Genomic DNA, 221,909 nt, shown 5'->3' on the forward strand with positions numbered 1-221,909 from the left:
GCTTCCTGGCCGGAGAGCCGGCCGCGCCTTGGGGGGAAGGGGCCTGGGGCGGTGATCGTGCGGTCACATCGCGGGACGGGCCCGCAGTTCGGGCGCGCAGGGCTGGGGCGGCTGCGGTGCACGCTTGCGTTGGAACCAGAACGGGCGCTGGAAGTCGCGGCGGATCCGGTCCTGGCGGTACGCCATCTCCGCTCGTACCGCGTCGGTCGAGAAAGTGAACATGCTCTCCTCCGGCTGCTGTCTGTCCCAGAACAGTGCGCGCCTGAGGAAGCCGCCCACATCAGCACAACTCCCTATGCCCCCGGCAACGAACTCCCTAGGCACCCGCGGCCGGGCCCTCAGGTGCGGTAGGTGAGGCTCAGTTCGTAGTGCTCGGGGTCGAGGAGCTCGTCGGCGTACTCGGCGAACTGGTCCGTGGCGGTCCAGCTGGTGCGGGTGGTGTGCAGGAACCAGGTGCCGTCGGGGCGGGCCAGGTGGCCGGCTTCGACCGGCGTGAGGAGGCGGCCGCGGAGGCGTTGTTCGCAGTGGTCGAGGTACAGGCCGGCGCGGTTCAGCGTGACGCTGATCGAGCCGTTGTCGAGGCCGCGTTCGGGCAGGTCCCGCAGCGCCTCGAGGGCCGGGATCCGGCTGCGCTCGAGCGAGATCGCCGTACCCTCGGTGAGCTGCCGGACCCGCTCGATCACCACGACCTGCGACGACTCCAGCCCCAGCCGTCCGGCCAGCGCGGGATCGTCCTCGAGCTCGATCCGGACCGTCCGCATCCGGGTCTCGACGCCCTGCTCGGACAGCGCGTGCGTCCATCCGAGCCGCCCGTCCAGCGGCCGGCCGTCGAACAGCACGTACGAGCCCTTGCCGGTGCGGGTCGCGATCAGCTCGTCGTCGGCGAGGACGGCGAGCGCCGCGCGGATCGTGTTCCGGCTGACCGAGAACCGTTTCGCCAGCTCGACCTCGCCGGGCAGCTGGGCGCCGCGCCGTACGACGCCGGACTTGATCTCCCGCGCGAGCACCCGCGCGATCCGCTCGTGCTTCAGGGAGACCCGCCGGATCATCGCAACTGCTCCACGCTCACGATCTCCAGCATCGGCGCGTACAGCCGCATCACGTCGATCGCCTTCGCGTGGTTCTCCGCGGTCGACCCGGCGCAGGCCTCCTCGACGACCTGGACCCGAACGCCGGCGTCCACCGCGGAAAGCGCTGTACTGATCACGCAGCAGTCGGTCGACACCCCGGCCAGGACGAGCCGTCCGTCCGCCTTCGCCGCCAGCTCGGGGCCCCAGGCGCCGAACGTGGTCTTGTCGAGCGTCGGAGCGCCCTCGAACTCGTCGACCAGCTGGTAGTCGTCGGCGTCCGGCGGCTGCAGGGCGAACGGAAACTCCTCGTAGTAGCCGACCCACGCCCCGGCCGGCCGCTGCGGCGCGACGAACCGGGTGAACACCACGTCCGGAGAGAAGAGCCTGATCAGCTCACGCGTCGGCTCGACGACCCGCCGGAAATCCGGCGCCGCCCAGCCGGACGCGGGGTCCGCGAAGATCCGCTGCAGGTCGATCAGGGCCAGCACCATCAGGCCTCCTGCCGCCGTACGGCGGGCCGTCCGCCGAACCACTGCACGACGAAGCCGAGCACCAGCGCCACCAGGACGCCGAGGTTCGCGTACGCCCACGCGCCTTCCTTGCCGCCGAGGCCGAAGGTTCCGAGCAGGTAGCCCTGCCAGGTCAGCCATGACGCCAGCGTGTTCGTGACGAGGCCCCACCCGATGCCGGTGGCAACGACCATCGTCAGCACCGGCAGCCACCGGACGTCGCCGTACCGCCCGGCCGGCCGGTACAGGTCGTCCTCGGCGTAGTCGCGGCGCCGGGACGCGATGTCGGCGAGCATGATCCCGCACCACGCCGCGATCGGTACGCCGAGCGTGATCAGGAAGCCCTGGAACTCGCCGAGGAACTCGCCGCCGTAGAACACCACGTACACGGTCCCCGCGATCATCACGACACCGTCGATGAACGCCGCGACGTACCGCTTCACCGGCAGCCCGAGCGACAGCAGCGCGAGGCCCGACGAGTAGATGTCCAGCACGGCGCCGCCGACCAGCCCGAGCACCGCGACGATCACGAACGGGACCAGGAACCAGGTCGGCAACGCCTCGGCCAGCGCCCCGATCGGGTCGGCGGCGATCGCCTTGCTCAGCTCCTCCGACGATCCCGCCAGCAGCAGACCGAACACCAGCAGGACGACCGGAGCCAGCGACCCGCCGAACGTGGTCCAGCCGACCACGCCGCGGCTCGACGACCGGCGCGGGAGGTAGCGCGAGTAGTCCGCGGCCGCGTTCACCCAGCCGAGCCCGAAGCCCGTCATCAGGAACACGAGGGCGCCGATCACCGCCTGCGCGGACCCGCTCGGCAGCGCAGAAACCGTGTTCCAGTGGATCTGATCCGCGACCAGGACGATGTAGACGACCGTGAGCACGCCGGTCACGATCGTGATCACCGTCTGGGCCCGCATGATCAGGTCGAACCCGAGCACGCCGCAGGCCACCGTCAGCAGGCCGACGACGATCAGCGCGACCACCTTGGTCACCGAGCCGCCGCCCCAGCCGAGCCGCTCGAACACGGTGGCGGTCGCGAGCGTCGCGAGGATCGTCAGCACGGTCTCCCAGCCGACCGTCAGCAGCCAGGAAACGAGCGACGGAATCTTGTTTCCGCGGACCCCGAAGGCGGCCCGGCTGAGCACCATGGTCGGCGCCGAACCACGTTTTCCGGCGAGCGCGATCAGCCCGCAGAGCAGGAACGAGAACACCACTCCGATCAGCCCGGCCACCACCGCCTGCCAGAACGAGATCCCGAACCCGAGCGCGAATGCGCCGTAGCTCAGTCCGAGCACCGACACGTTGGCGCCGAACCACGGCCAGAACAGCTGGCTCGGCCGTCCCTTCCGGTCGGCGTCCGCGATCACGTTCAACCCGTTGCTCTCCACCGCGAGCGCACGGGACTGCTGCACCTCGACCTGGTCGGTCATCTCGGCTCCTTCGATGGACCTGTTCAGTCCTGTTCAAACGAAGGTAGGCCCAGCCGGTGGCATGGTCAACAATGGGGCGCATGCTGAGCGAAGCGGTGGACGGTTTCCGGCTGGCCTATGACAGTGCGGGTGAAGGGCCCGCTGTCGTCCTCCTGCACGGTTGGCCGGGCGACCGGACGGACTACCGGTTGCTGGCGCCGATGCTGGTCGAGCGCGGGCTCGAGGTGGTGGTGCCGGACCTGCGCGGGTTCGGCGCGACGAGCGGGCTGTCGTCCGACGTCACGCAGTACGGCGTCGACGCGCAGGCCCGCAGCGTCGTCGCGCTGGTCGAGGAGCTCGGGCTGGAGCGCCCGGTGTTCGCCGGGTACGACATCGGCAGCCGGATCGCGCAGCGCATCGCGCGGAACCGGCCCGACCTGGTGGAAGGAATGGTGGTCGCGCCGCCGCTGCCGGGGATCGGGAAGCGGGTGTTCTCCGAGCACGCGCAGGCGGAGTTCTGGTACCAGGCGTTCCATCGGCTGCCCGTGATCGAGGAGCTGATCGACGGTCGTGAAGAAGCGGTGCGGTCCTATCTGACGCACTTCTGGACGCACTGGTCCGGGCCGGTCTTCCAGCCGGACCTGGAGCATCTGGTGTCGGTGTACTCGGCGCCGGGCGCGTTCACCGCCTCGCTCAACTGGTACCGGGCGGGCGCCGGGTCGGTGGCCGTGTCGGCGGCCGAGACCGCGCCCCCGTCGTACGACCGGATCGCCGTACCGACCGTGGTGCTGTGGCCGGAGTTCGACCCGCTGTTCCCGCGCCAGTGGTCCGACCGGCTCGACGACTTCTTCAGCGACGTCCGGCTCCGCCTGGTCGACGGCGTCGGGCATTACGCGCCGCTCGAGTACCCGGAAATCCTCGCCGAAGAGATTGTCGGACTAGGCTGACGACATGGCCGAGATCGAGCTGGGGATGCCGACCGTGCGGCCGGCGGTGGGTGCGTTGGCGAAGCTCGCCCCGCAGCCGGTCCGGTACCTGCTGAACTGGGGCCGGAAGTACTCGCTCTGGGTGTTCAACTTCGGGCTGGCGTGCTGCGCGATCGAGTTCATCGCGGCGTCGATGGGCCGGCACGACTTCATCCGGCTCGGCGTGATCCCGTTCGCGCCGGGTCCGCGGCAGGCCGACCTGATGGTCGTGTCGGGCACCGTGACCGACAAGATGGCGCCTGCGATCAAGCGGCTCTACGACCAGATGCCGGAGCCGAAGTACGTGATCTCGTTCGGCTCCTGCTCGAACTCCGGCGGCCCGTACTGGGACTCGTACTGCGTGACGAAAGGCGTCGACCAGATCATCCCCGTCGACGTGTACGTGCCCGGCTGCCCGCCGCGGCCGGAGGCGTTGCTGCAGGGCATCCTCAAGCTGCAGGAGAAGATCGCCGGCGAGAACGTGACCTCGCGGTACGACGAGCCGTCGGCGGCCGCGCTGACGCGGGGGCTGGTGCAGCCTTGAGCGCCGACGCACTCGAGGCGCTGACGAGCGCCGGGATCGCTGCGACGGCGGCGGACAGCTTCGGCCCGACCGCGGTCGACGTACCGGCGGAAGCGTGGGTCGCGGCGCACGAGGTCCTGCGGGACGCGGTCGGGCTCACGTTCTTCGACTTCCTGAGCGCGTCCGACGAGCTCAAGGACGGGTTCCGGGTGGTGACGCACCTCGCGGACTTCTGGGGCGGAGCGCATGTCGACCACGTCCTGGTGCGGACCCTGGTGCCGCGCGACAACGCCGTCCTGCCGTCGCTGTCGGAGCTGTACGCCGGGGCGAACTGGCACGAGCGGGAGACGTACGAGATGTTCGGGATCGCCTTCGACGGGCATCCGAACCTGACCACGCTGCTGCTGCCGGACGAGTTCGAGGGACACCCGCTGCGCAAGGAGTTCGTGCTCGCGTCGCGGGTCGCGAAGCCATGGCCGGGCGCCAAGGAGCCCGGCGAGTCCGACCACGCCCCCGCCGGCGCCCCCAGCCGCCGCCGCACCCTGCCCCCCGGCGTCCCCGACCCCGAAACCTGGGGCCCGCGCCCACCGGGTTCCCCCGCCCCCGACCCCCTGGCCCCCGCCGAAGCCGCCGCCACCCCCGCCCGCCCCCGCCGAGCCACCCCCGGCACCGAACGCCGAACCCGCCGTCAAACCCCACCCCCCGCAGCCCCAGCTGGTGACCCGGCTCCAACTGGTGACCCGGCTCCGCCTGCGGACGCAGCCCCACCCGCCGACTCGGCACCACCCGCCTCCCCGCCTCCGCCTGCCGACGCTGGTTCGCCTGCGGAGTCGGCACCGCCCGCCGACTCGGCTCCGCCTGCCCGGCCGGCTCGTGACGGGGACGGGCAGTCGGGCGAGTCCTCGTGATTCCTTCGGCTGAGGAGCTGGCTCGGTGGACGTTGGAGCGGCAGCATCCGCTGACTCGTGCCTGGGCGGATGATGCGCGGCGGCTCGCGATTCTTGCGGAGGAGCATGCGGCGCTCGACATCCTGCTCGCCGAGGACCTGGACATCGCGGCTCAGCGCGCCCACCGGCTGGCGCCCGGCAAACCCGCCGAGTCGATGCTCAACCGATGGGTTGCCGTCAGCAACGACCTGCACGCGATGTTCAGCATGCGCTTCGAGAACCTCGACCCCGCCAGACCGTTCGTCGACGCGACCCCGATGAGCCGCTCACCGGAACCTCCCGACCTGCCCGCCGTAGTCGCGGCCGCCCAGGAGCACTACGGTATCCACCACCCGCAGTATGTCCGCCTCTGGAGCGCGGCCCCCGACGTCGACGGCACCGTCCCCGACCGCCGCTTCCTCGCCGCGCCGATCCGCGACCTCCGCCCGCACGACGTACCGCCCGGCCTCGCGCTCCGTCTGGCGAAGAGTGTCGACCACTACGACGAGGCCCGCCGCGCGTACGCCGCGGTCGACGCCGACCACCCGGACCACGCCGAGCAAGCGATCCTCCAGGACCACGACGACCTGCAGGACGCCGCGGACGAAGGATTCCTGTTCGACGTCACGGTGTACGACGAGTGGGCCGGGTACGCCGCCGCGGTGATCAAGCCCGACGACGCCCTCGGCCTCCCGGCGTACGTCGTCCGCGAACTGATCCTCGCCCCCGAACACCGCGGCCACGGCTACGGCCCGCACCTGAGCACCCTCCTCGCCCAGGCCCTCCCCGACCCCACCCGCATCCTCGTCGGCACCATCCACCACGCCAACCAGTCCGCCCGCACCGCAGCCCTCACCGCCGGCCGCCACGACATCGGCGGCTGGCTTCAACTGCCCCTCGGTCACGCCTGAGCGAGTCGCTCCGTCGGCTGGCCGGTGAGGTTGCCGATGAGTTCGAAATCCTTGTCCAGGTGGAGGAGGACAAGGGCGGTCTGCTCGGCTGTGGCCGCGATCAGAAGGTCCGCCGCCGAGAGTGCCCGATGCTGACCCGCGGAAGCGAGCTGCGACTGCACGACGACGGCGCGACGTTCGGCCGCAGGCGTCACGTTCTCCACCGGCATCGCCGCGACAGGTGGCTGTTGCAGAAGCGAGCGATGTTCGTCCGCGGATCGGGAGGAGAATCCGACCTCGAGCAAGGTCATGGTGGTGATGTGGACGAGCCCGCGGTTGATCCGGTTCGCCCAGTCCTCCCAATCGGGAGCGGTGCTCAGGCGCACCAGGGCCGACTTGTCGATCAGCCAGCGCCGGGAGTCGAGCGTCGGTGTCATGACCAGGCCTGGTCCATGACCTCAGGATCCTCCACGTCGCGGGCCAGTTCGGAGAGCCGCTCGAGGTCCGCGAGCGTCACGGCAACCTCTGAGCGCGCGGCTTCCTGGCTGAGCAGCCGGCGCAGATACTCGCTCCTGGACAAGCCCTGGCCGGCTGCTCGCTTGTCGATCACCGCGAGCACGTCGTCGGGCACGTCGCGAATCAGTACATCGCTCACACGCACCTCCTCTCGTTCGATATCTGATGATCTCAGCGGCGTGGCGGGGTGTAGTAGAAGACTTCCTCGCGGGTGATTCGGCCGGCGTCGACCGTGCAGAGGGACAGTTTGGTGGTTCGGGAGCGGGTGCCGGTGCGGACGTCGAGTTGGTCGAAGGTGAAGCGGATCGCGAAGTGGTTGTCGAGGAGGAGTGGGCCGACGACGTCGACGCCGAGGTACTCGATGTCGGCGTTCAGGCGGCGGGCGTTCTCGAGGATGGCGTCGGTGCCTTTGATCTCGACCTCTTCGCCGCCGGTCTCGAGTGGTGCGACGCGGACGACCTCCGGCGCGGTGAGCGTGACGGCCTGGTCGAGGCGGCCGGCGGACAGGGCGTCGACGTACCGCTGCGCGACCTCGGCCGTGGACAGGACCCGGAACTCGGCGGCGTGTTCGGCGGCCCATTCGGCGAAGGTCAGGGCGGGGCGACCGGTGAGTTCGGCGACAGTGGTGGTGACCGGCTCGGGGTTGTCGACGAGCGAGGCCCAGTAGGCGACCGAGCTCTCGGCGAGGATCGGGTCGGCGCCGAGGTCGAGCATCGCCTGCCGTGCCTCCGCGTCGGTCAGCGCCTCGACCCGCATGTCCTTGCCGATCGCCCGCGCGATGGTCCGGATCTGCTCGGCCTGCGTCAGGACCTCGGGTCCGGTGAGGTCGTAGGTCTGGCCGATGTGCCGGTCGTCCAGGATCGTGAGTACGGCGACCGCGGCGATGTCGCGCTCGTGGATCAACGACCGGCCCGCCTCGGGAGACGCGACGCGAACGACGTCGTCGGTGCGGAACGCATCCGCCCAGCCCTGCGCGTTCACCGCGAACCCGCCCGGCCGGACGAACGTCCACTCCTTGCCGGCGTCCCTCAGCAACTGCTCGACGTCGCCCCACACTCCGCCGGACGGCGCGCTCAGCGAGGACAGGTACACGACACGCCGCGGCAGTTCGCCGATCACGTCCGCGGCCCCGTCGGCGCTGAACGACGGCCAGAGCAGGAAGGCAGCGTCCACGTCGGCCGCGGCCCGGCGTACGGCGGTGGGGTCGTGGATGTCGCCCTGGATCAGTTCGACGTCCGGCGGGAAACCGGCGAGGTCCGGCGTACGGACGAGGGCCCGGACGGTCACGCCCGCGGCGCGCAGTCCGTCGACGACAGGGCGGCCGACGCGGCCGGTGGCTCCGGTGACAAGAATCGTGGTCATGCGACCCACCCTCAGACCTGAACGTTGGTTGAGGTCAAGCCGGACGCACTAGGCTGACTTGCATGCTGGAGTTCGTGGTGCGGGTGGTGGGCGTCCTGGTCGCCTTCCTGGTGGCGCCCCTGCTGGTCGGGCAGGCCGAGCACAAGGTGATGGCGCACATGCAGTCGCGACTCGGGCCGATGTACGCCGGCGGGTTCCACGGCTGGGCGCAGCTGGTCGCGGACGGGGTGAAGTTCGTCCAGAAGGAGAGCGTGGTCCCGGCCGCCGCCGACAAGCGGGTGTTCGAGTGGGCCCCGATCGTCGCGATCCTGCCCTACCTCGCCGCGCTCGCCGCGATCCCGCTCGCACCCGGCCTGGTCGGCGCCGACCTCGACTCCGGCCTGTTCTTCGTGCTCGCGGTGATGAGCATCGGCGTCCTCGGATCGCTGATGGCCGGCTGGGGCAGCGGGAACAAGTACAGCCTGCTCGGTGGGCTCCGGGTCGCGGCGCAGCTGATGAGCTACGAGCTGCCGTTCGTGCTGGCCGCGGCGAGTGTGGCCGTCGCCGCCGGTTCGTTGAGCCTGACCGCGATCGGCCACGCCTGGAATCCGTGGTGGTTGCTGTGGCAGCTGCCCGGTCTGGTGGTGTTCTTCGTCGCGGGTCTCGCCGAGCTGCAGCGGCCGCCGTTCGACATGCCGGTCGCGGACTCCGAGGTGATCTTCGGCCCGTACACGGAGTACACCGGGCTCCGCTTCGCGATGTTCCTGCTCGCCGAGTACGCCGGGATCGTCGTCCTCGCGGCGCTCACGACGGTGCTGTTCCTCGGCGGCTGGAGCGGTCCGGGACCGGAGTCGATCGGCTGGATCTGGGCGCTGCTGAAGATCGCGTTCGTGTCGCTCGTGGTGATCTGGGTGCGGGTCTCGTTCCCGCGGATGCGCGCCGACCAGCTGCAGAAGCTGGCCTGGCAGGGCCTGGTGCCGGTGGCGCTGGTCCAGCTCGCGCTCACCGGCATCGGCGTCGTGGTGTTCTGAGGCGGATCTCCAGCACTCACCAACCGCGCTGTTGGCCGGTCCTCGGCGGTCGGCTGAGCGTGGCCGTCGACGAGCCGCGCCGGTTGGTGAGTGCCTGGGGTCCGCTAGGGCGTCGCCAGTGCCTCGGTCGGGGACAGGCGGGACGCGCGGACGGCCGGATACAGCCCTGCGAGGCCGCCGATCACTAGCGTCGCCATTACGCCGCCGGCCAGGGCCCAGACCGGGATGACCGTCAGCCAGTTCTGGTACGACGCGTAGCCGGCGGTGACCGCGGAGCCGAGGATCGCGCCGCCGATCCCGCCGAGCGCGGACAGCAGCAGCGACTCGGTCAGGAACTGCGTCCGGATCTGGCCGCGGGTCGCACCGAGCGAGCGGCGCAGGCCGATCTCGGCGCGGCGTTCGAGCACCGAGATCACCATGATGTTCGCGACGCCGACGCCGCCGACCAGGAGCGCGACTGCGCCCAGGCCGAGCAGGAGTCCGGTGAACGCCTGACCGGCGGCCTGCTTCGCGGCGAGCGCGTCGGACGGTCGCGACACCTCGACTTCGTTCGGCGCCTCGGGGTTGGCCGTTGCGCCGAGCACCGATCGGACCGCGGGCACCTGGGCGTCGTCCGACCGGGTGTAGATCGTGGTCGGATGGCCGTCGAAGGAGAGTTCGCCCGCCGCCGGCCAGCCCATCAGCGCGGCACTGTCCAGCTCCGGTGCGAGCGCGGCCGGTTCGAGGATGCCGAGCACGGTGAACCAGGTGTTGCCGATCAGCACCTGGGTGTCCGGTCCGGCCTTGGTGATCCCGAGTCGTTCCGCGGCGGCGGCGCCCAGGACGGTCGCCGGGTACGAGCCGGTGGCGGCGTCGATCCACTTGCCGCTGCGGATCGTGGCCCCGATCGTGTCGAGCAGGTTGGTACGGGCGGCGTACGCGATGATGCCGTTGGTCTCGACGTCAGGGATCTTGCTGGTCCGGTACACCGAGGCGTCGTCGACCTTGCCGATCGCGGACTCGGCGCGGACCGGGGCGATCCGGCGGACCATCGACTCGGCCGCCAGCGGCAGCTGGGCCTGCTCACCGGTCAGCCGGGTGCCCGGCGTGACCGTCAGCAGGTTGGTGCCCAGGGCATCGAGTTGCCCGTCGAGCTCGGCCCGCGACGACGACGAGATGCCGACCACGGCGACCATCGCCGCGATCCCGATCGCGATGCCGAGCGCGGACAGGAACGCCCGCATCGGCCGCGTCCGCAACCCGACGGCCCCGACCCGCACCACGTCCCGCAGCCCCAGCGCCGCGGGCCTCAGCTCCCGGGCACTTTGTGCACGACGTCCGTGCTTTTCCTCCGTCGCCGTACGGGCGTGGTGCACAAAGTCGTCGTTCATGCGTGCACCTCCTCGACGATGTGGCCGTCGCGCATCCGGATCTGGCGGGGGAGCGAGGCGGCGATGTCGCGGTCGTGGGTGATGACGACGACCGTGGTGCCGGCGGTGTGCAGGTCGCGGAGGAGCTGCATCACGCCCGCGCCTGACGCGGAGTCCAGGGCGCCGGTCGGCTCGTCGGCCAGCAGTACGGCGGGTTCGCCGGCGACTGCCCGCGCGACGGCGACCCGTTGACGCTCGCCACCGGACAGTTCGTGCGGCTCATGATCGAGGCGGTGCGCGAGCCCGACCCGTTCCAGCGCGGCCGCGGCCCGCTTCCGTCGTACCGCCAGCCGGAGACCGGAGTAGAGCAACCCGTCGGCGACGTTGTCGACCGCGCGGACGCCGGCGGCGAGGTGGAACTGCTGGAAGACGAACCCGATCCGGGTCGCCCGCAGCGCGGACAACCCGGCGTCGGACAGCCGCGCCACGTCGTACCGGTCGATCCGGACCGTCCCGGAAGTCGGCCGGTCGAGCGTGCCGAGCACGTTCAGCATCGTGGACTTGCCAGAGCCCGACGGGCCGACGATCGCGACCAGTTCGCCGCGGTCGATCCGCAGGCTGACCCCGCCGAGCGCGTGCACACCTCCCGGATACACCTTGGTCACCTCGGTCAGCTCGATCACTTCGGGATCCCCACCGCGGTGCCGGCGGTGATGCCGGCGCCGCTGACCTCGACCTGGCCGCCCGCGAACAGCCCGGTCTTCACCGGCACGTACCGCGACGTCGTACCGTCGGTGACCTCGACGCCGAACCCGCCCTCGCGGAGCGCGACCAGCGCCGCGACCGGGACGGTCAGGACGTTCTTGCGCTCCGACGCGGTGAACGTGACGTCGACCGCCGCGGACGACCACGCGGCCACCGCTTTCTGGTCCGCGACGGAAACGATCACCTCGACCTTCGTTTCCGGGTCCTGGTCCGGACTCTCCGCTGGGATGATCACCGTGGAAACTTTCTGGATCTTTCCGGCGACCGACTTTCCGTCCGGCAGCCCGACGGTGACCGCGGCGTTGAGCTTGGCGAGCCGCTGGTCGGCCGCGTCGAGCTGGACCGTGACGGCCCGGGTGGTGCCGGTGTAGGTGAGCACCGGCTGGTTCGGCCCGAGCGGCGAGCCTTCCTCGGCCTGCACGCTGTCCACCCGCAGATGGCCGGGTGCGAACAGCACGCTGCCGAGCTCGACGACTCCGGTCTCGTCCCGCCCGAGGTCCTCCTGCCACTCCTCGACGGCCTCGGCGGTCGCGGCGGTGTACTCGTCGTCCACCGTGAACCCCGTGTAGCCCATCGCCTTCAGGTTCTGCTCGAGCTGCAGGACGTCGGTCCCTTCGCTCCCGACCGTGAGCCTGCGGTACGCCGGAAGCGCGCCGTACAGGAGCGTCGTCGGGACGTTGTCGATGCTGTAGACGGTGTTGCCGCGCCGGAGCTCCTGCCCGCTGTCGGGGACGAAGGTGACCGTGCCGGCCACCCGGTTGACCGCGGAGGACGACGTGCCGAAGCCGAGCCGGCCGTCCTCGGTCTCGGTGTCCTTCAGGGTCTGCTGGGTGACCTTCGTGGTGTTGATCGGCACGGCCTGCGCGGTCTGGTCCGATGCCTGGCTGGTGTCGCCCCGGCTCACCAGGAAAGCGCTGGCGGCGCCGCCCGCGGCCAGGACGACGACAGCCGTCAGTGCCTTGCGCATCAGCGCGCCGCCAGGATGCTCTGACAGGCGTCCTGGGCCTTCTGGAAGTCCGGATCGTCCGCGACGCCCGGGCCGATCATGATCCCGCGCTGGTCCGGCTTCGGGTCCGGGAACTTCTCGACGCCGTTCTTCCGCATGCACTCGGCGTACTTCCGGCCGTTCTCCTGCTGTTGCGGGTTGGCGCTGCCCTGCGCCTGCGGGTTGTACTGCTGGCACGCCTCCATGGCCTGCTGGACTTTCTCCTGGGTGACCCCGGAGTTCTTGTCGAACCTCAGCATCGGGCCCTTGCCCGGCTCCGGGTCCGGCACGTTCAGGCCGTTCTCCCGCAGGCACTGGGTGAACTTCACCGCCATCTCGTCCTGGCTGAGGCTGGCCGGCGCGCTGCTCGGCGCCGTGGTCTGCTGCGCGCCGGTGCCGGACGCCACCTGGGTGTCGGGCTGGTCGGCGCCGCAGCCGGTCAGGATCAGGCCGGCCGCCAGGACGGAAACGGCCAGGATGGTGTTGCGCATCATTGCTCCTCTCGTTTCCGGAAACCCTGCTCGGCCGGCCGTTTCCGGGCCGTTTCCGAGTCCGGAAACACCGCGGAAACAGGGCCGTCGGGGATCATGGGGTGCGTGCGGGTACTGGTGGTCGAGGACGAGCCGTTGCTGGCGGCAGCGATCGCGGAATGGCTGCGCGACGATTCACATGCCGTCGACGTGGCCACGGACGGCGGCGCGGCGCTGGAACGGTTGTCGGTGAACGCGTACGACGTCCTCGTGCTGGACCGCGACATCCCGGTCGTCCACGGCGACGAGGTCTGCCGGCAGCTGGTCGCGTCCGGGTCCGCCACGCGGGTGCTGATGCTGACCGCGGCGGCCGCGGTGACGGACCGCGTGGAGGGGCTCGGGCTGGGCGCCGACGACTACCTGACCAAGCCGTTCGCGTTCGCCGAGCTGGCCGCGCGGGTGCTCGCGCTCGGGCGGCGCAGCCGGCCCGCCGATCCGCCCGTCCTGCGCCGCGCCGGCGTCACGCTGGACCCGGCCCGGCACGAGGTTTTCCGGAACGGCCGGTACGTGCCGTTGTCGAAGAAGGAATTCGCTGTCCTCGCGGAGCTGCTGCGCGCCGACGGCGCGACCGTGTCGGCCGAACAACTGCTGGAGAAGGCATGGGACGAGCACGTGGACCCGTTCACCGGAGCGGTCCGGCTGACGATCCTGAAGCTGCGCCGGAAACTAGGCGAGCCGGGACTGGTCGAGACGGTCACCGGCGTCGGCTACCGCATCCCTTGAAACGACTGTCGCTCCGCGGCCGCCTGACCCTGCTGTACGGCGGGCTGTTCATGGTCGCCGGTGTGCTGCTGCTCGGCGTCACGTACGCGCTGTTCAACGCCAACCTCGGCCAGCAGTACCGGGTGATCGTGAAGGGCACGTACCTGAGCAGCCCGACGCCGGGCAAGGCTCCGCCGGCACCGCCGACCAACGACGTGTACGTGATGAACAAGGACGGCGCCGTCCTGACCGGCTCGGATGCCGAACGGGTGCTGGAACAGCAGCGGCAACAAGTACGGCAGGCAGCGATCAAGTCGTTGCTGACCCAGGGGAGCATCGCGCTGGTCGCCGTCGGCGCGTTGGCAGCGGGGTTCGGATGGCTGGTGGCCGGGCGGGTGCTCGCGCCGCTCCACCAGGTCACCGACACGGCGCGCCGGATCGCGGCGTCGCCCGCCGCGCTGCACGAGCGCATCGCACTGAAAGGCCCGGACGACGAGGTCAAGAACCTGGCGGATGCGTTCGACACCATGGTCGAGCGGCTGGACCACTCGTTCGACGGCCAGCGGCGGTTCGTTGCCAACGCATCCCATGAGCTGCGGACGCCGTTGACGCTCGGCCGCGCCCTGGTCGAGGTCGCGATGCACCGGCGTACCGCGTCCCCGGACGTGAAGGAACTGGGCGAGAGCCTGCTGACCATCAACGCCCGGCACGAGCAGCTGATCGAAGGCCTGTTGATCCTGGCCGACTCGGAGAAGCAGCTGACCACGGTCTACCCGGTGAATCTCGCGGACGTCGTGACCCACGTGACCGGCCAGCTGACCGGCGAGGCGACCGCGGCCGGTGTCGAGCTGATCCGCGGCCCGGGCGACGCACCGACGCGCGGCGACGCGCTCCTGCTCGAACGGCTCGTCCACAATCTGGTGGAGAACGGCATCCGGCACAACCTGCCCGGCGACGAGCGATGGGTCCGGGTGATCAGCAAGCGATCCGGCGACCGGGTACGGGTCACCGTGACGAACACCGGCCCCGAGATCCCGCCGTACGAGGTCGAGAGCCTGTTCAAGCCGTTCTACCGTCTCGGAGCCGAGCGGTTGGTCGGCGGGAAGGGCGCCGGGCTGGGCCTGTCGATCGTCCGGTCGGTCGCCGAGGCCCACGGCGGCACCGTTACCGCCGCGCCCCGCGCCGGAGGCGGGCTGGAAATTACTGTGGTGCTGCCTGTCGATCCGGGCTGAGACCGTTCGTGTAGAGGGCGAGAAGGAGGCGACGATGAACCAGTACCTGCTCAGCATCTACCAGCCCGACGGTCCGGCTCCGGCACCCGAGGTGCTCGAGCCGATCCTGCGGGACCTTCAGGCGTTGAACGAGGAGATGCAGGCGGCCGGCGTATGGGTGTTCGCGGCCGGTCTGCATCCGCCGGAGACGGCGACTGTGCTGAAGGCGAGCGGCGACGACGTCCTGATCACCGACGGGCCGTTCACCGAGGGCAAGGAGCATCTCGGCGGTTTCACGGTCATCCAGGTCGAGGATCTGGACGCGGCGCTGCACTGGGCCAGGCGGCTGGCCGAGGTGCTCCGCAACCTGTCTGTCGAGGTCAGGCCGTTCCAGTCGTGACAGCTGACCTCGCTGCGATCTTCCGGGCCGAGCACGGGCGCGCGGTGGCTGTTCTCACGCGCGTGTTCGGTGACCTGGAGATCGCCGAGGACGCCGTCCAGGACGCGTTCGCGACGGCGCTGGAGAAGTGGCCGGACGCCGGCGTACCGCCGAGCCCGGCCGGATGGATCATCACGACCGCGCGCAACCGCGCGATCGACCGCCTGAGACGCGAGGCCGCACGGACCGGCAAGCATGCCGAGGCCGCGCTGCTGCACGCGGAGACCGAGTCGGTGGAGGAGGGTGCCGTGCACGACGATCGTCTGCGGCTGATCTTCACCTGCTGCCACCCGGCGCTCGCCCTGAACGTCCGGGTCGCTCTCACGCTGCGCATGCTCGGCGGCCTCAGCACCGCCGAGATCGCGCACGCGTTCCTGGTCCCCGAGCCGACGATGGCGCAACGGCTGGTCCGCGCCAAGGCCAAGATCCGCGCCGCCGGCATCCCGTACCGCGTTCCGTACGAGGCGGATCTGCCGGAGCGCGTCCGCGGCGTACTCGCCGTCGTGTACCTGATCTTCAACGAGGGGTACGCCGCCTCGTCCGGCGACACCCTCGTCCGCGACGAGCTCGCCGCCGAGGCGATCCGGCTGGGACGGCTCCTGGTCGACCTGATGCCCGATGAACCCGAAGCGGTCGGCCTGCTCGCGCTGATGCTGCTCCAACAGTCCCGGCGCCCGGCCAGGGTCGCGCCCGACGGAACGCTGATCCGCCTCCGCGACCAGGACCGCACGCTGTGGGATCGCCGGCTGATCGACGAAGGCCACACGCTCGTACGGCGATGCCTGCGCCGCAACCAGCCCGGTCCGTACCAGCTCCAGGCCGCGATCAACGCCGTCCACGCCGACGCCGCGACCGCCGAGGCCACCGACTGGCCGCAGGTCCTCCAGCTCTACGACCACCTGCTCGCCCTCGACCCCACGCCCGTCGTGGCGCTCAACCGAGCCGTCGCCGTCTCCGAAGTCGAAGGCCCCGCCGCCGCCCTCGCCCTGGTCGATGCGTTGAACCTCGACTCCTACTACCTCTTCCACGCCATCCGGGCCGACCTCCTCACTCAGCTGGACCGTTCCGCCGACGCCCGAGCCGCCTACGAGTCGGCGCTGGGCCTCACCTCCAACGAAGCCGAGCAGGACTTCCTCCGGACCCGGATGAGATAACCCGGCCGGCGGCGTGCACCTTCGGTAGGGTCCCGAGGGTGTTCGAGTTGATCTGTGAGGTAGAGCCTCCGACGCGGCCGGACCTGAAGAAGGTGCGGCACCAGATCGGCGTGATGAGTCCGATCGCGGACGGTTTCCTGATCCCGGACAACCACATCGGGCGGGCGACCGTGTCGAGTGTCGCGGTCGCCAACGAGGTCCAGCTGATGGGCGCGCGCGGGATCGCCTGCCTGAACTCGCGGGACCGGAACCTGCTCGGTTTCCGGCGCGACCTGCTGACCGCGGCGGCGTACGGCGTCGAGCAGTTCCTGTTCGTGCACGGCGACGACCCGGCCGAAGGTGCGCGGACCAGTCAGCTGACCGTGCGGCGGATGATCGAGCAGACCCGCGAGACGACGTACCCGGGCTGTGCCCCGTTCAAGGTCGGCGCCGCCACCCGCTTGTCGAAGGTCCCGGGCTGGAAGGCCGAGGCCGACTTCCTGTACGTCCAGGTCAGCTACGACCTGGACGAACTGCTGCGCTGGCGCGCGTCGGTCGACCTCGACATCCCGGTGTACGCCGGGGTGATGGTGCTCGCGTCCGCCCGGATGGCGCGCAATCTCGCCGGGCTGCCGCAGCTGACGATCCCGGCCGAACTGGTCGACGCGGTGGAGCGGGACCGGGACGCCGGTGTCGACCACGCCTGCGAGCAGATCCTGAAGATCCGTGACTCCGGGGCCTTCGAGGGCGTTCACCTGATACCGGTCAGCCGGTACCGCCAGGTCGCGGCCCGCCTGGAACGCGAGCTGTAAGGCGTGCAGATCGGCTAATGTCCTGCTAAGAGACCGGAGGTGGAGCGTGGGACTGCCTGGCAAGGGCCTGGTCGAGGGTTTGAAGGTCACCGCGAGGACCCTGGCCCGTCGTTCCGTCACCGAGCAGTACCCGGACGTCCAGCCGGAGTTGCCGCCGCGCAGCCGCGGCGTGATCGCGCTGATGGAGGAGAACTGCACCTCCTGCATGCTGTGCGCCCGCGAGTGCCCGAGCTGGTGCATCTACATCGACTCGCACACCGAGACCGCGCCGTCGGTCGGTGAGCAGGCCCGGGAGCGCAGCCGGAACGTGCTGGACCGGTTCGCGATCGACTTCAGCCTCTGCATGTACTGCGGGATCTGCATCGAGGCCTGCCCGTTCGACGCGCTGTTCTGGTCGCCCGAGTTCGAGTACGCCGAGACCGACATCCGCAACCTGACCCACGAGAAGGACCGGCTCCGCGACTGGATGTGGACGGTGCCGGCACCGCAGCCGATCGACCCCGGTCCGGACTCCGGGGACGACGCGTGACCACAGTCCTGTTCTCCGTCGCCGGCGCGGTGGCGGTGGCCGCGGCCGTGCTCGTGGTGGTCTCCCGCCGGATCGTGCACGCCGCGCTCTGGCTGGTGGTCGCGCTCGGCGCCGTCGCCGGCTGCTTCGGCGCGCTGCACGCCGAGTTCGTCGCGCTGGTCCAGATCCTGGTGTACGTCGGAGCGATCGTCGTCCTGGTCCTGTTCGCGCTGATGCTCACGAAGGCGCCGACGAATCCGCTGCCGGAGCTCACCACCGGGCGCAGCCCGTTCGCGGCCGTGGTCGCCGCGGTGCTCGCGCTGATCCTCGGCGCCGGCGTGGTTCTTGCCTTTGGCAACGAGAAGATCGAGCCGGTGACCGGCGGGTCGGCGACGGCGATCGGCACCCAGGTGTTCAAGAACTGGGTGCTCCCGTTCGAGGTCCTGTCGGTGCTGCTGCTGGCGGCGCTGATCGGCGCGATCGCGCTGTCGCAGCGCAAGAAGGAGGACTGACGGTGCCGCTGATCCTCCCGCTGCTGCTGGCCGTCGTCCTGTTCTGCATCGGTGTGTACGGCGTCCTCGCGCGCCGCAACGTGATCACGATGCTGATGTCGTTCGAGCTGATGCTGAACGCGGTCAACCTGAATCTGGTCGCCTTCGACGCCTGGCGGGTGGACGAGGCCACCGGGCAGACGCTCGCGATCTTCGTGATCACGCTGGCCGCGGCCGAGATCGGTCTCGGCCTGGCGATCGTGCTGCTGCTGTTCCGCGGTCACGGCCATGTCGACGCCGACGCGGCCCGTGACCTGGTGGAGCGGCCATGATCGCGACGGTCTGGCGCGTCACCGGTGTGGCCTTCTCGCTGCTGATCCTGTTGTTCGCCGCCCTGCTGTACGGCGCTGCCCCGGATCAGGTCGCGTTCCTCGACTCGCCGGTCGGCGACCTCACCATCGGCTTCGCGGCCCGCACCGACGACCTGACGGTCCTGATGCTCGCGGTCGTCGGCGTGATCGCGACCTGCGTCCAGGTCTACTCGCTCGGGTACCTGCACCAGCGCCCGGCGTCGTACCACGCGCTGGTCACGTTGTTCACCGCGGCGATGGTGACCGTCGTGGTCTCGGACAGCCTGTTCTTCCTGCTGATCGGCTGGGAAGTGATGGGCGCCTGCTCGTACCTGCTGATCGGCCACTACTGGGAGCGCCGGGACGCTCGCTCGGGCGCAGTGAAGGCGTTCCTGATGACCCGGTTCGCCGACGTCGGGTTCCTGTTCGGCATCTTCGTGCTCGGTGTCGGCGCGGGGACGTTCCGGATTTCCGAACTCGATCCGGCGCGGATTTCCGCCGGGATCCTGACGACCGGGACGCTGCTGCTGCTCGTCGGGGTCGTCGGCAAGTCGGCGCAGGTCCCGTTGCAGACCTGGCTCCCGGACGCGATGCCCGGCCCGAGCCCGGTCAGCGCCCTGATCCACGCGGCCACGATGGTCGCCGCCGGCGTTTTCCTGATCGCCCGGCTGTACGACGTCTTCGCCGCGTCCGAGACCACGCTCACCGTGCTCGCGATCGTCGCCTGCGTGACGATGCTCGTCGCTGCGCTCTGCGCGTCGGCGGCGGTCGAGGTGAAGCGTGTCCTCGCCTGGTCGACGGTGAGCCAGCTCGCGATCATGTTCTCCGCGCTGTCGCTCGGCACGGCCGAGGGCCGGCACGCCGCGCTCTTCCACCTTGTCACGCATGCCGCGTTCAAGGGTCTGCTGTTCCTCTGCGCGGGAGTGCTGCTGCACCAGGTCGGCAGCGCGGCCCTGGTCGTCCTGCGCCGCTACACGCGCCGCGGAAAGCTGCGGAAAGCGCTGCCGGTGACGTTCCTGACCATGAGCGTCGGTCTCGCGGCGCTGGCCGGCGTCCCGGGGTTCGCCGGGTTCTTCTCCAAGGACGCGGTGATCGAGGCGGCCTGGGAACAGTCGCACGACGGGTCGGTCGTCGGGTGGGTCGTCCTGCTGTCCGTCTGCCTGACCGCGGCGCTGACGGCCTTCTACTGCGTGCGGCTGTGGCTGTGGACCTTCTTCCGGACGCCGGCGCTGGCCGGCGGCATCGGCGCGTTCGAGGACGGTGACGCGGCGGCCGACCTCGACGAGCCCGACACCTCCAAGCTCCGCGACGCGCCGTGGGTGATGCTGGCGCCGCTCGTGCTGCTCGCGGTCGCCTCGATCGTGCTCGGGTACGTCGACGGCGTGCACCTCAACTGGGTCATCGGGCTGGTCTCGACCGCGCTCGTGCTGCTCGGCGCGCTCCCGGCGTACTCGCTGTGGCGACGCGGGGCGGATCCGCGGCCGTTGCTGTTCGAGCGCGAGTTCGGCGTCGACCCGGCGTACCACGGTCTGGTCGTCGTGCCCGTGCGGTGGCTGGCCAAGCTGACCGTGGCGGGGGACCGCGACGTCATCGGTGCGTACGTCCGCGCGGCCGGCCGGACCGGGACGCTGGCGTCGCAGGGGTTCCGCCGGCTGCAGACCGGGAACGTGCAGACCTACCTGACGGCGGCCGTCATCGGCGCTGTCGCACTCGCAGTGCTCGCGGGGGTGATCGGCTCGTGAACGCGATCCTGCTGGCGATCCTCGTCCTGCCGGCGCTGGCCGCGGGGGCATTGTGGTCGATCCCGGCCGCGATCGGCGACCGTCTGGCGGCGGCGTACGGGTCGGTGATCTCCGGGCTCGTGCTGGTCGGGGCACTGATCCTCTGGCCGCGGACCGGGGGATGGTTCGCCTATGTGCCCGCGCAGGAACAGCTGCTCGGCGACGCCGTCCACCCGCTCGACGCCGTGATCGACGTACCGTGGATCCCGTCCCTCGACGTCCGGTTCCACATCGGCGTCGACTCGATCTCGGTGCCGCTGATCGTGCTGACGGCGCTGCTGACCTTCCTGTGCTGCCTGTACTCGCTGAAGATCACGCCGCGGATCGGCCGGACCCGTTCCCTGATCGCGCTGCTGCTGGTGATCGAGACCGGCGTGATCGGGACCTTCTCGGCGATGGACCTGGTGCTGTTCTTCGTCTGCTTCGAGATCGTGCTGATCCCGATGTGGCTGGTCATCGACATCTGGGGCGACCACCACGACCCGGCCGGACGGAAACGCGCCGCGAACACGTTCGTGCTGATGACCGTGTTCGGTTCCGCGCTGATGCTGCTCGGTTTCCTGCTGGTGCAACGGGTGACCGGGACGTTCGACATCGTCGCGCTGACCAACTCGCCGGTCGCCGGCGGGCACGGGGTCCCGCTGGCCGCCGCCGTACTGATCGCGGTCGGGCTGGCCGTGAAGGTGCCGCTGTGGCCCCTGCACATCTGGCTGCCGGATGCGCACGCGAAAGCGCCGACGGTGGGGTCGGTGCTGCTGGCCGGTGTGCTGCTGAAGCTCGGGACGTACGGCCTGATCCGGATCCTGGTCCCCGTGTTGCCGGACGCGACGGCGACGATCGCGCCGTACCTCGGGGCGTTCTCGACCGTGGCGATCGTCGCGGGGTCGCTGGCCTGTCTCGCGCAGACCGACGTCAAGCGGCTGATCGCGTACTCGAGCGTCGGGCACATGGGCTTCATCGGGCTCGGCATCGCGACCATGTCCCCGGCCGGCCTGCGCGGCGCGCTGTTCGCGAACATCGCGCACGGGCTGATCACCGGGCTGCTGTTCTTCCTGGCCGGAGCGATCAAGGACCGGCACGACACCAGCGACCTGCGCGCGATCGGCCGGGCCCTGTACGCCCGGTTGCCGCGGATCGCCGCACTGCTGACGTTCGCCTGTCTCGCCTCGCTCGGGCTGCCGGGGCTGGCCGGCTTCTGGGGCGAGATGCTGGTGCTGCTCGGCGCCTACGACCCCGCCGCCTGGTTGCCGCGGACGACGTTCCTGGTGTTCATGGTGATCGCCGGACTCGGCACGGTGCTGACCGCCGCGTACTTCCTGCGGCTGGTCCGCAACCTGTGCCAGGGCGACCCGGCCGAGAACCCGCCGGCCGCCTTCGCGGTCGATCTCAGCCGGATCGAGCTGATCACCTGGGCGCCGCTGGTCACGCTGACCGTCCTGCTAGGCGTCTGGCCCGGCCTCCTCCTGCAGCAGTGGGGTGCCCTGTGACCCTGACCTGGACAGATTGGCAGGCAATCGCGGTACCGCTGGTGCTGGCGATCGGTGCCGTCGCCGTACTGCTGGTCGACAGTTTCTGGAAGAGTGCCTCGGCCGAGCTGCGGCACACCGTCGTGACCTTGCTGACCAGCGCGGTCATCCTGTTCGGGCTCGTGTTCGCGTGGGCGCAGCGCGACGACTTCAAGCCCGCGTTCTGCCGGCCTGCGGTCGAAGGGCCGGCGCAATGCAGCCTGGTCTTCGAGCCGTTGACGGCCGGGTTGTGGGCGGTGCTGCTGATCGGCGGGCTCGGCGTCGCCGGCCTGTCGACGTACCGCCTGCTGGCCGCGGACATTCCGATCGGGGAGTACCACTTCCTGCTGCTCAGCGCGCTCACCGGCGCGACGGTGCTGGCCGGCGCGCGGGACCTGGCGACGCTCGTGATCGCGCTCGAGGTGGTGTCGCTGCCGAGCTTCGCGATGGTCGGGCTGCGCCGGGACCGGCGCGGTTCCGAGGGCGCGATGAAGGCGTTCCTGGTGTCGGTGCTGTCGACCGCCGTGATGCTGTTCGGCATCTCCTACGTGTACGGCGTGACCGGCTCGCTGTACCTGTCGACGATCGCGAACCGGCTGACCGGGCTGGATCCGGACCTGGCCCGGGTGGCGTTCGCGGCCGGGCTGTTCGTGATCGTCGGGTTCGCGTTCAAGATCGCGGCGGTGCCGTTCCATGCCTGGCTGCCGGACACGTACGTCGGCGCGCCGGTGGAGGTCACCACCTTCCTCGCGGTGGTCTCGAAGTCGGCCGGCGTTGCCGGGCTGCTGGTCCTGGTCACGTCCGGGATCGCGCCGGACGGCTCCCAACTGCGCACCGTGGTCGCGATCCTCGCCGCGGTCACGATGACCGTCGGGAATCTGGCCGCACTCCGTCAGGTCGAGGCGGTACGGCTGCTCGCGTGGTCGTCGATCGGGCAGGTCGGCTTCCTGCTCGCGCCGCTCGCGGTCGACGACGCACAGGCCGTCGTCGGGTACTTGGCGGCGTACGTCGTCGTCACGCTCGGCGCCTTCGGAGCGGTCGCTGTCGTGCAGCGCCATCGCCCCGGGGGACTACTCACGGACTACCGCGGCATGGTCCGCTCCGAGCCCGGTCTGGCCGCCGCCCTGATCTTCTTCCTGGTCGTCCTGGCCGGACTTCCGCCTGGTCTCGCGGGTCTCTTCACGAAGTTCGCCGCGTTCCAGGCCGTGATCGACGGCCATCTCGGCTGGCTCGCTATCGTCATGGCCGTCAACGTCATGATCGGCCTCGCCGTCTACCTGCGCTGGATCGCCGAGCTCTTCCGCCTGCCCGCCGACGACCCGTTCTCGGTCGACATCGAAACCCCGGCCGTCACGATGATCTCGCTCTGCACCGCGGTGGCCGCCGTCCTCTCGGTCCTGCCCAGCATCATGTTCGCGCTTGCGACCTGACGAAGTCCTCGTACTGGGACCAGACGCGGCGCCACAGCACGTCGCGGTCAGTGCCGGAGTAGTGCGGGAGCGGCAGGCGGAAAACGTCCGCGAGCGCGGCGAAGTAGTCGGCCGGGGTCTCGAGCAGGGTGTTGTCGACCCGGTCGGAAAACGTTTCGCTCAGCCCGACGGATCGTAGGACGACAACGGATTCCGGTGTCCGGCGGAACGCGGAGGCGAGTCGCACGAACGGGGACGCCGGGTCGGCGGAGAGCTGCCGGTGCTGGGCGGCGAACGCGTCCAGGGAGACCGGGGCCGACTCGAAGTCCATGCCGATCAGGTTCGCGCGCGGATCGTGGTCGAGTCGCCAGCCGTCGGTCTTCTCCGACGGGCGCAGGTGCAGCGTGAACGGGTACTGCTCGGCCTCGCCGGTCTCCAACGGCATCGGCTGGCGCAGACCGTCGCCGAGGCCCGCATCGACGAGCCACCAACGCCCCGGGTCCTCGACCAGTCCGCTCACCGTCAGGACCATGTGACTGCCGTCGATGTCGCCGGGCCGGTTGACCGTCTGTACGCCGCCGCGGTGCATCCGCACGCGGTACCCGAGCTCGGTCAGCAGCAGCGCGAACGTCCCGTTCAGCTGGAAGCAGTACCCGCCGGTCTCGCGCGCGACGATCCGCTTCGCCACGTCCTCCGGCTCGAACGCGCCACCCGGCGTGAGCTGGTACTGCACGGTCTCGTACGGCACCTGATCCACGTACGCCGCGTGCAGCTGATTCAGACCCTCCAGCCGCGGCGGGCCGTCGTACCCGCTGAGTCCGACTCGCCGGAGGAACGCCTCGGTGTCCATAGGAACCTAGGCTAAGCGGGGTGATCGACGTGTTCGACCGAGTTGATGCTCACGATGTCGCCGGCGAGCTCGGCGAGGTGTTCGCGGCCGCCTTCGGTGCTCCGGGGTACGACGACGAGCGCGCCGACGCCCAGCGGTTCGCCGCCGAACAGTTGCCGGCCCACGCCGCCCGCGACGACTTCAAACTCGTCGTCGCGCGCCTCCCGCGTCCTGTCGGCACACCGCCCGCCGGCAACGGCGTCGGCTCGCTCGACGTCGCGGGCGTGATGGGTGGCAGCGGCCCGATTGCCGGATTCGCTTACGGTTTCACCGGACACCTCGGGCAGTGGTGGTCGGACCGAGTCGCGGCGGCGATCGGTCCCGAACTCGCGGCGGAGTGGATCGGTGGGCACTTCGAGGTCGTCGAGCTCGCCGTCCTGCCCGCTGCCCAAGGGCAAGGCCTCGGGACCGCGTTGATGCAAGAACTGATGCGGGATCTCCCGAACCGGAAAGCGTTGCTGACGACGTACGCCGACGACCGTCCGGCGCCGCGGTTGTACCGGCGGCTGGGCTGGCGACTGCTCGTTGCCGACCTCGGCTGGGGGTCCGCGCTCTACGGGATGGACAGAGGTGTGCCCGTCGGCTCCTGACCTGGCAGGGTATGAGCCATGACCTCTGAGCGGATCTATGTCGGGAGCTACACGAGTCAGGCCGGCGGCGGGGACGGGATCGCGTTCGGGCCGCTGGACGGGATCGACACGGCGGCGACGGTCGCCGACCCGTCGTTCCTGGTCAGGTCCGCGGACGGGGGGTTCCTGTACGCCACCAACGAGGAGCCGGACGGTAAGGTCTCGGCGTTCGCGATCGGCGCGGACGGAGCGCTCGAGCTGCTCAACCAGCAGTCCACCGGCGGCATGCACCCGTGCCACCTGGACATCGACCCGTCCGGCCGGTTCCTGCTCTCGGCGAACTACACCTCGGGCTCCGTCGCCGTGCACCCTTTGCGCGAGAACGGTTCGCTCGGTGAGCGGGCGTATTTCGTGCAGCGGTCCGGGACCGGACCGAACGCGGAACGCCAGGAGGGACCGCACGCGCACCAGGTCGCGTTCGACCCGGCCGGTGAGTACGTGTTCGACGTCGACCTCGGGTCCGACACGGTCTACTCGTCGACACTCGGCGAGGACGGTGCGCTGCATGAGGTCGACCGGCTGCGGATCCACCCGGGCGCGGGGCCGCGGCACCTGGTGTTCCACCCGACGGCGGCCGCGGCGTACGTGATCAACGAGCTCGACTCGACGCTGACCGTCTGCAGCTACGCCGACGGGAAGCTGACGATCGTGCAGACGGTGTCCACCCGGCCGGCCGACTCGCCCGGCGAGAACTTCCCGGCCGAGCTGCTGATCTCCGCCGACGGCCGGTTCCTGTACGGATCGAACCGCGGCGACAACACGATCGCGGTCCTCGCGATCGCGGCCGACGGGCTGAGCGTGGAGCTGGTGCAGACGATCGGGTCCGGCGGGGACTGGCCGCGGCACCTCGCCTTCGGAAACGACCGGAACACGCTGTACGCCGCGAACGAGCGGTCCGGTCAGATCGCGACCTTCACGATCGCCGACGGCCGGCTCACCCAGGCGGGCGAGCCGGCCGCATGGCCGAAACCAGTGTGTGTCCTGCCGGTCTAGACGAGCTTCTCGAAGAAGAACTCGTGCTTGAGGAAGGACACGTCGTACTCGTGCCCCGGGTACGGCGGGTTCAGCTGGGCCGCCTGGAAGAGGCGCCAGCCGTCCTTGAGCGCGTCGAGCCCGGTCTCGTACGGCGGTACGTCGCTGTCACCCGTCGTCGGGTGCGTCTCGCCCGTGCCGTCGTACACCGACCAGCCGACCACGCGCGCATCCAGCGCCGAGGAGGCCAGGTAGAGGACCAGCACCTGCTGGCGGAGGCCGGTCACCTGTGGTGTCTCTGCCGTGGCGGTCATGCCATCTCCTTCTTCGCTGCGTGCTTTGCTGCGTGCGGGTTGTTCGCGCGGTCGGCCACCACGCGCTGCGGGCGGTTCGAGACGCGGGTGACCCAGTAGTTCGGGTCGTAGGTGTCGTCGCCGCTGATCGCGCGCCACAGCATGATGCGGTTGTACCGCTCCAGCCGGCCGGTGGCGTTCTCGTACCAGGGGAAGTTCTGCTCCAGCTCGGCCGCGACCTGGTCGTCGTACAGGTCGTCGGTGTTCCACAGCCGGACCTGGCGGACGGTCGGGTTGAACCGGATCTTGAACATGTAGCGGTCGATGTCGCTGTCGTTCTTGCGGCCGCCGTGCCAGATGCCGTGGTGCAGGAACTGGACGGTGCCGGCCGGGCAGACCAGACGGGTCTGGCCGAGCAGGTTCTGGTAGCGGCCGGTGTCGGACTCGTTCGTCCGGCGCAGGTGGCTGCCGGGGACGCTGAGCGTGCCGCCCATCTCCAGCGTCACGTCCTGCGGGTAGTACATCAGCTGAACGTCGAAGGCGTCGGTGCGGACGTCGATGATCGCGTCACCGTGCAGGTTCTGCGCCTCGCCCTCGTGGGCCTTGCGGATGTGGACCGCGTGGTGGTCGACGGTCGGCTCCGGGCCGACCAGGCTGTGGATCGCGCCGGCCACCTCGGGCAGCTGCACCAGGCGCTGGACGAAGTCGCTGTCCACGAACGCCTCCGACAGCGGGGTGCCGTACGGGACCCCCGGGATGCCGGCCTTCAGGACCTCGATCGCCTGCTGGTTCATCTCGTCCGGCACGACGGCGTCCATCCGGAGCGCGCCGGTGGCCACGAACTGCGCCATCTGTACCGAGGTGAGCAGGTGCTTGCGATGCGGATGGGGCATGGAAACTCCCATGGTGGAGTGGTGGTTGCTACTCCTCCAGGCTAGGCACGGAAAGCGTGTTCTCGCGTGGGTTGTGTTCACCACTGCTGGTAAATTCTCACTATGATCGAGTTGCACCTCACGCAACCCCCGGAGGTGCTGAACGTCGGCGCCGGGATCCACGGCGTGCGCGGACGGCGGGACGTCTTCCGCCTCCCGGACCTGTGGCAGCTGCACCTCTACAACTACTCGGCCGAGCTGACCCTGCTCGGTACGACGTTTTCCGTCGCGCCCGGCTACGTCTCGCTGACCCCCGCGGGCACGCAGGTGCAGTTCGACTACCGCGGGCGTTCCGAGCATCTTTACGCGCATTTCCGGCCGGTCGTCGCGGGCGTCCCGTCGTCGGTCCCCGTCGTCCAGGACGCCGGCGAGGCCGCGCCGCTGCTGTCCGGGCTGCTGCGCTCCGCGATCGAGTCCTCTCCGTCCGGTTCGTCCCGCACCACCGCGGACGTCTGGAGCGCGCTGTGGCGGATCGCGGAGCTCACGCCCGCGACCGCCGAGACCCGGCATCCGGCCGTCGCCACCGCGATCGCGCACATCGAGGCCAACCTCGCCCAGCCGCTCACGGTCCCCGGCCTGGCCCGGGTGGCCGGTGTCTCCCACAACCACCTGACCCGCCTGTTCCGGTCCGAGACCGGCGCCACGGTGATCGCGTACATCCGCCGCCGGCGCATGACCCGGGCCCGCCACCTGCTCGTCTCCTCCACCCTGTCCATCCCCGCGATCGCCGCGTCGGTGGGCATCCCCGACCTGCAGGCCTTCAACAAGACCTGCCACCGCGAACTCGGCACCTCACCGCGCGCCGTCCGGGGGAAAGCGGTGGCCGGTGAACGGGTGGGTGGTTAATGTCCGGGGCATGTACGAACTGATCCCGGTGGCCGCGGCGCCCGAGCTGGACGAAGAAGCGGGGCAGCGGTTCGTGGAGGAGTGGCCGGAGTTCATCTTCCACGACGAGGGCGTGAAGCCGTTCCGCGAGCGGCGGCTCGAGTATTTCCGCGACTGGGAGTTCTACTTCGTCGACGAGACCCGGCGGCTGATCGCGGGCTGCTGGGGCGTGCTGCTCGCGTGGGACGGCACGGTCGAGGACCTGCCCGGCGGGTTCACGGACTCGCTCGCGCGGTCGGTCACGGAGTACGAGGAAAACGTCGTACCGAACACGTTCGTGCTGATGGCGGCCGCCGTGCGTTCCGACGAGCAGGGGCAGGGCCACGCCGGCCGGGTCATCACCGCCGTTCGCGACCGCGCCGTCGCCTCCGGCCTCGGGCAGGTGATCGCGCCGGTCCGCCCGACGCTGAAGTCGCGCTACCCGCTGACCCCGATCGAGACCTTCATGACCTGGACCCGCGAGGACGGCCTGCCGCTGGACCCCTGGCTGCGCACCCACGTCCGCCTGGGCGCCACCCTCCTGGCGCCGGCTCCGGCCTCACAGACGATGACCGGCTCGGTGGTCGACTGGGAGAAATGGACCGGAATGCAGTTTCCGTCCTCCGGCACCTACACCATTCCCGACGGCCTCACCACGCTCGAGATCGACCGCGACGCCGGCACGGGCAAGTACGTCGAACCGAACATCTGGCTCCGGCACGTCTAGTTGGAGTGCGTGCGGGGGAACGCGGTCGCGACCGCGGCGGTGCGGCTGGTGACGCCTAGCCGTTCGTAGATGTTCTCCAGGTGCTTGCGCACGGTGCCCTCGGCGACGAAGAGGCGATGGGCGATCTGGGTGTTGCTGTGCCCGTCGGCGACCAGCCGGAGTAACTGCAGCTGGCGAGTGGTCAGGTCGGGGACACGGGCTCGGCGACGCTCGTGCGCGCGGAGCACCTCGATGAAGTGCGGGCGGAGCATCGTGAGCAGCAGCCGCTCGCGTTCGGTGAAGTCGCGGCCGGTGGCACGGAACAGCAGGATCCGGCGGTCCTCTGCGCCGCGCACCGGCAGCGGTACGGCGATCTCGTGGCGGGCACCGAGGACGCGGAACCACTCACCGACGATCGAGTTCGCCAGTTGGCGGCCGGACAGATAGTCGGAGACCTTCCAGACCGACTGGTAGTCGCCGGTGAGCTGCGGCCGGCAACAGGTCTCACCTTCCCAGTAGGACCGCCAGAACAGCTCCTCCCAGCCGTCCGGGAGCGGGTCCGGCACGATGCCGAACTCCTCCAGCGCGACGACCGCGCGGTCCAGCGGACGGCTCACCTGGAAGCTGATCTCCTCGGCCGGGACCAGTTCGGCGAGCGCGGCCAGCAGTTCGCGCGGGAACAGTTCCTCAGGATCCGCCCGACGGCCGGAGTCGACGACGTCGAGGATCTGACGCAGATCGCGTTCGGTGACAGTCATGACCATCTCCCCCTCCCCAGGCCAGGCCGATCCGGCCGATGGCAATACGGCGAACGTCGTATGGCTGTCAGCGATCGGCCGCGGTGAGCTAGCCGCGTGGGGCGGCGCCGTGCTGTTCCGCTGTTCGGAGGGGAACGTCATGAGATTGCTGTTTCGCCCAGCCGTATTGCTCATCACCGGCACGTTGGCGTTGGCAGGTTCCGTCGTCGCACCTGCGAGCGCCAGGCGGGTGGACGCGGCGCCGGTGCTCGACTGGAGCCGGTACGCCACGCAGGTGATCGTCGCGGGGGCGCCCACCGGCCAGTTCCGAAGTACTGCTCGGCATCGTGCACGTGGCGATCGCCGACACCGTGGCCGGGCTCGGGTACGGCCGGCCGTTCCAGGTCGCCGTACGACCGGATCGGAGAGTGTCCGCCGCGGCCGCGGTCGCCACCGCGGCGTACGACGTACTGCGGGCCCGCGTACCGTCACCCGGGCTGGAAACGACGTACGCCGACTACCTGGCCGGTGTACCGGACGGGGGAGGGAAGACGCGGGGTATCCAGCTGGGCCGAGCTGTGGCGGCGGGCGTACTCGCGTGGCGCGCGGGCGACGGCCTGAGCAACACCGTGCCCTACGTGCAGGCCCTGCCAGGTCCAGGCGTGTGGGAGCCGACGGCCGCGACACCTCCTATCGACATCGTGCTCACGCAGGTCAGGCCGCTGGCGCTGCGCTCTCGTGCGCAGTTCCGCCCGGACGGGCCGTATCCGCTGGCCAGCAAGCGTTACGCGCGTGACGTCGCCGAGGTGGCTTCAGTGGGTCGCAAGGACAGCCCGACGCGTACGGCGGCCCAGACGGAAACGGCGATGTTCTGGTCCGAGCAGACGGCTCAGCAGTGGAGCCGGGCGCTGCTGCAGTTGGCCGCTGACCGGCACCTCTCGCTGGGTAGTGCCGCGCAGATGCTGGCGCGGGCCCACGTCTCGGCCGGCGACGCGGTCATCGCCTGCTGGGACGCCAAGTTCCACTACCTGTCGTGGCGGCCGGTCCACGCCATCCAGCGCGCCGACACCGACGGAAACCGTCGTACTCAGGCTGATCCGACGTGGCAGGCCCTGCTGAACGTCAACCACCCGGAGTACCCGTCCGGCCACGCATGCCTCACCGCGGGCGTGACCGGTGCGTTGCAGGCCTTCTTCCACACGGGCAGGGTCCCTCTGACGATGAGCAGTCTGGTCACGAACACCACACGCTCCTATGCAGACCTGGCCGCAGTACGCAGCGACGTCCGTGAGGCCCGGATCCTGGCCGGCCTGCACTTCCGCCACTCCATGCTCGACGGCGAGGCACTGGGCAGCCAGGTGGCGGCGTGGGTCGCTACTGGACGGCCAGGGCGGCTAGGCCAGTCGTGAGGATGCCTTTGGTCACCTGGAGCGCGTAGGGCTCCTCCGGGCCGGTGATGGCCTGGTGGGACCAGCCGACGACGTCTTCGAAGGCTCTGACGTGCCGGTAGTAGTGGACAGCTTCCTGGTCGACGGTGTGGGGCCCGTAGCCGGCCAGGAAGGCGTCCGTCTGGTCTGTCGTGGTGGGGCCGACGTCGCCCATGCCGCCGAGCATGAACATCAGGTCCTGTTCGCGGGGCGCGAAGATGACGTCGTCCCAGTCGATCAGGTGCAGCCCGTTCCGGATCAGGACGTTGCCCAGATGCGGGTCGCCGTGGCAGACGACCCGCGGGCCGGTCGGCGCGGGAGGCCGGTTGGTGAGCAGGTCCTCGATGATGTGGTCGTACTGCTTCCACACCGCGGCCAGCTCCTCCTCGACCTCACCCTCGGGCGTCTCCAGCCGCGTCCGCACCTCCGCCGCGAGAGCCGGCGTCCGTGCGTCGATCTGGCTGTGCTTCGGCAGCGCGTCCCGCAGCCGGTGGGGCGGCTCGGCGTCGTGCACGCGCCGCAGCAACGCGCCGTACTCGGACCACTGCTCGTCCGTCAGCCCCGTCCGCGCCGCCCGCGGCCCGTCGATCCACGGCGTGATCGTCAACCGCTTCTTCGCGTGCACGCTCCACAGCCCGCCCTCGACGGTCCGGATCATCTCCAGTACGCCCGGCAGCCCGGAATCGGCCAGAAACGCCGCGACCTGATGCCCCGTGTTCGTCCCCGCGCCGCTCCACTTCACGGCGTACACGTTGGTCGCCGTACTCGCCCGCCACACCTGCGCGGCGATATCCGCGCCCTCCGCCACCGGTGTGAGCTCCACCACGTCGAGCCCGAAGTCCGCCAGCAACCACTTCCGCAGCAACGTCTCACCCACACCGCCAGCATGCCCGGCAAACAGGTCCGCAGCGAACCGATTACCGGGCAGGGCGCGTCAGCGGTAATTCACGAACTGGACGGCGAAGTCGTAGTCCTGGGACTTGATCAGGGACTGGACCGCCTGCAGGTCGTCGCGGCTCTTGCTGGACACTCGCAGCTCTTCGCCCTGGATCTGCGCCTTGACGCCCTTCGGGCCCTCGTCGCGGATCAGCTTCGAGAGCTTCTTCGCGTTCTCCTGCGTGATCCCGGCGTCGATCGTGGCGTTGATCTTGTAGATCTTCCCGGACAGCTTCGGCTCGTCGGCCTGCAGCCCCTTGAGCGAGATCTGCCGCTTCACCAGCTTGTCCTTGAACACGTCCAGGACGGCGCTCACCCGCTCCTCGGTGTTCGCCTGCATGTCGATCGCCTCACCGGACCACTTGATCCCGGCGTCGACGTTCTTGAAGTCGAACCGCTGGCTGATCTCCTTCGCCGCCTGGTTCACGGCGTTGTCCACCTCCTGACGGTCCACCTTGTTCACGATGTCGAAGGAGGACTCCGAAGCCATGGGCACTTCCTTTCCGATTTGCTGTCAGGGCCACTACCTGTTGTATCGTCTCCCACGCCGGTTCACGAACCGGCAGCACCCTGGCGGGTTGCCCGAGCGGCCAAAGGGAGCAGACTGTAAATCTGTCGGCGTATGCCTACGCAGGTTCGAACCCTGCACCCGCCACGAAGGCGATGGGCGAGGTGTGTCGCGCAGTTCCTGCGCTGACCGCCTCGCCTTCGTCGTGTTGTGCGGCTGCGCTTCGCTTGCCGCAGGCGGGGGCTCCCCCTGCGCCTTCGCTTCGCTCGGCGGTTGGGGTCGGGTTTGCCAGTTACCTCCGGCACCCCCGCGCCTTCGCTTCGCTCGGCGGTGGGGTGGGTTCGGCTGTTACTCGCGGGTTGATGTGTAGGGTCGGCCGTCCGGTCAGGTGTTCTGGGGAGGACTGTCGATGAAGCTTCGGCGTTGTGCGCTTGCTCTGGCTGCGTTCGGACTGGTGGCTGCCGGCACCACTACCACTGCTTCTGCGGCGCCCGCCGCTGCGGCGCAGCTGTGTTCCAACTCGGTTGTCTGGCCTACCAAGGCCAACGTCGTGGACACGGTCGACATCACCGCGCACAAGCCGCCGACCCCGGTGACGCCGCCGTACGTGTACTCGAAGTTCTTCGCCAGCCGCTACATGGACAGGTGGTACCTGGCGTGGAACGCCACGGGCACGCAGTACTACGCCTTCGGTCTGTTCCTGCTGGGCTCGAACCTGTACCGGCAGACGACCGTCTTCTCGGGGCCGCGTCCGTGGCAGTCGAAGGCGGTTCGGGTCGGTACCGGCTGGGGGAGCTTCAAGTCCATCGCCACCTCGAACTATCCCCTCAAGGGAGCCCGGCCCGCGTACCTGTACGGCCTGAACACCAACGGCAACCTGTACCGCTACGCCCCGAACGGCACCGGCTACCGGTCGGCGGGCTCGTTCGCCGGTTTCCGGGGCTTCAAGGCGATGACCATGATCAGCGAGGAGCGGACGTACGACACCCTGCTGATGACGACGACGGCCGGCGCGCTCTACACCATCCACATCCCGATCACCGCCGGTGCGAAGCCGGTGGTGAAGCTGGTCCGGAAGTCCGGGTGGGCGGCGTTCGAGTCACTGGTCGTCAACAAGTGCGGCGTCAACGGCCCGACGGTCATCATCGCCGTCGACCACGACACCCAGGCCGGCTACCAGTACGGCTTCAGCAAGTTCAACGGCACAGCCACCGCGATGGTGTCGTACGGCAAGGTGCCGGCGGTCTTCAACGGGCTGAATCACACCTCCCAGGTCGGATTCCTGGACATCCTCCTGGGCGAGTAACGGCCTCGTCGGCCTCGGACCGCAGGGAATAGGGTCGGCTCGGGCGGGAGTTGAAGGTTGCGACGGAGTGTCTGAGCGAGGAGAACGATGAAACCCACCGAGTTCGTGAAGGTGAACGGTCAGTTCTGGGGGGAGCACCTCAAGGGAGTGGCCGGGCATCTGCCGGTGAGTCACCGCAGCGAGTTGCCGGGGCCGATGCTGTTCCCGCGGATGATGGTGCTGACCGAGACGCCGGACTGGAACATCCTCGAGCTCGTCGGGCTCAGCCGCGAGTACCGCAGCCTCGAGGTCCGGCGGCAGAAGGTGGGCAGCATCGAGGAGTACTTCGGGCTCGGCGGCGGCCGCACCGTGGTCGCGAACCTGCAGGGGCAGAACTGGTTCAAGGACGCGACGATCGCGACCGAGGCCGGCCGGAAAACGCTGGTCGAGCAGTTTCCGAAGGCCGGAAACATGCTCGGCGAAGAGGTCGTCGGCCCGGCCGACGAGGTGCTGCGGTTTGCGCCCGGAAACTACTCGACCTTCGACCGCGCCCTGCTCGTGCAGACGTCCGGAGACTCGCTGCGGGCGCACTGGGTGTTCTTCGCGCTGGCGATCCACCGGTCGGAGCCGGCCGACAAGTACCTCGATTTCCTGCGGAACTACATCAACTCCCGCCCGCACCTCGACCCGGTGGGCACGATCAGCCTACCGATCGACCCGGCCGTGCTGACGGCCGACGCGTTCGAGAGCACCTACCTCGCGCACGGCCTGCAGGACAGCGGCGTCGACGATTTCCTGGACAAGCACGAGGGCATCCTGCTGTCGGCGTTCGACGCGACGAAGCTGGTCCGCCGGCCGGCGCTCGGCGACCTGCACCCGGACTTCATCCTCGAGCGCGCCGACGGCAGCCACATCGTCGGGCGGCTCGAGCTCCCGGTCGTCGACTCCGGGAACGGAAAGAAGCGGCGCCGCGTTTTCCGTACGCCGGTGCAGGACAGCGCGGCCGAGCTCGCGCAGTACGCCGAGTACCTGAAGAACGCGGAGAACCGCGCGCAGGTGAAGTCGAAGTACGACGTCGACGTCGCCGACCCACGCCAGGTCCTGATCGTGTCCTCCCACGAGCCGGTCACCCCGGCAGCCGGCGTGGAGGTCATCGACTACGACACCGTCCTCCGCTTCCACCTCGCCACGAACGGCTGACCGCCTGCGCACCACCGTGTCCCGGCTGGTACTTCCGTAGGGTCTGCCTATGGAGTACTTCGTCTACGGTCGGGACACGGTGGATGGCTTCGAGATCAAGGTCGCTCTGAACGAAGAGCACTGGACCTTCATGGACGGGTACGCCGACGGCCTGATCGCGCGCGGCCCGACGCTGACCGAGGACGGCGAACGGACCACCGGCAGCCTGCACATCGTCGACCTGCCCGACGACGAGGCGGTCCGATCCTTCGTGTACGACGAGCCGTACTACCGCGCCGGCGCCTTCGAAACCGTGGAGATCCACCGTTTCCGCAACCACTACCCAGGCCGCACGATGTGGGACTTCACCGGCACCGTCGAACGCCGCTACCTGGCACTCACCAAGGACGCCGCACGCCCGCTCACCTCGGAACACCTGATCATGTACGGCGACCTACTCGACGGCACCACCCACATCGGTCGCGCCGCCCTCCTGCAAGCCCCATCCGCCCAAGCCGCCGCTACCCTGATCCAGGCCGACAACGCCGAAATCCACCCCTGGGAATTCGGCGGTCGGCGGTAGTTCAGCCGCTGACGAGACGATCCGCGACAACCTGGGCGACGCGCCGGCCGTCAGCCGACGCGTCGCCCAGCCCGCACGTGCTGTGGTTCAGCCCGTCGAACTCCAGGTACTCGAACCCGATACCTTCCAGCACCGGCCGCAGCCGCCGGAAACGCCGGATCGCGGGGTCCGCGGTGCCGAGGTAGACAACCTTGGCACCGGCGTACAGCCGGAGCTCGTGATGCCAGTCGTACGAACGGTACGTCCGCCAGAACTCCAGTGCAGCCCGCGGCAGCCGAGGCTCCCGTTCCATCCGGCGCATCTCGCCGTCGGTCGGGAACCCGATCGGTGTGACCCCGCCCATGACGAGGGCCGCGGCCCGGTCCGTCGACCTGGCAACGAGTGCCGCCATGCAGGCGGGCTGCGAGAATCCCCAGATCCCGAACCGGCCGATCCCTTCGTGATCGAGAACAGCGAGGACCTGGTCGCCGACGGAGCCGAAGTCGTAGTCGTCCGGCCGGTCGCCGGCGCCGAAGCCGATCGGATGGATCTGCAGCACCCGGAACCGCTGTGCGAGCGGGGTGACGACCGGATAGTCCAGTGGGCGGCGATTGTTCTTCATTAGCACGAGGGCCGGCCCGGCGCCGCTGACCCGGTACGCGATGCGCGCGCCCGAGCGCTCGACGTACCGGTAGGTCATCAGATGATGGATTGCAGGGCGGATGCCAGGGTTTGGCGGGTTGTGGCGGGGAGGTTTGCCGTCAGGGTGTTGATGCGGTCGACGACGGCGTTGTGGGCGTCGTGGGCCAGGGACAGGCCCTCGGGGGTCAGTTCGATCTGACAGGCGCGGCGGTCGGTCGGGCTGGGGATGCGGGCCACCAGGGTGCGGCGCTCGAGGCGGTCGACCATGCTCGTCAGGCTGGAGCGTTCGATGCTCAGGATGCGGCTGAGCTCGGTCATGCCCAGCGGGCCGGCGATCAGCACGCACAGGAGGTGCGCCTGTTGCGGGGTGAGGCCCAGCGGGCGACTGGTCTCGGCGTGCACGTCCTGCAGCCGGTGCATGGTCTGCACCAGCGCGCTCGCAAGGTCGGTGTCCCGGGCCGTCGTCGTCACCATGCCTCCATGATAGTCCGCTGGCCTAATAGTTTGTGGTTCGAATGATTCGTGCTACAACTAGTTAGGACAGCGAACTACCTGAGGAGTACGACATGAACGTGCGGTTCGGATACGGCTCGCCGGACGCGGTGCGGGACGCCGGCGCGATCGTCCGGCTCGCGCAGCAGGCGGACCGGGACGGTCTCGACCATGTCAGCCTCGCGGACCACCCGTACGTCGCGGACATGCTCGACGGGTACGCCGCGATCGCGTTCGTCCTCGGACGCACCGAGCGGCTGTCCGCGTTCGTGAACGTGACCAACCTGCCGCTGCGGCCCGCGCCGGTCCTCGCCCGGACGGCGACCTCGCTGTCGGCGCTGTCCGGCGGCCGCTTCGTCCTCGGCCTCGGCGCCGGCGGAGCGTGGGACCGGATCACGACGATGGGCGTCCCGGAGTTGCGCCCGGCCCAGGCGGTCGAGGCGTTCGAGGAGGCGATGCAGCTCGTCCACTCGCTGTCGGACGGGGGTACGCCGGCGCCGACGAAGCACTACCCGATCGGCGCGCTCCGCCCGGCCGCCGTACCCGCGCCGCTGATCTGGACCGGCTCGAACGGCCCGAAATCGCTGGCCGCGACCGGCCGGAACGCCGACGGCTGGATCCCCGGCCACGCCGCCGACTGGCTCAGCGACCGGTACCGCTGGTCCCGCCCGATCATCGACGAGGCGGCCCTGTCGGTCGGACGGAAACCGTCGGACGTGGCGACCGTCTACAACTTCCCCGGCGCCATCACCGCGACCCCGCTGCCCCGCACCCGCGACGAGGACGGGCGCTGGCTCGGCGGATCGCCGGCGCAATGGGTCGAGGAGCTCACCGACGCGATCCTCAACCACGACGCAGCCGGTTTCACGCTGTTTCCGCGCGGTACCGACCCGTTCGAGACGCAGCTTTCCCGCTGGTCGCAGGAGGTCGTCCCCGCCGTCCGCGCCGCAATCAGCTGAGCGCCGCGAAGCCGGCCGCGACCCAGCCGAGGGCGCGAGGTCGGCCGCGACCCAGCCGAGCGACGCGAGGTCGGCCGCGACCAGCCGAGCGACGCGAGGGATCAGCTGAGGGATGCGAGGTCGGCCGCGGACAGCTCCAGCTTGCCTGCAGCGACGTTCTCCTCGAGGTGCCGGACGCTCCCGGTGCCGGGGATCGCGAGGATGTTGGGGGAGCGGTGCAGCGTCCAGGCGAGGCGGATCTGTTGAGGCGTGGCGTGGTGCGTCGCGGCGACCGCGTCGACGGCGGCTGAGGTGGAAGCGTCGGTGATGGACCCGAAGGGCACGTAGGCGATCCCGCGCTCCGCACAGAAGCTGATCACCTCGTCCTCGGAGCCCCGACGGTCGACGGCGTAGCTGTTCTGCACGCACACGACCGGCGCGATCGCGAGCGCTTCCCGGACGTGCTCGAGCCGCACGTTCGAGACGCCGAGCTGCCGGATCAGTCCCTCGTCCCGCAGCGCAACGAGCCACCCGAACCGCTCGGCGAGCGAGCCGTCGCCGGTGATCCGCAGATTCACGACGTCCAGACGGTCGACGCCGAGCTGCCGCAGATTGGTCTCCACCTGCTCGCGCAGCTCCGCGGCTGTCGTCGCGTTGTAGAACCCGCGCTCCGGATCGGTGCCCGGCCCGACCTTCGTCGCGATCACGAGGTCGGCCGGGTACGGCGCCAGGGCCTCGCGGATCAGCTCGTTCGCGGACCCGTAGAACGCGGCCGTGTCGATGTGGTTGACGCCGAGCTCGACCGCGCGACGCAGTACGGCGAGCGCGGCCGGTCGATCCGGGCCGGCCTTGATCCGCATCGCACCGAAACCGAGCCGGCCGACGGCGACGTCGCCCAACTGCCACGTGGTCATTCCTCGATCGCTCCACGGACCGCGCGCAGGTGCTGCCGGAACGTCAGCGACGGGTCGGCGGCCCGGCGCTCGAGGTACTGCGCGAAGCTCACCTGCTCGCGCAACGACCGCCCGGCGCGGATCGCGTCCGCCTGCCGGCGCTCGGTGTCCCGGATCGACTCCGCCAGCCCGAACAGCTCCTCCAGCCGATCCGCCGGGACGAAGATCGCGCCGTCCTCGTCCGCCAGGACGACGTCGTGCCGGGTCACCGTCCAGTCGCCGATCGTTGCCGTGGACAACGCATCGGCCGGCTGCGGGTCGAGCCGCAGCGGACCGGTCGGCAACGCGCCGAGGCTGAACACCGGCAGGCCGATCGCGGCGATGTCGACGGTGTCCCGGTGCATTCCCCAGATCACGATCCCCACCACACCGGCGGCCGCGGCCTCCAGTGCGAGCAGGTCGCCGACGCAGGCCTCGTCCCGCCGCCCGCCGTTGTCGACGACCAGTACGTCGCCGTCGGCCGCGGACTCGAACGCCTCCAGGAAAACGTCGACACTTCCGACGTGCTGTGCCGGCAGTACCCGGCCTGCGACCCGGCTGCCGGTCACCGCCGTCAACGACACTGTCCGCACGGGAATCTTGGCCCGCAAGCAAGCATCGGCCACATGTGCCGTCGTCAACCCGGCAAACCGCTCCAGCATGCCCATCACTCCTCAGGTGGTGCCCAACGACCGGAGGTCTTTCCCCGCTCGCAGTCTCCTCCCGAACCGCGCCCGGTGGGGACATGTCCTGTCGTTAGGTACCTCACTCCCGGCGCAGGAAGGCGAGGATCTCGTCCAGCGGCGGCTCGGTGGTGGTGTCCACGGTCAGCGAGGGAACCGGGAGATCGACGGCCTGGAAGGCGTTGTGGGTCCGCAGCCGCGCGTCCGGGCTGATCTGCTTGTCCTCGTGCGCCGCCCGGCGCGGGTCGCTGGTCGTCCGGGCGGTGATCCGCTGCAGCGCGACCTCCGCCGGGACCGTACAGTGCAGGATCCGGAGGTTGGCGCGGCCGAGCAGCGGGCTCAGGCCGGGCGTCCACAACCGGTCCTGGAACGCCGCCTCCGCGACCACCGTCGTACCGCGGCCGACCAGCAGGCCGATCACGTCGAAGAACGTCGACAGCGTGCGCATCGTCAGCGGGTCGCCGGGGCCCGGCACGAATCCGGGGGTGGCGTGCGCCATGCCTTCCTTGATCTCGTCGCGGCAGATCGCCGGGCAGCCGATCGCCGTCGCGATCCGGTGCGCCAGCGTCGTCTTGCCGGTCCCGGGAGGACCACTGACCACGACGAGCATCGGTTTCGGCTGCACCCGCCGTACCTTATCCGTCACCGTGGGCGCTCGGTGTAAACCGCGTGTCAGGAACTGTCGGCGGCCGCCTCTAGCGTGGCTTCCGTGACCACGTACTCGGCGGTGCGGACGACCGGGATCTACTGCCGGCCGGGCTGCGGAGCCAAGCCGCTGGCGGAAAACGTGAGCACTTTCGAGCTGCCCGCCGCCGCGGAGGCGGCCGGGTATCGCGCCTGCCTGCGCTGCCGGCCGTACCGGGTGGCCGGGACGGTCGCGGACGAGACCCCCGAGCTGGTCTGCCGCGCGGTGCAGCTGATCATCGCCGGCCTGCTCGACGAGGCCGGCGAGGAGGCGTTGGGGGCGCGGCTGGGGGTGTCGGCGCGGCACCTCCGGCGGATGTTCCACGAGCACCTGGGGGTCACGCCGGACCAGTTCGCCCGCTCCCGCCGGGCGCATTTCGCGCGCCGCCTGCTGGACGACACCGACCTCGGCATCGCGGAGATCGCGTTCGCGGCCGGGTTCGGCAGCCTGCGGCAGTTCAACCGGGCGATGCGGGAGATCTTCCGGGCCACGCCGCGGGAGTTGCGCGACCGGCGCCGGCGCGGCGATCGTCTCGCGGCCGACGGCGGGCTGGTGCTGCGGCTGCCGTTCACCCCGCCGTACGACTGGGAGGCCATGAGTTCGTATCTCGGTGCGCGGGCGGTCCCGGGCGTCGAGTCGGTCGTGGACGGTGTGTACCGGCGGACGATCTCGCTCGACGGCGAGCCCGGCCTGCTCGAGATCGGTGCGGGCGGCGACGACCACCTGATCCTGCGTGCGCACCTGCCGTTCTGGGAGGGCGTCATCCATGTCGTCGACCGGGCCGCACGCCTGGTCGGGCTCGACTGCGAGCCGGTCCGTGCACGTGCGCAGCTGTCCGCGGATCCGGAGCTCGGGCCGCTGGTGACGGCGCGGCCCGGCGTTCGCGTGCCTGGGGCGTGGGGCCCGTTCGAGGTCGCCGTCCAGGCCGTCGTCCGGGACCGGCTCGCTCCGGACGAGGCGAGCGACGCGCTGCGCAAGCTCGTCGAGGTGTACGGCGTGCCGGTGCCGGGGCTCGGCCATGGCCTGACCCACGCGTTCCCCGGGCCCGAGGCGCTGGCCGCGGCGGAGATGATCGGACCATTCGCCCGGGAAGTTGCTAATGGCAACATCAGGCTGGAGGACGCGGAGACGCTGGTCCCGACGCTGGAGACTGTCGTCAGCAGCCGGGCGGCGCAGGAGATCGCGCTGCGCCTCGGCGCCCGGGACGCCTGGCCGCTCGGCGGCGAGGTCGAGCACCTCCGCCCATGGCGCTCGCTCGCCGCCGTCTACCAACTGGTCGCCTAGTCTCCGACGGTCATTCCCTGATAGGTGCCACTGGTCAGCAACTCCTTCGCCGCGGCCGTCGCGAGTGCGTACGCCGCGCTGGTGATCGCCGGCCCGACGCTGATCCGCGCCACGCCGACCTCCGCGAGCTCGGCGACCGACGGCGCCCCCGAACCGGCCATCACGTTGAGCGGCAGCGGCGACTCCCGGACGAGTCCGGCGATCGTCGGCAGGTCGAGCACGCCCGGTACGAACAGCACGTCCGCACCGGCGTCGGCGTACAGCTTCGCGCGCTCGATCGTTCCGGACCGGTCGCCGAACAGGTACGTATCGGTCCGTGCGTTGATCACCAGGTCGGCGTCGACGGCGCGGGCCGCCTTGATCCGCGCGGCGTGCACCTCCGGTTCGTCGAGGACCCGTTCGGTGCTGTCCTCGAGGTTGATGCCGACGGCACCTGCCTCGAGCACCGCGGCGACAGTGCCCGCGACGTCGCCGTACCCGGCCTCGACGTCGACCGTCACCGGCACCGAGACCGCCGCGCACACCGCGCGGATCATCGTGAGCGCCGCCGACTGCGACAGCTCGCCCGCGTCGTCCACGCCGAACGCCCAGGCGACACCTGTGCTCGTTGTCGCGATCGCCGCCGCGCCCGCGGCCTCGATCGCCCGCGCCGAGCCGGCGTCCCAGGCGTTCGGCAGCACCAGCGGCGGCTGCCCGTGCAGTTCCCGCAGCTGCCGCGCCAGGTCGTTCACAGGCTGACCAGCAGTTCGTGGTCGACCTCGACGAACTCGACGATCAGGTCGGCGAACCGGCCCACGATCAGTTCCTTGTACGCCGCCGACCCGGTGTGCGCGTCGTACGCCGCCTGGTCCGCGAAGTGCTCGACGAACAACAGGTAATCCGGGGTCGCCGGGTCGCGGTACACCCGGAAGGACAGCGTGCCCTCCTCGGCGCCCGGCCCCTTCGGCGCGAACTCCTGCACGATCGCCTCGGCGGCCGCCTGGTTGCCGTCCTTCAGCTTGATCGGAAACACCTTTGCCAGCATCGGATTCCTCCTCGATGGTCGAAGTACTGCAAGGTTCGCGCGCCCGAGGGGGTCCGGTCTGGCCATATTCGGCCATGAACGTGGTCTCGAATTACAAGACAATATGTCTCATTGGGCAAGATTCTGGATTAACGTGGGATGCGATCGGTGAGGGCAAAGGAGCCTGGCATGAACAACGTCTACACCCACGGCCACCACGAGTCGGTGCTGCGGTCGCACAGCTGGCGGACCGCGCAGAACTCGGCCGGTTACCTGCTCGAGCAGCTGCGGCCGGGGATGTCGCTGCTCGACGTCGGCGCCGGTCCCGGCACGATCACCGCCGATCTCGCCCGCCTGGTCGGGCCCGGCCGGACGACGGCGCTGGAGGCGAACGCCGCCGCGCTCGACATCACCAGGGCGGCGTTCGAGAACCTGGATCTCGACGTCGAGTTCGTCGTCGGTGACGTCCACGCGTTGGATCTGCCCGACGACACGTACGACGTCGTGCACGCGCACCAGGTCCTGCAGCACGTGGCCGATCCGGTGCAGGCGCTGCGGGAGATGCGCCGCGTCTGCAAGCCCGGCGGCATCGTCGCGGTCCGCGACTCCGACTATCACGGGTTCGTCTGGTACCCGCAGCTTCCCGAGCTGGACGAGTGGATGGAGCTCTACCAGCGGATGGCGCGCGCCAACAGCGGCGAACCGGACGCGGGCCGGCGGCTGCTGTCGTGGGCGCTCGCGGCCGGCTTCGACAACGTCGAGGCGACCACGTCGACCTGGGCGTTCACGAACCCCGCGGACCGTGCGTTCTGGGGCGGCATGTGGGCGGACCGGATCCTCCAGTCGGCGCTCGCGGACCAGGCTCGCGCGTCCGGCGTACCGGAGCAGACGCTGACCGCGATCTCACAGGCCTGGCGAACCTGGACGGAGACCCCCGACGCCACGATCTCGATCCTGCACGGCGAGATCCTCTGCAGGGCGTGAGACCACCGGCGCTAGCGGACGCGGCGTTGGCGGGAGATCTCGTAGAGGACGGCGGTCGCGGCGTTGGCGGCGTTGAGCGAGCTCGCTGATCCGGTGATCGGGATCCGGACCAGGTGATCGGCGGCGTCCTTCCACGCCGTACTCAGGCCGGCGGTCTCGTTCCCGATCAGCAGCAGCACCGGTTGGGTGAAGTCGAAGGCGTCCACGTCGGTCGGCCCGTGCTCGTCGGTGCCGACCACGACGACGGGCACCGCGGACCGGCGGACCCAGTCGAGGACCTCGCGATGCGACGGCGCGCGGACGGCGGGGACCGCGAACAGCGATCCCGTCGTCGCGCGCACCGCCTTCGGGTCGTAGACGTCGGCGGCGTGCCCGGTCACGATCACGCCGTCGGCCCCGAACGCGTCGGCGGACCGGATGATCGACCCGATGTTGCCCGGTCCGGTCGGCCGGTCGAAGACGACGCCGAGGAACTCCGGCCCGACCGGGATCCGCTCGAGCTCGTCGGCCGGCAGTTCCAGTACGGCGATCAGCTCGGGATCGTCCTTCTCGCCGAGCTCGGCCAGCAGCTCCGGCGCCATCGCGACCCGCTCGACGTCCGGCAGCCGGCGGAGCAGATCCGAAGCCCAGCGGGACAACGGGCGGGACGCGTCGGTGATGACCGTGCGCACCGGCCAGCCGTTGTCGACAGCAACCGATATCGGCCGGACGCCTTGCACCAGGAACTCGCCGGACCGCTGCCGCTTGGTGCGATTGGTCAGCGACGCCTGCCACACCTGGAACCGGGCGTTCCGCGACGAGATCCGTTGCACCGGGCTCATTTTACGACGGCGTCCGCTCCGCCGGCGGTGCGGTCGACTCGCGCACGATCAGCTCCGGACGGAACAGCAGCGACTGGCCCTGCGTCGGCCCGGAGTCGTCGAGCCGGGATCTGAGCTGGGTGAAGGCGGCCGCGGCCATCTCCTTCATCGGCTGCCGGACCGTGGTCAGCGTCGGCGCGTAGAGGTCCGCGAGCACGATGTCGTCGAAGCCGACCACCGAGACGTCCTTGCCCACCTCGAGCCCGCCGTCGCGCAGCCCGCGGCAGACGCCGAGCGCGCACATGTCGTTGATCGCGACGATCCCGGTCGGCGGCTCCTCCAGCGCCAGGAGCTCGGCCGCGGCGGCGCGGCCCAGCTCGGAGGCCTCGACGTCGCCGAAGTCGTCCGCGTCGCCCTTGACCGGCGCGCGCACCGACGTCGCCGGATCGATCCCCGCCTGCTCGAGAGCGGCCGTGAACCCGCGGTACCGCTCCTTGCGGTTGACGCTGGCCAGCGCGCCGGACACGAACGCGAGCCGGCGGTGCCCGAGATCGGTGAGGTGTTGCGCGGCGAGCTGGCTGCCGATCGCGTTGTCGACGCTGATGCTGACCAGCGACGCCGGGTCCCCGGCCTGCGACGTCCGGTCGAAGGCGACGAGCTGCAGCCCGCGTTCGACGAGCGGCATCACGTGCTCGAGCGACGGCAGCGACGAGCACAGTACGACGCCGTGGACGCCATCGGCCCACAACTCGTCGACGTAGTCGCGCTCACGGCGCGGATCGCGCTCGGAGTTGCAGAGCAGCACGTGGTACCCCTCGGCCAGCGCCGCGGACTCCAGATGCCGCGCGAGCGCACCCCAGAACGGGTTGCCCACCGACGGGACGACCAGCCCGATCGTGGTGTTCCGGCCGGTCCGGAGCTGCCGGGCGGCCCGGTTCGGCCGGTAGCCGAGCTTGTCGATCGCGCGCTCGATCCGCTGCCGGGTCTCGGGCAGCATCCGGTGGTTGCGCCCGTTGAGCAGGTTCGACACCGTGCTCGGCGAGACGCCCGCCTCGGTCGCGACCTGCTGGATCGTCACCTCGCCAGTTCTCAATTCACCGCCCACCCGCGCATTCTGTCACCCCGTGGTGCTGCCGTATCGCAGTGCAACGATGCATCAGGTCTCGCCGAAAGTCCAGTGACAGCTTGTCGGCGTCCACCTCTTGACGTGCCGCGAAATCCGTTCCTAGCATGCGGTGCATCGTTGCACCAGTCGCGCACCGCTGCGCCGCTTCGGCTGGTAGATCGTTGCACCACTCCTCTTCCGCAGCACCACGAAAGGCGCGCCATGGAGTACACCCGCAGATCAGTCCTGACCGCCCTCGGGCTCGGCGCCGTCGCCGCGGCCACCGGGTGCTCCGCGTCGGGCGGCACCACCCAGGCGGCCGCCGACGGGCCCGTCGAAGGCGAGATCAGCCTGCTCACCCCGCTGTTCGAGGGCAGCACCGGCAAGGAGTTGCTGGAGGGCAAACTGCTGCCGGCGTTCAAGCAGAAGAACCCGAACGTCACGGTCAAGGTCGACTACACGACGTACGCCGCCCTGAACGAGAAGATCACCACCAGCCTGGCCGGCGGCCTGATGCCGGACGTCGTGATGCTCGGCGTCGGCTGGATCCCGCCGTTCGCGCACAAGAAGGTGCTCGCGCCGCTGCCCGACGAGCTCGCCAAGCGGTACGACTACGAGGACCGCGTCCTCGAGCCGTCGCGGTTCGACGGCAAGCTGTACGCGTTGCCGATGGTCCTGGACACCCGCATCGTCACCTACCGCAAGGACCTGTTCGCCGAGGCCGGGATCACCGCGCCGCCGAAGGACTCGGCCGAGCTGCGGTCGATGTCGAAGGAGCTGGCGCGGACCGATGCCTCCGGCAAACTCACCCGGGTCGGGTTCGACCCGTTCTCGATCGATCTGCGGCAGTGCTGGGAGACGTTCCTGTTCGCCAACGACGGGAACCTGTTCGACGAGGCCGGGCAGCAGGTCAAGTTCGACGACGAGCGTGGTGTCGAGGCGCTGCAGCTGTTCCTCGACGTCATCAAGGACAAGTCGGCGGACTACTCGTTCAAGTCGTCGGCCGGTCAGCCGACCACGCTGCAGCAGGGCCGTTCCGCGATGATGATGTCGAACAACTCGCTGTGGGTGCAGCTCAAGAAGCAGAACCCGGAGTTGCTCGCGGAGGACAAGGTCGGCGCGTTCATCCTGGCCAACAAGGTGCCCGCGATGCTGCAGGGCGGCACGATGGTGGCGCGCTCGGCCTCGACCAAACACGCCGCCGCGGCCCAGGCGCTGGTCGAGTTCATGGGTACGCCGGAATCGATCCTGCCGACCGCGGAACAACGCGGTTCCGTGCCGGGCGTCCAGGACCTGCGGACCTCGGACTACGTGAAGAACAACGGTTTCGTGAAGCTTGCCCTGGACAACATGAGCAAGGCCCGGTCGGAGGGCGGCACGGCGGCCTGGATGGAGATCCGGGAGAAGATCAAGACCACGCTGGAGACCGCCGTGGTCGGCAAGCGGACCGCCAAGGAAGCGATCGACGAGCTCGCGAACCTGAGCAAGGAAGCGATCTCGCGGCTGTGAGCGGAACGATGGTGTCGACGCGGGACCGGGTGCGCGCGGCCGCACCCGGACCGTCCGCAGCCCCGCCGCGGCAGCGGGGGCTGCTGCGCGCCCGCCGCCGCGCCGGTCTGCTGATGGTCGCGCCCGCCGTGCTGCACGCGCTGATCTGGATCGGCATTCCGCTGGTCGCCGCGGTCGTGCTGAGCTTCACGTCGTACGACGTCCTGACGCCGCCGCGGTTCGTCGGGCTGGAAAACTTCCGCGACCTGGTTTCCGACAGCGTTTTCCGGCGCGCCGTGCTGAACACCAGCATCTACACGTTCTTCACCGTTCCGGTGGCGATGGCGATCGCGCTGCTGATCGCGCTGATGCTGAACACCCGGCTGGCCGGGCGGGCGATCTTCCGGACCGCGATCTTCATCCCGCAGGTGACCGCGACGATCGCCGTCGCGCTCGTGTGGCTGTGGATCTACGACCCGCGCAGCGGCCTCGCCAACGCCGTGTTGTCGTTCCTCGGGCTGGACGGCCCGGCCTGGCTGTCCTCGACGGACTGGGCGATGCCGGCCGTGATCGTGGTCGGGATCTGGCAGGGGATCGGCCTCAAGATGCTGATTTACCTGGCGGCGCTGCAGAGCCTGCCGACCGACCTGTACGAGGCGGCGTCGGTGGACGGCGCCTCGAAGGTCCGGCAGTTCTTCAGCCTGACCCTGCCGCTGCTGCGGCCGGCGACGTTCTTCGTCTTCGTCACCTCGGTGATCGGCGCGTTCCAGTCCTTCGACCAGGTGTACATCCTGACCGACGGCGGGCCGGCGAACAGCACGACGATGATGACGTACGAGATCTACAAGTCCGCGTTCCGGGAGTTCCGGATGGGATACGCGTGCGCCCAGAGCCTGGTGTTGTTCGCGCTGCTGCTGTTCCTGACCCTGCTGAACCGGCGGATCACCGGAGGTGACCGTGCCACCCGTTGAGACCTCGAGGCGGGCCCGGAGCGGCCGGATCGCGCTCTACCTGACGCTGACCGCGATCTCCGTCGTGATGATCGTGCCGTTCGTCTGGATGCTGCTGACCTCGGTGAAGACGCCGGGCGACATCGCCGCGGTGCCGCCCCGGTTGTTCCCCACGGAATGGGCTTTCGGAAACTACGCCGACGCGTTGCGGGCAGCTCCGTTCGCGACGTACGCGCGGAACAGTTTCGTGATCGCTGTCAGCCACACCGTGCTCAACGTGCTGATCGCGTCGATGGCCGGGTACGCGCTGGCGCGGTTGCGGTTCCGGGGGAGTTCGCTGATCTTCCTCGGGTTCGTCGGGGCGCTGATGATCCCGACGTACACCAAGATCCTGCCGGAGTTCCTGATCGTGCGGTTCATGCCGCTGTTCGGCGGGAACGACATCACCGGGCAGGGCGGCACCGGGTGGCTGGACACCTGGTGGGCGCTGATCATCCCGGGCGCGGTGAGCCCGTTCTCGGTGTTCCTGTTCCGGCAGTTCTACCTGGACCTGCCGGTGGAACTGGAGGAGGCGGCCCGGCTGGACGGCCTCGGTGAGCTCGGCATCTACGCGCGGATCATGACGCCGCTGGTGAAACCCGCGTTCATCACCGTCGCGCTGCTCACCTTCGAGGGGTCGTGGAACAACTTCCTCTGGCCACTGCTGGTGACCAAGAGCGACAGCCTGCGGGTGATCCAGGTCGGACTGTCCGTGTTCCGCACCGAGAACGACACCCAGTGGGCGTTCCTGATGGCCGGCACCACGCTGGCCACCGTGCCGATGGTGGTGCTGTTCCTGATCGGGCAGCGCTACTTCGTCCAAGGTTTCGCGACCGCGGGCATCAAATGACAATCGACGGAAGGACTGTTTCTATGACCGGGGAACTGCAGGGGACGCGCGCGCTGGTGACCGGGGCCGGGCACGGCATCGGCCGCGGGATCGCGCTCGGCCTGGCGGCGGCCGGCGCGGACGTGGTGGTGCACTACGGAAAGTCCGCCGCCGCGGCCGCGCAGACCGTTTCCGGCATCGAGGAACTCGGCCGGAAGGCGATCGCGGTCGGCGCCGACGTGACCTCGACGGCGGAGGTCGACCGGCTGCTCGACGAAACGGTCGGTTTCCTCGGCGGTCTCGACGTGCTGGTCTGCAACGCCGGCCACCTGATCGGGCGGGTCCCGGTCGAGGAGATGACCGACGAGCACTACCAGCAGGTCGTGGACGTGAACCTGGGCGCGACGTTCCGGACCACTCGGGCCGCGATTCCGCACCTCGCGCAGTCGGCGAACCCGCGGATCGTCACGATGGCCTCGCTCGCCGCGCACAACGGCGGCGGTCCCGGCTCGGTGATCTACGCGGCGGCGAAGGCCGGGATCCGCGGGTTCACCAAGGGGCTGGCGAAGGAGCTCGGGCCGCGCGGGATCACGGTCAACGCGGTCGCGCCCGGATACATCGCGGACACCGCGTTTCATAACACGTTTTCCACGGCCCAGGCGCAGACGAACATGGTCGCCGGAACGCCGATCGGCCGCGCCGGACAGGTCGAGGACGTGGCGAACGCGGTCCGGTTCCTCGCGCTGCCGGCGTCCGGGTACCTGACCGGTATCACCATCGACATCGACGGTGGCACGTGGCCGCGCTGACTCCGCCGACGGAACGCGGTGGCTGGTGGCACGAGTACGTGTGTCCGGCACACGGTGTCGAGCTGGCGCACGTCGGATTCGATTCCGGAAACTTTCCGGAGGGCGGCGTTCCGTGTTCCTACGGTTGCCGGGTCGACACACCCGCGGTCCGCGGCGCGTGGACGGTCCTCGCCCACCATTTCTGGGCGCGGCGGATCAGGCTGCTCTCGTACGACGGGGGCGGGGCTGACCTGCTCACGTCGTACGCGCGGTTGTACGTGGAGCTCACGAAAGCGGGGGAGCACGAGCAGGCGCAGGGGTGGATGCAGCGCGGACGGTTGTTCCACCAGGCGCTGACCGATGCGGTGTGGGGTGTGCCGATCGCCCACTCGATCCTGAACCTGGCCGGCCGGGCCGAGCTGGGGGAGACGCTCCCGATGCTCGACGACATGGTCGCCGGGGCACGCCAGGCCCGCGACGCGATGGTTGCCCAGGACAAGTTCTCGTCGAACTACACCGCGTGGTTCAACGCCCTCGGGACGACCGCGAGTCAGGCGGCCGCTGCTGTTCGGGGCGAGAGCTGGTCCGGCGCCGAGGAATGGTTGACCGGTGAACGTGGCCAGTTCGCGCACATGGAGGCCGCGACCGGCGAGGACGGCTGGGAGTGGGAAGGAAGCACGTACTACCACGGCTTCGTTCTGCGGGCCTATCTGCTGAGTCTGCGCGGTGTCGATCCGTCATCGGTGCCTGATCGCCTGGAGCGGATGATCGCGGCGCTGGCCTCGATCGCCACCGACGGCGGCATCCTTCCGGCCCTCCACGACGGTCCGTATCTCCGGGCTCCGTTGGCCTTGGAGTGGCTGGAGATCGCTTCGCTCGCCCGCCAGTTCACCACCGCCTACGACCTGAGCGCTGTTGCGGACCGGGCGCTGGCAGAGGTCGGCCCCGAGTACGACGGCCTCGAGGACAAGCTGACCAACTGGTTCAGCGGGCCAGCCCGCACCGCAACCTCGGTCGCTCACGCTGCCCCGGCTGACGGGTCGTTCCTGGTCAGTTCCTTCTACGCGGTGCTTCGCGTGCCCGGTCTGCTGGCGATCCTCGACCACGGCCCGCACGGCGGTTCCCACGGGCACCACGACAAGCTCGCGCTCTACCTGTACGGCGCGACGACGCCGTGGCAGCCCGACCCCGGCCAGGTGCCGTACGGCCATGCCGAGTGGCGCGCGCACTACAAATCCGCCGCTGCCCACCCGACGATCCGCATCGACGGCCTCGAACCTGTCGAGGCGACCGGCTGGCTGATCTCCGACGCCGAGTCGGTGACGGCCACCGTCGACGGCTGGTACGACGGTGTCCGCGCGGCACGGAAACTCATTTCCGGAAACAGTTACCTGGTCGATGTCGTCCGGGTGACGGCGGATCGCGAGCGCGAGATCGTGCTGCAGTTCCGCCCGGACGTCGACCTCACCGTGGAGGTCGGTCCGGACGCGGTACGGACGACGTGGGCGGGCGACGAAACGCTGTACGGATACCACCTCGCCGACGCCGTACCGGTGACCCGCCCGGGCCCCGGTCCGGCCGACGATCCGCAGCGGACCCGGACCTGGCTCGACTGGACAGTTGTCGGCGCGACCGCGACGTACTGCTCCGTCTACTCGACCACAACGCTCGACGTGCGGCTGGAAGGCGACGTCATCACGGTCGACGGAAACGACCACGCGATCGGAGGACTGTGATGTTCGACGATCGCATCGACGAGGTACGCGCCGGCCTCGACGGACGGTACGCCGCGCAGTGGCGGCGGTTGCGCGAGCAGTGCGACTGGTACCGAACGCAGGCCCCACCGACCGAGCACCCGTCCGCGAGCATCACGTACTTCGGCCCGGCCGCCGCCAACCTCGCGCTGGCCTACCGCCTGACCGGCCACGAGGGATACCGCGTCGAGGCGGAGCGTTGGATCTCGGCCGCGATCGGCTTCCCGCACTGGGGCAAGGCTCACCTCCCGGACCACGACCTCGACGCGGGTTGGCTGTTGCACGGGCTGTCCCTCGCCTACACCTGGCTGGGCGACGACTTCGCTCTGGCCGGCGACCTGCGCGCCAAGCTCGAGCTCCAGGGGTCGCGGCTGTACGAGTTCGCCGTCGAGACCGAGGGCTCGTGGTGGAGCTCGTCGTACTGGCAGAACCACAACTGGATCTGCTACACCGGGCTCGCCGCGGCCGGCTACGCGCTGGGCCGCACCGAATGGACCGAGCGCGCCAAGCGGAACTTCGAGACGGTCGTCGAGTTGCTGCCGGCGGACGGCTCCGACATGGAGGGCGTCGTCTACTGGCGGTACGGCGTTCCGTGGCTGGCGACGTACCTGGACCTGCTGCAGGACCGGGAGGGCCTCGACTGGTGGCAGCGCTGCCGGTTCCTCGCGAACACGTTTTCCTACCGGCTGCAGCAGTGTGCGCCGGGATTCGAGGAGAACATCGATCACGGCGACTGCCACGACCGGCGCAGCGGACACAGCGTCGCGCTGTACCGGAAACTCGCTTCCGCGTACCGGATCGGCGAGGCACAGTGGCTGGCCGATCTCGTGTCCGAGCGCTTCTTCTGGCGCGAGGCGTACGCGAGCGGTGTGAAACCCGGCGTGATGCCCGAGGCGTACCTCGAGCTGCTCTGGTACGACGACTCGCTGTCGCCGGTCGATCCCGCGAAGAACGCGCCGCTGTCCGCGTACTTTCCGGACCTCGGCCTGGTCACGGCGCGGACCGGATGGGACGACGAGGCAACGATGATGTCGTTCAAGGCTGCGCCGGGCGGTGGGCATCAGGCGTGGGAGACATCGCACCGGCTGGACCGCGAGCGCGGCTGGGACACGCTGAGCGCCGGGCATCATCACCCCGACTCGGGATCGTTCGTGCTGACCTCGCGCGGCGCTTTCCTGGCCGTGGACGAGGGATACAGCAACCGCAAGCGCGCGGGCGACCACAACCTGGTCCTGGTCGACGGCCTCGGGTACGCCGACGAGGACCGCTACCACGTCTACAAAGGAATCCCGTACGAACGCCAGGCGCGGATGGTCGACGTCCACGCGGCCGACGGGACGGCCCACGCCACAGCACAGATCGCGGCGATGTACCCGCCTGAGCTGGGCATCACCCGACTCGACCGGACCCTCGTCTTCACGCCCGCGGGCCGACTCGTCCTGCTCGACCGGTGCGCGGCCGAGGCGCCGCGCGACTGGACACTGTTGCTGCACGCCGACTGGCCGATCGAGTACGGCGACGAGATCGCGCTGCGGTCGGGGTCCGCGCAAGCCTGGGTCCGGCTGCACACACCGCTGACCGTGGAGTCCGCCGTCACCGAGGTCGAGGCCAACCCGACGTCCAGCACGCCCAGCCTCCGCCTGACCCGCACCATGCACACGCTCCGGGCCACTGCTCGCCGGACGAAGACCGCCACCCTTCTCACAACCATCGAACCCACCTCGTCGCTGCACCCGGCACCACCGACCGCACGCCGCCTCGACCTCGCCCGCGGCCACGGGGTCTCCTTCGCTGACGAGACCGTGCTGCTCGCCGACGACGAGGGCACCATCGAAGGCGCCGACCTCCAGCCTGATTGGGCCGGCGTGGGGATCCGCGCGGTCATCGTGACGCCGGACGGGTGGATCACGGTATGACCGGGGGAGGGGTCGGTCGGCGCGCACTCGACTGGCTCGGCTGGATCGCGAGCCCGGCGATGGCCGGCGCGGCCTTCACGATCCTGTGTCTGGGGATCGTGACGTGGCTTCCCGCCCTGGCGGCGGTCGGGTTCGCGCTCAACCGGTGGCGGACCGACGGCGACACGCGGTGCTTCACGGGGGTGTTCGCCGGATGGCGCAGGTACTGGCGCCCGCTGCTCCCGCACTCGGTGCTGATGACGATCGCCGCGGTGGTTGCCGCTAGCAACTTGTCGTTCCTTTCCGGTCGTTCCGGGCCACCCGTCCTGACGCTGTTCATGATCCACGTCGGCCTGTTCGCCGCCGCGGTCACCTATCACCTCGCGCTCGCGGTCGCCGCGGGTCGCCACCCGTCCGGATCAGCCACCGACTGGCGTCGTACTGCGTTCCGTCTGGCCTTCACCTCCGTTCCGCGCGGCACCGCACTCCTCGGTGCCGCCGTCGCCGCACCGGTCTTCTCGCTTCCGATACCAGCAGGTCCCTTGCTCCTCGGCACCACAGTTCCGGTTCTGGTCGGCCTGCTCGTCGCCGACCGCCCATAGGCAGCAACCGCCCACTCAGGAGGACCACCATGTCCAGAGCTGTCCCGATCCTGCTTCTCGGCGCCGCGCTGGCGCTGCCCGCGATCCCGGCACACGCCGCGACCGACTACTACGTCGCCACCACCGGCAGCGACGCCAACTCGGGTACGTCGAGCGGTACGCCGTTCGCGACGATCCAGAAAGCGCTTGACGTCGCTCCGCGCGGCGCGACCGTACACCTTGCCTCCGGCACCTATCTCCAGGACGCGGTGACGATCCGGTCCGGGGTCACGATCAGCGGTCCGTCGAGCGCGGTCGTGAAAGGCGCCGGAAACTCGCGCATCCTCCAGATCCGGCACGACGGCGTGACGCTGGACGGGTTCACGATCGACGGCTTGTTCGGGTCGTCGTCCAGCAAGGCCGGGTACCGGGACAAGCTCGTGTACGCGATGAGCACGTCGCCTGGTGACGGCGTGGGCACGTTGACGATCCGGAACCTGCGGTTGAAGAACGCCGGCGGTGAATGCCTGCGGCTGCGGTACCTGATCACGAACGCCGACGTGCACGGCAACACCGTCGGCCCGTGCGGCGTGTACGACTTCAAGTTCGGCGACGGCGGCAAGAACGGCGAGGGGATCTACCTCGGCACCGCGCCCGAGCAGCAGGGCGCGAACGGCGCGCCCGACGACCAGCCCGACCGCAGCCGGAACAACCACATCCACGACAACACGATCGCGACGTACGGCAACGAGTGCGTCGACGTGAAGGAGAACTCGACCGCGAACGTCGTCGAGTACAACGACTGCAGCCGGCAGCAGGACTCCAGCTCGGGCGGCCTGGACGCGCGCGGCAACGGAAACACGTTCCGCTACAACACGATCCACGACAACGCCGGCGCCGGCGTCCGCCTCGGCGGCGACACGGAAACCGACGGAACCGACAACAACGTCTACGGAAACACCATCACGAACAACGCCTCCGGCGGCATCAAGTTCATGCGCACACCCCAGGGCCAGATCTGCGGCAACACGATGTCCGGCAACACCGGCGGAAATTCCGTAGGCACCTACGCCACCAACTTCAACCCGACAGCGACCTGCTGATGCCGGGGACACAACACACCCACGGGGCTGCCGGCGCTCAGGAGGGCTCGCGTCGGGTGTCGTCAGACGGGTCGGCTGGTGGGGTGTCGCGACGGGTTGTCCTTGGTGGGACGGCCGGTGGGGTTCTTGGTGGGCTGTTTGGCGCGGTAGGTGGGGGATCGGCGGCCACCGCGTCGGGTGGGCAGGGCTTGGGATCGTCGGTGGGGACTCATGGTCAGTGGGCCGCGAGTTGGGCGACTGCGCAGACTGCTCCGACGCCCACGGACGGCGACGCAAGCGCCGGGTTCACCGACACCACCCTGCGCTACACCCTTCACCTCTCGGCAGGAACAAGTGCTGGCATTCGGCTGCGGTTCGCGAATCCGTTCGGCGCGACGGCTGTGGTGGTCGGACCGGTAGCGGCGAACGGTACGCCGGTGCTGTTCGGCGGGGAGAAGGAGATCCTGCTCGCGGCCGGCGCGATTGTGGTGAGCGATCCGGTGGAGATGGTGATGCCGGACGGTGGGGAGCTGGCGGTGAGCATGTACCTGCCAGGCCCCACCGGCCCGCTGAGTTTCCACCGGAACGTGCACGCGACCGGCTCCATCGACGACCGCCCGACGAACTCCGTGTTCCTGCTGAACGGTGTCGACGTACCGGCGGCCGGGCGCCGCGTGGTCGCGATGCTCGGCGACTCGATCACCGAAGGAGTCGGCACGCCGGACAACGCGAACCTCCGCTGGCCGGACCAGTACGCCGGACGGTTCCGCCGGCGCCCCGCCGTCGCCAACCTCGGAATCAGCGGAAACCGTGTTCTGCTCGACGACGCCCGCTTCGGACCCAGCGGCCAGTCCAGGTTCGACCGCGATGTACTCGGCCTGCCGAGTCTCCGGACGCTGGTCGTGTTCCTGGGCATCAACGACATCCAGCAACCGCCCAGCCAGACCGACCCGGCACGGATCCTGCAGGCCTACGACCAGCTGGTACGCCGCGCGCACGATCACGACCTCGAGGTGATCGGCGCGACGATCGGCCCGTTCAAGGGCTGGATCCGTTACACCGACGCTCTCGACGAGGTCCGCAGCGACGTCAACGCCGTACTCCGGCAAGGCCGTTTCTTCGACCGCCTCCTGGACGTCGATGCGGCGCTCCGCGACTCGGCCGACCCAGCTCGGCTCCGCCCCGGCTTCAACAGCGGCGACGGTCTGCATCCCAACGCCGCCGGCGCAAAGGCGATTGCCCTAGCCCTCTGAGAGGACTCACATGCCTGATCTCACCCTTCGCCGCCGTACCGTACTCGGCGGCATGCTCGGCGGAACGGCGCTCGTCGCGATCCCCACACCGACCTGGGCCGCCGGGTCCACCGACGAGCTCCGCCTCCGCTGGCAGACCCTGCTCACTGGCGGGCCGACCGTCGACCCGAGTGATCCGGACCTCGCGGTAGCGATCGCCCGCGTCGACCGCCTCGCCCAGTCCGCGCTCAGTACCCTCGACCGCTCGGCAGGCCGCACCACGCTCTGGCCGGACCTCGCGAGTACAACGCTTTCCAACCACGTCGCGTCGAACTTCCGCCGGATCAAGCAGATCGCGGTGGCCTGGGCCACCAACGGATCGGCGTACCAAGGAAACGCGTCCGTCGCCGACGACATCCGCGGTGCCCTCGACTGGATGTACACCAATCGCTACAGCCCCACACTCCCGCGCTACGACAACGACTACGACTGGGAGATCGGCGGTGCCTCCGCGTTCGCCGACACCCTGGTCCTGCTGTTCGACGCGATCCCGGCGGAAACCCGGACGAAGTACACGGCGGCGATCAACCACTACACGCCGGACCCGAACCTGTGGCGCGCCGACCGGCAGATCGCGACCGGCGCGAACCGGGTCTGGATCGCCACCGTGGTGGCCACCCGCGCGGTCCTCGACGGCGACACAGCCGCGCTGGTCCGCGTGCGCGACGCGATCAGCGACGTCGAGGGCAGTGGTGCGAACAGCGTGCTCGCGTTCAACGACGCGCCCGGCCGGGTCGACGGAACGGGCGAGGGTTTCTACAGCGACGGCTCGTTCCTGCAGCACTACAAGCACCCGTACAACGGCGGGTACGGCAAGGAACTGCTCGGAACGCTTTCCGCCCTGCTCTACCTGCTCGGCAGTACCGAGTGGACCGTGACCGATCCGGACCTCGAGAACATCTACGGCTGGGTGACCGACGCCTTCGACCCGTTGATGGTGCGCGGCGACCTGATGGGCTCGGTCTGCGGCCGGGAGATCGCCCGGCCCAGCAAGCAGAACCACGCCCCGACGCAGACGGTCGTCGAAGGCACGCTTCGCCTGATCCCGGCCGCGCCGGCCGACCGCGCCGCGCAGTTGGCCGCGCTCGTCAAGCAATGGATCACCGAAGACATTTTCCGGGATTTCCTGAAGGTCACGGATCCGGCCTCGCTGGTGGCGGCCCGGAACATCCTGGCGTCGCCGGCACCCGCCCGCGGCCCGCTCGTGCTGCACAAGCAGTACCCGCGGATGGACAAGGTCGCGCATCACCGGCCCTCGTTCACGATCGGGCTGAGCGCCTACTCGTCGCGGATCTACAACTACGAGTCGATCCAGACCGAGAACCTGCACGGCTGGCACCTGTCCGACGGCATGGTGCTGCTGTACGACGACGACCTCGGCCACTACTCGGGCGACTACTGGCCGACGGTCGACCCGTACCGGTTGCCAGGGACAACGGTCGACACCCGGCGACTGGCCGACTCCTACGGTTTCCGCAGCACCAGCGAGGCGGATTGGGTGGGTGGCGCCGCGGTTCCGAGACGGACGATCGGTGCCTACGGCATGGACCTGCGCGGGCACGGAACCAGCCTGCGGGCGCTGAAGAGCTGGTTCCTGATCGACGACGTGATGGTGTGCGTGGGCTCGGACGTCACCGGCGACGGCACGGTCGAGACGATCATCGAGAACCGCAAGCTGCGCACCGGGAACGAGACGTTCACGGCGGCACCCGGCTGGTGTCACCTCGACGGCACCGGGGGGTACGTTTTCCCGGACCGCACGCCGATCCGGACACTGCGCGAGAACCGGACCGCGACCTGGCGGGAGATCAACCTCAAGTACGGCACCGACACGCCCGTCAGCCGCCCGTACCAAACCGTGTGGTTTGCCCACGGCACGGCACCGGTCGCGCAGGGCTACTACTACGTGCAGCTGCCGACCGCGACGCTGGAGGCGACGAAGTCCTTCGCCGGCAAGCTTCCGGTGCAGAAACTGCGCGCCGACTCCACGGCGCATGCGATCCGGATGAGGAACGTCCTGGCGACCAACTTCTGGAGCGCCGGTACCGTCGCCGAACTGACCGCCGACGGACCAGCCTCCGTCGTGGTCGCCGGCGGCACGGTCGCGATCTCGGATCCGACGCAGACCCGTCCGTCGGTCACCGTCGACCTCGACACGCCGGATCTCCTGCTGACGAAGGCCGATCCGGGCGTCACAGTCACCCGCCGCGGCCGCGGTTGGCGCATCGTCGTCGACACCACCGGTCGCCACGGCAACGCCGCCACTGCCTGCTTCCACTGAAGTCCACTGAAAGGAAACGCTTCATGCTGGTCGACATGCCACTGGACCGGTTGCGCGAGTACCGGCCGGAGCCGGAGGAGCCTGCGGACTTCGACGCGTTCTGGAAGCAGACGCTCGACGACGCTGCCGGACGGCCGATCGACACCCGGTTCGCGCCGTACGACGCACGTCTTGCGACCGTCGAGGTCCAGGACGTGACGTTCAGCGGATGGGGCGGTCAGCCGGTCAAGGCGTGGCTGCTCCTGCCACGCCACCGCACCGGTCCGCTGCCCGCGGTCGTGCAGTACATCGGGTACAACGGCGGCCGGGGGATTCCGTACGAGTGGCTCACCTGGAGCGCGGCCGGATACGCGCACCTGATCATGGACAACCGCGGCCAGGGCGGCGGCGGAAAAACCGTTTCGGAAACTCCGGACATCGCGCCGGAAGGACACGGATCGTCGGCACCGGGTTTCCTGACCCGCGGAATCGAGGATCCGGCCAAGCACTACTACCGGCGGCTGATCACCGACGCGGTGCGCGCGGTCGATGCCGTGCGCAGCAGCCCGGACGTCGACGCCGACCGCGTCGCGGTGGTCGGTGGCAGCCAGGGCGGCGGGCTCGCGCTCGCGGTCGCCGGGCTGCGCGCGGACCTGTCCGCGGCGATCGCCGACGTACCGTTCCTGAGTCATTTCCGGCGCGCCTCGCAGATCACCGACAACGGGCCGTACGCCGAGATCGCGCGCTGGCTGAAGGGGCACCGGTTCGAGACCGAGACCGCGATCGGCACGTTGTCGTACTTCGACGCGGTGAACTTCGCCGCCCGTGCGACGTGCCCGGCGTGGTTCTCGGTCGCGCTGATGGACAACATCTGCCCGCCGTCCACGGTGTTCGCGGCCTACCACGCCTACGCGGGGCCGGCGCAGATCGAGGTGTTCACCTACAACGGTCACGAGGGCGGCGCCGAGTACGACCTGCCGCGCAAGCTCAATGCGCTCGCGGGCGCCTTCGGCCACGGTGCCTGAGCCGGAGCGCGCCCCACAGGAGCATGGCCGGTAGCCAGAGCAGCACCAACCAAGGAAGTCGCCACCAGCCGGACTCGCCGTCGAGTTCCGGCTGGGCGGCGGCGACCAGCGGCCGGGCAGACGTCGACCAGGCGAGAAACGCGTCCCCGATCGGCACCACACCGAACGCGTACCGCTTCGTCTTCAACCCGCTCAACGGCAACCCGACCAGCTCGCCCGTCCGCGCCAGCCGATCGGCGAGTGGGTCGTGGTGAATCCGGGCCGCGCCCAGCGCGACGACCGTCGCGGAAAGACTCATTCCGAACACCAGCGGCCCGGAGTCCACGTCCCCCTTGCCGCTGGTGCCCTCCGGGTACTCGCGGACTCCGAGACCGTTGACGAACTTGTCCTTGAAGCTCGCGTACTGCGTTCGCGCGAACGCCGGATCGATGTCGACCAGGAATCGCTGGATCATGGCCTGCGACGAGCCCCGCGCGCCGGAAACCTGCGGAACGACCTGATGCGGAAGCAACCCGGTCGCCGGATCCAGCCGGGTCTTCGCCGCCGTCACCCAGTTGCGCGCGGTCTGGTCGAAGCGCGGCGCGACCAGCGCGTCGTACAGCCGGAGCGAGGCGATCGCGACGACCGAGTCGACCGGCCAGGCCTGTCCCGGGTAGGCGGCCAGGAACGGCGTCTTCGCGGTCCGGAAAGCGGTGGCGATCTCGACCGAGTCGCTGCTGAACGCATCTCGCTCGGCGGCGTCGGAGTGGCCGAGCGCGATCAGGCCGCCGCGGAGCCAGTTCGTCCAGCCGGCGTAGAAGACGCCGTACCGTGGTTGCAGCGACGCGTCGAACGGAGCGGTCCCGTCCTCGGAGGCGATCCGGTCGAGCGCCCAGCGCACTTCCGCGGTCGCGTGGGCGGAGCGCGCCGGATCGTCGATGCCGACCTGGACCCAGCTGAGCCCGTACAGCGCGTTGAGGAAGAAGAAACCTTCCGGAAACTGTTTCTGCGCGGCCAGGTCCGCGCCGCCCTCGAGCTCGGCGCGCAGGAACGCCAACTGCTTCACCACACCCCGGGCAGGATCGGTCCACGGAAGCACCAGACGCGCGGTCCCCACCCCTGCCACCAGCGTGGCGACGACCGCCACACCGATCACCAGCTTGCGCAGCACCCGGCTCAATCTAGACGGTCGCCGGCAACCAACGGCAGTCGAACGGATGACCATCCGGAAACGGGACCACGCGACATGTCCGATGCCGTCACGTGCCGAGCGTCGACTCCCTGGTTATCAAGCGGGTGGGGAGGATGAGCTGTCCGCGGCGCGGTTCTCCGGCGATGACGTCGAGCAGCAGGTTGGCGGTCCGGCGACCGAGCTCCTCGAGCTCCATGTCGACGGTGGTCAGCGGCGGCCGGCTGGCCAGCGCCATCACCGACCAGTTGTCGAAGCCGGTGACCGCGATGTCGTCCGGCACCGAGCGGCCGAGCTCGCGCAGGCGGTCGCAGACGCCGCGGGCGATCTGGTCGCTGCCGCAGGTGATCGCCTCCACCGTCGGCTCGGCCCGGAGCAGCACGTCGACCGCGTGCCGTCCCCAGCGCTCGCTCCACTCGCCGTACAGCGGTTGGCCGACGAAGCCCGCCCGCGCGGCGCCCATCGTCGACGCGGCCCGGATCTGCGCGCTGAGATGCGACTCCGGACCGGTGACGTGAGCGATCCGCTCCCGGCCGAGGGACTGCAGGTGGCGCACGGCCGACGCGGCGCCGCCGTGGTCGTCGACGATCACCGACGTGTCGTCCGGATCGGTCGACGGGCTGAACGCGTACACCACCGGGATCGGTACGTCGATCGGCTCGCGCGCCTCGGTCCGGCGCCCGGTCACGATGATGCCGTCCACCCGGCGGGAGACCAGCGACTTCAGGTAGTGCTGCTCGCGGAGCGGGTCGTCACGGGTGTCGCAGAGCACGAGGGCCATCTCGCCGGCGCTCAACGCGTCCTCGGCGCCGAGCATGATCGGTATGCTGAACCGGCCCGAGCTGTCGGTCGTGATCAGGCCGACGGTGAAACTGCGCCCGGACGCGAGCGCGCGGCCGCGGCTGTCGGGGCGGAAACCGAGCTGGTCGGCAGCCCGGCGGACGCGCTCGCGAGTCTCCGCGCGGAGCTGCCCGGTGTCGTTCAGCGCCTTCGACGCCGTGCTCGCCGAGACACCGGCCAGCGCGGCCACGTCCTTGATCCCGGGCACGCGGATGATCCGTGACGCCATGCAGCAACTCCTTTCCGAGGTTTCCGGCACAGTACCGCACGGATCGCGACCGGCCCGGAGTTTATCCACAGGCAGGGGTTGACCTGGCGCGTTCGGCTCTCTACCTTCGTCCAGGAAAACGTGTTCCGGATTTTCCTAACTCAGGAGTCACGGTTGATGAGCTCTTCCCCGGAAACTGTCAGCACTTCCCGCACTCCGGCGGCCACCGCGAAGGGCCGCCGGCACCCCCTCGGACTCGGTCAGGTCGCGATCACCGGCGGCTTCTGGGCGCCGCGGCAGGCCCGCAACGGCGCGGACGCGATCCCCAGCGGCCAGGACCAGCTCGAGAAGGCCGGCAACCTGCACAACCTCCGCCTGGCCGCCGGTATCGGCGAGGGCGAGGCGATCGGCCCGGTGTTCGCCGACTCCGACGTCTACAAGTGGCTCGAAGCCGCCGCGTGGGAGTACGGGCGCAACCCCGACGACGGCCTGCTGCGGCGCATTCGTGAGCTGACCGCGGTCGTCGCGGCCGCACAGCGCGAGGACGGGTACCTCGACTCGGTCGTCCAGCTCCGCTACGGCGACGAGGGCCGTTACCAGCAACTCGTCTGGAGCCACGAGCACTACTGCGCCGGACACCTGATCCAGGCCGCCGTCGCGCAGGTCCGCTGCACCGGCGACCGGGCGCTGCTGGACGTCGCGACCAAGCTGGCCGACCACCTCGTCGCGACGTTCGGCGACGGCAAGACCGTCGACGTCGACGGTCACCCGGTCATCGAGATGGCCCTGGTCGAGCTTTATCGAGAAACCGGTACGGCGGCGTACCTGGACCTGGCCATGTGGTTCGTCGAGGCCCGCGGCCACGGGATCATCGAGCGGCACGGGCACTCGCCGGCGTACTTCTCCGACCGGGTCCCGGTCCGTGAGGCGACCAGCGTCGAGGGTCACTCGGTCCGCGCGGTCTACCTCGCCGCCGGTGCGGCCGACGTCGCGCTGGAGACCGGTGACGCCGAGCTGCTCGACGCTTTGAAGCGGCAGTTCGACCACATGTGGTCCACGAAGACCTACGTCACCGGCGGGCTGGGCGCGCGCTGGGAGGGCGAGGCGTTCGGCGACGAGTACGAGCTGCCGCCGGATCGTGCGTACGCGGAAACATGTGCGGCAATCGGCGGAATCCAGTGGGCCTGGCGGATGCTGCTCGCGACCGGCGAGGCGGCGTACGGCGACGCGATCGAGCGGATGCTGTACAACGGTTTCCTGGCCGGCGTGTCGCTGGGCGGTTCGGAGTACTTCTACGTCAACCCGTTGCAGCTGCGCGGCGCGGCGTACCCGGACACCGGCCGGAGCCCGGCGCACGGGCGGCGCGGCTGGTTCGACTGCGCGTGCTGCCCGCCGAACATCATGCGCACGCTGTCGAGTCTCGACGGCTACCTCGCGACCACCGGCGACGACGCGGTCCAGATCCACCAGTACGCCGCGGGCACGATCAAGGCCGGCGACGTGGAGCTGACCGTCGAGACGAACTACCCGTGGGACGGCGCGGTCCGCATCACCAGCGCGGCGCCGGCGGTGGTCGACCTCCGCATTCCGGCGTGGGCGGAAGGCGCCACCGTCAACGGCGAACGCGTCGAGCCCGGCACCTACGCTCGCGTCACGGCTGCGCAGATCGATCTCCAACTGCCACTGGAATCCAGGGTCGTCGGGGCGGATCCTCGGATCGACGCGGTGCGTGGTTGCGTCGCACTGGAGCGCGGTCCGCTGGTGTACGCCGTCGAGCAGGCGGACAACGAGGCGAACGTCGACGATCTGCATCTGGTACCCGAGGCGCCTGTTGCCGAGAGCACGAATCTCCTGGACGGAGTGACAGTGCTGAAGGCCAAGGGACGAGCAGGCACAGGTCATCGGCCCGGCTGGTCGTTCGGGGTCGGTGTCGAGGACTCGACCGGGGACGAGGTCGAGGTGACCGCGATCCCGTACTACGCGTGGGCGAACCGGGAGATCGGTGCCATGCGCGTCTGGCTGCCCAGGGCCTGACGTGTTCACCCGGCGGAAGTTCCTCGGCGTGTCGGCCGCTGCGGCGGCCGGCATGACGGGGGCCGGTCTGACGTCGAGCTGCAGCTCGGTCCTGCCCGCACCCGACGTCCAGGCGGCGGGTTTCGGGCAGGACGCCACCGGCACCGTGCAGGTGTGGTGCCGGGCGGCGACGCAGAGCGGCCTGACCGACCTGGTGAAGAAGTTCAACGCGTCGCAGGACCGGCTCACCGTCGAGCTGACACCGGTCCTGGACGCCCAGTACGTGACCAAGCTGGCGACCGCGATCCGCGGCCGGAGTGTGCCGGACCTGGTCGACATCGACGACATCAACTCGATGCTGTTCATCTACCGCGACGCGTTCACCGACCTCACCGAACCGCTCGCCGCCCTGGACTTCCGGGACAAACTCAGCCCGGGCCACCTGCGGCTGGCGACCAAGGACGACCGGGTGTACGGCGTTCCGTACCTCGCCGACAACTCGATGTTCTGGTTCAACACCGAGCTGTGCGACCGGGCCGGCGTCGACCCGGACCAGGCCGTCAAGTCGTTCGGAAACCTGCTCGACGCGGCACGGAAATTCCGGAAACTCGGCGACGACATCTACGCGTGGAGTTTCCCGGCGAACAGTCCGGGTGCCCTCGGGTTCGTCGTCCAGCCGATGGTGTGGGCGGCGGACACGGACCTGATCCAGGGCACGATCCCGGACCAGTCCGGACACATCGTCGGAAACGACGCGGTCACCCAGATGCTCGAGCTGCACCGGCAGCTGTGGGTCGACGGATTGGTGCCGAGGGCAAACTTCTCCGACGACGCGTCGCGCTGGGGCAGCGATTTCCGGGCCGGCAAGATCGGCATCTTCCCGTCGAACTACAGCGTGGTCGTCTCGGCGTCCGACAAGGCGTTCCACCAGAAGGTCACGCCGCGGCTGCTGTCCGGCCCCGACGGCGGCGCCGCATTCTTCGACGGCGGCGACAACATGTGCATCCCGCGCGGTGCCCGGAACGCGTCCGGCGCGTGGGAGTTCGTCCGGTTCGCGCTGGACCTGCCGCAGCAGATCGACCTGCCGGCCGGCGGCTACACACCGGTGCGGTCGGACGCCCCGACCCCGGAGTTCGCGGAGAAATACCCGTTGGCGACGCTGCCGCTGGAACGCATCCAGGAGGGATACGCGCCGACCACCCTGTCCTACAACCTCCTCTACAACCAGCCGGACGGGCCGTGGCTGCAGATGTTCCGCCGCGCCGTGTTCGACGGCGAGCTGGAGGCCGCCATGAGGGAAGCACAGCAGAACTACGACCGCATCCTCCGTCAGGGGCAAGCATGAGCACCGCGGTCAGAGGCGCCCGCCGGCTCGACTCCGGCTCGCGCAGAGCCGCCTCTGCCGGCCGCCGGGTCGGGCAGGGCTCGCTCACGCATCCGTCCCGGACCGGGCTGCTCCTGGTGAGTCCCGCCGTACTGTTCGTCGGCGTCTTCGTCCTGGTCCCGCTCGTGTTCGCGCTGGTGATCTCGCTGACCAACTGGCCGCTGATCGGCACCGTGAAGTTCAGTGGGCTGAAGAACTACACCGCGATCGTCTCCGACGCCGCGTTCGCCAAGTCCGTCCTCTACACGCTGCTCTACACGGTCATCGTGACCGGGCCGATCCTGGTGCTCGGCTACGCGCTCGCGGTCCTGGTCCGCCGGAAACGCCGCGGCTCGACGGTGTTGCGCACCGTCTTCTTCCTGCCGTTCGTCGTCGGACTGTCCACGCTCAGCTTCATGGCCGTCCTCGAGGCGCAGCCGGACAGCGGCGTGATCGACATCGTGCTCCGCGACCTCGGCATCACCGACGGTACGACGGCCTGGCTGGTGGACGGGCCGCTCGCGACCGGGCTGATCTGCGTGCTGGTGGTCTGGGCGGTCAGCGGGCTGACGATGATGCTGCTGATGGCCGGCATGCAGGCGATCCCGCGCGAGTACTACGAGTCGGCCGAGCTGGACGGCGCCGGCTGGTGGAAGCAGGAACGCGAGATCACGATCCCGATCCTGCGCCGGACGATCGCGATGGCCGTGATCATCTCGGTGATCGGCTCGCTGCTCGCGTTCTCGCAGTTCTACATCCTCACCCGCGGCGGTCCGGGAACCGACACCACGACGGTGGTCCAGTACATCTACAACCGGGCCTTCGTGCAGCTGCAGCTCGGTGCCGCGACCGCGCTGTCGATCGTGCTGGTGATCGTGGTCGGCCTGGTCACCGCGGCCCAGTTCCGCCTGCTCCGGGAGAAGGACTGACGATGCGACTCAAGAACACGTTTTACGTGATCGGCGGTGGCGGCGCGTTCCTGGTCTTCGCCGTACCGTTGCTGTGGGCCCTCTTCCGGTCCGTGCAGCCGAACGACGTGATCGTCGCGGCCCCGGACGGGAAAACGTTCTTCGACCTGACCTGGGACAACTTCCGGACGCTGATCGAAGGACCCGGAAACCTGGTCCGGGCAGTCGGGAACAGCCTGGTCGTCGCGATCAGCACCGCCGTCCTGACGGCCCTGCTCGCGACCCTCGCCGGGTACGGGTTCGCGCGGTTCCGGTTCCGCAGCGGGCCGGTGCTGTTCGCGCTCGTCGTGGTGTCGATGATGATCCCGTTCCAGGCGATCCTGACCCCGCTGTACCTGGAGATGAACGTCCTGCGGCTGACCGACAGCCTGCTCGGGCTGGTGCTGTTCTACACGACGGTGAACCTGCCGTTCGGGGTGTTCGTGATGCGCAACTCGTTCGCGTCGGTGCCGGTGGAGCTGGAGGACTCGGCGCACGTCGACGGGTGCGGAACGCTCCGCATGCTGGGTTCCGTCCTGCGGCCGCTCATCACGCCGGGCGCCGCGACGGTCGCGCTGTACGCGTTCCTCGCGGCCTGGACGGAATTCCTCGGTGCGCTCACGTTCCTCACCAAGGACGAGCTCTACACGCTGCCCGTCGCGCTGGTGAACGTCCAGGCCGGCGCGTACGGCGAGATCAACTTCGGGTCGCTGGTGGCCGGGTCGGTGATCGCGATGATCCCGTGCGTGGTGCTGTACGTAGGCCTGCAGCGGTTCTACGTCAGCGGCCTCGCATCAGGAGCCGTCAAAGGCTAGGCCGCTTCAAGGGCTGGGCCGGTTCAGAGGCTGGGGCGGTTCACAAGCTGGGGCGGATCTCGTGGTCGGCGTGGGCGGCGGCGTGCGCCTCGCCGACCTGGCGGCACAGGTCCATCAGGTCGGCCTCGTTCCGCACCTGCTGCTTGGCCTTCGGGCCCAGGTCGGTGATGTGGTCGCGGGCCCGCAGCAGCCGCCGGAACACGCGTTCCCGCTCCGCCGGGTCGTCGGTGTACTCCGGATCGAGGTACGCCGTCGCGTCCCGGCGGATGTGGGCCATCGCGGTCTGCGTCCGCCCGCGGGTGCTGAACAGCGACGCGAAGATCGTGATCAGCAGGACGGCCACGATCACCGCCAGCGAGAGACCGGTGCTGATCTCCACCACCTCGACGTGCTCGCCGCCGTTCACGAACGGCAGGTTGTTCTCGTGCAGCGCGTGCAGGATCAGCTTGGCGCCGATGAACGCCAGGATCGCCGCGAGCCCGAACGACAGGTAGATCAGCCGGTCCAGCAGCCCGTCGAGCAGGAAGAACAGCTGCCGGAGGCCGAGCAGGCTGAACGCGGTCGCCGTGAACACGACGAACACGTTCTGGGTCAGGCCGAAGATCGCCGGGATCGAGTCCAGCGCGAACATCAGGTCGGTGGCGCCGATGGCGACCATCACCAGCAGCATCGGTGTCAGCATCCGCCGGCCGCCGGACACGGTCGTCAGGCGGTCCCCGTCGTACTCCTCCGAGGTCCGGAACAGCCGGCGGCTGAGCCGGACCACCACGTTCTGCGCCTGGTGGGACTCCTCGGTTTCCGGCTTGAGCATGCTCCCGGCGGTCAGCAGGAGGGCGATCCCGAACACGTAGAACACCCAGGAAAACGTGTGCAGCAACGCCGAGCCGATGAAGATGAACCCGGCCCGCGCGATCAGGCTGACCACGATCCCGACCAGCAGGACCTTCTGCTGGTTCTCCCGGGGCACCCGGAAGCCGGTCATGATGATCAGGAACACGAACAGGTTGTCGACCGACAACGCTTTCTCGGTGATGTAGCCGGCGAAGTACTCCGACCCCATCGCGACGCCGCCGAACACCAGGGTGCCGAGGCCGAACAGCACCGCGATCCCGACGTACAGCGCGGACCAGATCGCGGCCTCGCGGATCGTCGGCACATGGGCCGACCGCACGTGGAAGAAGTAGTCGAACAGCAACAGGCCGACGATCGCGAGCAACGTCAGCACCCAGACCACCAGGGACACGGTCATGGGCCAACCCAACCACGCCGGGCCGCCGAGTCCAGCCTGCTCGATGAAAGTTGCCTAAAAGGCATCTTTGCTCTTTGAGCAAGTTCTGCTACGGTCGCTGTATGGCCGACGGGTTGCGGGAGCGGAAGAAGCAGGAGACGCGGATCGCGTTGAGCTGGGCCGCGGTCCGGCTCGCCGTCGAGCGCGGGTACGGCAACGTGCGGATCGAGGACATCGCCGCGGAGGCCGGCGTCTCGCTGCGGACGTTCCGCAACTACTTCGACAGCAAGGCCGACGCGATCGCCGCGCGCGAGGTCGACCGCAGCCTGCGGATCGCCGAGGAGCTCCGGGCGCGGCCGGCCGACGAGCCGCTGTGGGTGGCGGTCCGCGCGGCGATCGAGAAGCACTTCGCCCTCGGCGAGGAGGGCCACGGCGGCCGGCGGCCGCCGGACGAGCAGTGGCTCGCAGGGATTCGCCTGATGATGAGCGAGCCGGCCCTGCAGGGCGCGACCGCCCGCGCATACGCCCGCGCCGGTGACGAACTGGCGGCCGCGGTCGCCGACCGTACCGGGACCTCGGGGATGTATCCGCGGCTGGTCGCCGAGGTGATCGGAGCGACCCGGGGCGTCGTGATGGCGGAGTGGCTGCGCGCCGATCCGCCGCGCTCGATCGCCGAGCTGCTGTCGTCGGCGCTCGACCAGGTCGAAGCCGGCCTGCCCGTCCCCGAATAACTCATCGAACCACTCGACCCCGGCGGGTTGCCGGGGCGGACAGTCATGCCTGTGGAGGGATGTCATGGATGCCGAAGTCGTCATTGCCGGGGCCGGCCCGAACGGCCTGATGCTCGCGAGCGAGCTCCGGTTGGCCGGGGTCCGGCCGATCGTGCTGGAGAAACTGCCGGAACGCAGCACGGTTCCGCGCGCCAACGGCCTGGTGGGCCAGGTGGTCCGGATGCTCGACCGGCGCGGACTGTACGAGCGGCTGAGCGGTACGCCGGGGCCGCCTCGGCCCGCACCCGGTTTCGTGTTCGGTGCGATGCCGCTGCCGCTCGACAGGCTCGAGGAGAACCCGGTCTACCTGCTGCAGGTGCCGCAGGTGCGCATCGAGGAAGTGCTGCAGGAGCGCGCGCTCGAGCTCGGCGTCGAGATCCGCCGCGGCCACGAGCTGGCCGGATTCACCCAGGACGCGGACGGCGTCACAGTCACGCTGTCCGGCCCGGACGGCGAGTACCAGCTGCGGGCCGGCTATCTGGTCGGCGCCGACGGCGGGCACAGCCGGACGCGGAAACTCGCCGGAATCGACTTTCCCGGCGTGACCAACGACTCGATGGTGTCGCGGACCGGGAGCGCCGCGGTGCCGCCGGAGTACGTCGAGGACGGAGTGCTGAAGATCCCGGGGTACGGCGTGGTGCCGCCGTTCATGCATCAGCGGACGGAGCGCGGCCTGTTCGTGTGGGCGCCGTTCCCGAATCGGCTGCCGGCGATCAGCACCGGCGAGTGGGACGCCCCGCCTGACCGGGAGATGACCTTCGCGGAGCTGCAGGAGAGCGCGGACCGGGTGCTCGGCGTGCATCTGCCGTTGGCCGAACCAACAGGTGAGGGTGTCCGGCAGTTGCGCCGGGTGGTCGGCGGCAACAGTCGGCTGGCCTCGAGTTTCCGTTCCGGACGAGTGCTGCTGGTCGGCGACGCCGCGCATGTGCATTCCGCGATCGGCGGGCCGGGGCTGAACCTCGGGCTGCAGGACGCGGTCAACCTCGGCTGGAAGCTGGCGGCCGAGGTGCGGGGCTGGGCGCCGCCCGGGCTGCTCGACACGTACGAGTCCGAGCGCCGGCCGGTGGGGGAGCGCGTGGTCATGCAGACGCAGGCGCAGTCCGCCCTGATCGCGCCGGGCGCCGACGTGACCGCGTTGCGGAAACTGTTCGGCGAGTTCCTGACCGATCCGCGGAACGTGCAGCGCGTTGCAGACCTGATCTCTGGCGCCGACATCACGTACTCCGAGGGATCGCATCCGCTGGTCGGCCGGTGGGCGCCGGACTTGACGGTCGGGTCGATGCGGCTGGCCGAACTGATGCGGTCCGCACGCCCGCTCCTCGTCGACCTCACGCCCGACGGTGCGTTCGCCGGCCTCGCGGCGGATCCGGTGGAGGCGGTCACCGGCCGGAGCGAGACGCCGCTCGCCCTGCTGATCAGGCCGGACGGCTACGTCGCCTGGGCCGCCGACCGGGACGGCACCGCGGAACGCGACGGACTGCGTGACGCGATCGCGCAGTGGTTTCAGCCGCGCCCTTTGACCAGCGCGACCAGGTAGCGGCACCCCGACGTACCGGGGTTGTGGAAGGTCGTCGGAGACGGCGGGCCGAGTTGCAGGCAGTCCCCGATGTGCAGCTCGTGGATCTGCGATCCCTCGTGAAAACGAAGGATTCCGTCGAGGATCCACAGCTGCTGGTACTTGAAGATGTACGCGTCGGCCGGGTACGAGACCGATGCGCCGGGCGGCAGCTCGACCTCGACCAGCTCCAGGGGCCCTTCGGTCACCGGGGACACCGCGCGGCGGCGGTATCCGGTGACCGGGTCGGTCCAGACCGGCTGGTTCTCCGCTTTCCGCAGCAGGTCGCCCGTGTTCTCCGCGCGGGCGACCAGCTCGGACAACGTCATGCCGAGCGCTCCCGAGAGCTTCCCGAGCAGGACGGCGGTGGGCTGCGCCTCGCCCCGCTCGATCTTCCCGATCATCGCGCGGGAAACGCCGGACCGCTCAGCCAGCGCGTTCACCGACAGGTCCTGGGCGACCCGCGCTTGCTGCACGGTCGCGGCCAGGGATCGAGACAGTTCATCCATCACACTTGCCACTATAGCGACAGTTGTGGCTACTATCGTGTCATGGTTCAGGTCAGAAACGCCTCGGTCGCCGACGCCGAGGCCTGCGCGGCCATCTACGCGCCGTACGTCAGGGGCACCGCGATCACGTTCGAGCTCGAGCCGCCGACGGTCGAGGAGATGGCCGAGCGGATCACGACGGCGCAGTCCACCCATGCGTGGCTGGTCCTCGAGGACGACGGCGACGTGGTCGGCTACGCGTACGGCGGCGCGATGAAGCCGCGCCCGGCGTACCGCTGGTCCTGCGAGGTCAGCGTGTACGTGGCGCCCAGCCACCACCGCACCGGCGCGGGCCGGACCCTCTACAACGCTCTCTTCGACCGGCTTTCCGAACGCGGTTTCCGCACCGCCGTCGCCGGTGTGACCCAGCCCAACCCGGCCAGCGACGCCCTGCACAAGTCGCTCGGCTTCGAGACCATCGGTACCTACCGGAACATCGGCTGGAAACTCGATTCCTGGCATGACGTCGCCTGGTCCCAGCGCCCGCTCGCCAAGCTCCCGGATCCCCCGGAAGAACCGCGCTAGCCGGCCCGGACCGCGTCGGGGGTGGTGCCGGTCCAGGACTTGAACGCCCGGTAGAACGAGTTGGTGTCGTCGTACCCGAGCAGGAACGCGATGTCCGTGGTCCGCAGGTCGCCGTTCGTCAGGTAGTGCCGCGCGAGGTCTTCCCGGGTCGTGGTCAGGATGGTCTGGAACGAGGTGCCTTCGTGGCTGAGCTGCCGCTGGAGAGTACGCGCGCTGGTGGCGAGTTGGTGTGTGACCGCACCGATCGACGGATCACCTGCGGGCAGCGTCTCGAGGAGTGCGGCGCGGACCCGGTCGGCGACCGTGGCGGAGGCCTGCAGGTCGGAGAGCCGGCGGCGGAGCTCGGGGGCGAAGACTCGCCACATCTGTTCGTTCTCGGTCAGGAAGGGACGCCCCGCGTCGGCGGCGGTGAAGGTGATCGACGACCGGCTGCCCTTGCGGACCCGGGCGCCCAGGTAGCTCTCCATCACCGACGGGTCGGCGGGTGGGCTGGGCATGGTGACCCGTGCGGGCCGGATCTGCTCGCGCGTGGCGATGCGGGCCAGAGCGACCCAGAAGATCAGCTCGGTGGCCGCCAGCAGGATGGGTGGTTTCGGTCCGGGCGGCCAGACGCACGTGATCGTCAGCGCAGTGCCGGCGTCGACGTCTATCCGCAGTGGGCCGATCAGCGGCTTGTGGACAGCGAGCCGCTGCGCCGCCGCGGTGAGATTCGGGCTGCAGAGTGCGCCGAACATCGGCGGCGAGAAGAACTCGACGGAGATCGCCTTCCCGATGTCGACCGCGAGATCGCGATCCGCGCCACCCTCGGCATCGAGTGCGTCCCAGAACCGGTAGTACTCCGGAACCGAGAGCTCGATGGGCTGCCGGGTGAACAGGTCAGCCGGCAGCTGGGCGCGCCGCAGGGCCCGCGCCGGTGAGATCCCGAGGTCTCGCACGAAGGCCCGGATGCTCGGTTCCAGGTCGAAACGGTCACCTGCCATACCGCGAGCCTAGCCGCCGACCCGACGCGAAGGACCCGCACAAGCCGCCAACGCACTTGCAGATCACGCCGACCGTCGCTGGCGCGAAGTGCAAGCCGATCGGCGTCTTGTGCTAGTGGAGCCGCGCGCCGCCGTTCCTACCGTGGGCCGTGTCCACAGCAGAACCGCAGCAAAGGAAACTACCTTGAGCACGCCGACAGCCCTCGTCACCGGCGCCTCTTCCGGCATCGGTGAAGCCACCGCGCTGGAACTGGCCGAGGCCGGCTACACCGTCTACGCCGCGGCCCGCCGCGTCGAGCGGATGGCCCACCTCACCAGCTCCGGTATCCGCCCGATCCCGATGGACGTCACCGACGACGCCTCGATGCAGGCCGGCGTCGAGAAGATCCTCGCCGAGACGGGCCGCCTGGACGTCCTGGTCAACAACGCCGGCTACGGCTCGTACGGCGCGGTCGAGGACGTCCCGCTCGACGAAGCCCGCTATCAGTTCGAGGTCAACGTCTTCGGCGCGGCGCGGCTAGTCCAGCTCGTGCTCCCGCAGATGCGCGCGCAGCGGTCCGGAAAGATCGTCAACATCACGTCGATGGGCGGCAAGATCCACACCCCGCTCGGCGCCTGGTACCACGCCACCAAGTTCGCGCTGGAGGCGATCAGCGACTGCTTGCGGCTCGAGCTGAAGCCCTTCGGTATCGACGTCGTCGTGATCGAGCCCGGCGGGATCAAGACCGAATGGGCCGACATCGCCGCCGGCAAGCTCCGGGCGGTCTCCTCCACCGGTCCGTACGCCCCGCAGGGCAACGCGGTCGCCGACTCGCTCTCGTCGGAGTCCAATCAGCGGCGCGCCTCCGCGCCGGAGCTGATCGCCCGGACGATCTCCAAGGCGGTGCAGGCACGCAGGCCGAAGACCCGGTACGCCGTCGGCTTCGGAGCCAAGCCGCTGATCTTCCTCCGCGAGGTGCTGCCCGACCGTACGTTCGACGCGGTCGTGCGCCGAGCGATCGGGGTTCCGTCCAGCTGACGTCACGTCTTCGGCGTGGTCATCGGCGGGCAGGTGCCGCCGGGCGTGGTCGCCAGCTCGAAGTGCCAGATCTCGTTGGACAGCGTCTGGCACAGGCCGTAGCGACTGCCGTGGCGGTTCAGCCAGTCGTCGGCGTCGGTCGGTCCGATGTCGACGGCGTGGCCCGTGACGTGGTGGGACTCGTCGGGATCGGCGACGTACTCCTTGGCCCTCTTCTTGCTGCCGTACTTGCGGATCGCCTTCTCCATCAGCTCTTCCTGGTACTTCTTGCTCCGCCACCCGGTCGTGACCTGCATCGTGATGCCGTCCTTCTGCATCGCGGTCTCGGCCCGCTGAACTGCCTCGCGCAGGGCGGGATCGAGCTTGGCGACCCCGGGCAGATCGGTGTCGTACGCCGAGGTGTGGTCCGGCAGGACGCCGTCCGCGGCGCCGGGCGGTCCGCCTTGCGCCGAGCCGGATCCTGACGACCGCCCTGATCTGGAGGCCGGGCCGGCGCTCGACGGTGACGTCTCGTCCGCCCCGGAAACCGCTGTACAGCCGGTCAGGACGAGACCGATGACGATGGCAACGATCGCCAGCCGGCCCGGTACCGTCGGCCGGCGCCCGCGCCGCAGGTGATTGATCAGCATGCCGACCAGTTCATCGGAGCCGATGTTGCAGCAGCGTCTGCGGATTCCTTTACGTTTTCGATACCCGGCGCCTGGTTCAATGGACGGTATGCGGGTGCTGATCGTCGAGGACGAGGTCTATCTCGCCGAGGCGATCCAGGCCGGTCTGCGACTGGAGGCGATCGCGGCCGACCTGGCCTTCGACGGCCGTTCCGGCGGCTGTCTCGTGGTCCGGAACGACGGCGGGATCCTGGACGCGGCGCGAGTGCGGACCTTCGTCGAACCGTTCGCGAAGGACCGCTACGGCGCCGGGCACGGACTCGGTCTGGCGCTGGTACGCCGGATCGTCGAGGTCCATCACGGGCGGCTGGAGCTGGCCCCGAATCCGGACGGGGGCCTGACGGCAACTGTCGTCCTGCGGGAGCTCGGCCTCGGAAGCTGACCCGGCAGGCAGTTGGCCTGGTCGACGGGCGAGGATGGTGCGGTGAGTGACGACCGCCGATCAGCCGGCCAGCAGGTGACCGTACGCCGCGCCGTCGAGGAGGACGACGCGGCGCTGCTCGCGATCGAGCGGAGCGCCTGGGACGCGTCGTCGGGTTTCCCGTCGTACCAGGACACCCTGCAGGACACCTTCTTCAGCCGGAGCGGACCGGAGGCGCATCTGGTCGCGGAGCACGACGGGACCGTGGTCGGGTACCTGCGCCTGCAGGACAAGTACCAGTTCCCCGAGGGCGCGGGGGTGCTGACGATCAACGGTCTCGCGGTCGCCCACGACGCCCGCCGCCTCGGTGCCGCCTCGGCACTCCTGGAGGCCGCGGCCGCCGAAGGCCGTCTCCGCGGCGCCCGCAAGATCAGCCTGCACGTCCACAGCACCAACGCGCCCGCCCGCCGCCTGTACGAACGGCACGGCTACGTCGTCGAAGGCACGCACCCGAACGAGTTCCTCATCGAGGGCGACTACATCGCCGCCCTCGACATGGCGAAGACGCTCTAACGACTGATGACGGGCGAGTAGTCGTCCCAGATGCTGGTGGTGCCGGGAACGTACACGCGGTACCGGCGGGTGCGGTTCGGGTAGTAGTTGTAGGTCACCTGTCCGACGCTGTTGGTGGTGGCGTACGCCAGGCCCTTCCAGGTCGTCGTACCGATGTCCTGGTACTGGATCAGCACCTTCTTACCGGCCCAGCGCTCGTACCGGTCGTGCAGGGGGCGCCAGTACGAGACCGTGGTGAGCAGCGCCGTACGACTGCCCTGGCGGCCACCGGAGAGAGCTGCCACCGACGCGCACCGGGACACCGTGTACCCGGTGGCGAGATCGGCGACCTTGGCGCCGTTGATGTCCGTCGCGCCACCGGCGGGTTGCCAAGTGATCGTCCCGATCACCGGCGACGCGCCGGAGAAGCCGAACTGGGCGACGCGATTGCCGTTCGTGAACTCGAGCCTTCCCTGCGGCTTCCCCGTGACGGCGGGCGTACTCTTCCACACCGCCGTGTAGACGTTGGCAGGACAGTTGGCACCCAGGCGCGCGTAGAACAGGTTGTACGACCCGCTGACGCTGATGCGTGCGGGGGCTGCGAGAGTGCAGGCCGCCGTCGTTCGCTGCGTGGCAGCTTGCGCGGGCTGGGTGGCCGTCAGGCCGGCCGCCACGATTGCGACGGCCGGCGCGAGTTTCCAGAGCTTCAAGAGTTCCCCCTCTTGGAAGTGGTCGGGGGAACGCTAGCGGGTTACGGGTTGACGCCGTGGTCGCGGAGCCATGGCTCCGGGTTGATCGGCGAGCCGCCACCGGGCAGGACCTCGAAGTGGACGTGGGGGCCGGTGGTGTTGCCGGTCATGCCGATCCGGCCGACCATCGTGCCGGCCTTGACCGAGTCGCCGACGGAGACGTCGAACTCGGACATGTGGCTGTACGACGTGACGGTGCCGTCGGCGTGCCGCACCTTCACCTGGCGGCCGTAGGCGCCTTCGAAGTCGGCCTGGATGACCTCACCGGCCATCACCGAGCGGACCGGCGTACCCGTCGGGGCCGCGAAGTCCAGACCGGTGTGGTTGTGCGCCCAGCGGCCACCGGCCTGGTCGAAGCGGGCGGTCAGGTGGTAGCCGGTGGTGGGCAGCACGACCTTCGGCGCAGCCTTGGCGGCAGCCGCCTTGATGGCCGCAGCCTTCGCGACGGCTTCTGCGCGAGCCTCGGCCAGGGCCTTCGCCTGGGCCGCGGCCTTGCGGGCGGCCGCTGCCTTCGCGGCGGCCAGGGCAAGCGCTCGGCGCTGCGTCAGCGTCGCGTTCGCGGCGAGCTTCGCGGCCCGCTGCTTCGCGGCGGCGTCGGCGGCCGCCTTCCGGCTCGATGCGAGCGACAGGTCGATCCGGGACGCGTCCCGCGATCCGAGGTCGCGCCGATCGACGCGGGCGGCGGTCAGGGCTTCGGCCTGTGCGGGGCTCAGACCGGTGCTTCCGGACGCAGCGGCCGGTCCGCTCGCGGACGAGCTGAGTCCGACGGTGGTGGTGCCGGCCGCGGCCGCCAGGGCGGCGGTCAGGCCGATGAGCTGGGTACGGCGGACGCTGCGACGGGAGGAGCGGTGCTTTGCCACCCGGCGCGAGGCAGCCGAGAGGCTGGACGCCTGCCGATCTGCATGCGGCGCGTCTTGGTGAGTGGGCACGGAAAACCTTCCAGGGAGGGGAAACCGCCGGTGAGGGGGGACCGACGGCCTCAACGACCATAACGAGAGGGTCACGAGCGCCCAAACACGGATTGCGAAGAGACCGTGCGAAATTGGATACGCTCAGTGAGGCCGTCTTGCCGCCCGGTGCACGCTCAGGCGTGGACCGGGCGGGCAAGAAAGCCGCCGAGACCGTGACGTGGATCACGCCCCGACTGGCGTCGAGCAGCCCCTCCGGGCCGGTATAAGCGGTCTAGCCGTACGTCGGTTCCTGCGGCCAGCCGGCCGGTGAGTCCTCCCAGTCCTGCCGGCGGCCGTACGCCGCGAGGTCGGAAACGGTGCTGCTGAACAGCAGGTGGTCGACCCCGCGCTGACCGGTCGAATAGGTGCGGAAAACGCTGTCGCCGTCGCGCAGGAACAGGTTCAGCAGGAAACCGCCGCCGGTGCCGCAGTCGGCGGAGAACGTCGTACCCGCCGAGGACGCGAACGGGATGTGTCCCCAGCCCTTGTCCTTCCAGTACCCGGCCATCTGCTCGACCGGCATGTCGGAAACCGTCGCCCAGGCGATGTCGTTGCGGACCAGCCCGTCGAGATTGGCGACGTTCTCGGTGAAGTACGTGCAGCCGCCGCAGAACGCGTCCGGGCCGGCGTCCATGAACTGGTACAGCGCGAGCTGGCGGTGCTCGCCGAACAGCTCGCGCAGCGTGACCGGGCCATCGGTCGACGTGAACGTGTACTCGCCGAACCGCACCATCGGCAGTCGCCGCCGCTGCGCCGCGATCCGGTCGAGGGTGCGGGTCGCCTCTTTCTCGGCGACCAGCAATTCGGCACGGGCTGCGGCCCACTCCGCGGCGGAAACCACCGGCGGCATCGCTGTCTCGGACATTCGTGCTCCTCTCGTAGGTTCTGCCAGTGAGACGAAGCCGTCCGGGAGCTCTCGACATCGGTGCGACGCCATCTGCTGCGCGGTCTGACGGAGCGCGTTGCGCCGGGGCGGAAATTGGTCAGAAGCACTCGCCGGAGCAGGTATGCTTTCCGCGACGGACTGAGGGGCCTGCAAGGCGCTCCTGGCTCGATTTCACATCGAGGTGGGGGACCGTGTAATCTCTCTCCTCGGCCCGCCCCTTTAGCTCAGTCGGCAGAGCGTCTCCATGGTAAGGAGAAGGTCTACGGTTCGATTCCGTAAAGGGGCTCTGAGAACGACATCTCACCCGGTCCGCCGGGTGAGATGACGGACTCTTGCGGCGGGGTAGCTCAGGTGGTTAGAGCACACGGCTCATAATCGTGGTGTCGCGGGTTCGACTCCCGCCCCCGCTACCCACCAACGGCAGTACATCGAGAGTGCGATCACCTCAGTTGCGCACTCCTGACAGAAGAGGCAGCAGTGGCCAAGTCGACCGACATCCGCCCGAAGATCACTCTGGCGTGCACGGTGTGCAAGGAGCGGAACTACATCACCAAGAAGAACCGGCGTAACGACCCGGACCGTCTTGAGCTGAAGAAGTACTGCCACCGGTGCAACGACCACACCGACCACCGCGAGACCCGCTGACCTCGGCATCGCTTCGCGAAGGCCGCTCCGGATCACCCGGAGCGGCCTTTTGCTGTTCCCTCAGACGGTGAGGATCGGGCGGCCGCCCTCGTAGGCGGTGAGACGCTCGTCACGGGGAGTCAGGCAGCAGGAGCCGCAGAGCGTGCCGTTGCCGGTCTCGCTCGTGTAGTACAGACAGCACGTGTTCCGCAGGTAGACGAGCTTCCGGCCCGCCACCTCCACATCGCCGAGCCGCGCGAGTCCGCCCGGCGCGTTCGCGACGAAGGTCTGCCACCGTTCGAGCAGGTACGCCGGCTCGACCGTGACGTCCTCGCGGGTCGCGGCGCAGAACCCCATCGCGCAGCCGGCCGCCACGCCGCCGTACACCTGCCGCAGGCCGGCCCGCGTCCGCCGGTGCAGCTCCTCGGAAAGCGGCAGCAGGTGTTTCCGCAGGACGACGTCGTACAGCGTTTTCAGCCCGCCGGGCAGGAAATCCGCGGAACGAACGGCGACCGCGGCGATTCCGTGGCCGGGATGCGGGCGGACCCAGAGGTTCTGCGGGCGGATGTCGAGGACGTGTCCCTCGAGCGCCCAGAGCAGCAGCGCGGTCGCCGGCGCGCGGCCGGCGTAGAACGACATCATGCTGAGCGCGTTCGCGTGCGCCGACCGGTGGGAGCTGGCCTCGTCGTCCCGCTTGAGCAGCTCGGTCAGCTCGGGACTGCCGGGCTCCAGGATCCGGTCCACCCGCAACCAGTCCGAGCCTTCCGGCTCACCGATCTCCAGCCGGTACCGAGGCGCGTACTTCGCCAGCGCCGCCACTGCCGTCACGTTCCACCTTCTCCGTCGGAATCGTGGGCGGCGGAAACCCTCGGCACAGTCTGCCAGTAGGGTTAGCGGATATGACGATCGACGCCACGATGGTCGGCCGCAGTTACACGGCCGCCGGGTCCTACCAGGTCGGCCGGGAGAAGATCCGGGAGTTCGCCGACGCGATCGGCGACGGTAACCCGGCGTACCGGGGTGCTGACCCGATCGCGCCGCCGACGTTCGCGTTCGTGATCGGCAGCCGGGCGCTCGAGGAGCTGCTCGGCGACGCGGAGCTCGGCCTCCGGCTGGACCGGATCGTGCACGGCGCGCAGAAGTTCAGCTACACGCGCCCGATCAAGGCCGGCGACGAGATCGCGGCGACCGCCACCATCACGACCGTGCGCAAGGCCGGTCCCGTCGAGGTGATCATGTACGAGACCGCGCTGACCACCGTCGACGGCGAACCGATTGCCACCTCGACGTCGACCCTTTCGCACAACCGGGCGGACGCATGATCGAGGCAGGTACGGACCTCCCGGCGCTGACCGTCACGTTCAAGCGTGACGACCTGGTCCGGTACGCCGGGGCGAGCGGCGACTTCAACTCGATCCACTGGAGCGACCGGATGGCCGCCGCGCTCGGGCTGCCCGGCGTGATCGCGCACGGGATGCTCACGATGGCGTCGGCGGTGCGCGTCGTCACGGACTGGCTCGACGACCCCGCCGACCTGGTGGAGTACGGGGTCCGCTTCACCAAGCCGGTCGTCGTACCGGACGACGACAAGGGCGCGAATGTGACGTTTTCCGCCACGGTCGGCAAGGTCGCGGACGGCCTGGCCGAGATCGACATCACCGCGGTGGCCGGCGAGGAGAAGGTGCTCGGCCGGGCCAAGGCGGTCGTGCGCGTCCGGTGAGTACGCACGAGTCGCTGGCCGACCACACCACGCTGCGGATCGGCGGGCCTGCCGACAAGTTCCTCGAGGTCGGCACCGAGGACGACCTGATCACCGCGGTTCGCGATGCCGACGCCGCCGGCGAGCCGGTGCTGCTGCTGTCCGGCGGCAGCAACCTCGTGATCGGCGACGACGGTTTCCGCGGGACCGTGATCAAGGTCGCGACGTCCGGCATCCGGATCGACGCGGACATGTGCTCCGGCGCGATGGTGCACATCGCGGCCGGTGAGGACTGGGACGGCGTCGTGCAGCGGGCGATCGCCGAGGAGTGGAGCGGGCTCGAGTCGATGTCCGGCATCCCCGGGCTCACCGGGTCGACCCCGGTGCAGAACGTCGGTGCGTACGGTCACGAGGTCGCCGAGACGATCGCGTCGGTGCGGGTCTGGGACCGGACCGACAATGAGGTCCGCACGATGTTCGCCGCGGACTGCGGGTTCAGCTACCGCAACTCCCGCTTCAAGGCCGACCCGTCGCGGTACGTCGTCCTCGAGGTCGCGTTCCAGTTGAAGCTCGGCGACCTGTCCGCCCCGGTCGGGTACGCCGAACTCGCGCGCGTCCTCGACGTGGAACCGGGCTCGCGCGCGCCGATGACCGATGTCCGGGAAGCCGTGCTGGGCCTGCGCCGCGGCAAGGGCATGGTTCTCGATCCCGTCGACCACGACACCTGGAGCGCGGGCTCCTTCTTCACCAACCCGATCCTCGACACCCCCGCCGAGGTCCCGGCCGGTGCGCCGCAGTGGCCGCAGGCCGACGGCCGCGTCAAGACCAGCGCGGCCTGGCTGATCGAACATGCGGGTGTGTCCAAGGGCTTCACCATCGGCAACGCCGGCGTCTCCACCAAGCACACGCTGGCCCTCACCAACCGCGGGCAGGCGACCGCCAAGGAGCTCCTCACCCTGGCCACGCACGTCCGGACCCAGGTGCGGCAGTCCTTCGACATCACCCTCGTCAACGAGCCCGTGCTGGTGAACTGCACCTTCTGAGGCCCTCAGTCCGGCCTGTCGCGCCCTCGGGCGTGCTTGAAAAAGATTTACGCGACCTCTAGGCAAGAAGGCCTCCTCTCGCTAATCTTTTGCGCAATCTGGTGGGAGGTGTGGTGTGAGGCGCAAAAGTTTTTCTCGGCGGGAGGTGCTGGCCGGGGTGGGGGCGGGGCTGGCCGCTGCTGTCGTGCCGGGGTGTTCCGGCGCGGACGGTGGGCGGTCGGGGGCCCTGCAGGTGTGGGGCGGGGTGCCGGCGGCGTCGGGGCCGGCCGATGTGGTGAAGGCGTTCCAGGCGAAGTTTCCGCAGTACAAGGTGAACTACACGCGGTTCGTGAACGACGACCGCGGCAACCTCAAGCTCGACACCGCTCTCCAGGGTGGCGTCGACATCGACGTCTACTTCACGTATTCGCAGGCCGCGATGGCGCTGCGGGCCGGGTCCGGACTGGCGGCGGACCTGACCGACCGGGTGCGGGCGGATCCGGACCTGCAGGTGTTTCTGGACACCGAGCAGCCGCGGTCGTACATCGACAACGGCAAGGTCAAGGCGCTCGCCACCGCACGCGAACCGTTCTTCGTGCTGTTCAACGAGAAGCTCCGGCAGCAGGCCGGTGTCGAGTTGCCGCAGTCGTGGACGATCGAGGAGTTCCGGGCGACGGCCCGGAAACTGACGACGGACAAGACGGTCGGCACGTACACGCTCCCGGACGTCGCCCGGATCGCCCTCGGCCCGAACTACTGGTACGACGGAAACCGCTCCAACTTCGGTGATCCGCACTTCGAGCAGGGTTTCCGGCTCGGCCGGGAAATGATCGCCGAGGGCACCGCTTTCCCGTGGACCGAGGTGCTGTCTCGGCGCCTGGACGCCTACCAGCAGAACTCGTTCCTGGGCGCGGAGTTCCACCTCTGGTCGACCGCCCCGTTCAACCTGCGCTACTTGTACGACTCGAAGAAGTACCCGCACGACTTCAAGGTCGCGTTCGCCCCGCCACCGACGGTCGACGGCGAGAACTGGAACGGCGGCTCGTACAGCAACTTCATCATGGTCAACCCGAAGTCGCCGAAGTTCGAGGCGGCCTGGGCGTTCGTGAAGTTCTGGCTGACCGAGGGCGCGACGCCGATGCTCAAGGGCGGCAAGATGCCGGCGCTCGGCAACGTCACCGACGAGCAGATCGTTTCCGGAATGCTCGGAAAAGAACCGGACAAGTACTTCGACCTCGACTCGTTCCGGCGGGTCGTCCTGGCGTCGGACCCGAAGCTCGCCACCGACACCCGGCTGACCGGGTTCCCGGAGATCTCGCTGGCGATGAAGCAGCAGCGCGACCTGTGCTGGCTCGGCGAGAAGGACCCGGGCATCGCGATCCGTGAGGTACGGCGGCTCGCCGACGCCGCGATCGCCCGTAACGAGAGGAGGCCCTGATGGCCACCGCCACCGTCGTCGCGGCCGGTACCGAGGCCCGGACCGCGAAGGGACCGGGGATCCGGCCGTCCGGCTGGATCGGCTTCCTGTTCATCGCCCCGAACCTGCTCGGCGTGGCCGCGTTCACGCTGATCCCGCTGATCAGCGTGGTCGTACTCGCCTTCACCGACTGGAACCTGGTGTCCGGCCTCGGCGGGATCACGTTCAACGGCATCGACAACTTCGTCGCGATCGCCCGCGACCCGGGCTTCTGGCACGCGGTCGGCCTGACGCTGGTGTACGTCGCGGTGTCGGTCCCGCTCACCGTCGTCCTCGGCCTGGCGCTCGCGATCGCGCTGAACCGCCCATTGCCGGGCCGCGCCGTCCTCCGGGCGATCTTCTTCCTGCCGTACATCGTCAACGTGGTCGCGATCGGCATGACCTGGCTGATGCTGATGAACCCGAAAGCCGGCCTGGTCAACCAGGTCCTCGACGTGTTCGGGGTACAGCCCGGCTGGTTCGCGTCGTCGCACTGGGCGCTGCCGGCGCTGATCGTGATGGCGGTCTGGGGCGGCGTCGGGTACTGCTCGCTCATCTACCTGTCCGCGCTGCAGGACGCCCCGCGGCAACTGTACGAAGCGGCCGACATCGACGGCGCCTCCGCGTGGGCCAAGTTCCGGGTCATCACCTGGCCGGCGCTGCTGCCGACCACCGTTTTCCTGCTGGTCACGATGATCATCGGCGCGTCCCAGGGATTCGGGTTGATCGCGCTGATCACCGCAGGCGGTCCGGGCGACGCGACCACCACGATCTCGTACTACATGTACCAGACCGGCTTCCAGTTCTACCGGTTCGGCTACGCGTCGGCGATCGGCCTGGTGACCTTCGTCGGCGTCCTGGTCCTGACCCTGGTGACCTGGCGGGCGCAGCGCGGGAGGGCCCTCAATGACTAAGAAGTACAGCAAGTGGATCTGGGGGATCCCGCTGTGGATCCTCGCCATCGCTTTCCTGGCGCCGTTCGCGTGGATGATCTCGACCGCGCTGAAGCCGGACGTGGACGCGTACAAGATCCCGATGCAGTGGATCCCGGACCCGTTCCAGTGGGACAACTTCAGCACCGTACTGAGCGGGGCGACCTCGGTGCTGCCGGCGTTCGGCCGCTCGGTGTTCGTCGCGCTGCTGCGGGTCGCGGGCGAGCTGATCACCGCGACGATGGCCGGCTACGCGTTCGCGCGGATGTCGTTCAAGGGCCGGGACAAGTTGTTCCTGCTGTACCTCGCGACGGCGATCATCCCGGCACAGCTGCTGCTCGTCCCGCGGTTCATCTACTTCCAGAAGCTCGGGCTGTACGACACGCTCTGGGCGTTGATCCTGCCGGGGATGTTCACCGTGCTCGGCACGTTCCTGATGCGCCAGTTCTTCGTCAGCCAGCCGGCCGAGTTCGCCGAGGCGGCCCGGATGGACGGCGCGAACGAGTGGCAGGTGTTCACCCGGATCTACTTGCCGTTGGCAACACCGGTGATGAGCGCGCTCGGCATCCTCGCCTTCGTGTGGTCCTGGAACGACTACGAGACACCGCTGGTGCTGATCAGCAACCCGGACCGGTACACGCTGCCGCTCAGCCTGACCAACTTCGTCGACGAACAGGGCCAGATCGCACCCGGACTGACGATGGCCGCCTCGGTGATCTCGATCGTGCCGGTGCTGATCGTCTTCGTCGTCCTGCAACGCCGCTTCATCGCGGCCATGACGCATACAGGGATCAAATGAACATTTCCGGTGTCTTTCCGCATCTCGCCCAGATCGGCGACTTCGGTCCGCCGCGCAGCGAGCTCGGCGTCGGGTCGCTGATGCCGTGGAACGGGAAGCTCTACGTCCAGAACTACAACTCCCACAAGGCGGCGTCCGGTGCGGGGGTGAGCCTGCGCCGGATCGACGCCGACCTGTCGATGGAAATCGTTCCGGAAACTCTTGGCGTGGACGGAACGTACACGAATCGTTTCGTACATTTTCCGACCTCTCGGTTGGTCCTCGGACCGCACGTGATTTCCGCGGACCACAAGATCGTCACGGTCCCGGAGCTGGCGCCGCTGCGGGTGTGCGGTACGGCGCGGCACCTGACGAAGCCGGACACGCACGTCTACGTGCTCGCGATGGAGGGTGAGCTGTTCGAGCTCGACGTCACGACGTACGAGTGCACCCAGCTCTTCGACCTCAACGACGAGCTCGGCACCGACGGCGAGATGAAGGTGCACTACAAGGACTGCTACACGAGCTTCGGCCGGCTGGTGGTGTGCTCGAACGAGTACTCGGAGCCGGAATGGGCGGGCGAGCGGTCGCGCGGCCGGCTGGCGGAGTACGACGGTACGCAGTGGCGGATTCTGCGCGAGGATCCGTTCACCGCGATCGGCGGGCGGCACGAGTTCGGCGGCACGATCTTCGCGACCGGCTGGGACCGGGCGTCGGCGATCCTCGAGGTGTTCACCGAATCGGACCGGAAATGGACGCGCTACCGGCTGCCGAAGGCGTCGCACTGCTTCGACCACAAGTGGCAGACAGAATGGCCGCGGATCCGCGAGGTCGAGCACGAGCGGCTGCTGATGGACCACCACGGGATGTTCTACGAGGTGTCGCCATGGGCGTACGGCGGGCGGGTCTGGGGCATCCGCCCGATCTCGACGCACCTGTGGGTGCTCGGCGACTTCTGCTCGTGGCGCGGACTGCTGGTGGCGGGCGCGGACAACGCGTCCCCGAGCCACGGCCAGAACCCGACGACGGCCGAGCCGCAGTCCGGCCTGTGGTTCGGCAAGACCGACGACCTGTGGAGCTTCGGGAAGCCGGCCGGGTGGGGCGGGCCGTGGTGGGAAACACCGGTTTCCGCCGGCGTTCCGTCCGACCCGTACCTGATGACGGGATTCGACGGAAAGTGCCTGCACCTGGAGAACTTCTCCGCGACGCCGCTGACGATCACGGTCGAGATCGACTTCCACGGCCACGGCCGGTTCGGTGCGGTGGAGACGTTGACGGTCGAGCCGGGGCAGGTTCGGTCACACGTCTTCCCGCCTGGGTTCAGTGCGCACTGGGTACGCGTGGTGAGCGACGCGGACGGCGTCGCAAGTGCCCAGTTCGTCTATACGTGATGATCACGGAATGGATTCCTCGATGGAACGAGCCGGTAGTCCGAGTCCGCTGCAACTGGTCAAGCGGGCGCTCCCCGAGCTGAACGGGGCGATGCAGCGGGTCGCCGAACACATCCTGGCGAACCCGGACGAGGTCGCGCGCGGCTCGATCACCAAGCTGGCCGAGACCGCGCAGACCTCGGCGGCCACCGTGACTCGGTTGTCCACCCACCTCGGGTACGCCGGGTATCCCGCGCTGCGGGCCGCGCTGGCGATGGAGGTCGGCCGCGGCCTGGAAGCCGGCTGGGCCAGCGACATCGGGTCGGCGATCGGCCCGGCGGATCCGCCCGAGCAGGTGCTGAACGTGCTCGCGTCGACGCAGGCGAACGCGTTGCGGAACGCGCTGGCTGCGATCGACCTGACCGCGGCCACCCGAGTCGCGGACGCGATCGCCGGCGCCCGGCGGACGCATATCTACGGCGAGTGGGGCGATGCGATCCCGGCACGCGAGCTGTACATCCGGCTGCTGCGGATCGGGATCCCGGTGTGGTTCTTCGACGGTCCGCAGTCCTCGCAGATCGGTGCCGGTCTGCTCGACGAGGGCGACGTCGCGCTCACCGTGACCCGGTCCGGCACCGACGCGACCACGCTCGACTTCGTCAAGCGGGCCGGTGAGGAGGGCGCGCTCACGGTCGCGATCACCGGAATGCCGGACGCACCGATCAGCCGGATCGCCGACGTCACGCTCGACACCGGTACGCCGAACGGCGCGAACTGGACCGAGTTCTTCGCCGGCCGCGCGAGCGACGTACTGACCGCCGGCCTGTTGTTCGTCCTGGTCGCACAGCGGGTGCCCGACCACCTGACCGCACATCATCCGAACGGGCCGGGGCAGCCCGTCGTCCAGCGAGACACCTAGAGGGGTATGCATGCAGCAGCTCGAGGTCCAGACCGATCTGACCGTCGTCGGCGGCGGGCTCGCCGGGATCTGCGCGGCGATCGGCGCCGCACGGCAGGGCAGCACCGTCGCACTGGTGCAGAACCGGCCGGTGCTCGGCGGGAACTCGTCCAGCGAGGTCCGGGTGTGGGTGTGCGGGGCCACCGCGCACGGCGTCCAGAGCTTCGCGCGGGAGACCGGCGTGATGGGCGAGCTGTTCGTCGAGAACCAGTTCCGGAATCCGCTCGGAAACCCGTACTACTGGGACCTGGTGCTGCTGGAGGCGGTCCGCGCCGAACCGCGGATCACGCTGTACCTGAACACCGACGTGCGGACCGTGGAGGCCGCGGACGGTGAGATCCGGTCGGTGACCGGCTGGCAGATGGGATCCGAGAAGGAAATCCGCTTCGTCAGCCCGGTGTTCGTCGACTGCTCGGGCGACGGGCTCGTCGGAATGCTGGCCGGCGCCGATTTCCGCACCGGGCGGGAGCCGCGAGCGCAGTACGACGAGTCGTGGGCGCCCGACGTGCCGGACTCGAACACGCTCGGCAGCACGATTCTCTTCTACAGCAAGGACGCCGGGGAAACGGTCCGGTTCGTGCCGCCGTCGTTCGCGCGGGACGTCACGGAAACCGCGATTCCGGAACGCCGCGTAATCCGCACGGACATGAACGGCTGCGCGTTCTGGTGGATCGAGTGGGGCGGCGAGCTGGACGTCGTCGACGACAACGAGGCGATCCGCGACGAGCTGCAGGCGGTCGTGTACGGGATCTGGGACTACATCAAGAACTCCGGGCGGTTCGACGCGGACAACCTGACCCTGGAATGGATCGGGTCGGTCCCCGGAAAACGTGAGTACCGGCGTTTCCTCGGCGACCACGTGCTGACCCAGCACGACATCCTCGAGCAGACCGAGTTCGACGACCGGGTGGCCTTCGGCGGCTGGTCGATCGACCTGCACCCGCCGGGTGGTGTGTACGCGTCCGAGCGCGGGTCGAAGCACTGGCATCCGGACGGGAACTACCACATTCCCTTGCGTTCCTTGTACTCCCGGAACGTGCGGAATCTGTGGCTGGCCGGACGGAACATCAGCGCGAGTCACGTCGCGTTCGGTACCACCCGGGTGATGGCGACCTGCGCACTGCTCGGCGAAGCGGCCGGGATCGGCGCGTCTGTTGCCCTGCGCAACGGCCTGACGCCGCGGGAGTTGGCGCACGACCGGTTCGACCTGATGAAGCACGCACTGACCCGCGCCGACTCGTCGGTCCTCGGCGTCGTCGACGACGATCCGGCGAACCTCTCGCTGTCGGCGAGCGTGACGGCGTCCTCCACGCTGACACGGCCTGCGCTCGAGGTGTCGTCCGGGACGCTGCCGCTGACCGCCGACCTCGGGATGGTCGTCCCGGTTGACCCGGCCCTGGACGGGTTTGAGCTGCTCGTCGATTCCAGCGGCGGGTCGTTGACGGTCGAGCTCCACGATCCGGTGAAGCCGCAGAACTACCTACCTGCCCAGCTCGTCGACTCCTGCACCGTCGACGTACCGGCCGGCGAAAAGCGCTGGATCCAGATCCCGTTGGCCTGGCGCCCGTCGGCTCCGTCGAACGCGTTCGTCGTCCTGCGCAGCACCCCGGACATCTCGGTGCACACCGCGTCGACGGGGCTCCCTGGGACGATCCACTTCACCCGCCGCGAGCCGGCGCCGGACGAGCAGTGGACCGAGCAGTTCCGCGCCTGGAAGCACATCCTGCCGCGCGCCGGCCTATGCATCCGCCTCGGCGAGACATCGGCGTACACACCCGAGAAGGTGATCGGCGGTTACGCACGCCCGTACGGCGGGCCGAACCTGTGGTCCTCCGAGGACCTGGCATGGGACCCCAACCCCTGGCTGGAACTCACCTGGCCCGAGCCGGTCACCCTCTCCGAAATCGTCGTCGTCCTGGACGCGGACGTCCAAGAGGACCTCATCAACCTCCACCACCACCGCACCCCGTTCGAGTCCTTACCAACTCTCCTGTCCGCGTACGACCTGGAGATCCGCAACGGCTCCGGCCCGTGGCAACAGCTCGCCCAGGTAACCGCGAACCACCACCGCACCCAGCACCACCACCTCCAAACCCCCACCCAAGCCACCCACCTACGCCTAACAACCCACGAGACCAACGGCGCCCCGAGAGCCCACGTGGTCTCCATCCGCACCTACTAGCCACCCAGGCGCCCAGCACCAAACACCCATGCCACCCACACGTCCGGAAGCTCACACGTGCGCCCCGGTCGCCCAATAGCCGGGGCCGCGCGACCGTCCGGGCTATCCGGGCCGTGCGGCGGTGAGAGACCAGGCTTACCGAGCGACCGGGTTGTCCGGGGCGCGCGGTGGTGAGAGCGGGTGGGCTTGCCGAGCGGCTGGGTTGTCCGGGGTGTGCGGTGGTGAGGGCGGGCGGGGTTGGCGTGCGGCTGGGCTTACCCGAGCGACCGGGGCATACGTGGCTGACCCGGCTGCCACGGGGGCTACCGGAACCCACGCCGACCAGCAGCCTCAGGCGCTGGCAGCCGGCAGCTCCTGAGGCTGGCGGCTACCGCCGGGCGAGTCTGTGCCGTGGGCTTTGCGCGCGACACCGCGTCGAAGCGGTGCCCGTTGACGGCGTCCAGCAACGGGCCCGTCTCCAACAGACCGATTTGATCCTGCTCGTGCCAGGGCGTCCGGTTGACGGGGCTGTGGGCTTTGCGCCGACAGGCTGGCTTGAGCCTGCTCCCGCCAGGGCACCCAGTTGGTCGGGACCTCGGGCCGTTGGGGTGGCCCGCGTGGCTCCGGCTACCGGGCTGTCCGAGGTTGTGCGGGTGGGGGCAGGCCTGGGTTGTGCTGCCGGCTCTTGGGTGCGGCGGCGGGTGGGCGTGATGCGGTGGGCCAGGTGGGTCGCCGGGTCGGTTGTGCTGGTGAGGCGGCTGTGGAGCGTGCTGCCGGTGCGGCCGCAGGGGAGTGCGGCCGCATCGGCGGGGAGATTAGTAGCGCCAGTCCAGTTCGTGGCGGAGCATCCAGGTGAGGAGGGGACCGGCGGCGGTGGGGGACTTGGCTGCTCCGGTCATCAGGTCTGCCAGGACCTGAGTGGGGGCGGCTAGGCGGAGGCCTGTGTCGGTTTTTCGGGTGCGGGTGTAGACGACGTCGGCTGGTGGTTCGGCCAGGACGATCGTCTTGGTTCTGGCTGGTACTAGCTCCCACACCGTGGCGGCTGTTTGCGCGTCTGGGGTGTAGATGACGGTCGGTCCGACTGGTGTCTCGGGAGCCCACAGCCTTGCCGCATGGCAGCCGCTGACTGCGTGGCGGAGTTCAGATGTTGGTATGCGGTCCAGGACCGACTGGGTGCCTTGTTTGCTGCGCCAGTACGTCACGCTGACGTCGTGGCTGAAGCGCACGTCCTGGTTCCACCGGCGGAGCAGCGTGAGCCAGCTTGGGACCGAGATGACTCCAGGCGCCCGACGCTCAACCAGGCCGTCGTGCTCGAGTCGGTTGACCACCTGGCGGATGCTCTGCACGGGAACGCCGGTAGTCGTCACCAGATCATGCGTCGTCCAGAGAGTACGAAAGTCCAGGAGCGCTCGAACGACCAACGAGGCAAAGTCGCCGGACAGGGCCCGCTGTGTCATCAATTCGCTCCTGTCTCGTTGGCCCGGACCGCGTGGCGGAGGCTGGCGTCAGCGGCGCCGGCTGTGGTGGTGCTGGTGGTCTTGAAGGTGCCGGAGTCCAGGCACGCCTGAGCGATCGGTGAGGCGAGGCTGCCGGACAGGGCGCGCGGTTTCATCGGTTTGGTCCTGTCTTGTTTGCCTCGGACTCCTGGTGGAGGTTCGCGTGGGTGGTCGACTGGTATCGGCTCTGGTCGCGGTTGGTCGGGCTGAGGCGGGTGGGGCCGGCTGTGGTGGGGCGGTGGTCTGGAAGGTGTGCGAGTCCATGGGCGCTGGACAGGGGGCGTGGGTTCATGGGTTGGCTCCTGTCTCGGTGGCCCGGGCTCCTAGGTCGAGGGTGGCGTGGGGGGTCCACTCGTACTGGTGGTTGTCGCGGTTGAGGTTGAGGAGGGTGACTCGTGTGAGGTGGGTGGTGGCCGTGCCGCCGGGGAGGGCGTTGACGCGTTGGCGGAGAGGGGCGGCGGGAGCGGGCTGGTTCCAGTAGCCGAGGGAGACGTGGGGGTCGAGTTCGGGGAGGGTGGGGACGGAGTCGCGGCCCCAGACGTCGGTGACGGCGGCGCGGAGTTGGGCGCGGAGGCGGCGGAGGCGGTCGACAGGGGTGACCGGCAGTTGCAGGCTCTCGACGTCGACGACCGCGGGGCCGAGCTTGATCTCGAACGGCCGGAAGTGTTCGAGCCGGCGTTGCGCCGCCTCGATGATCGGGGCGAGATCCGCCTGCGGCACCTTGTCCGCGAACCCGATCCCCTGCAGCGTCAAATGGAGCCACTGCACGGGTACCGGCGTGATCCCGGGCAGCGAACCCACCAGCCGCTGATACGCCCCGTGCAGATCGGTCAACACGGCGTCGTCGGGGAAGATGACGTGCCAGGTGTAGAAGGACCGCCCGGGACGCCAGTTCGGGCGCCAGTACCAGTGATCGCGGACTTCACTGATCATGTCTGCTCCTCGAGCACGGGTCGTCGGTCGGGGGACTCCGGGCGGGTCGGGAGCCCTGTCCGTTGGGTGAAGTCGGCGACCCGGTCCCGCAGCATCCGGCCCTTCGGGCTCCGGACGTACGGCGTGGTCAGGGCCGCGACCTCCGCGGCGCGCTGGATCAACGGCCGAACCCGGTACTCCGGCGGAACCAGCAGCACTGGCTCCGCCGCCTCGATCGCACCGTCGAACTCGCCGAGGAGCAGCCGGGCCTTCGCCTGCTGCAGGCGGGCCATGCGTTCGGAGCCTGCGTTTCGCAGCGCGTACGGGACAGCTTCGAACAGGGCGATGCTGTGGTCGGCGTGGTCCGAGGTCAGTCGCACGTCGCCGAACGCCAGGTGCGTGTTCGCCCACAGTCCTTCGGCGCGTTCCGGCGTACAGAGCAGGACTCCGCCCGGCTCGGATTCGGCGGGGCGGACGACCATGGTCCGGGCGATGTCGAGGAGTGCGCGGGCCTTGTCCGTGCGTCCGAGGCGGGCGAGGTCGACGGACGCGGCGCTGGCGAGGAACAGCCGTGCGGTGCCGGCGTTGTACCGCAGGCCGTCCTCGGCGTACGCCGCCGCGCGCGCGAAGTCCTCCTGCCAGTACGCCGCGGTGTGCTGGGTCGCGCGGATCCAGCCTCGCAGTACGTCGTGGTCCGCGGCCTCGGCGCAAGCCCAGGCCGTCCGGGTGTGGCCCTCGGCGATGTCCGGGCGGCCGAGGTCGACCGACATCCAGGCGAGCAGGGTGATCGCCCAGCCGGCCGCGGCGTACAGGTCGCGGGACTGCCGGGGCGCCTGGTTGCCGGCCAGCAGTGCGAACGCGCGGTCCCGGATCGCCCGGCTCTTGACGAACAACGGCCTGATCGGCGTTCGGAGGTAGGACTGCGCGATCCGCTCGATGTCGGCGTGCAGTTGCTCGACGGTGAGATCGCCGACGTTCGACTCCTCGGCGTACGACAGCAGCGCGATCGACTCGTCGCCGGCGTTCACCAGGTCGTCGTCGTGGCCGACCATCGACGAGGGCGGCGTCGGCTCGGTCTCGTTGAGGGCGACGCCGGCGGGTGGGAAGAATCCGAGCTCGCTGTCCGAGGCGATGCCGAGCACGTGGCGCAGGCCGGATCGGTACGCAGCGCCCGGCCAGCGGACCGCGCCACGCTCGAGCTTGGCGATGTAGTGCCCGTCGAGGTCGTACTTGATCTCGGTCGTGTCCCAGAGCCACGCGCAGATCGTGTCGGCAAGTTCGCTCCGGGACATGTGTTCGCCCGGTGCACGTCGTGATGGTGTGCGTTCCCGCGCCTCGCGGAGGAACTCGTTCGGCCCTGACATGGCGGTAACTGTAAGGCGCTGAACACCCTCTGCGACCACGAAATCAGGTCTTGTGGACGATCTGCCCCACGCTGCCCCGATCTGCCCCGAATCCCTGTGGAAAAAGGGGATTTCGGTCGCCCCGGATGGCGGGTGGCGCGCGAATCGGCGATGATTTCGGCCTGCTTGGGCGGTTGCTGAGCGTGAGAATGCGGGGCATCCCGGGGCAGATAGGGGAAGCCCCTCGCGGACCGGTCCCGTCTAGAGTTGTGGGGTGCCCGAGGAAGCCGTGACGACGCTGCACGCCGAGCTGGATCGGTTCGGGCGGGTGGAGGAAGCGTTCGCGCTGCTCGAGGTGTTTCTGGAGGTGGCGCGGCCGCGGTTCGGCGCGGTGGTGCTGGATCCGGTCGGGCTGCAGTTGCCGGAGGCGCTGACCGACGACCGTGCCTTGGTGCAGAACCTGATCGAGGAGATCGAGCAGGAACCGCGCGCCAAAGGTCGCGTCGTCGAGCGCGGCTTCGACATGGACGACGAGCAGGCGCGCTGGGACTACGTACGCCTGGCCTACTGCTCGAGTCAGGCCACGGTGTGGAGCAGTCGCCAACGCACGACGTACTTCGAGGCGTCCGGCAGCCACAAGGCGACCTACTGGCTGCCAGACAGCCTGAAGGCTGAGTACTTCGACGCGTTGGCCTCCCGTGGTTGGGCTATCCCGGAGGACTGGCTCACTGCGGTGGCCAAGCGGCCCAAGCCTTGGTGGAAGCGCGGGGGCCGCTGAGGCCGGCGGTCGGCAGGTGCTCGATCGTCAGTTGACGGCGGGCAGGCGGGTGAGAGCTTCGGCGACGGCTGACTGGATGTCGGCGTCCTCCCAGCTGCGGTCGGTCATGGCGTCGGACAGGTAGGCGTCGTACGCCGCCAGGTCGAGGTGGCCGTGGCCGCAGAGCGCGGTGAGGATGACCTTCTCCTCGCCGGATTCCTTGCAGCGTTGGGCTTCCTCGATCGCGGCCGCGAGCGCGTGGGTCGGCTCGGGCGCCGGGACGATGCCCTCGGTGCGGGCGAACTGGACGCCGGCGGCGAAGCATTCGGACTGCGGTTTCGCCACGGCCTCGATTTCGCCGGTCTCGTAGAGGTGGCTGATCAGCGGGCTCATCCCGTGGTACCGCAGGCCGCCGGCGTGGATCGGGTCGGGGACGAAATCGTGGCCGAGCGTGTGCATCTTCATCAGCGGCGTCATCCCGATGGTGTCGCCGAAGTCGTACGCATACGTGCCCTGGGTGAGGGACGGACAGGCCGCCGGCTCGACCGCGCGCACCACCGGCGACATCCGGCCTGCCCACTTCTCCCGCAGGAACGGGAACACCAGGCCGCCGAAGTTCGACCCGCCGCCCGTGCAGCCGACGATCAGGTCGGCGGTCTCGCCGACCATCGCGAGCTGCATCAGCGCCTCTTCGCCGATGACGGTCTGATGCATCAGCACGTGGTTGAGCACCGAGCCGAGCGCGTAGTGCACCTCCGGGTCCTGCACGGCGGCCTCGACCGCCTCGCTGATCGCGATCCCGAGCGAACCGGTGGAGTCCGGGTCACCGGCGAGGATCTTCCGCCCGGCCTCGGTCAGCTCCGACGGACTCGGGTGCACGGTGGCGCCGAAGACCTGCATCATCGTCCGCCGGTACGGCTTCTGGTCATAGGACGCGCGCACCTGCCAGACCTCGCACTCCAACCCGAACTGCGCGCAGGCGAACGCGAGCGCCGTGCCCCACTGGCCGGCGCCGGTCTCGGTGGTGAGCTTCCGGACGCCGGATTTGGCGTTGTAGTACGCCTGGGGGACAGCCGTGTTCGGCTTGTGGGAGCCGGCCGGTGAGACGCCTTCGTACTTGTAGTAGATCCGGGCCGGGGTGTCGAGCGCCTTCTCCAGCCGATGCGCGCGATACAGCGGGCTGGGCCGCCACAGCCGGTAGACGTCGAGCACCTCGCCCGGGATGTCGACGTACTGCTCCTGGGAGACCTCTTGCAGGATCAGGTCCATCGGGAACAGCGGCGTGAGGTCGTCCGGCCCGATCGGCTGGCCGGTGCCCGGATGCAGCACCGGTGGCGGGGGCGTCGGCAGGTCGTGAAGCACGTTGTACCAACGCGTCGGGAGCTCGTCTTCTGGCAGCAGGATCTTCGTCGGCGTCATGTACGCAAAGTTAGGCTCGCGCCGACGCCCGGACAATGACCTGAACCGGAACGCAACCAGCACTTATCCGGAACTCGACAACCGTTCGACCGCACCGCCCGCGCCCACCCGATAAACCACGTCCGACGGCTGCCGGGTACGAAGCGCGTCCGGTACGCCGAGCTGCCGCAACAGCATCCGCCCGACCATCTCGTGCGACACGACCAACGGTCGCCGCGCGCCGCTGCGCCCGATCTCCTCCAGGACCCGCGCCGCGCGCACCTCGCCGTCCGCGTAGCTCTCACCGCCCGGAAACCGGTACGTGTATTTCTGCCGCTCCCGCGCCTCCCGCTGCCCCGGCCACCGCGCATCGATCTCCGCGGAGCCGAGCCCCGACCACGCCCCGTGGTCGATCTCCGCCAGATCGTCGACGACCCGCATCTCCAGCCCGAGTTGCGCGGCGATGATCGACGCCGTCGCCCGCGCCCGTCCGAGCGGGCTGGCGAACACGGCATCGACGCCTTCACCGGTCAGCAGGACACCGTTCCGGCGGGCTTGCTCGACGCCGAGCGGGGTGAGGGGCGAGTCGAGCCGGCCCTGACGGCGGCCCGCCACGTTCCACTCGGTCTGGCCGTGGCGAGCCAGGTAGGTCAGACCGGGATCGCGGCCGGAGCTCCGAGCCATTCGTCGATTTCGGTGAGGAGGGTCTTCTGGACCTCGGGTGGGGCGGTGGAGGCGAGGACCGAGCCGCGAGCCAGGTCGGCCAGCTCCAAATCGGTGAAGCCGTGCACGGTGCGGGCCGTCTCGTACTGCTCGGCGAGGCGGGAGCCGAAGAGCAGCGGGTCGTCGGCGCCGAGCGCGATCCGGGCGCCCGCCTCGTACAGCGCGCGGAGGGGGACGTCCTCGGGGCGGCGGTAGACGCCGAGCGAGACGTTCGAGGCGGGGCAGACCTCGAGGGCGATCTGCGCGTCGACGATGCGCTTCAGCAGATCGGGGTCCTCGACGGAGCGGACGCCGTGGCCGATCCGGCCCGCGCCGAGCTCGTCCAGGCAGGTGCGCACGGTGGCCGGACCGCACAGCTCGCCGCCGTGCGGCGCCGCGAGCAGCCCGGCGCTCCGCGCGATGCGGAAGGCCGGCTCGAACTCCGACGTCGTCCCGCGGCGCTCGTCGTTCGACAGGCCGAACCCGACCACGCCGCGTCCGACGTACTGCGTCGCGAGGCGGGCCAGTGTGCGGGCGTCGAGCGGATGCCGCGTCCGGTTCGCGGCGATCACCACCTGTACGGCGATGCCGGTCGACGCGGCCGCGTCGCGGGCGGCGTCGAGCACCAGGTCGGTGAACTCGGTGATCCCGTGGAAGCGGTTCGCGTACCCGGACGGGTCGACCTGGATCTCCAGCCAGCGCGAGCCGTCGGCCCGGTCGTCCTCGGCCGCCTCACGGACCAGGCGCCGGACGTCGTCCTCGGTCCGCAGCACCGAGCGGGCGATGTCGTACAGCCGCTGGAACCGGAACCAGCCGCGCTCGTCCGCCGCCGACAGCTCCGGCGGCCAGTCGGTTCGCAGCGCGTCCGGCAGCCGGACGCCGTGCTTGTCCGCCAGCTCGACCAGCGTCAGGTGCCGCATCGACCCGGAGAAGTGCAGATGCAGGTGTGTTTTCGGCAGCACCCGCAGATCCCGCTGCGTCATTACCGAAGGTTACCGAGGCCCTACCCGACCGGCGAAATCCACTGGTCAGCCCAGCAGCTTCGCGATCCGGCCGAGGCCTTCGGCCAGGTCGTCGTCGCCGAGCGCGTAGGACAGCCGCAGGTACCCGGGCGCGCCGAACGCCTCACCCGGCACGACCGCCACCTCGACCTCGTCGAGGATCAGGTCGGCCAGCTCGGCCGACGTGGCCGGCGTATGCCCGTTGATCTCCTTGCCGAGGACGCCCTTGACCGACGGGTACGCGTAGAAGGCGCCGGTCGGCTCCGGGCACTCGACGCCGGGGATCTCGTTGAGCATCCGGACCATGGTCCGGCGGCGCCGGTCGAACGCGACCTTCATCTCGTCGACCGCGCTCAGGTCGCCCGACACCGCCGCGAGCGCGGCCCGCTGGGCGACGTTGCAGACGTTCGACGTCTGGTGCGACTGCAGGTTGGTCGCGGCCTTGATCACGTCCTTCGGGCCGATCATCCAGCCGACCCGCCAGCCGGTCATCGCGTACGTCTTCGCGACCCCGTTCAGGACGACGGTGCGGTCGGCCAGCTCCGGTACGGCGACCGGGACCGAGGTCGCCCGGACGTCGCCGTACGTCAGGTGCTCGTAGATCTCGTCGGTGACCACCCACAGGTCGTGCTCGAGCGCCCAGCGGCCGATCGCCTCGATCGCCTCCGGGGTGTCGACCGCGCCGGTCGGATTGCTCGGCGAGCAGAGCAGCAGGACCTTGGTCCGCTCCGTCCGGGCAGCCTCGAGCTGGTCGACGGTGACGCAGTAGTTCTGCGACTCGTCGGCGAGCACCTCGACCGGTACGCCGCCGGCCAGCCGGATCGCCTCCGGGTACGTCGTCCAGTACGGCGCCGGCAGCAGCACCTCGTCACCCGGGTCGAGCAGCGTCGCGAACGCGTTGTAGACCGCGTGCTTGCCGCCGTTGGTGACCAGGACCTGGGAGGGCTCGATCTCGTAGCCGGAGTCCCGTTTGGTTTTGTCGGCGATCGCCTGCTTGAGCTCCGGCAGGCCGCCGGCCGGGCTGTACCGGTGGTTCTTCGGATCCCTCGCCGCCGCGACCGCGGCCTCGACGATGTAGTCCGGCGTCGGGAAGTCCGGCTCGCCCGCGCCGAACCCGATCACCGGACGCCCGGCCGCCTTGAGCGCCTTCGCCTTGCTGTCGACCGCCAGCGTCGCCGATTCACTGATGGCGCCGATCCGCGCCGAGATCCTGGAACCCATACGAACCATCCTGGCACCACGCCGGACGGCGCCGCGCGCGGGTTTCAGAGGATGGGCCGGGGAACGCGCCGGGGGTGCTGTCCGTTGGGACCATCTGGAGGCTGTATTGTTCTGACCGCGGTGCGGCGCCCGGTGGGTGGTCGTACGGGAAAGGACCAGGTCGAGGCTGAGTTCGACCAGGTGGCTCCGACCCCGTACACTTCTCTAGGTCCGGGCGTTGGTGGCCCTGATCCGGCATGCCCGAGATCAGGTCCGACGCGGCGTCCGGATGGATTGCAGAGGGCACTAGCTCAACTGGCAGAGCATCGGTCTCCAAAACCGAAGGTTGGGGGTTCAAGTCCCTCGTGCCCTGCAAATCCTGACCGGCGCAGGGCCGGTCAGGCCGCCGCTAGCGAAAGAGGTAGGTCGTGACGGAGACGCGCACCCCGGCACCGTCCGGCGCCGGCAAGCCTGCGGAAGGCAAGCAGGGCAGGGGCCTGCTGCGCTTCTACCGCCAGGTGGTTGCCGAGCTCCGCAAGGTCGTCTGGCCGACCCGCAAGCAGCTCTCCACCTACTTCGTGGTCGTCCTGACCTTCGTGGTGTTCGTGATCGCGATCGTCTCGGTCCTCGACCTCGCCTTCGGCTGGGCGATGTTCAAGATCTTCGGCTGAGGCCGCCCATCACGATCCAGACCGTAGGTCCCGGGCTCCCGGCCCGACCCGAAGCAGAACAAGACCCGATCCACAGATGACGGAGTACGACGTGTCCGAGCGCGACGACGAGGTCCTCGACCTGGAGGACGAGTTCGACGTATCCGACTCCGACGGCGACCTCGATTTCGACGAGAACGCCACCGACGACGACCTCTTCGGTGACGACGACGATGACGACGACCCGTTCGCCGGCCTCGACGACGATGACGAGGACGAGAACGCGGACGACGAGGACGACGACGAGTACTCCGCCGACGACGAGTACGAGACGCCGCGGGCGGACGCCGACGAGTCCGACGACGAGCCGGTCGTGGTGGTCCCGGCGGCCGACGAGGCCGAGGACGCCGAGGTCGTGACCGCCGACGACGTCGAGGAAGCCGCCGAGGAGCTGGCCGACGAGACCGCGGAGACCGCGCCGCTGAGCACCGCCGAGGTGCCGGCCGACGACGACGAGGTCGTCTTCTCCAGCGGCGACGAGTCCGACGACGATGACGAGTCCGAGGACGACGCGGACGTCGAGGCGCTGGCGGTAGCCGCCGCCGCGACCGAGGACGACGACGCGGAGGCCGCGGAGGCGGAGCCCGAGGAGCCGGGCGACCCGCTCGAGGAGCTGCGCAGCCGGCTGCGGTCGCAGATCGGCGACTGGTACGTCGTGCACACGTACTCAGGGATGGAGAACCGGGTCAAGGGCAACCTGGAGAACCGGATCAACTCCCTGAACATGGAGGACTACATCTTCGAGATCATCGTGCCGACCGAGGAGGTCGCCGAGATCAAGAACGGGCAGCGCCGGATGGTGAAGCGCACGGTGCTCCCCGGCTACGTGCTGGTCCGGATGGACCTGACCGACGAGTCCTGGTCGACCGTGCGGCACACGCCGTCGGTGACCGGCTTCGTCGGGAACAGCCAGAAGCCGGTCCCGCTCAGCCTCGAAGAGGTGGAGAAGATGCTCGCTCCGGCCGTCGTGGCGGCGGCCGAGGCGGCGGCAGCCGAAGCCGGTGCCGCACCCGCCAAGACCGCGGCCAAGAAGAAGGTCGAGGTCGCCGACTTCGGTGTCGGAGACTCGGTCATGGTGGTCGACGGGCCGTTCGCGACCCTGCACGCCACAGTCACGGAGATCAACGCCGAGGCCCAGCGGATCAAGGCCCTGGTGGAGATCTTCGGCCGGGAGACCCCGGTGGAACTCAGCTTCAACCAGATCCAGAAAGTCTAAGGACCCGACAGAATGCCTCCCAAGAAGAAGATCGCTGCCCTGGTCAAGGTGCAGCTCCAGGCCGGTGCCGCGACGCCGGCACCGCCGGTCGGTACCGCGCTCGGTCCGCACGGCGTCAACATCATGGAGTTCTGCAAGGCGTACAACGCCCAGACGGAGTCCATGCGCGGCAACGTCGTACCGGTTGAGATCACGATCTACGAAGACCGGTCCTTCACCTTCGTCACCAAGACGCCGCCGGCGCCGGAGATGATCAAGAAGGCCGCCGGTCTGCAGAAGGGCTCGGCTGTCCCGCACAAGGACAAGGTCGGCAAGATCACCAAGGACCAGGTCCGCGAGATCGCCACCACCAAGATGCCGGACCTGAACGCCCGCGACATCGACGCCGCGATGAAGATCATCGAAGGTACGGCGCGCTCCATGGGCGTCACCGTCGACGGCTGATCGCACCCCAACTTTTCGTGAAGTAGTGGCAGGGCGAAGCGCCGCCCGGAGACCACACCCCAGAGAGGAACAGCAGTAATGGCACAGCGCAGCAAGGCTTACCGCGCCGCCGCGGAGAAGATCGACTTCGATCACCTGTACACGCCGCTGGAGGCGATCCGGCTGGCCAAGGACGCCGCCGGCAGCAAGAAGTTCAACTCCACCGTGGATGTCGCGATGCGTCTCGGGGTCGACCCCCGCAAGGCCGACCAGATGGTGCGCGGCACCGTCAACCTTCCGCACGGCACTGGCAAGACGGCACGGGTCCTCGTCTTCGCCACCGGTGAGAAGGCCGAGCAGGCGAAGGCCGCCGGCGCCGATTTCGTGGGCGACGACGACATGATCAAGAAGGTGACCGACGGCTGGCTCGACTTCGACGCGGTCGTCGCCACCCCTGACCTGATGGGCAAGGTCGGCCGCCTCGGTCGCGTCCTCGGCCCGCGTGGTCTGATGCCGAACCCGAAGACGGGTACGGTCACCCCGGACGTGACCAAGGCCGTGTCCGACATCAAGGGCGGCAAGATCGAGTTCCGGGTCGACCGGCACGCGAACCTGCACTTCATCATCGGCAAGGCGTCGTTCGACGAGGCCCAGCTGGTGGAGAACTACAGCGCCGCGCTCGAGGAGATCCTCCGGCTGAAGCCGGCCAGCTCGAAGGGCCGGTACATCAAGAAGACGGTCTTCTCGACCACGATGGGGCCGGGCGTCCAGGTTGACCCCAACCTGAGCCGCAACCTCGCCGAGGAGTCGGCCGAGGCCTGAGCCTCGCATCGTCATCAGAATGCCCCCGGGATCACCCGGGGGCATTTCTGTTGCCCCCGCGGATTCGCCTTGGCTCCTGCGGAGCTGCCCGCCGGTGCCGTCCCGCTGATCCGGCGCCACCCGGTCGCGGCTGCGCCGAGTCGTGGCGAATGGTCGAGGCCCGAAACCGCGAGTCGTGGACTTTGGCTCTTCTGAGCCGCCAATTCTCACGCCTCGACGGGTCCGCCATCGGCGGCGGCTGGGTGGTCAGGCGCGGGTCAGGCGGAGGGGAGTGTCGGCGGTTTGGATCGTCCAGCCGTCGGGGTGGTGCTCGAGGACGGTGCCTGGCTCGGCGGAGCTGCTGACGTCCGCGGGATCTGTGCGGGTGATCAGGCGGGTGGAGCCGTCGAGCTCGATCTGGGCGGTGGGGGCGGTGACGTTGAGGGCGGCGGCCTTGCGGCGGATCACCCGGGACGGCTCGGTCGGGTCGAGGAGGCGTTCGGCGTCGGTGAAGAACGGCGCTTCGGAGGCCGCGGACGGGTCCTGCGGTTCGCCGGGATCGCCGGCGACGAGTCGCGGCACGGCCTCGTCGAGGCATTCGCTGAGCAGGGTGCGCCAGGACCGCATGAGCCCGGTGCCGTTCAGGTCGTCGGGCAAGGGCGCGATGCGCTGGGCGAGGATCGCGCCGGTGTCGAACTCGGCGGCGGTCCGGTGCACCGTGGCCCCGACCCGCTCGTCACCTTCGTAGATCAGCCGCTGCGGTGTCGGTCCGCGGCCGGCGGGCAGCGGTGACGGGTGGCAGTTGACCGCGCCGTACTTCGGTAGGTCGAGGATCTCGCCCGGTATCAGCCGGGGGAACGCGGCCGAGATGATCACATCGGGCCGCAGTGCGGCGATCACCGGCGCGGCTACCGTGCGGAGTTTGCGGGTGATCAGCACGTTCGTGCTCTCCGGCAGCCCTGCGACCATCGGGTCGGAGGCGCCGTACCTGCTGGTCTCCGGGAGCGTCACCACCAGCACCACCTCGTGACCGTTGCGCTCGGCGAACTCGTGCACGAGCCGGAAACCCGGCAGGAACGCGTTCAGGCCGACGATGCGCAAGCTCATCTCGGCCCCGCCGACGTGACGAGGTCCGGTGTCAGCGACGACGGCGACGAGACACCGACCAGCCGCAGGGTGTGGTCGAGCTCCTCGGCAAGGTCGGACAGCAGCCGGGTGACGCCGCCGGACGAGCCGACCGTGAGCGCCCACAGCGCGGGACGGCCGACGAAGACCGCGCGGGCGCCGAGCGCGAGGGCGGCGAGGATGTGCTCGCCCCGGCGGATACCGCCGTCGACGTACACCTCGAGGCTGCTTCCGGCGACGGCCTCGGCCACTTCGGGCAGGGCCTGTGCGGTGGCGACGGAGCCGTCGAGCTGACGGCCGCCGTGGTTCGAGACGATGATGCCGGCGGCACCCGCGTCCGCGCAGCGCTTCGCGTCGTCGCCGCGCAGTACCCCCTTCACGACGACGGGCAGGCCGGTGCGCTCGGCGAGCCGGCCGATCACGTCGGGGTTCAGATCGTCGGCCTTCGCGAGGTCGTCGTCCGTCCAGTCGCCGTCGGGGAGATTGGCCAGCAGTTGGCCCGGCTGCGCCAGATCCCAGACCGTCTCGCCTTCGTCCTCCTTGCGCCCGACGACCGGAGTGTCGACGGTGAGCACGATCGCCCGCGCCCCGGCGGCGACCGCGGCGTCGAGCATCCTGAGCGTGATCTCCCGATTGCGTACGACGTAGATCTGCAGCCACCACGGGACACCTGTCGCGCCGAGCTCGGCGAACGTCGTGCCGGCATTGCTGGAGACACCGAGGACCGATCCCGCCGCGCTGACGCCGCGCGCCATCGCGATCTCGCCGTCGGGGTCGGCCATCCGCTGCATCGTCGACGGCGCGACCAGGATCGGCGCTTCGACGGGGGTGCCGAGCACCGTCGTACCGAGGCTGATGGTGGACACGTCGTTCAGCACGTGTGGACGGAACCGGTACGACGACCAGGCGGCGGTGGCCTCGCCGACACTGACTCCGCCGGCCGAGCCCTGCCGGAAGTAGCGGTGCACGGCCTCCGGCAACTTCCCGGCGGCCGCGCCTTCCAGGGTGTCGATCCATCGCATGCGGCCCATCGTCGCACCCGCCGGTTCCGCGGCCGGTCCGAATTCCGCGGCGCGGCTGGGAGCCGCCCGGTACGATGAGACACATGACGCAGCACGGGCGGCGATTTCTGCGCCCCGGCCGGCACGACGGTGCCGACGGGGTGAGCTGCTGCTGCGCTCTCTCCTGAGGTGACCGCGGCCGACCGGGGTGGACCCCCGTCGAGACCGTCATCCTGGAGAGAAACCCATGTCTGTCCTCACCGTTGAAGAACTGCATTCTGCCCTCGCGCTGCGCGATCTCACCGATCCGGCCCAGGGCCCACACGCGGTCCAGCTCGTCGTCGACTCGATCCGCACCGCACTCGGCGCGGCCTGGCCGTACACCGAAATCTGGACCCGCCGCGATCATCCCGCCGTCTCGCTGGCCGACAACTACGACAACCTCGGCTACGCCACCGACGCGGTGACCCGGGAGGCTCGCTACACCCGGTACGTATCGGAGAACGAGGTGCTGCGCAGTCACACGTCGGCGATGATCCCGCCCGCGCTGCGGGAGCTCGCCGCCTCGGAGTCGTCCGACGTGCTGATGATCTGTGCCGGCATCTGCTACCGCCGGGACTCGGTCGACTGGCAGCACACCGGTACGCCGCATCAGCTCGACCTGTGGCGGCTCAGCCGGAATGTGACGCTGGGGGAGCCGGAGCTGGAGGACATGATCGCCCGGCTGGTCGACACCGTCCTGCCCGGGCAGACCTACCGGACCGTGCCGGCGATCCACCCGTACACGATCCACGGGCGTCAGATCGACGTCCTGCTGGACGATCAGTGGATCGAGATCGGTGAGTGCGGGGTCGCGGCGCCGCACGTCCTGCGGATGGCCGGGCTGGACGACAGCTGGACCGGACTCGCGATGGGGCCGGGGCTGGATCGGCTGCTGATGCTCCGCAAGGGGATCCGGGACATCCGGTTGCTCCGCTCGACGGATCCGCGGGTGGCGGGGCAGATGTTGGACCTGTTGCCCTACAAGGCGGTCTCGTCGATGCCGCCGGTCCGGCGCGACCTGTCCGTCGTGGTGGACGAGGGCACGGACGTGTCGGCGGAGGTGCTCGGCGACAAGGTGCGCGCCGCGCTCGGGGCGGATGCCGATGCCGCGGAGTCGCTGGAGGTGCTGGGCGAAACGCCGTACGACGACTTGCCGGCGAGTGCCCGTGAGCGTCTCCGGATGAGCCCGGGACAACGCAATCTCCTGGTCCGGCTGGTCCTTCGGCCGGTGGATCGCACGCTCACCGACGCGGAGGCCAACGTCCTGCGGGACAAGGTCTATCGAGCCTTGCACGAAGGTCCGGTCCTGGAGCTCATCGTCTGAGTTCACGGGCGGCGACCACGAAGGCGCAGACGGCGAGTGGCAGCTCCAGGAGGAGAGCCTCGGTCAGCGAGAGGGTGCGGTCGAAGCCGGCGGTCGCCGTACTCACATCGAACCAGGCGTCGGCCGTGAGCAGCGTGCCGGCGGCCATCGCGGTCAGAGCGGCGTACCTGCTGCGTTTGTGCAGTAGGTACGCCGTGAGGCCGGCGGCGATCGCGGTGGCGCAGTCGAGCCCGATCCAGGTGAGCTTCCAGTGGCTCGTTTGGTACGTGCTCGGCAGTGTGGCGGCGAGAATCAGGCACCAGGGCAGCAGCACTGCCGCCGTCCCGGCCGCGACCAGTGCGGCCAGGCCGCCGGGTGAGCGGCGGGCGCGGATCCGGCCGTCCAGCCGGCCCTCGGCGATGTAGTCGTCGAGCGCGTCGGCCACGCGGTCGTCGATCGCGTCCCCGAGCCGTCCGTCCATGGCCCGGCCGAGGTCGCCGGGGCTGCTGATCGCTGTCGTCGTCATGCCTTCGAGAATCCGCGTTTCGCCTGTTCGGCACATTGCGGCCAGCCCACGAACGTGGGTGGGGATAACCCCCGGTCGGGTCCGTGGGTTGGCCTCATGCCGCTCGGCCGGACCGACCACGTAAGTTGTGATGGCAAGCAGGCGCTGACACGGGGAGGTGGTCCGGATGACGGTTGCTGCGAGTCCGGTTCCCCGGACGCCCTGGCGGCTCTGGCGCTCGCCGTACTTGTGGTTGGCAACCATTCACCTGCTCGGTGACGCGGTCGTCGTGCTCACGTCCGGCTTCCTCGTGCTGATCGCGGTCGCGGTCGCGATCCTCGCCTGGCCGCTTGCGTACGTCGGCCTTCCGTTGACCGTCGGCGCGAACCGGCTCGTCTACGCGATCAGCGGCTGGGAGCGGGCCCGTGCGCGGATCACTCGCGGCCAGGAGATCCTGCCGCTGGTGCCACCGCCTCCGACCGGGTCGCGGATCGGCGACGCCCGGGCGGCGGTGGCAGACATCGGTTTGTGGCGGCAGTTGCTGTACTACGCGTTGCTGTTGCTGCTGGCAATGGTATGGATCCCGGCGATCGTGTTCGCGTGGTCGGTTCCGCCGGTGCTGGTCACGCTGCCGGTGTACTACTCGGCGTTCGCCGCGTCGCAGGCGCAGCTCGGGCCGTTCGTGATCGACACGATGACGAAGGCATCGGTCGTGGCGGCGATCGGTGTGTTGCTCCTGCTGATCGTGTCGCCGGTGCTGATGCGGGCGGCGTCGGCTCTGGACGGGGAGCTCGCGCGGTCGCTGCTCGGGCGCTCGGAGACCGGCGCGCTCGCGGAGCGCGTCAGCCAGCTCGTGACGAGCCGCCAGCAGGTGGTCGACTCGGTGGAGGCCGAGCGGCGCCGGATGGAGCGGGATCTGCACGACGGTGCGCAGCTGCGGCTTGTCTCGCTGGCCATGACGCTCGGCCGGGCGAAGAACCGACTCGGGGACAGGGAGCCGACGGTGCGGGCGATGATCGAGACGGCGCACTCGGAGGCGATGCAGGCGATCACCGAGATCCGTGACCTGACCCGGGGGCTGCATCCGCCGGTGCTGACCGATCGCGGGCTGGACGCGGCGCTGTCGGGAGTGGCGGTGCGGTCGCCGGTGCCGATCCGGCTGCGTGTCGACGTCAAGCCCAGGCCGTCGCTGACGATCGAGGCGCTCGCGTACTTCGTCGTCACGGAGGCGCTGGCCAACGTGGCCAAGCACGCTGCCGCCGCCTTTGCGGAGGTGGTGGTGCGGCGGGAAGGAGACATCTTGCTGGTCGATATCCGGGACGACGGTCAGGGTGGGGCCGACCCGGCCAAGGGGAGCGGGTTGCGTGGGCTGTCCGACCGGGTGGCCGGTGTGGACGGACGACTGATCGTGCACAGTCCGCCCGGTCGCGGGACCGTCCTGATCGCGGAGCTGCCCTGTGGCTGAGGACGTCGTGGAGGAGACTGACCGGATGCGCGTGGTGATCGCCGAGGACTCGGTGCTGTTGCGGGAAGGCATCGTGCGGCTGCTCGAGGAGGAGGACTGCGTCGTCGTGGCGGCGGTCGGCGACGGCGACGCGCTCCTGAAGGCGGTCGAGGCGCATCGGCCGCAGGTGTGCGTGGTCGACGTCCGGATGCCGCCGACGTTCACCGACGAGGGGCTGCGGGCCGCGTTGGTGATCCGCGGGCAGTTTCCGGACGTCGGTGTGCTCGTGCTGTCGCAGTACGTCGAGGAGCGGTACGCGAGCGAGCTGATCGGCGGGAACCCCGGCGGCGTCGGGTATCTGCTCAAGGACCGGGTCGCCGACGTCGATCAGTTCATCGAAGGGCTGCGCCGGGTCGCGGGCGGCGGCGCGGCGCTGGATCCGGAGGTGATCTCCCAGCTGCTGGTGCGGTCGCGCAAGGAGGATCCGCTCGCGGTGCTGAGCCCGCGGGAACAGGACGTTCTCCGCGCGATGGCGGAAGGCAGGTCGAACGCCGGGATCGCGCAGGCTCTGGTCGTCGGCGAGGGAGCGATCGAGAAGCACATCAGCAGCATCTTCCAGAAGCTTCGGCTGGCGCCGACCGACGGCGAGCACCGCCGGGTGCTCGCCGTGCTGAAGTACCTGGAGACCTGATGCGGCTGACGAAGGCCCAGCGGACGATGCTGCTCCTCGGACTGGTGCCGCTCCTGGCGCTGCTGGTGGCCGGCGCGGCTGTGACGGTCGGGATGATCCGGGGGAGGCTGGGCTACAACTCCGCGTCCGAGTTCGCGGCGCCGGCGCAGGGCGTGCGGATCGCGTCCGATGTGCCGACGGAGGTGCTGGCGAGCGTGGACGGGAAGGTCCACGTCACCGTCAACGGGTCGTACGCGGCAGCCAAGCCGGACATCAGGATCTCGCCGATGGCCGGCGCGCTGACCATCGGGGCTCGGTGCCCCGATGTCCACTGCAACGTGGACCTGACGGTCGAGGTGCCGGCCGAGACCGCCGTGGAGGCCAAGGTCGAGCAGGTGTCGCTGGACGTGGCCGGAGTGGCGTCACCGCTGACGCTGGACGCGACCGGGGGCTCGGTGAATCTGGCGCGGGTGCGCAGTCCGGACGTCTCGGTCAACGTCCGGGGCGGGTCGATCACGCTGTTCTTCGACAATCCACCGGATCGGGTCCGGGCGACCGCGAGCGATGGATCCATCACGGTGCAGGTCCCCCGGACGGTGTCGTACGGGATCGACGCGGTCGCTGCGCAGGGCTCCACGGACCTCAGCGTCCCCAACGACCAGTCAGCCACCCACCAGCTCTACCTACGCACCCGCTACGGCAGCATCACCGTGCAATAAGGCCGTGCAATCAGACCGTGCAACAGGTCAGAGAGCTGCACAGAAAGTCTTGGCCTTGCCGGTGATGGATTCCCAGTTGGCGGCGGCCACATCGGCGGGGGAGACGACGTCGGTGCCCGCGCTGACGGCGAGGGCGCCGGCCGCCAGGAAGTCGTGGGCGTTGGTTGCGTTGACGCCGCCCGACGGGATCAGCGGGACGCCGGGGAACGGGCCGTTGAGATCCTTGAAGTACTTCGGGCCCAGGGCGTGCGCCGGGAAGATCTTCACCGCCGCCGAGCCCAGTGCCAGCGCGGTCATCACCTCGGACGGCGTGAAGGCGCCGAGCACAACGGGGATGCCGGCGGCGTGCGCGGCATCGGCGATCGCCGCGGCCTCGGGGCCCTGGCCGGGCGTCACGAGGAACTGCGCGCCGGCGTTGATCGCCTGCGTGGCCTGGTCGGCGGTCTGCACCGTACCGGCGCCGACGACCGCGCCGGTGTCGGCCGCCGTGGAGGCAGCACGTTCCAGGTGCCGGGGGAGGTCCGGCGTGGTGTAGGTGAGCTCGACGACGTGGATGCCGCCGGCGACCAGCGCGGCGCACAGATCCCGGGCGTCGGAGATCTCCGGCGCCCGGACGACGGTCAGGACCCGATCGGCGCGGAGCAGCTCCAGGGTGTTCACAACAGGTTCCTCTCAGACGGCGCAGGGGTGGGAGTACGGCGGATCGCGCGGCCGGGGACGGCGGCGGTCCGGTGCGAGTCGTCGATGACGGGGACGCCGTTGACGAACACGTACGGGATGCCTTCGGCCTGCCGGCGCGGTTCGGGGAACGTGGCGGCGTCCCGCACGGTGGCCGGGTCGAACAGGACCAGGTCGGCGGCGTACCCCTCCCGCACCAGCCCGCGATCCGGGAGCCGGAGCCGGCGGGCGGCGCGGCCGGTGAGGTGGTGGACGCAGTCGGCGAGGTCGAGGACGCCGAGCTCGCGGACGTAGTGGGCGAGGTACCGCGGGAACGTGCCCCACGACCGCGGATGCGGTTTCCCGCCGACCAGGATCCCGTCCGAGCCGCCCGTGTGCGACGGGTGCCGCATGATCGCGCGCACGTTCTCCTCGTGGCCGACGTGCTGCAGGATCGAGGTGGCGAGGTCGTCGGCCAGCAGGATCTCGAAGAAGACGTCCGCGGCCGGCTTCCCGGTGCGCTGCGCGAGAGCCGCGACGGTCCGGCCGACCGCGCCGGACAGCGCGGGGTTGCGGACGCCGCCGATCTCGATCGTGTCCCATTCGACGACGCAGCCATGGCAGCCGTCGGACCCGACCTGCTCCAGCTCGTACGTGATGCGTTCGCGCGCGGACGGATCACGGAGCCGCGCTAGCAGCGCGTCCGGCCCGCCCTCGGCCGTCCAGCTCGGGAGGATCGCGGCCAGCGTGGTCGCCCCCGGCAGGTACGGATAGGTGTCGGTGGTGACGTCGACACCGGAGGCCAGCGCCTTGTCGATCATCGCGACCAGCTCGTCGCCGCGGCCCGCGTTCGGGCCGAAGTTCATTACCGCGTGGGTCAGGTGCAGCGCACACCCGGCGCGGCGCGCCACCTCGACCATCTCGCCGTACGCCTCCAGCGCGCCCTTCCCGTACGAGCGCTGATGTGGCGCGTAGTAGCCGCCGTACGACGCGAGGACCTCGCACAGCGCGACCAGCTCGTCTGTGCTCGCGAACATGCCCGGGGTGTACGTCAGACCGCTGCTCATCCCGACCGCGCCCTCGCGCAGTCCGTCGGCGAGCAGCTGCTGCATCCGCGCGAGCTCGGCACCGGTCGCCGGACGGTTGGAGGTCCCAACGACCATCATTCGCAGCGTGCCCTGCGGGACCAGGTACGCCGCGTTGCACGCGATGCCCTGGTCGAGCCGGTCGAGGTACCCGGCGACCGTCGACCAGGAGAAGTCGAAGTCGTCCGGTTCCCCGTTCCACCCGGCGATCTGGCGGCGAACGACGGCGCGCGTCGGGTCGTCGATCGGCGCGAAGGACAGGCCGTCCTGACCCAGCACCTCCAGCGTCACGCCCTGACTGACCTTGGCGGTGTGGTCGGGGTTGACCAGGATCTGCAGGTCCGAGTGCGAGTGCATGTCGATGAAGCCGGGCGACAGCACCAGCCCGTCCGCGTCGATCGTCCGGTGCGCGGCCGGCAGGTCGTTGCCGATGGCGACGATCCGTCCGGCGTCGACCGCGACGTCGGCGTGGAACCCGGGGGAGCCCGAGCCGTCGACGACCAGCGCCCCCGTGATCAGCACACTCATGTCAGAAGAACGTCCGTACCAGGTCCACGACGACCGGATCCGCGGCGTCCGGGTCGTCGACGACCGGGATCAGGCCCCACTTGTCGAAGGCCGTGCAGGGATGGGACAGCCCGACCCGCAGTTCGTCGCCGATCACCACCGGGACGGATTCGTCGAAAGTCAGGTAGCCGTGCTGGTCGTTCAGGTTCGTCACCTTCATACCGCCGGCCGGCAGGATCGGCGCGCCGTCCGACCGCGGCCGGATCAGCTGCGGCTCGGGATAGTCCTGGTCGAACGGGAAGTCGCGGCGCCCGCCGTCGAAGATCGCCAGCCCCGGCTCGGGCTGCGACGTGATCCGCATCCACCCGTGCATCGCCGGCACCAGTTGCTCGCCGTCCGTCCGCGGGTGTTCGCCGAGCGGCGACACGCGCCGGTACAGCCCGTCGTCGTGGGTGATGTACGCGCCGGACCGCAGGACCACGCGGGCGCCTCCGCCGGCCTCCGCGGCGAGGACCTTCGCGACCTGCTCGAAGTACTGGCTGCCGCCCGCGCTGACCACCGGCACGATGTCGTCGTCGTACAACGGCCGCAGCCGGTGGTGAACGCCGGCGAGCTCGCGCAGGTACGCACGGACCTCCTCGAGATTCTCCTCGTCGACGCCGTGACCGATCGCACCCTCGTACCCGGCCACGCCGACCAGCCGCAGCGTCGACGCGTCGGCGATCGCCTGGCCGACGGCCAGCGCGGTCTCGGGATCCCGGGCGCCGGTCCGGCCGCCGATCCCGCCGACCTCGACCATCACGTCGAGCTTCCGCGCGTCCGGGCCGACGTACGCCGAGCGGGCTTCCTCCATGATCTCGACCGTGCGGACCGAGTCGGCCCACACCATCACCTCGAACGACGGGTCGGCCGCGAGCTCGTCGGCGATCCAGCGCAGCTGCAGCGGCGAGATCACCGCGTTCGCGATCAGGACGCGCTGTACGCCGTACGCGCGGGCGACGCCGAGCTGGAAGCCGTTGGCCAGCGTGATCGCCCACGCGCCGGCGTCCAGCTGCATCGCCCAGAGCGCCGGCGCCATCGTGGTCTTGCCGTGTGGCGCGAGCTCGACGCCGTGGCGGACGCACCAGGTGGCGAGCGTGTCGACGTTGTGCCGCAGGCCGGGCGCGGACAGCGTCATCAGCGGAGTGGGCAGCTGCGAGAGCCGCGGCCTGCCGGCCAGCACCTCCGCGACGGTCCGGCCCCAGAAGGCGGGCGGCAGGGCCTTGTCCTGCCAGCTCACCTGCTGATCGGCGAGAGCGGCGACGGTGTCGGCATCGTAAGCAGGCATCAGACCCCCTGGGGTTCGGGATTGCAGAATACGCAACGCTCATTGCGTATTCTGACTCGTCGGTTGTAGCATCGCGGCCGAAGCCGCGTCAACGCACACCTATCCCATCACCCTGCCGCCAAGGAGTGCCGATGCCCGAACCGCTCCCTGAGACGACCGCGATCTGCGTGGGCGAGGCGATGATCATGCTGGCCGGCGGACCCGGGCCGCTCGCCGACGTGGAGGTGTTCCGGCGGTCGGTCGGCGGGGCGGAGTGCAACGTGGCCGGTGGGCTCGCCGGGCTCGGCGTACCGACCGGCTGGATCTCGCGGCTCGGCGACGACGGGTTCGGACAGCATGTACTGCGGGATCTGCAGGCGCGTGGTGTCGACGTCGGCGGAGTGGAACTGGATCCGGTCCGGCCGACGGCGCTCTACGTCAAGGAGTCCGAGGACGGCCGCTCCCGGATGCACTACTACCGGACCGGCTCGGCGGCTGCGGCCATGGAGCCCGGCTTCCTGGATCGGCCCGAGGTCCGCGAGCGACTGCAGCAGGCCAAGCTCGTGCACACCACCGGGATCACCGCCGCGATCTCTACGTCCAGTGCGGACATGCTGGAGCGGCTGGCGACCGAGCCGCGTGAGTACCTGCTCAGCGTCGACTTGAACTGGCGGCCGGCGCTGTGGCGTGACCGGGACCCCGCGCCATTGTGGCGGTTGCTGAAGGCGGCCGACATCGTGCTGATCGGTGCTGATGAGGCTGAGGTCTTCGCGGGCACGGGGGATCCGGATGTGTTGTACGAGCAGCTGCAGACGCCTGTCCTGGTGGTGAAGAACGATGCGCATTCCGCGATCGCGTTCGAGGGAGTGGCCCGCACTGAGGTCCCGGCACTGTCTGTAGAGGTGGTCGAGACGGTCGGGGCAGGTGACGCGTTTGCAGCCGGGTTCTTGGCGGGGACATTGCAGGGGTTGTCGATGGTGGAGCGGCTCCGGCTGGGGCATTTGAATGCTGCTGCCGTGCTGACAGCGCCGGAGGACCACGCGCCGCCGCCGGCCGCGGCTGAGCGGGAGCGGCTGCTCAAGGCGTCGGACGAGGTGTGGGCGGCGACCAAGGTATGAGTCAGAGCCTCGGCAGGGCGCTGCAGATCCTCACCAGTCTTGGCGAGGGTGAGCGGTCGCTGGACCAGCTCGCGGTCGAGCTGGGCGTTCACAAGACGACGGTGCTCCGGCTGCTGCGCACCATGGAGGCCGAGCGGTTCGTACGGCGGGACGCCCAGCACAGGTACAGCCTGGGCTCGCGGCTGTTCGCGCTCGCCGACGTCGCGCGCGAGCAACACGTCGTACGGCAGGTTGCCGCACCGCATCTGCGGGAGCTGAACCAGAAGACCGGGCAGACGGTTCACCTGGCCGCCTGGGAGAACGGTGAGGTCATCTACATCGACAAGCTCGACAGTGTGCGCTCCGTGCGCATGTACTCGCAGGTCGGCGTACCGGCGGCTCTGCACTGCACCGCGGTCGGAAAGGTCCTGCTGGCGGCGCAACCCAAGCGGCAGCGGGAGGCGGTCCTCCAGTCGCTTGACTACAAGGCGTTCACGCCGAACACCATCACGGACGCGGACCGGTTGCGGGACGAGCTGCAGGTGACCACGGAGCGCGGCTGGGCGCAGGACAAGGCGGAGCACGAGTCGTTCATCAACTGCATCGGTGCACCGCTCACCGACAGCACGGGCCGCGTTGTCGGGGCCGTGTCGTTGTCGGTGCCCGACGTACTGCTGAACTATGAGCAGGTACTCGAGCTGCTGCCAGACCTGCTCGCGACCGCCAGAGCGATCAGTGCCGACTACAACTAACTGAGAGGTGTCAGACCTGATGTCCGACAAGACCGCAGTCTCCACCACCGACGCGCCGCCACCGATGCCGGTGTTCTCGCAGGGCGTCCGCAAGGGCAACATCCTGCAGGTGTCCGGCCAGGGCTCGGTCGACCCGGTCAGCGGCGACTTCGTGTTCGCCGGTGACGTGAAGGGTCAGACCACCCGGGTGCTGCAGAACATCGAGGCGATCCTGAAGGCCGGCGGCGGGAGTATCGACGACGTGGTGATGCTGCGCGTCTACCTCACCGAGCGGGACAACTTCGCCGCGATGAACGAGGCGTACGACGAGTTCGTGTCGGCCCGTACGCCGAGCGGCGTCCTGCCGTCGCGCACCACCGTGTTCACCGGCCTGCCGCTGCCGGACATGCTCGTCGAGATCGACGCGCTGGCTGTCCTGAGCTAGTTCTGCACCGGTGCCCGGACCAGCGGCTCGCCGTTGACGGACGTCTGGTCCGGGCCTCGATCCCACCAGAGCTCCTGGTGGATGGTGAGGTACGGGTACCAGCCGTTGACGCCAGTGCCGTGGTGCAGGGAGTGCACCACCTCCGCGAGGTAGGACGCGAGGCTCGGCCAGCCGGCCCTGAAGTCTCCTGATCCGTCGTGAAGCGCCATGCCCAGGCGCCCCCGTGCCGGGCCCGGGCGCAGGTCGATGACCTGCAGGTCCCCGTCGCTGTCGGCCCACGGGATCCAAGCCGGATGCCAGTACGGCTCCGAGGCCGGCGGGTGGACGGTGAACCCGTCGTACTCCGCGGCCAGGTCCATCCGCAGCTGCCAGTTCACGGCGATCTCGGAGGCGCTCGACGGGAGCGCCTCCGGCAACAGGTTCGCCCATGACCTCACGCCGTTGTGGCAGGTCAGCGATTCGACCAGCTCAGGCGGCAGTTCGACCGCGTCGCCTTTGAGTTCTGCGCCGGTGGCCGGAGGTGCGAGGACGTCGTACGTCGCGGGAGCGTGCCGGGCGAGCCAGTGGTCGATCCGGCCCCAAGAGGCGGTGATGCTCACCCGCTGGACACTACATCGACAAGCTTCCCGTATCGCGGGATATGGTTTCACAATGCAGGAAACGCGCGGTTCTGTGCAGTCGATCGACCGCGCTGTCGCGATCCTCCGGTGCTTCGACGCGCGGACGCCGGACCTCGGGATCAGCGACCTGGCCCGGGCCACCGGCCTGTCCACCAGCACCGTGCACCGGCTGCTGCTGGCCATGCAGGAGAACGGGCTCGTCCGGCAGTCCGCGCACCGCCGGTACGCGATCGGTCCGCTGGTCGTGCAATTGGCGCACAGCGGCGGGGTCCCGGCCGGCCTGCGCGACGCTGCTCTGCCGGTGCTGCGTGCACTCCGCGATGCCACAGGGGAGACCGCGGCCGTGCACGAACTGCTCCCGTCAGGGCAGCGCGTCGTGCTCGATCAGGTCGAGAGCCACCACCAGTTGCGCCGCACTTACACGGAGTTCGGTCTCCCGGTGGCACTGCCGCTCGGTGCGCCGGGCAAGGCGCTGCTGGCATTCCTGCCGCTCGAGCAGCAGCAGGCGGTGCTGCGGGGCCCGCTGGAGCAGGTGCAACCGGCAACCATCACCGACCCGGAGGTGCTCGCGGAGCAGTTCACGGAGATCCGTCGGCGCGGTTATGCGATGTCGCGGATCGAGCGGACGCCGGGGATCTGCAGTGTGGCGGCACCGGTGTTCGGCTACTCCGGCTCGATTGCCGGGTGTCTGAGTGTGTCCGGCCCCGAGCTGCGGATGCCGGTCGAGCGGATGGAGGAGTACGGGATGCGGGTCGCCGAGGCAGCCTGGTCGGTGTCGGAGCTGCTGGGAGCGACCCCGGCCGCCCGGGACCGCAGTACGGCGCTGGCCGGCGGCCGGTGATGCGCAGCCTTTGGAAGATCGCTCCCGCTGTCTATCTGCCCGCTCTGCTCTACGGAATCGGGCAGGGCGCCATCGCACCCGTAGTAGCGCTGTCTGCCACCCACTTGGGCGCATCGGTCGCTGTGGCCGGCCTGGTTGTCGCTGCTGCCGGACTGGGGCAGGTGATCGGTGACATCCCGGCCGGGGCGCTCACCAACCGCATCGGCGAGCGCAGCGCGATGCTGGCCGCCACCGTTCTCGTTGCGCTGGCGCTGGCCGCCTGTCTGGTGGTCCCGACGGTCTGGGGACTCGCAGTGGCGATTGGCTGCACCGGTCTGGCCGGCGCAGTCTGGGGCCTTGCACGGCAGGCTTATCTGAGTGAGGCAGTGCCGATCGAGCTCAGGGCGCGGGCCCTGTCCACGCTGGGCGGCGTACAGCGCATCGGCTCGTTCATCGGGCCGTTCCTCGGAGCGGGCGCGATGAAGTTCCTCGGCACCGACGGTGCGTACTGGGTGCACCTGGTGGCCGCCGTACTGGCCTGTGCGGTTCTGGTGAGCCTGCCGGACGTTGCCAACAGGCGTGGGAGAGGCCCGCTGGCAGCACAGTCCACCTGGGGTGTCATCCGCGACCACATCCCCGTACTGCGGACCCTTGGTGTCGGAGCGTTGCTCGTCGGGGCCGTCCGGGCGTCGCGCCAGGTTGTGATCCCGCTGTGGGCGCAGCACATCGGACTGGATCCGCAGACGACCAGTGTGATCTTCGGGCTGTCCGGAGCCGTCGACATGTTGCTGTTCTATCCGGCTGGATCCGTGATGGACCGGCTCGGCCGGAAGTGGGTCGCCGTACCGTCGATGATCGTGCTGGGGCTGGCGCACCTGCTGCTCCCGCTGACGCACACCACGGCCACGCTGACCGCGGTCGCGCTGCTGATGGGGATCGGCAACGGTTTGGGCGCAGGCGTGATCATGACGCTCGGCGCGGACGCCTCACCACCGGTAGGACGGGCCCAGTTCCTCGGCGCGTTCAGGCTGTTCGCCGATACCGGCAACGGCGCCGGACCTCTGCTGCTGGCAGGGGCGACCGCCTTGCTGGGGCTCGGGCCGGCGATCGTGATCATGGCCGGTACCGGCTGGGCCGCGGCCACGGCGATGCACCGCTGGATCCCGCCGCATCCGAGGACGGAACAGCCCACGTGAACAACCGATTTGGCTAAACACCTGTCCACCAGGCACACTGTCTACTGCCGAAGACCGCTGGTTGCTGCCCTAGGTAGCTGAAGGTCCCACTCAGGTGGGCGGCCCGCGCAGGTGACTTGGAAGTGACACTGTATGTCTCACGCCCTTGCGCCTGCGCAGGGGCGATTTTCTTTGTTCAGGGGTCCGAGGCGTGGAAGCCGATAGAAGGAGACCCCCATGGCGAGGCCGGACAAGGCAGCCGCTGTCGCGGAGCTGACGGACGAGTTCCGTAGCTCCAACGGCGCCGTGCTGACCGAGTACCGCGGTCTCACCGTCGCGCAGCTGAAGCAACTTCGGACTGCGCTCGGTGACGACGTGAACTACGCCGTGGTGAAGAACACGCTGACCAAGATCGCGGCCAAGGACGCGGGTGTCGACTCGTTCGACTCGCTCCTCGAGGGCCCCTCGGCGATCGCCTTTATCAAGGGCGACCCGGTGGTTGCGGCCAAGGGACTGCGTGACTTCGCCAAGGCGAACCCCCTGCTCGTCATCAAGGGTGGAGTGCTGGACGGTAAGGCACTCGGCTCTGACGAGATCAGCAAGCTCGCTGACCTGGAGTCGCGTGAGGTTCTCCTCGCGAAGCTCGCAGGTGCGATGAAGGCGGCCCCGCAGCAAGCGGTGTCGCTGTTCGCTGCTCCGCTGTCGCAGGCCGCGCGCCTGTTCGCGGCGCTGCAGGAGAAGTTGCCGGCCGACGCCGCTCCGGCGGACGTCCAGGACACGGTGCAGGACACCGTCCAGGACACGGCCGAGGCACCTGCCGAGGCGAGCACCGAGGAGACCGCCGCAGCGGACAGCTGAGGCATCTCACCGCAACACCCCATCAGTGATCACCAAGCACCATCGTTAGGAAGGACCGCCATCATGGCGAAGCTCAGCACCGAAGAGCTCCTCGGCCAGTTCAAGGAACTGACCCTGCTGGAGCTGTCGGAGTTCGTTAAGGCGTTCGAGGAGGAGTTCGGCGTCACCGCCGCCGCCCCGGTCGCCGTTGCCGCCGCTCCGGCCGCTGGTGGGGGCGCCCCCGCCGAAGAGGCCGCGGAGCAGGACGAGTTCGACGTCGTTCTGGAGAGCGCCGGCGACAAGAAGATCCAGGTCATCAAGGAGGTGCGCGGTCTCACGAGCCTCGGCCTGAAGGAGGCCAAGGACCTCGTCGAGTCGGCCCCGAAGGCCGTCCTGGAGAAGGTCGACAAGGCTGCCGCGGAGAAGGCCAAGGAGGCCCTCGAGGGCGCCGGCGCCACCGTCACCCTGAAGTGACCTCGGTTACGTTCCGTCAAGGAGCGTAACGAATGTGTAGAGAAGGGCGGTCCCCGCAAGGGGGCCGCCCTTCTGCCGTTACGTGATGGTTAGTATCGCAATCGCTTGACTTCCAGGGGTTACGCAAAACCGTACTCGTGCGTAACCTAGGCCACTGCTCCCTCGTTGGAACCCGCGTACTCGTCGGTTCGGGGCAGGCCAGAACATTCCCGTGAGGAGGACCGGTGGGCGTAGAAGTCCGCGTCGAGGGTCTCACCAAGTCCTTCGGTAGCCAGCTGATCTGGGGCGACGTGTCCCTGACTCTGCCGGCCGGTGAGATCTGCGTGATGCTCGGCCCGTCCGGTACCGGCAAGTCCGTGTTCCTGAAGACGCTGATCGGTCTGATCAAGCCCGACCGCGGGCATGTCTGGATCGAGGGCACCGACATCGCCACCTGCAGCGAGCGCGAGCTGTACGACGTCCGCCGGCTGTTCGGCGTGCTGTTCCAGGACGGCGCGATGTTCGGCTCGATGAACCTCTACGACAACGTCGCGTTCCCGCTCCGCGAGCACACCAAGAAGTCCGAATCCGACATCCGCTCCATCGTGATGGAGAAGATGGAGATGGTCGGCCTGGTCGGCGCCGAGCGGAAGCTGCCCGGCGAGATCTCCGGCGGTATGCGCAAAAGAGCCGGCCTGGCCCGGGCGCTCGTCCTGGACCCCGAGATCCTGCTCGTCGACGAGCCCGACTCCGGCCTCGACCCGGTCCGGACGTCGTTCCTCAACCAGGTCATGATCGACCTGAACGAAGCGTTCGGCGCGACCTTCCTGATCGTCACCCACGACATCAACACCGCGCGGACGGTGCCGGACAACATCGGCATGCTGTACCACCGGCATCTGGCGATGTTCGGTCCGCGGGAGATGCTGCTGTCCAGCGAGGAGCCGGTGATCCGGCAGTTCCTGAACGCGCAGATGATCGGCCCGATCGGCATGTCCGAGGAGAAGGACGCCGACGAGCTGGCCCGTGAGATCGGCCAAGAGCTGCCCCCGCTGCCGCCGATCCCGATCCAGCAGCTGCCCAGCAGCGGCATGCTCCGCCCGACCCAGCGCCCGCCGGGCGAATGGTGCCGCGAGAACGGCATCGTCCCGCCACCCGGGTCGTTCGAGGCGAAGACGGTGGGGGCTCGGTGACTGTATTGAATGCCGCGCTGCCGCGCGGCCGGTCACGGGGCTTTTACTCCCGGTCTTCCCTCGTCGCTCCGATCGCTTCGCTCCCTGCGCTCCTCGGTCCAGACCGGGAGGCCCCGTGACCGTGTCCGCGACCGCCCCGCTGAAGCACGCCGGTTCGCTCTTCGCTTTCGCTCTCGACACCGGCCGGGCCACGTTCCGGCGGCCGTTCCAGCTGAAGGAGTTCCTGCAGCAGGCCTGGTTCGTCGCGAGCGTGACGATCATCCCGACCGCGCTGGTCGCGATCCCGTTCGGTGCGGTGATCGCGCTGCAGGTCGGCGGCCTGATCAAGCAGTTCGGCGCGCAGGCGTTCACCGGCTCGGCCGCCGTCCTGGCCGTCGTCCGGGAGGCGTCGCCGATCGCGACCGCGCTGCTGATCGCGGGCGCCGGCGGTTCGGCGATCTGCGCGGACCTCGGCTCGCGGAAGATCCGCGAGGAGCTGGACGCGATGATGGTGCTCGGCATCGACCCGATCCAGCGGCTGGTGGTGCCGCGGGTGCTGGCGACGATGCTGGTCGCGTTCTTCCTGAACGGCTTCGTCAGCGTGGTCGGCGTGATGGGCGGCTACGTCTTCAACGTCGTCCTCCAGGACGGCACACCCGGCAGCTACATCGCGAGCTTCACCGCGCTCGCCCACCTGCCCGACCTGTGGCAGGGGCAGGTCAAGGCGCTGGTCTTCGGCTTCATCGCCGCGGTCGTTGCGTCGTACAAGGGCTGCAACGCGGGCGGCGGCCCGAAGGGCGTCGGCGATGCCGTGAACCAGTCCGTCGTGATCACGTTCATGCTGCTGTTCGTCGCGAACTTCTCGATGACCGCGATCTACTTCCAGCTCGTCCCGCCGAAGGGGGCCTGACATGTCGGCCCTGATGGATGTGCTGGTCAAGAAGCCGCTGAGTTCGCTCGACCACCTCGGTGAGCAGCTCGCCTTCTACATCAAGGCGCTGGCCTGGTCCGGCAAGTCCGTCACGCGGTACCGCAAGGAGATCTTCCGGCTGCTCGCCGAGGTCACGCTCGGCAGCGGCGCGCTCGCGGTGATCGGCGGCACGGTCGGCGTGATCACGTTCCTGGCGTTCTTCACCGGCACCGAGGTCGGCCTGCAGGGCTACTCGGCGCTGAACCAGATCGGCACGTCGGCGTTCGCCGGTTTCGTGTCGGCCTACATCAACACCCGCGAGATCGGGCCGCTGATCGCCGGGATCGCCCTCGCCGCGACCGTCGGCTGCGGTTTCACCGCGCAGCTCGGCGCGATGCGGATCAGCGAGGAGATCGACGCCCTCGAGGTGATGGCGATCCCGTCGCTGCCGTTCCTGGTCACCACCCGGATCATCGCCGGACTGATCGCCGTGATCCCGTTGTACGTCGTGGGTCTGCTCGCGTCGTACTTCGCGACCAGACTCACCGTGACCACGTTCTACGGGCAGAGTACGGGCACGTACGACCATTACTTCCACCTGTTCCTGCCACCCGGGGACGTGCTCTGGTCGTTCGGCAAGGTGCTGGTGTTCGCGGTGCTGGTGATCCTGGTGCACTGCTACCACGGCTACCACGCGACCGGCGGTCCGGCGGGTGTGGGCGTGGCCGTCGGCCGGGCCGTCCGGACGTCGATCGTCGTGATCAACGTCGTGGACCTGCTGCTGTCGATGGCGATCTGGGGCACGACGACCACCGTGAGGTTGGCCGGATGACCAGACTCATCTCGCACAAGGTGCTGGGCGTCGCGTTCATCGGCGTCCTGGTGTTCCTGCTCTGGCTGACGTACGCGTTCTACGCCAAGGTCTTCACCAAGACCGTGAACGTCGAGCTGAAGACCAGCCACATCGGCCTGCAGCTGAACGAGCACGCCGACGTGAAGCTGCGCGGCATCATCGTCGGCGAGGTGCGCGGCGTCTCGACGGACGGCGACGAGGCGACCGTCGACCTGGCGCTCAAGCCCGACCAGGTGAACGAGATCTCCGCCGCGGTCAGCGCCCGGATCCTGCCGAAGACGCTGTTCGGCGAGAAGTACGTCGCGCTGGTGCCGCCGACCGGCACCGAAGCCACCGGAGACCGCCATATCAAGGCCGGCGACGTGATCAGCCGGGACAAGACCGCGGTCGGCATCGAGATCGAGAAGGTGCTGAACGACGCGCTGCCGCTGCTCCAGGCGGTCGACCCGGCCGACCTGAACGCCACGCTGAACACGCTCGCGACCGCGCTCGAGGGTCGCGGCGCCGAGATCGCCGGCACCCTCACCCAGCTCGACGGGTACCTGAAGAAGCTCAACCCGCACGTCCCGAAGCTGATGGACGCCCTGGCCAAGCTGACCCAGGTCGCGGACCTGTACGGCGACGCGACGCCGGACCTGGTCCGCGCGCTGCGGAACCTGACCATCACCGGCAACACGGTGGTCGAGAAGCAGAAGCAGCTGCAGCAGTTCTTCGTCGACGTGCAGAACCTGTCCACCACCGGGAACACGTTCCTGAAGGACAACGAGGACCGGGTGATCCGGCTCGGCCAGGTCAGCCGCCCGGTGCTGGACCTGCTGGAGCGGTACTCACCCGAGGTGCCGTGCTTCCTGCAGGTGATGACCGACACCGCCCCGATCCTGAACGACACGTTCCGGGACGGCCGGCTGAACATCAACCTCGAGCTGATCACCAACCAGCCGACGCCGTACGAGCCGAACGAGAAGCCCGTGTACGCCGACCACCGCGGCCCGACCTGTGTCGGCAAGAACTACAGCCACCCGGGGGCGAAGCCGGGCCCGTACACGCAGGAGAACCCGGCGCCGTACATCACCGGTGACGACGGCGTGATCGGCGACCACAACAAGAACCAGCGCTTCCCGCTCGACCTGAAGCTGAACCGGGCGATGCCGGGCTTCGCGATGGACACCCAGGGCGTCGGCACACCGGCCGAGCAGGACGTCGTCAACTCGATCGTCGGCCCGGAGATGGGCGTGCCCGCGGACGACGTACCGGACCTGACCACGCTGATGGTCGGCCCGCTGCTCCGCGGAGGGCAGGTGAACCTAAGGTGACCCCCCTCGACTGTTCGGCACGCATCTCCGGCGCCCAGGCGGGCACCTCGCTGCGTTGTCGTCGGCGCACGATGAAACCCGCATCGTGCACCTCCTCCGCCTTGCGATGCACCCACCTGGACACCGGAGCTACGCACCAACAGCCGAGGGGGGTCACCAAATGAGCTTCTTCGACAAGAAGACCACGTTCGACACCGTGCGGCTCGGGATCTTCGTGGTGGTGACCACGATCGCGACCGCGCTGCTGGCGGTGACGATCGGGAACATCAGCTTCAACCCGACCACGAAGTACCGGGCGGTCTTCACCGACGCGGTCGGGCTGAACCAGGGCGACGACATCCGGATCGCCGGCGTGAAGGTCGGCCAGGTCGACAAGATCCAGCTGTATCAGGACAAGCTCGCGATGGTGACGTTCAGCGTCGACTCCGACCAGGTGATCGACACCTCCACGCACGCGACGCTGCGGTACCGGAACCTGGTCGGCAACCGGTACGTCGCGCTCACCGACGGCGTCGGCGGCGGCGACCGGCTGAAGAAGAACGGCATCATCCCGAAGGAACGGACGACGCCGGCGCTCGACCTGTCGGTGCTCTTCAACGGGTTCAAGCCGTTGTTCACCGCGCTCACCCCGGCGGACGTGAACCAGTTCGCGTTCGAGGTGATCAAGGTGCTGCAGGGCGAGGGCGGCACGATCGAGTCGCTACTGGCCAAGACCGCATCGCTGACCACCACGCTGGCCGACGCCGACCAGGTGATCGGCGACCTGATCACGAACCTGACCGGGACGCTGCAGATCGTCTCCCAGCGGCAAGCGAACTTCTCCCAGCTGCTCGTCAACCTGCAGCAGTTCATCACCGGCCTCAGCCAGGACATCACCCCGATCCTCGGCTCGCTGACCTCGATCAACTCACTGAACACCAAGACCGCCGGCCTGCTGCAACAGACCCGGGTGCCGATCAAGGCCGACCTGGACAAGCTCCGCGCGGTCGCCACCACGCTGGACGACACCCAGTCGATCTGGGTGAAGACCCTGCAGTTCATGCCGGAGAAGCTCAACACGATGACCCGCACCGCGTCGTACGGCTCCTGGTTCAACTTCTACCTGTGCAACTTCGACGGCAACGTCACGCTGCCCACCGGAACCCGGATCCCCGTCTCGTACCAGCTCAACTCGGCGAGGTGCGCGAAGTGAAACCGTTCCGCGAGCAGAACCAGGTGACGATCGGCGTGATCGGGCTGACCGTGATCGGCCTGATCATGCTGGCCGCGTTCAAGGCGCAGGACCTGCCGCTGATCGGTGGCGGGACGAAGTACTCCGCGCAGTTCTCCGAGGCCGGCGGGCTGAAGCCGAACGACGAGATCCGGGTCGCCGGCGTCCGGGTCGGCAAGGTCCGCAAGGTCGAGCTCGAGGGCACCCACGTCCGGGTCGACTTCGTGGTCGACAAGGGCGTGCAGCTCGGCGACGAGACCGGCGCCGAGATGAAGATCAAGACGCTGCTCGGCCAGAAGTACCTGAAGCTCGACCCGGCCGGTTCCGGCAAGCTGAAGCCGGGCGCCGAGATCCCGCTGGCCCGGACCATCTCGGCGTACGACGTCGTGGACGCCTTCACCGACCTGGCCAACACCACCGAGCGGATCAACACCGCGCAGCTGGCCAAGGCCCTGGACACGCTGTCGGCGACGTTCAAGAACACGCCGGAAGAGGTGCAGGCCTCGCTGACCGGCCTGTCCCGCCTGTCCCGGAACGTGGCCAAGCGCGACGAGCAGCTCAAGCTGCTGCTCCAGCACTCGAACGTGGTCACCAAGGTCCTGGCCGACCGCAACCAGCAGCTGATCAAGCTGATGAAGGACGGCAACACCGTCTTCCAGGCCGTGCAGGCCCGGCGGGCGCTGATCCACCAGCTGCTGGTGTCGACGCAGAAGCTGTCCGCGCAGATCACCGCGTTGGTCCGGGAGAACCGCAAGGACCTCGGGCCGACGCTGCAGAAGGTCAACGCGGTGCTCGCCGTCCTCCTGCAGAACCAGAACTCGCTGGACGCGAGCATCAAGGGCCTGGCGCCGTTCGTCCGCGTCTTCACCAACACCCTTGGCACCGGGCCCTGGTTCGACACCTACCTGCAGAACCTGGTGCCGGTCCCGGAGATCCCGCTCCCGAAGGTGCCGATCCCCGGACTGCCGACGATCCTGGGAGGTGGCGGCTGATGAAGGTCAACGCACTGTCCCGGTTGATCGCGGTCGGCGTGGTCGTGGTGATCCTCGCGGTCAGCGTCGTGACGTTGTGGCCGAAACCCGAGAGGGTGACGGCGACGGCGTACTTCCCACGTGCGGTCTCGGTGTACCCGGGGTCGGACGTCCGGATCCTCGGCATCAAGGTCGGCGAGGTGGAGAGCGTCACCCCGGCCGGCCGGACGGTCCGGGTGAAGTTCTGGTGGGAGGCCAAGCACAAGGTGCCGGCCACCGCGAAGGCGGTGATCGCGTCGCCGTCGATCGTCGCGGACCGGTACGTGCAGCTCACCCCGGCGTACTCCAAGGGCGCCGTGATGGCCGACGGCGCGCAGATCCCGATCGAGCGCACCGCCGTACCGCTGGAGCTCGACCAGATCTACCAGAGCCTCAACGACCTGTCCGTGGCGCTCGGGCCGAAGGGCGCGAACGACCAGGGCGCACTCGCCCGGCTGCTCGACGTCTCGGCGAAGAACCTGAACGGCCAGGGCGCCAAGCTGAACCAGACCATCACCGACGTCTCGAAGCTGACCAGCACGCTGTCCGGGAACTCGTCGGCGCTGTTCAACACGATCCGGCAGCTGCAGACCTTCGTGTCCGCTCTGGCCGCGAACGACCAGCTGGTCCGGCAGTTCAACACGAACTTCGCCGCGGTCTCGACGACGCTCGCCGGCGAACGCAAGGACCTGGGCGCGTCGCTGTCGCTGCTGGCAACCGCGCTCGGCGAGGTCGCGACGTTCGTCAAGGAGAACCGGACGCTGGTGAAGAACACGGTCTCCGGCGCCACCAAGCTGTCGCAGATCCTGGTCAACGAGAAGGCCGCGCTGGCTGAGGTGCTCGATACCGCGCCGCTCGGCCTCGGCAACCTGGCCCGGATCTACAACCCGCAGTTCGGCACGCTCGACCAACGGATCAACCCCGGGCAGCTCGACGACCCGGCGACGTTCGTGTGCTCGCTGCTGCTGCAGGCGAACCAGCCCCTGTCGACGTGCACGACGCTCAAGCCGGTCCTCGACGCGCTCGCCAAGCTGCCGCTGCTCGAGCAGCTGACCGGCACCGGGCCGACCAGCGGCGGCCCTGCCGGTACGCCGTGGGCGCCGAAGCAGCAGGCCCCGCTGAACAGTCCGGACCCGGTCGACCCGACGCTCGGGGGGCTGGTCCGATGAGGCGCCGTACGTCAATCTTTGCCGGAGTCGCCGCGCTCGCGATGCTGCTGAGCGGCTGTGACTTCAGCGTGTACTCGTTGCCGTTGCCCGGCGGCGCGAAGATCAAGGGGCCGTCGTACAGGGTCACCGTCGAGTTCACCGACGTCCTCGACCTGGTGCCGAAGTCGACGGTGAAGGTCGACGACGTCACCGTCGGCACGGTCGAGAAGGTCTGGCTGGAGGGGTACGTCGCGAAGGTGCGGATCCGGCTGCCGAAGAGCCTCGACCTGCCGGACAACACGCACGCGACGATCCGCCAGACCAGCCTGCTGGGCGAGAAGTTCGTGTCGCTGTCCCGGCCGACCGGGACCGAGAAGGCGCGCGGCAAGCTCGACAACGGCGAGCTGATCCCGCTGTCCAGGACGACCAGCAACGTCGAAGTCGAGGAAGTGCTGTCCGCGCTCTCGCTGCTGCTGAACGGCGGCGGCGTGGCCCAACTGCAGATCATCACTCAGGAGCTCAACAAGGCCCTGACCGGCAACGAGCCGGCGATCCGCAGCGTGCTGACCCAGCTGAACACCTTCGTCGGCACCCTGGACCAGAACAAGGCGCGCATCGTCACCGCGATCAAGTCCGTGGACGCCCTGGCCAAGAAGCTGAACGCGCAGAAGGCGACGCTCGCGACCGCGATCGACTCGCTGCCGGCGTCGATCGCGACGCTGGACAAGCAGCGGGCCGCGCTGGTCAAGACGCTGCAGGCGCTGGCCACGCTCGGCAACACCGCGACCCGGGTGATCACCTCGGCCCAGAAGGACCTGGTGGCCAACCTGAAGTCGCTCTACCCGATCCTCACCAAGCTGGCCGAGGCGGGGGAGAACCTGCCGAAGTCGCTGGAGCTGTTGTTCACCTATCCGTTCCCCGACAACGCCGCCAAGGCCGCGAAGGGTGACTACACCAACCTCGGGATCACGCTCGACGTGAACACCAAGAAGGCACTCGACAACCTGCTGGGCATCCAGTTGCCGACCGCCGGCCCGACCGCGATCCCTACCGGCCGGATCAGCCTTCCGGTGCACCTGCCGACGAGCCAGGCGCCGGGCAGCGTGCTCCCGTCGCTGCCGGTCCCGACCGGGACCACGACGACCTGCATCACGGTGCTCGGGCTGCCGGTCTGCTCGCCGACGCTGAACCGGTCCGGGCTCGATCCCGACCTGGCGAAGGCCCTGATGCCGGGGGTGGTCGGATGATCACCAGAGCGGTCCGGATCCAGCTGATGGTGTTCCTGCTGATTACCGTCGTCGGCGTCGCGTTCGTCGGCGCCCGGTACGCCCAGATCGACAAGCTGATCGTCGACGACGACTACACGGTGAGCGCCAGCTTCGCCGAGTCCGGCGGTATCTTCAGCGGCGCCGAGGTGACGTACCGCGGTCAGCCGGTCGGCCGGGTCGGTCAGCTGAAGCTGCTCAGCGACGGTGTCCAGGTGAATCTGGACATCGACAAGAAGGTCAAGATCCCGAACGACCTGATCGCCGTGGTCGCGAACCGGTCCGCGATCGGCGAGCAGTACGTCGACTTGCAGCCGCGCCGCGACGGGGCGCCGTACCTGCAGGACAACTCGCGGATCGACCGCAAGGACACCGCGATCCCGATCGACACCACCGAGCTGCTGCTGAACCTCGACCAGCTGGTGAACTCGGTCGACAAGAACAGCCTGCGGACCACGGTCCGCGAGCTCGGAACCGCGCTCAAGGGCAAGGGCACCGACCTGCAGAAGATCATCGACAGCTCCGGCAAGCTGATCGACGACGCGGACGCCAACGTGCTGCAGACGATCAAGCTGATCAACGACGGGGACACCGTGCTCGCCACGCAGGTGGCCAGCGGCGACGCGATCAAGACGTGGGCGAAGAACCTGGCGCTGCTGTCCGACACCCTGGTCAGCTCGGACGCCAACCTGCGCAAGGTCATCGACCAGGGGTCACTGGCATCCACGCAGGTCACGGGGCTGATCCAGGAGAACAGTGCGTCGATCGCGGTGCTGCTCGGTAACCTCCTGACGGTGAACGAACTGACCGCGGTCCGGCTGGACGCCGTCGAGCAGCTGCTGGTGGTGTACCCGGCGGTGTCGATGGGCGGCTACGTCGTACCGGCCAAGGACCCGGGCACCGGCCATTACGACGCGCACTTCGGCCTGGTCGTGGGTCTCCAGCCGCCGGCCTGCCGGCCCGGGTACGGCGGCACCGACAAGCGGGTCCCGCAGGACCTCAAGAACACCCCCGCGAACACCAAGGCCGGCTGTACGGCGAACCCGGGCAGCGGGATCAACGTCCGCGGCTCGCAGAACAAGCCGACCCCGTCGTCGCGGGAGGACCTGAACCGCGGCGGGTACGGGATCGGCTACGACCCGGCGACCGGCGCCGCGGGCGGAACCGATGGGATGCCGCAGCTGACCCTGGGCTCCACCGGTGGACAGCAGGAGCTGCTCGGCAGCGACTCCTGGAAGGCACTCATCCTCGGACCGGTGACCAGCAAGTGATCGCACGCAACGGCCGGCTCGTGCTGGCCTGGGCGCTCAGCGTCCTGCTCATCGTGGCGCTCGCGGGCCTCACGTTGTCGGTGGTCGCGCTGAGCAAGCAGCGGGCCGACGACTCGCAGCGCGACGGCGCGATGAAGGCGGCGCGGCAGCTCGCGCTGGACTTCACGACGTACGACTACACGACGTCGGAGGCGGACTTCAAGCGCGTGACCGACGAGTCGACCGGGCAGTTCAAACAGGAGTTCGAGGCCGGGATCGCCGCGGTGAAGACCGAGGTCGTGACGAACAAGGCGACCTCCAAGGGCGACGTGAAGGAAGCCGCTGTGGTCTCGAACGACAAGGACTCCGCTCAGGTGCTGGTGATCGTGAACGCGGTGGTGACGAACACGGCCTCGGCCGAAGGCGTCCAGCGCCGCTACCGGATCAAGCTGGACATGGTCCGCGAGCAGAACCGCTGGTTGACCGCCGACCTCCAGGTGGTGGGCTGATGCCTCGCTACCGCCCCCGCGTCGCCGGTTCCCGCCGCCCCCGCCCGGCGTCCGAGGTCCCGGACACGCCGGAGACCCCGCAGCTCCCCGAACCGCCGGGACCGGGCAACTGGAAGCGCATGCCCGCACGCGGCGGCGGCTATTGGGTCCGGGCCGACCCCGAGCCCGAGGCCGAGCAGACGCCTGCGGACACCGCCGAGGACACGGCTGCGGACGCTCAAGGGGATGTGACCCCGGCCACAGAAGAGCCCTTGGAGGACCTTCTCGAGAAGTCTCCGGCTGCCGAAATCTCTACGGAGAGTGAGCAGAAGCGGGGTTTGGGGACCACGTTGACGGCCGCCCTGGCGGTGGTCGTGGTGCTGACGCTGACCGTCGCCGCGGTGCTCGGGGTCAAGGCGTGGCACGGCAAGCAGGCCGAGGACGCCCGCAGCCAGGCCGCGGCGGCCGGGCGGAAGGCGGCCGAGACGGCGCTCAGCTACGACTACCGCGACCTGGACAAGAGCTTCGCCGCGGCGCGGGCGACGATGACCCCGGATTTCGCCGCCAAGTTCGACGAGACCGCGAAGGTCGCCGGCGAACTGGCCACCAAGACCAAGGCGACAGTGAAGGCCGAGGTCCGCGAGGTCGGGGTCCGCGACGGCGACGCCGACCGGGTCACGCTGATCATCTTCGTCAACCAGACGACCACCAGCACGATCACGAAGGGTAGTCCCCGGGTGGACCTGAACCGGACCCGGTTCACGATGGTCCGAAACGGCGACCGATGGCTGGTCCAGGAGATCGCCGGACTGTAACCTCTTCCTAACTCCGCACCAGAGGGGCGCCGGGTGTCTCGTGGGTGATCTACCCGCTGGAGACTCCGGGTCGGTCCTTGACGGAGAGGGTGGTCCGACGGCAAACTGTTGGACCCCATTGGACAGGCTTGCCTGGATCATGTAGCCTATTGCTTTGCGCTGCCTTTCTCTCGCCTCTGCTCGGGTCTCCGACTTGACTGGGGCGGCTTGGCGTGCGCTCCCAGCACCGATGTGATTTTGCGAGCCCGTGGAAGGACGCCCCTTGGTCGCCTCGCGCAACCCCCAGTCCGACAGCATTTCCAACGTCACCGGCCCCCGCCGCATCTCCTTCGCAAAGATCTCCGAGCCGCTCCAGGTTCCGGATCTGCTTGCGCTGCAGGTGGACAGTTTCGACTGGCTGGTCGGTAACGAAACGTGGCAGGCCCGGGTGGCCGCCGCTGAGGCCGAGGGGCGGTCGGACCTGTCCGGCCCCAGCGGCCTGGAAGAGATTTTCGAGGAGATCTCCCCGATCGAGGACTTCAGCGGCACCATGTCGCTGTCGTTCCGCGACCACCGTTTCGAGCCGCCGAAGAACACGGTCGACGAGTGCAAGGAGCGCGACGTCACGTACTCCGCGCCGCTGTTCGTCACGGCCGAGTTCATGAACAACGAGACCGGCGAGATCAAGAGCCAGACCGTGTTCATGGGCGACTTCCCGCTGATGACCCGCAAGGGCACGTTCGTGATCAACGGCACCGAGCGCGTCGTCGTGTCGCAGCTCGTCCGTTCGCCCGGTGTGTACTTCGAGCGCACGCCGGACAAGACGTCCGACAAGGACATCTTCACCGCCAAGATCATCCCGTCGCGCGGCGCGTGGCTGGAGTTCGAGGTGGACAAGCGCGACATGGTCGGCGTCCGCCTCGACCGCAAGCGCAAGCAGAACGTCACCGTCCTGCTGAAGGCGCTCGGCTGGACCGACGCGCAGATCCTCGAGGAGTTCGGGGACTACGAGTCGATCCGCCTGACCCTGGAGAAGGACCACACCTCCGGCCAGGACGACGCGCTGCTGGACATCTACCGCAAGCTGCGTCCGGGTGAGCCGCCGACCCGCGAGGCCGCGCAGGCGCTGCTGGAGAACTACTACTTCAACGGCAAGCGCTACGACCTGGCCAAGGTCGGTCGCTACAAGATCAACAAGAAGCTCGGCCGGGACGAGGCGCACGACCAGGCGGTGCTGACCGTCGACGACATCGTCGCCACGATCAAGTATCTGGTCGCCCTGCACGAGGGCAAGACCGAGCTGCCGGCCCCGCGCGGCGAGATCGTGGTCGAAGAGGACGACATCGACCACTTCGGCAACCGTCGCCTGCGTACCGTCGGCGAGCTGATCCAGAACCAGCTGCGCACCGGCCTGGCCCGGATGGAGCGCGTGGTCCGGGAGCGGATGACGACCCAGGACGTCGAGGCGATCACGCCGCAGACCCTGATCAACATCCGTCCGGTGGTGGCGGCGCTGAAGGAGTTCTTCGGCACCTCCCAGCTGTCGCAGTTCATGGACCAGACCAACCCGGTCGCGGGCCTGACCCACAAGCGCCGGCTGAACGCGCTCGGCCCGGGTGGTCTGAGCCGTGAGCGGGCCGGCTTCGAGGTCCGTGACGTGCACCCGTCGCACTACGGCCGGATGTGCCCGATCGAGACCCCGGAAGGCCCGAACATCGGTCTGATCGGCTCGCTCGCGTCGTACGGCCGGGTGAACGCGTTCGGCTTCGTCGAGACGCCGTACCGCAAGGTCGTCGACGGCCAGGTCACCGACCAGGTGGACTACCTGACCGCCGACGAGGAGGACCGCTTCGTCATCGCGCAGGCGAACGCCGCGCTGAACGACGAGAACCGGTTCGCCGAGGAGCGCGTGCTGGTCCGTCGCCGGCACGGCGAGGTCGAGCTCGTGCCGGTCGAGGACGTGGACTACATGGACGTCTCGCCGCGCCAGATGGTGTCGGTGGCGACCGCGCTGATCCCGTTCCTCGAGCACGACGACGCCAACCGCGCGCTGATGGGTTCGAACATGCAGCGCCAGGCGGTGCCGCTGATCACCTCGGACGCCCCGCTGGTCGGTACCGGCATGGAGTTCCGCGGTGCGGTCGACGCCGGCGACGTGGTCGTGGCCGACAAGGCCGGTGTGGTCAAGGAGGTCTCGGCCGACCTGATCGAGATCGCCGCCGACGACGGCACCTACCAGACCTACCGGATGGCGAAGTTCCGCCGCTCGAACCAGGGCACCTGCATCAACCAGCGCCCGCTGGTCGACGCCGGCGCGCGGGTCGAGATCGGGACGCCGCTGGCCGACGGTCCCTGCACCGACGAGGGCGAGATGGCCCTCGGCCGGAACATGCTGGTCGCGTTCATGACGTGGGAGGGCTACAACTACGAGGACGCGATCATCCTCAGCCAGCGCGTCGTGCAGCAGGACCTGCTGACCTCGATCCACATCGAGGAGCACGAGGTCGACGCCCGCGACACCAAGCTGGGCCCGGAGGAGATCACCCGGGACATCCCGAACGTCTCCGACGAGATGCTGTCCGACCTGGACGAGCGCGGCATCATCCGGATCGGCGCCGAGGTCACCACCGGTGACATCCTGGTCGGCAAGGTCACCCCGAAGGGCGAGACCGAGCTGACCCCGGAGGAGCGGCTGCTGCGCGCGATCTTCGGTGAGAAGGCGCGCGAGGTCCGCGACACGTCGCTGAAGGTCCCGCACGGCGAGGAGGGCACCGTCATCGGCGTCCGGGTCTTCGACCGGGACAACGGCGACGAGCTGCCGCCGGGCGTCAACCAGCTGGTCCGGGTGTACGTCGCCCAGAAGCGGAAGATCTCGGTCGGCGACAAGCTGGCCGGCCGGCACGGCAACAAGGGCGTCATCTCGAAGATCCTGCCGGTCGAGGACATGCCGTTCCTCGAGGACGGCACCCACGTCGACGTGATCCTGAACCCGCTGGGCGTGCCCGGCCGGATGAACGTCGGCCAGGTGCTGGAGACCCACCTCGGCTGGATCGCCTCCCGCGGCTGGGAGGTCGACCCGGAGAACGAGGAGGAGTGGGCGCAGCGGCTGATCAAGATCGGCGCCGGTGCGGCCGAGCCGATGACGAACGTCGCCACTCCGGTGTTCGACGGCGCTACGGAGGACGAGGTCACCGGCCTGCTGAGCTCCACGCTGCCGAACCGGGACGGCGTCCGGATGGTCAACGGGCAGGGCAAGGCGAAGCTGTTCGACGGCCGTTCGGGTGAGCCGTTCCCGGACCCGATCGGTGTCGGCTACATGTACATCCTGAAGCTGCACCACCTGGTCGACGACAAGATCCACGCGCGCTCGACCGGTCCGTACTCGATGATCACCCAGCAGCCGCTGGGCGGTAAGGCCCAGTTCGGTGGCCAGCGGTTCGGCGAGATGGAGGTGTGGGCCCTGGAGGCTTACGGTGCCGCCTTCGCGCTGCAGGAGCTGCTGACCATCAAGTCCGACGACGTCGTCGGCCGGGTCAAGGTGTACGAGGCGATCGTCAAGGGCGAGAACATCCCGGAGCCGGGTATCCCGGAGTCGTTCAAGGTTCTGGTCAAGGAAATGCAGTCCCTCTGCCTCAATGTCGAGGTGCTCTCGTCCGACGGAAGCCGGGTCGAGATGCGCGACAGCGAGGAGGACGTCTTCCGGGCGGCGGAGGAACTGGGAATCGACCTGTCCCGGCGCGAGCCGAACAGCGTCGAGGAGGTCTGAGCGGGTTGCCGCTTGACATCAACAACCAACTCACTCAGACCACTTTTAGCAACGGGAGATAACACATCGTGCTCGACGTGAACTTCTTCGACGAGCTTCGGATCGGCCTGGCGACCGCGGATGAGATCCGCCAGTGGTCGCACGGCGAGGTCAAGAAGCCGGAGACGATCAACTACCGGACCCTCAAGCCCGAGCGTGACGGTCTGTTCTGCGAGAAGATCTTCGGTCCCACCCGGGACTGGGAGTGCTACTGCGGCAAGTACAAGCGCGTTCGCTTCAAGGGCATCATCTGCGAGCGGTGTGGCGTCGAGGTCACCCGCTCCAAGGTGCGCCGCGAGCGGATGGGCCACATCGAGCTGGCCGCGCCGGTCACCCACATCTGGTACTTCAAGGGTGTCCCGTCGCGGCTCGGCTACCTGCTCGACCTCGCCCCGAAGGACCTGGAGAAGGTCATCTACTTCGCGGCGTACATGATCACCGACGTCGACGACGAGGCCCGGCACCGCGACCTGTCCTCGCTCGAGGGCCGGGTGGACGTGGAGCGCAAGCAGCTCGAGAACCGTCGTGACAACGACATCGAGCAGCGGATGAAGAAGCTCGAGGAGGACCTGGCGCAGCTCGAGGCCGAGGGCGCCAAGGCCGACGTCCGCCGCAAGGTCAAGGAAGGCGCCGAGCGTGAGGTCAAGCAGCTGCGCGACCGCTCGCAGCGTGAGATCGACCGCCTCGACGAGGTCTGGACCCGGTTCAAGAACCTGAAGGTCCAGGACCTCGAGGGCGACGAGATCCTCTACCGCGCCATGAAGGAGCGGTTCGGCAAGTACTTCGAGGGCGCCATGGGCGCCGCCGCGATCCAGCGCCGGCTGGAGACCTTCGACCTGAAGGCCGAGGCGGACAACCTGCGCGAGACGATCAAGACCGGTAAGGGGCAGCGCAAGACCCGCGCCCTGAAGCGGCTGAAGGTCGTCACCGCGTTCCTGGCGACCAACAACAGCCCGATGGGCATGGTGCTGGACTGCGTCCCGGTGATCCCGCCGGACCTGCGCCCGATGGTGCAGCTCGACGGTGGCCGGTTCGCGACCTCGGACCTGAACGACCTGTACCGCCGGGTGATCAACCGGAACAACCGGCTCAAGCGACTGCTCGACCTGGGCGCGCCGGAGATCATCGTCAACAACGAGAAGCGGATGCTGCAGGAGGCCGTCGACGCGCTGTTCGACAACGGCCGCCGCGGCCGTCCGGTCACCGGCCCGGGCAACCGGCCGCTGAAGTCGCTGTCCGACATGCTCAAGGGCAAGCAGGGCCGCTTCCGGCAGAACCTGCTCGGTAAGCGCGTCGACTACTCCGGTCGTTCGGTGATCGTCGTCGGCCCGCAGCTGAAGCTGCACCAGTGCGGTCTGCCGAAGGCGATGGCGCTGGAGCTGTTCAAGCCGTTCGTGATGAAGCGGCTGGTCGACCTCAACCACGCGCAGAACATCAAGTCCGCCAAGCGGATGGTCGAGCGTCAGCGCGCCCAGGTCTGGGACGTGCTGGAAGAGGTCATCACCGAGCACCCGGTGCTGCTGAACCGTGCGCCTACGCTGCACCGGCTCGGCATCCAGGCGTTCGAGCCGCAGCTGATCGAGGGCAAGGCGATCCAGATCCACCCGCTCGTCTGCTCCGCGTTCAACGCGGACTTCGACGGTGACCAGATGGCGGTGCACCTGCCGCTGTCGGCCGAGGCGCAGGCCGAGGCCCGGATCCTGATGCTGTCGACGAACAACATCCTGAAGCCGGCCGACGGCCGTCCGGTCACGATGCCGACCCAGGACATGGTCATCGGCATCTACTTCCTGACCATGCTGAAGGAAGGCGCCAAGGGCGAGGGCCGGGCGTTCAGCTCGGTGGCCGAGGCGCTGATGGCCTTCGACCGCAACGAGCTGTCGCTGCAGGCCAAGATCACCATCCGGCTGGACGGGTCGGCCGCTCCGGCCGGCGCGACCGCGCTGCCGGGCGGCGGGTTCTCGCTGGAGACCACGCTGGGCCGGGCGCTGTTCAACGAGGCGCTGCCGGCGGACTACCCGTTCGTCGACACCGAGGTGGGCAAGAAGCAGCTCGGCGGGATCGTCAACGACCTGGCCGAGCGGTACACCAAGGTCGAGGTGGCGCACGCGCTGGACGCGCTGAAGGACCTCGGTTACTACTGGTCCACCCGTTCGGGTGTCACGGTGTCGATCGACGACTTCAGCACGCCGCCGTCGAAGCCCGAGATCATGGCCCGGTACGAGTCCCAGGCCGAGAAGGTCCAGAAGCAGTTCGAGCGGGGTCTGATCACCTCGTCCGAGCGGCGTCAGGAGCTGATCGAGATCTGGACCGGCGCCAACGCCGAGGTCGGCAAGGCGATGGAGGAGAACTTCGCCAAGGACAACCCGATCTGGATGATGGTGCACTCCGGTGCCCGAGGCAACATGATGCAGATCCGGCAGATCTCCGGTATGCGTGGTCTGGTGGCCAACCCGAAGGGCGAGATCATCGCCCGGCCGATCAAGTCCAACTTCCGTGAGGGCCTGTCGGTGGTCGAGTACTTCATCGCCACCCACGGTGCCCGGAAGGGTCTGGCCGACACCGCGCTGCGGACCGCCGACTCGGGGTACCTGACCCGGCGTCTGGTGGACGTGTCGCAGGACGTCATCATCCGCGAGGAGGACTGCGGGACCGAGCGGGGCCTGCCGAAGCAGATCGGCGAGAAGGGCCCGGACGGCAAGGTCGTGCACGCCGAGAACGTGGAGACCAGCGCGTACGCGCGGACCCTGGCCACCGACGCCCTGGACGCCGACGGCAACGTCGTGCTCGCCGGCGGCGCCGACCTGGGCGACGTGTCGATCGCGAAGCTGGTCGCGGCCGGCCTCGAAGAGGTCAAGGTCCGGTCGGTGCTCACCTGTGACGCCAAGACCGGTACCTGCGCGAAGTGCTACGGCCGTTCGCTGGCGACCGGCAAGCCGGTCGACATCGGCGAGGCGGTCGGCATCATCGCGGCCCAGTCCATCGGTGAGCCGGGTACGCAGCTGACGATGCGGACCTTCCACACCGGCGGTGTCGCGGGTGATGACATCACCCACGGTCTGCCGCGTGTCGTCGAGCTGTTCGAGGCGCGTCAGCCCAAGGGCAAGGCGCCGATCTCGGAGGCCGCGGGCCGGATCTCGATCGAGGACACCGACAAGACCCGGAAGCTGGTGCTGACGCCGGACGACGGGTCCGAGGAGGTCGCCTACCCGGTCTCCAAGCGCGGTCGCCTGCTGATCGAGGAGGGCCAGCACGTCGAGGTCGGCCAGCAGCTGACGCAGGGTACGCCGGACCCGCAGGAGGTTCTGCGGATCCTGGGTGTCCGCAAGGCGCAGGAGCACCTGGTGGACGAGGTCCAGGAGGTGTACCGGTCGCAGGGTGTGGCCATCCACGACAAGCACATCGAGATCATCGTCCGGCAGATGCTGCGCCGGGTCACGGTGATCGAGTCGGGCGACGCCCAGCTGCTGCCGGGCGAGCTCGCGGACCGCGTCACCTTCGAGGCGGAGAACCGCCGCGTGGTGGCCGAGGGCGGTACGCCGGCCTCGGGCCGTCCGGTGCTGATGGGTATCACCAAGGCCTCGCTGGCGACCGAGTCGTGGCTGTCGGCCGCCTCCTTCCAGGAGACGACCCGCGTCCTCACCGAGGCCGCGATCCACGGCAAGTCCGACTCGCTGGTCGGTCTGAAGGAGAACGTCATCATCGGAAAGCTGATCCCGGCGGGTACCGGCATGGACCGTTACCGCAACATCCGGGTGGAGCCCACCGAGGAGGCGAAGGCCGCGATGTACTCGATGGTCGGCTACGAGTCGTACGACTACGACTTCGGCCCGTCCAGCGGGCAGTCGGTCCCGCTCGACGACTTCGACCTCGGTTCCTACCAGAACTGAGCGCAGTCACACCGCCGAGGGCGGCACTTCCCCTGCCGGGAGGTGCCGCCCTCGCGGCGTTTACGGGCCAGGACAGGGCTAGTACGGGGCCAGTACGGGGCCGGTACAGGGCGGGGTGGGAAAGACACTCGGGGTGGCGGCTGAAAGTGTGGGCGGGATGCGCCAAGATTGGTCCATGACGGATCTGCCGGCCTACCTGCGGCCTTTCGTCTTGGGGGTTCTGGAAGGTTCTGACGTACGTGTCGATCGCCTCGGGGAGATCGACCTGTACCGCCCGCCCGGTACCGCCCGAGGCGGCGCAATTCTCTTCGTGCACGGGGGACCCGGACCGGCGAACCTCGAGGTGATGCCTCGGGACTGGCCGGTCTACAAGGGTTATGCAACCGCTGCCGCCAGGCGTGGCCTGGTGTCGGCGGTGGTCGACCACAGCCTGATTCACGGCCTGGACCGACTGGTCACGGCCGCGGACGAGGTGGAGGCTGCGGTCGGCGTACTGCGTTCCGATCCACGCGTCGATCCCGATCGGGTCGGCCTGTGGTTCTTCTCGGGCGCCGGCCTGCTCGCCGGGGAATGGCTGGACAGCCGCCCCGACTGGCTGCGTTTCGTCGCCCTGACGTACCCCCTGCTCGCCACCCCGCCCGGTGTCGACGACCTGGTAACCGCCGCTGAAGTGATCGGAAAACACAAGGACCTGCCGGTGCTGCTGACACGAGTCGGACTCGAGCGTGAGGAGCTCGCCGGTCCGGTTGCGGAGTTCGTCTCCGCGGGCGGCGCCGCGCTGGACATCATCGACGTACCGAAAGGGCACCACGGGTTCGACATGCTCGACCACACCGAAGAATCACGCGCCGCCGTCACCAAGGCCCTGGACTGGGCGATCGCCCACCTCGGCGAGGAACCCGGCGACGACACCAAGCTCCTCGTCCCGCCTCCGACCAAGAAGAAGACCACCTCCACCCGCCGTACGACGTCCGCCGCCAAGGCAGCCGTCGCGGTGAAGACGCCGCCGGCCCCGGCTGAACCCGCTACTCAGCCGGCCCCCGTCGTCACCACGCCTGTCCCGTCTGCCCCTGTCACACCTGCACCTGTCACGCCCGTGCCGGTGGCCGCCCAGGCCCCGTTGGCCGATCTGGGCTTCGCGACGGTCGCGGCCGTCACCGCGGACACCCCGGCCGCGCGGGTGATCGCCCGTGAGCACGCCGCGTACGCCGCCCACGATCTCGAGGCCTTCCTGGCCATGTACTCGCCGACCGCCCGGATCCTGCGCGCGGACGGCTCCGAACTGAAGGGCCGCCGGTTCCTGCGCGAGTTCTACCGGCCGCGCTTCGACGCCGGCGAGTGCAAGACCGAGGTCGTCCAGCGGCTGTCGCTGGGGGAGTGGGTGGTGGAGCACGTCGTCAGCTACGAGGACGGCGGATCCGCCCCGCAGTTGGCCCTGTACAGGGTCGTCGACGGGTTGATCACCGACGTCGAGTTCCGTGTCTGACCAACCGATCGACCATCTGACCGAGTTCGAGCGGGTGGCCGCGGAGTTCGCGGCCGCCCTCGAACGGGTCGACCCGGAGGCGACGGTCCCGGCCTGCCCCGGCTGGACGGTCGCCGACCTGGCCCTGCATCTGGGGTCGGGACAGCGCTGGGCCGCGTCGATCCTGCTGTCCGGCACGGCCCAGAAGGTGCCGGAGGTGCTCCGTACGACGATCTCCTGGGCGGACTGGTACGCCGGGACGAGCGCGGCTCTGGCGGCAGCGCTCCGGGCGGTCGATCCGGACGAGCCCTGCTGGAATTTCGCCCCGGTCGACCAGCGGGCCGGCTTCTGGGCCCGCCGGCGCCTGCATGAGACGGCCGTCCACCTCGTGGACCTGCTCCAGGCCGAGGCGGCGACGGGCGAGCAGCCCGGGCCGCGGCCGGACGTCGTCCGGCCGGCCATCGCGGCCGACGTAGTGGACGAGGTGTTCGAGGTGTTCCTGCCCCGGATGCTGGCCCGCGGATTCGCGCCGGCGGTGACCCGGCAGATCGGTGTCCGGGCCGTCGACACGGGTGACGAATGGACGCTGACGCCTGTGTCACAAGGGATTGCGCCGCGGGTGGAGCATGCGAAGGCGGTCGGCGAAGCGGTCCTCTCGGGCACCGCCGCCGACCTCGGACTATGCCTGTGGAAGCGCTTGCCGCCGACCGTCCTGACGGTCACCGGAGACCCGGTGGCGGCCACTGATTTCCTGGCCGGGAGAGCCACTCCGTAAGCCTTGTACACTGGAAGGGCGGAAGGCTCGCTACCGTGGTCGATTACTCATTTTGACCGTGCTAGGGGCACCCGCTAGTCTTAACGATCGTGCCCGGGGTCTTTCCTGGGCCGTCATGCGTGCCCCTCGTCCAACGGGTCGGGCCGCGTGGCACGGGACTCCTGCCGACAGTCTGGAAGATTACGGCTTCGGTCTGCTCGTGCGCACGCGACACACCCGACCGCGGGGGTCAGGTAAAAGCAACAAACCCAGCCGGACGACAGAAAGAGCTACGCGGTGCCCACCATTCAGCAGCTGGTCCGCAAGGGCCGCCAGGACAAGGTGTCCAAGAACAAGACGCCGGCCCTGAAGGGTTCCCCTCAGCGTCGTGGTGTGTGCACGCGCGTCTACACGACCACGCCGAAGAAGCCGAACTCGGCGCTTCGCAAGGTTGCGCGTGTCCGCCTGACCAGCGGCATCGAGGTCACCGCCTACATCCCCGGCGTCGGCCACAACCTGCAGGAGCACTCGATCGTGCTCGTCCGTGGCGGTCGTGTGAAGGACCTCCCGGGTGTCCGGTACAAGATCATCCGCGGTTCGCTCGACACCCAGGGTGTGAAGAACCGGAAGCAGGCTCGCAGCCTGTACGGCGCGAAGAAGGAGAAGAGCTAATGCCGCGCAAGGGCCCCGCCCCGAAGCGCCCGGTCATCATCGACCCGGTCTACAGTTCGCCGCTCGTCACCCAGTTGATCTCCAAGATCCTGGTCGACGGCAAGAAGCAGATCGCGCAGAGCATCGTGTACAGCGCGCTCGAGGGCACTCGCACCAAGACCGGCACCGACCCGGTGATCACGCTGAAGCGTGCGCTGGACAACGTGAAGCCGAGCATCGAGGTGAAGAGCCGCCGCGTCGGTGGTGCCACCTACCAGGTGCCGATCGAGGTCAAGCCCGGTCGGTCCACCACGCTGGCGCTGCGCTGGCTGACGACGTACTCCCGCGCCCGTCGCGAGAAGACCATGTCCGAGCGGCTGATGAACGAGATCCTGGACGCCTCCAACGGTCTCGGCGCGTCGGTGAAGCGCCGCGAGGACACGCACAAGATGGCCGAAGCCAACAAGGCTTTCGCCCACTACCGCTGGTGATCCGGGGTCCGATCCGGACCCCAGCGTTCACCCCTTTGGCGCAGTACAGAATCGAGAGGTAGACCACCGAGGTGGCCGTACAAATCACCACCGACCTGGCCAAGGTCCGCAACATCGGGATCATGGCCCACATCGACGCCGGCAAGACGACGACGACCGAGCGGATCCTCTTCTACACCGGTATCACCTACAAGATCGGTGAGGTCCACGAGGGCGCCGCCACGATGGACTGGATGGAGCAGGAGCAGGAGCGCGGCATCACGATCACGTCCGCCGCGACGACCTGCACCTGGAAAGACCACACCATCAACATCATCGACACCCCGGGCCACGTCGACTTCACCGTCGAGGTGGAGCGTTCGCTGCGCGTGCTCGACGGCGCGGTCGCGGTGTTCGACGGTGTGGCCGGTGTGGAGCCGCAGTCCGAGACCGTCTGGCGTCAGGCGGACCGGTACGGCGTACCCCGCATCTGCTTCGTGAACAAGCTGGACCGCACCGGCGCCGAGTTCATGCGCTGCGTCGACATGATCAAGGACCGCCTGGCCGCGGTGCCGCTGGTCATGCAGCTGCCGATCGGGGCCGAGGCCGACTTCATCGGCGTCGTCGACCTGGTGGGTATGCGCGCGCTGACCTGGCGTGGCGAGACCAAGATCGGTGAGGACTACACGGTCGAGGAGATCCCGGCCAGCCACACCGAGCTGGCCGCCGAGTGGCGCGACAAGCTGATCGAGACGCTGGCCGAGGCCGACGACGAGGTCATGGAGCAGTACCTCGAGGGCGAGGAGCCGACCCAGGAGCAGCTCGTGGCGGCCATCCGTCGCGCGACCCTGGCGAGCAAGCTCACCCCGGTGCTGACCGGTACCGCGTTCAAGAACAAGGGCGTCCAGCCGCTGCTCGACGCGGTCAACGCCTACCTGCCGAGCCCGATCGACGTCCCGGCCATCGAGGGCCACGACGTCAAGGACTCCGACCAGGTCGTGCTGCGCAAGCCGGACGACAGCGAGCCGTTCTCGGCGCTGGCGTTCAAGATCGCCGCGGACCCGCACCTGGGCAAGCTGACCTTCATCCGGGTGTACTCGGGCAAGCTCGAGACCGGCACCCAGGTGCTGAACCCGACCAAGGGCCGCAAGGAGCGGATCGGCAAGATCTACCGGATGCACGCGAACAAGCGTGAGGAGATCGCGTCGATCGGCGCCGGCCACATCGTCGCCGTGATGGGTCTGAAGGACACCACCACCGGTGAGACGCTGGCCGACCCGTCGAACCCGGTCGTGCTGGAGTCGATGCAGTTCCCGGCCCCGGTCATCTCGGTCGCCATCGAGCCGAAGTCGAAGGCCGACCAGGAGAAGCTGGGCGTCGCGATCCAGCGGCTCGCCGAGGAGGACCCGACCTTCCAGGTCCGGACCGACGAGGACACCGGCCAGACGATCATCGCCGGTATGGGCGAGCTGCACCTCGAGGTGCTGGTCGACCGGATGAAGCGCGAGTTCCGCGTCGAGGCCAACGTCGGCAAGCCGCAGGTCGCCTACCGCGAGACCATCAAGAAGAAGGTCGAGAAGGTCGACTACACGCACAAGAAGCAGACCGGTGGTTCGGGTCAGTTCGCGCGCGTGATCATCGACATCGAGCCGACGTCGGTCGAGGCCGGCGGCGAGGGTGGCTACGAGTTCGTCAACGCCGTCACCGGTGGCCGCATCCCCCGGGAGTACATCCCGTCGGTGGACGAGGGCGCCCAGGAGGCGATGGAGTTCGGCGTACTGGCCGGCTACCCGATGGTGGACGTCAAGGTGACGCTGCAGGACGGCGCGTACCACGACGTCGACTCCTCCGAGCTCGCGTTCAAGATCGCTGGTTCGATGGCCTTCAAGGATGCCGCCCGCCGGGCGAATCCGGTCATCCTGGAGCCGATGTTCGCGGTCGAGGTCACCACGCCCGAGGACTACATGGGCGAAGTGATCGGCGACCTCAACTCCCGCCGTGGCCAGATCCAGTCGATGGACGAGGGCCCCGGTGGCAGCCGGGTCGTGAAGGCCCTGGTGCCGCTGTCGGAGATGTTCGGGTATGTCGGTGACCTGCGGTCGAAGACCCAGGGCCGCGCGTCCTACTCGATGCAGTTCGATTCCTACGCCGAGGTTCCGAAGAACGTGGCGGAAGAGATCATCAAGAAGGCCCGGGGCGAGTAGTCTCTCGCTCCTGACCACCACACCCCAAGCGCGTCGGCGTACGGCGTAGTCAATTTATCTAGGAGGGCCCCAGTGGCGAAGGCGAAGTTCGAGCGGACTAAGCCGCACGTCAACATCGGCACCATCGGTCACATCGACCACGGTAAGACCACTCTTACCGCGGCGATCACCAAGGTGCTGCACGACAAGTACCCGGACCTGAACGAGGCGTCGGCGTTCGATCAGATCGACAAGGCGCCGGAAGAGCGCCAGCGCGGTATCACCATCTCGATCGCGCACGTCGAGTACCAGACCGAGGCCCGGCACTACGCCCACGTCGACTGCCCGGGGCACGCGGACTACATCAAGAACATGATCACCGGTGCGGCTCAGATGGACGGCGCGATCCTGGTCGTCGCCGCCACCGACGGCCCGATGCCGCAGACGCGTGAGCACGTGCTGCTCGCCCGTCAGGTCGGCGTGCCGGCGATGGTCGTCGCCCTGAACAAGTGCGACATGGTCGACGACGAGGAGATCCTGGAGCTCGTCGAGCTCGAGGTCCGCGAGCTGCTCTCGGAGCAGGAGTTCGACGGCGACAACGCGCCGATCGTGCGGGTTGCCGCGCACCCGGCGCTGCAGGGCGACGCCAAGTGGGGCGAGTCGATCATCGAGCTGATGAACGCCGTCGACGAGTACATCCCGCAGCCGGAGCGCGAGATCGACAAGCCGTTCCTGATGCCGGTGGAGGACGTCTTCACCATCACGGGTCGCGGTACGGTCATCACCGGCCGGATCGAGCGCGGTGTCATCAAGGTCAACGAGACCGTCGACATCGTCGGCATCCGTCCGGAGAAGCAGACCACCACGGTCACCGGTATCGAGATGTTCCGCAAGCTGCTCGACGAGGGCCAGGCCGGTGAGAACGTCGGTCTGCTGCTTCGTGGCACCAAGCGCGAGGACGTCGAGCGCGGCATGGTCGTCATCAAGCCGGGCACCACGACCCCGCACACGAACTTCGAGGCGTCGGTCTACATCCTGTCGAAGGAGGAGGGCGGCCGTCACACGCCGTTCTTCCAGAACTACCGCCCGCAGTTCTACTTCCGTACCACCGACGTCACCGGTGTCGTCACGCTGCCCGAGGGCACCGAGATGGTCATGCCGGGCGACAACACCGACATGACGGTCGAGCTGATCCAGCCGATCGCCATGGAGGACGGTCTGAAGTTCGCGATCCGTGAAGGTGGCCGCACCGTCGGCGCCGGCCGGGTCACCAAGATCGTCAAGTGATCTCATGAGGTCCGCGAGGGCTCGAACCTGAGCCCGCGCGGACCTCTGCTTTGTGCCTGATCCGGCGCTCAGGTGGTACCGGATCAGGCGTGAAGCCACCCGATTGGCGTTCCGGCGCCGATCTCTGGCACAATATTCAGGTTGCTCAGGCGAGGCCGCCGGGGCGCGCCCCAGATCTTCTTGATCGGGCTGGTGCGCCGGACCGGAGACCATGCCGAGGTTCCGGTCCGAGACCGGGCCCCGATCTCCTCCCAGGGTCGAAGAAGCGGTGAGTCACGCGCGTGCTGCGAGCGCGACACACCCGACCGCGGGGGTCGGAGCGACGAAGGCGAAGACGATAGAGAAGGACGAAGCGAAGCGATGGCGGGACAGAAGATCCGCATCCGGCTGAAGGCCTACGACCACGAGGTCATCGACAGCTCGGCACGCAAGATTGTCGACACGGTGACGCGTACTGGTGCGAAGGTTGCTGGCCCGGTGCCGTTGCCGACGGAAAAGAACGTGTTCTGCGTCATCCGCTCGCCGCACAAGTACAAGGACAGCCGCGAGCACTTCGAGATGCGCACCCACAAGCGGCTCATCGACATCATCGACCCCACGCCGAAGACCGTCGACTCGCTGATGCGTCTCGACCTGCCGGCCGGTGTCGACATCGAGATCAAGCTCTGAGGGACACGAACAACCAATGAGCAAGCTAAAGAACACGCGCGGTCTGCTGGGCACCAAGCTCGGCATGACCCAGACCTGGGACGAGAACAACCGCGTCGTCCCCGTCACCGTGGTCCAGGCCGGCCCCTGCGTCGTGACCGAGGTGCGTACCTCGGCCAGCCACGGGTACGACGGCGTCCAGATCGCCTTCGGCGACATCGACCCGCGCAAGGTCACCAAGCCGATGCGCGGTCACTTCGACAAGGCCGGCGTGACGCCGCGGCGCCACCTGCTGGAGCTGCGCACCGCCGACGCCAGCGAGTACACGCTGGGCCAGGAGATCAAGGCTGAGGCCTTCGAGGCCGGCGAGCGCGTCGACGTTTCCGCGACCAGCAAGGGCAAGGGCTTCGCCGGTGTGATGAAGCGGCACGGCTTCCACGGTCTGCGCGCCACCCACGGTGTGCACAAGAAGCACCGCTCGCCGGGTTCCATCGGCGGCTGCGCCACCCCGGGCCGGGTCTTCAAGGGCCTGCGGATGGCGGGCCGGATGGGCGCCGAGCAGGTCACCACGCAGAACGTGTCGGTCCACGCGATCGACGTCGAGCGCGGCCTGATCCTGCTCAAGGGTGCCGTTCCCGGCCCCAAGGGCGGCCTCGTGCTGATCCGCAACGCCGCGAAGGGAGCTGCGAAGTGAGCACCGTCGACGTCGTCGTCGTGAAGGGCGACAAGGTCAGCAAGAACGGCTCCGCCGAGCTTCCGGCCGAGCTGTTCGACGTCCAGGTCAACGTGCCGCTGATCCACCAGGTCGTGGTGGCCCAGCTGGCCGCGGCCCGCCAGGGTACGCACAAGGCGAAGACCCGGGGCGAGGTGTCCGGCGGTGGCGCCAAGCCGTACCGCCAGAAGGGCACCGGCCGCGCCCGCCAGGGTTCGACCCGCGCGCCGCAGTTCACCGGCGGTGGCGTCGTCCACGGCCCGGTGCCGCGTGACTACAGCCAGCGGACCCCGAAGAAGATGATCGCCGCCGCGCTCCGCGGCTCGCTGTCGGACCGGGCCCGCGACGGCCGCGTGTTCGTCGTCGAGAGCTTCGTGGACGGCGACAAGCCCTCCACCAAGTCGGCGCTGAAGGTGCTCGGCGAGGTGACCGAGCCGGGCAAGGCGCTGGTCGTCGTCGACCGCGCCGACGAGCTCACCTGGCTGAGCCTGCGCAACGTGCAGCACGTGCACCTGATCGCGGCCGACCAGCTGAACGCGTACGACGTGCTGTGCAGCGACGCGGTGGTGTTCACCAAGAGCGCCCTCGACTCGTTCGTCGCCGGCGCGCCCAAGGGCAAGTCCGTCAAGGCCGTCGCCACGTCGACTGAGGCCGAGGAGGTAGAAGCATGAGCCACGGAGTCAACAAGGACCCCCGCGACGTGCTGCTCCGGCCGGTCGTGAGCGAGAAGAGCTACGGCCTGCTGGACGAGCAGAAGTACACGTTCGAGGTCGCCCCGGACGCCAACAAGACCGAGATCAAGCTCGCGGTCGAGAAGGTGTTCAAGGTCAAGGTCAGCGACGTCAACACCCTGAACCGCAAGGGCAAGCGCCGCCGGACCCGGTCCGGTTTCGGTAAGCGCCCCGACACCAAGCGGGCGATCGTGACCCTCAAGGGTGACGACCGCATCGATATCTTCGGAGGCCAGTCGTAATGGGAATCCGCAAGTACAAGCCGACGACGCCGGGCCGCCGTGGCTCGAGCGTGGCCGACTTCGTCGAGCTCACCCGTTCGACCCCCGAGAAGTCGCTGCTGCGTCCGCTGCCGAAGAAGGGCGGCCGGAACAACTCCGGCAAGATCACCACCCGGCACCACGGTGGCGGCCACAAGCGGGCGTACCGGCTGATCGACTTCAAGCGGTACGACAAGGACGGCGTGCCGGCCAAGGTCGCGCACATCGAGTACGACCCGAACCGGACCGCCCGGATCGCGCTGCTGCACTACGTGGACGGCGAGAAGCGCTACATCCTCGCCCCGTCCAACTTGCGTCAGGGCACGATCGTCGAGAACGGCCCGGCCGCGGACATCAAGATCGGCAACAACCTGCCGCTGCGCAACATCCCGGTCGGCTCCACGGTGCACGCCGTCGAGCTGCGTCCCGGCGGTGGCGCGAAGATGGGCCGCTCGGCCGGCGCCAGCATTCAGCTGGTCGCGAAGGAAGGCCGGATGGCCACCCTGCGGATGCCGTCCGGCGAGGTTCGGATGGTCGACGTGCGCTGCCGCGCCACCCTCGGTGAGGTCGGCAACGGCGAGCAGTCGAACATCAACTGGGGCAAGGCGGGCCGGATGCGCTGGAAGGGCAAGCGCCCGACCGTCCGCGGTGTCGCGATGAACCCGGTCGACCACCCGCACGGTGGTGGTGAGGGTAAGACCTCGGGTGGTCGCCACCCGGTGTCCCCGTGGGGCCAGCCGGAAGGCCGGACCCGCACCCGCAAGGAAAGCGACCGCATGATCGTCCGGCGCCGCAAGGCCGGCAAGAAGCGCTGATAGGGAGCCGGCCAAAATGCCACGCAGCCTGAAGAAGGGCCCGTTCGTCGACCACCACCTGGCCAAGAAGGTGGAGGTGCAGAACGAGAAGGGCACCAAGAACGTCATCAAGACCTGGTCCCGCCGATCGATGATCGTGCCGGACATGATCGGCCACACGATTGCGGTGCACGACGGCCGCAAGCACGTGCCGGTGTTCGTGACGGACTCGATGGTCGGGCACAAGCTCGGCGAGTTCGCCCCGACCCGGACGTTCAAGGGTCACGAGAAGGACGACCGGAAGTCACGGCGTCGCTGACCCCCTGGGGATCAGTGACGAAGCGAAAGCAACCTACGGAGAGATTCGAACATCATGAGCGTTCAAGAGCGTAGGGCGATCAGCGCCCGTCGCGAGAGCCTGCTGGGCGAGCAGCCCGGGGCCTTCGCGGTCGCGCGCTTCGTCCGCGTGACGCCGATGAAGGCGCGCCGCGTGGCCGATCTGGTGCGCGGTGCCGGCGTCGACGACGCACTCGCCACTCTGAAGTTCGCCCCGCAGGCCGCTGCCGCGACCGTGTACAAGGTCGTCGACAGCGCCGCGGCGAACGCCGAGGGCACCGAGCACCTGAGCCGGGCCGATCTGATCGTGTCCAAGATCCTGGTCGACGAGGGACCGACGCTGAAGCGTCACCGCCCGCGCGCCCAGGGCCGGGCCACCCGGATCGACAAGCGGACCAGCCACATCACCGTCGTGGTCGAGCCGCGGGTCACCGAGGAGGCGGCTCCGAAGGCGCCGGCCAAGAAGGCCGCTGCCAAGAAGACCGCTGACACGGCGGACACGGCCAAGAAGGCCCCGGCGAAGAGGGCGGCCAAGAAGGCCGCCGACAAGCCGGCCGAGGCCGCCGCCGACAAGCCGGCCAAGAAGGCGACCGCGAAGAAGACGGCCGCCAAGAAGGCCACCGCTGAGAAGAAGGAGTCCTGACGTGGGACAGAAGGTAAACCCGCACGGGTTCCGTCTCGGCATCAGCACCGACCACAAGAGCCGTTGGTACGCCGACAAGCTGTACAAGGACTACGTGGGCGAGGACGTCAAGATCCGTCGTCTGCTGAGCAAGGGCATGGAGCGCGCCGGCATCTCCCGCGTGGAGATCGAGCGCACCCGTGACCGGGTCCGGGTCGACATCCACACCGCTCGTCCGGGCATCGTCATCGGTCGCCGCGGCGCCGAGGCGGACCGGATCCGGGGCGGCCTGGAGGAGCTCACCGGCAAGCAGGTGCAGCTGAACATCCTCGAGGTGAAGAACTCCGAGGTCGACGCCCAGCTGGTCGCGCAGGGCGTGGCCGAGCAGCTGTCCGGCCGCGTGGCGTTCCGCCGCGCGATGCGCAAGGCGATGCAGACCACCATGCGTGGCGGCGCCCTGGGCATCCGGATCCAGTGCTCCGGCCGGCTCGGTGGCGCGGAGATGTCGCGGTCGGAGTTCTACCGCGAGGGCCGCGTCCCGCTGCACACGCTGCGGGCCGACATCGACTACGGCTTCTACGAGGCCCGGACGACCTTCGGCCGGATCGGCGTGAAGGTCTGGATCTACAAGGGCGACGTCGCCGGCTCCCGCGCCGAGCGCGAGGCGCAGGCCGCGGCCCGGGCCGCCACCCAGCAGCGTCGGCCGGCTCGCCGGGACGACCGCGGTGGCCGTGGCGGCGAGCGTGGTGACCGCGGTGGCCGTCGCGACGACCGCCGGGACAACCGCCGCAACGACAACGCCGCTGCTCCGGCAGCGGAGGCGCCGGCGGCCGACAAGCCCGCCGAGACGACCGGAACGGAGAGCTGACCGATGCTCATCCCCCGCAAGGTCAAGCACCGCAAGCAGCACCACCCGAAGCGCTCCGGCGCGGCCAAGGGTGGTACGACGCTGGCCTTCGGTGACTTCGGCATCCAGGCGCTGGAGAGCCACTACATCACCAACCGGCAGATCGAGGCCGCGCGTATCGCGATGACCCGGCACATCAAGCGTGGCGGCAAGGTGTGGATCAACATCTACCCGGACCGTCCGCTGACCAAGAAGCCGGCCGAAACCCGGATGGGTTCCGGTAAGGGTTCGCCGGAGTGGTGGATCGCCAACGTGAAGGCCGGCCGGGTGCTGTTCGAGCTCTCCGGTGTTCCGGAGGACATCGCTCGCGAGGCGATGCGCCGCGCGATCCACAAGTTGCCGATGAAGTGCCGCTTCATCACCCGAGAGGCAGGTGAGAACTGATGGCTACCCTGACCGCCGCCGAGCTGCGGAACCTGGGCCGGGACGAGTTGCTGACGAAGCTCGGTGAAGCCAAGGAGGAGCTGTTCAACCTCCGGTTCCAGGCTGCCACGGGCCAGCTGGAGTCCCACGGCCGGCTGCGCGCCGTCCGCAAGGACATCGCCCGCATCTACACGGTGCTGTCCGAGCGTGCGCTCGGCATCACCGAGGAGGTCGACGCCCCGGTCGAGGCCGAGGCTGCCGCCGAAGAGACTGCGGACGACAGTGAGAAGGCCAACGCATGACCGAGAACGCGAAGGACGAGACCGTGAGCACGACCACCGAGGCGCGAGGCCGCCGGAAGACCCGTGAGGGCCTGGTGCTGAGCGACAAGATGGACAAGACCGTCGTGGTCGAGGTCGAGGACCGGGTGAAGCACAAGCTGTACGGCAAGGTCATCCGGCACACCAGCAAGCTCAAGGCGCACGACGAGCAGAACGCCGCCGGGATCGGCGACCGCGTCCTCCTGATGGAGACCCGGCCGCTGTCGGCGACCAAGCGCTGGCGCGTCGTCGAGATCCTCGAGAAGGCCAAGTAGTTCCCGGCTGCTGCCGGCAACCATTCGAAATTATTCGTTCCGCAAGGCTCGGCCCAGCTGAGAACCAGCGAGACAACCAGGAGATCAACAGATGATCCAGCAGGAGTCGCGACTGAAGGTCGCCGACAACACGGGCGCGAAGGAGATCCTTTGCATCCGCGTTCTCGGTGGCTCCGGTCGGCGCTACGCCGGTGTCGGTGACACGATCGTCGCCACCGTCAAGGACGCGATCCCCGGCGGTGGTGTGAAGAAGGGTGACGTCGTCAAGGCGGTCGTCGTGCGGACCGTGAAGGAGCGCCGGCGTCCGGACGGCTCCTACATCCGCTTCGACGAGAACGCCGCGGTGATCCTGAAGGCCGACGGCGAGCCGCGCGGCACCCGTATCTTCGGGCCGGTCGGCCGGGAGCTGCGCGAGAAGCGCTTCATGAAGATCATCTCGCTCGCGCCGGAGGTGCTCTGAGATGGCTGCCCAAGAAAAAAAGGCTCAGAAGAAGCTGCACGTGAAGAAGGGTGACCAGGTCCGTGTGATCTCGGGTCGCTCGAAGGGCCTCGAGGGCAAGATCATCCAGGTCTTCCCGAACGACGAGAAGGTCATCGTCGAGGGCGTCAACCGGGTGAAGAAGCACACCAAGGTGCAGCAGGCCCAGCGCGGCGGCACCACCGGTGGCATCGTCACCCAGGAAGCCCCGATCCACGTCTCGAACGTCGCCCTTCTGGTCGAGGTCGAGAAGGACGGGAAGAAGCAGAAGGTGACCACCCGCGTCGGCTACAACCGCGTCGAGGTGCAGAAGCGCCGTCCCGACGGTTCGACGTACACCGGTTACCGGAGCGTTCGGATCGCCCGGCGTACCGGCGAGGAGATCTGATGACCACCGCAGTAACCGAGAACAAGATCCAGCCGCGCCTGAAGACGAAGTACCGCGAGGAGATCGTCGGCAAGCTGCACGAGCAGTTCCAGTTCGAGAACGTCATGCAGGTGCCCGGGCTCACCAAGATCGTGGTGAACATGGGCGTCGGCGAGGCGGCTCGCGACTCGAAGCTGATCGAGGGCGCGGTGAAGGACCTGGCCGCGATCACCGGCCAGAAGCCGCAGGTCACCAAGGCCCGCAAGTCGATCGCGCAGTTCAAGCTGCGTGAGGGGATGCCGATCGGCGCGCACGTGACGCTGCGCGGCGACCGGATGTGGGAGTTCCTGGACCGGCTGCTGGCGCTCGCGCTGCCCCGGATCCGCGACTTCCGCGGTCTGTCCCCGAAGCAGTTCGACGGCACCGGGAACTACACCTTCGGTCTGACCGAGCAGGTGATGTTCCACGAGATCAACCAGGACCGGATCGACCGCGTCCGGGGCATGGACATCACCGTGGTGACCACCGCGAAGAACGACGACGAGGGTCGGGCCCTGCTGCGGGCGCTCGGCTTCCCGTTCAAGGAGAACTGACGTGGCGAAGACAGCACTCAAGGTCAAGCAGGCCCGGAAGCCGAAGTTCGCGGTGCGTGGCTACACGCGCTGCCAGCGCTGCGGCCGGCCGAAGGCGGTCTTCCGCAAGTTCGGCCTGTGCCGGATCTGCCTGCGGGAGATGGCGCACCGGGGCGAGCTGCCCGGCGTGACCAAGTCCAGCTGGTGACCGTCTCCACCCCAGAACTTCTCCCCATTCACCACCATCTAGTCACCGTAGGTCGCCGAACGGCGAAACCACGGCGGGAAAGAGGCCCCAGGCCATGACGATGACCGACCCGATCGCAGACATGCTGACGCGTCTGCGCAACGCCAACCAGGCGTACCACGAGTCGACCTCGATGCCGTACAGCAAGATCAAGCAGGGCATCGCCGACATCCTCCAGCAGGAGGGCTACATCTCCTCCTACAAGGTGGAGGAGCCCAAGGAGGGCACCGTCGGCAAGACCCTGATCGTCGACCTCAAGTTCGGCCCGAGCCGGGAGCGCTCCATCGCGGGTGTTCGGCGGATCAGCAAGCCGGGCCTGCGGGTCTACGCGAAGTCGACCAGCCTGCCCAAGGTCCTCGGTGGCCTGGGCGTCGCGATCATCTCGACGTCCCAGGGTCTGCTGACCGACCGTCAGGCCAAGAACAAGGGCGTTGGCGGGGAAGTCCTCGCCTACGTCTGGTGACGAAGAAACCGGAAGGAGGACCACTGAATGTCTCGCATCGGTAAGCTCCCGGTCACGGTCCCGTCCGGCGTCGACGTCACGATCGACGGCCAGACGGTCACTGTGAAGGGTCCGAAGGGTCAGCTGTCGCACGTCGTCGCTGAGCCCATCGCGGTCGACCGGGACGAGGACGGCGCCATCGCCGTGACCCGCCCCGACGACCAGCGCAAGAGCAAGGAACTGCACGGCCTCTCCCGCACCCTGATCGCCAACCTGGTGACCGGCGTGACGGACGGCTACGAGAAGAAGCTCGAGATCGTCGGCGTCGGGTACCGCGTCCTGTCCAAGGGACCGACCCAGCTGGAGTTCTCGCTCGGGTACAGCCACACGATCACGGTCGACGCCCCCGAGGGCATCACCTTCAACGTGGAGGCCCCGACCCGGTTCTCGGTCATCGGCATCGACAAGCAGTCGGTCGGTGAGGTCGCCGCCAACATCCGCAAGCTGCGCAAGCCCGAGCCGTACAAGGGCAAGGGTGTGCGGTACGCGGGCGAGCAGGTGCGCCGCAAGGTCGGAAAGGCTGGTAAGTAACCATGGCGATCGGACTGCGTCCGCACAAGCACTCCGCCAAGAAGACGTCTTCCCGGCTGCGTCGGCAGATCCGGGTCCGGAAGAAGATCAACGGCACGGCCGAGCGGCCGCGGCTGGTGGTCTCCAAGTCCTCGAAGCACCTGTTCGCGCAGGTCATCGACGACGTCGCCGGCAAGACGCTGGTCTCGGCTTCCACCATGGAGGCCGACCTGCGGGGCGCCGAGGCGAACAAGACCGACAAGGCCAAGACCGTCGGCGGCCTGATCGCCGACCGGGCCAAGGCAGCCGGCATCGACTCGGTCGTCTTCGACCGGGCCGGGAACAAGTACCACGGCCGCATCGCGGCCCTGGCCGACGCCGCCCGCGAGGGCGGGCTCGGCTTCTGATGGCGACAAGGGAAGAAGGTAGTTCGAAATGAGCGGAGGCCAGCAGCGTCGCGGAGGCGGCGCCGGTGGTGAGCGCCGTGGCCGCGACGGTGGTCGCGGTCAGCAGGCGGACAAGACCGCCTACATCGAGCGCGTGGTAGCCATCAACCGTGTCGCCAAGGTCGTGAAGGGCGGTCGTCGCTTCAGCTTCACCGCCCTCGTGGTCGTCGGCGACGGTGAAGGCACCGTCGGTGTGGGTTACGGGAAGGCCAAGGAGGTGCCCGCGGCGATCGCCAAGGGCGTCGAGGAGGCCAAGAAGGCGTTCTTCAAGGTGCCGCGGATCCAGGGCACCATCCCGCACCCGGTCCAGGGCGAGAAGGCTGCCGGCGTGGTGCTGCTGCGCCCGGCCGCGCCCGGTACCGGTGTGATCGCGGGTGGCTCGGCGCGCGCCGTCCTGGAGTGCGCGGGGATCCACGACATCCTCAGCAAGTCGCTGGGTTCCTCGAACTCGATCAACGTGGTGCACGCCACGGTCGAGGCGCTGCGGAGCCTGGAGACCCCGGAGGCCGTGGCCGCGCGCCGTGGCCTGCCGGTCGAGGACGTCGCCCCGGCGGCCCTGCTGAAGGCGCGGGCGGAGGTGGCTTCCTGATGGCACGCCTGAAGGTGACCCAGATCCGTTCGGGCATCGGTGGTAAGCAGAACCAGCGCGACACGCTGCGCACCCTGGGCGTCAAGCGGATCGGCGACACCGCCGTCCACGAGGACCGCCCCGAGGTTCGCGGCATGGTCCGCACGGTTCGCCACCTCATCACCGTCGAGGAGGTCGACTGACATGGCGCTCAAGGTTCACCACCTGCGCCCGGCGCCCGGCGCCAAGACCGCCAAGACCCGCGTGGGTCGTGGTGAGGGCAGCAAGGGCAAGACCGCCGGCCGCGGTACCAAGGGCAGCAAGGCGCGTAACAACATCCCCGAGTACTTCGAGGGTGGCCAGATGCCGCTGCACATGCGGCTTCCGAAGCTGAAGGGCTTCAAGAGCAGGAACCGGGTGGAGTTCCAGGTCGTTAACCTGGACAAGCTCGGACAACTGTTCCCCGAAGGTGGCGAGGTCGGCGTGGCCGACCTGGTCGCCAAGGGCGCGGTCCGTCGTGGTCAGCCGGTCAAGGTGCTGGGTGACGGCGAACTGACCGTGGCACTGCAGGTCTCGGCGCACAAGTTCTCCAAGTCCGCCACGGACAAGATCCAGGCGGCCGGGGGAACCACGACCGAGGTGTGACACGAGGTCCAGGGCTCGTAACGATCGGTGCTTGATATCCTGCGCCGGTCGGACGAGCCCTGGTTCGTCTCTTGCCCAGAGGCTTAGCTAGGCCCCTGCCGTGCCCGCGGCCAGGGAAACTTGTGGGAGGACAGGGTGTTAGGCGCCTTTGCCAACGCGTTCAAGACTCCGGACCTGCGCCGGAAGATCTTGTTCGTGCTCTTCATCGTCGTGATCTTCCGGATCGGCTCGGTCGTTCCGGCGCCCGGTGTGAACGTCCAGTCGCTGCACACGTGTATCAAGATCTCGCAGGGCGGCCAGAACGCCAACCTGTACAACTTGATCAACCTGTTCTCCGGCGGCGCGCTGCTGCAGCTCGCGATCTTCGCGCTCGGCATCATGCCGTACATCACCGCCAGCATCATCCTGCAGCTGCTCACCGTGGTGATCCCGCGGCTGGAGTCGCTGAAGAAGGAGGGCCAGGCGGGTCAGGCCAAGATCACCCAGTACACCCGGTTCCTGACCGTCGGTCTGGCGATCCTGCAGTCGACCGCGTTCGTGGCGCTCGCCCGGACGCCGGGCCGGCTGTTCCAGGGCTGCAGCGAGCCGCTGCTGTACAAGGACGACTGGTTCACGATCACCGTCATCGTGCTGACCATGACCGCCGGTACCGGCGTGATCATGTGGCTCGGTGAGCTGATCACCGACCGTGGCGTCGGTAACGGTATGTCGATCCTGATCTTCACCCAGATCGTCGCGACCTTCCCGACCCAGCTGTGGAGCATCCGCAAGCAGAAGGGCATCACCACCTTCGTCGTGGTGATCGCGATTGGCCTCGTCATCATGGCGGCGGTCATCTTCATCGAGCAGGCCCAACGCCGGATCCCGGTCCAGTACGCGAAGCGGATGGTCGGCCGGAAGATGTTCGGCGGCACCTCGACGTACATCCCGCTGAAGGTGAACCAGGCCGGTGTCATCCCGGTCATCTTCGCCTCCAGCCTGCTGTATCTCCCCGTTCTGGTCAGTCAGTTCCAGCAGGGCAAGAGCTGGTCCAACTGGATCCAGGGCAACTTGGTCAAGGGCGACCACCCGATCTACATGGCGACCTACGTCGCTCTGATCATCTTCTTCACGTACTTCTACGTCTCGATCACCTTCAACCCGAAGGAGGTCGCCGACAACATGAAGAAGTACGGCGGCTTCATCCCCGGGATCCGGGCGGGTCGGCCGACCGAGGAATACCTGAAGTACGTGTTGGACCGCATCACGCTGCCCGGCGCGATCTACCTCGCGGTGATCTCGATGATCCCGCTGGTCGCTCTCGTCCTGCTGAACGCGAGCCAGAACTTCCCGTTCGGCGGTACGTCGATCCTGATCATGGTCGGTGTCGGACTCGACACCGTGAAGCAGATCGAGAGTCAGCTGCAGCAGCGAAACTACGAAGGGTTCCTGCGCTGATGAGAATGTTGCTGATGGGTCCGCCCGGGGCGGGCAAGGGCACGCAGGCAAAGGTGCTTGCGGAACGCCTGAAGATCCCGGCCGTGTCCACCGGCGACATCTTCCGCGCGAACGTCAAGGACGAGACGCCCCTGGGTGTCGAGGCCAAGCGCTACATGGACGCCGGGGACTACGTTCCGGACGAGGTCACCAACGCGATGGTGCGGGACCGGCTGTCCGAGGCCGACGCCGGCGAGGGCTTCCTGCTGGACGGGTATCCGCGGACGCTGGCCCAGGTGGGCACGCTGGACGACATCCTGGCCGAGCACGGCCACAAGCTGGACGCCGTGGTCGCGCTGGTCGCGGACATCGACGTGCTGGTGGACCGGATGACCAAGCGCGCGCACATCGAGGGCCGGACCGACGACTCCGAAGAGGTCGTCCGGCACCGGCAGGACGTCTACACCGCCGAGACCAAGCCGCTGCTGCAGGTGTACGCGCAGCGCGGCCTGCTGGTCGAGGTGGACGGCGTCGGCGAGATCGACGAGGTCAGTGAGCGCGTGCTCGCCGCCCTCAAGCCCGTCACGGAGTAAAGACAGCATTTGATGTTCAGAGACCGCGGTATCGAGATCAAGACCCGCGAGCAGATCCTCGCCATGCGTAAGGCCGGCCTGGTGGTCGGCCGCACGCTGGAGCTGCTCCGCGGTGAGGTCCGGGCCGGCATCACCACCGGCGAGCTGGACGCGATCGCGGAGGACAACATCCGGTCCTCCGGCGCGACGCCGTCGTTCAAGGGGTACCACGGGTTCACCGGCTCGATCTGCGCGTCGGTGAACGACGAGATCGTGCACGGCATCCCGGGTGACCGGGTGCTCGCCGACGGCGACCTGATCTCGATCGACTGCGGCGCGATCGTGGACGGCTGGCACGGCGACGCCGCGATCACGGTGCCGGTCGGTGAGGTCGACGCCGAACTGCTGGAGCTCGCGCGGATCTGCGCGCAGTCGATGTGGCGCGGGTTCGCCGCGGCCCGGCTCGGCGGCCGGCTGTCCGACATCTCGGCCGCGATCGAGGCCCACGTCCGGGCGAACTCGTCGTACGGGATCGTCGAGGACTTCGTCGGGCACGGGATCGGCTCGGCCATGCATCAGCCGCCGAACGTGCCGAACTTCGGTCGCGCCGGCCGCGGGCCGAAGCTGGTCGAGGGGATGGCGCTGGCCGTGGAGCCGATGCTCACGCTCGGCAAGCAGGAGAATCACACGCTCGAGGACGACTGGACCGTCGTCACCGACGACGGGCGGTCGGCCGCACACACAGAGCACACGTTCACTCTCACTCCGCAAGGCCCCTGGGTGCTGACCGCCATCGACGGCGGCGAGTCCGAGCTCGCCGAGCTCGGCGTGAAGTTCGGCGCCCTCGCCGACTGACGGACCACGGGGGTCCACCCGTCGGGGGACGCGGAGCGGACCGGAGCTGAGGCACACTTGAGACATGCCTCAGTACCAGCCGCACCAGCGTTTCACCGAAGCCGACCGGGACAAGATCGCCGGCCGGTTGCGGGACGCGTTCGCGGACGGCCGGCTGGACCAGCCCGAGTTCTCGTCGCGCCTCGACCAGCTCTACACCGTGCAGACGTACGGCGAGCTCGAGCCGCTGGTGCGTGACCTGCCGCCGGTGCGGACGTACCAGACGCCCGAGGTGGTCAAGGACTCCAAGCCCGCGCCGGAGCCGGGCAGCTTTCCGGAGCGGAAGAAGGACAACCACCCACAGCGCCGCGGCGGGGCGATCGGCGGCTTCACCGGCGTCGTGCTGATCAACGTGGTGATCTGGTTCGTGATCGGGCTGGGCAACGGCGGCCACTGGCCGCACTTCTGGCCGGTCTGGCTGCTGATCCCGTGGGCGATCATCGCCCTCGGCGGCCTCGGCAGGCGCCGTTGACAGCGGCCCCGATGAGTCGCCGCCTGGCCGGTCCGCGGCTACGGCCGGATCTGGCGTGGCAGGTGCATCAGGGAGCCGCGATCGTCTACGTGGTCTGGTTCGCCGTCGCCGTACCGCTGGCGGTCGCCGGGCTGCTGCTGGAGCCCCGGTGGGTGGGCTGGATGGTGCTGGCCTGGTTCCTGGTGCTGCTCGGGTTCACGCTGGCGCTGCGGATCGCCGACGGCCGCCGCCGGCGAGAGTGGGCGGAGGCCGCCGGGCAGCTCGGCTGGCGCGTCAGCGCGTCCGCGGTGGAGCTGCTGGATCGTTGGCCGTTCCCACCGTTCGACGCGGACCCGGAGGCCGAGGTCGCCGACGTGACGTCGGGCCGGCACCGCGGCCGGGAGTTCTGGACCGGGCGGTTCCGGCACAAGGTCGGGCGCCGTGAGCTCGGCTTCGACTTCCTCGATCTGCATGTGGAGCGCCCGCTGCCGCCGTTGCAGGTGCTGCCCGCGGGGCTCGCGCCGGTCGCGGCGGCGAGCTTTCTGCCGTTGCCGTTGACGGTCGAGGGCCTGCCGGGGCAGTACCGCTTGTTCAACGGGCGTGAGGATCACGCGCTGGCCGTCCTGCATCCGCGCGCGGTCGAGGCGCTGGCCGACGTACCGGCGTTCGGCTTCAGCTGCGAGGGCCGGCGGTTCGTCGCGATCCTCCCGGCGTACCGCGACGCGACCACCGCCCTCGCGCAGCTCGACGCGGCCTGCGACCTGCTGGACCTCATGCCGGAGCAGGTCTGGCGCGCGGGCGAACAGTGGGCGGCTACGCAGTCCTCAGCAGACTGACGAGCGCCGACAGATCAGCTTTGCCGTGGCCGGCTGCCACGGCCCGCTGCAGCAGCTCGCCCATCGGCGCGAGCAGCATCGGGTCGACGTCGTGTGCTTCTGAAGTGCTGATGAGGTTCTCGTAGGCAGCTGCCTGCATGGAGAGATTCGAACCGGCCGTCTCCGCAGGGCCGTTGTCGAGATCCTCGGCGATGCGGGGCAGGCTCGTGAGCATGGCCGTCAGCCATGGGCCCAGGAACTGGGTGGTGAACGGCTCCGCCGCGAGGTCCTGACTGGTGATGAGGGCCAGCGCATGCTGGGCGCCGCCGAACATGCCGTACATGGCGCTCAGCAAGGCGATGTCGTACAGGGCGGCCAGTCCGGGGTCGGCGCCGACGTACGCCGGGCGTGCCAGCACAGACAGATCGGCGCTGTGCTTCTCGAAAGCCTCCGGTTCGCCGCTGTAGAAGATGAATGCTGCTGGACCGCCGATCATCGCGGGCACAGCCATGATGCCGCCGTCGACGTACTGCGCTCCCGCGCTCGTGAGCTGCTCTGCGGTGCCACGGGCCTGGTCGGGTGTGCTGTTGGTGAGGTTGACGACCGTCTTGCCGGTGAGGTCGATGCCGTCGAGTGTGCTGCGGACGGTGTCGTCGACGAGCAGGCAGACGACGACCAGCGGACTGGCCGCGATCGCCTCGGCCGCTGTGGTGGCGCGTACGACGTCGAGTTCGGGGGAGCGGCCGGGGGTGCGGTTCCAGACGGTGGTCGGGTGGCCGGCGGCCAGGAAGGCCCTGGCGAGGGCGGTCCCCATCGCGCCGAGCCCCAGGACGGTGACAGGTGTCTTCATGCGGTCCACCCTGGATCCCGCGCTTTAGGATGGACAAGTACCCACTAAATAGTCAGGTACTGACGGAAAGGTAAGTATGCGCCCGTACACCTGTGGCCTGGACGCCGCGGCGGATGTGATCGGCGGGAAGTGGAAGCCGCGCATCCTGTGGGCGCTGCATCACGGCCCGCTGCGGTTCGGCGAGCTGCGCCGGGAGATCCCCGGCGTCACGGAGAAGATGCTGATCCAGCAACTGCGCGAGCTGGAGTCGCGTGGCATCGTGCACCGGGAGGTCTTCCACCAGGTGCCGCCGAAAGTCGAGTACTCACTCACCGAGCTCGGAGCGTCACTCAACGTCGCGCTGATGCCGTTGGACGACTGGGGCGCCGAGCACATGGCGGAGCTGGAGAGTACCCGCTGAGGGCCCAATTGGGATCAATGCCGCGCGTGGCGTACACTTTTTCCTTGGCTCTTTGTAGCCATAGCCAGTCACGTCTACAGAAGTGCGAGGACATGCCCAAAAAAGAGGGAGTAATCGAACTCGAGGGCACCATCGTCGAGGCCCTGCCGAACGCGATGTTCCGTGTTGAGCTGTCCAACGGGCACAAGGTGCTCGCGCACATCAGCGGCAAGATGAGGCAGCACTACATCCGGATCCTCCCCGAGGACCGGGTCGTCGTGGAGCTGTCGCCGTACGACCTCACCCGGGGTCGCATCGTCTATCGGTACAAGTAAGACCCACACCAACACCTGTCGAAGAAAGAAGCTCGATGAAGGTCAATCCGAGCGTCAAGAAGATCTGCGACAAGTGCAAGGTGATCCGCCGTCACGGCCGGGTCATGGTGATCTGCGAGAACCCGCGGCACAAGCAGCGGCAGGGCTGACAAGCCTCACGCAGTAACACGGCACTTTCGCACCACAGCGCGCATGCTCATCCAGGTCACTGGATGTCGCCCCTGGAACAGAGGCCAGGGCCTTGCCGGTGAAGCACTCACCGAGGCGGGCAAGGACGCAGCGCGCCACCACACCTCTGCCGACGAAAGGAACACCGCCACATGGCACGCCTCGTAGGAGTCGACCTGCCGCGCGACAAGCGCATCGAGGTCGCCCTCACGTACATCTTCGGTGTGGGCCGCACGCGCGCCCAGGAAACGCTGAAGAACACCGGGGTCTCCCCGGACAAGCGCGTCCACGAGCTGGGCGACGACGAGCTGGTCAAGCTCCGGGACTGGATCGAAGGCAACTACAAGATCGAAGGTGACCTCCGTCGCGAGGTGACCGCGGACATCCGCCGCAAGATCGAGATCGGGTCGTACCAGGGTCGCCGGCACCGCAGCGGGCTTCCGGTGCGCGGTCAGCGCACGCGGACCAACGCCCGTAGCCGCAAGGGTCGCCGCAAGGCGATCGCCGGCAAGAAGAAGAAGTGACCCGGATGACTGTCGACCACCCCAGGAGCAACTGACCTATGCCTCCCAAGAGCCGCACCGCGGCCGGCGCGAAGAAGGTGCGCCGCAAGGAGAAGAAGAACGTGGCCGCCGGCCACGCGCACATCAAGAGCACGTTCAACAACACGATCGTGACGATCACCGACCCGACCGGCGCGGTCATCTCGTGGGCCTCCGCGGGCACCGTCGGTTTCAAGGGTTCGCGCAAGTCGACCCCGTTCGCCGCGCAGATGGCCGCCGAGGCCGCCGGGCGCCGCGCGATGGAGCACGGCATGCGCAAGATCGACGTCTTCGTCAAGGGTCCCGGCTCCGGCCGTGAGACCGCGATCCGTTCGCTGGGTGCGGTCGGCCTCGAGGTCGGCACCATCCAGGACGTCACCCCTGTTGCCCACAACGGCTGCCGCCCGCCCAAGCGGCGCCGGGTCTGACCCAGAGAGGAGCACGAAAATGGCCCGTTACACCGGACCCATGACCAAGAAGTCGCGCCGTCTCGGGGTCGACCTCGTCGGTGGCGACAAGGCGTTCGAGCGTCGTCCGTACCCGCCGGGTATGCACGGCCGCGGCCGCCCGAAGGAGAGCGAGTACCTGCTGCAGCTGCGCGAGAAGCAGAAGGCGCGCTACTCGTACGGCGTTCTCGAGAAGCAGTTCCGCCGGTACTACGAGGAGGCCTCGCGGCGCTCCGGCAAGACCGGTGACAACCTGCTGCAGATCCTGGAGTCCCGGCTGGACAACGTGGTGTACCGCTCCGGTCTCGCCCGTACCCGCCGCCAGGCGCGTCAGCTCGTCGTGCACGGTCACTTCACCGTGAACGGCATCAAGGTGAACATCCCGTCGTACCGCGTCTCGGCGCACGACATCATCGATGTCAAGCCGAAGTCGGTGGAGACGACGCCGTTCATCATCGCCCGGGAGACGCACTCCGAGCGCGTCGTCCCGGCCTGGCTCGAGGTGATGCCGGAGCGTCTGCGGATCCTCGTCCACCAGCTGCCGACCCGGCAGCAGATCGACACCCAGGTCGCCGAGCACCTGATCGTCGAGCTCTACTCGAAGAACTGACCCGGTTCCGGCCGGCGGCCTCCGGGCCACCGGCCGGATCGGTGCGTTCTTCACCTCGCGACCTCAAATAGTGGTCGTCGCGACACAGAAGGAACAAGAAGTTGCTTATCGCACAGCGCCCCACCCTGACCGAAGAGGTCGTCGACGAGTACCGCTCGCGGTTCGTGATCGAGCCGCTGGAGCCGGGCTTCGGTTACACCCTCGGCAACTCGATCCGCCGGACCCTGCTGTCCTCCATCCCGGGGGCGGCCGTCACCAGCATCAAGATCGACGGTGTCCTGCACGAGTTCTCCACCGTTGCCGGGGTCAAGGAAGACGCCACCCAGCTGATCCTGAACCTCAAGGACCTGGTCGTCTCCTCCGAGCACGACGAGCCGGTCACCATGTACCTGCGCAAGCAGGGCCCCGGTGACGTCACCGCCGCCGACATCGCGCCGCCGGCCGGTGTCGAGGTGCACAACCCGGACCTGAAGATCGCCACCCTGAACGAGAAGGGCCGGCTCGAGATGGAGCTGGTCGTCGAGCGGGGCCGCGGCTACGTGTCCGCCGTCCAGAACAAGTCCGCCGACGCGGAGATCGGCCGGATGCCGGTCGACTCGATCTACTCGCCGGTGCTCAAGGTCACCTACAAGGTCGAGGCCACCCGTGTCGAGCAGCGCACCGACTTCGACCGCCTGGTGGTCGACGTCGAGACCAAGCCGTCGATGCTGCCCCGCGACGCCGTCGCGTCGGCCGGTAAGACGCTGGTCGAGCTGTTCGGCCTGGCCCGTGAGCTGAACGTCGAGGCCGAGGGCATCGACATCGGCCCGTCGCCGGTCGACGAGCAGATGGCCGCCGACCTGGCGCTGCCGGTCGAGGACCTGCAGCTGACCGTCCGGTCGTACAACTGCCTCAAGCGCGAGGGCATCCACACCGTGGGTGAGCTGATCTCGCGCAGCGAGCAGGACCTGCTGGACATCCGGAACTTCGGCTCCAAGTCGATCGACGAGGTCAAGCTGAAGCTGGCCGAGATGGGCCTGTCGCTGAAGGACTCCCCGCCCGGGTTCGACCTCCGCGCCGCGTCCGGTGCCTACGGCAACGAGGCGGACGACGAGGACGAGAGCTTCGCCGAGACCGAGCAGTACTGAGCTGACCAAAGGCCCGTCGGGCCGTATCCCCACGGCTCGACGAGCCTGAGATTCCTGGAGTTATGAGATGCCTACCCCCACCAAGGGTGCCCGGCTGGGCGGCAGCCCGGCGCACGAGAAGCTGATCCTCAGCAACCTCGCGACGTCGCTGTTCGAGCACGGCGCCATCACCACCACCGCGGCCAAGGCCAAGCGCCTGCAGCCGCTGGCGGAGCAGATGATCACCAAGGCGAAGCGTGGTGACCTGAACTCGCGCCGCCAGGTGATGAAGCGGATCAAGGACAAGAGCGTCGTGCACGTGCTCTTCACCGAGATCGGCGAGCGGTACGCCGACCGTCCGGGCGGCTACACCCGGATCACCAAGCTCGGCCCGCGCAAGGGCGACAACGCCCCGATGGCGAAGATCGAGCTGGTCGAGGCTCTGGCCGACAGCCCGAAGGCCAAGAAGACCGCCGCGAAGAAGGCTCCGGCCAAGAAGGCAGCCGCTCCGAAGGCCGAGGAGAAGGCCGACGAGCCGCAGGACGAGGCCAAGGTCGAGGACGTCCAGGACGAGAAGGTCCAGGACGTCGTCACCGAGGACACCACCACCGAGGACGCGAAGACCGACGACAAGTAAGTCGCCGGCTCGTAGTCACCACAGAGCCCCCTCACCGCACGGTGAGGGGGCTCTGTTGCGTTAGATTGCCGTGTGCGCTGGCGGATCGACCTCAGGTATGACGGAGCGGCCTTCCACGGGTGGGCCCGTCAGGAAGGCCTCCGTACCGTGCAGGGCGAGCTCGAGGAAGCGGTCCGCGTCGTACTGCGGCTGCCGGAGCCGGTGACTGTGACCTGTGCCGGCCGGACGGACACCGGGGTGCACGCCCGCGGGCAGGTCACCCATGTGGACGTAGACGGCGCTGTGGACCCGCTGAGGCTTCTCAGGGGGCTGAACGGCGTCCTGCCCGCAGATGTAGCTGTCACGGCCGTTACGGCGGCCCCAGAGGGCTTTGACGCCCGGTTCTCGGCTCTGGCGCGCCGCTACGTGTACCGGCTGTGCGACGACCCGGCCGGCTGGGACCCGCTCACCCGGGGACACGTGCTGCGGGTGGGCCGTCCGATGGATGTTGACCGTATGAACGCGGCCGCGACCGGTCTGCTCGGGGAACACGACTTCGCGGCGTTCTGCAAGAAGCGGGAGGGTGCCAGCACAGTGCGGGCTTTGCTGGAGTTCTCCTGGCAGCGGACGGGTGTCGGGCAGCTGGCAGGCACTGTGATCGCAGATGCGTTCTGTCACTCGATGGTGCGGGCTCTGGTGGGCTCGATGATCCCTGTGGGCGACGGACGCCGGGACGTCTCCTGGCCCGCAGCGGTGCTGGCCGGGAAGGTGCGGGACTCCGCCGTGTCCGTCCTGCCGGCGCACGGGCTGACACTGGAGGAAGTGCGCTACCCGGCAGACGACGAGCTGGCCGCGCGGGCTCTGCAGGCCCGTCAGGTCAGGGGAGAGGTGCATCAGCGTGGGTGACCACTTCTTCTCGGCGGATCCGCAGTCGGCGGACGTACGGCGTAGTGTCGAGGCCCGGATCTGGGGACGGCCGTACGTCTTCACCACGGCGACCGGAGTGTTCTCCCGGGACCGCTTGGACATCGGTACGTCGGTGCTGCTGCGCTCGGTGGAACCGCCGACCGGGCCGGGGACCTTCCTCGACCTGGGGGCCGGCTACGGACCCATCGCCTGCGCGCTGGCGGTGGAGGCCCCGGAAGCGACGGTGTGGGCGGTCGACGTGAACAACCGCGCGCTGGAGCTCACCCAGGTGAACGCGGAGGCGGCCGGCGTCGCGGACCGCGTACGCGCGGCGCTGCCGGACGACGTACCCGACGACGTGCGGTTCGACCAGATCTGGTCGAACCCGGCGATCCACATCGGCAAACCCGAACTCCACAAGATGCTGCTGCGCTGGCTGAGCCGTCTTGCTCCCGGCGGCGTGGGATGGTTCGTCGTCGGAAAGAACCTGGGCGGCGACTCTCTCCAGCGCTGGATGACCGACCAGGGCTTCCCCTGCGAGCGGATCGGCAGCGCGAAGGGCTTCCGGGTACTGCGTGCAACGAACGCGGGTCCGTCCGCGTCCTGAGGGGTATGGAGGCAGTCTTGGCGGCAGCGGAGGTGCGGACGGAGCCGCTCGACTTCGAGGCATGGGTGACCGAGAAGGCCGATGCCCTGCTGCGGTTCGCCTACGTCCTCACCGGCGACGCGAATCTGGCCGAGGACGCCGTACAGGACGCTCTGACCACAGCCTGTGCGCGCTGGGGGCGGGTGAGCCGCGCCGACGACCCCGAGGCGTACGTGAAACGCATGGTGGTGAACGCGCACATCTCCTGGTGGCGGAGGTTCCGGCGGCGTGAGGCGCCGGTGGACGACCCGGTCCGCACCGCACGAGCCGTCGGGGACGGTACGGCGGCGCGCGCCGAGTCGGACGCCATCTGGGCCTTGTGCGCGACGCTCCCGGACAAGCAGCGGGCAGCCGTCGTACTGCGGTTCTACGAGGAGCTGTCGTACGCCGAGATCGCCCAGCTGCTGCACTGCGCGGAAGCGACCGCCCGCTCGCATGTGCACCGCGCACTGGCAGCACTGAAGACCACACTGAGCAGCGAACGAGGGACGGAAGGAGCCGAGAATGCCTGAGCACGATCCTGAGCGGGAGCTCGGCCCCAAGATCACCTCGGCGCTCCAGGGCCACGCGGACACGCAGGGGATGCAGGCGACCGATCTGGCGCGGGAGGCCCGTCGGCGCGTGCACCGCCGCCGCCAGGGGATATCGGTGGCGGCCGCCGCGATCCTGGTGGCGGCAGCAGTGGGCGGCGTCTGGAGCGTGATGGGCAATGATTCGCCGGTCGCCACGAGCCACAGCGACTCGGCCGGCGAAGGCAAGGCCGAGGCCCCGGAGCGGACCTCGCAGGGCATCCAGCCGAATGCGGCGAAGAACACCGCCTGTCCGGCTCAACATCCGATCCAGCAGGTCGCCGGGCCGAGCGACGTACCGACCGGGACCGGGCTCGACCTGAACACTCCGGTGACGGGTCTGACCGCGTGCCGGTACAGCACAGGGCAGAGCGGTCTGCTCGGACAGATGCAGTTCGACGGCGCGGTGGCGCAACAGGTCGTCGATGCGATCAAGGTGCTCCCGGAGCGGAATCCGGAGCTACCGGTCTTCAAGTGCGCGCCACAGGTTACTAAGCCGTCCGAGGCGATCGCACTGCGCTTCGCCACGGCAAGTGGCGTCAAGGAGATCTGGGTGGTGTACGACGGCTGCACGGACGCCGGCTTCTTCACCGGCACGCACACCTACGGTCTGTTCTCCGCACCGCTGAAGCTGTTCATGAAGGACTCGGTCCGCCCGTCCGGTGGTACCTACCTGAGCGCGCTGAAGGACTGGTAGCTCACTCGACGCCGCGGTCCGGCCTCTTGGCGGACTTGATGGACCGCACGTTGTCGGGGCGGTCGCCGCTCTCTGTCTGGGCGGCGGTGTGCCGGCTCGGTGCCGTGTGTGACCACAGGAACTGCTGCAGCCTGGCGATCTCCTGCTCGCGTTCGGTCGGGTAGAGCTGCTCCGGCAGCTGCTGGTAGTACGCCTGCTCGCGCCCCGCGACCGGACGCTGCGCCGGCCATCCGGCCTCGGCCCAGATCTGCCGGACCTCGTCCTCACGGTCCCGGAATGTCTCCAGCGCCGAGTCCGGCAGCTCCGGCGGCTCCACACCCGGGTGCTCGGCGTTCCAGGACTCGTAGTGGTCCCTGATGGTGTCGAGGTTCGTCTCGAACTCCAGCGCCGTCCATTCCGCCGAGCTGTCGCCCCATCTGGACTTCACACCCGGATCCGTGAGCCGGCTGTGCTCCGTCATCGCCAGTCCGCCGAGCCCGCGCCGCAGTGGCCCGGTCAGGTGCTCGCGCAGCTGGGTCCGGTGCGCGTCGGGGACCAGTTCGCCGACCTGGTGATCGATCGCCCGGTCGGCGATCACGGCGAACCGCTGCGTTCGCTCGGTGCTCTCGACCAGGTCGCGCAGCTGGTTCACGCCCAGGCCGGTGGCGCCTGCCAGCGGGTACATCAGCCGGCTGGTGGCCGCCGTGTACGCCGGGAACGCGGACATGTGGCCGTGCGGCAACGAGTGCTCGGTCAGGTCCTCGGAGATCCGGCCGACGTACCGCTGGGTGAACTCGTCGGCCAGGCCGCGCTCGAGTGCGAGGTCCTCCCACGAACCGTTCGGCGTCGCGCCCGGCGCCGACTCGTCACCGAACTCCGACAGCGAGAGCCGGGCCTGGAAGACCGCCATCTCGGTCGCGCTCGAGGCCGCCCACCGCTCGTCGCGGGTCGGCGTCTGCTCCGCCGCGTAGACGGCCCGTGCCGGGTCGAGCACGTGCTTGCGGCTGATCGTCATGCTGCCGTCGGTGTGGTAGATCCCGCTGATGTCACCGTCCTGCTCGTACAGCTTCCCGCTCCAGTGGGAGTCGCGGCCGGCGTACTCGGCGGCCTTGGCGACGACCGACGCGACCCACTCGTACTCCCAGGTGCCTGGCAGGATCTCCGGACCGCGCCGGAGGAGCTCGTTCACCGACTGCCCTCCGCGAGGCCGGCGATCTGCTCCGCGAGCGAGCTGTTCATCAGCAGTAGGGCGGCCCGCTGGTCAGCCGCCGCCTGCGGGACCAACTGCCCGATTCGCTGCAGTGCCTGCTCCAGCTGGGCGATCCGGTCCTGCCCCTGGGCAGCCGACATCGTCGCTTCGCCGTACAGCCGCTGCGCCTCGCGATACGCGTCCATCCGCACCTTTCCCTCACCTCAGGACGCCGTCGATCATTCCTCGTCAGGGGGTCGCCTAGCGGGCCTGTCCGCCGTTGGAGGGCGGCAGCCGCCAGACGGAGCGGGCCGCGGCCGCGGCACCCGACGCTGCTGCTCCTGCTGCCCCGCTGCCGGCCGCGGTTCCGCCACCCGCCAGGCCGGAGTGGGCGCCGGAGTCGAGGAACTGCCGCAGATGGGTGGTTTCCAGGTCGATGGACGGCCGGCCGTAGTACGCCTCGATGCGCTGGACCTGCGCCCGCTCCTGCGCCGACATCGGCATCCGCGGCGGATGGTCACCGTGTGCGCGGTAGTGCTGCTCGATCCTCGCCAGCTGCTGCTCCACGGTACGCACGGCACGCTCCGCGTGTTCGTGTCCCAGGTTGTCGAGCGCCCGCTGGTCGCCGGTCGGTGACTCGTGCTCGGTCATCGCGGCGAGTTCGTCGAGCAGCGGGCGGGTGAGCGCCAGCCGGACCTGGGACCGGTGCTCCGGAGGCATCAGGCCGTCCAGGCGGGCGTCGATGAGCAGGTCCGCCATGGCGTTGTAGCGCTGCAGCCGCGGTGCGTCCTGGATCGCCGAGACGATCTCGTGGCGCGGCCGGCCGGTGAGTTCCTGCAGGCCGAGCACGACGCCCTCGACGCTGCCCCGATAGCCCGGGTACACCGAGCCGATCCGCGCCTGGGTGCTCCCGGGGATCGCCCGATCCATGCCGGTTTCCTCCATGACCGCCGTCGTGAGGCGCTTCGCCTTCAGCTCCGCGAAGCCTTCGCTGAGCGCCATGTCCGCGGGGCCGAGTTCCCGAATCGCATCGGGTGCGGCCGGATCGCCGAGCTCGGCCTGGTGATGGTCCGTCTCGTGGATGACGACGGCCGTGGCGAGCCGGATCAGCTGGTGATCGTGGTAGCTCAGCTGTTCCGGGGCGTCGTACCCGCGCAGCACCGGGTCGAGGACGTGCTCCCGGCTGACCGTCATCGGTCCGTTCGGGGTCGCCGCGGCGAACACTCCGCTGGTCTCCTCGAACAGCCGCCGGTCCCACCGCGACGGCCTGCCGGTACGACGCTCGACCGCGGCGACGACGCTCGCGACCCACGCGTAGTCGCGGGTGCCGGGCAGGATCTCCGGACCGGGGACGGACAGCACGGGCGTCACGATAACCGCTCGCGTGGGGCTTGCCGGTCCCGTCAGACTGGGGGAATGGGTCACGTGGATGTCGCCGGGATCGGGTACGAGCTGCCGGACGGGCGGGTGTTGCTGGACGACGTCACGTTCCGGGTCGGTGACGGTGCGAAGGTGGCGCTGGTCGGTGCCAACGGCTCCGGGAAGACCACGCTGACCAGGATCATCGCCGGTGACCTGAAACCGCACAGCGGCAGCATCTCCCGGTCCGGCGGGCTGGGTGTGATGCGCCAGTTCGTCGGCTCGGTGCGGGACGAGTCGACCGTGCGGGACCTGCTCCTCGGCGTCGCGCCGGAGGCGATCCAGCAGGCTGCGGCCAAGCTGGACAAGGCCGAGCTGGCGATGATGGAGGCCGACGACGAGAAGACCCAGCTGCGGTACGCGCAGGCGGTCGCGGACTGGGGCGAGGTCGGTGGGTACGACGCCGAGGTCCTCTGGGACGTCTGTACGACGGCCGCGCTCGGCGTGCCGTTCGACCGTTGTCGCTGGCGTGCGGTGAAGACGCTGTCCGGCGGTGAGCAGAAGCGGCTCGTACTGGAGGCGTTGCTGCGCGGTCCGGACGAGGTGCTGATGCTGGACGAGCCGGACAACTACCTCGACGTACCGGGGAAGCGGTGGCTGGAGGAGCAGCTGCGTGGCTCCGACAAGACCGTGCTGTACATCAGCCACGACCGGGAGCTGCTGGCCAACACCGCTACCCGGATCGTCACCGTGGAGCTCGGCGCCGCGGGTAACACCGCGTGGACGCACGGCGGCGGGTTCGCGACGTACCACGAGGCCCGGCGGCACCGGTTCGAGCGTTTCGAGGAGCTGCGCAAGCGCTGGGACGAGGAGCACGCCAAGCTGCGCGCACAGATGCTGATGTACAAGCAGAAGGCCGCGTACAACTCCGACATGGCGTCGCGCTACCGCGCCGCACAGACCCGGCTGCGCAAGTTCGAGGAGGCGGGCCCGCCGCAGGCGCTGCCACGCGAACAGAAGGTCAGCATGCGTCTCACCGGCGGCCGCACCGGCAAGCGGGCCGTGGTGTGCACACAGCTCGAGCTGACCGGGCTGATGAAACCCTTCGACCTGGAGGTCTGGTACGGCGAACGCGTCGCGGTCCTGGGGTCGAACGGCTCCGGCAAGTCGCACTTCCTGCGGCTGCTCGCGAACGGCGGCTCGGATCCGGACGTGGAGCACCAGCCCGTCGGCGACATCCAGATCGCGTCCGTGGCGCACACCGGCAAGGCGAAGCTCGGTGCACGGGTGCGGCCCGGCTGGTTCGCGCAGACGCACGAGCATCCGGAGCTGGTCGGCCGGACGCTGCTGGAGATCCTGCACCGGGGTGACGACCACCGGGACGGCATGGGGCGTGAGCTGGCCTCGCGCAAGCTGGACCGGTACGAGCTGGCGCATGCGGCCGAGCAGACCTTCGACAGCCTGTCCGGCGGGCAGCAGGCCCGTTTCCAGATCCTGCTGCTGGAGCTGTCCGGAGCGACTCTGCTGCTGCTCGACGAGCCCACCGACAACCTGGACGTCGAGTCGGCCGAGGCGCTGGAGGAGGGGCTGGACTCCTTCGACGGCACGGTCCTCGCAGTGACCCACGACCGCTGGTTCGCCCGGGGCTTCGACCGCTACCTGGTGTTCGGCGCCGACGGCTCGGTCTACGAGCCCGACGAGCCGGTCTGGGACGAAGGCCGCGTGGAACGGGCACGCTGACCCTTACAGTTCTCGCGTGACAGGCGCTCTCGCGGCCCGCTGGGCCCGCACCGTCGTCCCGAGCTGGACCTACCGCTGGCTGCTACCGGCGGTCTGGCTCGGGGCGATCGTGGCGTCGGTGATCGGCGACACCAGCAACTGCTCGGTCGAGCACCCGACGGTCTGCGGGCCGGACCGGACGTTCTCACTGGCGATGATTGCCTGCTTCGCGTCGCTTGCCCTGCTGTGGTGGCAGCCGATCGTCGCAGCGCTGGCCGGCCTGGTGTTCATGGCGCTCGACCTCCGGTACGACGATGTGGCCTCTGCGCGCGTCGCGTGGACCGTCTACGGGGCCTTGTGTGCCGTACTGCTGGTCTGGGTCTTCACGAGCCGCCTTCGCCAACGGTCACTGGCCGGGCGGATGCATCCGGATCGGGTCCAGATACCTGAGGCCGCAAGGATCGGTGTGACCAGCAGAGTGCTCGTGGCGGTCGCCCTGGCTCTGGTGGGCGCTGCCGCGTTCGGCCTGATGAGCTGGCAGGACCAGCGCGAGGAGATCCATCTCCGACGTGCGGTGGAGCAGACTGCTGTTGCGAAGAGCCTGAACGACGAAGGGGAGCTCGCTCTCCAGTTGCCCGACGGCAGCAGCCGCACGGTGTCTGTGGCGGGCGACTACGACACCGGCGAGCAGATCCCGATCCTCGTCGACCCTGCCGACCGCGACTGGCTCCGGCTGCGAGCTGAGCTGGCCGACTACACCTTCTGGTACACGGTGGCCGGTGGTGCGTGGTTGCTGTCCCTCCTGTTCGCGCTGCGCGACCTCCGGCTCCGCCGAGCGCGTCCGCGGAGATCCTGGAGCGGGCAGGCCATGCCGGTCCGGATCGATCCGCACGTTTCCGGTGCCTTCACGGTCCGGTCCGCCGAGGGTACGGTCCTGCTGGGCTTCCTCGAGGCCGGCCTGGACGACGAGGAAGGCGATCTGCGGCTGCTCGAGGCCTTCAGCGCGCTCGACGACGAAGAGCAGGGCGACGCGCCGGCCAAGCTCAAGCGCGAGTGGGCGCAGACGCTGAACCGGTACCGCGGAGACGCGCTGCTGGTCGGAGACCTCGCCGAGGGCAGTTGGCCGACGCTGGTCTTCGGCGGCCAAACGCTCAGGCCGGTTAGCCCGTTCCGTGCGCCCAGAAAGCTGCCGTGGCGCGACGAGACCGCCAGCAGCCTGCCGACGGACTTCGAGCCGGCCGAGGACCTGCCCACCGCGCCGCCTGTCGAACCGGCGCGGGATGTGCCGACCCTGCCCTGGGAGGTCCCGCTGCAGGCCAGGTCCTGGTGGAGTCTGCCGGCGCTGATCGCCGTACTGCTCGTGGCGCCGCTCGCCGTCGGGGCGTTCGCGAACTGGGGTGAGTGGTTCGCCGCGTTCCTGGCGACAGCCGTGGGCGCACAGTTGGTGCACTCACTCGGCTCACAGGTGCTGTTCCGGGTGACTGCCACCGCGACCGATCTGTGGATCCGGACCGGGTGGACAGACCGGCGCGTGTCCTGGCGGTCCGTGGAGTCAGTAGAGGTCGAGGAAGAGGCAGTGAGTCTCGAGGCAGGGGATGACTGGCACGTCGTCGGCGGCATCGCGGACAAGGACCTGCCCCAGGTCGCCGCGGTGTTCGAGACGCTCCGGCTGCGCTCCCACACCGGCCTGCCGGAGGAGCCCGTCACCAGGCGACCGTCGCCCGTGCTGCTCATCAACGCGGTCTACGTCGCGGTCTGCGGACTCATCCTCGCTCTGACCCGCTGGAACCCGTTCTAGGGCGCCACGCACCAGCCGTCGCGGTACGCCGCCCAGTGCTCGTCGGTGGCCGCGAAGTCGACGTACAGGGCGAGGCCGAAGTTCTGGCGAGGTGTGTCGCCCAGGCCGAGGCGTGCGCCGCGGACCGCCGCGCTGACTGTCTCCGCGTTGCCCCAGTGCGCGGCGTTGTTCTCCCAGTACGCCGGGAGACCCATGAGAAGGTCTGTGCCGGGTGGAGTGACCTCCAGCGCCAACTTGGTCTGCTTGGCGACATAGCCGCCGTACAGGGACTCCAGAGGCAGTGCGGTGTCGTAGGACATGACGGCGATCTGGTTGACGCGTTCGGCGACCTGACGGAAGTAGTCCTGCGACCACCACTTGTCGACCGGGATCGCATGCAGGTACCAGAGCGGGTCGATCTGCGCCGCCGCGACCGACAGGGTCGTACCGAGCGCGCGCGTCTCGTCCAGTACGGCGAGGTACCCCGCGGAGCCGGACCGTACCGGCTCGAAGTCGTAGTGGATGCCCTGGAAACCCTGTTGCAGAACGGCGGACGCCGACTCCACGACCCGTCGGCGGACCGCCGCGTCGTCGAGGTTCATGCCCGGGTCCTTGCCCGGTTGGACGACGTCACCGAGCCAGGCCTGGACGCGGACGCCGGGGGCCGCCGCACGGACCGCATCGACGAACCAGCGCGCCTTCGGCGAGACCTTTGCCAACGGCAACGAGCCGTCGTGCTCCAGCGGACCCGTGTGCACGTACAGGTCGCGGATGCCGGTGCCCTGCAGGCGCTGCGCCAGCGCGGTCACGTCGGCGGCGGTCTTCCGGCCGTCGACCCAGGCATGGCCGAGCCACAGCGCGTCCTGGTTGCGGGTCCGGCCGGACGGATCACCGGAGTAGTACATGCGCAGCGAGACGGCGTACGTTCCGAGCGGTACGACGATCAGCAGAACGGCCGCGACCGTCGCCGACACCAGGGCTCGACGCAGACGGGACCAGGACCGCCAGCGGCGCCTCACGAACGCGGCCGCAGGCCGTCGTACACGATGGCGAGCATGCGGTCGCGGGTCTCCGGGTCGAGCTTGGCCGCGGTCGCGCCGCGGGACGCGCCGATGAGCAGCGCGTAGACCTCTGGCAGCTCGGCATCCGCCCGCACCGCGCCGGCCTTCTGCGCCGCGGTCAGCAACCCGCTGAACGCCGCCCGCATCCCGCGTCCGGCCTCCTGGGTCTCCTCGCCGGCGGCCGCGCCCGCGGCGGTCAGTGCTTCGCCGATCGCCAGCTTCGACGCGGACTCGGCCACCACCTGGGTGAAGAACTCGAAGAACGCCTTCCCCGGGTCGTCGCTGCCGGTCAGCTCCAGCGCGCGGTCCCGGATCCGCTCCAGGCGCAGCGTCAGGACCGCCTCGAGCAGCTCGGTCTTGGTCGCGAAGTGCCGGAAGACGGTGGCGATCCCGACCCCGGCCAGCTTGGCCACGTCGTCGGTCGACGCGCCCGGCGACCGCCCGAAGACATCGTCCGCGGCCGTCATGATCCTGGCCCGGTTGTCCCGTGCGTCTGCTCGCACCCCAGCTCCCCTCCGTCGTCCTCAGCCTAGAAGACGCGGCGAACCGCTGCCGGGTTGTAAACGAAGTCGTGACTCCATATATTCGAAGTCATCACTCCGCTTAATCCTCGTGAGGTATCCGATGACTCCTGAACAGGTCTTCCTGAAGCTGGTGCACGGCGTCGCCGACCGCGACTTCGCCGTGCTGCCGGAGCTGTACGCCGAGCAGACCGACGTCCGGCACCCGATGAACCCGTACGGCGACCACCCGCTGCTCAGCCGGGACGCGCTCCGCGAGCACTTCGGCGGCGTCGGCCCGCGGGTCACCGAGGTGGTGCGCTTCCAGCCCGAGAACATCCGCGTCCATGAGACGACGGACCCCGAGGTGATCGTGGCGGAGTTCGAGTACGCCGGGACGATCCTGGCGACCGGCGAGCCGTTCCGGGTGCCGGCGATCTTCGTCCTGCGGGTCCGCGACGGGCTGATCGTGGAGTCTCGCGACTACATCGACCACCTCGCGATGATCCGCGCCCGCGGCCAGGTCGGCGACCTCGTCGCTCACCTGACGGAACCGGCAGGCACCCCGGCCGCGTCGTAGTCGGCAGCGGCGCCGAACGGCCCCGGACCGAGGCATCAAGCCAAACAGCGGAACGGCCCCCGACCGGGTGGTCGGGGGCCGTTCGGGGGTCAGGTCAGCGGTCGCCCATGGGCACGTACTGGACGCCGCGGCCGCCGGTGTAGATCTGCTTCGGGCGGGCGATCTTCTGGTCGCCGTCGCCGAGCATCTCCAGCCACTGGGCCAGCCAGCCCGAGGTGCGCGGGATGGCGAACAGCACGGTGAACATCTCCGGCGGGAACTGCAGGGCCTCGTAGATCAGGCCGGAGTAGAAGTCGACGTTCGGGTAGAGCTTGCGGGAGACGAAGTAGTCGTCCTCCAGCGCGATCTTCTCCAGCTCGACGGCGATCTTCAGCAACGGGTTGATGCCGGTCACCTCGAAGACGTCGTCGGCGGCCTTCTTGATGATCTTCGCCCGCGGGTCGTAGTTCTTGTAGACCCGGTGGCCGAAGCCCATCAGCCGCTCTTCGCCGTTCTTCACGCCCTCGATGAACGACGGCACGTTGTCGACCGAGCCGATCCGGCGCAGCATCTTCAGCACCGCCTCGTTGGCGCCGCCGTGCAGCGGGCCGTAGAGGGCGCCGATCCCGCCGGCCACCGCGGTGTACGGGTCGACCTGGGTCGAGCCGATCGCGCGGACCGCGTTGGTGGACGCGTTCTGCTCGTGGTCGGCGTGCAGGATGAACAGGATCTCCAGCGCGCGCACCAGCCGGTCGTCGGCGGCGTACTTCGGCTCGCTCATCTTGAACAGCATCGACAAGAAGTTCGCCGTGTAGCTGAGCTCGTTGTCCGGGTACACGTACGGCTTGCCCTGGGCGTGCCGGAAGGCGAACGCGCCGAGGGTCGGCATCTTGGCGATCAGCCGCCGGATCTGCAGCGCCCGGGACTCCTCGTCGAAGATGTTGCGCGACTCGGGGTAGAACGTGGACAGCGCGCCGACCGAGGCCAGCAGCATGCCCATCGGGTGCGCGTCGTACCGGAAGCCCTGCATGAACGTCTTCAGGTTCTCGTGCACGAACGTGTGATACGTCACGTCGTGCGCCCAAGCCTCGTACTCCGCCTTGTTCGGCAGCTTGCCGTTCACCAGCAGGTAAGCCACCTCGAGGTAGTTCGACTGCTCGGCGAGCTGCTCGATCGGGTACCCGCGGTACTCCAGGATGCCCTTGTCGCCGTCGATGAAGGTGACGGAGGAACGGCAGGACGCGGTGTTGACGAAGCCGGGGTCGTAGGTGGCCAGGCCACCGTCGCCGTCGGATGCGCTGATCTGCTTGAGGTCTGCGGCACGGATGGTGCCATCGGTGATGGCAAGGTCGAAGTCCTTGCCGGTCCGGTTGTCCCGGACGGTGAGCGACTGTTCGGTCACAATGCCCTCTTCGGAAGCTGGCGTCATCGCCTGGATGAATGAGGGTAGATCAGCCGGCGGGACGCGGGTCTGGACTGCAATCTTCACCGCTAAACTAGTGCGGTCCTCAGCTGCTTCCAAGCCGGGGTCCCCTCGGCGTGTGGGCTCACTTTGACCCGAACGCGGCGGCGCCGGTATTCTGGGCTGCTGTTGTGCGTTCCAGGTCCAGGACAGACACGTCTGCTGACCGCTCGCCGACGTCCAGTTCTGTTCAACTCTGAGAAACGAAGGTCAACGACCGTGCGCACGTACAGCCCGAAGCCTGCTGACGTCACTCGTGAGTGGCACGTGATCGACGCCACCGACGTCACGCTCGGTCGGCTCGCCGTCCAGATCGCCACCCTGCTGCGCGGCAAGCACAAGCCGACGTTCGCTCCGCACGTCGACGGTGGCGACTTCGTCGTCGTCGTCAACGCCTCCAAGGTGGCCCTGTCCGGCACCAAGCGGACCGACAAGCTGGCGTACCGCCACTCGGGTCACCCGGGTGGTCTGACCGCGACGCCGATCGGCGAGATCCTCGACAAGGACCCGCGCAAGGCCGTCGAGAAGGCCGTCTGGGGCATGCTCCCGAAGAACCGCCTGAGCCGGAAGCTGCTGACCAAGCTGAAGGTGTACGCCGGTCCGGAGCACCCGCACACGGCGCAGCAGCCGAAGCCGTTCGAGATCACCCAGATCGCCCAGTAAGCGATCGACGAACCAGGTAAACGAGGATTCACAGCGTGAGCGACATCACCACCGAGACCGAAGAGTTCGACACCGAGGTCCCCATCGACACCGAGGGCCCGGTCGCCTACACCTCCGAGACGAACCCGGCTCCGGAGCAGCGCGCCGAGACGGGTCGGGTCGCGGTCATCAACCCGGCCGGCGCCACCGGTCGCCGCAAGGAGGCCGTCGCTCGCGTGCGGATCGTCCCGGGCACCGGCAAGTGGAAGATCAACGGGAAGGACCTCGACGTCTACTTCCCGAACAAGGTCCACCAGCAGCACGTGAACGAGCCGTTCGTCGTCGCGGGCCTCGAGGGTTCGTACGACGTGATCGCCCGGATCAACGGCGGCGGCATCACCGGCCAGGCCGGTGCGCTGCAGCTCGGTGTGGCCCGCTGCCTGAACGCAGCGGACCTCGAGGCCAACCGCCCGGGTCTGAAGAAGGCCGGCCTGCTCACCCGCGACGCGCGGATCAAGGAGCGCAAGAAGGCCGGTCTCAAGAAGGCCCGTAAGGCGCCTCAGTACAGCAAGCGCTGATCACCTGATGGGGCGTTTGTTCGGCACGGACGGAGTCCGTGGCCTGGCGAACGTGGACCTGACCGCGGAGCTGGCGCTCGACCTCTCGGTCGCGGCAGCTCACGTACTCGGCGAGGCCGGTGCCTTCGAAGGGCACCGGCCGCGCGCCGTTGTGGGGCGGGATCCGCGTGCCAGTGGTGAGTTCCTGGAAGCCGCCGTGGTGGCCGGTCTGGCCAGCGCCGGCGTCGATGTCGTCCGGCTCGGCGTGCTGCCGACGCCGGCCGTCGCATACCTGACCGGTTCGACCGGCGCCGACCTCGGCGTGATGCTGTCCGCCAGCCACAACCCGATGCCGGACAACGGCATCAAGTTCCTGGCCCGCGGCGGGATCAAGCTCGACGACGTGATCGAGGACGCCATCGAGGCCCGGATGGGCGAGGAGTGGCAGCGTCCGACGGGCGCCGATGTCGGCCGGGTGACCGACGACGGGCAGGGGTTCGAGACCTACGTCTCGCACCTGGTCCGCTCGGCCCCGAACCGGTTCGACGGCCTGAAGGTCGTGATCGACTGCGCGAACGGCGCCGCCTCGCAGACCGCGCCGGAGGCACTGCGCCGGCTCGGCGCCGAGGTGATCACGGTCGCCGCGGCCCCGGACGGGCTGAACATCAACCTGAACTGCGGATCCACGCACATCGAGGGTCTGCAGCGCGAGGTCGTCGGGCACCGCGCCGACGTCGGCATCGCGCTCGACGGTGACGCCGACCGCTGCCTGGCGGTGGACGCGAACGGCGAGCTCGTCGACGGCGACCAGATCCTCGCGGTCCTGGCGCTGGCGATGCGGGACAGCGGCCGGCTGTCGAACGACACCGTCGTCGCGACCGTGATGAGCAACCTGGGCTTCGTGCAGGCGATGGTGCGGGAGCAGATCGCGGTCGAGCAGACCAAGGTCGGCGACCGGTACGTGCTCGAGGCGATGAAGGCCGGCGGCCACAAGCTCGGCGGTGAGCAGTCCGGGCACGTGATCCTGTCCGACCACGCCACCACCGGCGACGGCACGCTGACCGCGGTGATGCTGCTCGCGCGCGTGGCCCAGACGGGCAAGAGCCTGGCCGATCTGGCCGGCGCGATGACCCGCCTGCCGCAGGTCCTGGTCAACGTGAAGAACGTGGACAAGTCCCGCGCGGGCACCGACTCCACGGTCCAGTCCGCCGTCACCGAGGCCACCACCCGCCTCGGCGACACCGGCCGGGTCCTGCTCCGGCCGTCGGGCACCGAGCCCCTCGTCCGGGTCATGGTCGAGGCGGAGTCCTCCGACACCGCCCACGAGATCGCCCACTCCCTCGCGGACGTGGTCGCCTCCGCACTGAAACTCTGAAACACCTGGGACCTGAAACGGCAACCTGGGACCTGGCAGAGCAGGTCCCAGGCTGCCGTTTCCCGTCTCAGCTGCCTGACGGCCTCAGCTCGGCGAGCCGTCGCTCGGGCGCTGGGGCTGCCTCCGCCAATAGCTGGGTGTACTCGTGCTGCGGGTTCAGGATCACGTCGTCGGCAGGGCCTTGTTCGACGACCTTGCCGTGGTACAGGACCATGATCTCGTCGCTGAAGTGCCGGGCGGTCGCGAGGTCGTGGGTGATGTACAGGACGCCCAGGTTCTCCTCGCGCTGCAACGCGGCCAGCAGGTTGAGCACGCCCAGGCGGATCGAGACGTCGAGCATCGACACCGGCTCGTCGGCGACGAGGATCGCCGGTTCGGGTGCCAGCGCGCGGGCGATCGCGACCCGTTGGCGTTGACCGCCTGACAGCTCGTGCGGCTTACGGTGCGCGAAGTCCTCGTCGAGGCGGACCCGGCGGAGGAGCTCGAGGACCCGCTCGTCGACCTCGTCCCGGGTGAAGGCGGGATGGTGGAGCTTGACCGGGCGGGCCAGGTGGTGCGCGATCGAGTGGTACGGGTTCAGCGACGCGAAGGGATCCTGGAAGACCATCTGGACGGCCTTGCGGTACGTCGCCGCCGCCGTGCCGCGGTACTGCATCGGCTTGCCGTCCACCAGGATCTGGCCGGACGTCGGCCGCTCCAGCTGGAGCAGGAGCTTCGCGATCGTCGACTTGCCGGAGCCGGACTGGCCGACCAGCGCGATCGTCCGGCCGGGCTGCAACTCGAAGCTGACCTGGTCCACCGCCCGCAGGCGCTTGCTCTGCAGCCCGTTTCGCAGCCGGTACTCCTTCACCACCTCGCGCATCTCGAGCGCACTCATCCTGCCTCCTCGTCGATCGCGCCGGTCCTGACGAAGCCGCCGCGGTCCCCGGTCAGGCTCGGGAACGACGACAGCAGTCGCTTCGTGTACGGGTGTTGCGGCTTCGTGTAGAGCGTCGGCGCGTCGTCGAGCTCGACGATCAGCCCGTCCCGCATCACCGCGATCCGGTCGCTGATCTCGAGCAGCAGCGGCAGGTCGTGGGTGATGAAGACGACCGCGAACCCGAGCTCGGCGCGCAGCCGGGTGATCTCGCGCAGGATCTCCCGCTGGACGACGACGTCGAGCGCGGTGGTCGGCTCGTCCATGATCAGCACCTGCGGCTCGAGCGCCAGCGCCATCGCGATCATCACGCGTTGCCGCATACCGCCGGACAGCTCGTGCGGATAGGCCCGCAGCCGGTCCCGGTCCACGCCGACGCGTTCGAGCAACTGGCCGCAGCGTGCGCGGCGCTCCGTCTTGCTCAGCTCGGGCCGGTGCGTCAGGAAGACGTCTTCGAGCTGCTCGGAGATCCGCAGGACCGGATTGAGCGAGTTCATCGCGCCTTGGAAGACCATCGCGATCTTGTCCCAGCGGAACGCCCGCAGGTCGTCTCCGGCCAGCGACGACAGGTCGATGTCGTAGCCCTCGCGGGACGAGAACACCACGCGTCCGCCGGTGATCTGCGCCGGCGGTTTCAGCAACCGGGTGATCGCGTACGCCAGTGTCGACTTCCCGCAGCCGCTCTCACCCGCCAGGCCGAGGATCTCCCCGCGTTCCAACGTCAGGGACACGTCGCGGACGGCGTGCACGGTGGTCTCGGCCAGGTAGTCGATGCTGAGGTTCTCGATGCTCAGGACCCTCATGCCTTCACGCTCCACTTGTTGCGTTCGGCACGCGTCTGCGAGCGCAGCTTCGGGTTGATGATCTCGTCGATGGAGAAGTTGATCAGCGACAGCGCCGCCCCGAACAGGGCGATCGCCAGGCCCGGCGGCGCGAACCACCACCAGGCGCCGAGGCGCAGCGCCAGGCCGTTCTGTGCGTAGAACAGCATGGTTCCCCAGGTGAAGGACCCGGACGCGCCGAGTCCGAGGAACGACAGACCCGCCTCGCCGAGGATCGCGAAGATCACCGCGAACACGACCTGCGAGGCGAGCAGCGGGATCAGGTTCGGCAGGATCTCGACGAGCAGGATCCGCCAGCGTTTCTCGCCGCCGATCCGGGCCGCGAGCACGTAGTCGCGGCTGCGGACGCTGAGCGTGAAGCCGCGCAGCACGCGGGCGGAGCCGGCCCAGCTGGTGATCGCGAGCACGGCGGCCACCAGCCAGATCGACTTGTTCGGCACGTAGCTGGAGATCACGATCACCAGCGGCAGGCCGGGGATCACCAGCATGATGTTCGTGAACAGCGAGAACGCCTCGTCGGTCGCGCCGCCGACGAACGCGCCGACGACGCCGAAGAACGCCGACAGCAGCAGCGTGATCGCCCCGACCACGACGCCGATGATCAGCGAGCCGCGGGTGGCGTACGCGAGCTGGGCGAAGACGTCCTGGCCGCTCTGGGTAGTGCCGAGCAGGAAGCCGTTTCCGGGCGCGGTCAGCCCGATGTCCCGGACCGTCGACGGGTTGCCGACGAGCAGCGGACCGAGGACGCCGAACAGGACGATCAGCCCGGCGACGGCCAGACCGACCGCGAGCTTCAGGGTCAGCGGCGGCCAGGCCCGGCGGCGCACCGGCGCCGACTTCTCGACGGCGGCCGCCCCTTCAGTGGTGATTGCCATTCGGGAGCCCCTTCTCAGGACCGCGCACGGGTGCGGGGGTCGATGACGCCGTACAGGAGGTCGACGAGCAGGTTCGCGCCGAGGACGGCGAGCGTGATGATCAGGAACACCGCCTGCATCAGCGCGTAGTCGTTGTTGTTGACGGCAAGCAACAGCGCGGAGCCGATGCCGGGGTAGGTGAAGACCGCCTCGGTGACGATCGATCCGGCGACCACGAAACCCAGCGAGATCGCGAAGCCCGACACCGACGGCAGGATCGCGTTGCGGGCGACGTACCGGGACCGGATCCGGCGCGGGGTCAGCCCCTTCGCCTCGGCGGTGACGACGAAGTCCTCGGACAGCGTCGACACCATCATGTTGCGCATCCCGAGCATCCAGCCGCCGATCGACGAGATGACGATCGTCAACGCCGGCAGCGCCCCGTGGTACAGCACCGACTGCACGAACGGGAGGCTCCAGCCGGGCGTCACGGAGTACACGTCGTACCCGCCGGTCAGCGGGAAGACGGGCCAGGTGCTGCCGAGCAGGAAGAGCAGCAGCAGGGCGAGCCAGAAGTACGGCACCGACTGCAGCATCGTGGTGACCGGGATCAGGCTGTCGACCCAGGAACCGCGCCGCCAGCCGGCGGCGCGTCCCAGCAGGATCCCGACGGCGAACGAGATCACCGTCGCGAGACCGATCAACCCGACGGTCCAGGGGAGTGTCTGGCCGATGACCTGGGAGACCGGCGCGGGGAAGTACGCGATCGACGTACCGAGGTCGCCCTTGACCAGTTGGTGCAGGTACGTCCAGTACTGGTCCCACAGCGACGAGCGGGTGTCGGTGCCGAGCAGTGCCTGGATCGCGTCCCGCGTCGTCGGGGTGACCGGGCCCTTGGTCGCCAGTTTTGACAGCATCAGGTCGACCGGGTTCCCCGGCATCAGCCGGGGAATCAGGAAGTTCAGGGTCAGCGCCGCCCAGAGGGCAGCGACGTAGAAGGCCAGTTTTCGCAGCAGATAGCGCACGGCGGACCCGCGCTCAGCTGGCGGGCTTGATGGTCTTGAGGACGATTCCGGCGTCCCAGGCCTTCCAGGCCGCGGGCAGGACGTACATGTTGTCCTTGGTCGGCCAGCCGGTGGCGCGGGAGGTGTTGAACTCGGTCAGCATCGAGTTCACGTAGACCGGGATGTAGGGCAGCTGGTCCGCGATGACGGTCTGGATCTTCGCGTACTCCGCCTTCTGCGCGGCCTTGTCCGTCGTCCCGGCGGCGACCTTGAGCGCGGCGTCGACGGCCGGGTTCGAGAACCGCGACTGGTTGCCGGCGGTGGCGGTCTTGCCCACCGGCGCGGTGTTCACGGTGGCGAGCTTGCCGTTGTAGGTGAAGTACGGGTTCGTGGAGGCGCCGAGGCCGACGGAGTCGAGCGAGAGCTGGAACTTCCCGTTGGTCTGGGCGGCGTTCCACTCGTTCCAGGAGACCTGGCTGGGCTTGAGCTCAATGCCGACGGCCGCGAGCTGCTGCTTGAGGGTGTCGTTGATCGAGATGTAGTCGCTCCAGCCGGTCACGGTCTGGACCGTCAGCGTCAGCCGCTTGCCGCCCTTGGACCGGACGCCGTCGCTGCCCTTCGTCCAGCCGGCCGCGTCGAGGAGCTTGTTCGCCTCGGCGGTGTCGGGCGCCTGCGGCAGCTTCGCCTTGCCCGCGTCCGCGATCCATTCGTCGTCTCGACCGGGCAGCAGCAGGGTCGGCGAGCCGACACCCGCGACGCCGCCGCCGGCGAGCTTGGCCAGCTGCTCGCGGTTCATCGCGAGGTAGATCGCCTTGCGGACGGCCGGGTCGGTCTGCGGTCCGGCGCACCCGAGCTGGGCGTTGGAGCATGTCACGATGACGGTCGTCATCACGGGAGAGTTGACGTAGGTCAGGTTCTTGCCGGACTTGATGATGTTGTCGATGCCGGGCAGGTAGGCGCTCGCCCAGTCGACCTTGCCCGCGACGAGTGCGGCGCTGGCAGCATCCGCGGAGCTCACCGGGAGATAACGCACCTCCTTGATCTCGGGCTTGCCCTGCTCCCAGTACTGGTCGTTCTTGGTCAGCACGAAGCTCTGCGGCGTGTACGACTTCACCTTGAACGGCCCGGTGCCGACCGGGTTCTTGTTCAGGTCGGTCGTCGGGTCCTTGATGTCCTTCCAGATGTGCTCGGGCACGATCGCCTGGTTGGCGAGCACGGCCGGCTCCTGCATCAGGGACTTCGACTTGAAGGTCAGTACGGCGGTGTCGTCGGCGGTCGCCTTCGCGGTAGCGGCGAGGCCCGACGGGTTCAGCGCCGGGGTCTTCGCGACCAGGTTGAAGGTGAACGCGACGTCCTTGGCGGTGAACGGCTGACCGTCGTTCCACTTCACGTCGTGTCGGGTCTTGATGGTGAGCTCGGTCCCGGCGGCGTTCCAGGAGTAGCCCGTGGCGAGCACCGGCGTCGGGTCCGACTGCTTCGCGAAGTTGTACCAGTAGAGCGGCTCGTAGATGACGCCCAGCGTCGGCTGCAGCGCGGTGGTGCTGAACGGGTTGAAGTTCTCCGCGGTGATGTCGCCGGCCGCGACGGTGACGGAGGCGTCCTTCGCGGCTGCCTGCCCACCGCCGGCGGCGGCGCCGTCGCAGGCGCTGATCAGGAGGGCGGTGGCTGTCGCGACGGCCGCGACGCTCACCAGGCGCCGCGTCCTCGTACGGTCCTTCGGGTTCCGGAGCATTGATCGTCCTTTCCGCACGTCACCCCGGCACCCGCCAGGGAAGCTGGCGGTAACTTAGTTCGCCTAATAAACATAAGACAAGACGTTGATCAGTAACGGTTTGACCGCGCAGAGTGGAGCAGACGGCGAAAGGCCTAGGCGGAAACGGTCCCGGAGCGGAGCATCATCAGGGCCGCGCCGATCGCGGCGGCGTCGTGGCCGCGCTCGTCGAGGACCACCTCGGTGTTCACGGCCCGGCCGAACGCGGAGCTCTGGATCCGCTCCTGGATGATCGGCAGGTAGATCGTCCCGGCGACGGCGAAGGCCGGCCCGGTCAGCACGAGCAGCTGGACGTCGTACATGTTGGTGATCGTCTGCGCGCCGAGCGCGAGCCAGGACGCGGAGTCGCGCAGGATCGCGTCGGCCCGGGAGTCGCCGGTCAGCGCCAGCCGGGCGATCGCCGCGAACGCCGCCACGCCGGTACGGCGCTGTGAGCCGAGGTCGAGCCCCGCCGCGCGGGCCTTGGCGACCACCGTCGCGGGCCCGGCGATCGCCTCGAGGCAGCCGGTGCTCCCGCACCAGCACTGCGGGCCGCCGATCTGGACGCAGACGTGCCCGACCTCGCCGGCGTTGCCGTGTGCGCCCTGGTAGACGTTGCCGTTCAGCCGCAGGCCCGACCCGATGCCCTCGCTCATGAACAGCGCGGCCATCACCGAGACGTCGTGGCTGGTGGTGAGCCGCGTGCCCGCGGCGGCCGCGGTGGCGTCGTTCTCGAGCAGCGCCGGCAACTGCAGGCGTTCCTCCAGGCGCTGGTGGATCGGGAAGCCGACCCAGTGCGCCATCGACGGCGGGGCCGACGTGACGCCGCGGTTGCGGATCAGCGGCCCGGGACACACGAAGCCGAGCCCGAGAACCAGCGAGGAGTCGATCCCCGACCGCTCGATCAGCTCGGTGGTCTCGGTCGCGATCCGCGCCACGACCTGCTCCGGGTCGCTCGCCTCGCCCGGCCCGGCGCGCCGCCAGCGCGCCACCACCCCGCCGGCGTAGTCGACCAGCACGTACGTCAGGCTGTCGGCGCTCAGGTGGACGCCGACGACGTACCGGGCCGCTGCCCTGATCCGGAGCAGCGTGCGCGGTTTGCCGCCGGTGGACGAGCCGCGACCGGCCTCGTCGACCAGCCCGTCGTCGATCAGCCGCCGGACCACGGTCGTCACCGACGGAGCGGTGAGACCGGTGATCTGGGTGAGTTCCACCCGGCTGACCGTGCCCGCGGAGCGGATGCTGTCCACAATGAGGGCACGGCTGTTCGTCGGTGCCGGGTCGTAGCCCGGTGATCGCGACGCGTCGCTGACCTGCTGCATCGGAACATCCGCAATCTGTCGAGTTAGTTAGGTCTGTGAATATAGTGGCTTCGATGGCCTTGGAGGGCAGTGTATGGGGGACGTGACGTCGCGCGAGCGGATCGCGGGGCTGGTGCTGGCGCGTCCCGGGCGGTTGCTCGGCATGGAGCCGTTCATGGCCGATGTCGTGCAGGGGATCGAGGAGGTCTTCGACGGCCGGCGGGTGAGCCTGCTGATCGAGTTCGCGGCCGACACCGCCGAGGAGATCGAGATCTGGCGGCGCTGGGTGCCGAACCGGCACGTCGACGGCATCGTCATGGTCGACCTGCGGACCAAGGATCCCCGGCTCGCCGAGCTCGAGCGGCTCGGGGTGCCGGCGGTGCTGCTCGGCGGGCCCGAGCTCGAGGCCCCGATCACCAACGTGCTGGTCGACAACGCCGAAGGCGCCCGGGCCGCCGTACGGGCGCTCGCGGACCTCGGCCACCGCGACATCGCGCGGGTCAGCGGTCCGCGCGACATGCTGCACTGCCAGGCGCGCGACGACGCGTTCATGGCGACCTGCGCCGAGCAGGACGTCGACGGCCGCGTCATCGAGGGCGACTACTCCGAGGACGCCGGCCGCGACGCGACGCGGCGGTTGCTGACCGGCAGCCGGGTCCCGACGGCCGTTGTGTACGACAACGACCTGATGGCGATCGGCGGTCTCGCCGTGGCGAAGGAGCTGGGCGTCGCCGTCCCCGGCCGGCTGTCGGTGATCGCGTGGGACGACACCGCGGTCGCTCGGCTGGCCACTCCGCCGCTGAGCGTGGTGACGGTCGACGTGCACGGTCTCGGCACGATCGTCGGCGAGGCCATCCTCGCGGTGATGGACGGCGGCGACGTCACGACGTACCAGGTCCCGAAGCCGACGATCCGGCTGGCCGGCTCGACCGCGCGGCCCGTGGTTGCCTAGCGTTCGGGGTATGACTGAGCGACGGGCGATTCTGAGCGGTTCGACGTTCGAGGAGCAGATCGGGTACGCGCGCGCCGTGGTGGACGGCGACTGGGTGCACGTCTCGGGGACGACGGGCTTCGACTACTCGACGATGACGATCGCGGACGACGTGGTGGCGCAGGCCGAGCGCTGCATCGTGAACATCGCGGACGCCCTGAAGGCGGCGGGATGCTCTCTGGACGACGTCGTCCGGGTGCGGTACATGCTGCCGGACCGGGACGACTTCGAGCCGTGCTGGCCGACGCTGCGGCGCGCGTTCGGCGAGATCCGCCCAGCCGCCACGATGCTGGTGTGCGGGCTGTCCGACCCGCGGATGAAGATCGAGATCGAGGCCTACGCCCGCCGGAGGTGACCGTGGAGCACCGGGAACTGGAGCTCTTCCTGCACCTCGCGCGCACCCTCAACTACGGCCGGACGAGCCTGGAGTGCCACGTCAGCGCGGCCACGCTGACCCGGACGATCCAGCGCCTGGAGACGCGGGCCGGCGCCCAGTTGCTCGATCGCGGTCCGCGGGGCGTCGTGCTGACCGCCGAGGGGCGACGCTTCACGACGTACGCCGAGCAGGCGCTGGAACTGTGGGCGGACTACCGGTCCGGCTCCGCCGAGCCGGCCGGTCTCACCGGTGAGCTGCGCATCTTCGCCACCGTGACCGCCTGCCAGACCCTGCTGCCGGACCTGCTGGCGCCGCTGCGCGCGGAACACCCGCAGATCCGCCTCGCCATCCGCACCGGCGACGCGGCCGCCGCGCTCGCCCGCCTGGACGAGGGCGAGGTGGACGCCGCGGTGGCCGGCATTCCCCGGCGCCTCCCGCAATCGTTGGTCACCCGAACGGTTGCCGTCACCGACCTGGTCCTCGTCAAGGCTCGCGACAGCGCCGCCGACGGCCCGTACGTCGTACCCGCCCGGGGTCTGGTCCGCGACAACGCGTTCCGCTGGTTCCGCAGGAACGGTGTGAAGCCGGTGATCGCCGCCGAGCCGGACGGGCACGAGGCGCTGCTCGCCCTGGTGGCGCTGGGCTGTGGCGTCGGCGTCGTACCGCGCCTCGTCCTCGAGTCGTCGGCCGTCCGCGATCAGCTGACCGAGCTGCCGGCCGACCTGGAACCGCTCACGATCGGGCTTTGCGCGCGCCGCGCCGACCTGCGCCGGCCTTTGGTCGCGGCGCTCTGGGACCTGCGACCGTAGCGCCCGCGAACAGCTTCGCCGGCACCAGCTGCGGTGGCAGCGGAGCGTCGCCCTCGAGTTGCCGGAGCAGGGCCTCGGTGCCGAGCTGGCCGAGCTCGGGTCCCGGCGTGCGCATCATGGTGAGCTCGGGGTCCGTCATTGCGGCGGTCTCCGGGACCATCAGCAGCGACAGCACCGAGAAGTCGCCGGGGATGTCGTGGCCGGCGCGTTTGAGGCCGGAGACGACGCCGAGCGCGGCGTACTCGTTGAGGACCAGGACCGCGGTCGTGCCGGGGTGCTCGGCGAGCACGTGTTCGGCCGCCGCCTTGCCGGCCTGGGTGGTGTCGGAGCAGGGCACCACGACGACCGGCAGGCCGTACGACGCGGCGACGCGCCGGTACGCCTCCTCGGTCCGCACCCACGGGCCGTAGGCGTGGAACCGCGGGTCGTCCAGGTCGCCGGAGATCAGCACGAGCTCGCGATGCCCCAGCTCGTACAGGTGCTCGACCGCGTCCTCGACGGTCGTGTCGAAGTCGATGTCCACATGCGACAGGCCGTCGAGCTCGGTCGTCCGCCCGATCAGCGAGAACGGCGTCCCGGACTGACGCAGTACGTCGATGCGCGGGTCGTCGAGCTGGACCTCCATCAGGACAACCCCGTCCACCAGGCCCTGCCCGAGCAGCTCCCGGAGCTCGACGCCGTCGTTGCCGACCGGCCACAGCACCAGGTGGTAGTCCTGCTTGCGGGCCGCCTCGGCCGCGCTGGTGAAGAACTCCGCGGTCGACATCCCGAACCGGTGCTCGAGCGCCGGGTACGCCATCGCGACGATGTGCGTGCGTTTGCTGGCCAGCGCGCGAGCGACCACGTTGCGCCGGTAGCCGAGCTCCAGCATCGCCTGCTCGATCCGCGCCCGGGTCGCGGCCGTCACCGGCTTGGTGTCGTTGAGCAGGAACGAGACGGTCGCGATCGAGACCCCGGCCCGCTGAGCGACGTCGCGCATCGTGACCATCGATCGACCCCCTCTGAGCCCTTGACAGCGATGTGACGTAGGGAACATAGTCCTTCAACACCTCAGTTAAGCGGTTTACCGCCAAATCCACAACATCCGCCCCAGTCCCTCCGTCCATCGGTTAAACGCTTTGAAGGAGTCCGATGTCATGATCAGCAAGCGGATCGCCGCCGCGCTGGCGGGTGCGACGACGGTGTCGCTCCTGCTGGTCGCCTGCGGTGACAACGGCGGCGGCCAGTCGTCCGCATCCGGCGACAGCGTCAAGAGCCTCACGGTCCTCGACTACTACAACAACGACCCGGACAAATCCCTTGTGCAGAAGGGACTTGACTCCTGCGCGTCCCAGCTCGGCATCACCATCCAACGGGAGACGGTGCCTGGTGACACCTTGATCCAGAAGGTGCTGCAGCAGGCCTCGTCGAAGACGCTGCCCGACGTGCTGATGCTCGACAACCCCGACGTCCAGCAGATCGCCGCGACCGGCGCGCTGGCGCCGCTGAACGACATGGGCCTCAGCGGTGACGGCGTGATCAAGGGCATGGTCGACGCGACGTCGTACGACGGCAAGCTCTACGGACTGGCGCCGGTGACCAACACGATCGCGCTGTTCTACAACAAGGACATGCTGGCCGAGGCCGGCGTGCAGCCGCCGAAGACCTGGGAGGAGCTGAAGGCGGCCGCCAAGAAGCTCACCAAGCCCGGTCGCTACGGGATGGCCTTCAACGCCAACGCGACCTACGAAGGCTCGTGGCAGTTCCTGCCGGCGATGTGGACCAACGGTGGCGACGAGACCGACCTGACCAGCCCGCAGGTGGCGGAAGCCCTGCAGTTGTGGGTGGATCTCGTCAAGGCGGGTTCGGCGTCGAAGAGCGTCATCAACTGGACGCAGGGTGATGTGAAGGACCAGTTCGTGGCCGGGAAGGCCGCGATGATGCTCAACGGCCCATGGCAGATCCCGGCGCTGCAGAAGTCGCCGAACGTGAAGTGGGACGTCGTCACGTTCCCGCTGAACAAGCCGGACCAGACGCCAGTCGCGCCGCTCGGCGGCGAGGCGTGGACGGTCCCGCTGAACAAGGACCAGGCCAAGCAGCAGAAGGCCGCCGACTTCGTGAAGTGCCTGAACTCGGATGAGAACGAACTGGCCTGGGCGAAGGCCCGATTCACGCTCCCGACCAAGCTGTCGCTGCTCGACCAGTACGCCAAGGAAGTGCCGTCGATGAAGGCCTTCGCCGAGCAGGTCAAGACCGCCCGGTCGCGGACCGGCAAACTGGGTGACAAGTGGCCGGACGCCGCGAAGGTGATCTACCAGGCGATTCAGCTGGCGCTCACCGGTAAGGCCTCGGCCCAGGACGCCTTCAAGCAGGCCTCCGGCGGCTGATGCAATGGTGACGCTCACACGCACGACGGTGGCCGGCCGCGAGAAGGTGCGCGGCCGGCGCCACCGGGGCGAGTCCCTCACCAAGGTGCTGTTCGTGCTGCCCGCGGCGGTGGCGATGGTGGCGCTGTTCGGCTACCCGGTGGTGAAGAACCTGCTGATGAGCCTGCAGGACTACGGGCTGAAGACGTTCTTCACCGGTGCCGCGCCGTGGGTCGGGCTGAAGAACTACAGCACGGTCGTCACGGACAAGCTGTTCTCGGACGCGATGCTGAACACGGCGTTGTTCACCATCGGGTCGATCGCCTTCCAGTTCGCGATCGGCCTCGGGCTGGCCCTGTTCTTCCACAAGAAGTTCCCGTTGAGCGGGCTGCTGCGGTCGCTGCTCCTGCTGCCGTGGCTGCTGCCGCTGATCGTGTCCAGCGCGACCTGGCGATCGATCCTCGAGCAGGACAGCGGCATCCTGAACCGCACGCTGCTGAAGCTGCACCTGATCGGCGACCCGGTGCCGTGGCTGAACTCGCCGTCGGTGGCGCTGATCGCGGTGATCGGCGTGAACATCTGGATCGGCATTCCGTTCAACGTGACGCTGCTGTACTCCGGTCTCGCGGAGATCCCCGACGAGCTGTACGAGGCCGGCCAGCTCGACGGCGCGACCGGGTGGCGGTCCTTCTGGTACATCACCTGGCCGAACCTGCGGGCGGTCGCGAGTGTGCTGCTGATGCTCGGTGTCGTCTACACCATCAAGGTCCTGGACATCATCCTCGGCCTCACCGGCGGCGGGCCGGCGAATGCGACGCAGACCTTGGCGACCCAGTCGTACGAGAAGTCCTTCATCGACTTCAAATTCGGCCAGGGCGCGGCACTGTCCAACATCCTGATCGCGATCTCGTTCGTGTTCGCGATCTTCTACCTGCGCGGCACCCGTCGTGCCGTCGACGAGTAGGGGGACCTGATGCGACGTACCACCTACACCGTGATCGGCGTGCTGGTCCTGTGCGTGATGCTGTTCCCGGTCTACTGGATGGTGAACGCCTCGCTGCAGCCGTCCGGAAACACGCTCACCGCCGGTTTCCTGCCGTTGCATCCGACGTTTTCCGGCTACGCCCGCGCGCTCGACGAGCAGGGCGGAAACCTCGTCACCAGCATGATCATCGCGGCCGGAACGGTCGTGCTGAGTCTGGCGATCGCGACGCCGTGTGCGTACGCGCTCTCGCAGTTCCGGTCCCGCTGGGTGTCGATCGGGCTGCTGGCGATCCTGATCTCGCAGATGATTCCGGGAATCGTGATCGCGAACGCGCTGTACACGGCGTACGAGCGGATCGGGCTGCTGAACTCGATCCCGGGCCTGATCGTCGCGAACTGCAGCAGCGGGATCCCGTTCGCGATCCTGATCCTGCGCTCGTTCATGCTCTCGCTGCCGCCGTCGCTGGTGGAGGCCGCGCGGGTGGACGGCGCCGGGCTGTTCCGGGCGTTCGTCGCGATCGTGCTGCCGATCAGCAAGAACTCGCTGATCACCGCCGGACTGTTCAGTTTCCTGTTTTCCTGGAGCGATTTCCTGTTCGCGCTGACGCTGACCACCAAGGGCGGCGTCCGGCCGGTGACGCTCGGGATCTACCAGTACCTCGGCACCCAGGTGCAGAACTGGAACGCGGTGATGGCGACCGCGGTGCTCTCGGCGATCCCGGCCATCGTGCTGCTGGTCGCCGCGCAGAAGTACATCGCCGCCGGTGCCATCGGCGGAGCCGTCAAATAACCCTTAAGGACAGAAAAATATGACGATTCGCGTACTCGTCTGGGGCGAGAACCGGCACGAGCAGGTGGAGCCGCACGTCCGCGAGATCTACCCAGACGGCATGCACGCCGCCATTGCGGCCGGCATCGCCGAGAACCTCCCGGACGCCAAGGTCGCCACCACGACCCTCGACGAGCCCGAGCACGGTCTGACCGAGGACGTGCTGGCGGAGACCGACGTCCTGGTGTGGTGGGGCCACGCCGCCCACGGCGAGGTCGACGACAAGGTGGTCGACCGCGTGTACCAGCACGTGCTGTCGGGCATGGGCCTGGTCGTGCTGCACTCCGGGCACTGGTCGAAGATCTTCGGCAAGCTGATGGGCACCACCTGCACGCTGCGCTGGCGCAGCGAGCGCGACCGTGAGCTGGTCTGGACGGTCAACCCGACGCACCCGATCGCGCAGGGCGTCCCGCACCCGATCGTGATCGAGCAGCAGGAGATGTACGGCGAGTTCTTCGACATCCCCGTCCCGGACGAGCTGATCTTCGTCTCCTCGTTCTCCGGCGGCGAGGTGTTCCGCTCCGGCATTACGTACCGCCGCGGGCACGGGAAGATCTTCTACTTCTCGCCGGGCGACCAGGACTACCCGGTCTATCACCACAAGGACGTGCGTAGGGTGATCGCGAACGGCGTCGCGTGGGTGAACACCGACCTGCCCGAGCGGAAGATCCCGACGCTGCTGCGCTACGAGACCGACGACTTCTTCAACGGCCACGGGTACACCGGACCCATCGAGGAGCCTGCCGATGCCTGAACCCTTGCGACTGCTGCAGGTCGGAGCCGGCGGGATGGGGCGCGCCTGGCTGCGCACCATCGCCGCCAACCCCGACGTCGTCCTGGCCGGCCTCGTCGACCTCGACCTGGACGTCGCGCGTGCGGCAGCCGACGAGCACGGATTCGGCGACGTACCGGTCGCCGCCGCGATGGGCGACCTGTCCGTCGAGTTCGACGCGGTCATCGACGTGACGGTGCCGGTGGCGCATCCGAAGGTCAGCGTCGAGGCGTTGCTGCGCGGCGTCCCGGTGCTGTGCGAGAAGCCGCTGGCCGAGACAGTCCGCGAATGTCTGACGATGGTCGCCGCGAGTGAGGTGAGCGGCCGGCTGCTGATGGTCTCGCAGTCCCGCCGCTACTTCCGCGCGGTGAACGCCTTCCAGCGTCAGCTCGCCGAGCTCGGGGCGATCGGGACGCTGTCGTGCGAGTTCTTCAAGGCGCCGCACTTCAGCGGTTTCCGGGAGCGGATGGCCGAGCCGCTCCTGGTCGACATGGCGATCCACCAGTTCGACCTGTCCCGCAAGCTGATCGGGTCGGAGCCGGTGTCGGTGTACTGCGATTCGTACAACCCGTCCTGGAGCTGGTTCGACGGCAACGCGGCCGCGTCCGCGATCTTCACCTACTCCGACGGCACCCGCTTCGCCTTCACCGGCAGCTGGTGCGCCCCGGGCCTGGAGACGTCGTGGAACGGCCGGTGGCGGGCGAGCGCCCCCGGCGGTACGGCGACGTGGGACGGCGACAACGCGCCGGTCGCCGAGCTGGTCTCCGGTGAAGCCTTGCCCGCGGCAATGGCCGACGAGCCGGAGGAGATCGCCGGGTCGCTGGCCGAGTTCGTCGACGCCGTCCGGACGTCGACGATCCCGCAGTCGGAGGTGCACTCCAACGTCGTCAGCATCGCGATGGTGGAGGCCGCCGTCCGGTCCGCCGACACCGGCTCCCCGGTCCGTATCGCCGACGTCCTGGAGTCCGCGTACGAGGAGGCGCTGACGACCACCCGGGACGCCGCGCTGCTGGCCACCATGAAGGCCTGGCCGAACGTCCTGAAGGTCGTCGGCCTCGAACCCTAGACACCCAACGGGGACCTTGGACAAGCAATGCCTTGTCCAAGGTCCCGGCTGTTGTTTCAGGTTGTGCAACGCGGCGATGCGGACATTGCGCTTGCCGCAATGCGTGCACCGCCCGTTGACTGGGCGCATGAAGAGTTCGGTGTTTCGGGTTGAGCAGATGGACGTTCCCGGCGGGTCCGAGGACATCGTGCGGGGTGGGCGGGACCTGTTTTCCTTGCTGCCCAAGGCGTTGCACGGGGTCGAGCGGATCGGCGTGCTCGGGTGGGGGCCGCAGGGGCGGGCGCAGGCGCTGAACCTGCGGGACTCGCTCGACGGGACCGGCATCAGCGTGGCGGTCGGCCTGCGGCCTGGATCGCGGTCCGCGCAGGACGCCCGCGCCCACGGGTTCACCGAGGCCGACGGGACGCTGGGGGACTGGCTCGAGGTCGCGGCCGCGAGCGACCTGGTGATCCTGCTGATCGCGGACGCGGCGCTGGCCGCGCACCACGAGGAGATCTTCGCGGTGCTGAAGCCCGGCGCGACCATTGGCCTGTCCCACGGATTCCTGCTCGGGCACCTGACCTCGACAGGGAGCGCGTTCCCCGACGGGCATCCGGTGATCGCGGTGTGCCCGAAGGGCATGGGGGACTCGGTCCGCCGCCTGTACCAGCAGGGCGCGACCGTCAACGGGGCCGGGATCAACGCGAGCGTCGCCGTGCACGCGGATCCGGACGGGCACGCGTGGGACCGGGCGCTCGCCTGGTCGGTCGGGCTCGGGTCGCCGTACACGTTCGCGACCACGCTGCGCGACGAGTACCGCTCGGACATCGTGGGGGAGCGGGCGATCCTGCTCGGCGCGGTGCACGGGCTGGTGGAGGCGCTGTACCGGTACTTCCGGATCGAGGGGGCAGATCCGGTGACGGCGTACGAGCGCTCCACCGAGGCGATCACCGGGCCGATCGCGCGGACCATCTCGGAGTCGGGGCTCGCGGCGGTGCGCGCGGTGTGCGACGACGAGGACCTGTTCGACCGCGCCTACTCCGCGACGTACGGGCCGGCCCGCGACCTGGTCGCCGAGATCTACGACGAGGTCGCCGACGGCACCGAGCTGCGCAGCGTGATCCTCGCCGAGCAGCGGCTGGCGAGCCGGCCGATGACCGAGATCGGCGGCAGCCCGATGTGGGCCCACAGCACCGAGGTGCACGCCCGGCGCGGCACCGCGCCCGCCGTCGTCGACCCGCTGACCGCAGGGCTGTTCGTGGCGACGATGATGGCGCAGGTGGACGAGTTCGCGGCGCGCGGCCACGCATGGTCCGAGATCGTGAACGAGTCGGTGATCGAGGCCGTCGACTCGCTGCTCCCGTACATGCACTCCCGCGACGTCGCCTACATGGTCGACAACTGCTCCCGCACCGCCCGCCTCGGCACCCGCCGCTGGGGTCCGCGCTTCCAGGCGGCGTACGAGCAGATCGCCCTCCCACACCTCGACCGCCCCGCCGACGCAGAGCTCCTCAAGACCTTCCTCGACAACCCGGCCCACGAAGCCCTCGCCGCAGCCGCCGAACTCCGCCCGTCCGTTGACATCTCCGTCTGACCTGCTGGCGGGTTGTTTCACCGCTGGCGGGTTATAGCGGTATAGCCCGCCAGTGTCAGGCGAGTTCGGCCAGGGCGGTGGCTACGCGGCCGTGGGCGGCTTCCAGGGCTGCGCGGGCCTCTGGGATCGGTGTGCCGGTGAGGAGGTGGACCAGGGCCGGCTTGAGTTCGCCGTCGGCGGCCGCGAGTGCGGTCTCGCAGGCGTCCTCGTCGGCGCCGGTGGCCTCGGCGAGGATCCGGAGCATCCGGCCGCGGAGCTTCTTGTTGGTGGCGACCAGGTCGACCATCAGGTTGGACCAGGTGCGGCCGAGCTTGATCATGAGCGTCGTCGAGAACGCGTTCAGGATCATCTTCTGCGCGGTGCCGGCCTTCAGCCGGGTCGAGCCGGCGATCACCTCGGGGCCGGTGTCCGCGGCGATCACGACGTCCGCGAGCGGCGCCAGCGGCGCATCCGGGTTGGACGTGACGAGCACGGTGCTCGCCCCGGCGGCGCGGGCCGCCTTCAGTGCGCCGGCGACGTACGGCGTGCTCCCGGAAGCAGCGAGCCCGACCACGAGGTCCTGACCGGTGACGGCGGCCGCGTCGGCGGCGCCGCCCTCCTCGGAGTCCTCGACGTTCTCGACCGCGCGGAGCAGCGCCTCCATGCCGCCGGCGTGGTGGGCGACCACCAGTCCGTCGGGCACGTGGAACGTGGGCAGCAGCTCGGCGGCGTCCAGGACGGCCAGGCGTCCCGACGTGCCGGCGCCGAAGTAATGCACCCGGCCGCCGCCGCGGACCGCCTCGACGGCGGCGTCGACGGCCTTGGTCAGCTCCGGGATCACCGCGCTGACCGCCCCGGCGACCAGGGCGTCCTCGTTGTTCACGAGATGGAGGATCTCGGACGTGCCCACCGCATCGATGGCGAGCGTCCTCGGGTTGCGCTGCTCGGTCGGTGAGGTCACGGGATCGATGTTAGTTTTCTACTGAAGGATTTTCAATTCCGTTGAATCTTGACAGGCTGCTACTCGGACCCCTTGAGGCGGTGACCGCGGACCGCGCTGGCCGTCTCCTCCAGCGCTTTCCGGGCGTCCGGCAGCACCTGCTGCGCGACCCCGATGAACAGGCAGTCGATCACCGTCAGTTGCGCGATCCGGCTGGCCATCGCGCCCGAGCGGTACGTCGTCTCGCGGGCGGCCGTGGTCAGGACGAGATCCGCGGTCCGGGCCAGCGGGGACCGCGGAAAGTTGGTCACCGCAACGGTCGTGGCGCCGTGTTTGGCGGCCTCCTCGAGCGCCTCCACGACCTCGACCGTGGTGCCGGTGTGCGAGATGCCGATCGCGACGTCGCCCTCGCCGAGCAGCGCCGCGCTGGTCAGCGCGATGTGCACGTCCGACCAGGCGAACGCCACGCGCCGGATCCGGTGCAGCTTCTGCTGCAGGTCCAAGGCCACGAAAGCGCTCGCGGCGAAGCCGTACAGGTCGACCCGCTTGGCCTTCACCACCGCGTCCACGACCTTGGCCAGCGCGTCCACGTCGACCTGCTGCGCGGTCTCCCGGACCGCCCGCTCGTCGGCGAAGGCCACCTTGCTGACCACGTCGGCCAGCGAGTCGCCGGGCTCGATGTCCCCGCCGACCTCCGGGCGCACGCTCTCCTGCGCCGACTGGGCCGCCAGCTGCAGGCGGAGCTGCGGATAGCCGGGGACGCCGATCTGCTTGCAGAACCGGATGACCGTGGTCTCCGAGGTGGACGCCACCTCGGCCAGTTCGGAGATCGTCATCGCCGCCACTCCGCCCGGGTCCGCGAGGACCGCGTTCGCCACCCGCTGCTCGGCCGGCGCCAGCGCAGGCATCACCGCGCGGACCCGGACCAGCAGCGGCCCCGTGGGTTCTGGAGAGGATGTTGAATTCATGACAGCCACGGTACGGCGACTATGCACGAGATGGGGTCACCGACGCGAAAGTCTCCAACCTGTTGCGGTAAATGCTTCCGGTGTCCGTTCGCCGTCGAGAAGAAGACCAGACGCGCTCGTGATCTTCACACCGTCGACGTAGACGCCGCGGCCCTGGTACAGCGGGTCGGTCGTGTAGCGCCAACGGACGGTCTGTGCGCCCGCACCCAGCTCCGCCGTCACCTGGTGCCAGTGCCGGTCGCCGGAGCCGCTGATCGAGCCGTCGGTGTCGATCACCGAGCCCCGGTCCCGGACTGTGAACGGAACCTTCGTCCACGTCGTTCCGTCCGCGGACGTCTCCAGGTACAGCAGGTCAGTGTCCTCGGTGTCGACGAACAGGTCGAACGCGAGCTTCGCGCCGCCGGCCGGTACGACGACCTTCGTGTCGAGCGTGCTGGTGGCGTTGTCCGTCGTACCGGAGAACCAGGCGTCCTTGCCGTGCCGCGGGCCGACGCCGAGGGCGAGCGCGAGGCCCTGGGCGACCGCGCGGCGGGCCGGGTTGTTGCTGCCCCAGTTGCGGCTCGGGTGCACGCGGTTGGTGAGCAGGATCGCGAACGAGCGGGAGTCGAAGTCGATCACCAGCGATGTGCCGGTGTAGCCCGTGTGGCCGGCGGTGCGCGGCCCGGACAGGCCGCCCATGTACCAGCGTTGGTTGAGCTCGAAGCCGAGGCCGTGGTCGTTGCCGGGGAAGCCCTGGTTGAAGTTCGTGATCATCGCGGTCACCGAGGATTCCTTGAGGATCCGGGCGCCGCGGTAGCTGCCGCCGTTGAGGAACGTCTGCGCCAGGACGGCGAGGTCGTCGGCGGTGCTGAACACGCCCGCGTGACCCGCGACGCCGTCGAGGGACCAGGCGTTCTCGTCGTGCACCGACCCCCACACCATCCCGCGCGGCGGCGCGGACTGGTACTCGGTGGCGGCGATCCGCGGCTTCTTCTTCGGGTCCGGGTTGTAGCCGGTGTCGCGCATCTGCAGCGGTTTCGTGATGCCGTCGGCGACCAGTTTGTCCAGCGTCTTCCCGGTCACCCGGTGGGCGAGCTCGCCGAGGGCGATCAGGTTCAGGTCGCTGTAAAGGTACGTCGTACCGGGCGCGTTCTGCAGCTTCGCGGTCAGGGCCATCTGCAGCCGGGACGCCGGGTCCGGCTGCGCGCTCCAGAGCGGGAGCCAGGACGGAAATCCGCTGGTGTGCGTGAGTGCTTGCCGGACCGTGACGGTTTCCTTGCCGTTTTCCGCGAACTCCGGGACATAGGTTGCGATCGGCGCGTCCAGGGCGACCTTGCCCTTCTCGACCAGTTGCAGCGTGACGATCGAGGTGAACAGCTTGGACACCGAGGCCAGGTCGAAGATCGTGTCGGTGCGCATCGGGATCTGCTGGTCCGCCGGCAGTTCGGTGCCCTGGCCGTCGGCGTACTTCAGGGCCAGACCGGTGGCCGTCCGGGTGACGATCTTCCCGTCGTGGCCGAGCAGCGTGACGGCGCCGGCGTACAACGGTTTCGCCGAACCGCTCGGCTGCGTCCAGCCGGCGACCTGGGCCAGCGCGGCGTCGATCGGCGCCGGGTCCAGGCCGGCCTTCGCCGGGGTCGCGTCACGCAGCAGCGTGGTCTTCGGCGCATAGCCGGAGTACGGGCGGTCGAACCGCCCGGAATTGTGGCCGGCAGCAACAGCAGGGGAAGCCATCGTCAGTATCACCGCAGAGACAGTCGTGAGTGCGGCCCACCGCTTCATCGGTGAGCTCCCTTGTACAGCAGGTACTGCGCGCGCCGGGCCGTCCAGGCGTCGGCCTCGGACTTCCAGGCTGCCACGATCTCCTCGGCGGTCGCATCCGCCAAAAGCATGGTCCGGAATCGGTCCGATCCGGTCAGCAGATCGATCCACCGGCCGGGTGGGGTCTCCGCCCGCCAGGTGAATGCGGGGTAGAGCTTACGGGCCTCGACGATCATGTGCGTCGCCGCGGTGATCGCCTCGACCCGGTGCGGGTCGGTGATCTGGACCTGGACGCCGCCGCACAGCACTCCTGCGTTCTTGCTGATCGTCGGCGTGAAGTACGCCTCCCGGAACGCGACGCCCGGGATGTCCTTGGTCTGCAGCGCCTGCGCCCACTTGTAGTCGACGTACGGCGCGCCGATCAGTTCGAACGGGCGCGTCGTCCCGCGGCCCTCGGACATGTTGGTCGCCTCGAACAGGCACAGGCCCGGGTACAGCAGCGCGGTGTCCGGCGTGGGCATGTTCGGGCTCGGCATCACCCAGGTCAGGCCGGTGTCGTCGAACAGCTGGTCCCGCTTCCAGTTCTTCGCCTCGATCACGGTCAGTTGCTTCAGCCGGCCGCCGTTCGGCTCCAGCGGCAGGTACTCGGCGTCGAACATCCGGGCCAGCTCGCCGACCGTCATGCCGTGCTGCTGGATGATCTCCTTCTTGCCGACGCCGGAGGTGTAGCCGGGTTTCAGCATCGGGCCGCGGGCGTAGCCGCCGACCGGGTTCGGCCGGTCGAGGACGACGAACCGGGCGCCGGTGCGGACCGCGGCGAGCATCGCCTCGAACATCGTCCAGATGTAGGTGTAGAACCGGGCGCCCACGTCCTGGATGTCGAAGACCACGGTTTCCACACCGGACTGGGTGTAGAGCTTCACCAGCTTGTCGGCGTTCGCGCCGTACGCGTCGTACACCATGATCCCGGTCCGCGGGTCGACGTGGTCACCCTCCGAACCGCCGGCCTGCGCGCTGCCGCGGAAACCGTGTTCTGGACCGAACACGGCGACGATGTCGACCGTGCCGGACGCGTGCATGGTGTCCACGACGTGGCTGAAGTCCGGGAGGATGCCGGTCGGGTTGCTGATCACGCCGACCTTCTGGCCGGACAACGCCCGCCAGCCGTCGTTCGCGAGCACCTGGGCACCCGTCATCACCTTCCGGCTGGAGACGGCCTGCGCGGCGGGTACGTCGATCAGCGGGGCGGCGGCGAGCGCGCCGGCGCCGGCCAGCAGATTGCGTCGTTTCATGATCTCTCCTCGAACCAGAGCGGGTCAGCGACGGAAGGACAGGTGGGCGACGATCGCGTGGTGATCGCTCGCGGCCTCGGCGACCGGCACCTCGGCGGGCACTTCCGCGCTCCGCACGGACAGCCCCTTGCCGACGGTGACGAAGTCGATCCGCTTGACGGCGGCGACCGCCGGGTAGGTGTTCGGCCCGCCAACGGTTTCCGCGGCCGCGGTCCACGAGTCCGTCAACCGTGTCCACAACCCGGAGAGCTCCGGTGCGGCGGCCTCCGCGTTGAAGTCACCGACGAGAATCTGCAGATCCTGACGCCGATCCTGGGACAGGATCCGGACCGTGTCCGCCACCTGCATCCGCCGTACGGTCGGATCCCCGCGGTAGTCGAGATGCGTGCAGTACACGTGCAGCCGCCGCCCGCGGACGTCGACCTCCACCTCGAGGAAACCGGGTGCCGGTGCGGGCACCGGGTTCGGGTCCTGGGTGGACAGCCGGGTGATCGGATGGTTCTCGACCCGCACCATCGGGAACCGCGAGAGCACCCCGACGCCGTACTGCCGACGGGGCTGACCGTCGGCCGCCGGGTCGAGGTCGTAGATCGGCGCGAACGCCGGGTACATCCCGAGCTTTCCGGCCAGTTCCGCGATCGTGTCCAGCCACTGGCTGCGGTCGCCCCAGTGGACGTCGACCTCCTGCAGTCCGACGATGTCCGCGTCCAGCGCCTTGATCGCCCGCGCGGTCCGCTCGAGGTCGAAAACGTTGTCCTCGCCGGCCCCGGCGTGAATGTTGTACGAGGCAACAGTCAGCCGGGTGTCCCGCGGGTCGAACGTGAGCCCGTGGCCGAAGGGGTGCAGCACGGGCGCCTCGCCGTTCGCGTCCGGCTTCGCGGGGATCTCCACCGGGAGCTTGCCGGTCGGCGCGAGTTCGCCGTACAGCACCTTGGCGAGGGCCTCCATCGAGACGGCGGTGCTCCCGTACGTGACCAGCGTGGTCGCCGGGTCGTCGAAGTACGCGACGTCGTACGGGTCGCGGACCGGGACGACGATCACCGGGCGGCCCGTGGCGAGCAGGCCGTTGACCAGCTTCTGCTGCTTGGCCAGTTTGTCGGTGACCTCGGTGTCCCACGCCTTGTTGGTCAGGACGACGGTGAGGTCGGCGGCGGCCGAGGCGGCCAGCGCGTCGGCGATCTTGGCGTCGCTCGGCGCCGTACCGGTGTCCTTCACGACCGTCGTCGCACCGCGACGCTGCAGCGCCGCGGCCAGCGTCGCCGGGCTGTAGCCGGTGACGACGACCGTGCGCGGCGCGGGGGAGAGCGGCAGCAGATCGGCGTCGTTGCGCAGGAGCGTCGTACTGCGATCAGCGATCCGCTGGGCCGCGGCGTAGTTGGCCGGCGTACCGACGACCGCGGCGATCCGGGACAGGTCGACGTACGGCTGGTCGACGAGGCCGCCGCTGTACTTGAGCTTGAGGATGCGCGTGACGCTCTCGTCGATGCGGGCCTCGGAGATGCGGCCGCCGCGGACGGCCTCGAGCACCGAGTTGTACGCCAGGCCGGGATCGACCGGCATCAGCAGCTGGTCGACGCCCGCCTCGATCGCCCGGAGCGGGATCTCGGCGTCGCCGTACTTGTCGCGGACGCCCTTCATCCCCAGCGAGTCGGTGATCACCACGCCGTCGAAGCGGAGCTGCTCGCGCAGGATCCCGGTCAGGATCGGCCGGCTCAGCGTCGCCGGGTCGCCGGACGGGTCGAGTGCCTTCACCACGATGTGCGCGGTCATGATCGACTGGATGCCGGCCCGGATCGCGGCCTGGAACGGCGGCAGGTCGATCTCGGTCCACTGCTCGCGGGTGTGGTGGATCTCCGGGATCCCGACGTGGCTGTCGGTCTCGGTGTCGCCGTGCCCGGGGAAGTGCTTCGCGGTCGAGACGATCCGGCCGTCGCGCTGGTACCCCTTCACCTGCGCGGCGACGATCTCGGCGGCCAGCGCCGGGTCCGACGACGCCGAGCGGACGCCGATCACCGGGTTCAGCGGGTTCACGTTGACGTCCGCGTCCGGGGCGAAGTCGGTGGTGATGCCGAGCGCCTTCAGCTCGCGGCCGGCGATCCCGCCCGCCTCGCGCGCGAAGTTCGCCGAGCGGGTCGCGCCGAGCGCCATCCCGCCGGGGAACTGGGTCGCGGGCGGGCCGACCCGGACGACCGAGCCGTACTCCTGGTCGGTGCTGATCTGTAGCGGGATGCCGGTGTTGCCGAGCGAGGCGGCTTGCAGGCCGTTCGACAGGTTCGCGATCTGCTGCGGGTCCTTCACCGAGTCGGTCCAGGTGAAGTAGATGACGCCGCCGAGGTTGAACTTCGCGACCACCTCGGCCGGCGTCGCCACGCCGTACAAGCTGGTGTTGCGCGCGTCCGCGGTGGCGGCGGTCGGGCCGTAGGCGTAGAGGACGAACAGCTGGCCGACCTTCTGCTCCAGCGTCATCCGGAGCAGGGTGTCGCGGACCCACCGGTCGGTGTGGGCGGAAGCGGTCATGGTGCCGGCGACCGTGGACCCAGCGACGGCAGCCGCCGCGAGTCCGAGGGTCTGGCGTCGGGTCAGTTCCATCGGTGTCACCAACTCAGTCCGGGCGGGCAGGGGCGAACGCCAAAGTAATTGAATTACAGATACTCCCCCGCGACGCGAAAGTTACCCACGCGCACACACCGGGTCAAGACCCGGTGACGCCAGGTGGACACCCACACCGGTAGGCGCTGCCACCGCGAGAACGCTGCCCGCGCACCGCAGATGCGTCACGGACAGCTCGAGCACCGACGGAACCGGCCCCTCGTCGAGCGGCATCTCCCGGCGCAGCCCCGACCTCCGCAATCCAAGACCGAGCGCTTTCCCGACCGCTTCCTTGGCCGTCCAAAGCCGTAGAAACGCCACTAGTTGCTCTGGCTGCCGCCCCAACCATTGCAACTCCCGAGGCCCGAACCAACGCTCCGCCAACGGACGGAAATCGCGTGGCCGCACTTCCTCCAGATCAATACCGATCGGGCCGCCGTACGCCGCCGCAACGGCAACGCAGCGCTCGGTGTAGCTGACACTCACCGCCAGGCCCGGGATGTGCGGACGCCCGTCGGCGTCGTGCGTCAGCGACGGACCACCAACTAGAGTTCCCGCGAGTTCGAGGAGAAGGCTGTGCGCCGCGGGCCGCGGCTCCTGTCCGGCTGGCGCCAGCCGCACATCCACTGAGCCTCTCACCGGACGAATGTATCCCGTCGGCCACGCACCGAGTGAGCGACTCGTGCGGAAAGCCTCCGGTCGGGCGGTTTGTCGACAAAGCCACCTCGGTAACTGGTCCTCTCGGGCGGTCGGGAACTGGATCTGTAGGGCGTACCGGTATTTGCCTAGCTTCTAGGTATGACCACCGTTTGCGAGATCCCCACCGTTGCTGTTGACCGGCTGCTGAGTAGCCAGTTCGTGCGGCTGTTGTTGATGGTGTTCGGGTCGGGGCTGAGCATGTACTTGCTGACCTCGGTGGTGCCGATGTACTTGGCGGCGCACGGGTCCGGCGGTGTCGGGGCCGGGCTGTCGACTGCGGCGATGATGTTCTCGGCGGTGGGGGTCGAGTTGGTTGTGCCGCGGATGTTGGCACGGTGGGGGTACCAGGTTGTGTTGGGGCTCGGGCTGGTGCTGCTCGGAGTGCCTTCGTTGGTGTTGCTGGGGTCGGCTTCGTTGCCGGTCGTTCTGGCCGTGTGTGTCGTGCGGGGCGCGGGGCTGGCGATTCTGGTTGTCGGGGCGGTGGCGTTGGTCGCGGATCTGGCGCCGGCGAGCCGTCGTGGTGAGGCGCTGGGGGTGTACGGCGTTGCGGTTGGGGTGCCTGCGGTGATCGGGCTGCCGCTCGGGGTTTACCTGACTCACGTGGTTGGTTTTGGCGCGCTGTTCGTGCTGGCCGCGGTGGCCTCGCTGATGGGGCTTGTCGCGTTGGTCGGACTGCCGGCGCGGGTTGCGGTCGAGGGGCAGCACGTGAAGGTGCTGGGCGGCGTACAGCGGAGTGGGCTGTTGATGCCGACGCTGGTGTTCGCGGCGGTGACTGTGGCAGCCGGGATCAGCGTGACCTTTCTGCCGCTGGCTGTTGCTTCGGGCAAACAGTCGATGGTGGCGACCGCGCTGTTGCTGCAGGCGATCGCGGCGCCGGCGGCGCGGTGGCTGGCTGGGCGGTACGCCGATCGCGTTGGTCCCGCGAAGCTGCTTGCGCCCGCGCTGGGCTTCGCGGTGATCGGCGCGGGGGCGCTGGTGTTCCTGCCGAGCGCGGCCGCGATTCTGATCGGCTCGACCTGCTTCGGGATCGGCTTCGGTGCGGCGCAGAATCTGACGCTGGCGTTGATGTACAACCGCGTCGACCGTTCCCGCTACGGTCAGGTCAGCGCGTTGTGGAACCTCGCGTACGACGGCGGCTGGGGACTCGGCGCGCTGGCCTTCGGGGCGATCGTCAGCGGCACCGGCTACCCGGTCGCCTTCGCCCTGACGGCAGCAGTCGTCGCGCTGGCCGTCGTACCGGCGCTTCGCGCCCGCGCCTGACCGCCGAGTCGTGGCGATTGGCTGTCGCCAGGAAACGCGAGTCGTGGATTGTGGTCGTCGGTGCCAGCCGATTTCCACGACTCGGCGGGCGGTGGTCAGAGTTTGCGGAGGCGGACCCAGCGGACGGCGTGGTCCTGGCCCTTGCGGAGGACGAGGGTGGCTCGGGAGCGGGTGGGGAGGATGTTTTCGCGGAGGTTAGGGCCGTTGATGCCGTCCCAGAGGGATTCGGCTTTCTTGATCGCTTCCTCGCGGCTGAGTTCGCCGTAGCGGACGAAGTACGACTCGGGGTTGCGGAACGCCGTTTCCCAGAGTTTGAGGAAACGGGCCACGTACCAGGAGCGGATGTCGTCGGCGGCGGCGTCGACGTACACCGAGAAGTCGAAGAAGTCGCTGACCGCGAGACCGCTCTTGCCGTCCGCGTGCCGGGGTGCCGGCTGCAGCACGTTCAAGCCTTCGAGCAGCAGGATGTCGGGCTGCTCGACGGTCGTCCGGACGCCGGGCATCCGGTCGTAGTGCAGGTGCGAGTAGACCGGCGCCTCGACCGTGTCCATCCCGGACTTCACCTCGACGACGAAACGCAGCAGGGCCTTGCGGTCGTACGACTCCGGGAAGCCCTTGCGCTGCATCAGGTTCCGGCGCTCGAGCTCGGCGTTCGGCCAGAGGAAACCGTCGGTGGTGACGAGCGCGACCCGCGGGTGCTCGGGCCAACGGGCGAGCAGTTCGCGCAGCAGGCGTGCGGTCGTCGACTTGCCGACGGCAACCGATCCGCCGATCCCGATCACGAACGGCGTGCGGGTCTCGACCTGCTTGCCGAGGAACCCCTCGGTGTCCGCGTGCAGTGCGCGGGCGTGCCGGACGTACAGCGAGAGGATCCGCGACAGCGGCAGATACACCTCGCGGACCTCGTCCATGTCGATCTCGTCGCCGAGACCGCGCAGTCGCTCGACCTCGTCCGCCGTCAGCGGGGAGATGGTGGTCTCGGCCAGTTGCGCCCAGGTGGCCCGGTCGAGCTCGGTGTAGGGAGTCACCTCCCGCGACGGCTGCAGCATGTGGCCCATTCTTCCCATCGGCGACGGATGCACCCACATCGGACCGGAGTGGCCTTGGTCTCAGCTCCGACACGGTCGCGTCAGCTACAGTACGGTTTCGAAACTTTCGGTCACCACTCGGTGACCGTCCGGTATGTCAGGATCAGCGCTCGATGACCGCCGATTCCGCCTGGCTGGGTACGCAACGCCTGCCCGAAGTGACTGTCCACGCGTCCGGGGTGCTCGCCCAGACGATCCGGGCCGAGCTCCGGCAGATCCGCCGTTTCCGCACCGACGTCCAGGTTGCCGTCTGCGCGTTGAGCCGGGCCCGCGAGACCGCCCTGTGGCGCGAGGTCGAGGCCGCCGTCCCCGAGCACGGGCTGGGCGTCGAGGGGTTCGTGGTGGTGCGACGAGGCAACGACCTGGTCGTCGCGGCCGAGGGCGGGCACGGCCTGCTGTACGGATACTTCTACCTGCTGCGGTACTTCGAGTGGATGAGCGGCGACTTCACCGTCGTCGACCAGCCCGCCGTACCGATCCGGATGCTGGACCACTGGGACGAGCTGTCCGGCGCGGTCCGGCGCGGGTACTCGGGCGGCTCGATCTTCTTCCGCGACGGCGAGGTGGTGCCCGACCTGATCCGAGTCCGGGCGTACGCGCGGTTGCTGGCCTCGATCGGGATCAACACGGTCGCCCTCGCGAACGCCGAACTGCCGGACGTGGCGCGGCTCGCCGGCGTCTTCCGGGACTACGGGATCGCGGTGAGTCTCGCGATCGACTTCGTCGACGACCCGCGCGACGAACGCGTCGCGCGCTGGTGGGCCGCCGCGATCGCCCGGGTGTACGACGTGGTCCCCGACCTGGGCGGCCTGGTGGTGCGGACCGCCCGCGACCCCGAGGGTGCGAACCTGCTGGCCCGGGCGGTGGCGCCGTACGGCGGAACGGTTTTCTGGCGGGTTTCCGCCGCGGAGTCCGAGCAGGACTGGCGCGATCGCCGGACGGATCGGGCACGCGCGGCGTACGACGCGGTCGTCCCGCTGGACGGACGGTTCGAGGAGAACGTTGTCTTGCAGATCCAGCACGGGCCGCTGGACTTCCAGGTCCGGGAGCCGGTCTCGCCGCTGCTCGGGGAAATCCAGGAAACCGTGTTCGGTGTCGAGCTCCAGGTCACGCAGGAGTACTCGGGCCAGCAGCAGGACCTGTGTTACCTGGGGCCCTGGTGGCGGGAGATCCTGCAGTTCGACACCAGCGGCGGCGGTGGCGCGACGGTCGCCGACCGGATCGGCGCGATCGTTGCCGTGTCCAACGTCGGCGACGACGCCAACTGGACCGGCAGCAAGCTTGCGCAGAGCAACCTCTACGCGTTCGGGCGGCTCGCGTGGGATCCGGCCGCGGACCCGGTCAGCCTGTTGCACGAGTGGGCCGCCGCGACCTTCGCGATGGACGACCGGACCCGGAGCGAGCTGGTGACGATCATGGCCGGCTCGTGGCAGACGTACGAGCGGTACACCGCGCCGCTCGGCGTCGGGTTCATGGTGACGCCGGGCACCCACTACGGGCCGAGCGTCAACGGCTACGAGTACTCGGGAACGGGGCGGTATCACTTCGCGGACCGGTACGGCGTCGGTGTGGACCGCACCGTGAAGACGGGCTCGGGTTTCACCGGGCAGTACCCGGTGCCGCTGTCGAGTCGGTACGAGGACCCGTACACGTGTCCCGACGAACTGCTGCTGTTCTTCCACCACGTGCCGTACGACCACGTGCTGCAGAGCGGCAGCACCGTGCTGCAGCACATCTACGACACACACTTCCAGGGGTACGCCGAGGTGGAGGCGATGGTCGCGCGCTGGCGGGTGATCGCCGAACGCTTCGAGCCGGCCGTCCGGGCCGACATCACCGCCCGCTTCGAGACCCAACTGTCGAACGCACGTGAGTGGCGGGACCAGGTCAACACGTTCTTCTACCGGCTGAGCGGCGTAGCGGACGCCCGGGGACGCGCGATCCACAGGTAGCCTGGTCCGAAAGTTTCGGATCGGGAGGCGTCGTGGGCGAACGGCCGACCATTGCCAAGATCGCCGAGCAGGCCGGGGTGTCGGTGCCGACCGTCTCCAAGGTGCTGAACGGGCGTTCGGACGTGGCCGCGGCGACCCGGGCGCGGATCGAGAGCCTGATCCAGGAGCACGGGTACCGGCGGCGCAGCGCGAGCACGACGGCCGGCCCGATGATCGACCTGGTGTTCAACCAGCTCGGCGGCGAGTGGGCGATGGAGCTGATCCGCGGCGTCGAGGAGGTCGTCCGCGCCGAGGGCGTCGAGCTGGTGCTGTCCGAGTGCGGCGGCGCGCTGCGGCCGCGGCAGGAGTGGATCGAGTCGGTGCTGAACCGGCGGCCGCTCGGCGTGATCATGGTGTTCTCGGACCTGGACGCCGACCAGCGCGCCCAGTTGGAGGCGCGCCGGATCCCGTTCGTCGTGGTCGATCCGGTCGGCGACGTGGGCGACGACGTACCCTCGATCGGCTCGGCGAACTGGAACGGCGGCCGGCTGGCGACGACGCATCTGCGGACCCTCGGCCACACCCGGATCGGGATGATCGGCGGTCCGGTCACGACGCTGTGCTCACGGCAACGCGTCGACGGGTACACCGACGCGTTGCGCTCGACCGGCGTCGAGGTCGATCCTGCGCTGATCCGGTGGGCCGACTTCGAGGTCGGCGGCGGCCACCGCGAGGCACTCGCGCTGCTGCGCCTCGCCGACCCGCCCACCGCGATCTTCGCCGGCAGCGACATGCAGGCGCTGGGCGTCTACCAGGCCGCCCGTGAGCTGGGCCTCGACATCCCGCGCGACCTGTCCGTCGTCGGGTACGACGACCTGCCGATGGCGGACTGGGTCACGCCGCCCCTCACGACCGTCCATCAGCCGCTCCAGCAGATGGCCCAGCTCGCCACCCGGGTCGTCCTCGACCTGTCCCGCGGCAAGACCCCGACCGCCCTGCGCCTGGACCTGGCCGTCGACATGCGCGTGCGCCAATCCACCACCTCGCCCCTCACCGACGGCGGCTAGGGTGGCTGCATGATCGTCGGCGTGGGTATCGATGTGGTCGACGTGGATCGGTTCATGCGGACGCTGGAGCGGACGCCGGGGTTGCGGGATCGGGTGTTCACGGCCGTCGAGGCGGTGAAGCCGCCGGCGTCGCTGGCGGCCCGGTTCGCGGCCAAGGAAGCCCTGGCGAAGGCGCTCGGAGCCCCGGGCGGGATGCACTGGCACGACGCCGAGGTACAGACCGACGAGACCGGGCGGCCCTGGCTGGAGATCACCGGCACGGTCGCGGCGCAGGCAGCCAAACTCGGCGTCCAGAGCCTGCACCTGTCGCTCAGCCACGACGCCGGGATCGCCTCCGCCGTCGTCGTCCTGGAGGGTTGACCATGCGGCACGCGCACACCGTCGAGCAGGTCCGGTCGGCCGAGGCCGAGCTGATGGCGAGGCTGCCGGAGGGCACGCTCATGCAGCGCGCGGCCGGCGGTCTCGCGGTTGCCATCAGCAACTTCCTCGGCGGCACGTACGGCGCCCGCGTCGTGCTGCTGATCGGCTCCGGCGACAACGGCGGCGACGCGCTGTACGCCGGCGCGCGGCTGGCTCGTCGCGGCGCGAAAGTCACGGCGGTGCTGCTCTCGCCCAAGGTGCACGAGCGGGGTCTTGCGGCGTTGACGGAGGCCGGCGGGCGCGGCGTCTCGACGACCGGTGAAGTCTCCGCCGAGGTCTCCGGGGCCGTCGAGGAGGAGATCGCCGCCGCCGACGTCGTGGTCGACGGGATCGTGGGCATCGGTGGTCGGCCGGGCCTGCGCCCCGACGCGCTCGCGGCCGTGCGGCTGGCCAACGACTACGGCGTACCGATCGTGGCCGTCGACACGCCGTCAGGCGTCGATGTCGACACGGGTGAGACTCCGGAGCCGCACGTCGACGCCGCCCTCACCGTCACGTTCGGCACGCACAAGATCTGCCACTTCGTCGATCCGGCGGCGACCGCCTGCGGCCCGGTGCACCTCGTCGACATCGGCCTGGATCCCTCGCCCGCCGAGGTGCAGGCCTTCCAGGCATCCGACGTACGAGCGCTGTACCCCGTCCCGCACGGCGAGTCCGACAAGTACTCCCGCGGCGTACTCGGCCTGATGGTCGGCTCCACGCAATACCCGGGCGCGGCGGTCATCGCCACCTCCGGCGCGCTCGCCGGCCCGGTCGGCATGGTGCGCTACATCGGCCCGGACGCCGTCGCGAGCGCCGTGCGCGAGGCGCATCCGGAGGTCGTCGGCGACGGCCGCGTGCAGGCCTGGACGATCGGCTCCGGACTCGGCGACGACCTGGACATCCCACGGATCCGCGACCTGCTGGACGCCGACGAGCCAGTAGTCCTGGACGCCGACGGCCTGAAGGCGCTCGACGACTCCGGCGACCACGTCAACGTCCTCGCGACCCCGCACGCCGGCGAACTCTCCCGCCTCCTCGGCGTGGACCGCGCGACGGTCGAGGCTGAGCGCCTGAAGCACGCGCGTCTGGCGGCCGAGCGATTCGACGTGACCGTCCTGCTCAAGGGCTCGACCACGGTGATCGCGAGCCCCGACGGCGAAGTGCGGGTGAACACGAACGCCACCCCGTGGCTCGCCACCGCCGGCGCCGGCGACGTCCTCGCCGGCCTGTGCGGTTCGCTCCTGGCCGCTGGTCTGTCCACGCTGGACGCGGCCGCCGCAGGCGCGTACCTGCACGCCGCCGCGGCCAACCTCGCGTCGGGCGGCGGGCCGGTTACGGCCATGACCGTCGCGCAGGCGCTTCCCGAGGTGACTCGCCGCCTCCTGAGCTGAGGCGCGCGATTGGTGTTGCGGGCGCGGGGAGGCGGACGTAGGACTGGAGCGTTGCCTCCGCCGCCCTTGGAGTGTGCTCGTGAAGCGATTCGTGGGGTTCGTGGTCCTGGTCGTCCTGGCTGTTCTGCCGCTGCCGGCGCACGCGCAGCAGGCGCGGACGTACGTCGCCGACGCGCGGACGAAGATCGACGTGATGGGGGAGTGGGCCCATCCCGACGACGACACCAGCATCATCGGCCCGTGCGGTGTCTGGCATCAGCTGTACGGCGTCAAGTGCGGCGTGATCATGGTGACCCGCGGCGAGGGCGGCGGGAACGCGACCGGACCCGAACTCGGCCCCGACCTCGGTCTGCGGCGCGAGAACGAGGACCGGGTCGCGCACTACCGCTCCGGGACCGTCGACATCTTCAACCTCGACCGGATCGACTTCTTCTACAACCAGAGCGCACCGCTGACGCAGTACTTCTGGGACGAGCAGGAAACGCTCCGCCGGGTCACGCGGGTGATCCGCGAGACGCAGCCGGAGATCTACATCGGCTTCACGCCGACCCTCGCCGCCGGCCACGGAAACCACCAGCAGGCCGGCCGGCTGATCTGGGAAGGTGTGCTCGCGGCCGCGGATCCGGCCAGGTTTCCCGAGCAGCTGAAGGGCCCGCACGCCCTCAGCACCTGGCAGGTGAAGAAGGTCTTCTCCGGCGGGAGCACCGCGGGCACCGGCGGTACGACGGCCTCGGCGAACTGCACCACCGGATTCACCCCGACCGGCCTCGACACGGTCGCGGGCATGTGGACCGGCTACAACTCGCCGTACACCTGGCCGGCCGGCAACTCGCAGGGGCAGCCGGCCGGGACGCCGAAGATCTGGCAGCAGGTCGCCGACGAGGGGCGCGCGGCGTACCCGACACAGAGCCGCGTGATGTACAAGGGCACGTCGGCGCCGGCCTGTCCGCGCTTCGGGATGACCGAGTCGTTCGTGCCGTTCCAGCCGAACACCAGCCCGCTCGCCGGCCGCGACGACGCGATTCTGTTCGGTGCGAAGAAGCCTGATCCGGGCGGGTTGCCGCTGGGAACGCTGGAGTACATCACGTTCTCGCGGTTCTACAACGTCGCCGGTGAGCCGTTCCAGGCGACCGTGCACCTGCGGGCACCCGGCGGAAAGCTTGCTGCTGGCAACGTTCAGCTCGGCGTTCCGGCGGGCTGGTCGGTGGACGGTCCGCGGCAGGTGCAGCCGAAGCAGTCGGCCGACCTGACGTTCACCGTCACGCCCGCCGCCGGCGCGACGGTCGACCAGAACGCCAAGGTTTCCGCGCTCTACACGACGACCGGCCACGCGACGGGCTACACGGAAAACGTGGTACGAATCGTTTCCGCCGCCGAGGGACGTTTCCAGCGCTGGGGGAACTGGCAGGAGTACGACGAATGGCTGCGGGACACCGCACCGCAGGCCAACCGGCTCGGCCGCTCCCAGGCGATCCAGTCGATGGGCGTCGGACAGACCATCGACGTACCGGTCGTCGTCCACAACTGGTCCGCCAAGCAGCAGACCGGCGCGGTGTCGCTCGATCTCCCGGCGAACTTCACCGTGGACGCGAACGCCAAGCCGTACGATCTGGCACCCGGCGCGGACACGACCGTCACGTTCAAGCTCACCAACACCGACGCGACCCTGCCGGCCCAGCAGAACGTCAGCATCCCGATCCGCACCGCCACCGGCAGCGAGACCCTCACCCTCACCCTCGTGCCGACCACGGCGATCCCGCAGACAGCACAGGCTCCGGTCGTCGACGGGAAGGCCGATCCGGGTGAGTACCCAGGCCCGACGCTCGACCTCGGCCGGATCTGGCAGGGCGCGAGCGGTTGCACCGGCGTCGACGACTGCGGTGTGTCCGCGACCGGCGCCGGCAGCACCGCGAAGGTGAGCCGGTCCGACGACGCGCTGTACTTCTTCATCCACGTCCGCGACGACTTCCAGTCGTACGCCGTGACGCCGGCCGAATGTGTCGGGCACTGGCAGGCCGACTCCGTGGAGATCCTGCTCGACCCGCGCGGCACCGCGTCGCAGGACCTCAAGGACACGGCGAACACGTTCAAGCTCGGCATCTTCCCCTTCACCCAAACCGGTGCGCCGTGCTGGGAACGGGACGCCGACAACCACCAGGGCTATTCGAGCGGCGCTCTGGACACCGGCAACGCGCCCGGCGTCCAGGTCGCGTCGACGGCGCAGTGGGTCGGGAGCAACGAGACGACCGTGCCGCACGCCTACACCGGCGGCGGGTACGACCTCGAGGTGAAGATCCCGCTCGCGGACCTGCCGTCCGCCGTCGACCCGTCGAGGCTCGGGCTGAACATCACGCCGTACGACAACGACGACACGTCGGCGCCCGGTACGACGACGCTGCGGCACATCGACATGAGCACCCGGCTCGGCTGGTCGGCGCTCGGATCCGTGCAGTCCGACCCGTACCGCTGGGGCCTCGCCACGCTCCCCGGCTACACGCCGCCCGCGGACCGCCCGACCACACCGGCGCCGCCCGACGTGTCGAACCCGAACCTCAACGGCGCGCTGTCACCGCAAACGATTGCGCAGTCCGCGCGCAACGGCGTACCGATCTCCGGCCGGGTGCCGGCCGACGACCTCCGGATCCTGTCGGCGACGACGCGCGGGAACGCCGTCCACCTGGTCACGTCGTCGAAGGGCACCGGCACCGCCCGGGCGTTCCTGACCAGTGGGGAGCTCGGAGCGATCCCGGTGTGGACGACGTCGTGTACGGCGGATCCGCCGCCGGACTACGGGTTCACGCCGTGCGCGATCACCGACGGGGCGACGCCGCCGTGGTCACCGGACATGAGCGGTCACCTGGTGCAGCAGGCCACACAGCAGGTCACGCGCGGCATCCAGCAGTGGACGATCCCGTTGACCGCGGCCCAACGTCAGCAACTGCAGGACCGCGGGCACCTGCTGGTTTCCTACGAGACGACGAAGAACGAGGTCCAGGCCTTCGACATCCGCATCGCGTAGCCGGCCGCCTCGCGGACCTGCTCGCTCGGGTGGACGAGAGCCCGTTCCAGCAGGTCCGCGGTGGCGGGCTCGGCCGCTGCTCCGCCTGTTGCCATCAGCAACGGGACGAGGCCGTACGGGTCCGTCTCCAGGGACAGCTGCGAGCGCAGGACCGGCTCCGTCCAGGTCAGGGTGTGCCGGTTGACGGCCTCGGTGACCGCGGCGGTGCGTTCGGCCGAGCGCAGCCGGAGGAAGAGCGCTTTGGCCCCGGCGCACTCCATCTCGACGATTTGCTCGTCGCCGGCCGCGAAGACGGTGCCGCTGTCGGTACGACCGAGCCGCTCGAAGGTGGTGCCGGTCGCGAGCTTGATCGCGGTCAGCAGATCCTTGTCCAACCAGTCGTCCGGCCGGATGACCAGACCTGTCCAGTGCTGCCCGCTCGTGGGCTCCTCACTCACTCGCGTCAGCGTAGCGCGGTGAAGTCCAGACCGCCGGAGGAGGAGCGCAGCTGCAGCGTCGAGCCGTCGATCGTGTAGGTCAGCTCGCCCTTCAATCCCTTGAGGACAACGGATTCCAGCGTAGTCGCGGCACCCGTGCAGGCCCGCCGGGTGGTGGCGAGTTCGCCGAAGGTCAGCGTGCCGGTCCCGCGCGCGATCGTGCCCTGGAACTCGTTGCAACCGGTCGAACCGGTGACCCGCTCGCCGTTCAGCGTCATCCAGGCCTTCTCGGAACCGACCTGGTGCGACGCGGACTCACCGGTGACGACGGTGGACAGCGCCCACTTCGTCCCGTCGAGCGCTAGGTCCGGCTCTGCGCTCTGCCGGTCCAGCAGCGAGATCGTCGCGCTGTCCGTGGACAGTTCGAGCTTGTCGCCGTCGAGCTTCCAGGCCGGCTTGGCCGCGATCACGCCGGCCATCCAGGCGTCCTGGCTCTGGAGCGGCTCCATGCAGCCGATCAGCGTCGACGTGATTTCCTTGTCAAGGACCAGCCGGCCGTCGCTCGTCGACACCTTCGCCTGTGACGAGTTGCAGCCGGCATCGAAGGACAGCCGGCCGTCCTCGGTGAACTCCAGCCGGATCCGGGTCCGCGGAGCGAGTGCTCGCGGTTTCCCGTTCTCGCTCACCGAGGTGGACAGGAAGGTCCGCCCGGTCAGCGCGGCGCCGTCCCGTGCGCCGTCCCTGGAGCCGGTTCCGGCCTCGGTCCCGCACGCGGTCAGGAGGAGCAGAGCCGTCGCGGAGAGTGAGATCATCCGTGTGTTCACGCTCTGAGGACGCTGCCGGCAGCGCTCGCGTTGCGGGTGAAGGCTCCGTTAATTCAGGACCCGGGGTTGACATCTCTTGGTCACGGTTGGATAACGTCAGGCGCCGTACGCGAGAGCAACCTTCCTGGGGACCCAACCGAAGAGCTGGTCGCCCGGTAGCACTGGGGCAACACCGGGCGGACCGTCAGAGACAGACAGGAACGTTTCGCATGCCCCCCTCCTCCCGATCATTCCGGAGTCGCACCCTCCTCCCGGCGGCCGTCCTCGCGGTCGGCGTGCTGGTCGCGGCGCCGATCGTCGTGCACGCGAGCAAGGACTCGCCGGTCGCGACCGCGAACGCCGCGGACAGCACGGTGACCGCTCTGCCCAGTGCCGGACGTGTGGAGACCTGCGTCCTGGACGCGTACTCCGGATGCACGGTCCTGCACGGCTTCGGCCAGAAGCCGGTCGCGATCACCGCGACCCCCTCCGGCCCCGCGATGCTGTCGATCGACCCGAGCCGCACGACCGACCAGAGCTACCGCCTGCGTGCGCTCCGGTACGACGGCAACAAGTACGCGGCCGGCACCAAGCTGACGTACACGGCGCACTACGACTTCGCCGCGGTAGCGGGTCAGCCCACGACCCCGGCGCCGTCCACCACTACGACACCGACCAAGCCGCCGACGTCCAGCACGCCCACCGCGACGCCGACGCAGACCACCACCACACCGACCAAGCCGCCCACGTCGAGCCCGCCGACCAGCACGCCGACGAGCCCGCCGAGCAGCACCCCGACGAGCACGCCGACCGGGACCAAGAGCTGCACCAACCCGGGCTGGGTCACCACGGCGACCGGCAACGCCGGCGAGGGCCGGACCTACGGCCAGTACTACGTGCACAACAACATGTGGAACAACCACAACGGCACGTACACGATGTCGGTCTGCAACTACGACAACTGGTTCGAGGACGTCACCCAGCCGAAGCCCGGTGACCTCGGCGTCCAGGCCTACCCGAACGTGCACAAGGACTACGCCGACTTCCCGCTCGCGCGGATCCAGTCGGCGAAGTTCGCCGCCACCGCGCCGAGCTGCTCGGGCTGCATCTACAACGTGGCGTTCGACATCTGGATCAACAACGGCTTCGAGAACGAGCTGATGATCTGGACCCAGAACTCCGGCCAGACCCCGGCCGGCTCGAAGATCGGCACCACGACGATCGGCGGCCAGCAGTACGAGGTCTGGAAGACCGACGGCGCCAACACCCCGGGCGGCATCTTCACCTACAAGTCGGTGAACACCCAGACCGCCGGCACCATGCCGCTGCAGTCGTTCTTCCAGGACCTGGAAGCCCGGAAGTGGATCCCGGCGAACTCCACCACCTGGCAGGTCGACTACGGCGTGGAGGTGGTCTCCACCAACAACACCAAGCAGCGCTTCGCCTTCACCGATTTCTCCATCCAGGAGAGCTGACCCCTCGCGCTCTCGCGACCCCCGGCGGCCACCGCGCTCTCGCGGTGGCCGCTTAGGGTTCTGGATGTGACCGAACTGGTGATCTTCGACAACGACGGCGTGCTGGTGGACTCCGAGCGGCTGGCCAACACGATTCTGGCCGAGCTGCTCACCGAGGCGGGGCTGCCGTACACGTTCGAGGAGGCGGTGCGGGACTTCATGGGCGGGTCGATGGCCTCGATGCGCCGGACGGCGGAGGCGCGGCTCGGGCGGCCGCTGCCGGCAGATCTCGAGGACCGCTATCACCAGCGGCTGTTCGACGGGTTCGCGAACCTGCGGGCGATCGAGGGCGTCGAGGCGGTTCTCGACCACCTGGACGACCGCGGCCTGACCTACTGCCTGGCCTCCTCCGGCACCCATCGGCGGATCCGCACGGCGTTGACCGCGGTCGGCTTCCTGCACCGGTTCGAAGGCCGGATCTTCAGCGCCGAGGACGTCGCACACGGCAAGCCGGCCCCCGACCTGTTCCTGCACGCGGCCGCCTCGATGAGCGTGAAGCCGGTCGACTGCCTGGTGATCGAGGACAGCCCGCTCGGCGTCGCGGCCGCGGTCGCCGCCGGGATGAAGGTCTTCGGGTACGCCGGCATGACCGACCCCGCGAAACTCTCCGATGCGGACACGGTTTTCCACACCATGACCGCCCTCGCGCCCCTCATCGACGGCGCCTGACACGAGGGCATGTCTCCCAGCCCCACGCCTACTGCGCGGCACTCGGCACGCCACCTCGCCGCACTGGAGCAAAGGCCACGATGAAACCACATCGAGGCCTTCGCTCCAGCACGCCGATGCGCCGCGCCGAGCACCTGCTCGCGACGGCGTGGGGCTGGGAGACATACCCTGGACCGACCATGCCTACTCCTCAGTCACGCCCGGTCCGCGCCGAGGCGGTGGTCGATCTGGCCGCGATCCGTCACAACGTGACCACGCTGCGCGCCCGCGCCGCGGGTGCGCAGCTGATGGCCGTGGTCAAGGCCGACGGGTACGGGCACGGGATGGTCCCGGTCGCCCGGGCCGCTCGCGAGGCCGGCGCGGACTGGATCGGCGCCGCGGTGCTCGACGAGGCGCTGGCGCTCCGCGAGGCCGGTGACACCGGGCGGATCTTCTGCTGGCTGACCACGCCCGGCGAGCCGCTCGCCGACGCCATCGAGGCCGGGATCGACCTGTCGGCCGGGGCGCCGTGGGAGATCGACGAGCTGGCCGCGGGCGTGCAGGACCGTCCGGCGCGGGTGCACCTGAAGATTGACACCGGCATGTCCCGCGGCGGCGCCGTACCGGAGGAGTGGCCGGCGCTGATCCGCGCCGCCGTCCGCGAGCAGGCCGCCGGGCGGATCGAGATCAAGGGCATCTGGTCGCACCTGGCGTCCTCGGACGAGCCGAAGAGCCCGGTGAACGAGTCGCAGCTGGCGACCTTCACCGAGGCGATCGAGGTGGCCGAGTCGTTCGGCGTCGACGCCGAGTTCAAGCACCTGGCGAACTCCGGCGCCACGCTCGCGCTGCCGGAGACCCATTTCGACCTGGTCCGGCCGGGCGTCGCGACGTACGGGCTGTCGCCGTTCGGGCATGCGTTGCCGTCGGCCGAGCTCGGGCTGAAACCGGCGATGACGCTGAAGGCGCGGCTGGCGATGGTGAAGCGGGTGCCGGCCGGCGCCGGCGTCTCGTACGGGCTGACCTGGACCGCGCCGCGGCCGTCGACACTCGGCCTGGTCCCGCTCGGGTACGGCGACGGCCTGCCGCGACACGCCTCGAACGGCGGCCCGGTCCAGGTGCACGGCCGGCGCCGGGCGATCGTCGGCCGGATCTGCATGGACCAGTGCGTCGTCGATCTCGAGGACGACGAGGCCGCGGCGGGCGACGAGGTCGTGTTGTTCGGCCCGGGGACGGCGGGCGAGCCGACCGCGGACGACTGGGCCGACGCGGCCGGGACCATCAACTACGAGATCGTGACCCGGCTGGGTGCGCGGATCCCGCGCAGGTACGTCGACAGCGCCCAGGACCTGCCCCGACCTGCCGCCCCGGCCGAAAGGTAGGCCGGCATGTCCAAAGCAAGTCGGACTGCTGGTCTGATCGGGGCCGCGGTCGGCGTGCTGGCCGCGGGTGCCGCGGCAGGTGTCGCGGTCGAGCGTCAGGTGATCGGGCGGCGCTCGGGCCAGCGCAAGCAGCTGGAGGCGGAACCGTTCGGTTCCCAGCGTGGCACGCCGTACGTCTTCACCGCCGACGACGGCGTCGAGCTGTACGTGGAGGTGGACGAACTCAAGCGTTCCCGGCGACCTGCGCCACCACCGAAGCGACGGCTGGGCCGCAAGTTGCCGTTGCCGACCGAGGACCTGACGGTGATCTTCGTCCACGGGTATGGCCTGAACCTGGACGCCTGGCACTTCGAGCGCCGTGACCTGGCCGGCATCGGCACGATGGTCTTCTACGACCAGCGCTCGCACGGCCGCTCCGGCCGGTCGCCCAAGGAAGGCGTCAGCATCGAGCAGCTCGGCAAGGACCTCTACGGGATCCTCGAGCGGTTCGCCCCGACCGGTCCGGTGATCCTGATCGGTCACTCGATGGGCGGCATGACGATCATGGCGCTCGCCGAGCAGCATCCCGAGCTGTTCGGCGACCGGGTGATCGGCGTCGGTCTCTGCTCGACCAGCGCCGGCGGGCTGGACCAGGTCCCGATCGTGTTCCCCGGCAAGGTCGGCCGGCTGGCGCGGGCGCTCGCGACGCCGACGGTCGCCGCGCTGGCCCGGATCCCGGACGTGGTGGAGCGCAGCCGGAAGGCCGGGACGGACCTCAGCTACCTGCTCACCCGGAAGTACTCGTTCGGCTCCGAGGTGCCGCCGGCGTTCACCGAGTTCGTCAACGAGATGATCGCGGCAACGCCGATCGAGGTGATCGCGGACTTCTACCCGATCTTCGCGCTGCACGACAAGTTCGAGGCGCTGGAGCCGCTGCAGAAGGTGGAGTGCGTCGTGATCGGCGGCGACAAGGACCACCTGACGCCGTTCGCCCACGCCGAGGAGATCGTCCGGCGGGTGCCCGGCGCCGAGCTGGTCGAGGTGAAGAACTGCGGCCATCTCGGCCTGATCGAGCACCACCGCGAGTTCACCGCCGCCCTCCTTGGGATGATCGAGCGAGCTGAACAATCGTTAGGGGGGTCATGACCGACCTGCACGTCGTCGACGCGACACCCGAGCATGCCGCGGAGATCGTGTCGGTGATCCACCACGCGTTCGCCGCGCGGCGGGTGCTCGATCCGCCGTCGACGCAGCTGTCCGAGAACGTCACGACCGTGGCGGCCGCGCTCGCGGAGCACGGCGGGCTGCTCGTGCTCAGCGACGGGGTGCCGCTCGGCGCGATGCTGTTCGAGCAGGCCGGTGACGTGCTCAACCTGCGCCGCGTGTCGGTCGACCCGCGGTCCCAGGCCCGCGGCGTCGCCTCGGCGATGGTCGGCTGCGCCGAGGAGGTCGCCGTACGGCGGGGGCTCAACCGGGTGAACCTGATCGCGCGGATCGAGCTGCCGGACACCGTGGAATTCTGGCGCCGGCGGGGGTACTCCGTCGTCGACCAGCAGGCGCACAACCTGATCTTCGCCAAGGCGATGCCTGTCGAGCTGGAGGTGCCGACCGCCGACGACATGCAGGCGATCGGCGAGGAGCTGGCCGGACAGCTGCGGGCGGGCGACGTGCTCGTACTGTCCGGGGACCTCGGGGCGGGGAAGACGACGTTCACGCAAGGGCTGGGCGCCGGACTGAAGGTGCGCGGCGCGATCACGTCGCCGACGTTCGTGATCTCGCGGGTGCATCCGTCGCTGGTCGACGGGCCCGCGCTGGTGCACGTCGACGCGTACCGGGTCGGGGGCTTCGCGGAGCTGGACGATCTCGACCTGGACGCCAGCCTGGAGGACGCGGTCACCGTCGTCGAATGGGGTCACGGTCTGGCCGAGGCGCTCGCGCCCGACCGGCTCGACATCGTGGTGACGCGCGGCGACGACGACACCGACGAGACGCGCGCGCTGCGGATCACCCCGGTCGGCCCGCGCTGGGCCACCTCCGGCGTCCGCGTGTCGGCTTTGGAGAAGAACTGACATGCTGCTCGCCTTCGACACCTCGAGTGCCGCGGTCACGGTCGCGCTGGCGACGCCGGCCGGTGAGATCGTCGCGTCGTCGACGACCGTCGACGCGCTCCGGCACGGCGAGCTGCTCGCCCCCGCGATCGCGTCGGCGCTGGACTCAGCGGGAGCCGGCCCGCGCGACCTGACCGGGATCGCGGTCGGCGTCGGCCCCGGCCCGTTCACCGGCCTGCGGGTCGGGCTGGTGACGGCCCGGACGATGGGCGAGGTGCTGGGCATCGAGGTCTCCGGCGTCTGCAGCCTCGACATTCTCGCGCGCCAGTCGTCGCTGACCCTGCCGGTCGCGGTCGCCACGGACGCGCGCCGCAAGGAGATCTACTGGGCGCTGTACGACGGGCCGGCCGTGGACGGGAGTCGCCGGCGCCTGGAGGGGCCCGCGGTCGACAAGCCGGCCGACGTCGCCCACGTGCTGTCCGGGCTGCCCGTCATCGGCCGAGGTGCTGTTCTGTACGGCGACGTGCTGGGTCTGCCGCCGGCCGCCGATGACGCGGTTGCCGAATATCCGTCGGCCGAGGTGCTCGCGACCGGTGTCGCGACCGGGACCCTGGTGGTCGTCGAGCCCGAGCCGATGTACCTGCGCCGCCCAGACGTGACGATGTCCGCCGGGCCGAAGAGCGTGCTGTGAGACCTGCCATCCGGCCTGCGCGCGCGGACGATCTGCCGGCGTTGGTCGCGCTCGACGAGGTGTGCTTCGGGTCGGACGCCTGGAGTGCGGGCGCGTGGGCGGACGAGTTCGAGCGGCTGTCCGAGGACCGGACGATCCTGGTCGCGGACGAGGGCGCGGTCGTCGGGTACGCCGTACTGCTGGTGCCGCCGGTTGTGGAGGACGTGGTCGAGGTCCTGCGGATCGCGGTGACGCCGGCCGAGCGGCGGACCGGTATCGGTGGGCAGCTGATGACGATCGCCCTGGATCGTTGTGCGGGCCGGACGGTTCTGCTTGAAGTTGCCTCGGGCAATCAGTCGGCGCAAGCCCTGTACGCCGGGTTCGGGTTCGAGGAGATCAGCCGTCGGCAGGGGTACTACGGCGGCGGCGAGGACGCGGTGATCATGCGGTGGCGGGAGGAACTGTGAACGAGCCTTTGATCCTGGGGATCGAGACGTCGTGCGACGAGACCGGTGTCGGGATCGTGCGCGGGCAGACGCTGCTCGCCGACGCGGTCGCGTCCAGCGTCGAGGAGCACGCCCGGTTCGGCGGTGTCGTCCCCGAGGTGGCCAGTCGCGCGCACCTCGAAGCGATGGTGCCGACGATCCGGCGGGCCTGCGAGACCGCCGGGATCAAGCCGACCGACGTGGACGCGGTCGCGGTGACCAGCGGCCCCGGGCTGGCTGGTGCGCTGCTTGTCGGTGTCGCGGCGGCCAAGGGCCTGGCGTTGTCGCTGGGCAAACCGATCTACGGCGTGAACCACCTCGCGGCGCACGTCGCGGTCGACACCTTGGAGCACGGTGACCTGCCGAAGGGCTGTGTCGCGATGCTGGTGTCCGGCGGCCACTCGTCGCTGCTCGCGGTCGAGGACATCACCGACGGCGTCGTACCGATGGGCAGCACCATCGACGACGCGGCCGGCGAGGCGTTCGACAAGGTCGCGCGGGTGCTCGGGCTGCCGTTCCCGGGCGGGCCGTACATCGACAAGGCGGCGCGCGACGGCGGCGACCGGCTGTACGTGACGTTCCCGCGCGGGCTGACGTCGCAGCGCGACCTCGAGCGGCACCGGTTCGACTTCTCGTTCTCGGGGTTGAAGACCGCGGTCGCACGCTGGGTCGAGGCGCGCCGGCGCGACGGTGAGGACGTGCCGGTGAACCACGTGGCCGCGGCCTTCCAGGAGGCGGTCTGCGACGTGCTGACCCGCAAGGCGATCGACGCCTGCAAGGACCGCGGGTTCGAGCACCTGCTGATCGGCGGCGGTGTCGCGGCGAACTCGCGGCTGCGGGCGATGGCCGAGGAGCGGGCCGCCGCGGCCGGTATCGCCGTCCGGGTGCCGCGACCGGGGTTGTGCACCGACAACGGCGCGATGGTCGCCGCGCTCGGCTCGGAATTGGTCCGGGCCGGGAAGCAGCCGTCGCCACTCGATCTCCCCGCCGATTCCTCGATGCCGATCACGGAGGTACTGAACAGATGAAGTGGACCGGGCCGGACGGTTTCGAGGCTGACGACACCGCCGAACGCGTCGACGCCGCTGTCGTCCAGAGCTTCCTGAGTTCGTCGTACTGGGCGCAGGGGATCCCGCGCGAGGTGGTGGACCGCGCGATCGCGGGATCGCTCAACCTCGGGGTGTACGACGCGGCCGGCGCGATGGTGGCGTACGCGCGGATGGTGACGGACCGGGCCACGTTCGCGTGGCTGGCCGACGTGTTCGTGCTGGAGTCGCACCGGGGTCACGGCCTCGGGCGGTTCGTCGTGTCGACGCTGCTGGAGCACCCGGACCTGAAGGGCCTGCGGCAGATCCTGCTGGCGACGGCCGACGCGCACGAGCTCTACCGCTCGTACGGCTTCACCGAGACGCCGCCCGGCCGGATGATGGCCATCCGCAAGGAGCCGACCGAGCTGTACAACCAGCTGTGAGCTGTCCGGGTGTCGACTTCGTCCGGCGCCCGGCCGGAGCGACGGATCTGGTGCTGCTCGCCCACGGCGGGTCGGAGCACTCGCACGCCGACCCGCATCTGTGGCGGCCCGCGCTGTTGCGGATGTGGCCGTTCGCGGTGGCCGCGCGCGCGGCGGCGCCGGACGCTGCGATCGGGTTCCTGCGGTACCGCTTCCGCGGCTGGAACGACGCCGGCGACGCGGCCGCCGATCTGCGGACCGTCCTGGACGAACTGCCGCCGGTGCTCTCGCGGGTGTTCCTGATCGGGCACTCGATGGGCGGTCGGGCGGTTGTTGCCGCGGGCGATCATCCGCGGGTGGCAGGCGTGCTCGGGCTGGCCCCGTGGTTGCCGGCCGGCGAACCGCTCGCCGCGCTGCGTCCGCCGGTCACCTTCGTACACGGCACCGACGACAAGATGACCGATCCAGCGGGTACGACGGCGTACGCGGCGCGGCTGCGGGCGGCCGGAGTGGCGGTGACGACGTACTCGATCCGCGGCGAGGCGCACGCGATGCTGCGGCGCGCCCACGACTGGAACCTGCTGGTCACGGACTCCGTCAGAGCGGCCCTGGGTGAGCCGGGGTCGTCGGATCGGCAGGCCTCCCGCGATGTCGTGGTCGAAGAGTTGCAGGCAGGCCGGCACCGGACGTCGACGGCGGCCGCGGTCGGGGGGATCGCGATCGCGCGGCTCCGGTTGCCGATCCGGAGCCGCTTCCGCACCGGCCGGTGACGCGCCGGTCTGTCGTGGCGGTCAGGCGGCCAGCCGGAAGTGCCGTCGGCCGTGGACCTTGGCGTCGATCAGCATGTGGTGGGACGTCGCGATCGCCCACAGCACCACCATCGCCGCCATCAGTACGGCGAGGCCGATGTCGCTCGCGCTGATCAGCATCAGCAGACCACCCGCGAAGGCGGCGGTCCCGAGCAACGAGGTGACGGCCAGGTAGGCCTTGTTGCCGTGCAGGAGCGCATCGAATCCAGGAACCACGGCGATCAGCGATGCCGCGAATCCCAGCCCGAGCAGCACCGCGCCGGTC

The 221,909-nt window shown here is 69.2% G+C and carries 236 protein-coding genes, 4 tRNA genes and 2 pseudogenes (1 of these 242 running past the window's edge); 167 read left to right on the forward strand and 75 right to left on the reverse strand.

From position 1 onward, the window contains the following. Window positions 1-63: 63 nt before the first annotated feature. From ACWEOO_RS09930 to ACWEOO_RS09945, 4 genes are all read right to left on the reverse strand, one after another. On the reverse strand, window positions 64-222 hold the full coding sequence (locus ACWEOO_RS09930; RefSeq protein ID WP_359941016.1) for a hypothetical protein: 159 nt from the start codon (window positions 220-222) through the stop codon (window positions 64-66). A 116-nt stretch (window positions 223-338) separates the two neighbouring features. Further along, the gene (locus tag ACWEOO_RS09935) at window positions 339-1,049 is read right to left on the reverse strand and encodes a GntR family transcriptional regulator (RefSeq protein ID WP_452142660.1); all 711 of its coding nucleotides are present in this window, start codon (window positions 1,047-1,049) and stop codon (window positions 339-341) included. Further along, window positions 1,046-1,561, reverse strand: a complete 516-nt coding sequence (locus tag ACWEOO_RS09940; RefSeq protein ID WP_359941022.1) for a cysteine hydrolase family protein — start codon at window positions 1,559-1,561, stop codon at window positions 1,046-1,048. Before ACWEOO_RS09940 ends, ACWEOO_RS09935 begins: the two co-directional genes overlap by 4 nt. Further along, a complete protein-coding gene (locus ACWEOO_RS09945; RefSeq protein WP_452142661.1) occupies window positions 1,561-3,012 on the reverse strand; it encodes a purine-cytosine permease family protein in 1,452 nt (483 codons plus the stop codon). Before ACWEOO_RS09945 ends, ACWEOO_RS09940 begins: the two co-directional genes overlap by 1 nt. 80 nt (window positions 3,013-3,092) lie before the next feature. Between ACWEOO_RS09945 and ACWEOO_RS09950 the strand changes: the two genes are divergently transcribed. Genes ACWEOO_RS09950 through ACWEOO_RS09965 form a run of 4 tightly spaced genes read left to right on the forward strand, consistent with a single transcriptional unit; the run spans window position 3,093 to window position 6,316 of the window. Beyond that, a complete protein-coding gene (locus tag ACWEOO_RS09950; RefSeq protein WP_452142662.1) occupies window positions 3,093-3,938 on the forward strand; it encodes an alpha/beta fold hydrolase in 846 nt (281 codons plus the stop codon). A 4-nt stretch (window positions 3,939-3,942) separates the two neighbouring features. Further along, a complete protein-coding gene (locus ACWEOO_RS09955) occupies window positions 3,943-4,500 on the forward strand; it encodes an NADH-quinone oxidoreductase subunit B (protein WP_355482292.1) in 558 nt (185 codons plus the stop codon). Continuing rightward, window positions 4,497-5,387: an NADH-quinone oxidoreductase subunit C gene (locus ACWEOO_RS09960; RefSeq protein ID WP_452142663.1), complete on the forward strand. Its 891-nt coding sequence runs from the start codon at window positions 4,497-4,499 to the stop codon at window positions 5,385-5,387. The genes ACWEOO_RS09955 and ACWEOO_RS09960 overlap by 4 nt, the downstream gene beginning before the upstream one ends. Next, complete coding sequence (locus ACWEOO_RS09965; RefSeq protein ID WP_452142664.1) at window positions 5,384-6,316, forward strand: GNAT family N-acetyltransferase; 933 nt, start codon at window positions 5,384-5,386, stop codon at window positions 6,314-6,316. The genes ACWEOO_RS09960 and ACWEOO_RS09965 overlap by 4 nt, the downstream gene beginning before the upstream one ends. Here ACWEOO_RS09965 and ACWEOO_RS09970 read toward each other — a convergent pair. From ACWEOO_RS09970 to ACWEOO_RS09980, 3 genes are read right to left on the reverse strand one after another with little or no spacing between them, the layout of a single operon-like run. Continuing rightward, complete coding sequence (locus ACWEOO_RS09970; RefSeq protein ID WP_452142665.1) at window positions 6,307-6,732, reverse strand: PIN domain-containing protein; 426 nt, start codon at window positions 6,730-6,732, stop codon at window positions 6,307-6,309. The two genes, ACWEOO_RS09965 and ACWEOO_RS09970, sit on opposite strands and share 10 nt — an antisense overlap. Beyond that, the gene (gene vapB / locus ACWEOO_RS09975) at window positions 6,729-6,950 is read right to left on the reverse strand and encodes a type II toxin-antitoxin system VapB family antitoxin (protein ID WP_452142666.1); all 222 of its coding nucleotides are present in this window, start codon (window positions 6,948-6,950) and stop codon (window positions 6,729-6,731) included. The genes ACWEOO_RS09970 and vapB overlap by 4 nt, the downstream gene beginning before the upstream one ends. Before the next feature lie 32 nt (window positions 6,951-6,982). After that, on the reverse strand, window positions 6,983-8,173 hold the full coding sequence (locus tag ACWEOO_RS09980; RefSeq protein WP_452142667.1) for an NAD(P)H-binding protein: 1,191 nt from the start codon (window positions 8,171-8,173) through the stop codon (window positions 6,983-6,985). A 62-nt stretch (window positions 8,174-8,235) separates the two neighbouring features. Here ACWEOO_RS09980 and ACWEOO_RS09985 point away from each other — a divergent pair, with 62 nt between their 5' ends. After that, window positions 8,236-9,183 (forward strand): complex I subunit 1/NuoH family protein, encoded by a 948-nt coding sequence (locus ACWEOO_RS09985; protein WP_452142668.1) that lies wholly within the window; start codon window positions 8,236-8,238, stop codon window positions 9,181-9,183. 104 nt (window positions 9,184-9,287) lie between these two features. On the opposite strand, the gene ACWEOO_RS09990 is transcribed toward ACWEOO_RS09985, so the two are convergent. The 4 genes from ACWEOO_RS09990 to ACWEOO_RS10005 are packed head-to-tail and all read right to left on the reverse strand — an operon-like array spanning window position 9,288 to window position 12,773. Beyond that, window positions 9,288-10,553 carry an ABC transporter permease gene (locus ACWEOO_RS09990; RefSeq protein WP_452142669.1) on the reverse strand — a complete coding sequence of 422 codons (1,266 nt, stop codon included), beginning with the start codon at window positions 10,551-10,553 and terminating at the stop codon, window positions 9,288-9,290. Beyond that, a complete protein-coding gene (locus tag ACWEOO_RS09995; RefSeq protein WP_359939814.1) occupies window positions 10,550-11,215 on the reverse strand; it encodes an ABC transporter ATP-binding protein in 666 nt (221 codons plus the stop codon). Before ACWEOO_RS09995 ends, ACWEOO_RS09990 begins: the two co-directional genes overlap by 4 nt. Next, window positions 11,212-12,264, reverse strand: coding sequence for a peptidoglycan-binding protein (locus ACWEOO_RS10000; RefSeq protein WP_452142670.1), 1,053 nt, complete (start codon window positions 12,262-12,264; stop codon window positions 11,212-11,214). Before ACWEOO_RS10000 ends, ACWEOO_RS09995 begins: the two co-directional genes overlap by 4 nt. Next, the gene (locus tag ACWEOO_RS10005) at window positions 12,264-12,773 is read right to left on the reverse strand and encodes a hypothetical protein (protein ID WP_452142671.1); all 510 of its coding nucleotides are present in this window, start codon (window positions 12,771-12,773) and stop codon (window positions 12,264-12,266) included. The genes ACWEOO_RS10000 and ACWEOO_RS10005 overlap by 1 nt, the downstream gene beginning before the upstream one ends. A gap of 105 nt (window positions 12,774-12,878) precedes the next feature. On the opposite strand from ACWEOO_RS10005, the gene ACWEOO_RS10010 reads away from it, so the two are divergent. The 11 genes and pseudogenes from ACWEOO_RS10010 (at window position 12,879) to ACWEOO_RS10060 (ending at window position 23,174) form a co-directional block, all read left to right on the forward strand. After that, window positions 12,879-13,535 (forward strand): response regulator transcription factor, encoded by a 657-nt coding sequence (locus tag ACWEOO_RS10010; protein ID WP_452142672.1) that lies wholly within the window; start codon window positions 12,879-12,881, stop codon window positions 13,533-13,535. Then, window positions 13,532-14,746: a sensor histidine kinase gene (locus ACWEOO_RS10015; RefSeq protein ID WP_452142673.1), complete on the forward strand. Its 1,215-nt coding sequence runs from the start codon at window positions 13,532-13,534 to the stop codon at window positions 14,744-14,746. The genes ACWEOO_RS10010 and ACWEOO_RS10015 overlap by 4 nt, the downstream gene beginning before the upstream one ends. A gap of 34 nt (window positions 14,747-14,780) precedes the next feature. After that, the gene (locus ACWEOO_RS10020) at window positions 14,781-15,125 is read left to right on the forward strand and encodes a YciI family protein (RefSeq protein ID WP_452142674.1); all 345 of its coding nucleotides are present in this window, start codon (window positions 14,781-14,783) and stop codon (window positions 15,123-15,125) included. Then, a complete protein-coding gene (locus tag ACWEOO_RS10025) occupies window positions 15,122-16,318 on the forward strand; it encodes an RNA polymerase sigma factor (RefSeq protein WP_452142675.1) in 1,197 nt (398 codons plus the stop codon). Before ACWEOO_RS10020 ends, ACWEOO_RS10025 begins: the two co-directional genes overlap by 4 nt. Before the next feature lie 38 nt (window positions 16,319-16,356). After that, entirely contained in the window at window positions 16,357-17,109 is a 753-nt protein-coding gene (locus ACWEOO_RS10030) for a methylenetetrahydrofolate reductase (RefSeq protein WP_452142676.1), read from the forward strand. A 181-nt stretch (window positions 17,110-17,290) separates the two neighbouring features. Then, window positions 17,291-17,506, forward strand: a pseudogene (locus tag ACWEOO_RS10035) (4Fe-4S binding protein); the annotation flags it as partial. 128 nt (window positions 17,507-17,634) lie between these two features. Continuing rightward, window positions 17,635-18,129 (forward strand): NADH-quinone oxidoreductase subunit J family protein, encoded by a 495-nt coding sequence (locus ACWEOO_RS10040; RefSeq protein ID WP_359939789.1) that lies wholly within the window; start codon window positions 17,635-17,637, stop codon window positions 18,127-18,129. Window positions 18,130-18,131: 2 nt separating this feature from the next. Continuing rightward, window positions 18,132-18,440 (forward strand): NADH-quinone oxidoreductase subunit NuoK, encoded by a 309-nt coding sequence (gene nuoK / locus ACWEOO_RS10045; RefSeq protein ID WP_355482322.1) that lies wholly within the window; start codon window positions 18,132-18,134, stop codon window positions 18,438-18,440. After that, window positions 18,437-20,200, forward strand: a complete 1,764-nt coding sequence (locus ACWEOO_RS10050; RefSeq protein WP_452142677.1) for an NADH-quinone oxidoreductase subunit 5 family protein — start codon at window positions 18,437-18,439, stop codon at window positions 20,198-20,200. The genes nuoK and ACWEOO_RS10050 overlap by 4 nt, the downstream gene beginning before the upstream one ends. Next, on the forward strand, window positions 20,197-21,726 hold the full coding sequence (locus ACWEOO_RS10055; protein ID WP_452142678.1) for a complex I subunit 4 family protein: 1,530 nt from the start codon (window positions 20,197-20,199) through the stop codon (window positions 21,724-21,726). Before ACWEOO_RS10050 ends, ACWEOO_RS10055 begins: the two co-directional genes overlap by 4 nt. Further along, window positions 21,723-23,174, forward strand: a complete 1,452-nt coding sequence (locus ACWEOO_RS10060; protein WP_452142679.1) for an NADH-quinone oxidoreductase subunit N — start codon at window positions 21,723-21,725, stop codon at window positions 23,172-23,174. The genes ACWEOO_RS10055 and ACWEOO_RS10060 overlap by 4 nt, the downstream gene beginning before the upstream one ends. Here ACWEOO_RS10060 and ACWEOO_RS10065 read toward each other — a convergent pair. Further along, complete coding sequence (locus ACWEOO_RS10065; RefSeq protein WP_452142680.1) at window positions 23,152-24,003, reverse strand: arylamine N-acetyltransferase family protein; 852 nt, start codon at window positions 24,001-24,003, stop codon at window positions 23,152-23,154. The two genes, ACWEOO_RS10060 and ACWEOO_RS10065, sit on opposite strands and share 23 nt — an antisense overlap. A gap of 20 nt (window positions 24,004-24,023) precedes the next feature. Between ACWEOO_RS10065 and ACWEOO_RS10070 the strand changes: the two genes are divergently transcribed. Next, a complete protein-coding gene (locus ACWEOO_RS10070; RefSeq protein ID WP_452142681.1) occupies window positions 24,024-24,632 on the forward strand; it encodes a GNAT family N-acetyltransferase in 609 nt (202 codons plus the stop codon). 18 nt (window positions 24,633-24,650) lie between these two features. Beyond that, window positions 24,651-25,664, forward strand: a complete 1,014-nt coding sequence (locus ACWEOO_RS10075; protein ID WP_452142682.1) for a lactonase family protein — start codon at window positions 24,651-24,653, stop codon at window positions 25,662-25,664. Here the strand turns inward: ACWEOO_RS10075 and ACWEOO_RS10080 are convergent. Continuing rightward, entirely contained in the window at window positions 25,661-25,957 is a 297-nt protein-coding gene (locus ACWEOO_RS10080) for a hypothetical protein (RefSeq protein ID WP_359939768.1), read from the reverse strand. The two genes, ACWEOO_RS10075 and ACWEOO_RS10080, sit on opposite strands and share 4 nt — an antisense overlap. Further along, window positions 25,954-26,829 (reverse strand): phytanoyl-CoA dioxygenase family protein, encoded by an 876-nt coding sequence (locus ACWEOO_RS10085; protein ID WP_452142683.1) that lies wholly within the window; start codon window positions 26,827-26,829, stop codon window positions 25,954-25,956. The genes ACWEOO_RS10080 and ACWEOO_RS10085 overlap by 4 nt, the downstream gene beginning before the upstream one ends. Before the next feature lie 102 nt (window positions 26,830-26,931). On the opposite strand from ACWEOO_RS10085, the gene ACWEOO_RS10090 reads away from it, so the two are divergent. Together ACWEOO_RS10090 and ACWEOO_RS10095 are read left to right on the forward strand one after the other, a co-directional pair. Beyond that, window positions 26,932-27,714 (forward strand): helix-turn-helix domain-containing protein, encoded by a 783-nt coding sequence (locus tag ACWEOO_RS10090; RefSeq protein WP_452142684.1) that lies wholly within the window; start codon window positions 26,932-26,934, stop codon window positions 27,712-27,714. A 10-nt stretch (window positions 27,715-27,724) separates the two neighbouring features. Continuing rightward, a complete protein-coding gene (locus tag ACWEOO_RS10095; protein WP_452142685.1) occupies window positions 27,725-28,459 on the forward strand; it encodes a hypothetical protein in 735 nt (244 codons plus the stop codon). Here ACWEOO_RS10095 and ACWEOO_RS10100 read toward each other — a convergent pair. Then, complete coding sequence (locus tag ACWEOO_RS10100; protein ID WP_359939756.1) at window positions 28,456-29,196, reverse strand: helix-turn-helix domain-containing protein; 741 nt, start codon at window positions 29,194-29,196, stop codon at window positions 28,456-28,458. The genes ACWEOO_RS10095 and ACWEOO_RS10100 overlap by 4 nt on opposite strands. A 332-nt stretch (window positions 29,197-29,528) precedes the next feature. Between ACWEOO_RS10100 and ACWEOO_RS10105 the strand changes: the two genes are divergently transcribed. Next, window positions 29,529-30,584, forward strand: a complete 1,056-nt coding sequence (locus tag ACWEOO_RS10105; RefSeq protein WP_452142686.1) for a vanadium-dependent haloperoxidase — start codon at window positions 29,529-29,531, stop codon at window positions 30,582-30,584. Here the strand turns inward: ACWEOO_RS10105 and ACWEOO_RS10110 are convergent. After that, window positions 30,550-31,479, reverse strand: a complete 930-nt coding sequence (locus ACWEOO_RS10110) for a phosphotransferase enzyme family protein (RefSeq protein ID WP_452142687.1) — start codon at window positions 31,477-31,479, stop codon at window positions 30,550-30,552. The genes ACWEOO_RS10105 and ACWEOO_RS10110 overlap by 35 nt on opposite strands. Window positions 31,480-31,536: 57 nt before the next feature. Continuing rightward, window positions 31,537-32,028 carry a YajQ family cyclic di-GMP-binding protein gene (locus ACWEOO_RS10115; RefSeq protein WP_359939747.1) on the reverse strand — a complete coding sequence of 164 codons (492 nt, stop codon included), beginning with the start codon at window positions 32,026-32,028 and terminating at the stop codon, window positions 31,537-31,539. An 82-nt stretch (window positions 32,029-32,110) separates the two neighbouring features. Here ACWEOO_RS10115 and ACWEOO_RS10120 point away from each other — a divergent pair. The 4 genes from ACWEOO_RS10120 to ACWEOO_RS10135 all read left to right on the forward strand — a co-directional run bounded on the left by ACWEOO_RS10120 (window position 32,111) and on the right by ACWEOO_RS10135 (window position 35,093). Further along, window positions 32,111-32,193, forward strand: a tRNA-Tyr gene (locus ACWEOO_RS10120). Between the two features lie 262 nt (window positions 32,194-32,455). Next, window positions 32,456-33,352, forward strand: coding sequence for a hypothetical protein (locus ACWEOO_RS10125; RefSeq protein WP_452142688.1), 897 nt, complete (start codon window positions 32,456-32,458; stop codon window positions 33,350-33,352). Window positions 33,353-33,439: 87 nt separating this feature from the next. Continuing rightward, window positions 33,440-34,531, forward strand: a complete 1,092-nt coding sequence (locus ACWEOO_RS10130; RefSeq protein ID WP_452142689.1) for a hypothetical protein — start codon at window positions 33,440-33,442, stop codon at window positions 34,529-34,531. Between the two features lie 49 nt (window positions 34,532-34,580). Then, window positions 34,581-35,093, forward strand: coding sequence for a YciI family protein (locus tag ACWEOO_RS10135; RefSeq protein WP_452142690.1), 513 nt, complete (start codon window positions 34,581-34,583; stop codon window positions 35,091-35,093). A gap of 1 nt (window position 35,094) precedes the next feature. Here the strand turns inward: ACWEOO_RS10135 and ACWEOO_RS10140 are convergent, their stop codons facing one another. Together ACWEOO_RS10140 and ACWEOO_RS10145 are read right to left on the reverse strand one after the other, a co-directional pair. After that, a complete protein-coding gene (locus tag ACWEOO_RS10140) occupies window positions 35,095-35,772 on the reverse strand; it encodes an alpha/beta fold hydrolase (RefSeq protein ID WP_452142691.1) in 678 nt (225 codons plus the stop codon). Next, on the reverse strand, window positions 35,772-36,188 hold the full coding sequence (locus tag ACWEOO_RS10145) for a MarR family winged helix-turn-helix transcriptional regulator (protein ID WP_452142692.1): 417 nt from the start codon (window positions 36,186-36,188) through the stop codon (window positions 35,772-35,774). Before ACWEOO_RS10145 ends, ACWEOO_RS10140 begins: the two co-directional genes overlap by 1 nt. Before the next feature lie 92 nt (window positions 36,189-36,280). Between ACWEOO_RS10145 and ACWEOO_RS10150 the strand changes: the two genes are divergently transcribed. Then, entirely contained in the window at window positions 36,281-37,165 is an 885-nt protein-coding gene (locus ACWEOO_RS10150) for an LLM class flavin-dependent oxidoreductase (protein WP_452142693.1), read from the forward strand. 101 nt (window positions 37,166-37,266) lie between these two features. On the opposite strand, the gene ACWEOO_RS10155 is transcribed toward ACWEOO_RS10150, so the two are convergent. The 3 genes from ACWEOO_RS10155 to ACWEOO_RS10165 all read right to left on the reverse strand — a co-directional run bounded on the left by ACWEOO_RS10155 (window position 37,267) and on the right by ACWEOO_RS10165 (window position 39,384). Further along, entirely contained in the window at window positions 37,267-38,058 is a 792-nt protein-coding gene (locus tag ACWEOO_RS10155) for an aldo/keto reductase (protein WP_452142694.1), read from the reverse strand. Continuing rightward, the gene (locus ACWEOO_RS10160) at window positions 38,055-38,738 is read right to left on the reverse strand and encodes an RraA family protein (RefSeq protein WP_452142695.1); all 684 of its coding nucleotides are present in this window, start codon (window positions 38,736-38,738) and stop codon (window positions 38,055-38,057) included. The genes ACWEOO_RS10155 and ACWEOO_RS10160 overlap by 4 nt, the downstream gene beginning before the upstream one ends. Window positions 38,739-38,841: 103 nt before the next feature. Next, entirely contained in the window at window positions 38,842-39,384 is a 543-nt protein-coding gene (locus tag ACWEOO_RS10165) for an AAA family ATPase (protein WP_452142696.1), read from the reverse strand. Between the two features lie 84 nt (window positions 39,385-39,468). Here ACWEOO_RS10165 and ACWEOO_RS10170 point away from each other — a divergent pair, with 84 nt between their 5' ends. Next, the gene (locus ACWEOO_RS10170; RefSeq protein WP_452142697.1) at window positions 39,469-40,728 is read left to right on the forward strand and encodes an AlkA N-terminal domain-containing protein; all 1,260 of its coding nucleotides are present in this window, start codon (window positions 39,469-39,471) and stop codon (window positions 40,726-40,728) included. On the opposite strand, the gene ACWEOO_RS10175 is transcribed toward ACWEOO_RS10170, so the two are convergent. Together ACWEOO_RS10175 and ACWEOO_RS10180 are read right to left on the reverse strand one after the other, a co-directional pair. Continuing rightward, the gene (locus tag ACWEOO_RS10175) at window positions 40,725-41,459 is read right to left on the reverse strand and encodes an isocitrate lyase/PEP mutase family protein (RefSeq protein ID WP_452142698.1); all 735 of its coding nucleotides are present in this window, start codon (window positions 41,457-41,459) and stop codon (window positions 40,725-40,727) included. The genes ACWEOO_RS10170 and ACWEOO_RS10175 overlap by 4 nt on opposite strands. Further along, window positions 41,456-41,752, reverse strand: a complete 297-nt coding sequence (locus ACWEOO_RS10180) for a putative quinol monooxygenase (protein WP_452142699.1) — start codon at window positions 41,750-41,752, stop codon at window positions 41,456-41,458. The genes ACWEOO_RS10175 and ACWEOO_RS10180 overlap by 4 nt, the downstream gene beginning before the upstream one ends. Window positions 41,753-41,920: 168 nt before the next feature. On the opposite strand from ACWEOO_RS10180, the gene ACWEOO_RS10185 reads away from it, so the two are divergent. After that, window positions 41,921-42,715 carry a class I SAM-dependent methyltransferase gene (locus ACWEOO_RS10185; RefSeq protein WP_452142700.1) on the forward strand — a complete coding sequence of 265 codons (795 nt, stop codon included), beginning with the start codon at window positions 41,921-41,923 and terminating at the stop codon, window positions 42,713-42,715. Between the two features lie 11 nt (window positions 42,716-42,726). Here the strand turns inward: ACWEOO_RS10185 and ACWEOO_RS10190 are convergent, their stop codons facing one another. Next, window positions 42,727-43,527, reverse strand: a complete 801-nt coding sequence (locus ACWEOO_RS10190) for a TrmH family RNA methyltransferase (protein WP_452142701.1) — start codon at window positions 43,525-43,527, stop codon at window positions 42,727-42,729. 10 nt (window positions 43,528-43,537) lie between these two features. Next, window positions 43,538-44,620, reverse strand: a complete 1,083-nt coding sequence (locus tag ACWEOO_RS10195) for a LacI family DNA-binding transcriptional regulator (protein ID WP_359939702.1) — start codon at window positions 44,618-44,620, stop codon at window positions 43,538-43,540. A 222-nt stretch (window positions 44,621-44,842) separates the two neighbouring features. On the opposite strand from ACWEOO_RS10195, the gene ACWEOO_RS10200 reads away from it, so the two are divergent. The 11 genes from ACWEOO_RS10200 (at window position 44,843) to ACWEOO_RS10250 (ending at window position 58,603) form a co-directional block, all read left to right on the forward strand. Beyond that, window positions 44,843-46,129, forward strand: coding sequence for an ABC transporter substrate-binding protein (locus ACWEOO_RS10200; RefSeq protein ID WP_452142702.1), 1,287 nt, complete (start codon window positions 44,843-44,845; stop codon window positions 46,127-46,129). After that, window positions 46,126-47,079 (forward strand): carbohydrate ABC transporter permease, encoded by a 954-nt coding sequence (locus tag ACWEOO_RS10205; protein WP_363712958.1) that lies wholly within the window; start codon window positions 46,126-46,128, stop codon window positions 47,077-47,079. The genes ACWEOO_RS10200 and ACWEOO_RS10205 overlap by 4 nt, the downstream gene beginning before the upstream one ends. After that, entirely contained in the window at window positions 47,066-47,947 is an 882-nt protein-coding gene (locus ACWEOO_RS10210; RefSeq protein WP_452142703.1) for a carbohydrate ABC transporter permease, read from the forward strand. The genes ACWEOO_RS10205 and ACWEOO_RS10210 overlap by 14 nt, the downstream gene beginning before the upstream one ends. A 23-nt stretch (window positions 47,948-47,970) precedes the next feature. Beyond that, window positions 47,971-48,735, forward strand: coding sequence for an SDR family NAD(P)-dependent oxidoreductase (locus tag ACWEOO_RS10215; protein WP_359939690.1), 765 nt, complete (start codon window positions 47,971-47,973; stop codon window positions 48,733-48,735). Then, window positions 48,723-50,450 carry a heparinase II/III domain-containing protein gene (locus tag ACWEOO_RS10220; protein ID WP_452142704.1) on the forward strand — a complete coding sequence of 576 codons (1,728 nt, stop codon included), beginning with the start codon at window positions 48,723-48,725 and terminating at the stop codon, window positions 50,448-50,450. Before ACWEOO_RS10215 ends, ACWEOO_RS10220 begins: the two co-directional genes overlap by 13 nt. Continuing rightward, window positions 50,450-52,384, forward strand: a complete 1,935-nt coding sequence (locus ACWEOO_RS10225) for a hypothetical protein (RefSeq protein ID WP_452142705.1) — start codon at window positions 50,450-50,452, stop codon at window positions 52,382-52,384. Before ACWEOO_RS10220 ends, ACWEOO_RS10225 begins: the two co-directional genes overlap by 1 nt. Continuing rightward, window positions 52,381-52,965: a hypothetical protein gene (locus tag ACWEOO_RS10230; protein WP_452142706.1), complete on the forward strand. Its 585-nt coding sequence runs from the start codon at window positions 52,381-52,383 to the stop codon at window positions 52,963-52,965. The genes ACWEOO_RS10225 and ACWEOO_RS10230 overlap by 4 nt, the downstream gene beginning before the upstream one ends. Window positions 52,966-52,994: 29 nt before the next feature. Further along, window positions 52,995-54,047: a right-handed parallel beta-helix repeat-containing protein gene (locus ACWEOO_RS10235; RefSeq protein WP_452142707.1), complete on the forward strand. Its 1,053-nt coding sequence runs from the start codon at window positions 52,995-52,997 to the stop codon at window positions 54,045-54,047. A gap of 200 nt (window positions 54,048-54,247) precedes the next feature. Then, entirely contained in the window at window positions 54,248-55,279 is a 1,032-nt protein-coding gene (locus tag ACWEOO_RS10240) for a GDSL-type esterase/lipase family protein (protein WP_452142708.1), read from the forward strand. A gap of 10 nt (window positions 55,280-55,289) precedes the next feature. Continuing rightward, window positions 55,290-57,599 carry a polysaccharide lyase 8 family protein gene (locus ACWEOO_RS10245; protein WP_452142709.1) on the forward strand — a complete coding sequence of 770 codons (2,310 nt, stop codon included), beginning with the start codon at window positions 55,290-55,292 and terminating at the stop codon, window positions 57,597-57,599. Window positions 57,600-57,622: 23 nt separating this feature from the next. Next, window positions 57,623-58,603 carry an acetylxylan esterase gene (locus ACWEOO_RS10250; protein ID WP_452142710.1) on the forward strand — a complete coding sequence of 327 codons (981 nt, stop codon included), beginning with the start codon at window positions 57,623-57,625 and terminating at the stop codon, window positions 58,601-58,603. Here the strand turns inward: ACWEOO_RS10250 and ACWEOO_RS10255 are convergent. Together ACWEOO_RS10255 and ACWEOO_RS10260 are read right to left on the reverse strand one after the other, a co-directional pair. After that, entirely contained in the window at window positions 58,566-59,753 is a 1,188-nt protein-coding gene (locus tag ACWEOO_RS10255) for a hypothetical protein (RefSeq protein WP_452142711.1), read from the reverse strand. The genes ACWEOO_RS10250 and ACWEOO_RS10255 overlap by 38 nt on opposite strands. Before the next feature lie 88 nt (window positions 59,754-59,841). Next, entirely contained in the window at window positions 59,842-60,840 is a 999-nt protein-coding gene (locus ACWEOO_RS10260) for a LacI family DNA-binding transcriptional regulator (protein WP_359939664.1), read from the reverse strand. 156 nt (window positions 60,841-60,996) lie between these two features. Between ACWEOO_RS10260 and ACWEOO_RS10265 the strand changes: the two genes are divergently transcribed. Genes ACWEOO_RS10265 through ACWEOO_RS10280 form a run of 4 tightly spaced genes read left to right on the forward strand, consistent with a single transcriptional unit; the run spans window position 60,997 to window position 65,957 of the window. Further along, window positions 60,997-62,853 carry a glycoside hydrolase family 127 protein gene (locus ACWEOO_RS10265; RefSeq protein WP_452142712.1) on the forward strand — a complete coding sequence of 619 codons (1,857 nt, stop codon included), beginning with the start codon at window positions 60,997-60,999 and terminating at the stop codon, window positions 62,851-62,853. 1 nt (window position 62,854) lies between these two features. Next, window positions 62,855-64,177 carry an extracellular solute-binding protein gene (locus ACWEOO_RS10270; RefSeq protein WP_452142713.1) on the forward strand — a complete coding sequence of 441 codons (1,323 nt, stop codon included), beginning with the start codon at window positions 62,855-62,857 and terminating at the stop codon, window positions 64,175-64,177. After that, window positions 64,174-65,124, forward strand: coding sequence for a carbohydrate ABC transporter permease (locus ACWEOO_RS10275; RefSeq protein ID WP_452142714.1), 951 nt, complete (start codon window positions 64,174-64,176; stop codon window positions 65,122-65,124). The genes ACWEOO_RS10270 and ACWEOO_RS10275 overlap by 4 nt, the downstream gene beginning before the upstream one ends. Window positions 65,125-65,126: 2 nt before the next feature. After that, window positions 65,127-65,957, forward strand: coding sequence for a carbohydrate ABC transporter permease (locus ACWEOO_RS10280; RefSeq protein WP_452142715.1), 831 nt, complete (start codon window positions 65,127-65,129; stop codon window positions 65,955-65,957). Window positions 65,958-65,997: 40 nt separating this feature from the next. Here the strand turns inward: ACWEOO_RS10280 and ACWEOO_RS10285 are convergent, their stop codons facing one another. Then, on the reverse strand, window positions 65,998-67,206 hold the full coding sequence (locus tag ACWEOO_RS10285) for a TerC family protein (RefSeq protein WP_452142716.1): 1,209 nt from the start codon (window positions 67,204-67,206) through the stop codon (window positions 65,998-66,000). A 101-nt stretch (window positions 67,207-67,307) separates the two neighbouring features. Here ACWEOO_RS10285 and ACWEOO_RS10290 point away from each other — a divergent pair, with 101 nt between their 5' ends. Further along, window positions 67,308-67,916: an acyl-CoA-like ligand-binding transcription factor gene (locus tag ACWEOO_RS10290; protein WP_355699386.1), complete on the forward strand. Its 609-nt coding sequence runs from the start codon at window positions 67,308-67,310 to the stop codon at window positions 67,914-67,916. Window positions 67,917-67,980: 64 nt separating this feature from the next. Then, entirely contained in the window at window positions 67,981-69,492 is a 1,512-nt protein-coding gene (locus ACWEOO_RS10295; protein ID WP_452142717.1) for an FAD-dependent monooxygenase, read from the forward strand. Here the strand turns inward: ACWEOO_RS10295 and ACWEOO_RS10300 are convergent. Next, window positions 69,459-70,019: a helix-turn-helix domain-containing protein gene (locus tag ACWEOO_RS10300; protein ID WP_452142827.1), complete on the reverse strand. Its 561-nt coding sequence runs from the start codon at window positions 70,017-70,019 to the stop codon at window positions 69,459-69,461. The genes ACWEOO_RS10295 and ACWEOO_RS10300 overlap by 34 nt on opposite strands. A 42-nt stretch (window positions 70,020-70,061) precedes the next feature. Between ACWEOO_RS10300 and ACWEOO_RS10305 the strand changes: the two genes are divergently transcribed. Further along, window positions 70,062-70,583, forward strand: a complete 522-nt coding sequence (locus ACWEOO_RS10305; RefSeq protein ID WP_452142718.1) for an N-acetyltransferase family protein — start codon at window positions 70,062-70,064, stop codon at window positions 70,581-70,583. Here the strand turns inward: ACWEOO_RS10305 and ACWEOO_RS10310 are convergent. Then, window positions 70,580-71,563: an AraC family transcriptional regulator ligand-binding domain-containing protein gene (locus tag ACWEOO_RS10310; protein ID WP_452142719.1), complete on the reverse strand. Its 984-nt coding sequence runs from the start codon at window positions 71,561-71,563 to the stop codon at window positions 70,580-70,582. The genes ACWEOO_RS10305 and ACWEOO_RS10310 overlap by 4 nt on opposite strands. A gap of 184 nt (window positions 71,564-71,747) precedes the next feature. Between ACWEOO_RS10310 and ACWEOO_RS10315 the strand changes: the two genes are divergently transcribed. After that, window positions 71,748-72,581, forward strand: a complete 834-nt coding sequence (locus tag ACWEOO_RS10315) for an oxidoreductase (protein WP_452142720.1) — start codon at window positions 71,748-71,750, stop codon at window positions 72,579-72,581. Window positions 72,582-72,583: 2 nt separating this feature from the next. Here ACWEOO_RS10315 and ACWEOO_RS10320 read toward each other — a convergent pair whose 3' ends face one another. Continuing rightward, window positions 72,584-73,210, reverse strand: coding sequence for a M15 family metallopeptidase (locus ACWEOO_RS10320; RefSeq protein WP_452142721.1), 627 nt, complete (start codon window positions 73,208-73,210; stop codon window positions 72,584-72,586). Between the two features lie 88 nt (window positions 73,211-73,298). On the opposite strand from ACWEOO_RS10320, the pseudogene ACWEOO_RS10325 reads away from it, so the two are divergent. The 3 genes and pseudogenes from ACWEOO_RS10325 to ACWEOO_RS10335 all read left to right on the forward strand — a co-directional run. Next, window positions 73,299-73,398: pseudogene (locus ACWEOO_RS10325) on the forward strand (response regulator transcription factor); the annotation flags it as partial. After that, window positions 73,383-73,631, forward strand: a complete 249-nt coding sequence (locus tag ACWEOO_RS10330) for an ATP-binding protein (RefSeq protein WP_452142828.1) — start codon at window positions 73,383-73,385, stop codon at window positions 73,629-73,631. The pseudogene ACWEOO_RS10325 and the gene ACWEOO_RS10330, both read left to right, overlap by 16 nt. A gap of 42 nt (window positions 73,632-73,673) precedes the next feature. Continuing rightward, window positions 73,674-74,183 (forward strand): N-acetyltransferase family protein, encoded by a 510-nt coding sequence (locus ACWEOO_RS10335; protein ID WP_452142722.1) that lies wholly within the window; start codon window positions 73,674-73,676, stop codon window positions 74,181-74,183. Here ACWEOO_RS10335 and ACWEOO_RS10340 read toward each other — a convergent pair. From ACWEOO_RS10340 to ACWEOO_RS10350, 3 genes are all read right to left on the reverse strand, one after another. After that, window positions 74,180-74,872, reverse strand: a complete 693-nt coding sequence (locus tag ACWEOO_RS10340) for a hypothetical protein (protein WP_452142723.1) — start codon at window positions 74,870-74,872, stop codon at window positions 74,180-74,182. The genes ACWEOO_RS10335 and ACWEOO_RS10340 overlap by 4 nt on opposite strands. A gap of 41 nt (window positions 74,873-74,913) precedes the next feature. Then, on the reverse strand, window positions 74,914-75,771 hold the full coding sequence (locus ACWEOO_RS10345; RefSeq protein WP_452142724.1) for a M23 family metallopeptidase: 858 nt from the start codon (window positions 75,769-75,771) through the stop codon (window positions 74,914-74,916). A gap of 322 nt (window positions 75,772-76,093) precedes the next feature. After that, entirely contained in the window at window positions 76,094-76,726 is a 633-nt protein-coding gene (locus ACWEOO_RS10350; protein ID WP_452142725.1) for a DUF899 family protein, read from the reverse strand. Between the two features lie 234 nt (window positions 76,727-76,960). Here ACWEOO_RS10350 and ACWEOO_RS10355 point away from each other — a divergent pair. The 3 genes from ACWEOO_RS10355 to rpmG all read left to right on the forward strand — a co-directional run bounded on the left by ACWEOO_RS10355 (window position 76,961) and on the right by rpmG (window position 77,392). Further along, a tRNA-Thr gene (locus ACWEOO_RS10355) sits at window positions 76,961-77,033 on the forward strand. 50 nt (window positions 77,034-77,083) lie between these two features. After that, a tRNA-Met gene (locus ACWEOO_RS10360) sits at window positions 77,084-77,157 on the forward strand. Window positions 77,158-77,224: 67 nt separating this feature from the next. Further along, window positions 77,225-77,392: a 50S ribosomal protein L33 gene (gene rpmG / locus ACWEOO_RS10365; protein WP_130384703.1), complete on the forward strand. Its 168-nt coding sequence runs from the start codon at window positions 77,225-77,227 to the stop codon at window positions 77,390-77,392. Between the two features lie 60 nt (window positions 77,393-77,452). Here rpmG and ACWEOO_RS10370 read toward each other — a convergent pair whose 3' ends face one another. Next, window positions 77,453-78,199 carry a hypothetical protein gene (locus ACWEOO_RS10370; protein WP_452142726.1) on the reverse strand — a complete coding sequence of 249 codons (747 nt, stop codon included), beginning with the start codon at window positions 78,197-78,199 and terminating at the stop codon, window positions 77,453-77,455. Between the two features lie 71 nt (window positions 78,200-78,270). On the opposite strand from ACWEOO_RS10370, the gene ACWEOO_RS10375 reads away from it, so the two are divergent. The 9 genes from ACWEOO_RS10375 to ACWEOO_RS10415 all read left to right on the forward strand — a co-directional run bounded on the left by ACWEOO_RS10375 (window position 78,271) and on the right by ACWEOO_RS10415 (window position 87,768). Then, window positions 78,271-78,693: an FAS1-like dehydratase domain-containing protein gene (locus ACWEOO_RS10375; protein WP_452142727.1), complete on the forward strand. Its 423-nt coding sequence runs from the start codon at window positions 78,271-78,273 to the stop codon at window positions 78,691-78,693. After that, window positions 78,690-79,091, forward strand: coding sequence for a MaoC/PaaZ C-terminal domain-containing protein (locus ACWEOO_RS10380; protein WP_452142728.1), 402 nt, complete (start codon window positions 78,690-78,692; stop codon window positions 79,089-79,091). The genes ACWEOO_RS10375 and ACWEOO_RS10380 overlap by 4 nt, the downstream gene beginning before the upstream one ends. Then, the gene (locus ACWEOO_RS10385; RefSeq protein WP_452142729.1) at window positions 79,088-80,113 is read left to right on the forward strand and encodes a UDP-N-acetylmuramate dehydrogenase; all 1,026 of its coding nucleotides are present in this window, start codon (window positions 79,088-79,090) and stop codon (window positions 80,111-80,113) included. The genes ACWEOO_RS10380 and ACWEOO_RS10385 overlap by 4 nt, the downstream gene beginning before the upstream one ends. Window positions 80,114-80,228: 115 nt before the next feature. After that, complete coding sequence (locus tag ACWEOO_RS10390; protein ID WP_452142730.1) at window positions 80,229-81,530, forward strand: ABC transporter substrate-binding protein; 1,302 nt, start codon at window positions 80,229-80,231, stop codon at window positions 81,528-81,530. Beyond that, window positions 81,530-82,462 (forward strand): carbohydrate ABC transporter permease, encoded by a 933-nt coding sequence (locus tag ACWEOO_RS10395; RefSeq protein ID WP_452142731.1) that lies wholly within the window; start codon window positions 81,530-81,532, stop codon window positions 82,460-82,462. The genes ACWEOO_RS10390 and ACWEOO_RS10395 overlap by 1 nt, the downstream gene beginning before the upstream one ends. Next, window positions 82,455-83,279: a carbohydrate ABC transporter permease gene (locus tag ACWEOO_RS10400; RefSeq protein WP_355699403.1), complete on the forward strand. Its 825-nt coding sequence runs from the start codon at window positions 82,455-82,457 to the stop codon at window positions 83,277-83,279. Before ACWEOO_RS10395 ends, ACWEOO_RS10400 begins: the two co-directional genes overlap by 8 nt. Beyond that, the gene (locus ACWEOO_RS10405) at window positions 83,276-84,649 is read left to right on the forward strand and encodes a hypothetical protein (RefSeq protein WP_452142732.1); all 1,374 of its coding nucleotides are present in this window, start codon (window positions 83,276-83,278) and stop codon (window positions 84,647-84,649) included. The genes ACWEOO_RS10400 and ACWEOO_RS10405 overlap by 4 nt, the downstream gene beginning before the upstream one ends. Window positions 84,650-84,671: 22 nt before the next feature. Beyond that, window positions 84,672-85,547, forward strand: a complete 876-nt coding sequence (locus tag ACWEOO_RS10410; RefSeq protein ID WP_359939553.1) for a MurR/RpiR family transcriptional regulator — start codon at window positions 84,672-84,674, stop codon at window positions 85,545-85,547. Window positions 85,548-85,557: 10 nt separating this feature from the next. Then, a complete protein-coding gene (locus ACWEOO_RS10415; RefSeq protein ID WP_452142733.1) occupies window positions 85,558-87,768 on the forward strand; it encodes an FAD-dependent oxidoreductase in 2,211 nt (736 codons plus the stop codon). Window positions 87,769-88,562: 794 nt separating this feature from the next. On the opposite strand, the gene ACWEOO_RS10420 is transcribed toward ACWEOO_RS10415, so the two are convergent. The 4 genes from ACWEOO_RS10420 to ACWEOO_RS10435 all read right to left on the reverse strand — a co-directional run bounded on the left by ACWEOO_RS10420 (window position 88,563) and on the right by ACWEOO_RS10435 (window position 91,519). Next, a complete protein-coding gene (locus ACWEOO_RS10420; protein WP_452142734.1) occupies window positions 88,563-89,075 on the reverse strand; it encodes a hypothetical protein in 513 nt (170 codons plus the stop codon). 128 nt (window positions 89,076-89,203) lie between these two features. Beyond that, a complete protein-coding gene (locus tag ACWEOO_RS10425; RefSeq protein WP_452142735.1) occupies window positions 89,204-89,359 on the reverse strand; it encodes a hypothetical protein in 156 nt (51 codons plus the stop codon). A gap of 172 nt (window positions 89,360-89,531) precedes the next feature. Next, window positions 89,532-90,176 carry a 2'-5' RNA ligase family protein gene (locus tag ACWEOO_RS10430; protein WP_452142736.1) on the reverse strand — a complete coding sequence of 215 codons (645 nt, stop codon included), beginning with the start codon at window positions 90,174-90,176 and terminating at the stop codon, window positions 89,532-89,534. Further along, window positions 90,173-91,519, reverse strand: coding sequence for a hypothetical protein (locus tag ACWEOO_RS10435; protein ID WP_452142737.1), 1,347 nt, complete (start codon window positions 91,517-91,519; stop codon window positions 90,173-90,175). The genes ACWEOO_RS10430 and ACWEOO_RS10435 overlap by 4 nt, the downstream gene beginning before the upstream one ends. A 253-nt stretch (window positions 91,520-91,772) precedes the next feature. On the opposite strand from ACWEOO_RS10435, the gene ACWEOO_RS10440 reads away from it, so the two are divergent. After that, on the forward strand, window positions 91,773-92,276 hold the full coding sequence (locus ACWEOO_RS10440; protein WP_452142738.1) for a hypothetical protein: 504 nt from the start codon (window positions 91,773-91,775) through the stop codon (window positions 92,274-92,276). A 27-nt stretch (window positions 92,277-92,303) separates the two neighbouring features. On the opposite strand, the gene ACWEOO_RS10445 is transcribed toward ACWEOO_RS10440, so the two are convergent. From ACWEOO_RS10445 to ACWEOO_RS10460, 4 genes are all read right to left on the reverse strand, one after another. Continuing rightward, complete coding sequence (locus ACWEOO_RS10445; RefSeq protein ID WP_452142739.1) at window positions 92,304-93,674, reverse strand: TrpB-like pyridoxal phosphate-dependent enzyme; 1,371 nt, start codon at window positions 93,672-93,674, stop codon at window positions 92,304-92,306. Between the two features lie 63 nt (window positions 93,675-93,737). Continuing rightward, the gene (locus ACWEOO_RS10450; RefSeq protein ID WP_452142740.1) at window positions 93,738-94,337 is read right to left on the reverse strand and encodes a histidine phosphatase family protein; all 600 of its coding nucleotides are present in this window, start codon (window positions 94,335-94,337) and stop codon (window positions 93,738-93,740) included. Continuing rightward, window positions 94,304-95,338: an adenosine deaminase gene (locus tag ACWEOO_RS10455; protein ID WP_452142741.1), complete on the reverse strand. Its 1,035-nt coding sequence runs from the start codon at window positions 95,336-95,338 to the stop codon at window positions 94,304-94,306. Before ACWEOO_RS10455 ends, ACWEOO_RS10450 begins: the two co-directional genes overlap by 34 nt. 45 nt (window positions 95,339-95,383) lie before the next feature. Continuing rightward, window positions 95,384-96,577 carry a pyridoxal phosphate-dependent aminotransferase gene (locus ACWEOO_RS10460; protein WP_452142742.1) on the reverse strand — a complete coding sequence of 398 codons (1,194 nt, stop codon included), beginning with the start codon at window positions 96,575-96,577 and terminating at the stop codon, window positions 95,384-95,386. A 279-nt stretch (window positions 96,578-96,856) separates the two neighbouring features. Here ACWEOO_RS10460 and ACWEOO_RS10465 point away from each other — a divergent pair. The 5 genes from ACWEOO_RS10465 to rplA all read left to right on the forward strand — a co-directional run bounded on the left by ACWEOO_RS10465 (window position 96,857) and on the right by rplA (window position 99,727). Then, window positions 96,857-96,929, forward strand: a tRNA-Trp gene (locus tag ACWEOO_RS10465). Window positions 96,930-96,984: 55 nt separating this feature from the next. Further along, window positions 96,985-97,227, forward strand: coding sequence for a preprotein translocase subunit SecE (secE, locus tag ACWEOO_RS10470; RefSeq protein ID WP_130384685.1), 243 nt, complete (start codon window positions 96,985-96,987; stop codon window positions 97,225-97,227). 352 nt (window positions 97,228-97,579) lie between these two features. Then, a complete protein-coding gene (nusG, locus tag ACWEOO_RS10475; protein ID WP_452142829.1) occupies window positions 97,580-98,482 on the forward strand; it encodes a transcription termination/antitermination protein NusG in 903 nt (300 codons plus the stop codon). A 12-nt stretch (window positions 98,483-98,494) separates the two neighbouring features. Then, window positions 98,495-98,926, forward strand: coding sequence for a 50S ribosomal protein L11 (rplK, locus tag ACWEOO_RS10480; protein WP_359939523.1), 432 nt, complete (start codon window positions 98,495-98,497; stop codon window positions 98,924-98,926). A gap of 78 nt (window positions 98,927-99,004) precedes the next feature. Continuing rightward, entirely contained in the window at window positions 99,005-99,727 is a 723-nt protein-coding gene (gene rplA / locus ACWEOO_RS10485) for a 50S ribosomal protein L1 (protein WP_452142743.1), read from the forward strand. A 246-nt stretch (window positions 99,728-99,973) separates the two neighbouring features. Here rplA and ACWEOO_RS10490 read toward each other — a convergent pair whose 3' ends face one another. Both ACWEOO_RS10490 and ACWEOO_RS10495 read right to left on the reverse strand, forming a co-directional pair. Continuing rightward, window positions 99,974-100,813 carry a methionyl-tRNA formyltransferase gene (locus ACWEOO_RS10490; RefSeq protein ID WP_452142744.1) on the reverse strand — a complete coding sequence of 280 codons (840 nt, stop codon included), beginning with the start codon at window positions 100,811-100,813 and terminating at the stop codon, window positions 99,974-99,976. Continuing rightward, on the reverse strand, window positions 100,810-101,853 hold the full coding sequence (locus ACWEOO_RS10495) for an alpha-hydroxy acid oxidase (protein ID WP_452142745.1): 1,044 nt from the start codon (window positions 101,851-101,853) through the stop codon (window positions 100,810-100,812). The genes ACWEOO_RS10490 and ACWEOO_RS10495 overlap by 4 nt, the downstream gene beginning before the upstream one ends. Before the next feature lie 226 nt (window positions 101,854-102,079). Here ACWEOO_RS10495 and srmL point away from each other — a divergent pair, with 226 nt between their 5' ends. Further along, the gene (gene srmL, locus ACWEOO_RS10500) at window positions 102,080-103,198 is read left to right on the forward strand and encodes a PheS-related mystery ligase SrmL (protein WP_452142746.1); all 1,119 of its coding nucleotides are present in this window, start codon (window positions 102,080-102,082) and stop codon (window positions 103,196-103,198) included. Here the strand turns inward: srmL and ACWEOO_RS10505 are convergent. Next, complete coding sequence (locus ACWEOO_RS10505) at window positions 103,188-103,703, reverse strand: hypothetical protein (protein WP_452142747.1); 516 nt, start codon at window positions 103,701-103,703, stop codon at window positions 103,188-103,190. The two genes, srmL and ACWEOO_RS10505, sit on opposite strands and share 11 nt — an antisense overlap. Before the next feature lie 166 nt (window positions 103,704-103,869). On the opposite strand from ACWEOO_RS10505, the gene ACWEOO_RS10510 reads away from it, so the two are divergent. The 3 genes from ACWEOO_RS10510 to ACWEOO_RS10520 are packed head-to-tail and all read left to right on the forward strand — an operon-like array spanning window position 103,870 to window position 106,515. Beyond that, window positions 103,870-105,147 carry a sensor domain-containing protein gene (locus ACWEOO_RS10510; protein ID WP_452142748.1) on the forward strand — a complete coding sequence of 426 codons (1,278 nt, stop codon included), beginning with the start codon at window positions 103,870-103,872 and terminating at the stop codon, window positions 105,145-105,147. A 25-nt stretch (window positions 105,148-105,172) separates the two neighbouring features. Then, window positions 105,173-105,817, forward strand: a complete 645-nt coding sequence (locus tag ACWEOO_RS10515; protein WP_359939503.1) for a response regulator transcription factor — start codon at window positions 105,173-105,175, stop codon at window positions 105,815-105,817. Beyond that, the gene (locus ACWEOO_RS10520) at window positions 105,817-106,515 is read left to right on the forward strand and encodes a DUF4097 family beta strand repeat-containing protein (RefSeq protein ID WP_452142749.1); all 699 of its coding nucleotides are present in this window, start codon (window positions 105,817-105,819) and stop codon (window positions 106,513-106,515) included. Before ACWEOO_RS10515 ends, ACWEOO_RS10520 begins: the two co-directional genes overlap by 1 nt. A 27-nt stretch (window positions 106,516-106,542) precedes the next feature. Here the strand turns inward: ACWEOO_RS10520 and ACWEOO_RS10525 are convergent, their stop codons facing one another. The 3 genes from ACWEOO_RS10525 to ACWEOO_RS10535 are packed head-to-tail and all read right to left on the reverse strand — an operon-like array spanning window position 106,543 to window position 110,091. Beyond that, the gene (locus ACWEOO_RS10525; RefSeq protein WP_355699423.1) at window positions 106,543-107,175 is read right to left on the reverse strand and encodes a bifunctional 4-hydroxy-2-oxoglutarate aldolase/2-dehydro-3-deoxy-phosphogluconate aldolase; all 633 of its coding nucleotides are present in this window, start codon (window positions 107,173-107,175) and stop codon (window positions 106,543-106,545) included. Then, entirely contained in the window at window positions 107,172-108,785 is a 1,614-nt protein-coding gene (locus tag ACWEOO_RS10530; RefSeq protein ID WP_452142750.1) for an N-acyl-D-amino-acid deacylase family protein, read from the reverse strand. Before ACWEOO_RS10530 ends, ACWEOO_RS10525 begins: the two co-directional genes overlap by 4 nt. 1 nt (window position 108,786) lies before the next feature. Beyond that, a complete protein-coding gene (locus ACWEOO_RS10535; RefSeq protein WP_452142751.1) occupies window positions 108,787-110,091 on the reverse strand; it encodes an amino acid deaminase in 1,305 nt (434 codons plus the stop codon). A gap of 131 nt (window positions 110,092-110,222) precedes the next feature. On the opposite strand from ACWEOO_RS10535, the gene ACWEOO_RS10540 reads away from it, so the two are divergent. From ACWEOO_RS10540 to ACWEOO_RS10550, 3 genes are read left to right on the forward strand one after another with little or no spacing between them, the layout of a single operon-like run. After that, window positions 110,223-111,188, forward strand: coding sequence for a sugar kinase (locus ACWEOO_RS10540; protein ID WP_452142752.1), 966 nt, complete (start codon window positions 110,223-110,225; stop codon window positions 111,186-111,188). After that, window positions 111,185-111,919: an IclR family transcriptional regulator gene (locus ACWEOO_RS10545; protein ID WP_452142753.1), complete on the forward strand. Its 735-nt coding sequence runs from the start codon at window positions 111,185-111,187 to the stop codon at window positions 111,917-111,919. Before ACWEOO_RS10540 ends, ACWEOO_RS10545 begins: the two co-directional genes overlap by 4 nt. A 19-nt stretch (window positions 111,920-111,938) precedes the next feature. Then, on the forward strand, window positions 111,939-112,343 hold the full coding sequence (locus ACWEOO_RS10550) for a RidA family protein (RefSeq protein ID WP_452142754.1): 405 nt from the start codon (window positions 111,939-111,941) through the stop codon (window positions 112,341-112,343). Here the strand turns inward: ACWEOO_RS10550 and ACWEOO_RS10555 are convergent. After that, a complete protein-coding gene (locus ACWEOO_RS10555; RefSeq protein ID WP_452142755.1) occupies window positions 112,340-112,942 on the reverse strand; it encodes an SMI1/KNR4 family protein in 603 nt (200 codons plus the stop codon). The genes ACWEOO_RS10550 and ACWEOO_RS10555 overlap by 4 nt on opposite strands. 52 nt (window positions 112,943-112,994) lie before the next feature. Here ACWEOO_RS10555 and ACWEOO_RS10560 point away from each other — a divergent pair, with 52 nt between their 5' ends. The 49 genes from ACWEOO_RS10560 to ACWEOO_RS10800 all read left to right on the forward strand — a co-directional run bounded on the left by ACWEOO_RS10560 (window position 112,995) and on the right by ACWEOO_RS10800 (window position 156,638). Continuing rightward, window positions 112,995-113,804 carry an IclR family transcriptional regulator gene (locus ACWEOO_RS10560; RefSeq protein WP_452142756.1) on the forward strand — a complete coding sequence of 270 codons (810 nt, stop codon included), beginning with the start codon at window positions 112,995-112,997 and terminating at the stop codon, window positions 113,802-113,804. Further along, window positions 113,804-114,979: an MFS transporter gene (locus ACWEOO_RS10565; protein ID WP_452142757.1), complete on the forward strand. Its 1,176-nt coding sequence runs from the start codon at window positions 113,804-113,806 to the stop codon at window positions 114,977-114,979. The genes ACWEOO_RS10560 and ACWEOO_RS10565 overlap by 1 nt, the downstream gene beginning before the upstream one ends. Window positions 114,980-115,195: 216 nt before the next feature. Beyond that, entirely contained in the window at window positions 115,196-115,816 is a 621-nt protein-coding gene (rplJ, locus tag ACWEOO_RS10570) for a 50S ribosomal protein L10 (protein ID WP_359939476.1), read from the forward strand. Window positions 115,817-115,879: 63 nt separating this feature from the next. Beyond that, window positions 115,880-116,269 carry a 50S ribosomal protein L7/L12 gene (rplL, locus tag ACWEOO_RS10575; RefSeq protein WP_134107138.1) on the forward strand — a complete coding sequence of 130 codons (390 nt, stop codon included), beginning with the start codon at window positions 115,880-115,882 and terminating at the stop codon, window positions 116,267-116,269. 224 nt (window positions 116,270-116,493) lie between these two features. Continuing rightward, window positions 116,494-117,441 carry an ABC transporter ATP-binding protein gene (locus tag ACWEOO_RS10580; protein WP_452142758.1) on the forward strand — a complete coding sequence of 316 codons (948 nt, stop codon included), beginning with the start codon at window positions 116,494-116,496 and terminating at the stop codon, window positions 117,439-117,441. A 115-nt stretch (window positions 117,442-117,556) separates the two neighbouring features. After that, entirely contained in the window at window positions 117,557-118,330 is a 774-nt protein-coding gene (locus tag ACWEOO_RS10585; RefSeq protein WP_359939470.1) for an MlaE family ABC transporter permease, read from the forward strand. A 1-nt stretch (window position 118,331) separates the two neighbouring features. After that, on the forward strand, window positions 118,332-119,162 hold the full coding sequence (locus tag ACWEOO_RS10590) for an MlaE family ABC transporter permease (RefSeq protein WP_452142759.1): 831 nt from the start codon (window positions 118,332-118,334) through the stop codon (window positions 119,160-119,162). After that, window positions 119,159-120,496, forward strand: a complete 1,338-nt coding sequence (locus ACWEOO_RS10595; protein WP_452142760.1) for an MCE family protein — start codon at window positions 119,159-119,161, stop codon at window positions 120,494-120,496. The genes ACWEOO_RS10590 and ACWEOO_RS10595 overlap by 4 nt, the downstream gene beginning before the upstream one ends. 160 nt (window positions 120,497-120,656) lie before the next feature. Next, entirely contained in the window at window positions 120,657-121,688 is a 1,032-nt protein-coding gene (locus ACWEOO_RS10600) for an MCE family protein (RefSeq protein ID WP_355482522.1), read from the forward strand. Then, window positions 121,685-122,698 carry an MCE family protein gene (locus ACWEOO_RS10605; RefSeq protein WP_452142761.1) on the forward strand — a complete coding sequence of 338 codons (1,014 nt, stop codon included), beginning with the start codon at window positions 121,685-121,687 and terminating at the stop codon, window positions 122,696-122,698. Before ACWEOO_RS10600 ends, ACWEOO_RS10605 begins: the two co-directional genes overlap by 4 nt. Next, window positions 122,698-123,885 carry an MCE family protein gene (locus ACWEOO_RS10610; RefSeq protein WP_452142762.1) on the forward strand — a complete coding sequence of 396 codons (1,188 nt, stop codon included), beginning with the start codon at window positions 122,698-122,700 and terminating at the stop codon, window positions 123,883-123,885. Before ACWEOO_RS10605 ends, ACWEOO_RS10610 begins: the two co-directional genes overlap by 1 nt. Next, window positions 123,882-125,111 (forward strand): MCE family protein, encoded by a 1,230-nt coding sequence (locus ACWEOO_RS10615; protein ID WP_452142763.1) that lies wholly within the window; start codon window positions 123,882-123,884, stop codon window positions 125,109-125,111. The genes ACWEOO_RS10610 and ACWEOO_RS10615 overlap by 4 nt, the downstream gene beginning before the upstream one ends. After that, complete coding sequence (locus ACWEOO_RS10620) at window positions 125,108-126,400, forward strand: MCE family protein (protein WP_452142764.1); 1,293 nt, start codon at window positions 125,108-125,110, stop codon at window positions 126,398-126,400. Before ACWEOO_RS10615 ends, ACWEOO_RS10620 begins: the two co-directional genes overlap by 4 nt. Continuing rightward, the gene (locus tag ACWEOO_RS10625) at window positions 126,397-126,888 is read left to right on the forward strand and encodes a hypothetical protein (protein WP_359939447.1); all 492 of its coding nucleotides are present in this window, start codon (window positions 126,397-126,399) and stop codon (window positions 126,886-126,888) included. The genes ACWEOO_RS10620 and ACWEOO_RS10625 overlap by 4 nt, the downstream gene beginning before the upstream one ends. Further along, on the forward strand, window positions 126,888-127,682 hold the full coding sequence (locus ACWEOO_RS10630) for a hypothetical protein (RefSeq protein ID WP_452142765.1): 795 nt from the start codon (window positions 126,888-126,890) through the stop codon (window positions 127,680-127,682). The genes ACWEOO_RS10625 and ACWEOO_RS10630 overlap by 1 nt, the downstream gene beginning before the upstream one ends. A gap of 262 nt (window positions 127,683-127,944) precedes the next feature. Continuing rightward, a complete protein-coding gene (rpoB, locus tag ACWEOO_RS10635; protein WP_359939441.1) occupies window positions 127,945-131,427 on the forward strand; it encodes a DNA-directed RNA polymerase subunit beta in 3,483 nt (1,160 codons plus the stop codon). 68 nt (window positions 131,428-131,495) lie between these two features. Continuing rightward, window positions 131,496-135,356 (forward strand): DNA-directed RNA polymerase subunit beta', encoded by a 3,861-nt coding sequence (locus ACWEOO_RS10640; RefSeq protein ID WP_359939438.1) that lies wholly within the window; start codon window positions 131,496-131,498, stop codon window positions 135,354-135,356. A gap of 175 nt (window positions 135,357-135,531) precedes the next feature. Further along, window positions 135,532-136,842, forward strand: coding sequence for a nuclear transport factor 2 family protein (locus ACWEOO_RS10645; RefSeq protein ID WP_452142766.1), 1,311 nt, complete (start codon window positions 135,532-135,534; stop codon window positions 136,840-136,842). Further along, window positions 136,835-137,596 (forward strand): maleylpyruvate isomerase N-terminal domain-containing protein, encoded by a 762-nt coding sequence (locus ACWEOO_RS10650; protein ID WP_452142767.1) that lies wholly within the window; start codon window positions 136,835-136,837, stop codon window positions 137,594-137,596. Before ACWEOO_RS10645 ends, ACWEOO_RS10650 begins: the two co-directional genes overlap by 8 nt. Window positions 137,597-137,872: 276 nt before the next feature. Continuing rightward, window positions 137,873-138,247: a 30S ribosomal protein S12 gene (gene rpsL, locus ACWEOO_RS10655; protein WP_141854829.1), complete on the forward strand. Its 375-nt coding sequence runs from the start codon at window positions 137,873-137,875 to the stop codon at window positions 138,245-138,247. Next, on the forward strand, window positions 138,247-138,717 hold the full coding sequence (gene rpsG, locus ACWEOO_RS10660) for a 30S ribosomal protein S7 (protein WP_131286359.1): 471 nt from the start codon (window positions 138,247-138,249) through the stop codon (window positions 138,715-138,717). The genes rpsL and rpsG overlap by 1 nt, the downstream gene beginning before the upstream one ends. Before the next feature lie 122 nt (window positions 138,718-138,839). After that, window positions 138,840-140,900: an elongation factor G gene (gene fusA / locus ACWEOO_RS10665; RefSeq protein ID WP_452142830.1), complete on the forward strand. Its 2,061-nt coding sequence runs from the start codon at window positions 138,840-138,842 to the stop codon at window positions 140,898-140,900. 72 nt (window positions 140,901-140,972) lie between these two features. Beyond that, window positions 140,973-142,166 carry an elongation factor Tu gene (gene tuf / locus ACWEOO_RS10670; RefSeq protein WP_355482549.1) on the forward strand — a complete coding sequence of 398 codons (1,194 nt, stop codon included), beginning with the start codon at window positions 140,973-140,975 and terminating at the stop codon, window positions 142,164-142,166. Between the two features lie 360 nt (window positions 142,167-142,526). After that, window positions 142,527-142,835, forward strand: a complete 309-nt coding sequence (gene rpsJ / locus ACWEOO_RS10675; protein ID WP_012923688.1) for a 30S ribosomal protein S10 — start codon at window positions 142,527-142,529, stop codon at window positions 142,833-142,835. A gap of 16 nt (window positions 142,836-142,851) precedes the next feature. Continuing rightward, window positions 142,852-143,508 (forward strand): 50S ribosomal protein L3, encoded by a 657-nt coding sequence (gene rplC / locus ACWEOO_RS10680; RefSeq protein WP_359939421.1) that lies wholly within the window; start codon window positions 142,852-142,854, stop codon window positions 143,506-143,508. Beyond that, complete coding sequence (gene rplD / locus ACWEOO_RS10685) at window positions 143,505-144,197, forward strand: 50S ribosomal protein L4 (protein WP_359939418.1); 693 nt, start codon at window positions 143,505-143,507, stop codon at window positions 144,195-144,197. Before rplC ends, rplD begins: the two co-directional genes overlap by 4 nt. Continuing rightward, the gene (gene rplW, locus ACWEOO_RS10690) at window positions 144,194-144,499 is read left to right on the forward strand and encodes a 50S ribosomal protein L23 (protein WP_130384643.1); all 306 of its coding nucleotides are present in this window, start codon (window positions 144,194-144,196) and stop codon (window positions 144,497-144,499) included. Before rplD ends, rplW begins: the two co-directional genes overlap by 4 nt. Continuing rightward, on the forward strand, window positions 144,499-145,332 hold the full coding sequence (rplB, locus tag ACWEOO_RS10695) for a 50S ribosomal protein L2 (protein ID WP_355482555.1): 834 nt from the start codon (window positions 144,499-144,501) through the stop codon (window positions 145,330-145,332). Before rplW ends, rplB begins: the two co-directional genes overlap by 1 nt. A gap of 16 nt (window positions 145,333-145,348) precedes the next feature. Beyond that, window positions 145,349-145,630 (forward strand): 30S ribosomal protein S19, encoded by a 282-nt coding sequence (gene rpsS, locus ACWEOO_RS10700; RefSeq protein WP_130384641.1) that lies wholly within the window; start codon window positions 145,349-145,351, stop codon window positions 145,628-145,630. Between the two features lie 54 nt (window positions 145,631-145,684). After that, window positions 145,685-146,290, forward strand: coding sequence for a 50S ribosomal protein L22 (gene rplV, locus ACWEOO_RS10705; protein WP_452142768.1), 606 nt, complete (start codon window positions 145,685-145,687; stop codon window positions 146,288-146,290). 1 nt (window position 146,291) lies between these two features. Then, complete coding sequence (gene rpsC, locus ACWEOO_RS10710; RefSeq protein WP_355699451.1) at window positions 146,292-147,137, forward strand: 30S ribosomal protein S3; 846 nt, start codon at window positions 146,292-146,294, stop codon at window positions 147,135-147,137. A 3-nt stretch (window positions 147,138-147,140) separates the two neighbouring features. Continuing rightward, window positions 147,141-147,560, forward strand: coding sequence for a 50S ribosomal protein L16 (gene rplP / locus ACWEOO_RS10715; RefSeq protein WP_355699452.1), 420 nt, complete (start codon window positions 147,141-147,143; stop codon window positions 147,558-147,560). Beyond that, window positions 147,560-147,841, forward strand: a complete 282-nt coding sequence (gene rpmC, locus ACWEOO_RS10720; RefSeq protein WP_355699453.1) for a 50S ribosomal protein L29 — start codon at window positions 147,560-147,562, stop codon at window positions 147,839-147,841. Before rplP ends, rpmC begins: the two co-directional genes overlap by 1 nt. Next, a complete protein-coding gene (rpsQ, locus tag ACWEOO_RS10725) occupies window positions 147,838-148,134 on the forward strand; it encodes a 30S ribosomal protein S17 (protein ID WP_355482561.1) in 297 nt (98 codons plus the stop codon). Before rpmC ends, rpsQ begins: the two co-directional genes overlap by 4 nt. A gap of 91 nt (window positions 148,135-148,225) precedes the next feature. Then, window positions 148,226-148,594, forward strand: coding sequence for a 50S ribosomal protein L14 (rplN, locus tag ACWEOO_RS10730; RefSeq protein ID WP_012923677.1), 369 nt, complete (start codon window positions 148,226-148,228; stop codon window positions 148,592-148,594). 1 nt (window position 148,595) lies between these two features. Beyond that, the gene (gene rplX, locus ACWEOO_RS10735; protein WP_452142769.1) at window positions 148,596-149,000 is read left to right on the forward strand and encodes a 50S ribosomal protein L24; all 405 of its coding nucleotides are present in this window, start codon (window positions 148,596-148,598) and stop codon (window positions 148,998-149,000) included. Beyond that, the gene (gene rplE, locus ACWEOO_RS10740; protein ID WP_359939407.1) at window positions 149,000-149,572 is read left to right on the forward strand and encodes a 50S ribosomal protein L5; all 573 of its coding nucleotides are present in this window, start codon (window positions 149,000-149,002) and stop codon (window positions 149,570-149,572) included. Before rplX ends, rplE begins: the two co-directional genes overlap by 1 nt. Window position 149,573: 1 nt before the next feature. Then, window positions 149,574-149,759, forward strand: coding sequence for a type Z 30S ribosomal protein S14 (locus tag ACWEOO_RS10745; RefSeq protein ID WP_012923674.1), 186 nt, complete (start codon window positions 149,574-149,576; stop codon window positions 149,757-149,759). A 94-nt stretch (window positions 149,760-149,853) separates the two neighbouring features. Beyond that, window positions 149,854-150,261, forward strand: a complete 408-nt coding sequence (gene rpsH / locus ACWEOO_RS10750) for a 30S ribosomal protein S8 (protein WP_131286345.1) — start codon at window positions 149,854-149,856, stop codon at window positions 150,259-150,261. Between the two features lie 27 nt (window positions 150,262-150,288). Beyond that, window positions 150,289-150,831, forward strand: a complete 543-nt coding sequence (rplF, locus tag ACWEOO_RS10755) for a 50S ribosomal protein L6 (RefSeq protein ID WP_329003453.1) — start codon at window positions 150,289-150,291, stop codon at window positions 150,829-150,831. Window positions 150,832-150,833: 2 nt separating this feature from the next. Further along, window positions 150,834-151,217: a 50S ribosomal protein L18 gene (gene rplR, locus ACWEOO_RS10760; protein WP_133789404.1), complete on the forward strand. Its 384-nt coding sequence runs from the start codon at window positions 150,834-150,836 to the stop codon at window positions 151,215-151,217. 28 nt (window positions 151,218-151,245) lie between these two features. Beyond that, window positions 151,246-151,845 (forward strand): 30S ribosomal protein S5, encoded by a 600-nt coding sequence (gene rpsE, locus ACWEOO_RS10765; protein ID WP_359939401.1) that lies wholly within the window; start codon window positions 151,246-151,248, stop codon window positions 151,843-151,845. Beyond that, window positions 151,845-152,027 carry a 50S ribosomal protein L30 gene (rpmD, locus tag ACWEOO_RS10770; protein ID WP_355482575.1) on the forward strand — a complete coding sequence of 61 codons (183 nt, stop codon included), beginning with the start codon at window positions 151,845-151,847 and terminating at the stop codon, window positions 152,025-152,027. Before rpsE ends, rpmD begins: the two co-directional genes overlap by 1 nt. Before the next feature lies 1 nt (window position 152,028). Then, the gene (gene rplO / locus ACWEOO_RS10775; RefSeq protein ID WP_167205895.1) at window positions 152,029-152,469 is read left to right on the forward strand and encodes a 50S ribosomal protein L15; all 441 of its coding nucleotides are present in this window, start codon (window positions 152,029-152,031) and stop codon (window positions 152,467-152,469) included. 135 nt (window positions 152,470-152,604) lie between these two features. Beyond that, window positions 152,605-153,906, forward strand: coding sequence for a preprotein translocase subunit SecY (secY, locus tag ACWEOO_RS10780; protein ID WP_359939397.1), 1,302 nt, complete (start codon window positions 152,605-152,607; stop codon window positions 153,904-153,906). Next, the gene (locus ACWEOO_RS10785; RefSeq protein ID WP_452142770.1) at window positions 153,906-154,478 is read left to right on the forward strand and encodes an adenylate kinase; all 573 of its coding nucleotides are present in this window, start codon (window positions 153,906-153,908) and stop codon (window positions 154,476-154,478) included. Before secY ends, ACWEOO_RS10785 begins: the two co-directional genes overlap by 1 nt. A 9-nt stretch (window positions 154,479-154,487) precedes the next feature. Further along, on the forward strand, window positions 154,488-155,312 hold the full coding sequence (map, locus tag ACWEOO_RS10790; RefSeq protein ID WP_452142771.1) for a type I methionyl aminopeptidase: 825 nt from the start codon (window positions 154,488-154,490) through the stop codon (window positions 155,310-155,312). Between the two features lie 64 nt (window positions 155,313-155,376). Further along, window positions 155,377-155,823: a DUF1707 SHOCT-like domain-containing protein gene (locus ACWEOO_RS10795; RefSeq protein WP_452142772.1), complete on the forward strand. Its 447-nt coding sequence runs from the start codon at window positions 155,377-155,379 to the stop codon at window positions 155,821-155,823. Between the two features lie 11 nt (window positions 155,824-155,834). Beyond that, window positions 155,835-156,638, forward strand: coding sequence for a hypothetical protein (locus ACWEOO_RS10800; protein WP_452142773.1), 804 nt, complete (start codon window positions 155,835-155,837; stop codon window positions 156,636-156,638). On the opposite strand, the gene ACWEOO_RS10805 is transcribed toward ACWEOO_RS10800, so the two are convergent. Continuing rightward, window positions 156,616-157,467: an NAD(P)-dependent oxidoreductase gene (locus ACWEOO_RS10805; RefSeq protein ID WP_452142774.1), complete on the reverse strand. Its 852-nt coding sequence runs from the start codon at window positions 157,465-157,467 to the stop codon at window positions 156,616-156,618. The two genes, ACWEOO_RS10800 and ACWEOO_RS10805, sit on opposite strands and share 23 nt — an antisense overlap. A 76-nt stretch (window positions 157,468-157,543) precedes the next feature. Between ACWEOO_RS10805 and ACWEOO_RS10810 the strand changes: the two genes are divergently transcribed. From ACWEOO_RS10810 to ACWEOO_RS10865, 12 genes are all read left to right on the forward strand, one after another. Next, window positions 157,544-157,867, forward strand: a complete 324-nt coding sequence (locus tag ACWEOO_RS10810) for a winged helix-turn-helix transcriptional regulator (protein WP_452142775.1) — start codon at window positions 157,544-157,546, stop codon at window positions 157,865-157,867. A gap of 92 nt (window positions 157,868-157,959) precedes the next feature. Next, window positions 157,960-158,181 (forward strand): translation initiation factor IF-1, encoded by a 222-nt coding sequence (gene infA, locus ACWEOO_RS10815; protein ID WP_012923661.1) that lies wholly within the window; start codon window positions 157,960-157,962, stop codon window positions 158,179-158,181. 35 nt (window positions 158,182-158,216) lie between these two features. Continuing rightward, on the forward strand, window positions 158,217-158,330 hold the full coding sequence (gene rpmJ, locus ACWEOO_RS10820; protein ID WP_008361054.1) for a 50S ribosomal protein L36: 114 nt from the start codon (window positions 158,217-158,219) through the stop codon (window positions 158,328-158,330). 171 nt (window positions 158,331-158,501) lie between these two features. Beyond that, entirely contained in the window at window positions 158,502-158,873 is a 372-nt protein-coding gene (gene rpsM / locus ACWEOO_RS10825; protein ID WP_141854777.1) for a 30S ribosomal protein S13, read from the forward strand. A gap of 38 nt (window positions 158,874-158,911) precedes the next feature. Continuing rightward, entirely contained in the window at window positions 158,912-159,319 is a 408-nt protein-coding gene (rpsK, locus tag ACWEOO_RS10830; RefSeq protein WP_131286332.1) for a 30S ribosomal protein S11, read from the forward strand. 19 nt (window positions 159,320-159,338) lie between these two features. After that, entirely contained in the window at window positions 159,339-159,947 is a 609-nt protein-coding gene (gene rpsD / locus ACWEOO_RS10835) for a 30S ribosomal protein S4 (RefSeq protein WP_355482591.1), read from the forward strand. Between the two features lie 101 nt (window positions 159,948-160,048). Then, window positions 160,049-161,074 carry a DNA-directed RNA polymerase subunit alpha gene (locus ACWEOO_RS10840; RefSeq protein WP_130384620.1) on the forward strand — a complete coding sequence of 342 codons (1,026 nt, stop codon included), beginning with the start codon at window positions 160,049-160,051 and terminating at the stop codon, window positions 161,072-161,074. A 67-nt stretch (window positions 161,075-161,141) separates the two neighbouring features. Continuing rightward, the gene (rplQ, locus tag ACWEOO_RS10845) at window positions 161,142-161,690 is read left to right on the forward strand and encodes a 50S ribosomal protein L17 (protein WP_452142776.1); all 549 of its coding nucleotides are present in this window, start codon (window positions 161,142-161,144) and stop codon (window positions 161,688-161,690) included. 72 nt (window positions 161,691-161,762) lie between these two features. Next, a complete protein-coding gene (truA, locus tag ACWEOO_RS10850) occupies window positions 161,763-162,575 on the forward strand; it encodes a tRNA pseudouridine(38-40) synthase TruA (RefSeq protein ID WP_452142777.1) in 813 nt (270 codons plus the stop codon). Continuing rightward, window positions 162,568-163,182, forward strand: coding sequence for a class I SAM-dependent methyltransferase (locus ACWEOO_RS10855; protein ID WP_452142778.1), 615 nt, complete (start codon window positions 162,568-162,570; stop codon window positions 163,180-163,182). The genes truA and ACWEOO_RS10855 overlap by 8 nt, the downstream gene beginning before the upstream one ends. 17 nt (window positions 163,183-163,199) lie before the next feature. Next, the gene (locus ACWEOO_RS10860) at window positions 163,200-163,733 is read left to right on the forward strand and encodes a SigE family RNA polymerase sigma factor (protein ID WP_359939364.1); all 534 of its coding nucleotides are present in this window, start codon (window positions 163,200-163,202) and stop codon (window positions 163,731-163,733) included. Beyond that, the gene (locus ACWEOO_RS10865) at window positions 163,726-164,487 is read left to right on the forward strand and encodes a hypothetical protein (RefSeq protein ID WP_452142779.1); all 762 of its coding nucleotides are present in this window, start codon (window positions 163,726-163,728) and stop codon (window positions 164,485-164,487) included. The genes ACWEOO_RS10860 and ACWEOO_RS10865 overlap by 8 nt, the downstream gene beginning before the upstream one ends. Window position 164,488: 1 nt before the next feature. Here ACWEOO_RS10865 and ACWEOO_RS10870 read toward each other — a convergent pair whose 3' ends face one another. The 3 genes from ACWEOO_RS10870 to ACWEOO_RS10880 are packed head-to-tail and all read right to left on the reverse strand — an operon-like array spanning window position 164,489 to window position 167,017. Next, window positions 164,489-165,655, reverse strand: a complete 1,167-nt coding sequence (locus ACWEOO_RS10870) for a hypothetical protein (protein WP_452142780.1) — start codon at window positions 165,653-165,655, stop codon at window positions 164,489-164,491. Next, the gene (locus ACWEOO_RS10875) at window positions 165,652-165,861 is read right to left on the reverse strand and encodes a hypothetical protein (protein WP_359939355.1); all 210 of its coding nucleotides are present in this window, start codon (window positions 165,859-165,861) and stop codon (window positions 165,652-165,654) included. The genes ACWEOO_RS10870 and ACWEOO_RS10875 overlap by 4 nt, the downstream gene beginning before the upstream one ends. A gap of 55 nt (window positions 165,862-165,916) precedes the next feature. Then, a complete protein-coding gene (locus tag ACWEOO_RS10880; protein ID WP_452142781.1) occupies window positions 165,917-167,017 on the reverse strand; it encodes a hypothetical protein in 1,101 nt (366 codons plus the stop codon). A 54-nt stretch (window positions 167,018-167,071) separates the two neighbouring features. On the opposite strand from ACWEOO_RS10880, the gene ACWEOO_RS10885 reads away from it, so the two are divergent. Together ACWEOO_RS10885 and ACWEOO_RS10890 are read left to right on the forward strand one after the other, a co-directional pair. Further along, window positions 167,072-168,754 carry an ABC-F family ATP-binding cassette domain-containing protein gene (locus ACWEOO_RS10885; RefSeq protein ID WP_363713155.1) on the forward strand — a complete coding sequence of 561 codons (1,683 nt, stop codon included), beginning with the start codon at window positions 167,072-167,074 and terminating at the stop codon, window positions 168,752-168,754. Between the two features lie 16 nt (window positions 168,755-168,770). After that, complete coding sequence (locus ACWEOO_RS10890; RefSeq protein WP_452142782.1) at window positions 168,771-170,531, forward strand: hypothetical protein; 1,761 nt, start codon at window positions 168,771-168,773, stop codon at window positions 170,529-170,531. Here ACWEOO_RS10890 and ACWEOO_RS10895 read toward each other — a convergent pair. Together ACWEOO_RS10895 and ACWEOO_RS10900 are read right to left on the reverse strand one after the other, a co-directional pair. Beyond that, window positions 170,528-171,484, reverse strand: coding sequence for a hypothetical protein (locus ACWEOO_RS10895; RefSeq protein WP_452142783.1), 957 nt, complete (start codon window positions 171,482-171,484; stop codon window positions 170,528-170,530). The genes ACWEOO_RS10890 and ACWEOO_RS10895 overlap by 4 nt on opposite strands. A 41-nt stretch (window positions 171,485-171,525) precedes the next feature. After that, window positions 171,526-172,074 carry a TetR/AcrR family transcriptional regulator gene (locus ACWEOO_RS10900; protein ID WP_452142784.1) on the reverse strand — a complete coding sequence of 183 codons (549 nt, stop codon included), beginning with the start codon at window positions 172,072-172,074 and terminating at the stop codon, window positions 171,526-171,528. Window positions 172,075-172,195: 121 nt separating this feature from the next. Here ACWEOO_RS10900 and ACWEOO_RS10905 point away from each other — a divergent pair, with 121 nt between their 5' ends. Then, window positions 172,196-172,651: a nuclear transport factor 2 family protein gene (locus ACWEOO_RS10905; RefSeq protein WP_452142785.1), complete on the forward strand. Its 456-nt coding sequence runs from the start codon at window positions 172,196-172,198 to the stop codon at window positions 172,649-172,651. Window positions 172,652-172,745: 94 nt separating this feature from the next. Here ACWEOO_RS10905 and ACWEOO_RS10910 read toward each other — a convergent pair whose 3' ends face one another. Continuing rightward, entirely contained in the window at window positions 172,746-174,032 is a 1,287-nt protein-coding gene (locus tag ACWEOO_RS10910; RefSeq protein ID WP_452142786.1) for a citrate synthase, read from the reverse strand. A 279-nt stretch (window positions 174,033-174,311) separates the two neighbouring features. Between ACWEOO_RS10910 and rplM the strand changes: the two genes are divergently transcribed. From rplM to glmM, 3 genes are read left to right on the forward strand one after another with little or no spacing between them, the layout of a single operon-like run. Next, window positions 174,312-174,755: a 50S ribosomal protein L13 gene (rplM, locus tag ACWEOO_RS10915; RefSeq protein ID WP_131286311.1), complete on the forward strand. Its 444-nt coding sequence runs from the start codon at window positions 174,312-174,314 to the stop codon at window positions 174,753-174,755. A gap of 35 nt (window positions 174,756-174,790) precedes the next feature. Then, window positions 174,791-175,312: a 30S ribosomal protein S9 gene (rpsI, locus tag ACWEOO_RS10920; RefSeq protein ID WP_355482625.1), complete on the forward strand. Its 522-nt coding sequence runs from the start codon at window positions 174,791-174,793 to the stop codon at window positions 175,310-175,312. 7 nt (window positions 175,313-175,319) lie between these two features. Then, window positions 175,320-176,666, forward strand: a complete 1,347-nt coding sequence (glmM, locus tag ACWEOO_RS10925; protein ID WP_359927710.1) for a phosphoglucosamine mutase — start codon at window positions 175,320-175,322, stop codon at window positions 176,664-176,666. 67 nt (window positions 176,667-176,733) lie between these two features. Here the strand turns inward: glmM and ACWEOO_RS10930 are convergent, their stop codons facing one another. From ACWEOO_RS10930 to ACWEOO_RS10955, 6 genes are all read right to left on the reverse strand, one after another. Further along, window positions 176,734-177,543 (reverse strand): ABC transporter ATP-binding protein, encoded by an 810-nt coding sequence (locus ACWEOO_RS10930; protein ID WP_452142787.1) that lies wholly within the window; start codon window positions 177,541-177,543, stop codon window positions 176,734-176,736. Then, on the reverse strand, window positions 177,540-178,385 hold the full coding sequence (locus ACWEOO_RS10935; protein ID WP_452142788.1) for an ABC transporter ATP-binding protein: 846 nt from the start codon (window positions 178,383-178,385) through the stop codon (window positions 177,540-177,542). The genes ACWEOO_RS10930 and ACWEOO_RS10935 overlap by 4 nt, the downstream gene beginning before the upstream one ends. Beyond that, window positions 178,382-179,299, reverse strand: coding sequence for an ABC transporter permease (locus tag ACWEOO_RS10940; RefSeq protein ID WP_452142789.1), 918 nt, complete (start codon window positions 179,297-179,299; stop codon window positions 178,382-178,384). Before ACWEOO_RS10940 ends, ACWEOO_RS10935 begins: the two co-directional genes overlap by 4 nt. Before the next feature lie 14 nt (window positions 179,300-179,313). Beyond that, window positions 179,314-180,303, reverse strand: coding sequence for an ABC transporter permease (locus ACWEOO_RS10945; RefSeq protein ID WP_452142790.1), 990 nt, complete (start codon window positions 180,301-180,303; stop codon window positions 179,314-179,316). Between the two features lie 13 nt (window positions 180,304-180,316). Further along, window positions 180,317-182,014, reverse strand: a complete 1,698-nt coding sequence (locus tag ACWEOO_RS10950) for an ABC transporter substrate-binding protein (protein ID WP_452142791.1) — start codon at window positions 182,012-182,014, stop codon at window positions 180,317-180,319. Between the two features lie 134 nt (window positions 182,015-182,148). After that, the gene (locus tag ACWEOO_RS10955) at window positions 182,149-183,354 is read right to left on the reverse strand and encodes an ROK family transcriptional regulator (RefSeq protein WP_359927696.1); all 1,206 of its coding nucleotides are present in this window, start codon (window positions 183,352-183,354) and stop codon (window positions 182,149-182,151) included. Window positions 183,355-183,427: 73 nt separating this feature from the next. Here ACWEOO_RS10955 and ACWEOO_RS10960 point away from each other — a divergent pair, with 73 nt between their 5' ends. The 3 genes from ACWEOO_RS10960 to ilvY are packed head-to-tail and all read left to right on the forward strand — an operon-like array spanning window position 183,428 to window position 185,509. Continuing rightward, window positions 183,428-184,285, forward strand: coding sequence for a LacI family DNA-binding transcriptional regulator (locus ACWEOO_RS10960; protein ID WP_452142792.1), 858 nt, complete (start codon window positions 183,428-183,430; stop codon window positions 184,283-184,285). Window positions 184,286-184,295: 10 nt separating this feature from the next. Further along, window positions 184,296-184,679 carry a RidA family protein gene (locus ACWEOO_RS10965; protein ID WP_359927692.1) on the forward strand — a complete coding sequence of 128 codons (384 nt, stop codon included), beginning with the start codon at window positions 184,296-184,298 and terminating at the stop codon, window positions 184,677-184,679. Window positions 184,680-184,681: 2 nt separating this feature from the next. Next, window positions 184,682-185,509 carry an HTH-type transcriptional activator IlvY gene (ilvY, locus tag ACWEOO_RS10970; protein ID WP_359927689.1) on the forward strand — a complete coding sequence of 276 codons (828 nt, stop codon included), beginning with the start codon at window positions 184,682-184,684 and terminating at the stop codon, window positions 185,507-185,509. Here ilvY and ACWEOO_RS10975 read toward each other — a convergent pair. Continuing rightward, complete coding sequence (locus tag ACWEOO_RS10975; RefSeq protein WP_452142793.1) at window positions 185,433-186,497, reverse strand: LacI family DNA-binding transcriptional regulator; 1,065 nt, start codon at window positions 186,495-186,497, stop codon at window positions 185,433-185,435. The genes ilvY and ACWEOO_RS10975 overlap by 77 nt on opposite strands. A gap of 148 nt (window positions 186,498-186,645) precedes the next feature. Between ACWEOO_RS10975 and ACWEOO_RS10980 the strand changes: the two genes are divergently transcribed. The 6 genes from ACWEOO_RS10980 to ACWEOO_RS11005 all read left to right on the forward strand — a co-directional run bounded on the left by ACWEOO_RS10980 (window position 186,646) and on the right by ACWEOO_RS11005 (window position 193,078). Next, complete coding sequence (locus tag ACWEOO_RS10980) at window positions 186,646-187,875, forward strand: sugar ABC transporter substrate-binding protein (RefSeq protein WP_452142794.1); 1,230 nt, start codon at window positions 186,646-186,648, stop codon at window positions 187,873-187,875. Window positions 187,876-187,879: 4 nt separating this feature from the next. After that, the gene (locus ACWEOO_RS10985) at window positions 187,880-188,818 is read left to right on the forward strand and encodes a carbohydrate ABC transporter permease (protein WP_355482648.1); all 939 of its coding nucleotides are present in this window, start codon (window positions 187,880-187,882) and stop codon (window positions 188,816-188,818) included. A 9-nt stretch (window positions 188,819-188,827) separates the two neighbouring features. Next, window positions 188,828-189,628 (forward strand): carbohydrate ABC transporter permease, encoded by an 801-nt coding sequence (locus tag ACWEOO_RS10990; RefSeq protein ID WP_355699499.1) that lies wholly within the window; start codon window positions 188,828-188,830, stop codon window positions 189,626-189,628. Between the two features lie 19 nt (window positions 189,629-189,647). After that, window positions 189,648-190,421 (forward strand): ThuA domain-containing protein, encoded by a 774-nt coding sequence (locus ACWEOO_RS10995; protein WP_363713189.1) that lies wholly within the window; start codon window positions 189,648-189,650, stop codon window positions 190,419-190,421. After that, on the forward strand, window positions 190,414-191,505 hold the full coding sequence (locus tag ACWEOO_RS11000) for a Gfo/Idh/MocA family protein (RefSeq protein WP_452142795.1): 1,092 nt from the start codon (window positions 190,414-190,416) through the stop codon (window positions 191,503-191,505). The genes ACWEOO_RS10995 and ACWEOO_RS11000 overlap by 8 nt, the downstream gene beginning before the upstream one ends. Window positions 191,506-191,632: 127 nt before the next feature. Next, window positions 191,633-193,078: a ketol-acid reductoisomerase gene (locus ACWEOO_RS11005; protein WP_452142796.1), complete on the forward strand. Its 1,446-nt coding sequence runs from the start codon at window positions 191,633-191,635 to the stop codon at window positions 193,076-193,078. Between the two features lie 55 nt (window positions 193,079-193,133). Here the strand turns inward: ACWEOO_RS11005 and murQ are convergent, their stop codons facing one another. The 6 genes from murQ to ACWEOO_RS11035 all read right to left on the reverse strand — a co-directional run bounded on the left by murQ (window position 193,134) and on the right by ACWEOO_RS11035 (window position 201,225). Then, on the reverse strand, window positions 193,134-194,018 hold the full coding sequence (gene murQ, locus ACWEOO_RS11010; RefSeq protein ID WP_363713195.1) for an N-acetylmuramic acid 6-phosphate etherase: 885 nt from the start codon (window positions 194,016-194,018) through the stop codon (window positions 193,134-193,136). Between the two features lie 59 nt (window positions 194,019-194,077). Continuing rightward, window positions 194,078-194,965 (reverse strand): MurR/RpiR family transcriptional regulator, encoded by an 888-nt coding sequence (locus ACWEOO_RS11015; RefSeq protein WP_359927667.1) that lies wholly within the window; start codon window positions 194,963-194,965, stop codon window positions 194,078-194,080. 36 nt (window positions 194,966-195,001) lie between these two features. Further along, a complete protein-coding gene (locus ACWEOO_RS11020; protein ID WP_452142797.1) occupies window positions 195,002-196,678 on the reverse strand; it encodes a serine hydrolase in 1,677 nt (558 codons plus the stop codon). 44 nt (window positions 196,679-196,722) lie between these two features. After that, entirely contained in the window at window positions 196,723-197,997 is a 1,275-nt protein-coding gene (locus ACWEOO_RS11025) for an exo-beta-N-acetylmuramidase NamZ family protein (RefSeq protein WP_452142798.1), read from the reverse strand. 24 nt (window positions 197,998-198,021) lie between these two features. Next, window positions 198,022-200,586 (reverse strand): glycoside hydrolase family 3 N-terminal domain-containing protein, encoded by a 2,565-nt coding sequence (locus tag ACWEOO_RS11030; RefSeq protein ID WP_452142799.1) that lies wholly within the window; start codon window positions 200,584-200,586, stop codon window positions 198,022-198,024. Between the two features lie 81 nt (window positions 200,587-200,667). Continuing rightward, window positions 200,668-201,225: a 4'-phosphopantetheinyl transferase family protein gene (locus ACWEOO_RS11035; RefSeq protein ID WP_452142800.1), complete on the reverse strand. Its 558-nt coding sequence runs from the start codon at window positions 201,223-201,225 to the stop codon at window positions 200,668-200,670. 159 nt (window positions 201,226-201,384) lie between these two features. Between ACWEOO_RS11035 and ACWEOO_RS11040 the strand changes: the two genes are divergently transcribed. Continuing rightward, window positions 201,385-202,545 carry an MFS transporter gene (locus ACWEOO_RS11040; protein ID WP_452142801.1) on the forward strand — a complete coding sequence of 387 codons (1,161 nt, stop codon included), beginning with the start codon at window positions 201,385-201,387 and terminating at the stop codon, window positions 202,543-202,545. A 95-nt stretch (window positions 202,546-202,640) separates the two neighbouring features. Here ACWEOO_RS11040 and coaA read toward each other — a convergent pair whose 3' ends face one another. Beyond that, a complete protein-coding gene (gene coaA / locus ACWEOO_RS11045) occupies window positions 202,641-203,594 on the reverse strand; it encodes a type I pantothenate kinase (RefSeq protein ID WP_355482669.1) in 954 nt (317 codons plus the stop codon). A gap of 152 nt (window positions 203,595-203,746) precedes the next feature. Between coaA and ACWEOO_RS11050 the strand changes: the two genes are divergently transcribed. The 5 genes from ACWEOO_RS11050 to ACWEOO_RS11070 all read left to right on the forward strand — a co-directional run bounded on the left by ACWEOO_RS11050 (window position 203,747) and on the right by ACWEOO_RS11070 (window position 211,443). Next, a complete protein-coding gene (locus ACWEOO_RS11050) occupies window positions 203,747-205,585 on the forward strand; it encodes an alpha-glucuronidase (protein ID WP_452142802.1) in 1,839 nt (612 codons plus the stop codon). A 32-nt stretch (window positions 205,586-205,617) separates the two neighbouring features. Further along, complete coding sequence (locus ACWEOO_RS11055; RefSeq protein WP_452142803.1) at window positions 205,618-206,631, forward strand: LacI family DNA-binding transcriptional regulator; 1,014 nt, start codon at window positions 205,618-205,620, stop codon at window positions 206,629-206,631. 9 nt (window positions 206,632-206,640) lie between these two features. Beyond that, window positions 206,641-206,991, forward strand: coding sequence for a holo-ACP synthase (locus ACWEOO_RS11060; RefSeq protein WP_141854699.1), 351 nt, complete (start codon window positions 206,641-206,643; stop codon window positions 206,989-206,991). A 2-nt stretch (window positions 206,992-206,993) separates the two neighbouring features. After that, window positions 206,994-208,424, forward strand: coding sequence for an NAD(P)H-hydrate dehydratase (locus ACWEOO_RS11065; RefSeq protein WP_452142804.1), 1,431 nt, complete (start codon window positions 206,994-206,996; stop codon window positions 208,422-208,424). A gap of 79 nt (window positions 208,425-208,503) precedes the next feature. Then, a complete protein-coding gene (locus ACWEOO_RS11070; RefSeq protein WP_452142805.1) occupies window positions 208,504-211,443 on the forward strand; it encodes a PIG-L family deacetylase in 2,940 nt (979 codons plus the stop codon). Here the strand turns inward: ACWEOO_RS11070 and ACWEOO_RS11075 are convergent. Further along, window positions 211,392-211,880 (reverse strand): hypothetical protein, encoded by a 489-nt coding sequence (locus tag ACWEOO_RS11075; RefSeq protein ID WP_452142806.1) that lies wholly within the window; start codon window positions 211,878-211,880, stop codon window positions 211,392-211,394. The two genes, ACWEOO_RS11070 and ACWEOO_RS11075, sit on opposite strands and share 52 nt — an antisense overlap. 5 nt (window positions 211,881-211,885) lie before the next feature. Further along, the gene (locus ACWEOO_RS11080; RefSeq protein ID WP_452142807.1) at window positions 211,886-212,683 is read right to left on the reverse strand and encodes an META domain-containing protein; all 798 of its coding nucleotides are present in this window, start codon (window positions 212,681-212,683) and stop codon (window positions 211,886-211,888) included. A 209-nt stretch (window positions 212,684-212,892) separates the two neighbouring features. On the opposite strand from ACWEOO_RS11080, the gene ACWEOO_RS11085 reads away from it, so the two are divergent. The 10 genes from ACWEOO_RS11085 (at window position 212,893) to ACWEOO_RS11130 (ending at window position 221,605) form a co-directional block, all read left to right on the forward strand. Then, complete coding sequence (locus ACWEOO_RS11085; protein ID WP_452142808.1) at window positions 212,893-214,137, forward strand: GH12 family glycosyl hydrolase domain-containing protein; 1,245 nt, start codon at window positions 212,893-212,895, stop codon at window positions 214,135-214,137. A gap of 66 nt (window positions 214,138-214,203) precedes the next feature. Continuing rightward, entirely contained in the window at window positions 214,204-214,845 is a 642-nt protein-coding gene (locus ACWEOO_RS11090; protein ID WP_452142809.1) for an HAD family hydrolase, read from the forward strand. 179 nt (window positions 214,846-215,024) lie between these two features. Beyond that, a complete protein-coding gene (gene alr / locus ACWEOO_RS11095; protein ID WP_359927628.1) occupies window positions 215,025-216,203 on the forward strand; it encodes an alanine racemase in 1,179 nt (392 codons plus the stop codon). 6 nt (window positions 216,204-216,209) lie between these two features. After that, window positions 216,210-217,328: an alpha/beta fold hydrolase gene (locus tag ACWEOO_RS11100; RefSeq protein ID WP_452142810.1), complete on the forward strand. Its 1,119-nt coding sequence runs from the start codon at window positions 216,210-216,212 to the stop codon at window positions 217,326-217,328. Next, a complete protein-coding gene (tsaE, locus tag ACWEOO_RS11105) occupies window positions 217,325-218,251 on the forward strand; it encodes a tRNA (adenosine(37)-N6)-threonylcarbamoyltransferase complex ATPase subunit type 1 TsaE (protein ID WP_359927622.1) in 927 nt (308 codons plus the stop codon). Before ACWEOO_RS11100 ends, tsaE begins: the two co-directional genes overlap by 4 nt. A 1-nt stretch (window position 218,252) precedes the next feature. Beyond that, on the forward strand, window positions 218,253-218,921 hold the full coding sequence (tsaB, locus tag ACWEOO_RS11110; RefSeq protein ID WP_452142811.1) for a tRNA (adenosine(37)-N6)-threonylcarbamoyltransferase complex dimerization subunit type 1 TsaB: 669 nt from the start codon (window positions 218,253-218,255) through the stop codon (window positions 218,919-218,921). Beyond that, a complete protein-coding gene (locus ACWEOO_RS11115) occupies window positions 218,918-219,367 on the forward strand; it encodes a GNAT family N-acetyltransferase (protein WP_452142812.1) in 450 nt (149 codons plus the stop codon). The genes tsaB and ACWEOO_RS11115 overlap by 4 nt, the downstream gene beginning before the upstream one ends. Next, entirely contained in the window at window positions 219,364-220,413 is a 1,050-nt protein-coding gene (gene tsaD, locus ACWEOO_RS11120) for a tRNA (adenosine(37)-N6)-threonylcarbamoyltransferase complex transferase subunit TsaD (protein WP_452142813.1), read from the forward strand. The genes ACWEOO_RS11115 and tsaD overlap by 4 nt, the downstream gene beginning before the upstream one ends. Then, complete coding sequence (locus ACWEOO_RS11125; protein WP_359927612.1) at window positions 220,410-220,856, forward strand: GNAT family N-acetyltransferase; 447 nt, start codon at window positions 220,410-220,412, stop codon at window positions 220,854-220,856. Before tsaD ends, ACWEOO_RS11125 begins: the two co-directional genes overlap by 4 nt. Then, entirely contained in the window at window positions 220,853-221,605 is a 753-nt protein-coding gene (locus ACWEOO_RS11130) for a dienelactone hydrolase family protein (protein WP_452142814.1), read from the forward strand. Before ACWEOO_RS11125 ends, ACWEOO_RS11130 begins: the two co-directional genes overlap by 4 nt. A 21-nt stretch (window positions 221,606-221,626) precedes the next feature. Here ACWEOO_RS11130 and ACWEOO_RS11135 read toward each other — a convergent pair whose 3' ends face one another. Then, a protein-coding gene (locus tag ACWEOO_RS11135) for a hypothetical protein (RefSeq protein ID WP_452142815.1) crosses the window boundary here: on the reverse strand, window positions 221,627-221,909 show its 3' portion. 113 nt of this gene lie beyond the right edge of the window; 283 of the gene's 396 nt are visible here — the last part of the coding sequence; its start codon lies off the right edge, out of view; the stop codon is at window positions 221,627-221,629.

The organism is Kribbella sp. NPDC004138 (assembly GCF_053603655.1).

Coding starts and splice junctions, on each gene's coding strand:
- ACWEOO_RS10000 (WP_452142670.1), bottom strand. CDS start 12,264: ATGCGCAAGGCACTGACGGCTGTCGTCGTCCTGGCCGCGGGCGGCGCC.
- ACWEOO_RS10985 (WP_355482648.1), top strand. CDS start 187,880: ATGGTGACGCTCACACGCACGACGGTGGCCGGCCGCGAGAAGGTGCGC.
- rplA (WP_452142743.1), top strand. CDS start 99,005: ATGGCACAGCGCAGCAAGGCTTACCGCGCCGCCGCGGAGAAGATCGAC.
- ACWEOO_RS10050 (WP_452142677.1), top strand. CDS start 18,437: ATGATCGCGACGGTCTGGCGCGTCACCGGTGTGGCCTTCTCGCTGCTG.
- ACWEOO_RS10150 (WP_452142693.1), top strand. CDS start 36,281: ATGAACGTGCGGTTCGGATACGGCTCGCCGGACGCGGTGCGGGACGCC.
- ACWEOO_RS10545 (WP_452142753.1), top strand. CDS start 111,185: ATGAGTCAGAGCCTCGGCAGGGCGCTGCAGATCCTCACCAGTCTTGGC.
- rplJ (WP_359939476.1), top strand. CDS start 115,196: ATGGCGAGGCCGGACAAGGCAGCCGCTGTCGCGGAGCTGACGGACGAG.
- ACWEOO_RS10065 (WP_452142680.1), bottom strand. CDS start 24,003: ATGGACACCGAGGCGTTCCTCCGGCGAGTCGGACTCAGCGGGTACGAC.
- ACWEOO_RS10125 (WP_452142688.1), top strand. CDS start 32,456: ATGAAGCTTCGGCGTTGTGCGCTTGCTCTGGCTGCGTTCGGACTGGTG.
- ACWEOO_RS10145 (WP_452142692.1), bottom strand. CDS start 36,188: ATGGTGACGACGACGGCCCGGGACACCGACCTTGCGAGCGCGCTGGTG.
- rplE (WP_359939407.1), top strand. CDS start 149,000: ATGACCACCGCAGTAACCGAGAACAAGATCCAGCCGCGCCTGAAGACG.
- rpmC (WP_355699453.1), top strand. CDS start 147,560: ATGGCTACCCTGACCGCCGCCGAGCTGCGGAACCTGGGCCGGGACGAG.
- rplP (WP_355699452.1), top strand. CDS start 147,141: ATGCTCATCCCCCGCAAGGTCAAGCACCGCAAGCAGCACCACCCGAAG.
- ACWEOO_RS10380 (WP_452142728.1), top strand. CDS start 78,690: ATGATCGAGGCAGGTACGGACCTCCCGGCGCTGACCGTCACGTTCAAG.
- rpsS (WP_130384641.1), top strand. CDS start 145,349: ATGCCACGCAGCCTGAAGAAGGGCCCGTTCGTCGACCACCACCTGGCC.
- ACWEOO_RS10180 (WP_452142699.1), bottom strand. CDS start 41,752: ATGCTGGCAAAGGTGTTTCCGATCAAGCTGAAGGACGGCAACCAGGCG.
- srmL (WP_452142746.1), top strand. CDS start 102,080: ATGTCTGTCCTCACCGTTGAAGAACTGCATTCTGCCCTCGCGCTGCGC.
- ACWEOO_RS10295 (WP_452142717.1), top strand. CDS start 67,981: ATGGATGCCGAAGTCGTCATTGCCGGGGCCGGCCCGAACGGCCTGATG.
- ACWEOO_RS10320 (WP_452142721.1), bottom strand. CDS start 73,210: ATGCTGATCAATCACCTGCGGCGCGGGCGCCGGCCGACGGTACCGGGC.
- ACWEOO_RS10975 (WP_452142793.1), bottom strand. CDS start 186,497: ATGGTCACGATGCGCGACGTCGCTCAGCGGGCCGGGGTCTCGATCGCG.
- ACWEOO_RS10410 (WP_359939553.1), top strand. CDS start 84,672: ATGGAACGAGCCGGTAGTCCGAGTCCGCTGCAACTGGTCAAGCGGGCG.
- rpsH (WP_131286345.1), top strand. CDS start 149,854: ATGACGATGACCGACCCGATCGCAGACATGCTGACGCGTCTGCGCAAC.
- ACWEOO_RS11050 (WP_452142802.1), top strand. CDS start 203,747: ATGACCGCCGATTCCGCCTGGCTGGGTACGCAACGCCTGCCCGAAGTG.
- ACWEOO_RS10505 (WP_452142747.1), bottom strand. CDS start 103,703: ATGACGACGACAGCGATCAGCAGCCCCGGCGACCTCGGCCGGGCCATG.
- ACWEOO_RS10020 (WP_452142674.1), top strand. CDS start 14,781: ATGAACCAGTACCTGCTCAGCATCTACCAGCCCGACGGTCCGGCTCCG.
- ACWEOO_RS10520 (WP_452142749.1), top strand. CDS start 105,817: ATGCGGCTGACGAAGGCCCAGCGGACGATGCTGCTCCTCGGACTGGTG.
- ACWEOO_RS10630 (WP_452142765.1), top strand. CDS start 126,888: ATGCCTCGCTACCGCCCCCGCGTCGCCGGTTCCCGCCGCCCCCGCCCG.
- ACWEOO_RS10090 (WP_452142684.1), top strand. CDS start 26,932: ATGATCGAGTTGCACCTCACGCAACCCCCGGAGGTGCTGAACGTCGGC.
- ACWEOO_RS10235 (WP_452142707.1), top strand. CDS start 52,995: ATGTCCAGAGCTGTCCCGATCCTGCTTCTCGGCGCCGCGCTGGCGCTG.
- ACWEOO_RS11000 (WP_452142795.1), top strand. CDS start 190,414: ATGCCTGAACCCTTGCGACTGCTGCAGGTCGGAGCCGGCGGGATGGGG.
- ACWEOO_RS10445 (WP_452142739.1), bottom strand. CDS start 93,674: ATGACGCCGACGAAGATCCTGCTGCCAGAAGACGAGCTCCCGACGCGT.
- ACWEOO_RS10400 (WP_355699403.1), top strand. CDS start 82,455: ATGACTAAGAAGTACAGCAAGTGGATCTGGGGGATCCCGCTGTGGATC.
- ACWEOO_RS10495 (WP_452142745.1), bottom strand. CDS start 101,853: ATGCGATGGATCGACACCCTGGAAGGCGCGGCCGCCGGGAAGTTGCCG.
- rpsM (WP_141854777.1), top strand. CDS start 158,502: ATGGCACGCCTCGTAGGAGTCGACCTGCCGCGCGACAAGCGCATCGAG.
- ACWEOO_RS11100 (WP_452142810.1), top strand. CDS start 216,210: ATGTCCAAAGCAAGTCGGACTGCTGGTCTGATCGGGGCCGCGGTCGGC.
- ACWEOO_RS10540 (WP_452142752.1), top strand. CDS start 110,223: ATGCCCGAACCGCTCCCTGAGACGACCGCGATCTGCGTGGGCGAGGCG.
- ACWEOO_RS10260 (WP_359939664.1), bottom strand. CDS start 60,840: ATGGCGTCACGGATCATCCGCGTGCCCGGGATCAAGGACGTGGCCGCG.
- ACWEOO_RS09945 (WP_452142661.1), bottom strand. CDS start 3,012: ATGACCGACCAGGTCGAGGTGCAGCAGTCCCGTGCGCTCGCGGTGGAG.
- ACWEOO_RS11060 (WP_141854699.1), top strand. CDS start 206,641: ATGATCGTCGGCGTGGGTATCGATGTGGTCGACGTGGATCGGTTCATG.
- ACWEOO_RS10215 (WP_359939690.1), top strand. CDS start 47,971: ATGACCGGGGAACTGCAGGGGACGCGCGCGCTGGTGACCGGGGCCGGG.
- ACWEOO_RS10955 (WP_359927696.1), bottom strand. CDS start 183,354: ATGCAGCAGGTCAGCGACGCGTCGCGATCACCGGGCTACGACCCGGCA.
- rpsQ (WP_355482561.1), top strand. CDS start 147,838: ATGACCGAGAACGCGAAGGACGAGACCGTGAGCACGACCACCGAGGCG.
- ACWEOO_RS10375 (WP_452142727.1), top strand. CDS start 78,271: ATGACGATCGACGCCACGATGGTCGGCCGCAGTTACACGGCCGCCGGG.
- ACWEOO_RS10430 (WP_452142736.1), bottom strand. CDS start 90,176: ATGATCAGTGAAGTCCGCGATCACTGGTACTGGCGCCCGAACTGGCGT.
- rplB (WP_355482555.1), top strand. CDS start 144,499: ATGGGAATCCGCAAGTACAAGCCGACGACGCCGGGCCGCCGTGGCTCG.
- rplF (WP_329003453.1), top strand. CDS start 150,289: ATGTCTCGCATCGGTAAGCTCCCGGTCACGGTCCCGTCCGGCGTCGAC.
- tsaB (WP_452142811.1), top strand. CDS start 218,253: ATGCTGCTCGCCTTCGACACCTCGAGTGCCGCGGTCACGGTCGCGCTG.
- ACWEOO_RS10450 (WP_452142740.1), bottom strand. CDS start 94,337: ATGGCTCGGAGCTCCGGCCGCGATCCCGGTCTGACCTACCTGGCTCGC.
- ACWEOO_RS10095 (WP_452142685.1), top strand. CDS start 27,725: ATGTACGAACTGATCCCGGTGGCCGCGGCGCCCGAGCTGGACGAAGAA.
- ACWEOO_RS10140 (WP_452142691.1), bottom strand. CDS start 35,772: ATGACCTACCGGTACGTCGAGCGCTCGGGCGCGCGCATCGCGTACCGG.
- ACWEOO_RS11020 (WP_452142797.1), bottom strand. CDS start 196,678: ATGGCTTCCCCTGCTGTTGCTGCCGGCCACAATTCCGGGCGGTTCGAC.
- ACWEOO_RS09950 (WP_452142662.1), top strand. CDS start 3,093: ATGCTGAGCGAAGCGGTGGACGGTTTCCGGCTGGCCTATGACAGTGCG.
- ACWEOO_RS10415 (WP_452142733.1), top strand. CDS start 85,558: ATGCAGCAGCTCGAGGTCCAGACCGATCTGACCGTCGTCGGCGGCGGG.
- ACWEOO_RS10250 (WP_452142710.1), top strand. CDS start 57,623: ATGCTGGTCGACATGCCACTGGACCGGTTGCGCGAGTACCGGCCGGAG.
- ACWEOO_RS10080 (WP_359939768.1), bottom strand. CDS start 25,957: ATGACCGCCACGGCAGAGACACCACAGGTGACCGGCCTCCGCCAGCAG.
- ACWEOO_RS11125 (WP_359927612.1), top strand. CDS start 220,410: ATGAAGTGGACCGGGCCGGACGGTTTCGAGGCTGACGACACCGCCGAA.
- rpmD (WP_355482575.1), top strand. CDS start 151,845: ATGGCACGCCTGAAGGTGACCCAGATCCGTTCGGGCATCGGTGGTAAG.
- ACWEOO_RS09935 (WP_452142660.1), bottom strand. CDS start 1,049: ATGATCCGGCGGGTCTCCCTGAAGCACGAGCGGATCGCGCGGGTGCTC.
- ACWEOO_RS10305 (WP_452142718.1), top strand. CDS start 70,062: ATGGTTCAGGTCAGAAACGCCTCGGTCGCCGACGCCGAGGCCTGCGCG.
- ACWEOO_RS09930 (WP_359941016.1), bottom strand. CDS start 222: ATGTTCACTTTCTCGACCGACGCGGTACGAGCGGAGATGGCGTACCGC.
- ACWEOO_RS10940 (WP_452142789.1), bottom strand. CDS start 179,299: ATGGCAATCACCACTGAAGGGGCGGCCGCCGTCGAGAAGTCGGCGCCG.
- ACWEOO_RS10285 (WP_452142716.1), bottom strand. CDS start 67,206: ATGACCGTGTCCCTGGTGGTCTGGGTGCTGACGTTGCTCGCGATCGTC.
- ACWEOO_RS10115 (WP_359939747.1), bottom strand. CDS start 32,028: ATGGCTTCGGAGTCCTCCTTCGACATCGTGAACAAGGTGGACCGTCAG.
- ACWEOO_RS10200 (WP_452142702.1), top strand. CDS start 44,843: ATGGAGTACACCCGCAGATCAGTCCTGACCGCCCTCGGGCTCGGCGCC.
- coaA (WP_355482669.1), bottom strand. CDS start 203,594: ATGCTGCAGCCGTCGCGGGAGGTGACTCCCTACACCGAGCTCGACCGG.
- ACWEOO_RS10135 (WP_452142690.1), top strand. CDS start 34,581: ATGGAGTACTTCGTCTACGGTCGGGACACGGTGGATGGCTTCGAGATC.
- ACWEOO_RS10275 (WP_452142714.1), top strand. CDS start 64,174: ATGAGCACCGCGGTCAGAGGCGCCCGCCGGCTCGACTCCGGCTCGCGC.
- rpsG (WP_131286359.1), top strand. CDS start 138,247: ATGCCGCGCAAGGGCCCCGCCCCGAAGCGCCCGGTCATCATCGACCCG.
- ACWEOO_RS10130 (WP_452142689.1), top strand. CDS start 33,440: ATGAAACCCACCGAGTTCGTGAAGGTGAACGGTCAGTTCTGGGGGGAG.
- ACWEOO_RS10225 (WP_452142705.1), top strand. CDS start 50,450: ATGTTCGACGATCGCATCGACGAGGTACGCGCCGGCCTCGACGGACGG.
- rplK (WP_359939523.1), top strand. CDS start 98,495: ATGCCTCCCAAGAAGAAGATCGCTGCCCTGGTCAAGGTGCAGCTCCAG.
- ACWEOO_RS11030 (WP_452142799.1), bottom strand. CDS start 200,586: ATGGAACTGACCCGACGCCAGACCCTCGGACTCGCGGCGGCTGCCGTC.
- ACWEOO_RS11015 (WP_359927667.1), bottom strand. CDS start 194,965: ATGAATTCAACATCCTCTCCAGAACCCACGGGGCCGCTGCTGGTCCGG.
- ACWEOO_RS10795 (WP_452142772.1), top strand. CDS start 155,377: ATGCCTCAGTACCAGCCGCACCAGCGTTTCACCGAAGCCGACCGGGAC.
- ACWEOO_RS10610 (WP_452142762.1), top strand. CDS start 122,698: ATGAAGGTCAACGCACTGTCCCGGTTGATCGCGGTCGGCGTGGTCGTG.
- ACWEOO_RS10935 (WP_452142788.1), bottom strand. CDS start 178,385: ATGAGGGTCCTGAGCATCGAGAACCTCAGCATCGACTACCTGGCCGAG.
- rplW (WP_130384643.1), top strand. CDS start 144,194: ATGAGCCACGGAGTCAACAAGGACCCCCGCGACGTGCTGCTCCGGCCG.
- ACWEOO_RS10615 (WP_452142763.1), top strand. CDS start 123,882: ATGAGGCGCCGTACGTCAATCTTTGCCGGAGTCGCCGCGCTCGCGATG.
- rplL (WP_134107138.1), top strand. CDS start 115,880: ATGGCGAAGCTCAGCACCGAAGAGCTCCTCGGCCAGTTCAAGGAACTG.
- fusA (WP_452142830.1), top strand. CDS start 138,840: ATGGCCCACATCGACGCCGGCAAGACGACGACGACCGAGCGGATCCTC.
- ACWEOO_RS10995 (WP_363713189.1), top strand. CDS start 189,648: ATGACGATTCGCGTACTCGTCTGGGGCGAGAACCGGCACGAGCAGGTG.
- ACWEOO_RS10455 (WP_452142741.1), bottom strand. CDS start 95,338: ATGACGCAGCGGGATCTGCGGGTGCTGCCGAAAACACACCTGCATCTG.
- rpmJ (WP_008361054.1), top strand. CDS start 158,217: ATGAAGGTCAATCCGAGCGTCAAGAAGATCTGCGACAAGTGCAAGGTG.
- ACWEOO_RS10290 (WP_355699386.1), top strand. CDS start 67,308: ATGGCCGACGGGTTGCGGGAGCGGAAGAAGCAGGAGACGCGGATCGCG.
- ACWEOO_RS10300 (WP_452142827.1), bottom strand. CDS start 70,019: ATGGATGAACTGTCTCGATCCCTGGCCGCGACCGTGCAGCAAGCGCGG.
- ACWEOO_RS11085 (WP_452142808.1), top strand. CDS start 212,893: ATGCCCCCCTCCTCCCGATCATTCCGGAGTCGCACCCTCCTCCCGGCG.
- ACWEOO_RS10435 (WP_452142737.1), bottom strand. CDS start 91,519: ATGTCAGGGCCGAACGAGTTCCTCCGCGAGGCGCGGGAACGCACACCA.
- ACWEOO_RS10980 (WP_452142794.1), top strand. CDS start 186,646: ATGATCAGCAAGCGGATCGCCGCCGCGCTGGCGGGTGCGACGACGGTG.
- ACWEOO_RS10490 (WP_452142744.1), bottom strand. CDS start 100,813: ATGAGCTTGCGCATCGTCGGCCTGAACGCGTTCCTGCCGGGTTTCCGG.
- ACWEOO_RS10645 (WP_452142766.1), top strand. CDS start 135,532: ATGACGGATCTGCCGGCCTACCTGCGGCCTTTCGTCTTGGGGGTTCTG.
- ACWEOO_RS10350 (WP_452142725.1), bottom strand. CDS start 76,726: ATGTCCGAGACAGCGATGCCGCCGGTGGTTTCCGCCGCGGAGTGGGCC.
- ACWEOO_RS10550 (WP_452142754.1), top strand. CDS start 111,939: ATGTCCGACAAGACCGCAGTCTCCACCACCGACGCGCCGCCACCGATG.
- ACWEOO_RS10885 (WP_363713155.1), top strand. CDS start 167,072: ATGGGTCACGTGGATGTCGCCGGGATCGGGTACGAGCTGCCGGACGGG.
- ACWEOO_RS10460 (WP_452142742.1), bottom strand. CDS start 96,577: ATGGGTTCCAGGATCTCGGCGCGGATCGGCGCCATCAGTGAATCGGCG.
- ACWEOO_RS10930 (WP_452142787.1), bottom strand. CDS start 177,543: ATGAGTGCGCTCGAGATGCGCGAGGTGGTGAAGGAGTACCGGCTGCGA.
- ACWEOO_RS10905 (WP_452142785.1), top strand. CDS start 172,196: ATGACTCCTGAACAGGTCTTCCTGAAGCTGGTGCACGGCGTCGCCGAC.
- alr (WP_359927628.1), top strand. CDS start 215,025: ATGCCTACTCCTCAGTCACGCCCGGTCCGCGCCGAGGCGGTGGTCGAT.
- ACWEOO_RS10160 (WP_452142695.1), bottom strand. CDS start 38,738: ATGCTGGAGCGGTTTGCCGGGTTGACGACGGCACATGTGGCCGATGCT.
- ACWEOO_RS10590 (WP_452142759.1), top strand. CDS start 118,332: ATGTCGGCCCTGATGGATGTGCTGGTCAAGAAGCCGCTGAGTTCGCTC.
- rpsE (WP_359939401.1), top strand. CDS start 151,246: ATGAGCGGAGGCCAGCAGCGTCGCGGAGGCGGCGCCGGTGGTGAGCGC.
- ACWEOO_RS10265 (WP_452142712.1), top strand. CDS start 60,997: ATGAGCTCTTCCCCGGAAACTGTCAGCACTTCCCGCACTCCGGCGGCC.
- ACWEOO_RS10405 (WP_452142732.1), top strand. CDS start 83,276: ATGAACATTTCCGGTGTCTTTCCGCATCTCGCCCAGATCGGCGACTTC.
- ACWEOO_RS10805 (WP_452142774.1), bottom strand. CDS start 157,467: ATGAAGACACCTGTCACCGTCCTGGGGCTCGGCGCGATGGGGACCGCC.
- ACWEOO_RS10810 (WP_452142775.1), top strand. CDS start 157,544: ATGCGCCCGTACACCTGTGGCCTGGACGCCGCGGCGGATGTGATCGGC.
- ACWEOO_RS10560 (WP_452142756.1), top strand. CDS start 112,995: ATGCAGGAAACGCGCGGTTCTGTGCAGTCGATCGACCGCGCTGTCGCG.
- ACWEOO_RS11065 (WP_452142804.1), top strand. CDS start 206,994: ATGCGGCACGCGCACACCGTCGAGCAGGTCCGGTCGGCCGAGGCCGAG.
- ACWEOO_RS10965 (WP_359927692.1), top strand. CDS start 184,296: ATGACTGAGCGACGGGCGATTCTGAGCGGTTCGACGTTCGAGGAGCAG.
- ACWEOO_RS09955 (WP_355482292.1), top strand. CDS start 3,943: ATGGCCGAGATCGAGCTGGGGATGCCGACCGTGCGGCCGGCGGTGGGT.
- glmM (WP_359927710.1), top strand. CDS start 175,320: ATGGGGCGTTTGTTCGGCACGGACGGAGTCCGTGGCCTGGCGAACGTG.
- ACWEOO_RS10280 (WP_452142715.1), top strand. CDS start 65,127: ATGCGACTCAAGAACACGTTTTACGTGATCGGCGGTGGCGGCGCGTTC.
- ACWEOO_RS10800 (WP_452142773.1), top strand. CDS start 155,835: ATGAGTCGCCGCCTGGCCGGTCCGCGGCTACGGCCGGATCTGGCGTGG.
- ACWEOO_RS09970 (WP_452142665.1), bottom strand. CDS start 6,732: ATGACACCGACGCTCGACTCCCGGCGCTGGCTGATCGACAAGTCGGCC.
- ACWEOO_RS09985 (WP_452142668.1), top strand. CDS start 8,236: ATGCTGGAGTTCGTGGTGCGGGTGGTGGGCGTCCTGGTCGCCTTCCTG.
- ACWEOO_RS10155 (WP_452142694.1), bottom strand. CDS start 38,058: ATGACCACGTGGCAGTTGGGCGACGTCGCCGTCGGCCGGCTCGGTTTC.
- ACWEOO_RS10535 (WP_452142751.1), bottom strand. CDS start 110,091: ATGCCTGCTTACGATGCCGACACCGTCGCCGCTCTCGCCGATCAGCAG.
- rplR (WP_133789404.1), top strand. CDS start 150,834: ATGGCGATCGGACTGCGTCCGCACAAGCACTCCGCCAAGAAGACGTCT.
- ACWEOO_RS09940 (WP_359941022.1), bottom strand. CDS start 1,561: ATGGTGCTGGCCCTGATCGACCTGCAGCGGATCTTCGCGGACCCCGCG.
- ACWEOO_RS09980 (WP_452142667.1), bottom strand. CDS start 8,173: ATGACCACGATTCTTGTCACCGGAGCCACCGGCCGCGTCGGCCGCCCT.
- ACWEOO_RS10595 (WP_452142760.1), top strand. CDS start 119,159: ATGACCAGACTCATCTCGCACAAGGTGCTGGGCGTCGCGTTCATCGGC.
- rpsJ (WP_012923688.1), top strand. CDS start 142,527: ATGGCGGGACAGAAGATCCGCATCCGGCTGAAGGCCTACGACCACGAG.
- infA (WP_012923661.1), top strand. CDS start 157,960: ATGCCCAAAAAAGAGGGAGTAATCGAACTCGAGGGCACCATCGTCGAG.
- ACWEOO_RS10230 (WP_452142706.1), top strand. CDS start 52,381: ATGACCGGGGGAGGGGTCGGTCGGCGCGCACTCGACTGGCTCGGCTGG.
- ACWEOO_RS10990 (WP_355699499.1), top strand. CDS start 188,828: ATGCGACGTACCACCTACACCGTGATCGGCGTGCTGGTCCTGTGCGTG.
- ACWEOO_RS10510 (WP_452142748.1), top strand. CDS start 103,870: ATGACGGTTGCTGCGAGTCCGGTTCCCCGGACGCCCTGGCGGCTCTGG.
- ACWEOO_RS10245 (WP_452142709.1), top strand. CDS start 55,290: ATGCCTGATCTCACCCTTCGCCGCCGTACCGTACTCGGCGGCATGCTC.
- ACWEOO_RS10950 (WP_452142791.1), bottom strand. CDS start 182,014: ATGCTCCGGAACCCGAAGGACCGTACGAGGACGCGGCGCCTGGTGAGC.
- rpsK (WP_131286332.1), top strand. CDS start 158,912: ATGCCTCCCAAGAGCCGCACCGCGGCCGGCGCGAAGAAGGTGCGCCGC.
- rplQ (WP_452142776.1), top strand. CDS start 161,142: ATGCCTACCCCCACCAAGGGTGCCCGGCTGGGCGGCAGCCCGGCGCAC.
- ACWEOO_RS10425 (WP_452142735.1), bottom strand. CDS start 89,359: ATGAAACCGCGCGCCCTGTCCGGCAGCCTCGCCTCACCGATCGCTCAG.
- rplX (WP_452142769.1), top strand. CDS start 148,596: ATGGCTGCCCAAGAAAAAAAGGCTCAGAAGAAGCTGCACGTGAAGAAG.
- ACWEOO_RS10085 (WP_452142683.1), bottom strand. CDS start 26,829: ATGCCCCATCCGCATCGCAAGCACCTGCTCACCTCGGTACAGATGGCG.
- rplO (WP_167205895.1), top strand. CDS start 152,029: ATGGCGCTCAAGGTTCACCACCTGCGCCCGGCGCCCGGCGCCAAGACC.
- rplN (WP_012923677.1), top strand. CDS start 148,226: ATGATCCAGCAGGAGTCGCGACTGAAGGTCGCCGACAACACGGGCGCG.
- ACWEOO_RS10310 (WP_452142719.1), bottom strand. CDS start 71,563: ATGGCAGGTGACCGTTTCGACCTGGAACCGAGCATCCGGGCCTTCGTG.
- ACWEOO_RS10185 (WP_452142700.1), top strand. CDS start 41,921: ATGAACAACGTCTACACCCACGGCCACCACGAGTCGGTGCTGCGGTCG.
- ACWEOO_RS10865 (WP_452142779.1), top strand. CDS start 163,726: ATGCCTGAGCACGATCCTGAGCGGGAGCTCGGCCCCAAGATCACCTCG.
- ACWEOO_RS10600 (WP_355482522.1), top strand. CDS start 120,657: ATGAGCTTCTTCGACAAGAAGACCACGTTCGACACCGTGCGGCTCGGG.
- rpsD (WP_355482591.1), top strand. CDS start 159,339: ATGGCCCGTTACACCGGACCCATGACCAAGAAGTCGCGCCGTCTCGGG.
- ACWEOO_RS11025 (WP_452142798.1), bottom strand. CDS start 197,997: ATGAAACGACGCAATCTGCTGGCCGGCGCCGGCGCGCTCGCCGCCGCC.
- ACWEOO_RS09990 (WP_452142669.1), bottom strand. CDS start 10,553: ATGAACGACGACTTTGTGCACCACGCCCGTACGGCGACGGAGGAAAAG.
- ACWEOO_RS10005 (WP_452142671.1), bottom strand. CDS start 12,773: ATGCGCAACACCATCCTGGCCGTTTCCGTCCTGGCGGCCGGCCTGATC.
- tsaE (WP_359927622.1), top strand. CDS start 217,325: ATGACCGACCTGCACGTCGTCGACGCGACACCCGAGCATGCCGCGGAG.
- ACWEOO_RS10075 (WP_452142682.1), top strand. CDS start 24,651: ATGACCTCTGAGCGGATCTATGTCGGGAGCTACACGAGTCAGGCCGGC.
- ACWEOO_RS11040 (WP_452142801.1), top strand. CDS start 201,385: ATGACCACCGTTTGCGAGATCCCCACCGTTGCTGTTGACCGGCTGCTG.
- rplV (WP_452142768.1), top strand. CDS start 145,685: ATGAGCGTTCAAGAGCGTAGGGCGATCAGCGCCCGTCGCGAGAGCCTG.
- ACWEOO_RS10785 (WP_452142770.1), top strand. CDS start 153,906: ATGAGAATGTTGCTGATGGGTCCGCCCGGGGCGGGCAAGGGCACGCAG.
- ACWEOO_RS10565 (WP_452142757.1), top strand. CDS start 113,804: ATGCGCAGCCTTTGGAAGATCGCTCCCGCTGTCTATCTGCCCGCTCTG.
- ACWEOO_RS11005 (WP_452142796.1), top strand. CDS start 191,633: ATGAAGAGTTCGGTGTTTCGGGTTGAGCAGATGGACGTTCCCGGCGGG.
- ACWEOO_RS10395 (WP_452142731.1), top strand. CDS start 81,530: ATGGCCACCGCCACCGTCGTCGCGGCCGGTACCGAGGCCCGGACCGCG.
- ACWEOO_RS10530 (WP_452142750.1), bottom strand. CDS start 108,785: ATGAGTGTGCTGATCACGGGGGCGCTGGTCGTCGACGGCTCGGGCTCC.
- ACWEOO_RS10620 (WP_452142764.1), top strand. CDS start 125,108: ATGATCACCAGAGCGGTCCGGATCCAGCTGATGGTGTTCCTGCTGATT.
- ACWEOO_RS10515 (WP_359939503.1), top strand. CDS start 105,173: ATGCGCGTGGTGATCGCCGAGGACTCGGTGCTGTTGCGGGAAGGCATC.
- ACWEOO_RS10960 (WP_452142792.1), top strand. CDS start 183,428: ATGGGGGACGTGACGTCGCGCGAGCGGATCGCGGGGCTGGTGCTGGCG.
- ACWEOO_RS10875 (WP_359939355.1), bottom strand. CDS start 165,861: ATGGACGCGTATCGCGAGGCGCAGCGGCTGTACGGCGAAGCGACGATG.
- rplC (WP_359939421.1), top strand. CDS start 142,852: ATGAGCAAGCTAAAGAACACGCGCGGTCTGCTGGGCACCAAGCTCGGC.
- ACWEOO_RS10100 (WP_359939756.1), bottom strand. CDS start 29,196: ATGACTGTCACCGAACGCGATCTGCGTCAGATCCTCGACGTCGTCGAC.